A 230,686-nucleotide genomic window follows, 5' to 3' on the forward strand; every position below is an offset into this window, starting at 1 on the left:
AGAAGTTCCGGGCCGAGGGGCAATTGTTTGCTGGCAGAAGTACCGCCGGAAGTGATCCGCGCATAGACTCTGGCTCCGGGTACAATGCCTTCCACCTCTTCCAATGGCATCAGAAACAGGCGCTGCCCATTAAAACCGACCACCTCACTTTCAACTTCCTGCACTTCGCCGCCATCATGACGTTCAATCAGGCACGTTGCCCCTAACGGCAGTTGCAGGCCGGTGGCCTCCAGAACCAAGCCGGTGGCGCGGGTCAAACGTCCGTAACGGCGGATGGTGGTTGATTGACTGATGCGTTCCTCAAATTTATCCAGAGAAGAAAGCCAGCGGCCAAGGCGAATGGTCATCATAATTCTCCTGGTGCCGCCAAGCGGCACAGTTCATGCCAACGGGTTGCCAGGCTGGCATCCAGGTCACCTTCCTCAGCACTGACTTTGCAGCCGCCCGCATGAACCTGGCTGTCACCCAATAAGCGCCAGCCATGCAGGCTCAAGGTCGAGCCTAAGCGTTGTTCAACCACGGCTAAATCATTCGGATTCACCCGTAATTGCGGCTTACCGGCAAACATGGGTTCCTGCTGAAGCATTTGCTGGATTTGTGCCAGCAACGCCGTGCCATCACAAATCGCCGGTTGCCCCAGAATCTGCTTCGCTGCCGCCAGCGCCATTTGCATCAAACGTGAGGCGATAACACTGTCCAGCGCATCAAGGGTGTTTTGGAAATCTTCCACCATGAGTTGCCAGTGGGCGGTCATCGGTGCCAAATCTTTCTGGGCATCGGCCAGTGCCTGCTGATGGCCTTCGGCCAGACCGGTTTGGTAGCCTTTATCCAGCCCCTCTTGCAGGCCTTTGGCAAAACCTTGCTGACGGCCCTGTTTCTCTGCTTCAAGTTGCAAATTGACCAACACTTGATGCTCATCAACGTCGGTGGGAGTCGCGTTAGCATCCACCTCATCGGTAAACAACATACTGAGGTCCGGCGCAGAAATTTGTGTCGGCGTCTCAGATGGGCTGGCAAAATCGTTGAGTGACCACGGTTGCCAGGGCAGGGCGTTAATCCCATCAGACATAGATATCCTCGCCACCACCAATCACTATCTCGCCACTTTCCGCCAGACGACGGACGATAAGCAAGATGGCTTTCTGTTCGTTTTCGACCAGCGACATACGTACTGGCCCACGGGTTGCCAAATCGTCGCGCAGGATTTCCGCTGCACGCAGTGACATATTGCTGAGGAAACGCTCGCGCAATGCTTGATCGGCACCTTTCAAGGCAATCAGCAGCGATTCGTTGTCGATCTCTTGCAGTAAACGCTGAATACTGCGGTCGTCGACACTGACCAGATTTTCGAACAGGAACATTTCGTCGATGATTTTCTGTGCCAGTTCACCATCGTATTCGCGCACAGCATCCATAACGGTCTCTTCCTGCTGGGTTTTCATCAGGTTGATAATCTCAGCCGCCGTGCGGATACCGCCCATTTTGCTGCGTTTAAGATTCTGACCATCGAGCAGGTTGTTTAACACTTCGGTCAATTCAGCCAGTGCTGCTGGCTGAACACCGCCGAAGGTGGCGATACGCAACATGACATCATTGCGTAACCGTTCATCGAACAGCGCCAGAATATCGGCCGCCTGAGCGCGTTTAAGATGAACCAGAATGGTGGCGATGATCTGCGGATGTTCGTCGCGGATCAGGTCAGCCGCCATCTGTGGCTCCATAAAGTTGAGGGTTTCCATGCCGCTGGTGGTTTCGCGTGATTCGAGAATGTCTTCCAGCAAACTGGAAGCCCGCTCCTCGCCCAGCGCTTTTATCAGCACGGTGCGCAGGTAGTCGCTGGCGTTAACACTCAGTGCTGCGTATTGTTCAGCATCGTCTTCAAATTCAGCTAAGACATCGATCAGTTGCTGATGAGAAACCTGACGCATACTGGCCATAGTGGTACTGAGTTGCTGCACTTCGCGCGAGGATAAGTGCTTGAACACCTCTGCGGCGTGGTCTTCACCCAGGGTCATTAGCATGATGGCGCTTTTTTCAGTTCCGGTCAGGCTCATTGGTCATTACTCATCCATTGACGGATAACCAGCGCAACAACACGAGGGTCTTTATCCGCAAGTTCGCGTATACGCTGGGCCTGAACTTCAGCACTTACTTTTTGCTGATTTTTCTTACGCAGGGCCAGCTCTTCTTTACTCTGTTTCGCTGTTTCAGACGCTGCCGCTGTCTGAACAATGTTATTGACCGATGCCGCGGCATTATCTGCAACTTGCTTCTTGGCTATCATTGGACGAACCAGTTTGCGCCACAAGATCCACGCCACCAGTAGAATCAGCAGATAACGACCCGCATTCAGCAGTTGATCAAAGAATGACGGCTGTTGCCAGAAGGGTAGGGAATGACCACCGGTATCGTCGGATGCGCTAAAGGGCGTATTCACTACATTTAACGTGTCGCCCCGTGTTGTGGAGAAGCCCATTGCTTCACGGGTCAGAGATTCAACCTGTGCCAGTTGATCTTTGGTCAAAGCAATGGGTTTACCGGTTTTATCACTGCCGTAATTGACCACCACGGCCACCGATAAGCGCTGCACCATACCTGCTTGCTGCTGGGTGTGGCGGATAGTGCGGTTGACTTCAAAGTTAGTGGTTTGATCGTGGCGGCTATTGCTTGAGGTCGCACTCGATTTCGCGGCGGTCGTGGTCGCTGGGCGATTAGCGGTATTGGCTGTGTTCGCGGTTGCCCCCGCCGCAGGAGCCGCCTGAGGCGCTTCAATTGGTGCGACGGGTGCAATTGGCGGTTGATTGGATAAGGCTCCCGGCACACCACCGACATTTGTGCCACCTAATTGTTCGCTGGTGCTGACTTGTTGGGAACGAACCGCGCCCTGATTGGCATCTTGGTTGGGTTTGTACTCTTCGTCGGTTTGCTCTCGGTTGGCAAAATCAACTTGAGCGGTGACTTGCGCATGAACATTACCGTTGCCAACCATGGGGGCCAGAATGTTTTCAATCCGGCGCTGGAAACGGTTCTCGACTTCGTTGGTAAACTTAAGCTGCGCGGCATTTAAATCACGGCCTGCGCTATCGGACTGGGTCAGTAAACGGCCCATTTGGTCAACGACGGTCACATTACCCGGCGGCAACCCCGCTACGCTACTGGAAACCATGTACACGATGGCATTGATTTGGCCATCATCCAAGGCACGGCCGGGTTGCAGGGCGAGGGTTACCGATGCCGTAGGGGATTTTTGTTCACGGACAAACAGTGAGGGTTTTGGCATCGCCAAATGAACCCGCACATTCATCACTGGGCCAAGGGTGCCGATGGTTCGAGATAATTCGCCTTCTAATGCGCGTTGATAGTTGATTTGCTCGCTAAATTGGCTGATGCCAAATTTTTCCTGATCCAGCAATTCAAAACCAACCGCGCCGCCTTTCGGTAAGCCTTGTTGTGCCAAACGCAGGCGGGTTTCATGCACCTTTTCCGCCGGAACCAACAATACTCCGCCATTATCAGCGAACCGATAAGGAATATTCAGTTGTGTCAGTTGGGTGACAATATCACCCCCGTCACGGTCACTCAGATTGCTATAAAGGACACGGTAGTCCGGGCTTTTAGCCCACAGCATCAATGCAACAATGATAGCGACAGCCGCCGCCGCCGCTATCAGCAGCGGGATCTTGGGATTCGCGCGCAGGCGTGTCAGTGTCGCCGTAAAGGTGTTTTCACGATTTTCACCGCCAGTTATCGAGGCATTCATACACGTCCTTGGCCAAGCTGAACAACGTTTGAGTTAATATTCTTTATGTAAGCAGTGTGTCGAAACAAAGCAGACTCCCAAGTGGCGATGAGCAATAAAACATCAATAGCTGTTCTCCCCTTTTATGGGCAGGCCATTATTTGCTGTAAGTGATGAATTCGATGGCTCAATAAGCCGGTATTTTTGTGTCTAATTAGCCGCTTTAGCACAAAAATGATGTGTTAGGGTGTCATTCTGAAAAAAGTGATATGGCGTCATCGACTGAAATATTCTGAGGGTATGTATGTCTGTTCAAGGTATTGAAGGCGTTTTACAGCAGTTGCAGGTGAGTGCTTTGCAGGCATCAGGTTCGGTAAAAACACTGCCAGCTGAAGCTGGCTTCGCCAGTGAGCTAAAAGCTGCCATTGGCAAAATTAGTGACAATCAGCAACATGCGCGAACTCAAGCGCAGAATTTCACACTAGGCGTACCCGGCGTTGGCCTGAATGATGTGATGGTAGATATGCAGAAGTCATCAGTATCATTGCAACTCGGTATTCAGGTGCGTAATAAGTTAGTTTCTGCCTATCAAGAAGTGATGAATATGGGCGTGTGAATTGGCTTATACGGTTTCATGCGACAGCGCCCATAGATACAGCGATGCGGTGGTGCCGTAAGGCGCATAGCGGCGGCGATAGCGCTCAAAACGCTCACGCGGCAGTGTTTTGTGGTGATATAAATTCATCATGCCGCGGCGGATAGCTAAATCCCCCCAACTGACAACATCGGGTCGTGCGAGTGAGGAGATCAACAGCATTTCGGCGGTCCAGATACCGACACCATCAAGGCGTGAAAGCTGGCTAATAACTTCATCATCAGATAGCAGTGAAATAGAGGATAAATCCAGTGAGCCATTAAGCGCAGCATCAGCGGCCCCCTTAATGTAACCGGCCTTTCTCATGGTCATGCCACAACGCTGGATAGCTTCCACTGTTGTTGCCGCGACCGTCATTGGTGTTACCGTGCCCAGTAGTGCTCGCAGGCGTGCATTGACCGTTAGCGCGGCTTTGACCGAGATTTGCTGGTCAATAATATTTCTTATCAGCGCAGAAAACAGGTCACGAGATAACGGGCGCGTTATCATCCCTAGCCGTTCAATCGCTGCCGCCATTTTCTTGTCTCGCTGCTTGAGATGATTTATTTCTGTTTCACCATAGATATAAAACACGCGCTGACTCCAATTTGTATCAGACCGAGTAATAGCTGATTGTGAGTAATAAATCGCCATTCAGCCTAGCCTGAATAACCGCCTATTACCCTCCATTTATTGCGGTTAGAGTAAACTAAGGCAAAGAGATATCCTGATGACCGATCCTCTGTAATAGGGCAGAAACATCAATCGTATCTACTTTATCGGCTTGCAAATGCACGATGGCATATTCATGCCAGATACCGGATTGTAGGAATAAAATAAACAGTTCCCGGTCCAGATGATTCTCATTCACCATATTAACCATAATATTCAATGCGTCAGATAACATTTTCCCCGGTTTATAAGGGCGGTCAGCTGCCGTGAGTGCTTCAAATACATCGGCGATGGCCATCATTCTGACGGGAATACTCATTTGCTTGTAGTTAAGTTGATAGGGATAGCCTTTACCGTCCATACGTTCATGATGCCCACCTGCTATAACCGGCACATTAGACATGGTACGCGGAAACGGCAGTTTTTTTAGCATCACGATAGTTTGCATAATATGTTCGTTAATCTTGTAGCGGTCTTCCTCGGTAAGAGTTCCGCGTCGAATACTTAGATTATAGATCTCGCCCCGGTTATAGAGGAACGTAGGTTCCGGAACTTTAAAATCATAATACTCTGGACGTTTATCTTTACTGCTACGGTAAATAATGTGTTCTTCTTTATCTGCCAGCATTGGCTCCTCTACCGGCAGGATAGGGACAGGTTGTCGAGCTTTACGCATACGTTCCTCAGCAGAAATACCCGCCGTATCATCTAATGTTCTGGTCCAATGATAATCCGCAATCTGCTGAATTCGAGCGATTGCCTCATCAGACATAAATTCCCCCCCTACATTACAGTGAGCGATAAAGTAGAAGTCCTCATCTAATTGGCTTAATTCATCATTCAGTTTTTTTTGCGCGGCATCTGGTATATCGGTAGCACTATAATGACGTAAGAATTCGATTTCTTTTTCGCGTTTTAATACTTCAAACCGCATACGAATTTCATGAATTCTGTCATAGATTAACTCCAGCTTCGTCGATTTATCGACCACAAATTCGGGCGTGGTTATTTTGCCGCAATCATGCAACCAACAAGCCGTATGCAGCTCCTCCCACTCATTTTCGGATAAATCAAAATTGGCAAAAGGCCCCTCTTTGGTATTTACTGCGGCACGAGCAAGCATTTTTGTTATTTCTGGAACACGTTGGCAGTGCCCGCCGGTATAGGCACTCTTGGCATCAATCGCTCCGGCAATCAGTTCTATAAAGGCGTTGAGAAGATTTTTCTGCTCTTGCAATAGCCGTTGGGTTTCGACTGATACGGATAAGCTGCCTACCAAAGCATTAACTAGTTGAATTTTTGAGCGTTCTCGATCGGCATTCAATTCGTAAGGATTGAATAATAGTAAGAAGCCTAATAGCTGGTCATCGTGTGTTTGCATCGGAACAGCCACAAAATGCAGCGGTAAATAGGGCTGTATAAAATCACGCAATTGGCTGAATATATTGTCTTTATTAAGCGTTCCAGTGACGGTTTTTCCTTCTAAGACCGGTTTGAGTGTGGTGGAATTAACTCCCTCAATCAGCAACGAGGACATAGTTGAAACCGGAATATTTTTACCATCCCAGCGAAATGCTGTTGGTGTAAATGTTTCCCCATTCTTATCGGCCAGAAAAATAATCCCACCGGTCATGGCGGCGATATCCGTTGTTTCGTTGAGCAGCCCCTGCATTTGGCGGAAGAAATTACTTTCCGCAGTCAACATATTACCCATTGAAATAAACTGTTTGAGTGTCGATTTCATTTTCGACATTGATTTGTGCAGTTCATCAACCTCTTCAATTACCGAATGTTCTAATTCACGTTCCTCAAAATACAGATTGCTAATGGCATCAGCATCCTGACGTAGGCGAATAAGAGGTTGGGATATTTTTAGTGAAAAATACCAGACTATTGGCAAACTGAGCAGCAAAAGGATAAATGCAATTAAAGTGGAGTGATTGCGGATAGAGTTAGCATCGGCGGTGAGGTAGTCTGCTGGGGTTGCAATCACCAACTGGTATTTATTACTGCTGTTGTTGATATCGACGATTGAACCAAACCATTGCTGGTTTTGTGCTTCAAACATTATGCTACTGCTGTTGTTACTTAGCGCTGCATTATTTTGTGCAGTAACTCTATTTTTTGTGGGAATATTATTTTTCGCGTCTAACAAGACCTGTAATACGGGAGATTTCTTGGCTAAACTTGGTTCATTGGCCACTGAACTGGCGTTATTTTTTGTTTTTGGCAGGCTTGCAATAACTTCACCACGAGAGTTGATAATAATAGCCTGGCTGCCGGGGGGGAGATTTTGTCTGACTAAAAACTGCGACAGTGAAGCCAAAGAAACATCAAGTCCAATAATTGCCTGTTTATTCTCCGCCTGGCGGCTATAAGTAAAGCCAGCTTCACCTGTCCCTTTAAATATATAAATAGGAGAAGTGATAAGTGTGGGACTTGCCGATGCTAAAATAAACCAATCGCGACGGCGCGGATCATAGTTGTCGTTATCTCGTGGCATAACTGAGATAACCTGTAACTGGCTAGTGAGATAAATAAATTGCTTATCTGGCAAACTGTCTAAAAAGCGATTGCTTTGCACCATCCATGCGGCATTGTCAGGGGCATGGAATAATAAACGGTTATCGTCGGTCAGGCGACGTAGCATAAACATATCACCATTGATGTAAGCACTATACACAGCGCTGGCGTAGTTATTCTGCTTTAAAATCTCAACGAATTTACTAATAAAAGCCATTCGTTGCTCAAGAGTGGTTAGTTCTGTTATCTGCATACTGGCGAGAATATTTACCGACATCATCATTGGGCGGGTGACGGCATCTAACTCGGCAGCAATCGCTGTGCCGGTTTTTTGATACTGACGATTAGTGCTGATCTCAGTCAATTTTGTCAGTTGACTGTGGCCGTAAATAATAATTACCGTGCCGATTGAGACGATCAGCAAAGTAAATAGAGCCGCAATCTGAATATGCAAAGGATAGCGGTTTTTGAGTCCGAACAGGTTACTTAGCATCACAATCTTCCCAGCAGTTTAATATTTATTCTTGTTTAATAGTAGGAGGTACTGGCGTATTGCGCTTACATTCAGTAACTTATGATTAACCAATTGATTTATAGTATTTTTTTAATATCAACGTTCTGTTTTTGGTGGAAAAACCTAATCATCGTTAGAAAAATAAAGGTTTAATGCGCCAAATATCAAAAAGCAGTATTTAGCAGTCCAGAATATTGTTGTTAAAAAGGATATAATGAGCGGAAGAATAAATGTGATACTTAAGTATCAGGTTGGGATACCAAAATTCTCGAGCGCAAGGTCAGAGGTGGTCCCACCGTTTTTTGGTGTCAGGAGTATGAAGGCTTGAAAAAGCCATTATAAGAATCAAGTGGTGGATCATTATCCGCAGGTTGTAAGCGGTGATGACCACGAATAGCGGTTGGAGCAAAACCAAACCGTTTACGAAAACGTTCTGCAAAGCGTGAAGAACTCTCGTAACCCACCTGGCTGGCAATCAGTGAAATGGGCCAATCAGTACCTTGTAATAAACGCAACGCGCTGGTCATTCGTACGTCGATCATCAAATCACGCAATAATGTATTTTCTGCTGCCAGCTTCCGACGTAATACGACCTCGCTCATCGCCATATACTCTGCTACTTCTGAGGCTGACCATACTTTATGCGGGTCAATAGCCAGACAACGGCGTACTTTTTCACTTAGCGTATTGCTTTCATTTAATATGAATTTGACACCACGTTGTGCCAACCAAAGTAACAGCTCAAGCATTCTATGCCTGATTATTGTAGGTGGAATATTGCCGTTATCTGATATTGCTTTAAAAGTATTCCCGAAAGTATTAATAAACTCGGGTGCCAAATTACGGATCGGCATTACACCCGGAATAAGCTCTAGCCCCGCCGACGCAGGGTGGTTGGCAAAGGTTGCTATCAAACGCGGGTCGCAACGAAGTTGGTGGCTAAAAAATAAGCCATCATCCGATAAGCTATTAATTACGTTAATAGTTTGCCCACTATTTACTGCGACTATCTCACCTGCCTGAATCATGCATTCTTGATTATCCCAGCGGATTATCTTATGTCCACGGTTAACCATAATGAGCAACGGTTGTTCGACATAAACTGAAGTGAGCAGTAGCTCTGTGTGCTGAATAACATGCGCTGAGCTACCAACACCTGGACAAAATTTAATTGTACGTTCCATCGATATTCATTTCACAGTTTTGGTCTGAGAATATCTTTACGCTTTGAATGGCAGACTAGCAACTTATTTTAATGGAAATTTACCGTAACTGACTATTCTTGCGAAAAAGTATTAGGAGTGAGAATAATAGCCAATGCATGTAATTAGTTCTCAACAAGCCATCCATATGTAACTATTTATATAACCAGTCGCTACTGTGTTTCACCCAAAAGTAATGCATGGTCAGGGAATTGACCATAGGTATTATTTACCGACTGCTGCCGGGTAGATTGTCCTACCAGTTCACTTAATTCATCCAGGCGGCGTTGTAACAGGCGCTTAATTTCCATTTCATTTTCCAAGATGGCTTTTAACTTATCCCGTAACAACTCTTGCAATACAGAGGATGAACAAGAAGAAATGGTGGTTTTAGCAACACCTTCGATAGCTTTGAGATAAGTCATTTCTAGATCAACCAGCGCATCCCAATTCCCCTCAATTGCCAATGCTAGCATTTGCTCACTGAAAGTCAGGATTTGTTGATATTCGGACAAAAGGTGCTGGTGACGTTCCATTAAATGGGGTCCTAATCAGGTTGATAATTTGGGCCGATCTGCCGCCAGGCATCCGCAATGTTTTCGAGCAGGACAGAAACTTCATTAATAGCCTGTTCGTCATTATGCAAGTTAGCATACAGTAAGCGCCGTGTCATATAGTCATATAAGGCTGACAAGTTCTCGGCCAATTCACCACCTTTTTCCATGTCCAGTCCTGCGCTCAGTCCATTATCAATGATATTAATGGCTTTGGACAATGCAGCACCTTTGGCCGGAATATCGCCTTGATTCATCAATATGCGTGCACGAACCAGGGCGCTTTGCGCCCCGTCGAATAACATCACGATCAATTGATGAGGGCTAGCGCTCATTACGCCACTTTCCATTCCTACCTGTGCGTAAGCCTGGACACCTGATCGGTTGTACATGATCTATCCTTTATGAAGAAAATTGCTGAGTTAAGAAATTGCCGGTGTTGGTTAATGAACTCACCAATTTATCCAATTGGGTAAATTGTGCTTTATACCGTTCAATGGTGGCGTTAATGCTGTCAGTGGTCGAGATGACCTGTTTTTCTAATGATTTTAGTGATTTATTGATTCCATCTGTGGCTGTTTTTAATGAGCCTTTAGTGGTGTCTAACGCAGTATTGAGCAGGTTATCCATTTGAGTTGCGAAACCTGTGGTTTTACCGTCACCGACAAAGAATGCAGTCACGTTATTAGGTTGGTCAGTCAACGCTTTATCAAGTTTTTTGGAATCTATAACTAATTTCCCATCAAGATCTTGAGTAATACCCATTGCAGCCAGCGTTTTTACATCACCCCCTTGCGCGGAGGCTAACTGACTTTTTAGCTGGGTCTGAATACTGCGTAATGTGCCATCACCAACCAATGCGCCATTGCTGGTCGATTGATCTTTACCCGGTTCAACTGCGGTATATTTGGTTAAAGAGGCAAATGTTGTTTGTAGTGAGTTATAAGAATCTACGAATGTTTGAATCGCCGCTTTTGTTGCTGTGGAGTCACGCGAGATAGTCAGTTGCTCCGGTTCATCTTTTTTTGTCACCGCTTTCAAGGTTAGAGTTACACCTTGTGGAGCGTCAGTAATGGTGTTGCTTTGGCGGGTAATTGCCACACCATTAACTGTTAATTTTGCATCTTCTGCTTTGACTTTTTGTGTCATAGCACCGCTGCCACCGGTACTGCTCGGTGTGTAATTGAGCAAATTATTTAGGGTGTCATCTCCGCTGACGCTGACCGTCATTTCTGATTTAGTGCCTGTTTCCTTTGACGTTAACGCCAGGTAATAGGTGTCATCATCCGCTTTCATGATACTGGCAGTAACGCTACCTTCTTGCTTATTAATCGCATCGCGAATACCGGTCAACGAGGTCTGTTCACTGGTTAGCTTAACTTCTAATGGCTTGGTTTGACCAGGTTGCTTAATCGTTATGGTACGGCTGTCGTTACCATTACCCAGCTTATCTGTCACGTTTGGAACATCAGTAGAAAGCAGTGATTGCGCTTTGGCCAGGTTAGTTACTTCGATAGTGTAACTCCCTGACGTCGCGCCACTACCGGTAGTCGCTGCAAATGCCGTATTCGTGCTGACCACCGAGGTGGTCGCCAGTGTATCGGCTTTTTTCAGGGCAGCCGATGCAGTTTCTAATTTTGCTAGCGCGCTTTGTAAGACACCGTAAGCGGTGAGTTTACCTTTATAGCTGGTCTGTTGGCTGGTTAGCGGAGTTAAACGAGTCTGTTCTGAGGCACTTAACTTATCCAGTAAAGTGCCTAACTCCATATTTGAACCGATACCCAGAGAACTGATACTTGCCATTTCTAATCCTTAATATTCAAGTGTCGTTACAGGGGTTATCGGCCAAGGAGTTAAAAAGTTTACACATAAAATAGAATTTATGATGGGAAGAATAACGGGGGATAACAGGGGGTTATTTGCCCCATTGAATAGAGTGTTAATTAGAAAAGAGATAAATAATAATTTTAAGGAAATTTAAAAATTATTTGTCGTAATGTCTAAAGGTTCCTTGAAGATCGCCGATACAAGTTGGGACGGTGATGAAGCCGTGGGCAGTAAGCCCAAACCATAACCCAATAAGCATTTAAGGAATATCACTATGGCGGTAATTAACACTAACACCCTGTCTCTGACGACTCAGAACAACATGAATAAATCACAGTCCTCTTTAGGCACCGCCATTGAGCGTTTGTCTTCAGGTCTGCGTATTAACAGTGCAAAAGATGATGCTGCTGGTCAGGCAATCGCTAACCGCTTCACTTCTAACATCAAAGGTCTGACTCAGGCTTCTCGTAACGCAAACGATGGTATCTCTCTGGCGCAGACAACTGAAGGTGCGTTGGGCGAAATCAACAACAACTTACAGCGTGTTCGTGAGCTGAGTGTTCAGGCTGCAACCGGTTCTAACTCATCTTCTGACCTGAAATCAATTCAGGACGAAATTCAACAACGTCTGGACGAAATCGACCGCGTATCTGATCAAACTCAGTTCAACGGCGTGAAAGTTCTGGCTGGCAACAGCAGCATGAAAGTTCAGGTTGGCGCAAATGATGGCGAAACTATCAGCATCAATCTGGAAAAAATCGACTCAAAAAGCCTGGGTCTGCAAGGTTTTAACGTTGATGGCGCTAAACAAGCGACTGTTAACGATCTGACCTCTCAGTTCAAAGCCACCGGGACTAACAACTTTGATGTGGGTGGTGTGGCTTATAATACCGATATCAACAGCGGTGCAGTGACTAAAGCAGGTGCAGCACAGTATATTGATGCAGGTACCGGCGCATTCTCCAGCACTACAACTACCGCTAACGCTGCATCTGCTGCCTATACCACCACAGCAACAGCAGGCGCAGAAGCGACTTCTATCGCTGCCGCGTCAGTTGGTAAAGCGGTTGGTGATAAGTTCACCGCTCAAGGCATGGAATTTACTGTTAAAACTGCGGCTGACGCGAATGGTAACGGTGTATACAGCGCAACTGTTGATGGTAAAAGTGTTGATTTCACAACTTCAGCCAGTACGGCACCAGCCGGTACCGCTGCTGAAGTGAAAACTTCTAGCGCCTTACACACCTCTGTTGTTGGTGGCGGTTTAACCACAAAAGCGGCTGAAAACAACCGCGCAGCAACCTTGGCTGACCTGGATTTACAAGGTGCGGCCAAAACCGGTAGCACCCTGACTGTTAATGGTACCGCGTACACTGCTAACGCTAAAGGTGATGAAATCACCAATGGCGCGGGCAAAACTATGTTCATGTCTCGTACTGCGAACGGCACGACTACCTTGATCAACGAAGATGCGGCTGCATCGCAGAAATCAACTGACAACCAACTGGCTACCGTTGATAAAGCATTGGCACAAGTTGATGCGTTGCGCAGTGGTTTGGGTGCGGTACAAAACCGTTTCGACTCAGCCATCACTAACCTGGGTAACACTATCAACAACCTGACCTCAGCGCGTAGCCGCATTCAGGATGCTGACTATTCTACTGAAGTATCTAACATGAGCCGTGCAAACATCCTGCAACAAGCAGGGACTTCTGTACTGGCTCAGGCTAATCAGGTTCCACAAACTGTTCTGTCACTGCTGCGTTAATTCGCCAGAAACACAACATTATTTCAACCCCGCTGCGGCGGGGTTTTTATATCACTTACTGGAAATAGATAAGAGTGCTATTTCCCGTGGGAATAAGTTTAAGATGGGCGCTAATTGTTTATTTTTATTGGTTTTTAAATCTATTTATCGCTCTGTTTTTTCAATGGCAGCAACGTGTTAACAGTAAAAGTCGCAGGCATAAGCCAAATAGCTGCCATTTTATAGGCCTATTCCGACGATTGTCTGACTGACCTGACAGGATAATGGTACGACTCTCTTACCCTTAGGTGCCTGTCTAGTGAGCGATCTGTATACCGCCGAAGGCGTGATGGACAAAAATTCCCTCTGGCAACGCTATGTTCCTCTGGTTCGCCATGAGGCACTGCGTTTGCAGGTACGCCTGCCCGCCAGCGTGGAGTTGGACGATTTATTGCAGGCTGGGGGAATTGGTCTGCTGAATGCTGTCGAGCGCTACGATGCTTTGCAAGGGACCGCGTTTACCACTTATGCGGTACAGCGTATACGGGGGGCGATGTTGGATGAACTGCGTAGCCGGGATTGGGCACCGCGCAGTGTGCGCCGTAATGCGCGTGAAGTCGCGACAGCGATGCAAAAGGTTGAACAGCGGGTAGGGCGTCCTGCGACCGAACAAGAAGTGGCGCAAACCCTTGACATCGAGCTGTCTGAGTATCGCCAGATCCTGTTGGACACTAACAATAGCCAGCTTTTCTCTTATGACGAATGGCGTGAAGAGCATGGTGAAAGTGTCGAACCCCTGCTGGAAGGGCACGAGGATGCCAATCCATTACAACACTTGTTGGAAGGAAATCTGCGCCAGCGCGTGATTGACGCGATCGAGGCTTTACCGGACCGCGAAAAGATGGTGTTAACGCTGTATTACCAGGAAGAGCTGAATCTGAAAGAAATTGGAGCGGTGCTTGATGTGGGAGAATCCCGTGTTAGCCAGCTTCATAGTCAGGCGATAAAACGCTTGCGTGCCCGCCTGAATAACGACTCTTAATTCATTTTCGCTCAGTGATATCCCACTGTTTTACTTTATTAATGTAGGTCTTCTTATGCCAGGGATTCAGTTAAAAAAGCGGCCATTAAGCCGTTATTTAAAAGATTTTAAGCACGGCCAAACACATTGTTCGCATTGTCATAAACAACTCGATCGGATGGCGCTGGTATTCCGAGGACAAATCATTAATAAAGAAGCTATTGCCGGTATGGACCAGCCTATCGACGATCAGGTGTGGTTAAAGCTTCAGGATGAACTGACAGCATTATGTCGTTTTTGTAGCGAAATATATTGCAATAGCGCACCTGGCTATTTCGACATTATGGCGTTCAAACAGTACCTATTTGAGCAAACTGAGATGAGTCATAGTACGGTGCGTGAATATGTGGTTCGTTTGCGTCGTTTAGATGAAATGCTGGTAGCAACGAATTATCCGGCAGAAAAGTTTGCCAGCGAAACCATGCATCAGCGTATTATTGATGAATTACCTAATGCGGCACATAATAATTACCGTATAGCCTTGCGCAAATATGACCAGTATCTGGCCTGGCAAAAGAGTTATTGATCTCTGCGATACACACAGCAAACGTTAAGATAACGCTCAGAATTTTGTCAAAAGTGCCCCTGCGACAGCATTCGACTTTTGCAGTCTCACTCCTACGCCCGGCAACGCGTTCCCTCTGCTGGGCGTTTTATTCTCTCTCTCAATAATTAAGCGATTCCCCTGCGCTATTGACTACTCACATCTATAATAAAATCAGTGATTATTCAGAATACATCTGATAAACCTATGTAATAGATGTAATTCAATAATTGTTTGGGGGACGGGTGACGTTTCAACACAAATTAGCGCAATTTCCGCGATTGGATCTGGTCGGTAATACAACACCGCTGGAAAAGCTGTCCCGACTCTCTGACTTTTTGGGGCGTGAAATTTATATTAAACGTGACGACGTAACGCCTTTGGCTCTGGGTGGCAATAAGCTGCGTAAACTTGAGTTTTTAGCCGCCGATGCTTTGTGTCAGGGAGCTGACATGCTCGTTACCGCCGGGGCAATTCAATCTAATCATGTGCGGCAAACCGCAGCAGTAGCAGCAAAGTTGGGGCTGCATTGTGTTGCTCTGCTTGAGAATCCTATTGGCACCAAGCAGGATAATTATCTGACTAATGGCAATCGATTACTGTTGGATTTATTCAATGTCAAAGTGGTGATGTGTGATGAACTACATGATCCGAATGCGCAGTTGGCTGAGCAGGCTACCAGAATGGAGGCTCAAGGGTTCCGCCCCTACGTGATACCGGTGGGGGGATCTAATGCGTTGGGTGCGTTGGGCTATGTGCAATGCGCATTGGAGATAGCCGCTCAATCAACAGGGAGAGTTACTTTTAGCTCTGTTGTTGTTGCCTCTGGCAGTGCGGGAACCCACGCCGGATTAGCGGTCGGTCTACAACAGCTACTACCCGATACTGAATTGATAGGTGTTACCGTATCCCGTAACGCTGATGAACAGCGGCCTAAGGTCGTTCATATTCAACAAGAATTGGCAGCATCTTTAGGAATTAGCGATCAGCAGGCAGAGATAACCTTGTGGGATGACTATTTCGCGCCGCAATACGGGATGCCCAATAAAGAAGGGTTGGCTGCTATAAAACTTCTGGCGCAGCAGGAAGGCGTATTGTTAGACCCGGTTTATACCGGTAAGGCAATGGCTGGCTTGCTTGACGGCATCAGCCAGCAAAAATTCCGTGATAACGGCCCGATTCTGTTTATCCATACTGGTGGTGCGCCGGCATTATTTGCTTACCACCCTCATGTGTAACCTTTAACGATTGCTTATTCCATTTATAGCTATCGTTATTAGTTTATATTCCTTTATTCCATTAACAGCACTGTTAAAGTGCTGAATATCAAAAGATAAACATGACAGTCGGGGTATTTATGAGTTTTTCAATGGTACGGCGCAAGGCCGCTCTGGGCATGATGGCGCTTGCATTGGCGGCAGGTCTGAACGTGAAATCTTATGCTGCGGACTCTCTGCTGGGTCAGGTCAAAGAACGCGGAACCCTGATTGTTGGATTGGAGGGAACTTATCCGCCATTCAGCTTTCAGGGCGAGGATGGGAAACTCACTGGTTTTGAAGTGGATTTTGCCAATGAACTGGCCGAACATATGGGCGTCAAAGTAAAACTGGCCCCAACAAAGTGGGATGGCATGTTGGCTTCGCTGGAGTCAAAACGCATTGATGTGGCGATTAATCAGGTCACTATCTCTGATGAACGTAAGAAAAAATATGATTTCTCAACGCCTTATACCATTTCAGGTATTCAGGTGCTGACCAAAAAAGGGAATGAAGGTAGATTCACCAAACCGGAAGACTTGGAAGGTAAAAAGGTGGGCGTTGGTTTGGGCAGTAACTATGAGCAATGGTTACGGGCTAACCTGAAAGGTGTTGATATTCGTACCTATGATGATGACCCAACCAAGTATCAGGATCTGCGTGTTGGCCGCACCGACGCTATTCTGGTTGACCGTTTAGCCGCATTAGATCTGGTGAAGAAAACTCACGATACCCTTGCGGTGGCCGGCCCCGCGTTTGCGCGTCAGGAGTCTGGTGTGGCATTGCGTAAGAATAACCCTGAGCTGTTAGCCGCAATCAACAAGGCTATCGCCGAAATGCAACAAGATGGGACGTTGGCCAAGATTTCAGAGAAATACTTTGGTGCGGACGTAACTAAATAATGCAAGAAAGTATCCAATTGGTGCTGGATTCAGCACCATTTTTATTGAAAGGTGCCTGGTTTACCCTTCAACTGAGTCTGGGCGGGATGTTTTTTGGCCTGGCACTGGGCTTTATGCTGGCGATGATGCGCTTATCCCGCTTCTTGCCGTTTTCACTTCTCTCCCGCTTTTATGTCTCAATTTTTCGTGGCACTCCGTTGATTGCTCAGCTTTTTATGATCTACTACGGCTTACCACAATTTGGCATAGAACTGGACCCAATGCCCGCGGCACTGATTGGTTTATCACTTAATACGGCGGCATACACGTCAGAAACATTGCGTGCAGCAATCTCATCTATCGAGAAAGGGCAGTGGGAAGCCGCCGCCAGCATCGGGATGACGCGCTGGCAGACACTCTATCGGGTGATATTACCGCAAGCGGGGCGCACGGCTTTACCGCCACTGGGTAACAGTTTTATTGGTCTGGTAAAAGATACCTCGCTGGCAGCGACCATTCAGGTACCTGAGCTTTTCCGTCAGGCGCAATTGGTCACATCGCGCACGTTGGAGGTATTCACGATGTATCTGGCCGCATCGCTGATTTATTGGGTCATGGCGACGTTGTTGTCAGCATTGCAAAACCGCCTCGAAGCGCATGTTAATCGTCAGGATCAGGAGTAGCCATGAGTGCCATCGACGTTAAGAAATTGACCAAACAGTTTAAAGGTCAGCAGGTACTGCACGGCATCTCCCTTGAAGTTAACAGCGGCGAAGTGGTGGCGATCATCGGCCCTAGTGGTTCGGGCAAGACGACGTTGTTGCGTAGTATTAATCTGCTGGAGATCCCTGATTCAGGGATTATTCGCGTTGGTGATATTGAGATTGATAGCAGTAAACCCATTAGCAAACAGCAACGTCAGGTGCGTGCACTGCGACAACAAGTGGGATTCGTTTTCCAAAGCTTCAATTTATTTCCACATCGTTCGGTGTTGGAAAATATCATTGAAGGGCCGGTTATTGTTAAAGGTGAGAAACGTGCTTTAGCTGAAAAACGCGCCCGTGAGTTGTTAGCAAAAGTAGGGCTGAGCGGCAAGGAGGATGCTTATCCGCGCCGTTTGTCCGGTGGTCAGCAACAGCGGGTAGCGATAGCACGGGCATTGGCGATGCAACCACAGGTAATTTTGTTTGATGAGCCAACATCAGCCCTGGACCCTGAGTTGGTGGGTGAGGTACTGAGTACCATCCGAGCCTTGGCTGAAGAGAAACGCACTATGGTCATTGTCACTCATGAGATGAGCTTTGCTCGCGATGTCGCCGACAGAGCCATCTTTATGGATCATGGGCGCATCGTAGAGCAAGGCCCGGCAAAGGCGCTGTTTGCCCATCCGCAACATGATCGCACCAAACAGTTTCTTGATAAGTTTTTAAATAACCGCTAGTCAGATAATTTATTTCGACAGGATAATGAGTTAGCTCATGAGTGGATCAAAAGTACGTGGGCAATATTGCGAGAAGGTATCAGAAGAAAAACGCTGTTTTTCAGTTTTACATGGGGGGAATGCGAGTGGTATCGCATCATTTCTGGCGTATTATTTCCAGCGTTTAAGCAAAAAATAAGACCCCGAAGGGTCTTATAGGATAGGTCTTAGTGGTAAAGCTGGCGGATTAACCGATGGTCATCAGGCTGGCGTTACCCCCTGCTGCTGCCGTATTCACGCTAAGCGAATGCTCAATCAGCAGACGTTCCAGCAGAATGTTGGTTTCACCGCGTGCAAAACCTTGCACCGAGACGATTGGCCCGTCAATTTGCGCAATTTGCTCACACAAAATCCGCAGTTGATCGGCATCACCATGATAGATAACCGCATCAAAACTGATATTGGCCGCTTGCCAATCATTGGTCAGAGTAATACGCGATTGCACCGCCTTAGGTAATTTGCGGAACAACTCTTTTTGTACGTCATTTTCCAGCCATAAAACCTGACTGCCGATTGCCAACACCGCAGCCAACTGAGTCAGTGCATCCGCTTGAGTATCCGCCAGACAAAGAACTTGTTCACGCGGCAGCAGGGCATAGGTGTTACGTTCGCCCGTCGGCCCTGGAAGTAGCCGAACGGTGCCGCTCTGAGCATATGTGGCGTAACGCTGTGCTCGCTGAGTCAACTCGTTATCTTGCTGTTTCTCTGCCCACTGAACCAGTTCACGATGCGCAGTCAGCAGCGCCTCGCGGCCCGCAACATGCTGTACCTGTGCGTTATCCTGCTGCACCAGCGTGTTGGTCACGGCATCTTCCGGGCGACTGCACAGAAGACGATATAGATAGAGTGGGCCACCCGCTTTCGGCCCGGTGCCGGATAAACCTTCGCCGCCAAAAGGTTGCACACCTACGACGGCACCCACCATATTACGGTTGACGTAAAGGTTGCCTACTTTGGCTTTTCCGGTGACACGCGCGATAGTTTCATCAATACGGGTGTGAATACCTAAGGTCAAACCATAACCCGATGCGTTGATTTGATCGATTAAAGCCTCAAGATTTTGGCGTTGGAAACGTACAACATGTAGCACTGGGCCAAAGATCTCTTTTTGCAGTTCATCAAAGCTGTCCAGCTCAATTAACGTTGGTTTGATGAAAGTACCGCGCTGCCACTCTTTTTCATCCAAACCATTGGCTCGGGCCGCCTGATAAACTTTGCGCCCCTTGGCGCGCATCGCCTGGATATGGCGCTCAATACCCGCTTTAGCATCGGCATCAATCACCGGCCCGATATCGGTAGATAAGCGCTCTGGATTGCCCATACGGCATTCGGCCATTGCGCCACGTAACATTTGCAGGGTGTGTTCGGCCACATCATCCTGAATACAGAGAATACGCAGAGCAGAGCAGCGTTGACCCGCGCTGTCAAACGCTGACGCGACAACGTCGGTTACCACCTGTTCCGTTAATGCTGATGAGTCAACAATCATGGCATTCAGACCACCGGTCTCGGCAATCAGTGGTGTTGGGCGGCCTTGAGGATCGAGTCGGCCTGCGATACTACGTTGCAAAATAGTGGCGACTTCGGTTGAACCGGTAAACATCACGCCGCGGACACGGACATCATTAACCAGAGTTGCGCCGACGGTATCCCCCTGGCCTGGCAACAGTTGTAGAACACCGGCTGGGATGCCCGCTTCCAGCAAAATACGAACGGCTTGCGCGGCAATCAGCGGTGTTTGCTCTGCGGGTTTGGCCAACACACTATTACCGGCCGCCAGCGCTGCCGCAACCTGACCGGTAAATATCGCCAGCGGGAAGTTCCACGGGCTGATACACACTACGGGGCCGAGTGGGCGGTGGCTATCATTGGCGAAGTTATCGCGCACTATTCCTGCATAATAATTTAGGAAATCAACGGCTTCACGCACCTCTGCGATAGCATTACTGAAGGTTTTCCCGGCTTCACGTACCAAAATACCCATCAGCGTTTGCATTTGGCTTTCCATCAGCTCGGCTGCGCGGACCAATATGGCAGCACGTTCAACCGGTGGTGTGGCAAACCAGATAGCACCTGCGCTGGCGGCCGCATCTAATGCACGGCTGACTTCAGCCTCTGTTGCCTCGCGGACATAACCGACGATATCACTAGGTTCTGCGGGGTTAATCACGGGTTTTTCTACGCCGCTATCAAGATAGGTATCGATAAGAGGTTCGGCCCGCCACATTTGACTGGCGCTGGTCAGCAGCGCGCTGCTGAGTGAGGCCAAACGGTGTTCGTTGGCCAGATCAAGCCCGCTTGAGTTAGCGCGTTCTTTACCATATAACTCGCGAGGCAAGGGAATACGTGGGTGGGGCAACCCTAATTGGCCTTCACTTGCCGCCATCGCCTCCACAGCACTCACCGGATCAGCTACCAGCTCATCAAGCGGTAATGTGGCATCGGCAATACGGTTTACAAACGAGGTATTCGCACCGTTCTCAAGCAGACGGCGCACCAGATACGCCAGCAAGGTTTCGTGAGTACCGACTGGGGCGTAAATACGGCATGGGCGGTTTAGCTTGCCATCGGCAACTTTTCCCACAACCTGCTCGTAGAGCGGTTCACCCATGCCATGCAGACACTGGAATTCATATTGGCCGGGATAGTAATTGTGGCCAGCAAGGTGATAAATCGCCGAGAGTGTATGGGCATTGTGGGTGGCAAATTGCGGATAAATCAGGTTAGGTACCGCCAGTAATTTACGCGCGCAGGCCAGATAAGAGACATCGGTATACACTTTGCGGGTATAGACCGGGTAACCTTCTAATCCATCGACTTGGGCGCGTTTGATTTCGCTATCCCAGTATGCCCCTTTGACCAGGCGAATCATTAGGCGGCGACGGCTGCGCTGCGCCATATCAATCACGGCATCAATGGTGAATGGGCAGCGTTTCTGGTAAGCCTGAATAACAAAGCCAATACCATTCCAACCCGCTAACTTTGGCTCGAAGCAGAGTTTTTCCAGCAAGTCGAGGGAGATTTCCAGCCGATCAGCTTCTTCTGCATCAATATTAATACCGATATCATACTGACGGGCTTGCAAGGTCAGTGACAATAAACGTGGATAAAGCTCATCCATTACCCGTTCATACTGCGCGCGGCTATAGCGCGGGTGCAGGGCGGATAACTTGATAGAGATACCCGGCCCCTCATAGATACCACGGCCATTTGAGGCTTTGCCGATAGCATGAATAGCTTGTTGGTAGGAGAGCAGATAAGCCTGCGCATCGGCCTCCGTCAATGCGGCTTCACCCAGCATGTCATATGAGTAACGGAACCCAGTATTTTCCAGTTTTCGGGCATTAGCCAACGCTTCAGCAATGGTTTCACCGGTGACAAACTGTTCCCCCATCAGACGCATTGCCATATCCACGCCTTTGCGGATCAGCGGCTCGCCACCTTTACCAATAATACGGTTCAGTGAACTGGAGAGTTTGGTTTCATTATGGGTAGACACCAAATGACCGGTAAATAGCAAGCCCCAGGTTGCAGCATTGACAAACATTGACGGGCTGCGGCCCAGGTGGGCGTGCCAGTTGCCGTTGCTTATCTTATCGCGGATAAGCGCATCGCGGGTTGGCTTATCTGGAATACGCAATAGTGCTTCGGCCAAACACATCAAAGCCACGCCTTCCTGTGAAGAAAGGGAGAATTCTTGTAGCAAGCCTTGCACCATGCCCGCACGGCCATTAGCGCTTTTCTGATTACGCAGTTTCTCCGCAATGGAATAGGCCAACTTATGGGTTGCCAGTGCCACATCTTCTGGCAGCCGGGCTTGTTCCAATAACATTGGAATAGCTTCAGTTTCCGGGCGGCGGTAGGCCGCAGTGATAGCAGCACGGATAACGGACTGAGGTAGAACTTGTTCTGCAAAATCAAGGAATGGCTGGTGGGTGCTTTCATCAGTTTGCGGCATAATGTCGTCCGCTTCTTGGATAGCGGCGCTATTAACTAGCGGAAGTTCCGGTATTTCACTGTTGGTTTCCAGCCGTTCCAAATAGTTAAAAATAGCCTGCTTAATTAGCCAGTGCGGTGTGCGGTCAATTTTTTGTGCTGCGCCCTTGATGCGATCGCGTGTCGCTTCGTCAAGTTTTACACCCATCGTAGTGCTGCCCATACTGTCCGGCTCCTTTATTTTAATAAGGGAAGTTATCGTTTCAATCCTGACAATATTAGTCATGTTGCAACTTTGTGCAACCGTGTTAAATAAGTCATGTGAGTGAAGTGTGAATTCAGTCTTGTTTTTAACAATTCACTCGGTCATGGCGGGGGCTGAATATTATGTGTAGTAAGTATTATTGCTAACAATGGCAGGTGGAGTCAGGCATTAACCTAAGGTGCAACTCATTTTGTAATGGAAGGTGTAACTTTTTACGGTGCGTAATGTGATATAGGGTGAATTTTTTGTAAAATTTTTGTTGAAGTTGTTGTGGTAAGTGAAAGGAGTCCTCTAGGATAGCAACCGCGAGATATCCATTCGCTTGCGAATAGTTGTTATGGATAGTTCACCTGTTGCTAATTATTCTTCTCTGGTGTAATTCAGTGTCATGTTCCGACAGGGGAGCCAGAGGTAGGCATAAAATCGCCTTAGCGAAAACGACTAAAAATAGCGAAATGTATTAAAACGATAATACGCACTATGGAGATGCTTCATGATGATGAATACACCAATGTTGGTGACTTTTTTAATTTACATTTTTGGCATGATATTAATTGGCCTAATGGCTTACCGGGCAACCAATAACTTTGATGATTATATTTTGGGCGGACGAAGTTTAGGCAGTGTGGTTACCGCATTATCTGCCGGGGCTTCTGATATGAGTGGTTGGCTATTAATGGGGTTACCGGGCGCTATTTTCCTCTCCGGTATTTCCGAAAGCTGGATAGCTATTGGTCTGGTCATTGGCGCTTATTTTAACTGGAAACTGGTTGCTGGCCGTCTACGGGTTCATACCGAGGCCAATAATAATGCCTTGACCCTGCCTGATTATTTTACCAGCCGTTTTGAAGACAAGAGTAAATTACTGCGGGTAATATCGGCGGTGGTCATTTTAGTGTTCTTTACTATTTATTGTGCTTCAGGGATTGTCGCCGGTGCGCGTCTATTCGAAAGCACTTTTGGCCTCAGTTATGGCACGGCCTTATGGGCGGGTGCTGCGGCAACGATTGCTTATACCTTTATTGGTGGTTTCCTCGCAGTCAGTTGGACGGATACTGTGCAGGCGACTTTAATGATTTTTGCCCTGATCCTGACGCCGATTATTGTTATTTTGGCGGTGGGTGGCATCGATACTTCGATGATGGTGATTACCGCTAAAAACCCGGCAAATGTCGATATGTTTAAAGGGCTTAATCTGGTTGCGATCCTCTCGCTGCTTGGCTGGGGCTTGGGTTATTTTGGACAACCGCATATCCTGGCTCGCTTTATGGCGGCAGACTCGCACCGGACTATCCGTAGCGCGCGCCGCATCAGTATGACCTGGATGATTCTTTGTCTGGCAGGGACTATCGCGGTGGGCTTCTTCGGTATTGCTTACTTTGAAAATCATCCAGAACAGGCGGGAAATGTCACTCAAAATGGCGAGAGAGTATTCATTGAATTAGCTAAATTACTGTTCAATCCGTGGATCGCCGGTATTTTGCTTTCAGCTATTTTGGCTGCGGTCATGAGCACTCTAAGTTGCCAGTTACTGGTGTGCTCAAGTGCACTAACGGAAGATTTGTACAAAGCTTTCCTGCGTAAAAAAGCCAGCCAAAAAGAGTTAGTGTGGGTTGGGCGTGTGATGGTGCTGTTGGTGGCGTTGATTGCCATTGCGCTGGCGGCAGACCCAAACAACCGGGTCTTGGGCTTGGTGAGTTATGCATGGGCGGGCTTTGGTGCTGCATTTGGCCCGGTGGTATTAATTTCAGTAATGTGGCCACGCATGACCCGTAACGGTGCGCTGGCTGGGATGTTGATTGGGGCTATCACGGTTATCGTCTGGAAACAGTATGCGTGGCTGGATTTGTACGAGATTATCCCAGGCTTCCTGTTTGCCAGTATTGCCATTGTGGTCGTTAGCCTAATGGGCAGCACGCCGAGCAAGACAATTACTGAACGTTTCCGTCAAGCAGAAGCTGAATTCAAGACGGTATAATCCCGCGACGGGGTTTACTTAATTAAACGTACTCGCGCTAATCATGGCCTCCTGTCACGCAGGAGGCCATTTTTTAGTTGAAATTGTTTATTGTCGATGGCTGTTTTCGCGGGAAAATAGATTTTGCAGTAAATCCTATCTCAATGAATTATCTTGTTATTTAACTGGGCAGAAACAACTTGCCACAGTTTGGTTAACAATATTCTTATTCCGCCTCTTGAATTTCTTTTGCTTAGAATGATAATCACTATCGTTTTTAGTTTTACTTTTCTTTACGTAAATCGACGCTATCTATCATTACACATTTATACCCATATCCACCGCAGGGGTGTTCAGCATGTTTGTCCCATTTCTTATTATGTTTCGTGAAGGGCTGGAAGCCGCGCTGATTGTTAGCCTGATCGCCAGTTACCTTAAACGTACTCAACGCGGTCAATGGATGGGCGCTGTATGGATTGGTGTCGTGACAGCCGCAGTGCTTTGCCTGGCTATCGGCATTTTTATCAATGAAACCACCGGCGAGTTTCCGCAGAAACAGCAAGAGCTGTTTGAAGGTATTATTGCGATGGTGGCAGTTTGCATTTTAACTTATATGGTTTTCTGGATGCGCAAAGTATCCAGGTCAGTCAAAGTCCATCTGGAAGGGGCGATTGACCATGCATTAAGTTCTGGCCGTGGTCAGGGCTGGGCATTGGTGGCAATGGTCTTTTTTGCTGTGGCCCGTGAAGGGCTTGAGTCAGTTTTCTTCTTACTGGCAGCTTTCCAGCAGGATGTTGGAATTGGCGCACCGATCGGTGCAATACTGGGGCTGAGCTGCGCCATTCTGGTCGGTATGGCCATCTACTGGGGCGGTATTAAGCTGCACTTGGCTAAATTCTTTAAATGGACCAGTCTGTTTATCTTGTTTGTCGCTGCGGGTCTGGCTGCCGGGGCGATTAGAGCCTTCCATGAGGCAGGTTTGTGGAACCATTTCCAAGACATTGCTTTCAATCTGACGGCGGTACTTTCCACCCATTCACTGCTTGGCACCTTCCTTGAGGGCATGTTTGGCTATCAGGAAGCGCCGACAGTCAGTGAAGTCGCGGTTTACTCTATCTATCTGATTCCGGCATTGATTTTCTTTTTCCTTCCACCACGCACCACGGCGGCCTCAACCGCATCTGTTGCGCAGAAAACTAACCAATAATTCAGGGATTTTCACATGTCTAACCGGTTCTTCCGTCGCACTGCCTTACACGCCGCGTTGTTGGCTCTGCCTGCTGTGGCTATCAACGTACAAGCGGCTGATATTCCACAAGTTAAAATTACCGTTAATGATAAACAATGTGAACCAATGATGTTGTCTATTCCTGCCGGTAAAACCCAGTTTATTGTGCACAATGCCAGCCAAAAGGGGCTGGAGTGGGAAATCCTCAAAGGGGTGATGGTGGTTGAGGAGCGTGAGAATATCGCGCCGGGCTTTACCCAGAAAATGACCGCCAATTTGGAACCGGGTGAATACGATATGACGTGCGGCTTACTGAGCAATCCAAAAGGGACGCTGACCGTCACTGCGGTGGGCGATCACACGGCGGTAAAACCAGATGCGATGGCACTGGTTGGGCCGATTGCTGAGTATAAAGTCTATGTAACACAAGAAGTCGCTCAGTTGGTGACCCAAACCAAAGCTTTTACTGATGCAATCAAAAACGGTGATCTGGCATTGGCGCGCAAGTTGTATGCACCAACACGTCAGCACTATGAGCGTATTGAGCCGATCGCCGAATTGTTCTCAGATTTGGATGGTAGCATTGATGCCCGTGAAGACGATTTTGAGCAGAAAGCGGCTGATCCGAAATTTACCGGGTTCCACCGTTTAGAGAAAATCCTGTTTGGTGACAACACCACCAAAGGCGCGGATAAATTCGCCGACCAACTGTATCAGGACACGCGAGAACTGCAAAAACGTATTACTCACCTGACATTCGCACCGAACAAGGTGGTAGGTGGAGCCGCCGGTCTGATTGAGGAAGTTGCCGCCAGCAAAATTAGCGGTGAAGAAGACCGTTATAGCCGCACAGATTTGTGGGATTTTCAGGCTAACGTCGATGGCGCACAGAAAATTGTTAATCTGCTGCGGCCATTACTGGAAAAAGCCGATAAGCCGTTGTTGGATAAAATTGATGCCAACTTTAAAACGGTTGATAGCGTGCTGGCGAAATACCGTACCAAAGAGGGCTATGAATCCTACGAGAAGTTAACCGATGCTGACCGTAATGCCATGAAAGGGCCGATTACAGCGCTGGCGGAAGACCTGGCTCAACTGCGTGGTGTATTAGGTCTGGATTAAGGTTGGTTAAGATGAATAAGAAAACCGGCCCGCAATACGGGCCGTATCCACAGGATAATGGGGCGGCTTTGCCGTCCCGGCGGCGTTTACTGCTCGGTATGGGCATGATGAGTGGGGCATTGGCGCTCGGCGGGGCAAAAATAGCTCGCGCGGCGGATTGCACTGCACCCGAATCTGCACCCGCGCAAGATGAGCGCTGGCAGAAACACCCTTTTTACGGCCCGCATCAGGCTGGAGTATTAACCTCGCAGCAGGCGGCGATGATGCTGGTGGCTTTTGATGTTTTGGCCACAGACAAAGCGGCTCTGACGCGTTTATTCAAACTGCTGACTGAGCGACTGGCCTTTCTGACGCGTGGTGGTCATGCGCCCGCGGTAGATGCCAAGTTACCGCCGCTGGATTCCGGGATTATGGGGCCGGAAATTTATCCCGATAACCTGACCATCACGGTTTCTGTCGGTGACTCGTTGTTTGACGAGCGTTTTGGTTTACAGGGGCAAAAACCACTGCGGCTACAGAAAATGACCCGTTTTCCCAATGATTCACTGGATGCTGGTTTATGTCATGGTGATATCTTGCTACAAATCTGTGCCAACACCAATGAAACCGTCATTCATGCGCTGCGCGATATTATTAAGCACACGCCGGACTTACTTAGCGTGCGCTGGAAGCGCGAAGGCTTTATTTCTGCTCACGCAGCTCGCAGTAAAGGCAAAGAGACGCCGATCAACTTGTTGGGTTTTAAAGACGGTACTGCCAACCCTAAAACCAGCAATAAGCCGCTGATCAATCAAGTGGTCTGGGTTCAGAAAAATGCCGGAGAACCAGATTGGGCCGTGGGCGGTAGTTATCAGGCTGCACGGATTATTCGCTTTAAAGTTGAGTTTTGGGACCGTACGCCATTACAGGAGCAGCAAACCATTTTTGGCCGCGATAAGCACAGCGGCGCGCCATTGGGGATGGTTTATGAACATGATGAGCCAGATTATGCCCAAGACCCTGACGGCAAAGTCATTAAAATGGATGCGCATATTCGTTTGGCAAACCCACGGACGGCAGAAACCCAGAATAACCTGATGTTACGTCGTGGTTACAGTTACTCATTAGGCGTTTCAAATTCGGGACAACTGGATATGGGGTTGTTGTTTATCTGCTACCAGTCTGATTTGGAGAAAGCATTCCTGGCGGTGCAAAACCGCCTCAATGGTGAGGCGCTGGAAGAGTATGTTAAACCGATCGGCGGGGGATACTTCTTCGTCTTACCGGGTGTGGTGGATGCCAACCACTATTTAGCACAAAGGCTACTTGAATCCTGAGCTTGAAATCAAGCACCACTTTAGTGGTGCTTTTCATGATAATTCAACGGGTTAATTTAGCGGTGATCTTCGCCACATGTTCGCCCTGGAAACGGGCGATGGCGAGTTCCTCAGCGCTTGGCTGGCGAGAACCATCACCACCTGCAATCGTGGTAGCCCCGTAAGGAGTGCCGCCGCGCGTCTGCGAAACATCGAACAATTCTTTAGCGCCATAGCCGATAGGCACAATAATAAAACCGTGGTGTGCCAGTGTCGTCCAGGTGGAGGTAATAGTGTGTTCCTGGCCACCGCCAGTACCGGTTGAGGCAAATACGCTGGCGACTTTACCGAACAATGCGCCAGACGCCCATAAGCCACCGGTTTGGTCAAGAAAAGTGCGCATCTGCCCGGCCATATTACCAAAGCGGGTTGGGGTGCCGAAAATGATACCATCGTAGTCAGCCAGTTCCTTTGGGGTGGCGACTGGCGCTTGTTGGTGGGTTTTACCGCCTGCATTCGCGAAAGCCTCCGGTGGCATGGTTTCCGGCACCCGCTTGATGGTCACTTCAACGCCGCTGACTTTTTTTGCACCCTCGGCAATGGCCCCGGCCAGTGTTTCGATATGCCCATACATGGAATAGTAAAGCACTAAAATTTTCGCCATCTCGCGATACTCCAATCAGATTTATTGAATAATGCTGATGATGTCATCATAGTTGCTGTTAATGACACCTATTAACCATACGCCAATACGCCCAGGCTGCAACTTTAGCTGTACCCAAAATTAGCCCTTTAGCGGCTGTTTTTAAAGGTATCTCCACCGCTGTTGTTCTTTCACAATAATAGGGTGAGCTGTGGTTAATACTATTCCTGATAGCTAAATGCTACTTGCTTAATATGTATTGAGTTTGGTGTCGGTTAATGCTGTTAGAGGTTAGCTAATTGATCGCTAATAGGCATATAGCTAAGGGCTACATCTTGTTATGGTTATAAAAGAGATCGGATACAAAAAACTGTGTTTAACGCTGTTTGGTTAGCAAAACAGGCGTCAGAGAAACGCTGACGCCGTAACATTTAATGATTATTACTATCGTACAAACGGGTTCTGCGTTTCTTTAAAATAAAATAACCGATGCTCAGAATGACAAACCACAGCGGCGTTACAATCAGGGCCTGGCGGGTATCACTTTCAAGGGTTAATAGCACCAATACAAAGGCGAAGAATGCCATGCAGAGCCAAGACATAAAAATCCCCGCGGGCATTTTGTAGATGGATTTTTTATGTAACGCAGGGCGTCTTTTGCGATACACCAAATAAGAGCAAAGGATGATGGTCCAGACGAACATAAACAGAATTGCCGAAACGGTGGTGACCAACGTAAATACGGTCATCACGTTCGGAATGAGATAAATCAGTACCACGCCGCCCAACAAGCAGATACACGAAAATGTCAGGCCGGAGGCGGGAACCGAGCGACGTGATAATTTACCAAACTGCTTTGGTGCATCACCTTCTTTTGCCAAACCGAACAACATACGGCTGGTGGAGAACACACCGCTGTTAGCTGAGGATGCCGCAGAAGTTAAAACCACAAAGTTAATTACGCTCGCCGCTGCGGGCAGTCCAACCAGAACGAACAACTCGACAAACGGGCTTTTATCCGCAACAACAGAACCCCACGGCGTTACCGACATAATCATAATCAATGAGAAAACATAGAACATAATAATGCGGATAGGGATGGAATTGATTGCGCGTGGTAATACCACTTCAGGATCTTTGGTTTCCGCGGCGGTAGTCCCAACTAATTCAATACCCACAAAGGCAAAAACAGCAATCTGGAAACCAGCAAAGAAGCCGCTGATGCCTTTCGGGAACATTCCGCCATCATTCCATAAATGCGTAAATGATGCGGTTACCCCCGATGGTGACTGATAACTCATTAATACCATGGTCAAGCCGGCAAAAATCAGAGCGACAATTGCCACAATTTTGATCATGGCAAACCAGAACTCCATTTCGCCGAACATTTTTACGGTTGCCAAATTCAACGACAGCAGTAGTAAAACGACTAATAATGAGGCCACCCATTGGGAGAATCCAGGGAACCAGAACTGCGCATAAGCGGTAATGGCGACAACATCGGCAATGCCGGTGATGACCCAACAAAACCAATATGTCCAGCCCGTGAAAAAACCGGCCCAGGGGCCAAGCAGGTCGGCGGCAAAGTCACTGAATGATTTATATTTTAAATTCGAGAGCAGCAGTTCACCCATTGCCCGCATCACGAAGAACAACATAAAACCGATTATCATATAAACGAATATAATAGACGGCCCGGCAAGGCTGATGGTTTTGCCTGATCCCATAAACAACCCGGTACCTATGGCACCGCCAATAGCAATCAATTGGATATGGCGGTTGGAGAGACTCCGTTGCAGGTGCTCTTCAGGTTCCGGCAACGATTCTGCCACTATCTTGGATTGGTCTACCATCTTTCCCATTCCCTCTTCCTGTATTGGTGAGATTTTTGAGCTCTATGCTGGCTCTTTGGTCTTAACTTGTCTGTCTGGTTTTTCTATGCATTTTTAATAAATTGCCAATCATTTAATATCTTCGTAACAATAATTGCACAATACTCTCGGTTTTCCACTGTTTATATTTCATCCGCTGGATTTTGTTAAGTTCATCACAGTATAAGGAATTACAACATGAACTTACATAACTAACAATAAACGCAAATACTAGATGAATAATTAATCCATCGCAGTAGATATAACACCGTACAAAAAATAAAAATCCGATGAAAGGTTTGACAGCAGGGGCTAACAGGAGAATAATTATCCCCGTTGGGTCGTTAGCTCAGTTGGTAGAGCAGTTGACTCTTAATCAATTGGTCGCAGGTTCGAACCCTGCACGACCCACCAACAAAATCAATCACTTAGATCGCATTAAATATATCTTGATTATATTCTCGTGCCATATTCGTGCCATTAAGATTTAATATTCCGTCTATTTGTTTCGCATGTTGAGTTAAATGAATTGGTGAAAGGTGTGCATACCTTCTCACCATTTCAATACTTTCCCATCCTCCCCTTTTTTATAATGCAGAAATAGTCATTCTGGATTGAATTCGCCCGTCCTCTCATGTATGTCTTAAGTTGTAACTATTTGGACTCTTTTAAATCCAGCCTCCTAAATCTTATTTGCGTCAACTACCATTTTTCTTATTTTAGGTGCTAATTTTCCTATAGCGCTCACACGGATGACAGGTGAAAAAAGAACTCTCAATTGAGTTTCCTAAGTCGTTCCCTCAAAACTACAGGCTTGGTAATCTAACGTGGTATAATCCTATTTTTACGGAAAAATCATGCTGACCAACTCATCCATTCGCCTTAACAAGTACATTAGCGAGAGCGGCATCTGTTCTCGTCGCGATGCTGATCGTTACATCGAACAAGGAAATGTTTTTATTAACGGCAAACGGGCCGCGGTTGGCGATCAGGTATATGTCGGGAATGTGGTGAAAGTTAACGGTCAGCTTATTGAACCACGTGACGAAAATGATTTGGTATTGATCGCGCTGAATAAACCGGTTGGTATTATAAGCACCACGGAAGAGGGTGAATCCGATAACATCGTAGATTTCGTTAACCATAGTAAACGAGTCTTTCCTATCGGGCGTTTGGATAAAGACTCGCAGGGGCTAATTCTTCTGACTAATCACGGCGATTTGGTCAACAAGATCCTGCGAGCAGGGAATGATCACGAAAAAGAGTATGTAGTGACTGTCAACAAGCCGGTGACTGACGAGTTTATTGTCGGCCTGGCGGCTGGCGTGCCGATGATGGGGACGGTGACAAAAAAGTGCAAAGTGAAGAAAGTCGCACCCTTTGTATTTAATATTACGTTGGTACAAGGCCTCAATCGTCAAATTCGCCGCATGTGTAAACATTTTGGCTATGAAGTCACTAAACTTGAACGCACCCGCATTATGAACGTTACCCTGAAAGGCCTGCCACAGGGTGAGTGGCGAGATTTGCTGGATGATGAGCTAATCGAATTATTTAAGCTGATTGAGAACTCGTCATCCGACGAAAAACCGGTAAAAAAAACGCAGGCGAAGCCCGTTGCAGTTAAAAAACCGAGCACTAGTGGTCCCAAAAAGGCCGAAAAATCTGACGGGATTTCTGCGTCTCGCAAGCGCTTTGCTCAGCCTGGACGTAAGAAAAAAGGGCGCTAAACTTGAGTGAGTTTGATATTTGAATTGTAATTAACGATATGATTCATAATATATTTAAATATAGACTAAGCCAGAGTGCAGTTAATCAGTGCATTTTTACCGTTTTGCGCGCAGACGTGTGTAGCTGTAGTGTTTATGTGAGTAACCGTATTTATCTGATAATATCAGTCACTGACATGAAGTCGATGTCACCATTATCCGGGCAATAACGAATTATTACTGGAAAGCTAACACTCAGATATCTGGCCAAATGATCGCTTGTGCTGTGATGATGACCTTTTTTTCTGCGTCATAAGCGATTGACGGTGAGCCATATAGCACATAGCCAATTTGTAATTGTTCCGATACACGTTTACAAAATGATGCGTCGTCTGACCCAGTAATAAGTCTGTATGCCGGTAATCCATCCGGAGGTGTATTGTTCATTTTATTGCCCTTGGATTAAGGTTTCGAGGGAGTCTGTTTTGACATGTTTTCTCTGGCGGCCTCTTTGGCCTCTTCAGCTAACTGCTCTATTTGTTTATCCGTAAGCTGCCCTGACGCTTTGTGGATCTTAGCCAAACCTTCGTTGACAGTTGTCTCTTTGCTCTTTTCTTCAGTCATAATAAGATTCCTATGCAGGATAATTTACCAGTTTATACTATAGGTCATATAGCCTGGATAGAATGGTTTTTTATGCAACTTGTACCTTTCAGTGATACTGAGTGCGCTGGCGATAAGGTAAACAGTAAAATTTAATCTCCAGGGAGTTAACCTCCCTAAATTTGGATGTTTAATTTTAAGTGGTTTAATGAATATAGTGTTTATTTTTATTCAGGTTTCTTAGCAGATATCAAGAATATCATTGGTCGTTCTTTTTCCTCATCTAAAGCAGGGCAGTTCGCAATTTGTTGCATTGTTGGCCCCCATTCCTCGACATGTGTAATAATAAACCCAGTATTGATTAATAGATTTATATAGGATCCTAATGTCCGGTGTTGTTTAACGACACCGTCGGTAAGCCAGTTTGTTATCCTCTCACCTTCAACTTGATAGTTATTTATGGGCCATGATTTTTGTCCATCGCTGGCGATTAACCAGCCAGGTTGTTTTGGCGCAGTATATATAGGATGTTCTGCGGAAAAAACAAAGTTTCCGCTTGGTACTAACGACTGATAAATTGTTTTTAACAAGGTTGGTAGTGCTTTGATATAATGTAGTGTCAGTGAGCTGTAGGCTAAATGATATTCCTTTGTCGGTAAATATAAGTTTTCTAAATCTTCCTGCCGATAAATAATGGATTCGTCAGAGGTTAATTCTTTCGCTCGGCTTAACATTCTCTCCGAGATATCCAGCCCCAGAGTTTCACTTGCCCCTTGTTTGCTTGCATAGCGACAGAACCATCCATAGCCACAACCTAGATCAACCACTTTCCTACCGGCGAGGCATGGAAGCATTTTACGAATCATCGGCCATTCAGGAGCACCATCCAGACCATGTACTGAGCGATTGAGTTTGGCATAGCCAGCAAAGAAAATTTTATTATCATAAATATTTTGTGCCATTCATTTTATCCTTTGAAACGCTTGACTGTTGTTCTAATAAAGAGCAATTCTAGTTTAACATTTCTACAATGCTATTCAATAACACGACGGGGTCAGAAGGGGAGTAAGTAGACTACTTATCAGCTAACAGTCTTAGATGGCGGCTAGCTGCTGTGAATATTATCTTAATCAACAATAAAGAGTTTAGCGCCGGAAACTGTCGAGGAACGATGTGCTTCAGCATTATCTGCAACTTGATAACTCATACCGCTTTTTAATATAAAAATACGGCCATCATCGAGTTCTGTGCTTAACTCGCCTGACATACACAGCAGAATATGTCCCTTTAAACACCAGTGGTTAGCAATATATCCCGCGCTGTATTCAACCATTCTGACACGGATGTTACCAAAAGTTCTGGTTCTCCAATAGGCTATTCCTTTCTCTCCTTGATGTTCTATTTTTTCTATTTCGTCCCAATCAGTGATGCCAAATGGTATATCCATAATATTCATTTCAATCGCCAGGTTCTAGAGGTAAATGTCTGTATTCACATTAACGTAATATAAAAAATAAAACACGGCATATTACTTATTGATAGTTCAACTTTTGCAAAGTGGGCCATACTATGGGGTATATGGTAAATTGGAGCTATTAAGTCTATGAAGAATCCCACAATTATCCAGTTCTTCCATTGGTACTATCCTGACGGCGGTAAGTTATGGCACGAGGTTAGTGAACGCGCAGAACATCTTAGTCATATTGGCATCAACTTTGTCTGGCTGCCACCGGCCTATAAAGGGGCTTCCGGTGGTTATTCTGTAGGATATGATACCTATGACTTGTTCGATCTGGGTGAATTTGATCAAAAAGGAACGAAAGCAACTAAATACGGTGATAAGGAAGGGTTATTGAATGCTATTCATCATTTGAAAGAAAGAGATATAAAGGTTCTCTTTGATGTCGTATTCAATCATAAGATGGGTGCTGATGAAAAAGAGCAAGTGAGTGTTCGTAAAGTTAATCCTGAAAATCGTAATGAAATAGATGATGAAGTTATCGAAGCTTTAGGCTATACGCGCTTTACTTTTCCTGGACGTAAGGGGACATATTCATCTTTTATTTGGGATCATAAATGTTTTACCGGTATTGATTGTATTGAAGCACCATCAGATGAAGGGGTTTTTAAGATTTTAAATGATTATAGTCATGAAGGTTGGAATACAGAAGTTGATGACGAATTAGGGAATTTTGACTATCTGATGGGCGCTGATATTGAGTTTCGTAACACGGCCGTTTCGGGCGAGCTAAAATATTGGGCCGAATGGCTATTAGATTCTGTACCGATCGATGGTTTTCGTTTGGATGCAGTGAAACATATTCCCGCTTGGTTTTTCAAAGAGTGGGTAGATTATATACAGAGTAAGACCGATCAGAATTTACTGATTATTGCCGAGTATTGGTCACCGGATATAGGGAGATTGCAGCAATATATTGACCAAGTAGAAGGCAAGCTGATGTTATTTGATGTTGCTTTGCATCACAAATTTCATGAAGCCTCGAAGCAAGGCGAGGAATATGATCTGACTCAAATATTCAATGACACATTAGTTGAGGTGGACCCGTTTCATAGCATAACGCTAGTGGCTAATCACGATACTCAGCCATTACAAGCGTTAGAAGCACCCGTTGAACCGTGGTTTAAACCCTTAGCTTATGCATTAATTTTAATTCGGGAACAAGGGATTCCGTGCGTTTTTTATCCTGATCTTTTTGGTGCAACCTATGAAGATACAGGGGATGATGGTAATACTCATCAAATCGAAATGCCGATTATTGCCGGGCTGGAGAAGTTAATTCAAGCCAGACAGCGCTTTGCTCATGGGGCGCAAACAGACTATTTTGATGACAAGAATTGTATTGCTTTTGTTCGTTCTGGTACGGAAGAGGAATCTGGTTGTGTCGTCATTCTTTCAAATGGTGCAGAGAATAAAAAGACAATTAATCTTGGCGAGGGGGTTAGAAATAAAGAGTTTGTGGATTATCTTAGTAATCAGCATATTATTATTACTACCGACGATAATGGTACGGCAGCATTTCCAGTGAGTGGTGGCAGTGTTAGCGTATGGGTACATAAAGAGGTCTTGTAGCCAGTTGCCAGTATCTACGGCATTAATAGCTGAAAAGGTTATCTAACAATTTAGGCGGTTGACATGGTATTTGCCATTCTTTGGTTTGCTATAGCGGGGCTAAGTGAGTATTTGGTGTGGGGATATCCTCTATTGGCTTTATCGTTGGCGCTATTTTTTGTGACTCTTGGCGGCTATTGGATTTACAGAATCAGGAAAATTCAGGTAAGTGATAAACTTTCAGAGGAAATCAGAAGAAAGTCTATTAGCAATCTGAATCTTAGTTTTTCAGTAGCGATGCTGGCGATCCATGCACTGATCTTACTGCTTGTCCGTTGATTCAATATTTCTATATGTGGCGTGACTTACGGCGGTAGTACCATTGTTCTCTACTCAATATAAACATCCATCTGGTAATAAGCCAATACATAACAGAGCGATACAATGCGTTAAGTCGCTGCTCAATACTTATCCTGAACACTCATAAAAACAGGCTGCCGATGAGATATATTTCAATAAAAAATAGTGAAATTTTCATATGTGGCAGCATGAAAGTATGACATGTTGTCTCTTAGCAACTATTGACGGTAGCCATTTTTAATTTGAGCAACGGTATTGGCAAAAACTTCAGCTTGAGCAGAGTCTTCAATATCAGAGATAGAACGTTCGATATTTAAGATAACTTTCCCAGCATCGGCTTGACCGATCGCTTTCAGCAGCAAAGTTACTGTTGCCTTCAGACATGCAACTTCGTTTGCTAAAATTTCTGGGTCAGCAGAAGTGGTGAAGTCCGGATTACTCATTTTTTCTCCTGAAGGGGTAGTTGGCCTGCGAACAAAGTGATAAGAGTAAACCCAGTATCGCAGTAAACATTCGCGGCGTTATTAAACAGTTATACGATTATATCATAGAGTGATGGATAACTTTGATACTGCGAACGTGAATCTTTAATTTTTTGTCTAAAACTCTTTACCTCATTGCCCTGAGGCGGCCATTTTAGTGCATGAATCCTGACCTTTATGATGTACGTATTTTCATCAAGTTAATTTTGTTCATAAAAAACATATCGGTACTTATTGATAAACTAATTGTGTTAAAAATTACTTATTTACAAAATGAATAAATGATGAGTGGCACATATACAAAACCAAGAGTAATTCCTATTTTTATGATGTTCTATCCTTATTTGTATCAATGTGTTGTATTTTTTTTACAAAAAAATTAACTTAGTCTTGGCAAGACATTATTTCGTGCAAAGATAAGTGCGTGATACCGAGAAAAATCTTAAAAATACTTTTCTTTTTTATCATGCCATTAGCTGATAAGCATGTGTTTCTATGTACATAGTAAAAATGATGATAAAAATAATATCTGTCAAACTATATAGATATGAATTTGCAATTATTCTGTATTCATTCTTTGGCTGAAAACAAGTAATATCATTGTCGTAAACAAAGCGTGATTAGGTTACTCCCTTATTTTTGGAGAATTTTCTTTGATTAGCGTTCTTCTTGTTGATGACCACGAACTGGTGCGCGCAGGGATCCGACGCATTCTTGAAGATATCAAGGGTATCAAAGTAGCGGGTGAGATGCAGTGTGGTGAAGATGCGGTAAAATGGTGTCGTAGCCATGTTGTTGATATCGTTTTGATGGATATGAATATGCCTGGTATCGGCGGGCTGGAAGCGACGCGCAAAATTTTGCGTTTCTCTCCAGATACCAAGGTTATCATGCTGACTATTCATACCGAGAATCCCTTGCCTGCAAAGGTTATGCAAGCTGGTGCAGGAGGTTATCTCAGTAAAGGTGCTGCACCTCAAGATGTGGTTGCTGCTATCCGTGCGGTTCATTCAGGGCAACGCTATATTGCTTCGGATATCGCGCAGCAGATGGCGCTTGGTCAGTTAGAACCGCCCGCCGAAACGCCTTTTAGCTGCTTGTCAGAGCGCGAGCTGCAAATTATGCTAATGATAACCAAAGGACAAAAGGTAAATGAGATATCAGAACAACTTCATTTGAGCCCGAAAACGGTTAACAGCTATCGCTACCGGATGTTTAGCAAGCTTAATATTAGTGGTGATGTTGAACTGACCCATTTGGCGATTCGTCATGGCCTGTTCAACGCGGAGACGTTATCTAATAGTGACTGATTGTTTTGATTCTAAAGAGTTTTTAAAAACTGTTACTAGCCAGCCTGGTGTTTATCGTATGTACGATAAGGCGGGAACAGTTATTTACGTCGGTAAAGCAAAAGATCTCAAAAAACGTCTGACCAGCTATTTTCGCGTGCAGGTTGCGAGCCGTAAAACAGAGACACTAGTTAAGAATATTGCTCAGATTGACGTTACAGTCACTCATACCGAAACGGAAGCATTGCTGCTTGAGCATAACTATATCAAGCTTTATCAGCCACGTTACAATGTGCTGTTACGTGATGATAAGTCCTATCCGCTTATTTTTTTAAGTGCGGATGCTCACCCACGCCTAACTATCCATCGTGGTGCAAAACATGAGAAAGGGGAGTATTTCGGCCCATTTCCTAATTCCTATGCTGTACGCGAAACCTTAGCATTATTGCAAAGGCTTTTTCCGGTCAGGCAGTGTGAAAATAGCGTTTATCGCAATCGTTCGCGGCCTTGCCTGCAATATCAGATTGGCCGTTGTTCCGGGCCATGCGTGTCAGGGTTGGTGAGCGATGAGGAGTACCAACGGCAGGTAGATTATGTTCGCCTATTCCTGTTGGGCAAAGATCAGCAAGTTTTGACGCAGCTAATTTCTCGCATGGAGGAAGCCAGCCGATTGCTTCACTTTGAAGATGCGGCGCATATTCGCGATCAGATCCAGGCAGTACGGCGGGTTACTGAGCAGCAATTTGTTTCCGGTGATAGTGAAGACCTTGACGTTATTGGTGTGGCATTTGATGCGGGTTTAGCCTGTGTTCATGTCCTATTTATCAGACAAGGAAAGGTTTTAGGTAGTCGTAGCTATTATCCTAAAGTACCTGCTGGTACGGAGTTAAACGAAGTCGTGCAAACATTTGTCGGGCAGTTTTACCTGCAAGGAAGTCAGATACGTACGTTACCGGGTGAAATTCTATTGGATTTCACTCTGGCAGAGAAAGAGCTGTTGGCAACCTCTCTTTCTGAGCTGGCAGGGCGGAAAATTCAGATTCAAAGTCGCCCGCGTGGTGATCGCGCTCGGTATCTCAAACTTGCGCGCACCAACGCTTCAACGGCTCTTGTAACTCGTTTATCGCAACAATCTACTATTCATCAACGCATGAAAGAACTGGCCAAAATTCTTAAGCTTGATGAAATTAATCGTATGGAATGTTTTGATATCAGCCATACAATGGGTGAGCAAACAGTTGCATCTTGTGTCGTATTTGATGCTAATGGTCCTGTACGTTCTGAATATAGGCGCTACAATATTAGTGGCATAACGCCCGGTGATGATTATGCTGCCATGTCACAGGTACTTAAACGTCGGTATGGTAAGGCATTAGATAGCAGCAAAATTCCTGATGTCATTTTTATTGACGGTGGGAAGGGGCAGTTGTCCCAGGCTTTTGATGTTTTTGCTTCACTTAATGTATCGTGGGATAAGCAAAAACCCCTACTGGTTGGGGTGGCGAAAGGCAGTGATCGTAAAGCGGGACTGGAAACGTTGTTCCTGGCAGCTGAAGGGGAAGGTTTTTCATTACCTCCTGATTCACCAGCACTGCACTTGATTCAGCATATTCGTGATGATTCGCATAATCATGCAATAACCGGGCATAGACAGCGCCGTTCGAAAGTAAAAAATACCAGTGCATTAGAAATGATTGAAGGGGTTGGCCCTAAACGGCGACAAATTTTGCTGAAATATATGGGCGGACTACAACCTTTACTTAATGCGAGCGTCGAGGAAATTGCAAAAGTGCCGAGTATTTCACAAGCATTGGCAGAAAAAATCTACAATGCATTGAAACACTGAAGCTAATGTTGCACCATACTCATAATATCCACACCAGCCAGATAGTTATCGTAGCATTATGCAATTGAATATACCGACTTGGCTTACCTTGTTCCGTGTTGTACTCATCCCATTCTTCGTTCTGGCATTTTATCTGCCGTTCGTTTGGGCTCCGATGGTTTGTGCCATCATATTCGTGTTTGCAGCAGCAACTGATTGGTTTGATGGCTTTTTAGCTCGTCGCTGGAAGCAAACAACCCGTTTCGGGGCTTTTCTTGACCCTGTTGCGGATAAAGTTATGGTGGCCATTGCGTTAGTATTGGTCGCCGAGCATTACCATGTCTGGTGGATTACATTACCGGCAGCCACGATGATCGCCCGTGAGATTATCATTTCATCACTCCGGGAGTGGATGGCTGAAATCGGAAAACGCAGTAGTGTTGCGGTTTCATGGATCGGTAAAGTAAAAACGACAGCTCAGATGGGGTCTTTGGTTGGGTTACTCTGGCGTCCAGACCATAACATTGAGCTTGCCAGTTTTGTTCTGCTTTACATCGCAGCAGTGCTAACATTCTGGTCAATGTTCCAATATTTGAACGCGGCCTGGAATGATTTGCTCGAACCTTGATCGAAGCGACGTAAAAAGCAGCAAACGAACGAATAAGTCAGATAATTTTATTGACTCATTGCGTCAGGTAAGTAGAATGCAACGCATCAGACGGCAGCAACGAAATGTCGAAAGATAACAAAAGAATCAGTAAGTTCTGATGTTGCGGGAATAGCTCAGTTGGTAGAGCACGACCTTGCCAAGGTCGGGGTCGCGAGTTCGAGTCTCGTTTCCCGCTCCAAATTAGTAGGTTGGCAATTAGCGGACCTCAGCTGTAAAGGCAAAGAAGAATAAGGCGCGTTGGCAGAGTGGCCATGCTACGGATTGCAAATCCGTCTACCTCGGTTCGACTCCGGGACGCGCCTCCAGTTTTCCAGAGCCCGGGTGGTGAAATCGGTAGACACAAGGGATTTAAAATCCCTCGGCTTATGGCTGTGCGGGTTCAAGTCCCGCCCCGGGCACCATGGAAAATATTCTAAGTAAAACAAAGTAGTATGAGTACGTCGTTAACCGCCGAGAGGCGGTTTTTTTGTGATCCAAATCTTATTTCACCATTACTTCACCATTGGTTTTCACCATATTCCTGCCCTTCAGTGGTGGTTTCACCATTCAGTTTCATCATGTTATTGCTCTTCCTCTTGCCCTCCGACGACTGGCACTACCGTGACTTTTCTGTCATACCTTGCCGTTTGCGAGGCATTTTTATGTCCCGAAATAACCTGTTTGTCGTAGAGAGTCCCGGTGAGATCAGAGATACCTTTGGCTTTCAAATCGTGGAAGGTGAAATTGAAATCCAATTCAGGGTGTGACTCCTTTGCCGCTTTTCTGGCTTTACGCCACTGGCTATTAAAACCATCACGGGTGTACCGAATTCCACTTCTTTGATGGATGAGATAAACGCTACTTATTCCTGGTTTCAAGGGAAGGGTACCGGCCAGCGCAATCGCATTCTGCAATCGTCCTGTCCATGCCTTAATTTGCTTTACTCCCGTTTTTCCTTGCCTGATATATAGCCCCGCTTCTTTAATTTGGTCACGGCGTAACGAAAGGACGTCAGCTTGTCTTGCGAGACACAGATAGGCTATTTCCATGGCGATGCGGACAACGTCAGAGGCGAAAACATAGACAGCACTATATTCTTCATCAGTAATATATCGCTCTCTACTGACCTCCTTAAACTGCTTTACACCCGTGCAAGGATTCAATTTTACTTTTCCGCGTTCGTACCCCCAGCGGAAGACTCTCGACATGAAAGATTTTTCTCTGTTGGCTTGAATCCGACTTTTTATCCCCCGTTTATCCATGTACGTTCGAATATGCTCGGGTTTTATACTGTTGGATGACATTTTTCCAAATACAGCGATTATTTTTGATGAGTATTTGCGATAGTCTTTTTGTGTTTCACTCGCCAAATCACAGAAATCGCCTGACACCAAAAACTCTTTAATGAGGCCAGTGAATGTCGTGTCACTTTTCTGGCTGACCATTAATTTCTCGTAGGCTATCCATACATCGGCCTGGCTGGATCCAAAACTGCAAAGTCGGATTGTTCCACCATCGATGGCCCTGAACTCATAGGCTGACCTGCCTTTTCGAACACGAGGCGGCATCCAGTTGTCAGCGGGGTTTTTGCGTGGGCGAGCCATCAGATAGCGTCATAATCAGGTTGTTCATCAGACGCCACCTGAATGAGCTGACGCGATGACAGTGGATATTCTATATGTCCCCAGGTCGTGCTGGGCCTGCCATCTTTACGCACGATAAAAAAAATGCCATTTTCGCGTAAGCGTTCACATTGTTTTCTAGGTTGAACAAATCCGGTGATCTGTTCCAATTCAACGCGAGTTAATAATTTCCTATTTTGCTCGTTCATCGTATTTAGTCCATTAAAGGCCTGTTGTGCACAGGCCGTTGCTGAGTTATCTGACGGCTGTTTATTGGGTCTGATGCTTTGTTTTAGCCCATTCCATCGAATCCAATTTCGCTTCAGCTGATTTAGCTCGAGCCTCCAGCCTGATGATGATATCAATAAGCAAATTAACCACCTCACGACCCGATCCCGCGTCGTTTTCCACCGTTGCTGCAGCTTTGGCCAGGTTGTACCAATGGTGTTTTTCTTCTTCGAGTGTTTCCACTTGCTTTATCAGCTCAAGCACCGCTGTTGGGTTAGCCAGGCAAATAAAGTTTGCGTTAGCTTCGTTATTGCCAACGTTACATACCCATTCAGGTAGCGTGAATTCCGGGTTCCCTGTGCCATCACAGTGAGTCCACTTTATTGTGTCGCTGACGACCATCTGTGGATAACTGTTTTGCACCGACCAGGGACCTGGGGTAGCTAGTTGGGTTGCTTTTTTCAACTCTTCCATGTTTTTCATTACTCCTTCCTTGAGTTACTAATGTCATCAGATGACAGTTATTTATACTGTTTTGGCCACCTATGTTGCTGCATTAATCCTGGCTTTACTCTCTTCATATGCTTCGGCATAAACTACCATCAGCGCAGTATCTTCGGCCAACTGAAGTATTCTGGGAGAGGGATAAACGTAGTCTTTGGCGTCGTCCTGGAAGTTGTGCTGATAGATACAAAAGCCGCTATTAAACGGCCAAAACCACTGTGATTAAGCACCAGACAACCCCAGGCTAAGCCGATAAAGGCTTTTTCTTCATCACTGATATTTTGATTATTAACTCGCTGACGAAGATATTCTGTCGGTTCCGGCTCCCAGCGCCCCACATCACCTGCCGCACTGAATAGCGCCCAGAAGCACGCAAGCTCGCCTTGATCGGGGATAGTTATACGACATACGGTAATCGTTTCAGTCATACTCTTCACCATTAGGTTCAGAACCGCATTGGTAGCTGTTGGTCAGTGCGCTCGATAAGGCTGAAGAGACCTCCAACGGTGTCGCATTGGCAACCGTTATCAGTCTTAAAAACAGGCCAATACCCCGTTTAATGCAGCAAGATGCCGAGATATAATGGCGCTGGCCTAATTCGTTTATCACATCGAATTCACCGCGTAAGCTTGCATTACGTCCTGTGTTAAAGATGTCACTATATCTCTGTGGATAAAGGATATATTTAACACCCATTTTCAGACCACCGTTCCAGTGAATGTCATTCACTGTCGGGCTATAGACATCACCACATTTGGGTTCATTCGTTTCAACAAACTGGTTAGCGTCCCGGTAATCAACTGAGGATAGTTTTAACTTCTGGCACGCTTCACAACGATAATTAATCATGATGCTACCTCCTTAAATTATTGCGACCAGGAGTTCCTATTCGAACGTGACAGGACGTGTTATATGGTCGCTGATCTTTACATGTGGGGTATTGGCCCGAACGTAATTGTGCGGCAAAGGTTCTGGCCAGGTTTGCGGTTTTGCCATAATGTGATGCTTTTCTGTTCGAAATGCAGCCCTGAGCACATTTGGCATTCGACGCGGCCATCTCGCTGGCAAACGCCTCAACACCCTGTGCCCGGTAACCATTTATCACTTCGCTGGTGGCTGGAGTTTTCGGTATCAGCTGAACAGCATCGATAAAACTGTGGTGTTCAAGATCGGGAACCCAACACTCATCAGTAATGAATATTTTTAATGTGGCATTTTCAGCCACCAACTTATGTATCAGAGAAAGAGTGTCACTGGTGACTGGGGGGTGACGACCCAGTGCCTCGGCAATTTGTGTGAAGGTATTGAGTGCTGCGTTATGTTCAGTTTCAAGATTTTTATAAGATCGCTTCATAGGTTCTTTCCTGAATAAATAGCGTCATCAAATGGCCGATATTCATACTGCGGTTACTCTGGTGGGATCCCCGAGTACAAAGACGCGATGAGTAAAATTGGTCGGATCTTTTTGGGCGGTATAGCGTGAGTCCGACGCGACCCTGCATTCAACACAAGCGCCACTGATGGCGTATCGAACATGATGGCCGCGAGTGCAAGGCGTTCCGATATAGGTCCTTTTACCTGCTGCACGCGCTGCGGCTTGTTCAGGTGTCATTTTCATGGGCATACCGCTGCTCCTTCTGCCAGTTCATTGAAGCGCGCAAGGAATGCACCGCGGACTTGAGAGGGCAACATGGGGGATATCGCCATGTTTTTTACCGGAATGCCGGTTAGCATCGGCCTGGTTTTGCCGTCCCGGATATCTAATTCCTTAATTTCGGTTGCCAGCATGATCAGGTGATAAAAATCCACTACGTCAGACTTCTCTGACGGGAGAGCAAATTTCTTACGGATCGCGGTATCAACCAGGCTCTCAACGATTTGATAGTCTGGTAATAACTGTTTGAGCGGGGAGGGGATATCTCTGCAATAGGCCGCCGACGCGTCATGCAGGAGTGCCTCCAGTGCATATTCAGGAGGAACCAGTTGACTGAGTAACAATGAATGTTGGGCTACTGAGTAGAATGCGGAAAGATGTCCGGCAAAACAGCACTCATGGGATAAGGATTGAGTGATATCTTCAATACAAATACTCTGAAGTGTCGGATTTAAATAAGTAAAGTTAAGTCCAGAAAACGTAGTAATACCTGTCATAAATAGACTCCATACGGTTTTTAGCTAACAGTTCGCCTAATACCCATCATTGGGGTATTTGAATGGATACAATTAATAATTTAATTAATTGTTGTTTATATCTATTAATAAACATTTCAAGTTTGATATTAAAAGGTGCTGATAATTAAAATGATAAATATGACATTAATATTTCCTCCATTCGCTTTTTATTAAACTGCGTAAAAAGGGCGGCAGGCCTGCTAAAACAGTTTCTTCACTCTCCCTGGTGGTGGTTGATTGAAGTACAGGTACAGCCGCTAAAATGACAGCAACAACAATGGAACATATCTGTATCTTTGCCGAAAGTATGGGTGGACGATTAATCAGTGCCGCGCCATGAAGAAATCAGATATTCGCCTTGTACTTGCAACAGAGATGAAAGATTGGACACTGCCCGAAGATGCTGTTTCTGGCAGTCCTTCCCCTGAAACCTGAGTAAGCTGAGCTTGAGTAAATTTAATTCTGCGGTCATTTGAACTGACGTCCAAAGTTCACGCAGCCTCTCTTGATTATCTTCTCTGGCTGAAGGCGTCTGGTTCATAGGGTCTTTGGCCGTTACTTTCGTGGCGGGAGTGAAGGTTCCATCAACACTCCCGTCGCTCTCCCGATTAACGAAAAATTTATTTCTATCAAATTCGATAACCAATCTAATAATATTATCGCTTTCCATTCATCATCTCCTTAATGGGGGGATTCACGCCCTTGTGGTGCTGGTTATTTTTGCTAGCGTCAAGTTGTTAGTATTAATTGTCGTTCATATCAATTCGGTTAAGATAATTCGCTTACTGATACGCTTATTTATATTTTCATTATATGTACTCTTAGATTTGCGACGCTCCTCACTTTGAAGAACTATTGCATGTCGCTAATTGCGGAGCAAGAGGATTTTAAATCTATTTACTTATATTGAGAATAATAGGATATAAAAATAGTGAAGTTGATTTTTAATTGATAAATATCAATTTTTTATATTGTTTATTTTGATTCAAAGCCAATGGAAGGTAATTATTATGTTTGAACTTAAAAGGATTAAAGCAGGAATTTATGTAAGGACTGCCTGTGTTAAGCAATCTCCACAGGCAGAACAAACTCAAACTCAATACTTAAGTTTTCGGCTGAGAAAAACCAATACGCCCATAATTTTTACATCTTCATTTATTTCAATGAGAGGTAATCGGTGATCATCAACACTAAGAAAACATTTGCCTGCAACCTCTAAAAAATGAAATAAAGAAAATTCGGCATTTACTTCAGCAAAAACATAGTCTTTGGTCTCAGGTTTTATATTGTGATCTATAACTAATAGGGTGCCTGCAGGAGCTATTCCACACCCACTATCTTTTTGAAGTATATATGCCTTGGCATGAATACTCACATCAGATGGTACTGTAACTAACTTGTTAGTTTTACCGTTAATATTCCATATAGGAACCTGAATTTCATCACTATATGTAGATTTAGGGGCGGAGTTATAATCGTTAATATCGCCAAAGAAAAGCCACTGAGCCGGCACTCCTAATACCTTAGATAGCATCGAGATCTCTTCTAGCTTTGGTTCTCTATCTCCGCTCATCCAGCCACTAACGGTAGACCTGCCTCTACCAATACGCTCTGCAATAGATTCGTGAGATAGCTTAAGTTGAGATGCTCTGTCTCTTGCTCGTTCATACCATTGCATGATTTATATCCTTCCTGATCGCATTGTCTAATGGTCGCATATTGCGGAATTGTTATGTGTTGACTTTCTCGGAGTCGCTAACAATACTCACTCCGAGATACGCGACCATAAGAGGCGAAAAATGACTCCTTTATTGAATTATAAAACAACTCATTCTTTAACCCTAAAGGGTCTTTGCATCCAACTTGGTGAATCAATCAGGTACGAAAAAGCTCTCGGCGATATCGTAAATGGGCATAGAAGAACGCCTGCTGAAAAGGTAATCCGCTGGGCTGAGAAAACAGGAATTCATCCATATTTGTTGAGGCCAGATATCTATCGGAAAGATCATTTTCCAGGAAGATTTAAACAGATCATTTGAATTAATATCACCACTAAGCAGGGAGCTATATTGTGGATAACAGGGACTTTCCAACACAGCCCGATATCACCGCCGCTATACATAAACTGATCACTTCAACTGCGGGTGGGTATGAAGGAGTTGCACAGCAACTTGCCCACAACGGCACCGATAATGCCCTTCGAAACCGCGTTCGCCAGCACAACGGGCAAGCTATACCACTCGGCATGGCCGTTCAACTCGAATCTATAACGGGACGTACTGATATTACCGAAGCGATGTGCAAGCGCGCGGGTGCTGTGATGGTGATATTACCCAATATCGTTCAAATTCATGATGAAGAGCTGCATGAACGCTTTTTAATGTTTGCCGCAAAGTACGGTGAATTGCATCAAAAATTTATTGAGTACACCGCTGATGGTGAACTTGATCATATTGAAGAGATTAAATTCGACCAGTGCGTTCATGAACTCATTCAGGTTATTGAGGGAATAAGACTTTTATCTAAAGCCGTTTATAAAAGACATTGCCCTTCCTGCGCGAGCAGCACTTAAGGGGAAAATATAATGGAGCCGATTAAATTACTCAATAGGTATTACAAGGATCGTCGGGGCATCCGTGTTCACGTTATTGCTTATAACTGTTCAACAGGGATGGTTATTTATCGTCGGGATGATTATGAGCATCAATGCTCAATATCGCTCAGGCGCTTTAGGAAGAACTTTACACGGATATATTTATGAACAGAATATTTGATGTGGTTCAGTCCCTGGCGGGTCAGAAGAATGTCATTGTCATACCTGTCCCGTATTTGGATTTTTTCAAGAGTGATCAGCAGTCCCATATGTTGGGGGCTATCTTGAACCAACTGGTGTACTGGTCCGGTATACCCTCTAGCCTGGATGATGGCTGGTTTTATAAAGATTATGAAGAGTTGGCCAGCGAGATCCGTGGCGTTACCGCAGATCAAGTCCGTAAGGCATCAAAAAAGATAATACAAAACTACTTGCCGGGCGTTATTGAGAGCACAACGCGTAAAGTGAATGGCGTGCCAAAGAAGCACTGGCGGCTTAATGGTAGTGCGCTTATCACCAAGATATTTCCGCAAGCGTTGGTTCCGACTGAACTACCGAATGGAAATGGCCAGGAAGCCGAATCGGAAGGGCAACGTGGGAAGTTGGATTCGGCAGTATTGCCGAATGGGAATGGTGACATCCCCGCGCCAGAGCAGCATGACGACCCGTTGGATTCGGCAGAACTGCCGAATGGAAACGGCTAAGTAGCCGAATGGAAATGGCAGAATTGCCGGATGGAAACGGCCAAGAAGCCGAATCCTATCTTTATGCAGATCACTACACAGATCGTAACATACAGATCAAAAAGACTGTTGGTCAGTCGCCTGCGGCAACCGACCCGCAGCCAGTTGATTCGTTAAAAATTGACTACCTCGAAGTGCTCGAGGCTTACCACGCCACTTTGCCCGAAATGCCTCGAGTGCTGGACATGACGGAAGATCGCAGAACCAAGTTATACGCACTTTGGGAAAAATATGACCTCAGTCAGGGGAGGTGGGCCGCCTATCTGCGTTATATCGCCAAAAACTGTCGTTGGATGCTCGAGGAACGCCCCGATCCTGTCTCTGGCAAAATGTGGCGACGTAAGAGTTTCGATTATCTGATTACTGAAAAATGCTATTTGTCTGTCAAGGAGTTGCGCGCCAATGACCTGCCAAAGGTGCTAAAAATTGATACCGTTGCTCGCCAGGATGCGTTCGAACGACTGGTGAGTCATTCAGGGAAGCCACAGAATGCCGTGGAGGAAGCCGCTATTTCGATGGCTCGAGGATTGGGGCGCATGAATGAAACCTCTGCATTCATCGAGTGGAAAGGGATTTGGGCCAAAGCCCTGGAGCAGGTGAGCGAGAAGGAACTGCGGGGGCTGTTACCATGACGGGTTTTACCCAAACTCAGCATGCTGACTTCTTGTGGGGGCTGATAACGGAAGAGGTGGCTGTGTGAGAGATATTCAGCTAGTGCTTGAGCGCTGGGGCGGGTGGGCGGCTAATGTAGAGAATGAGCTTGATTATTCGCCTATCGCAGCGGGTTTTAAAGGGCTTTTGCCCAATACTGCCAAACCACGGCTGTCGTGTTGCGACAATGATGGCCTGCTAGTTGATGCCGCCATAGGCCGACTGAAAAAGGCCGGTCGCACAGAAGATTATGACCTGATTGAACAACACTATAAGAAAGGAATATCAAAATCAGCAATAGCCAGAAAACAGAAGTGTTCTGAGGGGAAGATTAGACTAAAACTTATGATGGCTGAAACTTTCGTGGATGCCTGCCTGATTATGGCCGGTGCCAGGTTAGAAATGGATGAGTGGACACATAAATCTGATAGTGGCTGATACTGGAAAACGGTATTAGCTCAGATCTGTTGTGACAGTGTTCTGTAGCAAGGTGCGGATCAATCTGGCAGTCCGCTAAGAGCTAGGAGCGGAGGTTTGCGCATCATGCTCATCATCTCGATTAAACCTTTTTAAAAGCCTCAAATATGACTATGGGTCTGTGACGATTTAATCATGACTTTTCCAGCCGCGACCTAAGCTCGAAGCTCTTCATAAGATACGATGACGTGCTCCCGGAAGGCAGGACGGGAGGAAAGTCGCTCATAATAAGAGAGCAAAGCGGGCAAAGGTCGTCGAATCACGTTGATGTCGTAATAGCGGTATAAAACATGGCCAAGTTGTATGTCGGCCAGGGTAAAGTCATCGCCAGCTAGAAAACGATTCTTTCCGAGCTGCACTTCTGCGACAGAAAGATTTTTCTCCAAATTTGCCATAGCATCTCTTATCTCATTTTCGTCACGTTGTTTCTCAGGTGTGCGTACAACACGCCAGAACACAGGCGCGGTGAATGCCATCGCAACATTAATTTTTGACCACTCAGCCCAGCGATCAACATTCGCCTTTTTCAGTGCATCTGTAGGCCAGAAGCTTTTCAAACCGTAGGAATTTGCCAGATAGCGGAGAATTGCGCCTGTTTCCCACAGTGGAAGAGCCGAACCATCCTGTAGAACCGGAACTGTTCGATTTGGGTTTAACGAAAAGAAGAAATCTGTATCAGTCCCCCCGTATGTATGCCCTATATCGTGCCTTACATACGGCAGCTCCATTTCTCCAATGCACCACATCAATGCCTGTACATTCGAAGATGTTTTTCGACCCCATACGGTTAACATATTGATCCCTTATCAGTCTTACATAGCGGTGCATTTATCATACGAATTCGATTACGTACCAAAGTTGTGAACCTAATAGCCATATTCGCGTTCTGATAGAAATTCCAGCAGATGAAGAAGAAACCTTTCTTCGGAGTATAGTGGTACACGGAATTTGTATTCTTCCGGAACGGTTAACGTCCGCTGTTGGCACGAAACGGACAAATTAACTGGGCTGGGGGTCCACTGTGAGCGAAGAACGGAAGTTCAACAGATTTTTTACACAGTTAGTTTTCGAGTCGATTTTAATTCTTTCACAGATGAGTGAGCCTGGCACCTACCATAAACGACGGAAGAGTAACTGCGACCCGTGTCATCAATTATCTGACAATGGCACTTAAAAGATTCACCTGATGTTGAGCATTCATTCAAATGTTCGTGTTCAGCATTAACGTTAAAGTCGATCGTAATGCTAGCTTCACTTATCCAAAAATCAGGGATTTGTTGCTTTCTTAACAAACGCGCGAGCATGGCTGCATAGTGGAGTACAACATAATGTCTCAGATTACAGTGGGGGGCACTCTTAGGAGGAGTAAGGAAAAACCCCATAGTGCTGAGGTTGTTATTAATAGCTAATAACTTTAACTGGCCAATAGTCCAGAATCCTTTGAAATCGTTGTTACGGCTTACAAAGCTCTCATTAAGAGCATTGGCTATGCCCCTCAGCTCAACTCGACGTGCCATTGTTTTCCTCGATTGCTTGGCAGAAATCATGATAGCAACAGTAAGCTCTAGTGATACCCCGCGCCAATCTTTAATGTGCTTTTCGTGATTCTGAATAGTTACTAAGTAATCAATATGCTTAGCTTTTTACGATGTCTGCTCTTGGCACTAAGTGGACGTTGGCAAATGAATAGCCATGAATATTACTAGTATTGCCAAGTATCAATCAACGGGGAGAAGGTCACAGTGTATAGTTATATCTGAAATCCTTAACAATCTCTTAAGAAACCAGCATGACTCGTCCCTCCATGAAAGCCTTAGTAGATTTGCTCAGTAAGTCCCCCACCTCACCACCACCTGAAAAATGGCAGGATCTGGAATCGCATGTTCAGGGCGTCTATCAGCAACTGCTCAATATTCAAGGTAACAAAACCATGGTAGCCCGTAATGTGCAGATTTCGGGTAGAGAAGGCAGCAGCTATCAGATAGACGTTTATTATGAATTTGAGATGGCAGGTATACGCCATCGCGTTGCTGTAGAGTGCAAGAACCGCTCCCGGCCACTGGAGCGAGATAGCGTATTAGCCTTTCATGCCAAGATACACCAATGCTGCCTAAGCCATGGGATTATCGTATCTTCAGGTGGTTTTCAGAAAGGAGCGCGCGAATTTGCTGAACAAAATAACGTTACACTCATGGATTACTCTGAGTTGCCCTCCATTGGCAATCTTCTTTCTCGAAGACTGACAAATGTGGTTATTCCCGATGAAGACACGATAGGTCAGCCTTTCTGGACTATTTTTGATACTGAGGAGTATTCACCATTCGGACACATCGACGCGAAGAACGAAATCATGACAGCTTTCTTGTTCCTCTCCAGAGCTCATGCCCAGCGGTTTATAAAGGGCCAGAACTTAGGTACTAAGTGGCAGGTTAGGGGAATGGCTCAGCGACATCTTTCGTGCTATATCCTAACCTGTGATGCGTTTAACGCAAGATATGTCATTGCCCGGCCCGGGTATGCTGCTGGTGTGCCAGAAAATCAGTTCTTGTTCGATGAAATCCGGAGAAAAGACTTGATCAGCGATTTTCACGAGGGCGTTGATTTGCCAAAGGAGCCAAATACCGCACACGGGTACCGTTCAATTTTCAAGAAAAAATCAGGCAGGTAAATTTATAGCGTCAAGGTCCGCTGTTGGCACACTGCTGCTCAGATTAGGGGATTGCTCTGTGCAGCAACAGTGTCATACCAAATCTGAGTCGATACACATTATCTACTAAGATGAAGTACGTCCTTCATCTACACTCTGTTAAGCGGGGGAGTCTCGCCAAATTTTGTAAGGTAGTTCTGAAAGAATGACTGTTCGAGTTCGGTGGGATAATCACTAACCCACATAAACATTCTTAGATGCTCATACGGGTAACGTTTTTGGTATCGTTCATCGCTCCAATAACGCTGCCCGGTCTGGTGCTTACTCTGCCGATACTGAAAGCTAAAAGAACGTGCAAGGTCGCCTGTGCGATGACAAAATAGTTTAGCCTTGCCGATGTACAAAATCCCATTATGGTCATCACCTAATACTCTCGGTATGGTCAGCACTTGCCCCGCATTGTCAAAACTCCGCAGAACGTACACACCGCCAGTGTTAAAGTATGCAGCATTTACGGTAACGTAAAATTCTTTATTCGGCAGAAGAAGATCGGAAAGTTTCTGCTCGAAACTATACCCACTAAGATCCATTTCCTTTACACCCTTATTTTCATTACATAGGTGATTAGTTCGCCTCGCAGGTTTCGTAGTATCGAGTTACTAAAATCCCATAGGGATAAACCATATTTGCTCAGGCTTGAAAGAGAAAGCACACGACTGACCTGATCCCCGTAAATTAACATAGCACAATGCTTAAACGTCCGCTGTGGCACTAAGCAGACAGAAATGAGCGTTCTCTGTTCGCGATGATTTTTGTACGGACTTGCCATCAGGCGATGCTCTGGGTGGCAACAGGCATTCCAAATCCGCAGACAACTTCTCTGGTGAGCAGTTTTTTCCTTTTCGTGTCGATTATTTAAACAGCAATGAAGAAAGCCCTATAATCATTACGATGCTCATAATTACCTGAATCAAGACGACAAAAAATGCAAGCGCACCAAACACAGTGATTTTTCGACGAAGGATGAACGTAATACCGGAAAGTACAGCACCGAACAGAACTGTTTTAATTATGTATGATAACGGCACTATTGCTGTGTGGCCTGTATGTACACCGACCATACCAATTAGACCGATAAACAGGCCACCACAAAAACCCCACCCCCAGAATGTCATCGGCAAACTTAACTGCCCTGTTACCAGCTTTTTCAACACAACTGTATCCCTTCTATAATGTCAATTTATTAACAATTTCTATTCGTCAGGCATTCTGTCCCACAACAAGATTTAGTCTCAGCTAAAGACTATTTTCCCGAGCGTGAATCCTGGATTGTACGGTTGATTTTACATTCTGAAGCAGAGCCACACGAGAGCATTCATCAGAAAGGCCAACATACTGTATCAATCAGTGGAACAGCATAGCTTATTGGCAATTGGATGCGATTATTTAGCTCTCGCGCACAACGGCTTTATTGCTACAAAGGTGAGTAACGTCCTTTCCTGCGATGGACAGATCACAATGTGAATAATCGCTTCTAGTCTGCTACTACCCGTAGCATGTCGTGGCCGCCTGGAAAGGCCAACTGCACAGAAGATTATAACCCGATTGGACAACACTATGAGAAAGGAATATCCAAGTCAGCGATAGCCAGAAAACAGAAGTGTTCTGAGGGTAACTAAAACCAGCGATTCAATACCTACATAGTATTGAATTATTTAGGGTATTTCTTTGAATTTAAGTGCTTAGTGATGCCTCTGAAACAAAGTTGTTAACATAGGTTACATCTGGTTGAATGACAGTCGCTTTTTGGAGCAAGGAGGCTATGTGAATAACCAATACCAATGGTTGCAACCATTCAATAACCAATTTGGTGATGGGATGGTTTATCGGCAATTTGCCATCGGCAGCACGCTTTATGCAGTTGGTTTTGAAGAAATTGAAACGATGGGCGATTTAACACGAAAGGGGATTGATATTCTAAGAGTAGACCCTGCGTTCAGATTCCCGAATAACGGGGTTTGGGGTGTTATTTTTGATGAAGTCGATCCTTCTTCTATGGATTTTAAAGGTTTTCAGCATATTCAGCACCCTGGAGTCATGGGGGGCAGGACACTATACAACGTTACAAGTACAATTCTTGAGCATTATACTGTGTGTAACGCAGGAGCATATGTTTTTTCTGCTGCACCAGACCTGTCTCAGTTACGTGGTACTGATTTAGTAGACATTTATAGCCGAGCGCTTGGTATCAATGGTCATGAGAAAAGTAAACTATTCTCAATGCTATTCGAAGGCTGGCAAGCATTTAGTGATGTAGTAACAGGAGGTAGAGGTTATGTCGTTACAACTGAAAGTTATTGATCTTCACATCACTTCAACTGATTGTCTCTCTCTTGATATGGGCAAGCGACTCCAGGTAGCGGCAGGACGTGACGTTAAAAATAAGCTGGCTACAGGTGAGATTAAAGTCGTCGATGGTCGTTACGTCGGCGAGAGTTTGAAGGTGAAGCGCCCTTCAAAGCTATCGTCTCAGCCAAAGAAGCCACAGCTTAAAGCATACTAAAAGAAGCCCCGAAAGGGGCTTCGTGCTATGTGCCATACTTTCCTACTTGAGCGGAAGTGAGAGCTATTGGGGGGACCTGTTCATATAAAAATCTTGTCCGAGTCTACTGGTAGAAACGAGCTATTGTTTGAGCTATGTCGATTCAGCTTCTACCAGATTAACCGCTGTCGTTGTTATCTCTCGGGCTGCATAAGTCATCATGTAATGGCACACTAAATTCAAGCATTGTATGCATGTTGCAAAGTCTCTAAGCAGGCGAAATACCCAAATAATTATCTACATCGACAGAGAAGTCTAAACACTTTTTAATTAAGGGCAGCGGAATCTTTCCGATGAGCGCATTCGAGCACCTCTCAGTAAAGCATCCAAGGTTAACTTGGAGTTACCAAATCCAGCTTACCATCAACTAAATCACAGTTACGGCAGTAATATTCACTTTTGGCGCTAAGCTGTCTTTACTCCCAATGGTTGGTATGTTCGAGGAGCGGAAGTTCGCAATTGTTTTCCCCCTGAGAATGCATTACTTAAATAGCGGTGTGTTAATCAACGGGGAGCAGGTCAGTTATGTATGCGAGAAAAAACTGGCTGGAGATCCTCATTGGCGGTGGTACTAAAAACCGGAGAGACTACACCCGATAATGTTGGCAAAGTTAACTGACCACAATTATAAATATTCTTCTTGAGGTGATAGGATGAAGAACATTAGCCCGTCAGGGGAGTGAACGAAGACGCTGTTAGCGTGTAGTTTTATTAAGGCATGGTAGCTCGTTGGTCGTGCATTTAATTAGTTTATATTCACGTACAATTAATATACTAATTACCTTGTCATACATTGCCGAAATTACCCTCCTAATCACCTGGTGACAGTCAACATTAAATCGCCTCCGCCTAACCGACGGAGGCGAGATCAAAAATTAAGGTTTACGTTGACAAATAGCAACATAATTACTGTCGTTGTTCCATGTCTCATGTTCGATGGTCAAACCACCGTTTGAACCTGTGAAATAGGCGGTAAAGTATTGACCAGGAGAGGCAGTAGATTCTTGATTCGTCCAGGCAATACCATTAGGGCTGCTTGTCAATTGTCCGTAAGTATCCATATTTCCCCATTCCCCCCATAGCGATCCGATACCACGTACATTTTCACCCTGGGCCATTTTTCCCACAAGCGGTGGCAGTTGCCGCCCAGGCACATTACACAACGCCAACGCGTCAGCCCAATTAATGCCTACTTGTTGCGGATAAAACCAATTTTCTACAGTAACAGTAAATGTGTAGGTCAGAACATTGGCATCAACGTTTGATGTTGCGGTGATAGTGACAGGACCAGAAAATTCATTGTTGAACGTCACCACACCATTACCATTGACTCCAACATTTGCTGAATTAGTCGTCCAGACAAAATCAGTTGGGCTTCCGTTCATATTAAGTGTAAAACTGGCATTTTCGAAGCCGGTGGTCGGGAAACCGTCGTCTTTTCCAAATGTATGCCCGTTCACGCTGATCCCTGTGAACGTAACCGGTGTCGTCAGCGTCACGGTAGCCGGTGCTACACCAAAGGCACTGCCGCCCACGCTGGCCGTCACACTTGCTACACCCGGAACGATGCCGGCCGTCAGGGTGGCGGTGTAGACTCCACTACTGCCTTCACTTACCGCCCCAAGAGTACCCAGTGCCGTGGTAAAGGCGACCGTTTGACCGGTGACTGGGTTGTTGTTCACATCTTTCAGCGTCAGGGTCAGCGTTGAAGTGCTGGTGTCGTCGGCCACAAGACTGGTGGGGCTAGCGACCAGCGTCGAGTTGGTGATGCTCAGATTGCTGCCGTCGGCAACAAAAGTGACATTCACATGCTGGCTATTACCGTTAACGCTCGCTGTCACCTTACTGACACCCTCCGTGGTGTTGGTCAGTGTCGCCGTGGCAACCCCGTCCATCCCCGTGGTGCCAATCACCGTGGTCACTTTGGCGCTATTATCGGCGCTAAACGTCACCACCTGTTCTGATACCGGCTTATTGTTCACATCGGTGACAATCGCCTGCACCGCATTAGTGGCGATACCGTCTGCGAACGCACCGTCAGTCGTGACCGTCAGGTTCTTTGACGTAATAGTTGTCGCACTGGGTATGACAGTCACTTGCATAGTATCGCGATTAGAAGCATTCCCCTGATTATCATAAGCCACCGCACTCAACAGATGAATATTACTGCTACTACGCGTTAGCTGATAAGGGGGTAACTTTATCGCTACCGATTGGGGTGAGACCTGCGTAAGAGTACCGCCTGCGGCTACCAGCGCAGCGCTGTCCCATTCGATACGTTCAAAGGTATATTTGGTGGTGACCTGCGCATTTATCACCGTGGTTGAACTCGCTTCAGCAGTGACCTGCGTTGGAATCAGCGCCAGCCGGATCAGTTCCTGTTTCTGATAATCCAGCACAATATTGTTGTTACGCTCAACCAGATCATAGCGGCTCCCCGCCAAGGTGCGGGTAGCTGCCACAGCTGAGGGGTCAATATGGGACTGCCAGGAATTGCCCAAGTGGTAGTTGAACTGGATATTAATACTGCTGTCGGATTTACTGCTTTTACCCGCGCGGTGGTCTATTCCAACCGTAACTAAAGAGACCGGGGTGTAATTGATGCCTGCCGTGATGGCATGAGGATCCTTCTGGCGTTTATCTTTACCGAATAATGCCACTTCATCACCATTATACTGCTCATACATTAACTTACCGCCTAATTGCGGGTAAACCGGTAAATAAGCCTCGGCACGCAGATCATAACCATTGGCAGGGCGCTCATTATAATCCGCAAAATCGCGAGACTGATGCCAGTCGGTAGTGCCGAAATAACCGTTTATAGATAACTTCAGGTAATCGGTCCAAGCTTCCGCACCGATGCCGCCCCGTCTATTATTACCAGTAATATCATTATCAAAAAAAGTATTAGCGCCGTACATCCAGTTATTTAAAAAGGCACGAACCCCTGCGCCTATATTAATCGTATTGCGACTATCTTTATTCCGTCCACCCAATTGGACAAATAGCATATTTTTCTGGCTATCATGTAAAGGAAGTAGGAGGTCAATTGCACTGCTATCAAATTCAAAGTCATCATTAGTGTTGAACTGTACACGGGCTGTACCAAACTGGCCCAGCCATTGCTGTGCTGAGCTACTGATTTCATTATTGACCACACTTCGGGCCATATTTTCTACCGATTTGGCTGTATCACTGCGGGACAAGAGTGAGGCCCCCATAGCGGCATTACTTGCCAGCCGGTTCTCCTCAACAGGAACAGTGACGTTATTATCTACCGTAAACGGATTTTTTTTACGCGGCACGTCAATTTCATCACCAACAGTTAATGTCATGAAGGGTTTGGAAAACGTGCGGTAAATATTAATTCGTTTAAGTTCATCAACGGAGATAGCGTATTTTTTTTGCCACTGACTCAACAGTTTCATTTGTATCCAGCCTGTACGGTTCTGTATCGACGTGAGTTATTGTAGAGTTTTCTGGTAATAATCTAGTGGCAGCAGTCACTGAGGTAAAGGGTAAGAACAAAGGAATAAATAACTGAATGAGAATAGTGATCCAAGTAATTACTCTCATTTTTCGTGTTACCGTATTATCTATCGATAATGCCTGACATTCGGTTATTTCAAAGATTTTACGAAGTAAGTAATTATACATTTATTGTTTATCCACTAAAAAACTAAAGTTAATGAGCTTATACAAGTAAGTGATCTAAACAGCTGTTCCTAATATCTCTACACTTTTGCCTGACCGTACTTTCTACTTGGGAACGGACTTACTGTGTTCATAACGTGGTGTACTTTGTTCAGTCGTTGCCACACCGAACTACAGATATGATTCCTGGTTATCGTGTCGTGTAATGCCTGCCATAACCGCTCAAGGTGGCTCACCCACGGCGAGTAGACTGGTAGATAAATAACAATAAATTTTGGGTTATTCTTTACCCAAGGAAGCATTTCACAACTTTTATGGATGATATAGCTATTAACGATTCGTATGATCGTTTTTGACCATTGGTCCGTTATTTGTAACTATCTGATGAATAAACTAGATTTTGCTACTGCTACTGCTACTGCTACTGTCTGCATGGCTGACTTTTCCCGTGCCGTAGTGCAACACGCCAGCTGGATAATACTTTTCGTTTTTTCCTACAGTAACAACACACTTTTGCTGGTCATGTAGTTGCTAGTCAGCACTTATTTTGATGTTGAGATGGATATCGACCTTATCATCGTAAAACTCGAGAGGTTCGGCGCTACACTCGCTTGACGCTTCGGCGATAGCGGCCATTTTCTCTTCTTTATGTGGGTCGCGAATGCATAGCATGGTAGCCGCTCTTCGTCAGATAGCTCCAGCAGAGGGAAGCTATCTGACGAACGGTTAAACCATGTAAACAGCACCCAGTTATCTCGTTGATTCTTATTGCTAACAGTTCATTACTCTTGGTGGAACGCTGATAACCAAAATCTCCCTGCGAATGCTTAATCTGCTGATGCAACAGTGAGTAAATATTCTCAAACAGCAAGCATCGTCCGATGCCTGAGCGTAATGATTTCGGGTCTTTTAGACCGTAAGGTATGGACCAATCAATCCAACGACCCAGCGATGAACGTGCTCAGTAAAGCGTTTTGACAACGTCACTTATCTTTGTCCCCACGATGAAGCATCTATGTCGCGGTGAGTCTGCGGACATGGTTTTTCTTACATGTTTTATGTATAGTTTTTTGCATCAACACCTTTAGGTGTCGGGTACCGCTGCTATGATCAGCATGTCTCAGCTCAGTTGGTGATTGGAGATATTCAGCGATTGATCAGTTCGCATAGCTCGGACTGAGTTCCATTCTGGTTATCTACTATTTGGAAACGCTATTTAGCCTTGGTGTCATTAACTTGTACCACAGCAGTTATTGGTGATCTATCATCATAACGACAACAAATCAGAGATAAAACACTTCGTTTTTGTCTGGGCTGATGGTGGTAGCATCACCTGAATTAAGAGTAGTATAATACTTCAATTATTATGTAGTTTTTAGTCAACTTAATGGTTTTGCAGGTAACTATGTAGGGACTGACCTGCCCCCAGAGTTAGATACAACACTCAGTGAGTAATGTCGGTTACTTCATTTTTAGAATCATCCTTTCTCCAGCCCGCGGCCAATTCGGACGGCGTCAGATAAACGCATAAAAAACTATTCGTTACGAATTTCTCGCACTATTGTGGGAAGGGTTGGTTGTGTAGTCGCACTTATCCAGTCATATAAGCCTCGTTTTGGTTTTTTTTCAGCAGTCGCTAATATTGTTACTAAAGTAAATTTTGTAATGACCGATGTTCATCAAGCTAATTTTAATTGCAGGGTACGTTGATGAACAAAATAATTTTATCTTTAATGTTTTTAGTAACTGGCTGTTCTACCTCTGCTTATGACAGTGGCTGGAATGATAAGACATCATTTAACGTGTTTCACGAGTGTGCCCGGTCTTCTGTCGCACCCAGTTTCTATTATGATCAGAATGTTGAACGATTAGTACCTATGGGGTTACTTACACAAGAGGAAGCGAGTAGAGCTAAAAAGCATGATGTAAGGATTGGGGACAAAGAATGTCTAGCTTATGCCTCCTATGGTTTCAATACTGTGCGATATAATTTCTCAAGGAACACCAAAGATCTATTGGTTCGTCGATCTGTTGAATACAGATGCGAAAAATCGCCAATACAATGTCCAGGCCAGAAAATCACTATAACAGATGGAAAAGTATCCGGTATCGAATCGCTGGAGCAATAACAGGTTTCAAAATCCAAATGCCCAGACATACCGTCCGGGCTTTTTTGTTTGTGGAATGGGCGGCAGAAGAGTGCTGGTAACACGACTTCTGCCATTCGCCTGTTTGAGATCTCACAAGCGAACCAAGGCCCAACGCTTGTGTGCACATAGCGGATCTGAGCCTACCAATAAAGGGTAGAACGATCTATGCATGATGCTGTTTATTTAAATAGTTGTAAGGTTGTGAATGCTGACTCTCTTTGTTATATCAAAACATTACCTGATAACTGTATTGACCTGATCGCCACAGACCCACCTTATTACCGGGTTAAATCCTGTCAATGGGATAATCAGTGGGAAAGTGAATCAGCCTATCTTGGCTGGCTGGCTGGCTGGCTGGCTGGATGAGCTGCTTGCTGAGTTTTGGCGTGTGCTTAAACCCTCGGGCTGCCTGTATATGTTTTGCAGTTCTCGCTTAGTCGCTGATGTTGAAATTCTGCTGCGCGGTCGATTCAATGTTCTTAACCATATTACCTGGGCGAAGCCATCAGGCGTTTGGCGTCGGCAAAATAAAGAGAGTTTGCGGCGTTTTTTCCCGGCTACGGAGCGGATCTTGTTCGCTGAGCACTATGCTGAACCGCTGCATCCGAAAGGCAGTACATATGCCGCCAAGTGTACCGCATTGAAGCAGCATCTCTTCAGACCCCTTATTGATTACTTTCGGGTAGCACGATTGACGCTCGGTATTTCAGCTAAAGCAATTAATGAGGCAACAGGCAGGAAAATGTGTAGCAATTGGTTTAGCGAAAGCCAGTGGCAGTTACCCAATGCCGAGCAATATGCGGTTTTGCAAAACTTGTTTGATCATGTTGCTGCGGGAAAGCATCTGCAGAGAATGTTGAACAGAACGCATCATGAGTTGGTGGCTGAATATCAAAGATTGAATAATATCTACTCAGCGCTGAGCACTGAGTATGAAGCCTTAAGACGACCATTCACTGTCACTATAGATGTGCCTTATACCGATGTATGGACTTACGCGCCAGTCGCCTATTACGTAGGTAAACATCCTTGTGAAAAACCGGCCGCGTTAATGGAACATATAATTAAATCCAGTAGCAGACCGGGTGATGTGGTCGCTGATTTCTTTTTGGGATCAGGTGCTACGCTGAAGGCGGCGATAAAGCTAGGTCGAACCGGATTGGGGGTAGAGTTTGAAGAAGAGCGATTTTTACAGACGGTGAGTGAACTGTATAATATAGATATAGAGTAGTTTTTAATTAATTATCATTTATATTTTGACCACGCTCGTTCTTAAGTTTTTTATTTTCTGGATAATACGAATGGCCTACGTTACTCTTATATTAAAGGTAAACGTTTGGTTTTCATTCGACTTTTAATTAACTGAAATATAAGTGCTTATGACTGATTTTGCATTAATTAATCCACAGATTATTTCTTGGGCAAGAGCGAGAGCTCAGGTGTCTGAGGCGTCTTTGTCCCAAGCAATGGGGGTAAAGGTGGAGAAACTCATCAGTTGGGAAGAAGGGGAGACTAAACCCACTTTCGCGCAAGCACAAAAATTAGCCAACAAGTTACATATACCTTTTGCATTTCTTTTTTTACCTCATCCACCGGATGAACCCGTCCCATTACCGGACCTTAGAACTGTTGGAAGTTTTGAACTGGGTAGGGCTAGCGTAGACTTATTGGATACGATACGGTCCGTGATTAGGAGGCAAGAGTGGTACAAGGAGTATTTGATTGAGCAGGATGCACAGCCCTTGCCATTCATTGGTTCTTTTACAGTATTATCTGACCATCAGGCTGTAGCAGAAGATATTCGTACTGTTTTAGGTCTGACAGATTTAAATCCGAAAGGATTAACGTGGGATGCTTACCAACGGAAAATAATTTCCGCCGCTGAAGATGCGGGTATTCTTGTTATGCGAAGCGGTATCGTTGGGTCTAATACGCATCGCCCCCTGAGTATTCAGGAGTTTAGAGGTTTCGCCATTAGTGACCCATATGCTCCAGTGGTTTTTATCAACTTGAGAGATGCACCTTCAGCAAGACTGTTTACCCTTATCCATGAGATTGCCCATTTATGGATTGGTAAAAGTGGAATATCTACTGCAAAAGCTAATGAAACCAGGAAGGAAGAGCGCTTTTGTAATGCAGTCGCGGGTGAGTTTTTAGCGCCAACCAGATTAATGATGACTCATTGGTCTGAGCGAAAAACTATTCAGGAAAATACGAGTGACATCGCGAAGCTACTTCATGTCAGCCGTTATGTTATTGCACGAAGAGCATTAGATTTAGGTTTCATTGAGCCTGATGCTTATAACGAATATTATCAGCAACTTATGGCCGAGTTTAATGCTTCTCCTGGTGCTGGTGGGAATTACTATGCCGTCGTCCAGAATAAAAATAGTGTTCGTTTCAGTAAAGTATTAATGGTGGAGACATTAAGTGGGCGTGTCTTGTTAAGGGATGCGGGTAGGTTGTTGGGTATTTCTCCCGATAAACTAAAACGATACGCAACGGAAATAGGTGCATGACGTATTTAATTGATGCGAATGTGTTAATTGAAGCTAAGAACAAATATTACCATATGGACTTTTGTCCAGGGTTTTGGGATTGGATTGTCCATCGAGCTGCTGATGGACGTATTGCAAGTATCAGAAGTGTTTACGATGAACTAATTATTGGGAATGATGAATTAAAGGATTGGGCAGTACATAATTCCCATATATTTCTTCCTGTGAGTGATACGCTAACCCAACGTAATTTAGCTGAGGTAGTCGCTTATATTGCAAGGCAGCAAGTTGAAGTGCCCATGTTGGTTGGGGCGATGGATGAGTTCCTTCGGGGGGCTGATTCATGGCTGATGAGAGCGTTCATAATTCTGTGTCACGTTAAAAAATCATTACAACGTAATCACTTTATCGAGGCGGCCTTCAAAATAAATCGCCAACTGGGACAATGTCAAATTCCAGCTCTGGATCGGCATTGTCCATTTTTCCTGCGCATTCATTAATCCCAGATACAGTAATTTCAACAGACTGTTTTCATTCGGGAACGCGTCTTTCGTTTTTGTTAGTTTTCTGAACTGCCGATGCACCGATTCAATGGCGTTTGTCGTGTAAATGACCTTGCGGATCGTTGCCGGATATCGGAAGTAACACGACAGATTGGCCCATTTTCTCCGCCACGACTGAAGTACCACTGGATATTGTTGGCCCCATTTTTCTTCCAGTTCGTCCAGTGCGATTTCCGCTGCCTCTTTTGATACCGCACGATAAACTGGCTTTAAATCAGCCATAAACACCTTGTGATGCTTCGATGCGACATATTTTATCGAGTTACGGATCTGGTGGATGACGCACAACTGAACTTCTGTATCGGGGTAAATGCTGTTTATCGCTTCCGGGAACCCTGTCAGACCATCCACACAGGCAATCAGAATATCGTTCACACCACGATTTTGTAGGTCGGTCAGTACCGACAGCCAGAAATTAGCGCCTTCACTTTCAGACAGATACAGGCCCAGTATCTCTTTTTTGCCTTCCAGATTCAGGGCGAGAACAGTGTAGACCGCTTTGCTCTGATAACGCCCGTCTTCGCGGATTTTATAGTGGATAGCATCCAACCAGACGAAGGGGTATACCGCTTCCAGCGGGCGTTGTTGCCACTGTTTCAGCTCAGGAATAACTTTATCGGTGACCGCGCTGATGGTGGCACTGGACACGCTGAAAGCATATAAATCCTCAATTTCCTGGCTGATATCTTTGTAGCTCATGCCAAGTGCGAACATACGGATGATCTTGCGCTCGATCTCATCGGAAAGTGTGGTCTGGTGCTTCTTCACCAACTGAGGTTCAAAAGTACCATTGCGATCGCGGGGCGTGGCCAGTTCAAAGCTGCCAGTGGGTGTTTTAACGGTCTTTTTGCCTGAGCCGTTTTTACGGTTGGCTTCAACGTCCTGAGTCAGATGCGAATCGAGTTCAGCAGCTAATGCAGCTTCGGTTAACTGTTTGATTAATGGCGTTAAGATGCCATCTTTCCCGGTTAATGCCTGACCGGACTGGAGTGCCTTAAGCGCTTTGTCGAAATCGAAGGGTTGGGACATGTGTCATTCCTTTTTGATTGCATATTACTGGAATGACACAGAATTTCTAACACTCCCCTGCTTATCGGTTTAAGCATTACCCTACTTTTTACTTTTTGCTCTTCGAGCCAATAATTCTGAACGTCCAAAACTCTCTTTTTCATTTTCTGGTGGATGAACATCAGAAAATCCTGCAGCCTCAATGAGTGGCTCCATAGCCCTGAACTCTACCGCTGCTTTTGGGCTTCGTAGTGAAGACATACCCTCATTCCACGCGTGAAGCATTTGCTTAGTGATTTCACGCCATAAAGGTTCGTTTTTAGCCGCTTCGATCATTTCACGGCCCACTTCAACCGCTGATTCGCAAAGTGTTTCCACCATTTCAGCATAATGGCGAGGAGAAATACCCAGTCGGTGATTAAAGAAACGCTCCAATGACTTACCCGCAGCCCATGTCTGCCGCCCTTCGATGGAAAGTGCGGGAGGATTATGCCTAAAACGCGGATAGGCTTGAGTGGTAACCAGATCATAAGCGGGAGTATAAGCAACGTCAGTCGCCGAGGTATAAAGTAGTGCAATATTTTTGGCATGACAGTCAGCATTACGCACAACAAAGTTGGTTAAAATCAACCAACCTAGAGCCTCCATTTGCTGGTGCATATCCGATTTAGGAATATATGCTCGAGTGGCCTTAAGGACCTTTTCCATTGTCGTGGCATACTTCTCATGGGGTGGCAACCCCAGTAAGCTACAAGCATCTTCAAGGCCGTATATGGGATGCCCATCGGTATCTACGTCGAATCGCTCAACCACTAATATGCGACCATCATCCGACATAGTACTTGCGGCAACAGGCGTTACTTTTAGGCGCTCAAGCACCTTCATCGTATAAAACTCATTGAATCCCAAAAAAGGAGTATTTTCGTCAGAGCCTTTAATTATATGCTTGCTCGTCCGAAGAGTCGGTTTGCCTAACGGGGTTGTAGCTGTGCGATCTGTAGCCAAAAACTTGGGCACGACACCAGACACGGCTGCTCGCGCATATCGCCGAACTAAAGAAGCAAAATGAGCTACAGTATTATTACCTTTAAGAAGATCTTCAATTTGCAAAGGATCTAATTCAAAACCTGACGCCACACCTTCAGGGGTCACGGTAACGCGGCCTATTCCTGTTCCGCCAATGACTGCCAATAATGAAAGATCTGTACCGTCTAATAAAGGACCGAATTCCTCTCGGATAATACCCAGTAAATAACCTTCCGGTAAGTTTTGTCGAAAGAAAGGATGAAGATCTCTCGGCCAACGCCATGCTAAGTCGCGAACAGGCATTGTTAGGCTAATAAAATTATTTTCGGATATCCCCGGTAAATATTGCAAAAGGTACTCATCCCTTTCGCGAAATAGCTTGGCAACATTTTGGCCGCTAATTTGAACATCTAACTTCATGAAGTTTCGTCCTGACGCTGTTCAGCAAGAATGTCGTCCAGAGTTCGGATATGTCCACTCTTAACGACTTTAAGGTCATAGCCAGCAGCTTCGAATAACCTGACAAGAATGCTGACACTCATATCACCTTTTGCCAGTGTTTCCATACGCGCTAAGGTAGTGCGTGAGACACCAGCTCTTTTCGCTAACTCAGCTTGTGATAATTTTGCTTCATTGCGTACTGATTTGAGCATATCAGCAACATCATAGAGAGTCGTCATTTGTAGCCCCAAGGATACAAAAATCCAGTTTATGGCAATAAATGTAGCCCTTGGGATACAAAAAATCAAGAATCCATCTTCGATAAATCTGATTATCCAGTAAACAACACTCACCCAACCCGTAGCCACAGGCTTCACTGTGAGCAATGACTTGCCTCTACTTTAAGACAAACATTTCCCCCATTAAAATAAGCCCTTATTGCGGCAACTCCGGCCAGTCAATCTCTGGCGCGGCGCTGGGGTCAATGCGCATTAGCGCAACACGGTACTGTTTGAGTGCTGCCAATTGCTGAATATCAGTCTGTTGATTATCCATTGCGATGGCGTCGAGTAGGATGTTGATGTGCTCCGAAACCTGATTTATCAGTGCGGTTTTCTGTTGGCTTGCGGCGGCAATATGGCGGGCTTTTAATGCTTGTTGATCGACTTCCCAGGCGGTCCCCGTCCATGTATCAAACTCATGCATTGGCTGAATCAGTGTTTTATTCTTGGGGATTGGCCCCAGTGCAAAAATGATGGACTTATGTTTGGTTTCAATGTCATACACCGTTTTATGGCGATGGTCAGCCACTGTCAGCCACTGTCACCCACTGGTTAGCCGTTAAATCCCTGACCAATGCCATGCTGGTTTTAGGTTGGATTACTGGTGCATCAGCCACCGAGTGAGCCGGTAAGCCGACGCCGAGCGGCAAGTACTCCATGCCCGCGCTAACATATTCCAGACTCTCCGCATCATAGTGATAAAGCGTTATCCATCCCGCCTGACTGGCGAGTTGATGGTCATCCAGGATGGCCGGTTGCACCGCAAAGTTATATTTCATTAGACAGCCCTCAAGATATAGCAAAATGAGATGTTGCGTGGTCGGGTTTCGGTGGCGGTGCGCACCACGCGGGAGGCATCAAAATCAAAGCTGCCGCAATGGGTGATGTCGGTATGGTGCGGAGTATTGTCGTTGCCGATGGCGGGACTTTTGCCAAACGCGCCGCTGAAGTTGCTTTCAGGTGCGCTGCCCATGCTCTCTGATACCCCATTGATACCGCCGGTGATATTTTGCAGCGCGTCGGTTTGTGCGCTTAACAGGGTGCGATTTGTATCAATGCCGCGCCCGTCATCAAATCCACGAATAAACTCACCGCGCAAATCGGGTAATTTATGGGTCGGATATAAGGTTGCCAGCGTGGGGTAACGGTAGGGATAAAATGCTGCGCCGTTACATTTTAAATATCCTGCCGGTGGCGTGGTGCCGGGATAGGGCAGTGGAATGCCTATTGGCGTGAGTGATTCATGAATACTGGTAATAATATCTATCCACTCATTCCACTGGGCTTGCCTGTAACTGCGATAGCTTATTTTTGCCAATGTCTTGTTGGTGGAGAAAATGATTTGGTGCGCGGTTAAGTGGTCATTTTGAATATGCTGAATGGTGGCATCACCAAAGCCCGCAGGGAGATCAGGGGTGAATCGATTGGCGCGATACATACCGGTTTTTGTCAGTGCATTTAGCCCGTCGGGCGTGGCAATACAGGTGCCACCCCAGCCAAATGCCCCGACCTCCATCACATTACCGTTGTTGTTACCGACATTCTTGGTGGCAGCAGAACCGAGTTGCAGGTTAATCCGCGCCGCTTTTTTGTTGCTGAGGTCAGACAAATTACGGCGGGTGAGGAGATATTGCGGATGAGGATTTTGGCTGCGAATATGGTTGCTGATTGAGGTCACCGTGGTGCTTATGAGTTGGTCGGCATATTGGCGTGTTGCCAATACCACCGCGGGGTCGGTTTTCAGTGTAACAGCAGCCGTGCTACTGACAATTAAAATCATCCGAATGGTTTGGGTGCGCCCGCTGCCCTCTTGCAGTTGCGGTTTATAGGTTTCGGCACAGTTGGCAATGGCAACCAAATCACCGTCTTTATCCAGCAAGCCAATCTCCCGAATCCACCACCCGCCCTCGGTTTCAGGAATAACCTGTTCCGCAATAATCTGACTGGTGTTAATCGGGTCAATGGTCAGCATATTAAGCGCTGCGCGGCGCTGTTCATTCACCAGTTGGTTTTGTGCCGGGTTGGGGGTTGGCAGGGTTCCGCCGCCATCCCCGACTGCCATGTGGGTAATCTCTAAGCGGGTGCCGAGGGCGGTGGCGTTCGCCAGCTTGGCCGCGCCGATGTTGGTCAGTAACGCAAAGAATTTCGCTGTCATGGATTCACTCTCAGATCATCAATAATATGGACGGCGGCACTGGCGTAATCCTCGCCGGTCACGGTTAGGGTTTCAGGTAAATAGGGGTAAATGGTCAGCTCATCACCGCTGTAACTGGCGGCGGCGATAGTCAGCGGGCCGCTGCTGTCGAGATTGATAGACAGGCCGACTAAATGACGGCTGCACGGCTTGGCGTCGTCTATCAACCGCTCCAACTCTTGATACATTTCCTCGGTAATACCGGTTTCCAGCACGCCGACATCCAGACGAAAGGTGCCGGGGGTTTCGTTGGTCTTCCACCACTCAATCACCTTAATCAGATAACCGAGCGGCTCGACCACGCGACGAATTGCGCCGATGGTGCCTTTGTGTTTGTGGACGTACTGCGAGGACTTCACCACCGCGCGCTTAGTCGTTTCCGGCCATTTCTCATCCCAGCGATCCACCGACCACGCCCACGCCAGATAAGGCAGCAGGGGTAACGGACAAGTGTCGGCGTTCCACAGCTGGCGAATGGGTACAGGTGTGTTTTCCAGCTCGGCACAGGCGCGCGCGGCGGCGACTTCCAGTACCGATGAACCGACAGGCAATAAGCGGTCAGTCATCCGTCCCTCCAACAGTGATGGCGCTGCCGGTGCACCAGGCGGCCTGGGTTTTATCCAGCACCACGTCGGCCAACGGGGCATTAATCACCACCCGCTGGACACCCTCAACATGCAGCGCGGCATAGAGTGCTGACAGGCGAATGTCGCGACCAAGGCGGCGTTGTGCAGTGACAAAGGCGGTCAGTTTCATTTCAGCGGCTACGCGTACCGGTTCAGCCTCCGGCCCCGGATGTAGGTAGAGCACCGCGTCAATCTCATAATCTTCAATGCGGGCGGATTGCACCGTCACCCGGTCAGCCACCGGGCGCGTGTTCTCATCATTCAGCGCGGCTTCCACCACCGCCAGCAGTTCGGCTGAGGCTTCGCCGTTACCCTCACGCGATAACACCGTGACGGTGACACAGGCGGGGGTCGGGCTGATTGCTGAGGCATCGGCCACCCGGCCGTCGGCAGTTTTGGCATGATATTCATAAGCACCGGTTGGCCCCGCCACGCTTAAGCCCTCAAAGGCTTGCGGAATACGCACCCGAAAATCAGGGTCAGATTCCATCACCGCCTCAATCGGCGGGATTGCCGTGGGGTCTGCCGGGGTGATCACCAGCCGCTCAACGTTGTTATTTGCGCCGAGCTGGTCTAAATCGCTGCCGACGGCATAAGCCACCATTACCGCGCGCGCCGCATCGTTAACGCGCTGGCGCAATATCACCTCGCGGTAAGCATTTTCTTGCAACAGCTTGACCAGCGGCTCGGACTCTAACGACAACGTGCGGGCCACGGCGGCGCGCTGTTCTTCCGGGTAAAGAGATATCAGCGTGGCTTTGCGCTCGGCCAGCAGGGTTTCATAATCCAGTTCTTCCACCACAAACGGCGGCGGTAACAGACTCAAGTCAATGGTTGCCATAGGGTCAGCTCACAGGGATAGTTAAAGAAATGGGGGCCGCGCTATCGCTGCGGGTGCCAGTGATATCAACCACCATTTTTCCATCTATGGTGGTTTCAAAAGTGATACTGGTCAGCCTGACCCTCGGCTCCCAGCGCAAAATGGCGCTGTAACTGGCGGCCATGATTTGCAGGCGCAGGGCTGGATTTTGCGGCTGGTCAATCAGCTCCGATAACAGTGAACCATAAGCGCGGCGCATCACCCGCGAACCAACAGGGGTGATAAGAATGTCGGCGATAGACTGGCTGATGTGGTCAGCGTCGGTAATGGTTTGCCCGGCGTTGAGGCTCATGCCGAGATATTGGGTTGTGGTCATTTAATCCCCTCAAAATTCGCGCGAGTATTTCAAGTCAGTTTGCTGCTCATGGGCGCGGATAACATCTCAGGAAGGATGTGTGGGGGATGGGACTACAAAACGATAAGGTCATCTAAGTAGATTACTTTTGTTTTGCGTGATAGAGTTATTTCTATGGTTCTCATGGATGAGTATTATGTTTTCAGCAAATATTATAAAAGTGGCACTAAAAGAGTTATCTAAACTTCCTGCGGGTCTCAAAGCAGAAATGGTTGAGGCCATAGAGGAATTAGAACAAGTAGGCACAGATTTGAAAGAGCCGAAAGTCAGGGATGTAGGTAACGGATTAAAGGAATTAAGAGTCAGTGCTCAGGAGGGAATAGCGAGAGGCTTTTTCTTTTTCGCAGTCGGAAAGCAATTTTACGTTGTTCATGTTTTGCATAAGAAAAGTCAAAAAACACCCAAACTATCCCTTGAATTAGCTAATCAACGAATGAAAGATATTAAACGGAGACTGAAAGATGTCTGATAATGACCTCGATATCATCCCATTTTCTGAAGCTAAGGCACTGCTTTTAGAAGATAAGGCAACTCTGGAAGCCTATAACGAAATTCAGATCCGCAAGGCACTGATGACACAGCTAAAAGATGCGCGTAAAGCATTACATCTTACTCAGCAAGATGTCGCCCAAAAAATTGGAACACAGAAACAAAATATTAGCCGCATGGAAAATGGTAAGAGCGTACCTAATTTGGCGACCTTAAGCCGTTATGCGGCAGCTTTGGGCGGTACCTTTATTTTCCACATACCAAATCGGTAAAGCTCATAGTTGGTTCTTTCTCGTCTTTATGCTGTGACGTGGGGAGCCAACTAATTAAGCCTGAATTATTATTTTATTCCCACCGTATTATCCCCACCACGCTTAACACCGCCGTGGTTATGCTTATCAACCACCACACTATTGGATGTGAACGAACCGCCTGAGTGCTCAATATCACCGCTCATCTTGCCGCCTTGGGTCACATTCAGTGTGGCGGTGGTCAGGTTGTGGGTGCACTCCACTTCGGGCGTGTCTAAAAGGATTTTCACCGAAGCGACACAGGTGATATTGGGGGCGGTAACATTCACCGATTCACTGGCAGTGATAACCGCTGTTTTGACGCCATCAGCCCGCAACTCGCCGCTATCCGGTTCATAGTGCAGTGTGGCACCGTCAGGAAAGGTGATATACAGACCATTCGCCGAGGCCGACGGTGGCGGGAAGTCATCAGAAAAAATGCCTGGCAGCACAAAGGCGGTATCCAGTTCGCCACCGAGGGACAGTATCAACACCTGCTCACCCTCGGACGGTGCCCACCATGATCGCGATTGACCGGCGCGCAACGTCAGCCAGTTTAACCAGCCGGTGGTATTGTCCCCCGTCGCCACGCGGCACAGGGCTTGGTCGAGATCGACCTCGGCCACCGTACCAATACGGATCAGGTTGCGCAGCAGGCGCAGAATTTCAGTGATTTGGGTTTGAGTGTTCATAAGAACTATTGTGGCAGGATGGTTTTATGGCTCAAATCAATGCGGGCGTGACATCAATGGCACAACAGAGATATCATCGTGATAATTATAAATTTATCTTCACAAGGCTTATATGCTTCGTAGAAAATCACATATCCCCCTACTAATCGGTTTTATTTTAATTGTTATGATTGCCCTACCATTAATAGTCATGTTGTTTTATGGATATTATATAACTGGAGGGGAATATTTGATTTCAAAAAGATCATCCGACTGGGCAGATTTTGGGACGCTATTATCAGGCGTGTTTACTTTAAGTGGAGCACTGGCAACCTTATCCACATTAATATTTTTGATTTTAGAAAGTAAACATAATAATGCAGAACGCACCGAACAGGTCGAAAGAGAAAAGGAAATAGCAAGTATTAACAAAGATAAAATCATCTTTGAAAAATATAAACTACATCGCGAAATGTTTGATGACATACTTAACAAAATAGAGTCTAAATTTAATAACAAACTTTCAATCACCAGTAGAACATCACTTTACAGAAATATTTTTGCTGATAATACTTTTAACCATTGTGTAACAAAAGTAGATTTAAATAAAGATGCGAAAGCAAATGATTTAATCGACATGTGTGCATTGGCTAAAAGAATAGCATCTGGGTTTAAAAATGATGGCTACTACAACAACCCTCGGCAGTTCGTTTATGACGTCATGAATATATCAAATATGATTGAGTTGAGATATAATCGAAATGCTACACATGGTGATATTGTTTTTGATAATGCAATAGTCCTCAATGTTTATGAACCAGTCAGCATAATAACAACATTTACTCATATATTAAATGAACTTATTTTTTTCTCTCAGAATGATAAAGTGATAGATATTGCTTATTTAGTAAGTGAGTCTAACCTATCCATTGCAATGTACTCTGCTGGGATTGGATTTAATAAAATAAAAGCAAGAGACAAGACGTCCCCCCTTTCATTCATTAATGGAGATAAAAATATCACAAAAGCAGTTGAGTTAGCTTCTGGAATAGAAAGTCTTCCATCAGAAATAAAACCGTATTTTAATAGTTCAATCAGATTTATTCAGTATTTCTTTTCCCTTAAACAAGATGTAACTAATTTATCCAGTGATTCTTGTTATCTTGATTTCTTACAAAAATACACTTTAAATCTGGAAGAAGACCTGAAGTATGCACAAGAAAAAAATCTTCCAGCCGACGTAATTAACTCAATCATTACGCGCAAGACTATTGTGGAAATGGAAATGGTTAATTTATAGATGAAATGATTGTTTCTTCTATGATTGTAATATCTTGCTGACTAAACCCCAGCAATGGCCTTTCATCATACTGCACATCTTTGCTATGCACATTCGGGCGGTCACGCAGGCCAAAATGATGCACTGCCGCCATCCGTTGTACGCGCCCGGCAAATTCGACCACCGCCTCATCGGGGCTACTGTTAGCTTTCATATAGCGCGCAGTGCGCAGCTTGGCGAACATTTCCCGCTTAATGCGGCCTTTGGGTTTACGCAGAGGTTGAGATTTACGTGCGGCATACTGGGAGCCGTCGGGTGCTTGCTGGCGTTTAATGCGTTGTTGTTGACTGGAGCGCAGGCGTTTGGCGATAGTGACCGCCAGTGTCTTGCGCGCTTTTGGGGTTAGGCTGGCAACCAGCCCGGCCAGGGCATCGTCAAAGGGTTTTAGCTCATTCATTGGATCGCTTCGCCGTTGAAATAAATGGCTGTTGGCCGCGTTGGCGTACCCGGCCACGCCGGTTCCAGCGCATGGTCAACATGCAATGCACCGTCTACCTCTTTCACAATCACCCGCTCGGTCAGTTGCAGGTCGATACGGATATCACTCAGCACATCGCTGATCACATCAACCTTATGAATAAAGCCAGTGCGGCGCTTTTCTTCTGTCGCCATGATGTCCGGTTGATGCTCCCGCAGCCATGCCAAAATCGGCACAAAGAGATAATCCACATCACTGGGGAAATCCTCAATAAACAGCGTCAGCGTATATTGATTTTCAAAAGAGAGCGACGGGGCTAACGTCGAGATAATGCGCCCGCCATCAACAAACATTTTCAGCCGCTCCGGGTTAGTCTGAAATAGCGACAGACTGTTGGTTAAGGCTTGGCGCAGCAGTTTGGGTTTTAACATGGTGTTGTTCCTGACACTGTTTGATGGCTTCCACTTGCAGCCCGCAGGCCACCAGTGCGGTTTCTAACTGGCGGATATCGGCACTTAAATCCCCGTTAATCGCTGGATTGCTGGCGGGCAGCGGGCAACTGTTCACTGTCGGACAGCCAACGTAAATAATCGTTGGGATTGGCGAAGGAGGGGCGCTGGTGCAGCCAGATAACGTCAGCAGGCAAAGCAGTAACAGACCAATTGCGCAACGCTTTATTTTCATTCAGTAACCTTTGAATTTTCTGTTCACGGGATTGCGATAAGTGGTTGGCATCGCTCAGTGATTGCCTTAATATTCGTTCGCTTTTTGCCTGCCGTTGAGCCTGTTCTTGCAACTGGATGAGGGAGCTATCACGGCTCTCAATCTCTGCGGATAGCGCGCCAATTATTTTGCTGGCGTTTGCGATAGCGAGGTTCTGGCGGTGAGCGTGCCACCCTAACGCCATCACCACTCCTGCCATGAATATCAACACGATACGCATCTCAGGCTCCACTCAGACAGTACTTTTGCTCAGCAATGCGGCGGCGCTCCAGCCCTTGGTTTTTACGCCGTTGACGTAAACCCAGCGCGGCAACTGATTGCAGGCGTTGCGCCAGTCGCTCTTATTGACATAAAAGGCCAGTGTCGAGCGGCAAGCTGCGCCGGTGCCAACGTTAAAAGTAAATGACACTACTGCGTCATAGACCGGTTGCGGCATGGCAACTGGCATACAGACGGCGATTGCCCGTTCGACCCGCAACACGCCAGCGATCAGGTTGAGCGCCACCTGTTGCTCACTGATAACGCTGTTGGGCTTGACCCCGGCAGTGTGACCGATGCCATTAGTCCACACATTGGCGCTGCACTGGTAGGCGTTGAGTTGGCAGCCTTCATAATCGGCAATCAGTTTTAGCCCGGCGGCGGAGGTTTTCAGCGTTGGATAGTGGGGCAGTACGGCGACCAGCGCCAGAATGACACTCACTAAACAGCGCTTAACAATGGCGTTCATGGGGCGCGTTTTCCTTGTCGTGCCGCTTTTTCAGCAACAAATAGTATTTGCGGCGGTAATACCAGTTCACGCCACAGGTGACAGTCGCGGCGATAGTCGCCACATAGAACGCCATTTCTTCAGCGGTGAGGGCGGCAATAAAAATCAACATCACCGTCAGGCCGTGGGCGAGGCGGGTGGTTATCTCTTCCATTTTTAATCCCATAATTGAAGGGTTTCTCGTTGGGCGGCTGGCGCGATATCGGGTAAATCCACCGGATAGCCGAGGGGCAGAATAACCCCCAACGCAGCCAGCCCCGGATTTGTGTCATAGACCTGCTCAACCACCTGTTGCGTACGGTGGTAATAGCGCCAGCACAGGACATCGAGTGTGTCGCCTTGCATTGTATAAACTCGCATTAGATCAGATCGACAATGTTGTGCGGCTGACCGGTAATATTGCGGATGCTGTGGCGGGCATCGCGCCACCATTCACCCACGCTATTTTCAATGGCTTCCGCGCGCGTATCACCACGAGTACTGGCGTCATAACCGCGATAACGTTCGGCCAGTAGGGCGGCGGTGACGGCGCAGACAGCCCGCTGGTACTCGGCCAATTGCATATTTTCGCCATCGATCTGCTCGGCTTGCACCTCGCCAAGCGCCTTGCACCCGATCGCCATCTGTTGGCGACGGTAGTCGAATAACTCGGCATTGACCTCAGCCATCGCGCCTTTAATGGTAAAACGTAACCTTTCGGCGGTGACGGTTCCCTCAAGGCGCAGCAGTTCACGCAGCTTTATCGGGTCAACCGCAGGCCAGAAAAAGGTATTTTCAATCACCGGTTCGGCTGTTTTGTGTGGCCGTGGCGCGGGGATAACAACAGTGGTCATGGCAACCTCAATAGCAGAATGAGAGGGCGGTGGACGAGGGCGTTGATTCGGTAAAAGCGGTCGCGGCCATCGTGCCGCCCGGCTCGGGGGAGCGTTCGGGTTAGCGGCTGGCCGCGTTTTTTAACTTCACTGCCAGCCGTTCAATGTCCTTTTTGACGCCACAGCCGGTGTTTAACTGAAGTGCGCGATTGAGGTGATTTAACGCCAGTTCGCCCTGACCGCTGTCTCGCAGTGCGTAGCCGGTCATTTTATGTAGTTTGGCGCGCACCTGATCAGGCATATCCTCATCCTCCATTAGTTCAAGGGTTTGTAATAAAGGTGCGATATCGACCGGTTGACCGGCGGTATAGCTGCGATTGGCAGATTCGGCCACTTCCTCGGCAATCAGGTAGGCGGTGGAGCGGGTGAAACGGTCGGGCGGCACCAATTGATAGCGCAGGGCATAACGGGCGATATCCAGTGCGCCGGGAATATCCCCGGCATCCAGCCGCCAAATCATGATGGTCATCAGAATGGCGTCCTGCGCACCTTTCCCCTCACTTAACACGCCAGACACCCACGGCAGGTAATCCGGCAAGAGTTGGCGTTTCAGCTCGGCCTTACGTTGTTGCGAGCTGGACATTATCTTGAAAGTCAATAATCAAACGATAAAGATTTTCATTCATACCACAAGCTCACTTCATATTATTGAGAAAGGGATACAATACGTCCCTAGGAGCCGAGGTAGTCAAGGCTGCACGATAGGCCGCAGAGCTCTCAGTAAGGTCCAAAAAAATATCACAATGTAGGTGTAAAAGAGGTGCTCTTTTCTGCGGCAGCAGCACCAACAGATATCATGAGTGGTAATGCTCCGTTATTTAAGGCGGGCAATCAGCCTTTGGATAATAAAATATCAGAGTACTGACGTGGTGAAAAGAAACTACAGATTGATACTCCGGTTAGTTCTTAAATGCTGAAAGTGATGCGGGATTGTGGCGGTAATTCGTTGTTACGCGTGGGAATCGGATATTAACCTTTGAGCAAGGCAATGTTGTCATGGTCATAAGTCGCAGAAATGATAATTAATATGCTGATTTTGTTGTTTATAAGGCTTCACAAGATATTTAAGAGCGACTAATGTTGCAGATCACATAACTCATATCCGTTAGTTTCTTGTATCAACCAAAATGGCAATATGTGTCGGGCTGAATAACCAGCATACTTGATGAGAAACAATAAGATGACATTATATTACGTGAATACTAATAAGCAAAACAACGGTGATAACGAAGTTCATTCGAGTACTTGTGGCTGTATGCCCATAGAAAAAAATCGGAAGCTTTTAGGCGATTACGATTCTTGCCAGGAAGCCGTCAAAGTGGCAATTAATATGGGGTATAACGCCAATGGTTGTTACTACTGCTCCAAGCTCTGTCATACATCGTAAGGAAATAATGGGTTAATCTTAAGGTCATTTCGGTGGCCTTTTTGATCTCCAGAGCTGAAGTAGTATCTGATGGTTATTTTCTAACATTTTCGATTTTCGAAAAATGGACGACTGCTTGTCGTTGCCACTAGCGTAGATAGCGCCACTTCAGGGTAATAGACTGCGTGGTTGAGTGTGCTGATTGAATTACGGGGTTCCAAACCCGGTAGCAGATTTTGGCTATAGCATTCAAAGAATGGGCTGCAAATTTATTGAAAAAATCGGTATTACCCATCACTAATATTTTGATACGGAAAGAGTATGTATAGTGGATGACATAATCTTATGCTGTTATGACAATGTTTAAACTGTGGAGCGTAATGTCATTGATTGGATATACTTGAGAATTAATTACGTTGGAGGTTGTATGTATAAGTCCCTTTTATTGCCGTTAGCATTCGCTTTTTTATGTGTGCTTTCTTTACCTGCCTCTGCTGTACAGGAAAAGGTTAACTCTACTCATTGCGCCGTACTTGACGGGAAGTTAGGTGAAAATGGTCACGATGGGGTACCTGATACGAACTGTAAAAATGGGGGTAATGGCGGACAGGGCAGCCCAAATATTAATAATGGCGCAGGCGGTAATGGGGGTGATGGTGCTACCGGTAGTAATGGTAGTAATGGTAGTAATGGTGGTAATGGTGGTAATGGTAGTAATGGTAGTAATGGTAGTAATGGTAGTAATGGTAGTAATGGTAGTAATGGTAGTAATGGTGGTAATGGATGAGCGCTGTATCTTCAAAAAGATAAATGAATTAACAGTGCGGAGGCTGAAAAACGTCGGATAACAGTGAAGCCAAGGTGCTGTCTTTAGACGATAAAGCCACTCTTGTAGCTTTAGATTTAGGGTAGTAAGGCAGTGGTGACAGTGTTAAAGGATACGTATAAGTTTACGAAACAATTCGGGCAGTATGACCAGAAATGAAAACAGCCCGATGATTCGAGCTATTAGGTAGATATCACTTTCAAGCAACCGGGGGCTTGGGTTACAACGAAGAAAAGTGAAGCACTGTAATGGTATTAATGAGGTAACAAAGTGCCTATCGGGAGTCGGACGATTCAGTTAACAGCAATATCAAGGCAGCGGAGATGTACGCCACATAGCCACTGATGCGGAGTCAATCAGTGGTGTTTTTCATCTTCAGGGTATCGGTAAACTTCTCCGCAAAGTAATATCACATCAGGTCTTCTTTGATGTATACGGGCAGCAACATCCATGCATTCATGACGCGTCGGATAAATGTCTTCTGATACAGGCAGGGCCTCACAAGCATCCATACCGCAAGCGCTAACCAGTAAAACAAATCCTATGAGCATATATTCTCCTTATTTATAGGATTTATATGAGTATAGCGTGTTTCTAGGGGCGGCTGTCGCCTTGTCTTAGAAAGAAACACATATATTGGCTCTCTTTGATGAATTAGCCAAATTCAGTCACTACCACGCCAATCATTATAATGGCACTGGCGATAAGGCGGATCATTGATGGTTTTTCTTTGAGCATCCATATAGAAATCACCATTGCAAAGAAGAGCGCACTGGTTTCACGCAAAGCGGCTACCAGTGCGATAGGGGTACTTTTCATTGCCCAAATTATGATGCCATAGGCGAGTAATTGCATTGCCCCGCCGATGATGCCGTGACGCCAATGCTGGCAGATCTCGTGAAATATCACCTTCGATGCATTAGCCTGAGTAATCCAAACATTGCTATACCATTGAGCATGAACAGCCAGAGAATATAACAAATAGGTTCTATGCTGGCCCGACTATACGCCCCATAAGGCATAGCAGGCAGTAAAGGTCGCCGTAATTAAAGCATAGATAATCGCGCGACGGTTAAGCCTGCTCACCTCTTGTCGTCCATCAAATGTCATAATAATGACGTCAGAAATCAAGATAACTGCGCCCAATAGGGCCAACCCTTGAGGGATTTCTGATAATACGAACCACGATAGCAGCGCGCTTAATAGCGGAGCGATGCCACGCGCAATAGGATAAATCTGACCAAATTCTGCCTGCTCATAGGCTTTACTTAGAAACCGGCAATAGCCGGTATGAAAAAATACCGACAGTCACAGCCAGGGTAATGCGGCAAGAGAGGGTAGACCAGTAAAGATGATACCGGTTAGCGAAATTGCATCAGAAAAATAGCCATAAGTGCGATGGTGACAAAACGATCATTACCAATTTTAACAAGAGCATTCCAACAAGCATGTAATAGTGCCATCCCCAGCACCGTAATAAATATTTCGGTACTCATTTAGTCTCTTTATTGTTAGGCGGTATAGTTTACCTTAACTGGATTTATTTTCATCTTGATAGTCTGTCGTATAACTCATGGATTAAGTCGAGCTAACACATCGATACTTCATTAAGTAGAGATGATGTTATTCTAGAGTTATATATTTATATAATATAGATTGTCATGATGATATTTATCAGGATGTTGACTTTAATATGATGTGGGATAAGTTGTTTTGGGGGTGTGGCTAGAAGTTTATTTATTACCCGCGGGCTAGTGTGTTGATTTATATTAAGATACTTGCTGAATTCATTTTGATATTAGACGCAATATTAGTTTAATTCATGCTTAGTTAGCTGATTAATTAAGGCGCATTAAAAGTATTTCTGAATATTAAGACGGTCTTTCTTCTTCGGTATCAACTTTTTTGCTAAACATGGACTAAATAGTGAGTAATCTCACGGTTACGATTTTATAAAAAAGTGCTAAATTAGTACCATTGATGTAACGCATTTGGTTTTAGGATAAGTGATGAAACAGTTTCCATTTGATAAACGTTATGAAGTTGAAGATGCCAGTGGGTCCATTGAATACTATATCGACGGCGATGAGTATATCCGCAGTCAGGACGGCGAACCAGGCTATCGTATTAAAGGTTATGAAGTGTATGAGTGTGGTGTTGCAGACAAATTAGCAGGATTTCTTGAAGGAAAACATATAACTACACCGGATGCTGATATTCTGTTAACGATTCTGGATGAGGACTCTACGGCAGGTTGTTAACGGCTATTCATTTATTTGATATCGTCTTTTGAAGGCTGTGCTGTATTACTTGAGGTTAAGAACGGATGAGCAAGGGACTTTTCAGTTAGTGCTAAACTGATTAACGTAAAACCTGAGTGATAATTAACTGGAGCCGCAATGTGCGATCATGCCATTACGTTGTATACAGATGCGAATTTTTTTAGTCCTTATGTGATGTCTGTTTTTGTGTCATTGACGGAAAAAGCTCTCCCATTTTCATTAAAACCCATTGATCTCTCTTGCGGTGAAAACAGACAGCCAGCTTATGTTCGGTTGTCAGCAACTCGTCGTGTGCCAACGCTGGTCATTGACGACTTTCAGCTGTCAGAGTCTTCCGCGATCAGTGAATATTTGGAAGAGCGGTTTGCTTTCCCTGAGTATTCGCGAATTTATCCGCAGGATAGACAAGAGCGTGCCAGAGCGCGTGAAATCCAGGCCTGGTTACGTAGTGACTTAGTCCCTATTCGCAGTGAGCGCCCAACTGAAGTTGTCTTTGCCGGTGAGCAGTTACCACCGTTATCAGATGCGGGTCAACAGGCCGCTGATAAGCTTATTTCCGGGGCCGCACGTTTACTGTCGGATGGTAGAAAGTATCTGTTTAGCGAATGGTGTATTGCAGATACCGATTTAGCGTTGATGCTTCATCGGTTAGTTTCGAATGGTGACACGTTACCAGAGTATCTTAGCAAGTACGCAAGCTACCAATGGCAGCGACCTTCGGTGCGGCAGTGGTGCGCACTATCGCAAAGGTGAAACAACGGAAGGGCTTGGTATCCCTCGATTAGACAGTGGATAGTTTGCTGACGTCATAAATATGAAGGTTATTGGAGGTATCCGATACGGTAGATGATCTATAGAGGCAATAGCGTGAGTGAAGTGATTGAGTTTGAAACCAAGCGGTTACGCCTGCGGCAGTGGCTGCCTTCAGATAAAGCACCGTTTGCGGAGTTGAATGCAGATAAGCGTGTTATGGCATTTTTTCCAGCGCCGTTAAGTCGTAAAGACAGCGATACGATGGCTGACCGCTGTCAGACTTTGATTGCCCAGCGCGGTTGGGGGTTGTGGGCTGTTGAAGTTAAAGCCAGCGGACAATTTGCCGGTGCGTTGGGGTTACATATCCCCACTGTGAATTTACCTTTTTCACCTTGTGTCGAAATAGGCTGGCGCTTTGCTTACCCATTTTGGGGGCAGGGCTTGGCGACGGAGGCTGCACTGGGGGCATTACAGGTAGGTTTTGAACGATTAAAACTGGCTGAAATTGTCTCATTTACCGCATTAATTAATCAGCGCTCACAGGCGTTGATGGCTCGTATTGGTATGACGCGCGCGTCGGATACTTTCCTTCATCCTGCTGTTAGCTCCGATAGCCCGTTAAGTCAGCACTGTTGGTACTATATTTCGCAACAGCAGTGGCATAACAGAGCATCGTGCTTGTAGGAAAATCGCATAAATTAGGTTATTTTTAGTCGGTTATATTCGGTGATTCCTGTTAGGAAACATAATGATAACGAGTTGGAAATTAATACATTCCACGGTATTGCTGATTGGATTTCTCTTATTGGTCGGGTGCAGTCAGTTACCCAGGAATCCCGTGCCGATAGCGCTAATGCCTGTTGCCGAGATCCCCAAGATGCCTAATATTCGGGCGGGCGCGGGGCATGTTAGCCCAATATTTGAAGCTGACTTACTTAAATCCTATCAAGATGAATCCAAAGAGATGTTCCGAGTCTCTGATGGGGTATGGGTTTACCCGCATTTGGCCTTATCTGGTGGCGGCCCTAATGGTGCTTTTGGCGCTGGTTTTTTGAATGGTTGGACTAAAACAGGCAAACGGCCGATTTTCAAAGTAGTGAGTGGGGTATCTACTGGCGCGCTAATTGCCCCCTTTGCTTTCCTTGGCGCTGATTATGACCAGGCGCTGCACGACTTTTATACCACAACGACAACCCGTGATATTTTTCACTTAGATAATCTTTTGTTCCGGCTATTTTTTCGCGAGTCATTGGCTGATACCAGCCCACTTTCTCAGCTGATCGATAGCCATATTACCCCACAATTGATGAATCAAATTGCGAAAGCGCATCAGAATGGGCGGCGTCTCTATATAGGTACGGTTGACCTTGATTCGCAGCGGTTCATCGTGTGGAATATGGGGCTTATCGCCATCAAAGGAACACCTGAGGCATTGACGTTATTCCGTCAGGTTATGCTGGCTTCTTCCTCCGTGCCAGTCGCCTTCTCTCCGGTATTGTTTGATGTAGTAGCGAACGGCAAACATTATGATGAAATGCATGTTGATGGCGGTGTTGCCGCACGGGTGTTCTACAATGGCGGAGTGTACAGTTCGAAAGTGGTGCGTGCGAGGGCTGGGCTGGCAAACAGCAAAGAAGATATTTATATCATTCACAATGGGCAGCTTGGCCCACAGCCAGAACCGACACCTCGTTTAGTTCGCAATATTGCTTTACGGACTCTGGATTCAACGAGTAAAGCTGCCCTGGTAGGGGATTTGTATCGTATTTATGCATTTTCTTTAGCGGAGCAAACGGGCTTTCATTGGATAACCATACCGGCAGATGTCGATATTGACGGCGCTGAAATTTTTGACCCAGTCAAAATGGAGCGGTTGTATCAGGCAGGTTACGCTCTGGCTTTGCAGGGACCTAAATGGTCATTAAGGCCGCCGGGGGCGATTGAGCTAAGGGAGTTATTACTGGAGACGGAAACCCTACACAGCCATTGAGGTTATCAGCATTGCAGAGATTGTTGTTACTGTAGCGAGCGGGTATTGGCTGCTTACATAAGCTCAAGTAAGGGCAGTGAGCCATCAACTAAAGCGGCAGTAATATAAATAATAAACAGCGAATATAGGAACACATTGCTAATCATCTGACACCTCGGTTACCTACATGGGTAAAACTTTCGTCATGACAAAGCAATTACACTATAGCATGTACTTTGCATAAGAAACGTACAATTTGTGAATAACTAATGAATGTTTTGTGGCAGATTGGTGAGGGTTTGTGTTTTTTGTTGTGGAATAACGTGGGGGATTTTAATAGATTATCTTTGTTATCAATAGGTTGGCTTGAATAGAAAACAATTTAACCAGTATGTGATCAGAGAGACTGTAATTGTGCTACACTATGCGACCGATAATCAAGGATAAAACATGAAAAAAATCTCAATCATTGCTCAGTGCCTTATAAACGCTAAAGATTTCAGTGAGATGTCCGAAGCTGAATCCTTGATAAAAAAAACTTTCAACGATAACTATGCAGAATGCTCTTTTGACGAATGGAATACTGAAGTTTCTATATTGAGCGCGAACCGTGTGATCAGCCAGGTTGCAGGTGCTCCTAAGGTGCGGATCAGAGGGTTGATCCAAGAATTATGGAATCATTGATCCCAGCTAAACGGTTACTTATAGTCTGCCTACCACTTCACTACGCCAAGCATGCCAGCCATGCTGCGTGGTGAATGTGACTCCTCGTACCTTTCCTTTTTCTGCTTGTTTCTTTCCGTTCTCTGACGCAACCGGTGTTCGCCGGTAATAGAAATCTGGCCTGGCACAGATAATCTGAGTAAACGCTGACCATCCCACGGTTTATTACCGCCGGTTAACGTAATCTAAGTAAGTTGTGCAACTGAGAGGCAAGTATATGTCATTTCTTGATAGCTTTAGGAAACTGGTCAGCAGTGCCAGAGTGAAAATTAAGTGCCCAGATTGTGGTGCGTCCTCTGAGCAGAGTGCAGAGAAAGTGCATAAAAATACGGCGTTGGTTTGCCCTAAGTGTGGTTGCCTTTTTTTACCAAAAGATAAACGCTAACGGCGGTCATTTCAGCTAAAAATCATTGATGCCCAACGTAACAGCATCAATGCACCGCAGATGCAAAGTAACACCACGAACATTTTCCAATGTTTTGTATGTAAGCGCTTGTTCACCATAAGGTCCTTATTACGATCTTCATATTGCAGCCTTTATAGCAGTCTTGGCTTTGATATTATTGCCCGATTGGTTTTAATGCCAATGCCTCTGGATAGCGTAGCGGAAATTTATTCAGATGCGAGCGTTAGTCAGTTCGTGTCGATTAAGATAAAGTGTAGTATGCGCTGCATCAATAATATTACGAATAGGAATAACGAACTTATGGCAACAATCCCACAAAAATATGAAAACGCCGAGCGTTGGGCATTTGGTAATACTGAACGGGTTGCTGATGATTTACTGGCACGGGTATTGGATGGCACGAAAACGGCGACCTGTGCCGCGTTGGATGAAGATGGTGTGCCGCAAACGGGTGATGTTTTTGTCGTGGTCAATGGTCGCAATGAACCCGCCTGCGCAGTGGAACTTACTGGGGTAGAGCTAAAGACCTTTGATCAGGTCGATGAAGCTCATGCTTTGGCCGAAGGTGAGGGCGATCGAACCTTGGCTTATTGGCGTAAAACACATCAGTGCTTCTTTGAGGAGTACGCGTTGTTTTCCCCTGATATGATGCTGATTTGTATGCAGTTCAAAGTATTAGAAACATTCTGATTGTTGGGCGGATATCGAGAGTTATTACCCGTTTCCCCGCATTGCATTATCAAATTCTAATAGAAGAAACCGTCACTCATAATTTGTAACTATGGGTTGACGGATCTTCTTGTTGCTGCAATCAGGTAACCCTCATTACCCAGGCATCCTTGTGTTGATCATAATGCTTTTTATACAATAGCTTGTCCTGACCATCTAAGATGGCTGGAATACTGATATGTTCATCCCATCCGTCCAACTGCATACACAAGTCAGGATCTGATTTGCAGGGAATACTGAGGGTATTCTCGCCTTTAGCGGGTACAGAAGATAATTCCGCATCATCAACTTCGAAACTTCTGATTTTTACTACTGTTTTTCCCATAAAGACTCCTTACTGACAAAAGTGGTAGGAGGTATGACCAGAAAGGTCGCCTTATTGAGAATAGCTGAGCTAAAAAAAAGTGCCAGAGGATGGCGTTAAAAGCGAGTGGTGATGGGTGATACGTTGCTGTAGCACTTATTAACAGGGCAGTTCTACCACATTAAATTGATTCCGCCCGTTCTTTTTGGAGTAATAAAGTGCCTGATCGGCTGCCTGCACCAAATCAGCCTGATCAGTAACAGTGCAATGACTGCGGGATTGGTAGACCGTCACGCCGAGGCTGATGGTCACTTTGCGGAATTTACTGTCGCCGTGCTTGATACCCATTGCGCGGATAGATTGCAAAATGTGCTCCGCGACCAGGTTGGCACCGTTCTGGTCTGTATCTGGCAAGATGGCGGCAAACTCTTCACCACCATAACGGGCTACAATGTCAGTGCTCCGTTTTAATGATTTACGTAATGCTCGTGCGACCAATCTTAAACAAGCGTCGCCAGAGATATGTCCATAGCAATCATTGAAGTTCTTAAAATAGTCAATATCAATCATTAAAATGGCCAAGGGTGAGTTTGAACGTTTTGCGCGCATAAACTCGTGGGCCAGTACCTTTTTGAACTCGCGGCGGTTAGGTAATTTGGTGAGTGAGTCGGTTCTGGCCTGAATTTCCAGACGCCGATTGGCTTTAACCAGTTTAAGCTCAAGTAATTTTCGCTCGTGTATATCCTCAGCAGTGCCATACCAACACAAAACATTGCCGTCTTCATCTACACTGGGAACCGCACGAATGCGCATCCAGTTCCAGCCTTTTTCCACATGACAAAAGCGAATTTCAACATCCAAAGGGTGGTGTGTTTGCAGTGAATGCTCCCAACTGACCAGCGTCGGGTGGCGGTCATCCATATGGATTGTTCTAAGCCATTTATCTGCCAGTGCTTCTTCGCGCGTCAGACCGGTGATTTTTTCAAAACGCGAACTGACATCGGTAATCATGCCGTCGGGGGAGGCGGTCCAGGGGATCTGTGGGTTCAGTTCGACCATATTGCGGTAATGTTGTTTGCTGCTGCGCAGTTTTGCTTCCAGCTCTTTTAACGGGGAGATATCAATCATGGCGACGGATAGCCCACTGACCTGGCCGTTGGGATATCTGGCCGCATTGATCCGCATGAAAAATACCCGTTTCTTATCCGGCATCTGAAACTCAGCATCCGCAATGGTGTCATTGCAGTAGGCTTTTAACAGGGCACTTTGCAAGATAGGCACAATACTGGGTAAAAAGTCAGCCACTTTTCGGCCATTGACCTCTAGCGTATTTTTCCCTAATAATTCAGCAAGATAATCGTTGACAGTAACATAGCGCAGGCTGATATCGATAAAGCACAGACCCGCAGGGGCGTTAGAGTAAATCGATTCCAGTTCAAACAGGCGTTTGCCTGCGTTATAGGGCAAATTACTTAGGTTGCGGTCAATCCCTCGATAACCTTTGAAAGTACCGCTTTCATCAAACAAGGGGATGCCACTGGTTTCGACCAGCACTTCACTGCCATCGGCCCGAATATTGCGGTTTTGTAAACCAGCGAAAGGGATGCGTGCTGTGGTAATGTCGGCGAAGATTTGCTTTAACCGCTTTGCTTCATCGTCTGGCATAAAGTCAAACGGGGTTTTGCCGACCACTTCATGAGGATGGCGACCAAGCAGCTCAATAGATCTTGCGGATGAGAATGTGTAGCGACCCGCAGCATTGACTTCCCAGATCCAGTCTGAGTTGTTTTCGATGATATCCCGCAAGCTATTCATCTCATCTAATAAACTAATATCAGATGAGCTTTCTCGATTATCGCAATCAGTCATGATGTCCACTCCTGTTTAATCACGGCTTTCCTTAGGTAGAAATATGTCGGCTATTATTTAAGCCCGCAGATTGTATAACAGGGATAGATTTAGTACAGCTCAATCGGATTTTTCTTATCTATAAGTTATTTTTTAATGTTACAAGATCAATATAATGATAAAAACAAACAGTGAAATCTGCTCTAACTTATTGATAAATTGATATGTGGTAACGGTAATTCACTGACTTTCCTCAAAACTAATATTCTAGCTCTACACGGACATTGTCTTTTTCCGTTGTAACTGATTAGGGTTAACAATGGCATGATATGGCACAAACTTGATGTATTTGTTACAAAATATTGAATTTATCGATGGTTAATTAAACGTAGCAACACTCGAGAAATGTTTCAAATTAATGTGAAAACTCTGCATCTATCTAATTTTTATAAAATATAATTTATTGCTTTGACAGCGCGAGGTTATCTGACCGGAGCGGTGAGTTAAGTGAAATTAATATCCATGACGTGGGGTTATTGATGTAAAGCTGTCTGTCAGAGAAATAGAATGAATGTGTGGCTAAATAATAGAGTGGTAAGTATTTAGATAATTGGCGGGGAAGGATCTATCAACCTATCAGGAGGGCAGCCAGCGGCTACCCTCCAATATTGATTTAAGCGAGTATGATTTAAAAACGAGGAATAGCCGTACCCCAGTTGCGCCAATCCTTAGGTTCTTCCGGATTGAGCAGGAAGTGTTGATTGATACTGGCTTTCGGCGCTAATGGTGTGGTTGGTGGGGTGGCAAAAGCAATTCCGCCACGGATAAATTGCTGGAAGGTGCCACTTTTCACCACACCGCCAGTCAGACCAAACTCCAGATTATAGCCCGATGCCAGCCAGAAGACGCTATTTTGCCGCACCAATTGCTGAAACTTCTGGCTGATACGGATTGATACCTGCACGCGATCAGACATGGCACCCAGGTTAAATCCGGTCACTGTCCCCACTTCTAGCCCACGGAACAGCACTGGCGTACCGACCTGTAACGATCCGGCTTCTGCGGTATCCAGAATGATGTTGAGGCCATCGAGATAGCGGGAGTCAGTAATGGTGGCGGTTTGTAGTTCAAATGAACGCACTGTGTCACCTTTACCCGGCTCAACATTGATATAGGGTTGGAACAGCGTATCCAGATTATTGACTCCGGCTGCGGAAATTTCAGGTGACACGATGGAGAAGCGAGTCCCCGCCCGTGCAAAGCTCTGCACATACTCAGGGTACAGCACCGCTTTGGCCAATACCTCATTGCGCTCTGGTGCCAGTTTTAATGATTCAACCTGACCGATATTGATACCCAGATAGCGAATTGGCATTCCTGCGGCCAATTTGCTGGCATCGAAGGTGCGTAATATTATCAGGCTGCCGACAGCGCGGGCGGCCGTTTCATTACTATAAAGAGTGCGTTTGGCACCTTTATCTAATGTAACGCCTTCCAGATTGTCGAAACTGATGGCACCTTTTAACGCACGGTTCAGCGGCGCGGCCTGAACCGTTAACCCACTGCCGTTCAGTTGCACTTTCGCCCCACCTTCTGCCCAGAAGATACTTTTATCTGTCAGTAGCTTACGGTATTCAGGCTGGATATACACATTCACCTCAAACTCATTGGCTTTTGGCTGAATATGGGTAATCTCACCGACCTGAAACTTGCGGTATAACACCACTGAGCCGGCCTGTACATCAGGCAAGTTGGTGGCCGTCAGGGTGAGGGTAGTCACGGGTGCACTGCCTAAAATACCTTCAGTCGCTTTGTCCACGTTACTGTAAAGCGGATACTTATCCAGTGCCTCCCCTTTGCTGCCGGGGAGGATCAAAATACCGCCGTCAATCCACTCCTGAGCACTGGCCCCTTGCACGTTAATACCGTCAATACCGAGTTTCACATCCAGGCGGCTGTTGACGACAAATTTACTGTCTTTATGCACCAGATCACGGTATTTCGCCTCAATTGCCACGCTAAAATTGACACCAGTTGCTGTCAGCTCACGGGTTAATACCTGACCGATTTTAACCCCATGCAGTGAGATTGGCTGGCCGATATCAATGCCATAACTTTGTGGTGCGGTTAGTTGCAACGTTAGCACATTAGGCTGCTGCAACAGGCTTTTACTGCTGGGCAGTATGGTGAAGTGCTGCTGTGGCTCGCCTTCACCTGGAATCAGTTCCAGAGTATTGCCCGTCAATAACTCACTCAGTTTGGCATCATTAAGGCTGATTCGTGGGCTGTTCATCTCAATACGGGTGCCTGTGCGCATAAGATCAACCACTGAGGGATCGAGGGTCAGCTCACCGGTTACTTTGCTGTCGGGTTGCAGTGTCATTTTGGTCAGGGTGCCAACTTGCAAACCTTGATAAATCAATGGTGTTCGCCCTGCGTTCAGACTATTGCCGCTGGGTAAATCCAGCGTGATGGCGACACCGCGCTGACTGTGTGCCAAATCAGGGTAGAGCTGGAATGGATGGTCTGGTTTTGCATTTTGGCTGCCTGGCGGCGAATCAAAGGCAATCGCGCCATTAACCAACGCCGCCAGGCTCTCCATCTGCACTGTCGCGCCGTTCAGACTAAAATCGCCTTTAAAGCCAGACACATTCCAAAAGCGAGTGTCATTTTTGACTAATTTGGCAAAGCGACGGTCAATCAGCACATCAATAACTACGCCATTATTATCTGGGGCAATGTTGTAATCATAAACTTTGCCCACAGGGATTTTACGGTAGTAAACCAGTGAGCCGTTATTGAGTGACCCCAGATCCGGGGCATGTAAATGAACCATTAGCTCGCCGGTATTAAGGCGAAATTTGGGTTGGGTATCTAATGCGGTAAAATGGCTCTGCGATTTGCCTTCTCCTGGCATCATGCCGATATAGTTACCGCCTACCAGCGCATCTAACCCCGAAACCCCAGCCAGCGATGCTTTGGGGGTTACCAGCCAGAATTGAGTACCCTCGCGCAGCGAATCTTCCATATCATTCTTGATACTGGCGGTCACTTTAATATTGCGCAGGTCATCATCCAGATTGATGGATTGCACTATACCGACTTCCACCCCTTGATAGCGAACCGGAGTCCGGCCAGCGACAATGCCGGCAGCAGATTGGAAGTCAATGGTGACTTCTGTCCCACGCTCTTGCCAGTTGTTATAAATTAACCAACCGGCGATCAGCAGGGCAATAAAAGGCAGCAACCAGAAAGGTGAAATCCGGCGTTTGTGTTTAACCTGTGCCTCAGTCGGCGTACTCGGCGTTTCCTGTTGCATGTGCATCCCAAATCAATCGGCTATCCAGCCATTCAACAGCAAGGATAGTCAAAATGACCGCAGACCCAAAATAGAAGGCTGCCGGCCCCATAGTAAAGGAAAGGAGCTGATCGCGATTAATCAGCGACATCATGAGCGCAATCACGAACAGATCCAACATTGACCAGCGGCCAATCCAGGTAATCAGTCGTAGCAAGCGCATACGGGTTTTCAAGCTGTGCTGCGTCTTTAAATGAATACTCAACAGTAATGTTATTAAGACAATGATTTTGGTAAAGGGTACCAGTACACTGGCAATAAATACTACTGCGGCAATCGGCAGGTTGCCCGAGGTCGCCAGCGAAACCACACCGGAAAAAATAGTGTCTTCCATGCGTGTGCCGTTAGCATAAACGATGGATATTGGCAGTAGATTCGCGGGCAGTAATAACACGATAGAGGCAATCAATGCCGCCCAGGTTTTTTGGATGCTGTGGCGGCGACGGTGGCGCAAGGGGGTATGGCAGCGTGGGCAGCGCCCGCGTCCATCGGCGTGGCCGGTATAGTGGCATGACAGACAAACTCGCAATGTCTCCCGTGGGCCGGGGAGCTGTTCCTGCGGATAAAAACGCGCCCATAGCTGCTCGAGGTTAAGGTGAACTAAGGTCAGGATACTGAGCAATGTCAGTGCCAGATACGCAATCAAGCCACCACCGGGCATAATGTCGGCGTAGTCCTTAACCTTGATACAGGCCACCGCCATACCAATTAAGTAGATATCCAGCATGACCCATTCTTTCAGCCGTTCCAGCATCAGTAGAATCGGGCGCAGGTTCATCCCAATCCGGCTGCCAATCCGCAAATAGAGAATAGAAACCGTCAGCGTGATGGGCGCGCCGAGCACACAGAAAGCCACTATGCTGGCGGTAATGGGGCCACCCTGACGGCTCATTTGCCAAATGCCTTCCAGCAGGCTGGCATCAATGCGCGTACCCAGCAGACGAATAGTGATCAGGGGTTCGGTAAATGCAAATGGCATCAGCAGCAGCATGGCGACAGCCATTGCGGTCAGGCGGGTGAGTGACCAGTCGCGGCCACTGGTGATTTTCGCACTGCATCGCGGGCAATGCGCCGTTTGCCTGCTATTAAGCGCCGGTAATGTAAACAGCGCGTCGCATTCACAGCATCGCTGTACTCTGGCGGTGGAGAGTGGGCGTTGGATAGCATGTATCTTCATAATTATTTATATCCTGACACCGACGCCGTTTCATTAATAATAACGCGGATGGTAGCAGAGCAATCGGTCAAAACAAGGGGCAAAACGGGCCAAACAGCCAATGTTGATAACTCTTTTATTCCTTTATAGCTGAATAACCTTGTGGCAAAGGGGTTTTAATGATTACTTTATATGAGCTAAGTTATTCATTGGCTCTGGTTATTCTTGGGTTTCTAACGGTCATTACATGATAAAAGCAGAATTCTACGCGGAATTAAAACGTGATTTGAGTGCCCTGATTACAGGTGAGACTAATTTTATTGCCACATTGGCCAATGCCAGCGCCTTATTGTTTGAGCGCCTCGAGGGGCTGAACTGGGCAGGTTTCTATTTGATGGATGGACATCAATTAGTATTGGGGCCTTTTCAGGGGAAAATCGCCTGCGTGCGTATTCCCATCGGGAAAGGGGTGTGTGGGTCGGCGGCGGCAGAAAATCGCGTCAAGCGAGTGGGTGATGTACATGCATTCCCCGGTCATATCGCATGTGACGCAGCCAGTAATGCTGAAATTGTGCTGCCAATCGTGGTAAAGGGTGAAATTATCGGCGTTTTGGATATCGACAGCATTGTTTATGATCGCTTTGATGAAGACGACGAATTGGGCTTAACCTCAGTCGTGGCGGGGCTTTGCGAGCATCTTGAGCATTGTGACAGTACAAAATATGTCACACAGACTGCAAGTTGATAGACAGATAACGTGGCAATTGCTGATAGCGTCATTATAATGACGCCTGTTCATGCCTGCGCTGGTTGGCAAACCCGTTGTAATCAGGAAATTTCATGGAAAATCAACCTAAGTTGAACAGTAGTAAAGAAGTCATAGCCTTTTTGGCCGAGCGGTTTCCGCTTTGTTTCACCGCCGAAGGCGAAGCACGTCCACTTAAGATCGGTATTTTTCAAGATCTGGTCGAGCGTGTTCAGGGGGAAGAGAATTTAAGCAAAACGCAATTGCGTTCTGCGCTGCGTCTCTACACCTCTAGCTGGCGTTATTTATATGGGGTCAAAGTCGGTGCTGAACGTGTTGATTTGGATGGCAACCCTTGTGGTGTGCTGGAAGAGCAACATGTAGAACATGCCCGCAAACAGCTAGAAGAGGCGAAAGCCCGTGTTCAGGCACAACGTGCTGAACAACAAGCTAAAAAACGCGAAGCTGCCATTGCTGCGGGTGAAACCCCAGAGCCACGTCGTCCACGTCCGGCAGGTAAAAAACCTGCGCCGCGTCGTGAAGCGGATGCTTCTGTGGAAAACCGTAAGCCTCGTCAGTCACCTCGCCCGCAACAGGCTCGGCCACCTCGCCCACAGGCCGAGGAAAACCAGCTACGCCCTGTGCCGGTCACAGATATCTCTAAACTGCAAATTGGTCAAGAAATCAAAGTCAGAGCAGGTAAGAGCGCAATGAACGCAACCGTATTAGAAATCGCTAAAGATGGCGTACGGGTGCAGCTATCTTCCGGTCTGGCGATGATTGTGCGCGCAGAACACTTGCAGTTCTGATACGGAGGCCAACCTAGGCATGAACAAATTTGTCAGACTAACAGCAATCGCAGGCTTGTTACTGGCGGGGGCGAGTTACGCAGCCGATACGACATACCGTATTGATCAACTTCCTCAACTGCGTCAGGAACCTGAGCATGCAACCGTGAGTGAGCGCGTAACATCGCGCTTCACTCGCTCTCACTATCGTCAATTTGCATTAGACGATCAGTTTTCAGCCAAAATATTTGATCGCTATCTCAACATGCTGGATTACAGCCATAACGTGTTGTTGGCATCAGATGTGGCACAGTTCGCGGATAAAAAACATTCGCTGGACGATGAATTAAAATCCGGCCAATTAGATACGCCGTATGCGTTATTCAATTTGGCGCAAAAACGCCGTTTTGAGCGTTACCAGTATGCTTTATCGGTATTAGACCGGCCAATGGTCTTTAGCGGTAATGACACCATTGATATCGATCGCGGTAAGGCACCGTGGCCAACCAGCCAAGCCGAGTTGAACCAGCTTTGGGACGCAAAAGTCAAATACGATCAGCTCAATTTGAAACTGACCGGTAAAACGGACAAAGAGATCAAAGAGACGCTGACGAAACGCTATCAGGCCGCCATCAAGCGTTTAACGCAAAGTAACAGTGAAGATGTTTTCCAACTGTTCATGAATGCGTTCGCCCATGAAATAGATCCGCATACCAATTACTTGTCACCGCGAAATACTGAACAGTTTAATACCGAAATGAGCTTGTCTCTGGAAGGTATTGGTGCGGTTCTGCAAATGGATGATGATTACACATTAATCAACTCTATGGTTCCTGGTGGGCCAGCGGCGAAAAGCAAGACTATCGCGGTCGGTGATCGGGTGATTGGTGTTGGGCAGACCGGCAAACCGATGGTAGATGTCATAGGTTGGCGTCTGGATGATGTTGTGGCACTGATTAAAGGGCCGAAGGGCAGTAAAGTGCGATTGGAAATCTTGCCTGCGGGCAAAGGAACCAAACCTCGCACGGTCACTTTGACCCGAGAACGCATCCGTCTGGAAGACCGCGCGGTAAAAATGTCGGTGAAAACCATCGGTAAAGAACGTGTTGGTGTGCTGGATATACCGGGTTTCTATGTTGGCCTGACCGAAGATGTGAAGGCGCAACTGCAAAAACTGGAAAAGCAGAATGTCAGCAGCATTATCATTGACCTGCGCAGTAATGGCGGCGGAGCATTGACTGAAGCGGTTTCACTTTCCGGCTTATTTATTCCCAGTGGCCCGGTGGTTCAGGTGCGGGATAACAATGGCAAAGTGCGCGAAGACAGCGATACTGACGGCGTGGTGTATTACAAAGGCCCGCTGGTGGTGTTGGTTGACCGCTACAGTGCCTCTGCTTCTGAGATTTTTGCTGCGGCAATGCAAGATTATGGTCGTGCATTGATTGTTGGTGAGCCAACCTTCGGTAAAGGTACGGTGCAACAGTATCGTTCACTCAACCGTATTTACGATCAAATGCTGCGCCCTGAATGGCCAGCGCTGGGATCACTGCAATACACTATCCAGAAATTCTATCGGGTAGATGGTGGCAGTACCCAACGTAAAGGTGTGGTGCCCGATATTGTGATGCCAACCGGCGTCGATCCGGCTGAAACCGGTGAAAGTTTTGAAGATAATGCCCTGCCTTGGGACAGCATCAATGCGGCCAGCTATACCAAGTCTGGCTCACTGAAACCGTTTGAACCGGCATTGCTAAAAGCACATGCCGCGCGCATTGCGGTTAATGCTGAGTTCCAGCATATTCAGCAAGACATTGAACGTTATAAGGCAATGAAAGATAAGAAAAACATTGTCTCTCTCAACTACGCACAGCGTGAGAAAGAGAATCATGATGATGATGCCACGCGGCTAAATCGCTTAAATGAGCGCTTTAAACGTGAAGGTAAAAAGCCACTGAAGTCATTGGACGATTTGCCAAAAGACTATCAGGAGCCAGACCCTTATCTGGATGAAACAGTGCATATTGCACTGGATTTAGCGAATCAGGAAAAGGCGCAACCACAGGTTGAACCGCAAGCGGTAAGCCCGGCTGCGACGGCAACCACCGCCAAGTAATTCTGCCAATGATATGAAGAGTCCGGGCTATAAATAGCTCGGATTTTTTTTGCTCGCTTTTCATCGCCGAATTTATCGATTGGTGAAAAAATAGCAATATATGTAATGGAAAGTATCCAAATTTGTAAAGTTATGTTGATTTACCCGCTTAGCACTTAACAAGCCTTGAAAATTTATCAGATGCCCATACGATCAGCGTATCTCAGCAGTAATTTAGCGAAGTCATGATGTCGATTTAGTGTCATTTTGACTCACTGCAAATTTGGCTTAACACAAATTTGATTTAACAAAATAAGGAAATAAATTTTTATGATGCGTATCGCTCTGTTCCTTGTCACCAACCTGGCGGTTATGTTGGTGTTCGGGTTGGTACTAAGCCTGACAGGTATTCAGTCCAGTAGTGTGCAGGGGCTGATGATTATGGCGGGTCTGTTTGGTTTCGGCGGCGCATTTGTTTCGTTGCTGATGTCCAAATGGATGGCTCTGCGTTCGGTTGGCGGTGAAGTGATTGAACAGCCACGCAATGAAACCGAACGCTGGTTACTGGAAACGGTACGCCGCCAGTCTCAGCAGGCGGGTATTGCCATGCCGCAGGTAGCGGTTTATCAAGCGCCGGATATCAATGCTTTCGCAACCGGTGCTCGCCGTGATGCCTCATTGGTGGCGGTCAGTACCGGTTTATTGCAAAATATGAGCCGTGATGAGGCTGAAGCCGTTATCGCCCATGAAATTAGCCATATAGCGAATGGTGATATGGTGACCATGACGTTGATTCAGGGCGTTGTGAATACCTTTGTGATCTTCATTTCACGCCTGATTGCACAAGTGGCCGCAGGCTTCTTGTCCGGTGATCGTGACGGTGAAGAGAGCAGTTCTGGTAACCCAATGGTCTATTTCGCAGTTTCTATGGTGTTGGAATTGGTGTTTGGTATTCTGGCCAGTATTATTACCATGTGGTTCTCACGTCACCGTGAATTCCATGCCGATGCCGGTTCTGCAAGGTTGGTGGGGCGCGAGAAGATGATAGCCGCGCTGCAACGGCTGAAAACCAGTTATGAGCCACAGGAGGCAGGCAGCATGATGGCTTTCTGTATTAATGGTAAATCCAAGACATTCAGCGAGCTGTTTATGTCACATCCGCCATTGGATAAACGTATCGAAGCGCTGCGTTCGGGTGAGTATCTGAAATAACGGCAGTGACGGTACGAAACAAAACCCCCGCTACGGCGGGGTTTTGCGTTTTAACTGCGTTTTTGTGTCACGCGCAGCACGCTGACCAACGCCGCGATACTGGCAAACCCCCCCGCCAGCACTAATGAAGCATGAGTACCACTGGTTGAGAATAGATTAAACATCAATGCCACCAATGCGGCACCCGAGGTTTGCCCCAATAAACGGGCGGTACCCAACATGCCACTGGCACCGCCACTGCGGTGTTGGGGGGCTGCGGAGATAATGGTGTGGTTATTGGGCGCCTGAAATAACCCAAAGCCTGCGCCACACAGGATCATTCGCCAGATAATATCCGCATCACTTGGGTTGGCAGGCAAAAGCGCGAGCAGGAACAACCCGCTGGCAAAGACCGCCAAACCAATTCCTCCCAATAATCCTGCATGATAGCGTTCGACTAATCGCCCGGCTATCGGTGCGACGACCATGGTTGCCAGTGGCCACGGCGTCAATAGCAAGCCGGTTGCCACCTCATCACGGCCTAACACGGTTTGTAAGAAGAAGGGCAGTGACACCATCGCCAGCATTTGTGCGGCGAAAGAGCAAATTGAGGTGCCAATCGACAGCGCAAAAATGGGGATTCGCAGCAAATCAACCGGCAGCAGTGGGAAGGGTTGACTGAGTTGGCGGCGTACAAAGAAGAAACCGATCAGTAGCAACGCGACAATTTCAGCGGCAATCAGCGTCGGGCTTTGCCCCTGAGCAAAACCACTAATCGCGGTGATCAGCAGGCCAAAGGTCAGGGCATTCATAATACAACTGGTAAAATCGAAGTGATTACCGTTGCTTTTGCTACTGTTGGCGGGCAAGTATTTCATGCCAAGCCCCCATGCCAGTAGCCCAATCGGTACGTTAATGGCAAACAGCCACTGCCAGGAGGCAACCGCTAATACGGCGGAGGCGATAGTCGGGCCAGCCGCCGCAGAGACGGCAACAATCACCGAGTTGATAGCGATGCCGCGGCCCAGTTGTGCGCGGGGATAAATAATACGAATCAGCGCAGTATTCACGCTCATCAATGCAGCGGCACCAAACCCTTGTAGCACACGGGCGAATGTCAGTGTCCATAATGAATCCGATAGCGCGCAAAACAGCGACGTGATACTGAATACCAGCAAGCCGGCCTGATATACCCGCCGGTAGCCAATAATGTCGCCCAAAGAGGCCATCGACAGCAATGAGATAGTAATGGCTAACTGATAGGCATTGACCACCCAGATAGATGTCGCCGGGCTGGCATTGAGGTCACGGGCTATGGTTGGCAGTGCCACGTTGGCAATTGTGCCGTCCAATACCGCAATGGTAATCCCCAGAGCGATAACCAGTATTGCGGCATAACGTTGAGGAACGGGCAAGCCATCGGGTACAGGGGAGGTCATAGGCATTTACCTATAAAATAGTCATGTAGGGAAGTATTTATATGCTAACGAGTATTGTGGGTGATTGCATCATTTGTTGGTCATACTCGCGCTAAACCGCAAGCTAACGTTAAGTGAAAAAGCAGATTAACAGCCTGATAACGACAGTAATTTAAGATAATCAGTAAAAGTAGAACCATGATCACGGAAAAGTGAAACGCGGTTTCTATAATATGAGGTGGTATTAGCCAAACAGGTTAGCCTACGGGCAAATTTTAATTCTCTGACGATTTAAGGACTTTCCGGATGGCCAAAGGTAAACAAATCCCCCTGACATTTCACACCTACCAGGATGCCTCTACCGGTGTACAGGTTACACGACTAACCCCTCCTGAGGTGACATGTCACCGTAATTATTTTTATCAAAAGTGTTTCACCCGCGACGGCAGCAAGTTGCTGTTTGGTGGCGCTTTTGATGGCCCGTGGAACTATTACTTACTGGATCTTACCACCCAGGTTGCCACTCAATTGACCGAAGGGCATGGTGACAATACCTTTGGTGGTTTTTTGTCACCGCAAGATGATGCATTGTTTTATGTCAAAGATGGCCGAAACCTGATGCGTGTTGACCTTGCCACATTGGACGAGAGTGTGGTGTATCAGGTGCCGGAAGCGTGGGTCGGTTACGGGACTTGGGTGGCTAATTCCGATTGCACCAAATTGGTCGGTATTGAAATTAAACGAGAAGATTGGGAGCCGTTGACCGACTGGAAGAAATTCCACGCGTTTTATTTCACAAACCCCTGCTGCCGCTTGATGCGTGTTGATTTGAAAACCGGCGAGTCAGCGGTCATTCTGCAAGAGAATCAATGGCTCGGTCATCCTATTTATCGCCCATATGATGACAGCACCGTGGCATTTTGCCATGAAGGGCCACACGATCTGGTCGATGCACGTATGTGGTTGATCAATGAAGATGGCAGCAACATGCGTAAAGTGAAGACTCATGCGGAAGGTGAAAGTTGTACCCATGAATTCTGGGTACCAGATGGCTCCGCGCTGGTCTATGTCTCCTATCTGAAAGGCAGCCCAGAGCGTTTTATCTACAGCGCTGATCCGGTGACGCTGGAAAACCGTCAGTTAACCTCAATGCCCGCCTGTTCTCATTTGATGAGTAACTATGACGGTTCACTGATGGTAGGCGACGGCTCTGATGCGCCGGTCGATGTACAAGACGATAGCGGTTATAAGATCGAAAATGATCCTTTCCTGTATGTGTTTAATATGAAGAATGGCACTCAGCACCGCGTTGCCCGTCATGACACCTCATGGCAAGTATTTGAAGGTGATCGGCAGGTCACCCATCCACATCCTTCCTTTACACCTGATGATAAACAAGTTCTCTTTACGTCAGATGTTCACGGCAAGCCGGCACTCTATTTGGCCACATTGCCTGAATCTGTCTGGCAATAGCTGAATCTTGCATTAGCCTCGCGCTTGGAGAGAGGCTAATTTGCCGTCTGAAACGCTTTTAGCCAATTATTTACATTGTTTATTGCGCAGTATTGCAACTTCCATTTACAATGAAACCACTGTTCTATTTTTTTTAAAACATACTGTTTTATGAAATACAGAAAACTGAGTAGGGTAAGCAAAAATGGCGATTGCAGATAAAGATAAAGATAAACAGCCCGATGCGGTTTCATCGGTTCTAAAGATTTTTGGCATTTTACAAGCATTGGGCGAAGAGCGGGACATCGGTATTACCGAGCTTTCTCAACGTGTAATGATGGCTAAAAGTACCGTTTACCGCTTTCTCCAAACGATGAAAACCCTGGGCTATGTGGCACAGGACCCCCAATCAGAGAAGTATTCACTCACGTTGAAATTGTTTGAATTGGGTGCTAAGTCTTTACAAAATGTAGACTTGATTCGCAGTGCTGATATTCAAATGCGCGAGCTATCGAATGAAACCCGTGAAACTATTCACTTGGGCGCATTAGATGAAGATAGCATCGTTTATATCCACAAAATTGATTCTATGTATAACCTACGGATGCATTCACGTATTGGTCGCCGTAACCCGCTGCACAGCACCGCTATCGGTAAAGTGTTATTGGCATGGCATGACCGGGCTGAAGTTGAAGAGATTTTGTCACATATTGAATTTACCAATAGCACGCCGCATACGCTGAGAAGTGCCGCCGACCTGTTGCCGGTGTTAGATCAGGTTCGTGAGCAAGGTTTCGGCGAAGATATCGAAGAACAGGAAGAAGGCTTGCGTTGTATTGCCGTGCCTGTTTTCGACCGTTTCGGGGTGGTCATTGCAGGATTAAGTATTTCATACCCAACGTTGCGCTTTTCTGAAGACAACAAGAGCGATGTGGTGAAATCGTTGCATCGCGCCGCTCGTCGTATCTCAGAACAAATGGGTTATCGCGATTATCCCTTCTGATAAATGATTTATGAGATAGAGCCAATAATATATCGTTATTGGACATCGTCATTAGCGGCTCCTCATCAGGGGCCGTTTCTTATTAGAGATTATTTAAACATATCGTTGATAGTTCATTTAGTTCAGATGAGTCACTATAACTGTGCTTAACCATATAGGGAGAAAGATGATGAGGACGCTATTAAGCATAAGAACGTTATTAGGCTCAGGGCTATTACTGCTGTTGGCTGGCTGTAGCAGTTCAAACAACAATGGCTCGAATAAATTGATTGATCGTGGCGAGTATAAGATTGATACCCACTATCCTTCCGTTGCCAAAAACGAGCGGGTGCGCTTTCTAGTTCTTCATTACACAGCAACCGATGACGCAGAATCGCTAAGATTACTGACGCAGGGCGATGTTAGTGCGCATTATCTGGTAACAACACATCCTGCCAACGTGGGGGGGAAGCCCGTTGTATTGCAATTGGTTCCTGAAGAACAGCGTGCCTGGCATGCGGGGGTGAGTAACTGGCAGGGGCGGAGTAGCCTCAATGATACCTCGATAGGCATTGAAATTGTCAATAAGGGCTTCACTGAGGGGATGTTGAGGCGAGAGTGGTATCCTTACAACGAGTCTCAGATTGAATTGATTGAGCGGCTCAGCAAAGACATTATACAGCGTTATAATATTGAGCCGACTGCTGTGGTTGCCCACAGTGATATTGCGCCAATGAGAAAATCAGACCCAGGCCCACTATTTCCGTGGAAACGCTTGGCTGAACAAGGTGTGGGTGCCTGGCCAGATGACGCCACTGTAGCTCAGTATATTGGTGGCCGGAACAAGCAGGATATGGCTTCCGTTGAGGTTATTCAGCAAGCGCTCGCCCGTTATGGCTACCAAATTCCACAAAGTGGCGAATTAGACGACGAAACCCATCAGGTTATCAAAGCATTTCAAATGCACTTCAGGGCAGCCGATTTCAGTGGTGTGCCGGATGTGGAAACAGAAGCTATTGCCTTGGCATTGGTTGAAAAGTACCGTCCCCTTAATCCGTGAAGACGCGGTATGTTAGCTGTATTTCGATTTCGGTGACCGTTCTTTAAAAACAAAAAGCCCGTCATAAATGGCGGGCTTTTTTACATTATCACGCTAACGAGTGGTAATTACTGATGGACTAAATCGCCATCATCATCGCTGTTAAGAATATCTTTATCTGTTTGCTTCATCAATTGGCTGGTAATAGTACCGGCGGTCATTGAACCGCTGACATTCAATGCGGTACGGCCCATATCAATCAGTGGTTCAACCGAGATAAGCAAGGCAACCAGAGTGACCGGTAAGCCCAACGAGGGCAATACAATCAATGCTGCGAAGGTCGCGCCGCCGCCAACACCTGCAACACCAGCCGAGCTAACGGTAACGATACCGACCAGTGTGGCAATCCAGACTGGGTCAAGTGGGTTGATACCCACCGTTGGGGCAACCATAACGGCTAACATTGCCGGATACAGGCCAGCACAACCATTCTGGCCGATGGTGGCACCAAAGGAGGCGGAGAAGCTGGCGATTGACTCAGGCACACCTAACCGGCGGGTTTGCGCTTCTACGTTTAATGGGATACTGGCAGCACTGGAGCGGCTGGTAAATGCGAACGTCAACACGGGCCACACCTTGCGGAAAAATTTCAGTGGGTTGATACCAGTGAAAGAGAGCAGCACGGCATGAACGACAAACATAATCGCCAGACCGAGGTATGAAGCTACGACAAAACTACCCAGTTTAATGATGTCCTGAATGTTAGAACCTGCAACCACTTTGGTCATCAATGCCAATACGCCATACGGGGTCAGTTTCATTACCAGACGTACCAGCTTCATCACCCAAGCTTGTAGTGTGTCAATGGCGACTAGCACGCGCTGACCTTTCTCCACGTCATCTTTCAGTAATTGCAATGATGCAATACCGAGGAAGGTAGCAAAAATCACCACGCTGATGATTGACGTAGGGCTGGCACCGGTTAGGTCGGCAAATGGGTTTTTGGGAATAAAGGATAAAATTAGCTGTGGAACTGTCAGGTCAGTTACTTTAGCCAGATAATTGCTCTCAATCGCACTCAACCGTGCTGTCTCTTGTGTGCCTTGTACTAAGCCGTCAGCCGTCAGGCCAAACAGATTTGTGACCAGCACACCGACTAATGCCGCAATCATGGTGGTGAAGAGCAAAGTACCGATGCTTAATAGGCTGATTTTTCCCAAAGAAGAGGCGTTATGCAGTTTAGCAACCGCACTCAAAATGGAGGCGAAGACCAGTGGCATCACAATCATTTGCAACAGTTGCACATAACCGTTACCCACAATATTAAACCAGGTGATGGATTCTTTTAGCACTGGATTGTCAGCACCGTAGATTCCTTGCAGCGCCAAACCAAACAGCACACCTAATACCAAACCAGCTAATACCTTTTTGGCTAAACTCCATTGCTTATGACGAGTTTGTGCCAATAGCAGTAGCAGTGCCACAAATACCAGCACGTTAATGACAAGTGGTAGGTTCATCCCCAAATCTCCAAATTAATATGTCGAGTACCGGCTGCGTATTCTATTTCTATTATATGTACAGGCAGCCAGATACGGTGGTGCATTTAAGCTGCGTATGGTAGCAGTTCATTAGCAGGCTCACTTATATCCAAAAAGAATTCTATATAATTATTTTCAATTATTTGTATAAAATACACTCAGATTGATGTTTGTTTGCTCGTTAAAATGTGATCACAATCTAAAATTTTTCAATTGTTCCACATAAGAGAGGAGCGGGATGGTGGTATCGGTCTGCCAGTAGACGGAAAAACAAACTAATAAAACACATAATACGCGTTCTAATTGATTACCTTTTTGCGGACGTAATAGCGGAATACAGAAACGCCAGCGACATGGCCACAGTAGCGGGACGCCGGCCGGGGTGATCATATCAGCCAGAAGATGACTGAAATATCCAATAATCATGGCATGGAATACATCTGCGGGAATAATCCAGTCGCGTGAAATATCCATGTGAAAAAGTGCAATTCCGCCGATCACCGCCAATAGGCTATGGGTAAACCCGCGATGTCCAAATGCGCGGGCAATCGGCGTTGAAATCCACTTTAGCCGCTGACCAAGGATTGACTTTGGGTGGTCAATATCTGGCAGCAGGGAGGTCAACAGGGCGCCTGGGATAATGTGCCACCAATCGCCATGTGCCAATTCCGGTGTTAGCCCGACTTTTTTGGCAAAAATAACGCAGGCGACAGAAAAAATAAGGTGTCCTTCCCCTGTCATACTTATATTCCGAATTTGTAGCTGTTGATTTATCCAGTATATGAGATTTCTCTTGGTATGAATAGCCGTTACGCTGTAACTAAATGTCTCATTTTTCTCTGCTTGAGAGTGATGAGATTAAGATAACCATTTAGTATGAAAATATACTGGGTTATACCAAGCGTGCTGCACGGATAAGTGTAAGGTAAGTTAAGTGAATCGGTGTTGGTGGGGGCTGTTAGACTATCCAAAAAAGGGGGAAGAGTGACTGAGCGTCAGCGCTTCCCCAAAATAGGTTATAGGCATAACTTAACAAATAATGATGAGGGTACTTTTACTATTAACTGCATTATTGAATTAACGACATAACTGCTGTATTGGTGATTACCAGCTATACTGCATACCGACACGGTAACGAGTTTGGCGTTCGTCCGTGGTCTTGCTGCCCGCGACGTTGCCGATAGCGACATAAGGTTTCCAGTTTTTATCCCATTTGTAGGCAATCTTCAGATCATGAGTCCATTCGTCTTTTTCATTATTTGACAGAATTTCGTCTTCAGATTTCTTGTAGTTCAATTCATATTCCGCGGAATAGTTTTTCAAGAAGCTGTAGGCGAAGAGCATCGTGAATTCATGGCCTTTCTCTGTATTCTTAGTCTGAGCGGGTTGGTTGCGTTTGTAATATGGGCGGTAACGCAGTGATGTTGAGAAATCATCAGTGAAGGCGACTTTACCCCGCAGATAGGGACGGTAGTTGTTAGTGTCAGAAGAAGACTCTAATGAGAAGCCCGGTTCAATTTGGAATGTTTTATTAAATGGGTAGACGTAGCTGGCAACCACTTCGGTACCATTACTGACTTGTTCATTGAAAGGTTTATTCGGCGTGGTATCCGAGCTGTGTTGGCCCCATTTCCCTTCCAGAGATAAACCAAAACCATTAGCAAAACGGTTAGAAAACAGTAAACGGTCTTTATGATCCGATTTACTGGTGTCTTTCATTTCATGTCGATAGTCAATAGTTGTTGCAACAGAGCTAAAACTAATAACAGAGGCCATTGCCAGAGTAAGTAATTTAAATTTCATTCTTTATACAATCCCAGGGTTATGTTTATTTATACCCGTAATACTTCAAGCTGCATGTGTGTTGGCTACGCTCAATTGTTCTCTCGCTTGCCATCTTCCTGAAAATCGAATTATTTAGGGTATATACAATTATTTTTAACAAATTTATAAAAAATCAACATACGCATTAAAAGCAATCAGACACATTAAAAGAAACGGCGTTTCATTTAATGTGGATTTATATTCTATTTATATAAATAATTATTTTTGTGATCCATGTCTTTGTTGGTGATATATTTTATAAGCTGGTGGTTATTTGTGATGCTGATCAATTGATTGTTTTAAATGGCTTTTTCTTAAAACGGAATAACCCCGCAAAATTAATGGCAGGGTTTAATTATTACTTAAGTTAAATTAACTAACTTATTATCTCATGGCGCGTTTCAGAATTCGGTCACCTTGTTTATTAAAGTATTGCGCAGATTCTTCAACCGTTTTCTGGCCGTAATCGATATATTGAATGGCATCACGGAACAGTGAAACAATTTGCGGATCATCAAAATAAGGTGAGGTTTTCATTTCATGTGGCAATTCCAGCGCCATATTTAAACCGGCAACGGATGGATCTGCATCCTTAATCACACCGCTGGCACGCAATTGGGTCACCGCACTCTTACTCAGTGGGACACCACGCTCTAAGCCCATAGCATCAATACCTTCTTTGCTATTGAGCAGGAAGTTAATCAGGATGGCACTTTCTTTAGGGTGTTGAGTCGATTTACCGATCGACAACATTTGTGCAGGTTTAAAGAACAGACCGGCATCTTTCGCATCCGGTAACATCGGATAAGGGCCAAGTATCAATTTAGCGGGTTTAGTCAGGTTATCAGAATATTTAGTTATGGTGGAGTTCCACATATAAGTCCCCCCCCATTCACCATTAATCCACGGTTTCATTTCATACATATTGCTTTTGCCAAATGAGGCATAGTATTTAGTTGATGGCATGACATGGCTATCAACCATTTTCTTATACATTGTGAAAAATTCAACCCACTGTTCTGGTGTGTAAGCAAATTTCTTGTTGGCTTCATCGACAGTCGGAAGATTGTATTTTTGAGTCATATAAGAACGAATCAATGCCAACGTATCTTGATGCTCTAATACCACGGGATAATATTGCTCACCCAGTTTTTCTTTAAATACCTGGCCGGCGTTAAGTAATTCATCCCATGTTTTTGGATAGGATAAACCAGATTTGGCCCAGGTTGCATCATTGTAATAGAAAATACGGGCAGTGACTGAAATGGGAATACCATTTAATTTGCCATTAACGGTAGTTTGTTGCAGTTCTTTCGGATCGAACTGCGTCAAATCCAACTGCTCAGACACTTTATTTAAATCAAAGAAGCCAGTACCGTCTTTAGAGAAAATGGGTAGCCAGTTCCAGTTGGTTTGCATTACGTCAGGTTCGGTTCCACCGGCAATTTGTGTCGTTAGGCGCGAAAGGTGCCCATCCCAACCGGTGTATTCAGCTTTAACATTAATATTCGGGTGCTGTTTGTGGAATTCTTCCAGTGCTTTAAGGGTCATTTGATGACGACTATTGCCCCCCCACCATGACATGCGGAGGTTAACGTCATCTTGTGCAAAAGCCTGATGTGATAATAAAGCCAGAGTGGATGCTATCAGCGTGTGTAGGATCGCTTTTTTCATTTGGGTATGCTCCTGTTAAAGAGAGATATTTTTTTCTGTTTTTGCATCAAAGATATGGCATTTATCCATATCAAACTGGAAGTACACGGTGCGATGCAGGCCATTTTCAATAATGGGTCTTGCTTCGTCAGACGGTAAGCGGCAAGTCAATTCAAAGTCGTTAACTTTGATGTACATAAAGAACTCATGCCCCATGTTTTCCACGCGAACCAATTCACCTTGCGAATGGTTATTGGCAAAGGGCTGTTGTGACATTCGAATAAATTCTGGGCGAACACCAAAGAACACTTTCTCTCCGGCATGGGCAGCCACTTTAGTTTGCTGTTTTTCACTCAAAACCAGGGTGTACTGGCCAACGGTTAGGCCAATTTGCCCCTCTTTTTCTACCAGCGTGCTCGGTTTGATATTCATTTCCGGCGCGCCGATAAAGCCGGCAACAAACATATTGGTAGGGTAGTGGTAGAGATTATCTGGCGTATCCACTTGCATGATGTGGCCCAGTTTCATTACACAGATACGGTCACCCATCGTCATTGCTTCTGTTTGGTCATGGGTAACATATACAGTGGTTGCCGCTTTGCCGCTTTTTTTCAATTGCTTATGCAAATCTGAAATACGAATACGCATTGAAGCTCGCAACTTGGCATCCAGATTTGATAACGGCTCATCGAACAGGAATACATCCGGTTTTTTCACAATCGCCCGGCCCACAGCCACCCGTTGAGCCTGGCCACCCGAGAGCTGGCGCGGTAATCGATCCAGTAAGTCTTCCAATTCCAGAATCTTAGCCGCTTCAGCAACTTGCGATTCAATTTGGCCCTTTGGTAGCTTGCTCAGTTTCAGGCCAAAGGCCAGATTCTCTTTTACTGTCATATGCGGATATAACGCATAGTTCTGGAACACCATTGCAATACCGCGTGATTTCGGTGCCAGATTATTGACCACCCGATCACCAATGCGTACTTCACCATCACTGATGGTTTCCAAACCTGCCAACATGCGCAGGGTGGTGGATTTAGCACAGCCGGATGGGCCAACAATCACCATAAATTCGCCATCATGAATTTTCAGATCAATGCCATGCACCGCGCGGAAACCGTTGGAGTAAACTTTGCCTAATTTATTGAAAATGACTTCAGCCATGATAGATCCTCTATTAACCTTTAATTCCGCTGCTGGTTACGCCTTGCACGAAGTAGCGTTGAGCCAGGAAGAAAACAATGATGGACGGCAGAATGGAGATGCTCGCCATTGCCAGAATTTCGTTCCACGGTGCGCCTTCGGTGACGTCAATTGACATCTTCAGCGCCAGCGCTATCGGGTATTTGTCTACGCTGTAGACATAAATCAGTGGGCCGATAAAGTCGTTCATTGACCACATAAACTGGAACAGTGCGACCGAGATAATGGCCGGTTTCAGGATTGGCACCACCACATACCACAGCACTTGTAGCGAGTTACAGCCGTCGATTTGCGCCGCTTCTTCCATATCACGCGGTACACCACGTAGGAACTGAATCAGCATGAAGACGAAGAACCCTTGTGTGGCGAAGGCGGTTGGTAGATAAAGTGGCAAGTAACTATTCAGCATCCCCATTTCACGGAACATGATGTATTGCGGAATCAATAACACAGTGCTTGGCAGCAACATGGTGGTTATCAAAGTAGCAAACCAGAATTTCTTCCACGGGATCTCAAAGCGCGCAAAACCATATGCCACGATAGTGGAAGAGATAATGGTTAGAATCACTTTCGGAATTACAAACTTAAGGGTATTTAGCATGTAATGACCGAAGTTATATTCAGTACCGGTTTTCCAGCCATTAACAAAACCATCGCGTGTCGGGTGCTCTGGCCATAATCCTAATGTGGTGAATATTTCATTATTAGGTTTAAAGGCCGCAGAGAACATCCACAGCAATGGATAAAGCATCATCAGGCCAACAATAATTAAAATGATATAGCGAAAAGCTGCACTGACTTTTGCTTTACGTTCGGTGCGGCTAATTTCCGCATTAGCAATTTCCTGCGCCAGATCTAATTTATTCTGGTGGGGATTTTCGCTTTTTAACGAATCTTGTCGTACGTCAGTCATTTTTTCCTCCTTTATCGGCGGAGTAGAAGACCCAATATTTAGATGATTTAAATGCAATTGAGGCGAACAGAGCGACTACCAGGAATAATATCCAGGCCAACGCAGCACCGTATCCCATATCAAAGTATTTAAACGCCGTATCATAGATATAGAGCGAGAATAAATAGGTGTAATGGGTTGGCCCACCATCGGTAATAACATAGGGTGCGGTAAATTCTTGGAATGCCTGTGTGGTTTGCATAATAAAGTTAAAGAAAATAACCGGAGTGATCAGTGGAACGGTCACTTTGGTGAACATTTGCCATTTAGAGGCTCCATCAATCATGGCGGCTTCATATTGGGACTGTGGTACGTTTTGCAATGCAGCAAGGAAAATAACCATCGCAGAACCGAACTGCCAAACACGCAGTAATGTCACGGATGTCAGCGCCAGTGCTGGCTCTCCCAACCAGTTAATCGCGTCAAAGCCGAACACACCAATAAAACTGTTCAGTAGGCCGTCAATGGCAAATAGCGCGCGCCATAACACGGCGATGGCAACACTACTGCCGAGAATAGAGGGAATATAGAACGCCGTACGGAACAGGCCAATACCGCGTAATTTAAAGTTCAGTACAAAAGCGATCCCCAGAGCAAATGCCAGTTTCAATGGAATAGTTAGAAAAACATAAGCGAACGTAACGCCCATAGATTTCCAGAATAAATCATCTTCAATCAGCATATGACGATAATTCTCGATCCCGTTAAATACAGGCGGGTTCATTAAGTCATATTCAGTAAAACTGAGGAAGAAAGATGATACAAAGGGGAAAGCCGTAAATATTATCAGCCCTATAATATAAGGTGATAAATAGGCTAACCCCAGCATTCTGTTTTCATTCATAATGCTTACCTATTTTTAATAACATGAAAGATAAATAAAGCTACTGACTCAAAAGTGTTTGGTAAATAAAATCGATGTCATACACTATTTGGCTCTTCCCATTAACTTGATAATCCCCGTGGATGTAACCGCCGTGGGTCATAAAGGCCGGTATTTCACCTAACTTGTTTTGTTTGGCGGCAATTAACGTTAATAATGCTAATGCAATGGGGTTGTCGATGCGGAAATAGCGGTGCTGAGCCGATTCAACAAACAAGCCGCGATGATAATGTTGTTTAAAGAGGTTGTTGCCTGTCTGCCATGCTAATTCGAATAATTTTGCGCACTGGCAATGTTCAGCCATTTCAATCAATGCCAGTAACAAATATGGCGATGCTTTAGGTTTTTCTGCAACCACCAATGTGACGCTACGTTTGGTTTTATCCAGCTCCGCCAACTGCCAGCGATGCAGTAATACTCCAATGAGATCCAGCAGTTCTGCGTCTTCGCTCAATCGCCAGGCGCGTACCAGTGGCAATAGATAATCCACGTCTAAAGGGAACGGTGAGATAACGCTGTCTTTTGCACCATAATAACCATCACGTTGCAGCACGTAACCGCTCATATCCTGACCGTCGTTCCATAACGGGCGCAAGGTATTACTCTCTACGTCATAGGCGAAACGATAGTAATTTTTCAAACCATCGATAACCCATTGCAGGACTTCAGCATCCGGTCGTTGGCGCAAGATATCCAACATTGCCAGTGGGTTATCGATCAGTAATGGGCGCATGTCACGGAACAGCACATTGGCTTCGCGGGCAATCTCACCAAATTCAGGGCCAAATTGACGCGTAGCCCGATCGCCATACCAGGATTGGGTTTGGTTATCATCTGCCGGAATAGGGCGGCGCTGTTGTGGCGAACTGAACTGATAAACAGGTAAGCCTGTTTCAGGATTGCGCGCTAACACATATTGGCGATAGAGGTGCTTACCCCAGGCGGCGGCTGCAATATCACCGGTGTATTCAGTGTATTTATACGCCGCGTATATCAAGTCAGTACCTGCATTGACAAAGGTCAGACCTTTGGTTTCAGGCAATTTTGGCAAATTAGCGGGATTCACCACATCATGGCGCGGATGGGTAAAAACGTGTGGATCGCGTTGTTTGTCATAACTACCATGACGGCCCAAATCCAGCGATGACCAATCTTCAACGTGGGCGTGCCAGAATCCCTGTAAGAAATTCAGTGTTTTCTCGTGGTCAACCTTCGCCAGCAGGTTGTAATAAGGTAGATGGTGTTTTAATTCATGTACCTGTGCTTTAGATTCCGGGCCTTCAGTATTTAGCGTGTCCAGATTTAAGAAACGATGCCCGCCCCAATAAAACAGCCCACTTTTGTTATGCACACCATGCTGCATAAAGTAGTGGGTTTGTACCCGAGCTTGTTGCTGATATTGCGGATCTTGCGTCACCAGACTCAGGGCGTCTAAGGTACGTAACCAGTTTTGTTGACTGGCAAAGTTAGATATTGGCGCAAGCTGGCCATTGGCAAATGCCCAGGCCACCGGTTGCTGGGTGAGCACATCAAAACCGTCTGCCATCAGTGGGGTTGGGTTACGTTTGCTATGGCCAACTGACTGGACGAGATCAACATAGCGACAAATAGCACTCAGCCAGTTAGTCATCATTGCGTCGCTGCCTTTAATGTTGCCTGCAAAATTCATTACCATAACCCCATCTTTGTTACATTCTGAAGAACCGGCTTAAGGTTCCTTATAAATAGAAACATCGTTTCAATTCATTATATTTGTATTTACAGGCGAGTCATTGAGCGAATGACAAAAGTGTGATCGAAGTCGGAACGTTGTTTTGATTTTTTATTTGATGGGTTATTGTGGCAGTTACAGGCGTGATTTATTTGTTAACTATTTAATAATAAAGCAATAAAAAAGGCACAACTCAAGTTGCACCTTTTGCGTGTTTGACGCGGATATGCTGCCTAAAAGCAGATTATTCTGTTTTAACTAAAATTATCACTCGAAACATATTTAGCGCGCTAACCATCCGCCATCGACAGCGATGGTGTAACCGCTGATATAGTCAGATGCCTTCGAGGCGAGGAACACCACCGGGCCTTTCAGGTCATCAGGCAACCCCCAACGGCCCGCTGGGATGCGGTCGAGGATCTCTTTGCTGCGCTCTTCATCTTTACGCAGTTGCTGAGTATTGTTGGTTGCCATGTAACCAGGTGCGACCGCGTTCACGTTGATACCGTGTTTAGCCCATTCGTTTGCCAACAGACGGGTAACGCCCATGACTGCGCTTTTCGATGCGGTGTAAGAAGGCACGCGGATACCGCCCTGATAAGAGAGCATTGACGCCACGTTAATGATTTTTCCGCCGTGGCCTTGCTTGATAAATTGTTTGGCAACCGCCTGCGACATAAAGAACACGGTTTTGATGTTAACGTTCATCACATCATCCCAGTCTTTTTCACTGAAGTTAATCGCATCTTCACGGCGAATGATGCCAGCGTTATTCACCAAAATGTCAATTTTACCAAATTCAGCCACGGCTTTTTCTAACAGGGCCGGGATAGCGTCGATTTTACTCAGATCTGCGGTGAGGCTTAAGAAACGGCGGCCCAGCGCAGTGACTTTCTCGATGGTTTCGGCGGGTTCAACAATGTTTATACCGACGATATCACAACCGGCTTCAGCTAAACCAAGCGCCATGCCTTGGCCCAAACCTGTGTCACAGCCGGTAACCAGAGCAACTTTACCCTTCAATTCAAAGGAATCTAAAATCATAGCTTACATCTCTCTCAACGCGGTTAACGATGGCCGCGATTTCGTTATGGGTGGAGGAAGCCGCCCAGTGAACGGCTTTAGCGGGTGATGCTTAACGTAATTTGCTTACCGTGATGTGGCCAACCGCGCCCAGATGACGGGGTAGCGTGTGGTGCTCACACCAATGATGGTTTGACCCGTTTGGCGGCCACGGCGTGCTCGTTGTGGACTTACGACCGAGCGTTTCATGTGTTACAGGGATAATAGTGTTTTCGGTAAGTTAATTCAATAAAAATGAAATCGTGTTTTATTATTTTTTGAGTGATGTCATGATTTTCGGATTAATTAGGGTTAATCTGCGGGCTTTGTCCGTAGAATGAGTCGGATTGATCGTAAAATGGTGAAAGCGCTATACCGGCAACGTATTCTGATAACGAGGTAATACAATGAAGATGTTCTTTATTAATGATGAAACGCCGTGGGAAGAGTTAGGGAAGGGGATTAAACGCAAAGTCATGACCTGGAGTGATGAATTGATGATGGTCTGTGTCCACTTCGATAAGGGGGCTATCGGTGTTGCACATAAACACGATATCCATGACCAGATTGCCTATGTTGCTGCGGGCAGTTTTGAAGTGGAAATTGAAGGGCAAAAACGTATTTTGAAAGCTGGGGACGCTTATCGGGCGGTTAAACATGAGATGCACGGTGCGGTGTCTCTCGAAGATAACAGTATCTTGATCGACACCTTTACACCGAAGCGGGATGATTTTCTGTAAAGCGCTTTTGGGCGGTTGAGGCATCAATACCAGCCGCCCTCGACTGCCAATAAAGCATTCAGCCTCGATTACGAAATATCTTCCTGGCGCAATTGTTCTAACGATGCCAGTTGAATATCGGACAAAACCCAGCGGGGATCGGTGCGGTATTCCGGTGCCGGAATCACGATCGAACGCATACGGGCAGCTTTAGTGGCAATCATGCCGTTGACGGAATCCTCCAGCGTAACGCAGTGCAGTGGGTCAATACCCAAATCGGCGGCAGCATTCAGATAGACTTCCGGATGGGGCTTGCTGTGGGGTAAGTATTCAGCAGAGACCAGGCAGTCGAAGTATTTCTCAACCCCAATCATTTTCAGCACACTCTTTTGCATAATCAGGGGTGAGGCCGATGCCAGCCCGATTTTCAGCCCCTGTTCGCGGCACAGTTCTAGCGCGTACTCAACGCCTGGCAATATAGGGCGCTCTTCTTCTACCAACTCCATTGCGCGCTTGATAATCCGCTTGGATACCTCAGCCTGGCTCGGCCCTTGCCACGGCATGGCTTGATACCAAAGTTTCACCACTAAATCGATACGTAAGCCAAGGGTATCGGGCAAGGTGTCACGCGAGGTCGTATCCAGCCCCAGTGAGGTGAAAATCTCCAGTTCAGCCTTAGTCCATAAAGGCTCTGAATCAATTAGCAAGCCGTCCATATCGAAAATTGCGGCCTTAATCGGGTGAAGGGTCGCCATTTATCACTCTCCTGTTGGTTTTTAGCTACGATTTTAACACTCTATATCAACACCAATTTAAATCATTAAATTAATGATATTACGCTGTATGAGCTAGGCTTGAATTTGAATTCACTGCTAGCATGGCGATAAAATTCTGCGCAACAACCTGATGTCGCAGGTAAACTAAGGCCACATAAGTTGTGGTATTTACAAGGAGAAGTCATGACCTATCAACAGGCTGGGCGCGTCGCTGTTATCAAAAGGATTGCAGGGTGGCTCGTTTTTATTCCAGCACTGCTGTCAACATTGATTTCAATTATCAATTTTGCCTACCAATATAGCCAGAAAAGTACTGGGGTTAATGCCGTTATATTGGATTTTGTCCATGTGATGGCCGATATGATCCGCTTTAATACCGCTTTTTTGGATATCTTTTGGTTTAACTCGCCGGTGCCTGAGCCAGAACAGGGGTTAAGTGCCGCGAACATCATGTTCTTCATTATTTATATGTTGATTTTCGTCGGTTTGTCGTTGCAGGCATCCGGCGCGCGTATGGCCCGGCAAGTGCGGCATATCCGTGAAGGCATTGAAGATCAGATGATTTTAGAGCAAGCAAAAGGCAGTGAAGGGCGCAGCCGCGAGCAATTGGAAGAAAAGATTGTCTTGCCGCATCACACCATCTTTTTGCAGTTTTTTACCTTATATATCCTGCCATTGGTGATAGGTATCGTGGCCTATTTTGTCATTAAGTTACTGGGATTGATGGCTCAGGGATAATAAGTTTCATTGATACTATCCAGCAGGCCAGAGTCAGGAGAGTGTCTGGGTTCTGGCCGCTGACTGTCGCTCTTCAACTGGGTATGGGATGCGAGTGCATAATATTTTGATATGTAAATAAATTAACATATTGAAATTATTTATTAATGAAATCTCATCCTACCGCTCTCTGACTCACACTATTTATCGTGTGATCGCTTTATGCTGTCACTCTCTTCCCTCTGCCATATTTATTGAGCAATGAACGTTTTTATTTCTAAAAAAATGCGTAATTTTATTGTATTAGCACAAACAAACAGCATGGCGAAAGCCGCTGAGAAATTACACATGACGGCGTCACCTTTTGGCAAAAGTATCGCGGCGTTGGAAGATTTAGTGGGTTATTCATTATTTACCCGCAATGAAAAAAACCTCAGCCTTAACAAGGCAGGGCAAGAGTTATATCAAGAATTATTCCCTATTTATCAACGGCTTTCGGCTATTGATAATGGTATTCTGGCGTTGTCTCACCGGCAAAAAAATAGTGTGATTGGTATTGATAATACCTATCCAACCATCGTTTTCGATCAGTTATTTAGCCTCAGTGATAAATACAATGGGATAACGGCTCAGCCTTTTGAGTTCAGTGAAAACAGCGTGATTGATGATTTGCTCGATAGGCGCGTGGACTTTATTATCTCCCCACAGCAGGCATCGCAGCGGGTGACTCAGACTCAAAGTTTGCAAGCAACAGAACTGCCCTCACTGCGCTTAGGGTTTCTGGTTTCGCGTCGTTTTGAAAATACTCAACCGCTCGAACTTTTAAATACCTTGCCGTGGTTGCAGATGCGTTTCCAAAACCGCGCCAATTTTGAATCTATACTGGATGCCCATTTCCGCGCTATCGGTATTAACCCGACTATCATTTATCGCCCTTATAGTTTTATGGCAAAAATCAGTGCGGTTGAGCAGGGGCAATTTCTGACCGTGGTTCCTCAGTTTGCCTATCGGTTGGTCAACCCGGCGAAACTAAAATACTTTGATGCGCCGAATCAGCCCATGTTTATGCGAGAGTATCTTTATTCGCTAAAAAATAATCAGCATATAGAGAAAGTCATGGGCTATATTCACGCCGATCGTGAGGGGGATTAAGGTGCGAGCATGGAACCAAACTGGTGCAGATTTTGGTGTAATTGAAATGCTTGCGCCAGATTGTGATGCAAATGCCCGCCTTTGGCTTGCGCCAGATATCGATGCAAATAGTCGCGATACAGCGGGTGTGCGCAGTGATTAATAATGGCAGCGGCGCGTTGCATCGGTGATAGCCCGCGTAAATCGGCCACACCTTGTTCTGTCACGATGACCTTCACACTGTGCTCGCTGTGGTCAACATGGGTACACATCGGCACAATCGTAGAGACGTTGCCGCCTTTCACGATGGAGGGAGCCATAAAGATAGATAAATATGCATTGCGCTCAAAATCCGCGCTGCCACCGATACCGTTAACCAGCTCGGTGCCGCAAACATGTGTGGAGTTGGCATGGCCATAAATATCAAATTCCAGCCCCACATTGAGGGCAATAACCCCCAGGCGGCGGATGATTTCAGGGTGGTTTGAAATCTCTTGAGGTCGCAATACGATACGGCTGGAAAAGAAATCCATATTGTCATAGATTTTTTGCAGTGATGCGGGTGAAACGGTCAGGCTGGATGCACTGACACCGAGGATCTTTTCTTCTTCTAATAACGGCACCACAGATTCTTGTAGTACCTCCGAATACATCATAAATGGCGGGATGTGAGGGTTGCTGCCAAGGCGTTTCATTACTGCGTTATTGATATTTCCCACGCCACTTTGCAGCGGGAGAAACTCCGACGGAATACGGCCTAATTTAAGTTCATTCAACAGAAAATTCACCACGTTATCGGCGATCTGTTCACATAATGGGTTTTCACGTTCCAGGCTGTTTGTGGCATCCGGTAGCTCAGTTTCTACCACGGCGACAATCTTGGCAGGATCGACCTGTACATAGGGTTGGCCCACTTTATCCAATGTATGAAATATGGGCAGAGTGTTGCGCCGTGGAGGTGCGCCTAGCATGATGATATCGGCCAGTTCTGCCACGCGTGGGTGGTGATAATGATTCAGCTCAATAATGATTTTCTTAGCTTTATGCAGAAAAATAGGTGAGTTACCAATACCGCTGGTCAGGTAAACTTTACCGTCGGCGGTAATAGCAGAGGCTTCAATCACGGCGACATCAATGTCACCAAAGAAGCCATAGTTGACCATCTGCGCCACTTCACTTAAGTGCAGATCGACAAAACTTACCGCGCCCTGATTGATTTTTTCCCGCAGCAGCGATGCGGTCTGGTAAGGAGCACGCCAAGAGAGGGCATCCGCTTTCGCCAGCTCATCATCGGCTTGCGCGCTGATTGACGCGCCGGTCAGTAAACGAATCTGAAACGCTTGTTGCTGCTGGTGGTGCGCCAGTGCCCGTTTTGCAATGGCGGCAGGCAGCACTTTAGGCGCGCCCGCGGGGGTAAAACCGCTAAATGCCACCATATGATCATGTTCAATACATTCGGCAGCTTCATCGGCGCTCATTATGCGATATGACTGTTTCATAAAGAAATCCTCCGGCTGAGAAAACTCAACGACCGACAAAGTTAGGTTTACGTTTTTCCATAAATGCGCTCATGCCCTCCAGATAGTCCTCACTGTCGTAGACGGCACGGCGTAAGCCTTGAATGCGTTCAAACTCATCTGAATTCATGGTGTGGGCTTCACCTAATACGCGCAGTTCTTCTTTAATAACGGCAATGGCCAGCGGCGCTTTTTCAGCAATGACATGTGCCAGTTTTAGTGTGAAATCCTCCAATTCACTGGGTTCGACCACATGATTAAGGATGCCGACTGACAGTGCGCGCTGTGCGGTAATGGGGGCGGCGGTGAATATCATCTCTTTCACAATGTGAAAACCGGCATCGCGGATCAGGTTATGTATTCCGACTAAGTTATAGGGAACACCCAAATTCACTGGTGTCATTGAAAAAGTGGAAGTATTACAAGCAACAATGATATCGGAACTCATAATCATCTCGAATGCGCCCCCCCAGACGCTGCCTTCTACCATTGAAATGATCGGTTTAGGATACTTTTGGATGGTGCGAGTAATTTGACGTAACGGGTCGTCATATGACAGCGGATCACGCCGGCCTGTGGGCAGTTCATGGATATCATGACCGGCGGAAAACACTTTTGCACCTTCTGGCGCACGCATAATAATGCAGCGGATATCGGTGTGATTGAGGTCATGTAGCGCTTGCAACAGGTCATCAATAAACACCTTACTTAAGGCATTGAGTTTGCGTGTGTGATTAAACTCAATAATGCCAACCCGATTGGCAATCAACACTTTGACATACTGATAAGACATAATCGTGATTCCTTTACTGGATAATTTCGTGCGAAATAAAATCGGTGACACAATTCACGCCAGCGCGTGGCGAGATGTGGTTTTGGCGGAGCTGTTGTTCTATTTGCTGCATGTGCTGGCGCAGGTCAGGGCGGGAGAACAGCAGTGTCAGTGCATTCTTCTCAATCTGTTGGCGCACCCAGCTCAGAGATTGCTGCTGGCGTAAGGTGGTCAGTTGCCCGTGTTGGTTCATCACGGAGTAAAAGCGTTGCACGGCTTGCCAGATGTCACTAATGCCGCGTTTTTCAAGGGCGCTACAACTGAGAACACAAGGTTGCCAGGCCGGATATTTGCGGCGCATGATGTGCAGGGCGCTGTGGTACATATGGCGGGCAATTTCGACGTGGGGATGATTCTCGCCATCGTCTTTATTAATAACGATAAGATCCGCCATTTCCATAATGCCTTTCTTAATACCTTGCAAGTCATCGCCCGCACCGGCGATTTGCAATGAGATAAAGCAATCCACCATGTCGGCGACTTCCGTCTCCGATTGCCCGACACCGACGGTTTCAACGATAACAATGTCGTAACCGGCGGCTTCACACAGTAAAATCAGTTCGCGCGTGCTGGCGCTTATGCCACCAAGGTGGCAGCCGGAAGGGACTGGGCGAACAAAGGCGTGTTCGGCACGAGACAAATTCAACATGCGAGTTTTATCGCCTAAGATACTGCCGCCATTGATCGGGCTGCTAGGATCGACGGCGATGACCGCCACCTTATGCCCCTGCGACAGCAGTTGTGTGCCGAACACCTCCAGAAAGGTACTTTTCCCTGCCCCCGGCGTGCCAGTTATCCCGAGTCGCCTGGCTTGCCCGGTATAGGGCAAGATGCTGTCGAGTAGCTGGGCAGTTAGCACTTGATGCTGAGGCAGTGTGCTTTCCGCCAGTGTCATGGCTTGCGCTAATGCCGAGCGTTCTCCCTGACGCAGACGCTGAATGTAATCATTCAAATTGCGGGCATTAATCATGGCGACTGATCAGTTGCAGCACATCACGCACGCTGACTAACATCGGGGTTCCGGGGCCATAAATGGCGGCCACACCGCGTTGGCGTAAAAAGGCATAATCCTGCGGTGGAATAACGCCACCGGCCACCACGCAGATATCCTGCCGCCCGTATTGGCGCAGGGCCTCAACCAATTCAGGAATTAATGTTTTGTGGCCCGCCGCCAATGAGGACGCGCCTATTACATGAACATCGTTTTCCACCGCCAGACGAGCGATTTCTTCCGGTGTTGAAAACATCGGGCTGAGGTCTACGTCGAACCCAAGGTCGGAGTAGGCACTGGCAATCACTTTCGCGCCACGGTCGTGGCCATCCTGACCCATTTTAGCGATCAGAATCCTTGGCCTGCGCCCATTTTCTTCAAGAAAATTGTAGGTTTGGGCCAGAATTTGATCAAATTCTTGTGCGTTCTCTTGCGTCTGGTGGTAGCTACGGGCTATCACGCCGGTGACACATTCGCTTGGAACTAAATAGCGGTCAAATACCGCTTCCATCGCATCTGAAATCTCTCCGAGTGTTGCCCGTAATCGAGCCGCTGTGATAGCCGCTTCCAGTAGGTTACCGTGGTGCTCTGCGGCATGGCGCAGGTTCGCCAACGCGCATTGCACGGCCTCGTTATCTCTTTTGGCTCGAATGCTTTTTAATTGGGCGATTTGCTCATTGCGCACTTTAACGTTGTCAATTTCGAGTACCTGAGTTTCCGCTTCTTGCGCTAACTTATATTTATTCACACCAACAATAACGCGTTTCCCCTGATCGATAAGGGATTGCTCACCGGCTGATGCTTCTTCAATCATGCGTTTAGGCAGCCCGACCTCAATGGCTTTTGCCATGCCGCCCACGTCATCAATTTGTTTGATAATCGCTCTGGCTTGTTTGACCACCTGATCGGTTAACGACTCAACAAAATAGGAACCCGCCAGAGGATCAACGGTGCGACAAATGGCCGACTCTTCCTGAATGATTATCTGGGTGTTACGCGCAATGCGGGCCGAGAACTCGGTGGGTAAACCGAGAGCTTCATCAAAGGCATTAGTATGCAGCGACTGAGTGCCGCCGAGCGTTGCGCCCAGAGCCTCGATGGTGGTGCGAATAACATTGTTGTAGGGGTCTTGCTCCGTCAGGCTCCAGCCCGAGGTTTGACAATGGGTACGCAGTGCCAGTGACTTGGGATTCGTGGCACCAAACTGACTTACAGCCTTACTCCACAGGTAGCGCGCAGCGCGCAGCATGGCGATATTCATAAACAAGTCCATGCCAATACCAAAGAAGAATGAGAGGCGAGGGGCGAAGTCATCAATATTTAAACCGGCGCTCAGTGCCGCTTTGATGTACTCAATACCATCGGCGATAGTAAAGGCCACTTGCTGCACGCAGTTGGCACCCGCTTCACCCATGTGGTAACCGCTTATGCTGATGGTATTAAAGCGCGGCATATTCTGAGAACTCCATGCGATGATGTCTGCAATGATGCGCATAGAGGGTTTAGGCGGATAAATATAGGTGTTGCGGCACAGATACTCTTTCAGAATGTCGTTCTGAATGGTGCCCGTCAGTAACGCTGGAGCAACACCTTGCTCTTCTGCGGCCACAACGTAGAACGCCATGATGGGGAGTACGGCACCGTTCATGGTCATCGACACTGACATTTTATCCAGCGGGATTTGATCGAACAGGACTTTCATATCCTCGACGCTATCAATGGCGACGCCAGCTTTACCCACGTCACCCGATACGCGGGGATTATCTGAGTCATAACCGCGATGGGTGGCGAGATCAAATGCGACAGAAAGACCTTTTTGCCCGGCGGCTAAGTTCCTGCGATAAAAGGCATTTGATTCCTTGGCGGTTGAGAATCCGGCATATTGGCGCACCGTCCAAGGTTGTGCGGCATACATGGTGGCGCGTGGCCCTCTGACATAGGGTGCGATACCTGGAAGTGACCCCGTCACTTCTAGCCCATCAAGATCGCGCGCGGTATAAAGCGGTTTTATCGCAATACCTTCAGGTGTTTTGCTGACGATGTCGTCTACGGTTTTACCTTGCCGGCTAAGTTCTTTATTAGCGAGTTTTTCCCACTCACAAATATCCACCATTTGTCTTACTCCCAATAACTGACAACAGAATCCCATTGAGGAGAGTGAACTGTTCCTCAATTAAGGCTTTTATTTCAGTTAAGTAAGCGCTTTTGGGCTGCGGTTGTCGCCTGCAAAAAACAACAGGGTATCGTGTCATTATTAGTTGGCTGAAACGTTTCAAAAGTGTGCTCTGTTTCATGTTTTTTTAGAAAAGAGCGAATAGTTTGGCGAGGGGGCTTTAGGCGTTGGCGATAATAATAATAAAAAAGCACCCTGACGGGGTGGATACCGCCTTTAGGGTGCTGCTGTTCAGATTTTTTTTTCGCGGAGAGAAGGTGTATTCCGTAACTAAAATCGTTCGGGATGTAGCAACTGATCGACCGCTTTCAGTGCATTAATCCAATGTTGGCCACCGAACAAGTTACTGCGGTTTAATAAGTAATAGAGCTGATAGACAGGTTGACGCTCGATAAAACTGGCAGGCAATGGCCAAACGCTTTGATAACCATCATAAATCTGTGCTGGCAAGGCAGGGTAGAGGGGTAACATCGCAAGGTCACATTCACGGTCTCCCCAATAGCAGGCGGGATCGAAGATAACCGGCCCTTCGGCGCAGGTGGCACAGTTAGCGGGCCATAAATCGCCATGCAGCAAGGAGGGCTGTGGTTGATGATGCTGTAACCGTTCCTGAACCAGGGCCGTTATCTGTTCGATATCACCGAATGACATGCCTTTTTCTGCGGCGAGCTGCAATTGCCATCCGATGCGCTGCTGCGCAAAAAACTGCCCCCAGCGCCGTTGCCAACTGTTGGGTTGGGGAGTGGTTGCCAGATCATTATCAAAATCCAGCCCAAACTGAAGCTGTTCGCTCCACTGGTGCAAATGGGCTAATTGTTGGCCAAGACAGTAGGCGTTATGGGCATCCAGCGGTTTTAGTGGGATATATTCCAGCAGCAGAAAGCTATAATCACGATCGCTGCCGACACCGTAGACTTGTGGGACGTGCACTGTTTTGCTGCGCGCTAATAAGGCGAGTTGATCCGCTTCAGCGGTAAATATGGGGAGCATCTCACGGGCATCGCATTTCACGAAGACCTCGGTTTCGCCGTAGCTAAGACGCCAGGCTTCATGAATATCGCCACCTGGTAGTTCGGTTCTTTCGCGTATCTCGGCGGGGCCGAGGTATTCACCTAACAGACGATTCACTGCTTGCCACATGATTCACCCCCTATCAGCTGCCAGTCATACCCTTTGTCATTAAAATTACAGGATTGTTAGCTATGTTCGCTTGCTGCCTGGTTGTAACTTCAATTACTTCGGGTACAGATCATTAGGTTAGCGTCTTTATTGTGCAAAAAATAGGAGCTGAAGCACAAGGCCCGTAATAAACATGCCGTGAGCGGTTATTATCTTCCGGCATATTTATTGAGGCTTAATTAATTATAGCAGGTTACCTTTAGCCGCGTTTTTGCTGTCATCGGCACGAGCCGGTGCCGAAATTAGGCTGCCTTTTACCGGTTTAAAGTGGCTGTAGATGAGTGCGACTACAAAGAACAAAGCCTGAATAATCACAATACAGGGACCGGTAGCACCATCGATATGGAAGCTAATCAAAGTACCCAAGACACAGGCGACGACGGAAACCAGTGTGGCAACCACTAACATTTGGTCAAAACTGCGGCAGAGCATAAAGGCGATGATACCGGGTGCTATTAGCATCGCGATGACCAAAATTACCCCAACGGCCTGTAATGAGGCCACAATTGTTAAGGCTAACAGGCAGAGTAGGCCATAATGCAAGAGTTTGACCGGCAATCCGATCACGCGCGCATGGTTCGGATCAAAACAATAGAGCATGAAATCCTTACGTTTTAGCAGCACGACCAGCAGGGTAAATCCGGCAATCCACAATGTTTGTTTCAGTTCTGCCAGCGAGATACCCAGCATATTACCGAATAAAATGTGGCTGAGATGTTGGTCGGTATCCATGCGAGAAAACAGCACCAGGCCAAAAGCAAACATGCCGGAGAACACGATCCCCATCACCGTATCTTCTTTGACCCGGCTGTTTTCTTTTAAATAACCGGTAGCGACGGCGCAGAATATCCCCGAGACAAAGGCACCAATAGCCAAAGGAATGCCGAGCCAGAAGGCCAAAACTATGCCGGGCAGTACGGCGTGAGAGATAGCATCCCCCATCAGTGACCAGCCTTTCAATACCAGGTAGCAGGATAAAACGGCACACACCACACCGGTAATGATCGCCGCAACAATCGCCCGTTGCATAAAAGGATAGGCAAAAGGTTCACTCACCAGACTCAATAAGGTATTCATAGGCTATCCTCCGGAACGGGGACCGGTGGATGACGGCGCTTCTGGCGGCTGCGATAACGGTTTGCCAACAGCCCATGTTTTGGTGCGAAAACAAAGGCTAACAGGAACACCACGGTCTGCAAGGTCACAATCACACCCCCGGTTGCCCCATCCAGATAGAAGCTGAGGTAAGCGCCAAAGGCGCTGGTAAACGCGCCGATTGCGATAGCAATAACCAGCAAGCGGCTGAAACGGTCGGTGAGCAGATAGGCCGTTGCCCCCGGCGTCACCACCATCGCAATCACCAGAATCGCGCCGACGGTTTGCAATGCCGCCACGGTACAGGCGCTGAGTAGGGTAAAGAACAAAATTTTGAGGCGTAGTGGTGATAAGCCAATTGACATGGCGTGACTTTCATCAAAAAACACCGCCAGCAGGTCTTTCCAAATAAGACAAAGGATCACGAAAGAAACCAGAATAATAATTTCTACTTGCAACACATCTTCATCGGCGATGCCCAGAATATTACCGAAAATAATCGACTGCACATTTACCGATGTCGGATTAAGCGAAACGATTAATAGCCCTACGGCAAAGAAGGTAGAGAAGATAAAACCGATGATGGCATCTTCACGCAGGCGTGTCACATGACGCACTAATGTCATTGCCAGTGCGGCAAGCATTCCGGTGAAGAATGCTCCGGCCGCATAGGGCAAGCCAAGAGCATAAGCCCCGGCCACTCCAGGCACTACTGAATGCGATAACGCATCCCCCATCAGTGACCAGCCTTTTAGCATCAGATAGGCGGATAAAAATGCGCACACGGCACCGACGATGGCACTGACCCAAATCGCCTTGACCATGTAATTGTAATTAAATGGCTGCAATAAAAGTTCCAGCATTAGGGATTGTTCTCCTTTGACTGGCTTTGCGCTGGCGGATCATTCTTGGTGTGGCCATAGAAGACGGCAGGGCGTTCATCATCAGTGATAACCGTTACAGTGCGTGGGTCATTATCGTCATGCAGTGTGTTGCCCGACAGATTGATATGACGCAATACACCGCCAAAGGTCATTTCCAGATTCTTTTGTGTAAAGGTGGTTTCGGTCGGGCCAGCCGCCAGTACGGTCTGATTAATCAGGATAACGTGATCGCAAAACTCTGGCACACTGCCCAGGTTATGCGTTGAAACCAGAATCAAGTGACCTTCGTCGCGCAGCGCACGGAGCAGGTCAATAATGGCATTTTCCGTTTTGACATCAACGCCGGTGAATGGCTCGTCCAGCAACAACACCGTGCCTTGTTGCGCCAGTGCACGGGCCAGAAACACCCGTTTTTTCTGCCCACCGGAAAGCTCCCCAATTTGGCGAGCGCGCAATGCACTTAAACCCACTCTTTCAATCGCTTTATCGACAATCGCCTTGTCGTCACGGCTGGGTATACGCAGAAAATTCATCTTCCCGTAACGGCCCATCATCACCACATCTTCGACCAACACCGGGAAGTTCCAGTCCACATCTTCGGTCTGCGGGACATAAGCGATGGTATTTTGTTTCAACGCGTGGCTGACTGACTTATTGCTCAGTTCGACTTTCCCTACGCTGGGTTTTACCTGGCCCATGATGCTTTTAAACAGGGTTGATTTGCCACTGCCATTAACGCCAACCAAAGCGCAGATGGTGCCTCCGGTTAGCGAAAAACTGGCATCATGAATAGCGGTATGCCCATTGTTATAGGTGACAGTGACGTTATCCACTATCAGTTCCGGGCGGATAAAAGCAGTTTGACTCATTGACCAAATCCTTTCGCGATAGTTTGTACCGTCATATTTATCAGGTCGATATACGTGGGGACTGGCCCCTTTTCATTCGACAGAGAATCAACATATAGCACGCCACCATATTGTGCGCCGGTTTCTTTACTGACTTGTTTAGCGGGTTTATCTGAAATGGTACTTTCGCTGAATATTACCGGGATTTTATTGGCACGCATCGTATCGATTACACGACGAACCTGCTGCGGTGAACCTTGCTCTTCCGCATTTATTGGCCATAAATAGACCTCTTTAAAACCATAATCTTTCGCCAGATAGCTGAATGCGCCTTCACTGGTCACCAACCAGCGCTGTTGGGCAGGGATACGGGATAACCGCTCACGCAGTGGGGCATCCAGCGCAGCAATTTTTGCAGCATAGGCTTTGGCGTTGCGATTATAGGTTTCAGCATGGGCCGGATCGTGTTCTACCAATGCCTTACGGATATTTTCAATATAAATCAGGGCATTTGACGGCGACATCCACGCGTGTGGATTAGGGATACCTTTATAAGGCCCCTCACGAATAGGCAGTGGTGTTATGCCGTCTGTTACTACTGCGGAAGGTACATCTTTAATATTTTCAAAGAAACGCTCGAACCAGCGCTCTAAATTCATACCATTCCATAATATCAGGTCGGCGGATTGTGCCTTCACGATATCCCGTGGAGTGGGTTGATAGTCGTGAATTTCTGCGCCGGGCTTGGTTATTGATTCCACCACAGCAGCATCACCGGCGATATTTTGTGCAATATCCTGAATAATCGTGAAGGTCGTCACAATTTTGAATTTTTTATCAAGCACCTTGTCGCTACTTTCTGCCAGTGCAGAGGTGCTGAACAGTGAGGAAAACGCCACAAGTGTAAACAGGGCGATAACCTGCGAAAAGTATGACGTAAAAGACTGTAGAGTGTGCAGGTAGGGTATTTTTTGCTTAGTAAACATGGCGATGTTCCCTTTCTTTAAATGAAAATGATTATCAATATCATTAGCGATGAAGTCAAGCCTCGCCATACAATAAACTAAAATTTACCGAGAGTTACCGAATATAGCCTGATCATTATACTGTTCATGGTCAAACCAGGCTAAAAAATCTATTTGGACGGGGCGACAACTTGTATATGCTACAAAACGGCTTATTAGCACGGGGAATACTGTGAATCCAAAAGTCGGTTGCCTTATGGCAGTTTTATTGCTGGTGGGGTGTGCTAAACAAACACCGCCACCACAAGCGAACAATGGGTGGCTCAAAAAAGTGCCACCGGGTGGTTTTATTAATGCACCGAAAAGCAGCGCTGGTTCAAGTACCGTTGCCTACAGCGACGTAATTAAACAAGCCGCCAGCCATTATGGTGTTGATGAAACCTTGATTAAAGCCATTATCCAGGTGGAGTCCGGTTACAATCCTGATGTGGTAAGTACCTCCAATGCTATCGGTTTGATGCAAATTAAAGCCTCAACCGCCGGGCGTGATGCGTATCGGATGAAAGGGCGCAATGGTCAGCCTAGCTCTGGTGAGTTAAAAGATCCGGTGAAGAATATTGATATCGGTGCTGCCTATCTCAATATTTTGCAAAACCAACAGTTAGCGGGGATAAATGATCCGCAAACATTGCGTTATGCCACCATTGTTTCTTATGCCAATGGCGCAGGTGCGATGCTGCGAACGTTCTCATCAGATAAACGGTTGGCAGTGAATAAGATTAACAGTCTTAGTCCTAACGAGTTTTATCAGCATATACAAAAGAAGCATCCGGCAGCGCAGGCCCCACGTTATTTGTGGAAAGTTGATACTGCTTACCGGGCGATGTCAGAATAATATTAAAACGCTAACCGATGTAGCCCTATGGGCGCTGTAATTTTTATCATGATAAGCAGGTATCATTATAAACATCGGCTAGCGTTTCCCTCCTTCGTTTTGGTTGTTTTTATGAGAGGGTGGTGGGGTAGTTTGCGATAATATCCAGTACACCATTAATAATGAATTGTACCCCCATACAGACCAGCAAGAACCCCATCAGACGTGAAATCGCTTCAATTCCGCTTTTACCCACCCAACGCATAATGGCACCTGAGCTGAGTAACGATCCCCATAAAATCAATGAGACAGAAAGAAAAATCAGTACCGGCGCAACGGTGACAACCCAAGGGCTAAATAGGGTATGGCCTTTCATTGAGGCGGCGGAGCTGATGATCATGGCGATGGTACCCGGCCCTGCGGTGCTCGGCATTGCCAATGGAACAAAGGCGATATTAATGGATTTACGCTGCTTTAAATCCTGAGATTTGGCTTCTAATTGTGTATCTTCCGCCGATTGGTGTGGAAAAAGCATACGAAAACCAATAAATGCCACAATCAGCCCACCGGCAATTCGCAAACCAGGAATTGATATACCGAAGGTATTCATCACGACCTGACCAGCATAATAGGCAATCGTCATAATAAAGAAGACATATATTGATGCCATCTTCGACTGCTGATTGCGCTCTTCGCTGGTCATATTGCCGGACAACCCGAGTAAGAGCGCCACCGTTGTTAAGGGGTTTGCCAGAGGCAATAGCAACACCAAGCCTAAACCAATGGCTTGAAACAATTCGAAAATACTTTCCATCGACACAACTCCACATAGTGCTAATTGCACCCGACAAAATCAATCATATCAGGTAATTATATGTATACTGACCCACACCACAGTGCAGAGAGAGTATGACTAAGCCGCCACTCTACGCGATAGCTCAGGTAAAAGGCTATTGCTACCTTATTTAAGGGTGTTTCAACGCAAAAATCAGCCCGAATCTGTGATTCGGCTGAGCCAGAATTGCCGCCGCCGGTGGTGGCCTTAAAGATAACGGGCATATGTGATACAGATCAAATGTTTGCCGTACGATAGTTGGTTCAATTGCTCAAATCCAGAATAATCACGTTAGTATCAATTTTTGCAAGGAATACGGCATTGTGTATTTGTGATATCAGCGTTGAAGATGAATATATTCGCCAGCCATTATCCACCTCGGCAGCATGGGTGTTGGATACACAGGCAGCACGTACTCGTGGGCGTTTACGGTTTTTAAAACCCAAGCGTGAAGCCCGTCCGCGTTGGCGTTTAGCGCCCCTCAAAGATACTTATGAGATCCGGTTTTATCCTAACCGTTTGCCAGAGCTATGGTTTTTCAGTGCGGAAAATGCAGCCAGGAAGAGCTTATAACCATCAGCTAGTTGTATTGATTCAATCGTAATCCGAGGCTCAAATGGCATTTAATAATAATGAACGTAATGCTTTGCTGGCGGTGAAAGGTATCGGGCCGACGGTGATTGCCCGCCTGGAACAGCTCGGCTTTACCTCACTGACTCAACTCAGTCAGGCAGATATGAGTGAGATTGTGAGCAATGCCGCAGCGATGGTGGGGTCAAGTTGCTGGAAAAACAGCCCTCAAGCTCGTTCGGCAATTCAGGCTGCTATCGACTTAGCTAAAAGGTATTCATCTAAGTGAATGCCATTGTGACATCAGCCATACAACTACTCGCCCGAGGGCCGGTGCCTTGCTTGTTAGTGGTTATCACCCACAGCTAAGGTTTCTCTGGTGGCTTGGTTTGATACGGCGTCAGTAAATCATTCAGAATTTGCATCCTTTCTTCCACCGAAATATAGAGCCAGCGCTTGAACCAGGGCGTGTTGGCTGTGCATTGCTGATGTGTTTGGCGAAAATAAAGTTCGAGGACTGACAAATCTGCTTTAATCTTTTGCATCATATTGCTCCCTCCGATGACCAGTGAACAAATCATAGGCAATTAAATACGGAAGAAAAACGGATGTAATGGATTATTTAGTTCAGTATTTATGAATCAATACGATTTGATGCGACCAGGGGCGTTGGGGGCGGTATCAGGTGGGATAGCGGGAAAATAAAACGCCCCGATTGCGTTAACAATCGGGGCGGCGTTCCAGTAACCATTGCTACACGGAAACGGAAATTGATTATGGGCACATCCTGTAGAAATAGCAATACACCCAGTGCTACTCAAAAGCAATAGGTGATAATGTAAATCATTGTTGGTTAAAAAAACATCTTTTCACCACGAAGAAGTGTGCCCAACCACGAATAACTTGCAGCGTAAAGGCTAATTATCGCTGATGTCTATTTGGGCCGCGTGGGGAACCGAATAAGTTAGCACTTTGGGTTTATACTTCACACCGATGGCGACTTTGCAGTACCCTTTCAAGGTAAATAATAAAGATATCTTGGCGGCAAGAGTCATCCTCATTTTCAGTTGTTTGTCTTTAGTTATTATCGAAACCGCCTAATTCTAAAACAGACACATTTTATTCAGAACATCGCGTTTTAGCGATGAGGAGCGAGGTATGCTAGGCCCGTTTATTAATAGCGCAGGGATTATTCTTGGCGGCGTCGCTGGAGTATTACTTGCCCGCCATGTCCCTAAACGCCTACAAGAAGGGTTACCCGCGACCTTTGCTTTAGCGTCTATTTCGATTGGTATTGTCATGGTAGTGAAAGTCCATTTTATGCCGGCTGTTATACTGGCGTTGATTATCGGTACGGCAGTGGGTGAATTACTCTCACTAGAGCAAGGCGTTAAGTGGGGTGCGAATAAAACCCGCATATTACTAGAGCGCGTTATTCCCTCGCGAAGTACATTGCCACCACAAGAGTTTGCGCAAAGTTTTACCGCCATGATTGTGTTGTTCTGTGCCAGTGGATTAGGTGTTGTTGGTTCATTGACCGAGGGGATGACTGGTGACTTTCAGCTATTGTTTGTCAAAGCATTAATGGATTTTTTCACTGCACTGATATTTTCAATTTCATTAGGTATTGCGCTGGTGGCGATTGCTATTCCGCAATTACTGATCCAAATTACGTTGGTTTTATTGGCAACACTCATCATGCCTTATATGGATGATATCGCTTTCGCCGACTTTTCTGCCTGTGGTGGGATTATTATGATTGCGGTAGGGTTGCGTATCGCACAAATAAAAATATTTGCAGTGGTGAATTTTCTGCCCGCCTTATTGTTTGTTGTCCCTATATCCTATTTATGGCGTTATTTTATGGCGTGATATCTCAGGGAAGGGCGTTTCTGAAACGGTAGGCTTCGCAGCATAAATTTATCATTGAAGCGACCGTTTCAGTTCTGCATTATTTATTCTTGCGGATTACCCAATTTTCCGGCACAAGAACTTACCTTTTATGACGCCATCAAAAAAGCGCCCTTTCGAAACCGCAGACATAAAATTTTGATGGATGCGTTCAGGAACGCCAAGGTACTGATAAGTCCCTTGTTCACGAAATTGTATCTCCAGCATACGATTTTCAGGATCATAACCAATCGACAGAATTCTGGAGGATGTAACAGGTTGTCGCTGCAATAGCAGATCCTCATTTGGACGGCGTTGAGTATTAGGGTGATCGTAGAGCAGATTTAGCATGATAACTTTGTCGAGGATCATTATCACTGTTTATACCCGTTATACTTTAAACTGCATGTGTATTGGTTGCTAAGTTCCATTCAACGCATTGATTTATAGTTATTTATTTTTCTCTTTCGGTTGCAGCCTTCCTGCAACTCGAATTTTAGGGTATAGCCCCCACACCCATGCCACATTCTCATTACTTATTGCATCTTATTCTTTACTGACGTCCGGGGATAGATAAACCATCATTAAGGTCGTGGGCGATAGTGTTTGTCATTATATTGAGTAGTGATAATATGAATTTACTTTGTGATACTGACTGCGTTACAAAGCGAACTGTGTACACAGTTGCGTACCAATATAACAAACGTGGGTTAAATTGATAATGCAACTTTTTGAAATTAAACAATAATTACGTCTTGCATGTGATCTGTCGTGTGGGTCACCACTGTAGATAAGGAATTAGAATGCCCGTTATTACCCTTCCTGACGGTAGTCAACGTCATTACGATCACGCCGTTTCTGCTCTTGATGTGGCTCTGGATATCGGCCCTGGTCTGGCAAAAGCCTGCATAGCGGGGCGCGTCAATGGTGAGCTGGTGGACGCCAGTGACCTGATTGAATCAGATGCTCAACTGGCTATTATTACCACCAAAGATGCGGAAGGTTTGGAGATTCTCCGCCATTCATGCGCGCATTTATTGGGACATGCCATCAAGCAACTTTGGCCTGATACCAAAATGGCCATCGGCCCGGTTATCGACAACGGCTTCTATTACGATGTTGATATCGACCGTACTTTGACGCAGGAAGATTTGGATCTGCTGGACCAGCGGATGCATGAACTCGCCGATAAAGATTACGATGTCATCAAGAAGAAAGTCAGTTGGCAAGAAGCGCGTGATGTTTTTGCTGCTCGTGGTGAAGATTATAAAGTGGCGATCCTCGATGAGAATATCAGCCATGATGATCGCCCAGGTTTATATCACCATGAAGAATACGTTGATATGTGTCGTGGCCCACATGTGCCCAATATGCGTTTCTGCCATCACTTTAAATTGCAGAAAACTTCTGGTGCTTACTGGCGTGGCGACAGCAAAAATAAGATGCTGCAACGTATTTATGGCACGGCGTGGGGTGATAAGAAGCAACTGAATGCTTATTTGCAACGTCTGGAAGAAGCGGCCAAACGCGACCATCGTAAGATTGGTAAGCAACTAGACCTTTATCACATGCAGGAAGAAGCACCGGGTATGGTGTTCTGGCACAATGACGGCTGGACCATTTTCCGTGAACTAGAAACTTTTGTGCGCATGAAGCTCAAAGAGTACCAGTATCAGGAAGTGAAAGGGCCGTTCATGATGGATCGCGTACTGTGGGAAAAAACCGGACATTGGGAAAACTATGCTGAGCATATGTTCACCACGTCGTCGGAAAACCGCGAGTATTGCATCAAGCCAATGAACTGCCCAGGGCATGTACAGATTTTCAACCAAGGGTTGAAGTCTTACCGTGATTTGCCATTACGCATGGCCGAGTTTGGTAGCTGCCATCGTAATGAGCCATCGGGCGCGCTGCACGGGCTGATGCGCGTGCGTGGTTTTACTCAGGACGATGCCCACATCTTCTGTACTGAAGAGCAGGTGCGCGATGAAGTGAATAGCTGTATTAAGATGGTGTACGACATGTACAGCACCTTTGGTTTCGAAAAGATTGTGGTCAAGCTATCCACTCGCCCTGAAAAGCGCATTGGCAGTGATGATTTGTGGACGCGCGCTGAAGATGATTTAGCCGCTGCGTTGACTGAAAATGGTATTCCGTTTGATTATCAGCCGGGTGAAGGGGCTTTCTATGGCCCGAAAATTGAATTTACCTTGCATGATTGTTTGGATCGTGCGTGGCAGTGTGGTACCGTACAACTCGATTTCTCATTACCGGGCCGCTTAAGTGCGTCTTACATCGGCGAAAACAACGATCGCCAGGTGCCGGTAATGATTCACCGGGCTATTTTGGGTTCAATGGAGCGCTTCATCGGTATTTTAACCGAAGAATATGCAGGCTTCTTCCCAACATGGTTAGCTCCGGTACAAGTCGTGGTGATGAATATCACCGATAGTCAGTCTGATTATGTCCAGCAAGTGACCAAAAAACTGCAAGATGCAGGAATTAGGGCAAAAGCGGACTTGAGAAATGAGAAGATTGGCTTTAAAATTCGTGAACATACGTTGCGTCGAGTTCCCTATATGTTGGTCTGTGGCGATAAAGAGGTCGAATCAGGCAAGATTGCCGTTCGTACCCGCCGTGGTAAAGACTTGGGAAGTCTGGACGTCAACGTGGTCGTAGACAAGCTGCTAACAGAAATTCGCAGCCGTAGTCTTCATCAACTGGAGGAATAAAGTATTAAAGGCGGAAAACGAGTTCAACCGGCGCGTCCTAATCGCATCAACAAAGAGATTCGCGCCACAGAAGTTCGCTTAACAGGCGTCGATGGTGAACAGATTGGTATTGTCAGTCTGAATGAAGCTCTTGAAAAAGCTGAGGAAGCTGGTGTTGATTTAGTAGAAATCAGTCCGAATGCCGAGCCGCCGGTTTGCCGTATTATGGATTACGGCAAATTCCTCTATGAGAAGAGCAAGTCGACAAAAGAACAGAAGAAGAAGCAAAAAGTCATACAGGTCAAGGAAATTAAATTCCGTCCTGGTACCGATGATGGCGACTATCAGGTCAAACTACGCAACCTGATTCGCTTTCTGGAAGATGGCGATAAAGCCAAAATCACCCTGCGATTCCGTGGGCGTGAAATGGCGCACCAACAGATCGGCATGGAAGTCCTTAACCGTGTCAAAAAAGATCTGACTGAAGATTCTGATTTGGCCGTCGTGGAGTCTTTCCCGACTCGTATCGAAGGTCGTCAGATGATCATGGTGCTCGCACCTAAGAAGAGACAGTAAGGCACTCAAGTAGCAGGCTCCTCTCTGTTTGCAGAGTCAGAGTCTGTTCGCCTAACTAGCTCGTTGTAATTAACAATGCGAAGTGGATATATTCAATGCCAAAAATCAAGACAGTACGCGGCGCCGCTAAACGCTTCAAAAAGACCGGTTCCGGTGGTTTTAAGCGTAAGCATGCTAACCTGCGTCATATTCTGACCAAAAAAGCTACTAAGCGTAAACGTCATTTACGTCCAAAAGGCATGGTATCTAAGAACGATCTAGGTTTGGTCGTAGCATGTCTGCCGTACGCATAAGCAACTTTTGGTTTGAATTAAGGCGATAGGAGAAGTAAATGGCTCGCGTAAAACGTGGTGTGGTAGCTCGTGCACGTCACAAAAAAATATTAAAGCAAGCGAAAGGTTACTACGGTGCCCGTTCGCGCGTTTATCGTGTTGCTTTCCAGGCAGTGATCAAGGCAGGCCAATACGCCTACCGTGACCGCCGTCAACGGAAGCGTCAATTCCGCCAACTGTGGATTGCACGTATCAACGCAGCTGCTCGTCAGAATGACATGTCTTACAGCAAATTCATTAATGGCCTGAAAAAGGCTTCTATTGAAATTGACCGTAAGATCTTGGCTGATATCGCAGTATTCGATAAAGTGGCATTCTCTGCACTGGTCGAAAAAGCGAAAGCAGCTCTGGCGTAAGTCAGAATTGAAGAGGGAGCTTGTCTCCCTCTTTTAATTTTTATCTTATTGGTCTAAAGGTCTTTGCTATGACACATACAGTTACTTTTCGCTTCTCTTTTTACTTTAGCGCCTGATTTAAGGAGGCTTGAGCGTAAGAATAGAAACGAAAAATAACGCCTAAGCCTCCCATTGTGGAGGCTTTTTTGTTTTTGCTCTACAGCATTTATGATGGCTAGAGTAAGGGTGTCGCGGATGTGGTACCTTATTGATTTTGTATGAAAAATTTATTTTATTTATCGGATTTTAACTAATTACATGTATCCTAAATAATTCGAGTTGCAGGAAGGTGGCAATTGAGCGAATCCCCCGGAGCTTACTCAAGTAAGTGACTGGGGTGAACGAAAGCAGCCAACGCACATGCGGCTTGAAGTATGACGGATATAACTATAAGCGGGCCATACGGCCAGAGGAAGAGAAAACAATGCCACATCTCGCAGAGCTGGTTGCCAATGCTAAAGCAGCCATAGAAGATGCCCAAGATGTCGCCGCGTTGGATTTGGTACGCGTCGAATACCTGGGCAAAAAAGGCCATTTGACCCTTCAGATGACATCATTGCGTGAGCTGCCAGCTGATGAGCGTCCAGCAGCCGGTGCCGTTATTAATCAGGCCAAACAAGACGTACAAGAAGCACTCAATGCTCGTAAGGATAAGCTGGAATCCGCCGTCTTGAATGCCCGATTAGCGGCTGAAACTATTGATGTCTCATTACCCGGGCGTCGTATGGAGAATGGGGGGTTACATCCGGTCACGCGTACGATTGACCGCATTGAGACTTTCTTTGGTGAATTGGGCTTTTCTGTTGAATCTGGCCCAGAAATCGAAGACGACTATCATAACTTTGATGCATTGAATATTCCGGCTCATCACCCCGCGCGTGCTGACCATGATACTTTCTGGTTTGATGCGACCCGGCTGCTGCGCACGCAGACCTCGGGCGTGCAAATTCGCACCATGAAAACCCAGCAGCCACCTATTCGAATTATCGTGCCGGGCCGTGTGTATCGTAATGATTACGACCAAACGCACACTCCAATGTTCCATCAAATGGAAGGGCTGATTGTTGACCGTGATATCAGCTTCACCAATTTGAAAGGCACCTTGCATGACTTCTTGCGTAATTTCTTCGAAGAAGATTTGCAAATTCGTTTCCGCCCTTCCTATTTTCCGTTTACCGAACCGTCCGCTGAAGTGGATGTGATGGGTAAAAATGGTAAATGGCTTGAAGTGCTTGGTTGCGGCATGGTGCATCCAAATGTATTGCGAAACGTCGGTATTGATCCTGATATTTATTCAGGTTTTGCATTCGGTATGGGGATGGAACGCTTAACTATGTTGCGTTACGGCGTCACCGATTTGCGGGCATTCTTCGAAAATGATCTGCGTTTCCTCAAACAGTTTAAGTAAGGCGGGAATATCTCATGAAATTCAGTGAACTTTGGTTACGCGAATGGGTAAACCCAGCCATTAGTAGTGATGACCTGGCCCATCAAATCACTATGGCCGGTTTAGAAGTTGATGGTGTAGATGCGGTTGCGGGCGAATTCAATGGTGTCGTTGTCGGTCATGTTGTCGAATGTGGCCAACATCCCAACGCCGATAAACTGCGGGTGACCAAAATTGATGTAGGCGGTGACCGCTTATTGGATATCGTGTGTGGTGCACCGAACTGTCGTCAGGGCTTGAAAGTCGCTGTTGCGACTGTTGGTGCTGTGCTGCCGGGCGATTTCAAAATCAAAGCTGCTAAACTGCGTGGTGAACCATCAGAAGGGATGCTGTGCTCTTTCTCTGAGCTGGCTATTTCAGAAGATAGTGACGGTATTATTGAACTGCCTGCTGATGCGCCTATTGGTGTCGATCTGCGTGAATATCTGCATCTGGACGATAAAACCATTGAAATCAGTGTGACACCAAACCGTGCCGATTGCTTGGGCATTATTGGTGTCGCGCGCGATGTGGCGGTAGTGAACCAGTTGGTGCTGACTGAACCGGATATAAGCCCGGTGGCAGCCACAATCAAGGACACCTTCCCCATCCGCGTTGACGCCCCACAGGCCTGCCCACGTTATTTGGGCCGGGTTGTCAAAGGCATTAACATTAAGGCATCCACGCCACTGTGGATGCGTGAGAAACTGCGTCGTTGTGGTATCCGTTCGATTGATCCGGTTGTTGACGTGACTAACTTCGTACTGCTGGAGTTGGGGCAACCAATGCATGCGTTTGATCTTGATCGCATCGATGGCGAAATCATTGTGCGAATGGCAGCCGAAGCGGAAGAACTGACACTGCTGGATGGCACCAACGCTAAATTGAGCGCCGATACACTGGTGATTGCCGACAAACAGCGAGCACTGGCAATGGCCGGTATTTTTGGCGGTGAACATTCTGGCGTAAATGAAGAAACGCAGAATGTATTGCTGGAGTGCGCCTTCTTCAACCCACTGTCTATAACTGGCCGCGCCCGCCGTCAGGGGTTGCATACCGATGCGTCACATCGCTATGAGCGTGGTGTTGATCCGGCGTTGCAGCACAAAGCCATTGAGCGCGCAACACGTCTGCTAATTGATATCTGTGGTGGTGAAGCGGGGCCGGTAATTGACGTGACCGCGGCCGCAGAATTACCAAAATGCGCCACCATCACGCTACACCGTGAGAAATTGGATCGGTTGATTGGTCATCATGTCCCTTCACCGCAGGTGAGTGACATTCTGCGCCGGCTCGGTTGTCAGGTGACTGAACTCGGTTCTGATTGGCGGGCAGTAGCGCCAAGCTGGCGTTTCGATATGGAAATCGAAGAAGATCTGGTGGAAGAAGTTGCCCGCATCTACGGTTATAACAATATCCCGGATGTGCCTATCAAAGCTGATTTGGTGATGACCAAACATCGCGAAGCTGATTTATCATTGAAGCGTGTAAAAACCGCTTTAGTCGATCGCGGCTATCAGGAAGCAATTACTTACAGTTTTGTTGACCCGAAAGTACAAGCACTTCTGCACCCACAGCAAGACGCATTAATTTTGCCAAGCCCTATCTCGATTGAGATGTCTGCGATGCGCTTATCATTGTTGACAGGTTTACTGTCAGCAGTGGTTTATAACCAGAATCGCCAGCAATCTCGCTTGCGTTTATTTGAAAGTGGGTTACGCTTTGTACCTGATAGTACAGCAGATCTCGGGGTTAGACAGGATGTAATGCTAGCCGGTGTCATTGCTGGCCACCGTTTTGAAGAGCATTGGGATCTGGCGCGTCAGCCAATCGACTTCTATGATTTGAAAGGTGATCTGGAAGCAATTCTGGAACTTACCGGCAAATTATCTGATGTTCAGTTCCGTGCACAAGCACATCCTGCACTGCATCCAGGGCAGAGTGCGGCAATTTATTTAGCAGGGGAACACATTGGTTTCATTGGTGTAGTTCATCCTGAGTTGGAACGTAAGCTGAGTCTAAATGGTCGAACTGTGGTGTTTGAAGTGCAGTGGAACAAGCTCGCAGACCGCGCTGTGCCTCAGGCCAGCGAGATTTCACGCTTCCCAGCAAACCGTCGTGACATCGCCGTTGTGGTGGCCGAAAACGTCCCCGCAGAAGATATTTTGGCGGAGTGTAAGAAAGTTGGCGCAAATCAGGTAGTTGGCGTAAACTTGTTTGATGTGTACCGTGGCAAGGGCGTAGCAGAAGGTTATAAGAGTCTGGCTATTAGTCTGGTGTTGCAGGATACCGCCCGTACACTGGAAGAAGAGGAGATCGCCGCGACCGTCGCAAGATGTGTAGAGGCGTTAAAACAGCGATTCCAAGCATCCTTGAGGGATTGAACCTATGGCGCTTACTAAAGCTGAAATGTCAGAACATCTGTTTGAAAAGCTAGGGCTTAGCAAACGAGATGCCAAAGATCTGGTGGAGTTATTCTTTGAAGAGGTACGTCGTGCTTTAGAGAATGGCGAACAGGTCAAACTGTCTGGCTTTGGCAATTTTGATCTGCGAGACAAGAACCAACGTCCGGGCCGTAATCCGAAGACGGGTGAGGACATTCCTATTACGGCGCGCCGTGTGGTGACTTTCCGTCCAGGACAAAAGCTAAAAAGCCGGGTAGAGACGGCCACTCCCAAAGAGTGAGTACTATCCAAAACAAAAGGCCGCGCAAGCGGCCTTTTTCTTGTCTGTAATTAATTGAAATATGATAACTTTGTTTTCACGACACTTGGCTATTGACCACAACTTAAGGTCTTGCCGCGCTTTTCCCATACTCTAGTCGTGAGTGCGCGTTGGCCGCGTCAAGAAAAACCCCACATTGCGGGGTTTATACCCTTGGCTGTCTCTTATCGTCCAATTTCAGTTAACCGTATTTTCGGGCAAACTCTTCATCGGAATTGCAAAGATAAATAATAAATTCAATGAAGGCGATAATTGATGGAATGAATGTCCAGCAGAAAATGAGATATAAGAATCCCTGTCCAATCTTACCCAAATAAAATTTGTGCGCGCCGAATCCACCCAGAAAAAACGCCAGAAGAGCCGCAACCATACGATTTCTCTCACCCGTGACTTTTTGAGTTGCACCGCAACTTGGGCAAGCTCTTGCCGATTCATGTATTTCTTTACCGCACCCACGGCAAAAAACCATGTTTGACATAATGTGTAATCCTTCTAAATTTCAAAGACCGCAATAATCAGCGCACTGAATTTGCTGAGAGGTTTCAGCAAGGCACATCATTGTGTGACCTCACAAGTTGTACTGATTTTATTTCATTTTTAATATGCTAACTTTAGCACAGTGGTTTTAACACTTAACTGATTGTAATGATTAATAGGTTAGCAATCCATTAGAAGAAATCCTGAATCAAACAAAAAAGTCTGCCTGCGACAGATTAATTGGCATGGTTGAGTGGTAGAACGCTAAACCAAGCGGGTCGTCGCCCCAATAAAATATGCATTTTCAATGCAAAACTTCCCCTGATCGCCTTAACCCCTTACTATCTGTGCCTGCGATGGGGATTAAAGCCGCCATGTTTATCTGTCAGGCCAAGTGACGCCTGAGGTCTTGACCGAGGATGTAATGCAGACAAGTCAGTTATTTACCGCACTTCAGCAACATCAACAACACCGTGATCATCGCTATCTTGGCGGTTTGGCTGCCATGCTATTCATGGCGTTGGTGATCAGTCTGTGTGCAGGCGATGTCTGGCTTTGGCCAATGCAATGGTTCAGCGAGCAGGGGAAGTTATTCGTATGGCAACTGCGTTTGCCAAGGGCAATGGCTGTGATTATGGTTGGTGCCAGCCTTGCCGTCTCTGGTGCCGTGATGCAGGCATTGTTTGAGAACCCATTAGCAGAACCCGGCTTATTAGGGGTGGCGAATGGCGCGGGGGTCGCGCTGGTTATGGCGGTATTGTTGGGGCATGGATTGCTGCCGGTGTGGTTTTTAAGTGCCTGCGCCATTGCGGGGGCATTATTCATGACCTTTTTACTGCTCAGTTTTGCTCGCCGCCGTATGCTCACCAATGCCCGTTTACTCTTGGTCGGTGTCGCTTTAGGTATTGTCTGTAGTGCTATTATGACGTGGGCGGTTTATTTCAGCACCAGCCTGGATTTGCGGCAATTGATGTATTGGATGATGGGGGGATTTAGCGGTGTTGACTGGCGGCAGCAAGGAATGGTGTTTGTGTTGCTACCGGTCGTTGTATGGCTTTGTTGTCAGGGGCGGGCGCTTAATTTCATGTCATTAGGTGAACAGCAAGCCAGGCAACTGGGAATATCACTTCATCTATGGCGTAACCTATTAGTGCTGGCTATTGGTTTGCTGGTTGGAATCAGTGTGGCGTTGGCTGGGGTGATCAGTTTTATTGGTCTGGTTATCCCCCATATACTGCGATTAACCGGTTTAACCGATCAACGCCGCTTATTAGCCGGTTGCGCTTTGGCGGGGGGGGGAGTATTGCTATTGGCCGATGTTGTGGCACGGATTGCCCTCTTTTCAGCCGAGTTACCGATTGGTGTGGTTACCGCGACATTAGGTGCGCCGCTGTTTATTTGGTTGCTGACTCGGGTGAAAAGTGTAGAGTGATCCGTCTTATCGCTATCAATATCTTTGTGATTTCACCTGTTTACATTCGCTGAATAAGAGGCTCTCCTGATGAGTAATCCAATTTATGCTATCCCGCTGCAATCCATTGATCATCAATCTGTTCTACTGGATAAGTATAAAGGCTCGGTATTGCTGGTGGTGAATGTGGCTTCTCAATGTGGCCTGACCAAGCAGTATGAAGGGCTGGAAAAACTGTATAAAACCTATCAGCAGCAGGGTTTTGAAGTATTAGGCTTCCCAAGCAATGAATTTGCTGGCCAAGAGCCGGGCAGTGATGAGGAAATTCACGCATTCTGCCGTGGAACGTTTGGGGTGGAATTCCCTATGTTTAGCAAAATCGAGGTCAATGGTTCCCAGCGTCATCCTTTATATAAGCACTTGATTGCGGCTAAATCTGTTGCAGTAAAACCGGAAGGAAGTGAGTTTTACCAACGCTTGGCGAGTAAAGGCCGTGAACCAAAACAGCAGGGTGATATTCTGTGGAATTTTGAAAAGTTCTTAATTAGCCGTGATGGCGTGGTGCTCGACCGTTTCGCTCCAGACATGACGCCAGAAGATCCTATTTTAATTAAGGCAATTAATCAGGCTGTGGCTCGCCATTAGTTTACCGACGAAGAGCTTAATTCGATGCTATTGCAACTTAGTAATATCAGTATAGAAAATCGTCTTGCGCCGTTCTCATCGCAGGTGGCGGCTGGGTTGCAAATTCATTTAATCGGGCCGAATGGCGCGGGGAAAAGTACACTACTAATGGCGCTGGCGGGATTGTTACCCGCCGATGGGGATATTTTGTTGGCAGGTAATCCCATGCCATATTATTCAGGCCGCGAATTAGCCAGGCAGCGTGCTTATTTATGCCAACAGCAGCCTGCGTTAACGATGATGCCGGTATTCCAATACCTTTCTCTGCACCAACCTGAGGGTGCGACGGCCGAAGCTGTCGCGTCGGCGATTGGCTATTTGTGTAAGAAACTCCGTCTGACAGATAAGTTGCCACAATTACTATCACACCTTTCAGGGGGAGAATGGCAGCGTGTCAGGCTTGCCGCCATATTTTTACAAGTTTGGCCTGATATTAATCCTGACAGTAAACTGTTACTGCTCGATGAACCCTATACGGGGTTGGATGTGGCGCAGAAAGTGGCTTTAGATGGTTTGCTAAGTGAGTTCTGCCGGGCCGGGCGCAGTGCGATAATCAGTGCTCATGACCTTAACCATACCTTGCAACATGCTTCTCAGGTGTGGTTGATGTCGCAAGGGGCTGTGCTGGCGCAGGGAGAGACTCAACAAGTCATGCAGGCCAATCGGCTTTCCCGCGTATTTGAGGTTGATTTTCAGATACATAGCTTTAATCAGCAACATTGGATCATCACAAAAAGCGCCTAACGCCGACATTATTCGCATAACTCATCAGTCGTGGTTGGTATTTTATATCGGTATCCGTTAGCGTAATACACTATTTTAGCCATTTCCTTTACGTTCAAAAGATAATAGCCCACCTATTCTGCACTGTAATTAAATCGGTCTATAAAATAGATTGCTCTGATTACTACAAATATTTAGGCACTGAATATCCTAACAATAAATATATTTCCTTAAGGTTGATTTAAGGTTAACGGATTATTGTTCGTTATAACTGATCACGCGCCTATCTGATTGGCGTTTAGTTTTCGTTAACTTATGTGGGCATATAGTTGCCGATAGCTAAGTTGTCCTAAGGGATTTATCAATGCAGAATTTTTTACCATTTTCTCGTCCGGCAATCGGTACGGAGGAAATAAGTGCTGTTGTTAATGTACTCGGTTCCGGTTGGATTACTACGGGGCCACAAAATCAGCAATTAGAGGCTGATTTTTGCCGGGCTTTCGGCTGCAAACATGCCATTGCGGTTTGTTCTGCGACGGCGGGAATGCACATCACCTTGATGGCATTGGGCATTGGCCCTGGTGATGAGGTGATTACTCCGTCTCAGACCTGGGTTTCCACGCTGAACATGATTGTGTTGCTGGGGGCTGAACCGGTCATGGTTGATGTCGACTGCGATACGTTAATGGTCAGCGCAGCCGGGGTTGAAGCGGCAATTACATCGAAAACCAAAGCGATTATTCCGGTTCATTATGCGGGTGCACCTTGCTGCCTTGATGCCTTACGTTCAATAGCGCAACAACACGGGATTCCTCTCATTGAAGATGCAGCCCATGCGGTCGGTACACGCTATGGGGAGCAGTGGATTGGCGAGCAGGGAACGGCAATTTTCTCATTCCACGCAATTAAAAACATCACTTGCGCGGAAGGTGGCTTGATAGCCACTGACGATGATGAATTAGCAACTAAGCTGCGCCGGCTTAAATTTCACGGTTTAGCGGTGGATGCATTTGATCGACAAATCCAAGGGCGTAGCCCACAAGCTGAAGTTGTGGAACCGGGCTATAAATACAATTTGTCTGATATCCACGCAGCCATCGCGGTCATTCAGCTCCAGCGGCTCCCTGAAATTAATGCGCGCCGGCAGGCGTTGGTAGCCCGCTATCACCAGGCATTGGCCGGCTCTCCGTTACAGCCGTTAGGTGTTCCTAATTACCCGCACCTACATGCATGGCATCTTTTTATGGTACGTGTTGATGAAGAGCGCTGCGGTATTAGCCGCGATACGCTAATGGCCCGACTCAAAGAGGTTGGGATTGGTACGGGGCTGCATTTTCGTGCGGCACATACGCAAAAATACTATCGAGAACGTTACCCACATTTACATCTGCCGAATACCGAGTGGAATTCAGCCAGACTATGCACATTACCGCTTTTCCCCGATATGTTAGACAGTGATGTCGATCGGGTGGTTGAGGCATTGGCAACGATTATAGGGCCACACCGTGTCACAAAATGAACGCATTAAGAAAGTCTCAATTGTTATCCCTGTTTATAACGAACAAGAGAGCTTGCAGGTATTGATAGAGAGAACCTCAGCAGCTTGCAAGTTACTCACTCAACCTTATGAAATTATTCTGGTTGATGATGGAAGTAGTGATAATTCAGCCGAGTTGTTGACGGCAGCGGCGAATGAACCGGGTAGTTGTATTATTGCTGTTTTACTCAATCGTAATTACGGCCAACACTCTGCAATTATGGCTGGTTTTAATCAGGTGAGTGGTGATTTAGTCATTACACTTGACGCTGATTTGCAAAACCCACCTGAAGAGATCCCACGTCTGGTTAATGTGGCAGAAGAGGGGTACGACGTCGTCGGTACTGTGCGGGCAAACCGGCAAGATTCGTTATTCCGTAAAACTGCATCACGCATGATTAATATGATGATTCAGCGGGCTACCGGGAAGTCAATGGGTGACTATGGCTGCATGTTACGGGCTTATCGCCGTCATATTGTGGATGCAATGTTACACTGTCACGAACGTAGCACCTTTATTCCTATTCTTGCGAACACATTTGCCCGACGCACCACCGAGATTACCGTCCATCATGCCGAGCGAGAATTTGGTGACTCAAAATACAGCCTGATGAAGCTCATCAATCTCATGTATGACCTGGTTACCTGCCTGACAACCACCCCACTGCGATTGTTAAGTCTGGTTGGCAGTGTTATCGCACTTTCTGGTTTTACGCTTGCTGTGTTGCTGGTGGTGTTACGGTTAGTTTTTGGCCCCGAATGGGCTGGCGGTGGTGTGTTTACGCTATTTGCTGTGTTGTTCATGTTCATCGGTGCTCAATTTGTTGGTATGGGGTTACTCGGCGAATACATCGGCCGTATCTATAACGATGTGCGCGCACGCCCACGCTATTTTGTACAGAAAGTTGTTGGTGCAGAACCAACCGAAGATAATCAGGAAACAGAAAAATGAAAGCGATTGTATTTGCCTATCACGATATTGGCTGCGTAGGTTTGAAAGCATTAGTTGAAGCAGGTTACGATATTCAGGCCGTATTTACTCATACTGACGCTCCCGGTGAGAATCGTTTTTTCTCTTCTGTTGCCCGAGTTGCCGCTGATCTTGAACTGCCTGTCCATGCACCGGAGGATGTGAATCATCCTTTATGGGTTGAGCGTATTCGCCAATTACAGCCGGATATTATTTTTTCTTTCTATTACCGCAATATGCTGAGTGACGAGATATTATCACTCGTACCACAAGGCGGGTTTAATTTACATGGCTCTTTATTGCCAAAGTATCGTGGGCGTGCGCCCATTAACTGGGCTTTGGTTAATGGCGAGACTGAAACCGGTGTTACGTTGCACCAAATGGTACGCAAAGCTGATGCCGGGTCGATCGTAGGGCAACATAAAGTGGCTATCAGTCCTACTGATACTGCATTGACTTTACATGCAAAAGTGCGAGACGCAGCTAAAGAGTTATTAGTTGATTTACTGCCTGAAATGAAAGGTAAGTCACTGAGTTTAACGCCACAAAAAGAAGCCGATGCCAGTTATTTTGGCCGTCGTACTGCGGCGGATGGCGAAATTCATTGGCATAAGTCTGCATCCGCAATTAACAATCTGGTACGCGCAGTAACAGAGCCTTATCCTGGTGCTTTCAGTTACTTAGGGCAGCGTAAACTGACCATCTGGCGTTCACGACCGCTGAATATGGAACACGGTAAATTGCCTGGTACGGTGCTCTCTATCTTGCCATTAACCGTGGCATGTGGTGAAGGTGCATTGGAGATTATTGCGGGGCAAGGTGATGCTGACTTATATGTTCAGGGTAACCGACTGGCGCAAGAGATGGGTATCGTTACCGATGTGCGTTTGGGTAATAAGCCGAGCAAAATACTCAAGAGGCGTACACGAGTACTGATTCTTGGTGTTAATGGCTTTATCGGCAATCACTTAACTGAGCGTCTGTTACGCGATGACCGCTATGAAGTTTATGGCCTGGATATTGGTTCTGATGCGATTAGCCGCTTCCTCGATAACCCTTATTTCCATTTTGTGGAGGGGGATATCAGCATCCATTCGGAATGGATTGAGTACCACATTAAAAAGTGTGACGTAATCTTACCATTGGTAGCGATTGCTACTCCAATTGAATATACCCGTAACCCACTACGCGTTTTTGAATTGGATTTCGAAGAGAATCTGAAGATTGTGCGTGATTGCGTTAAATACAATAAACGTATTGTTTTCCCGTCAACATCTGAAGTCTACGGCATGTGTGATGACAAAGAGTTTGATGAAGACACATCACGCTTGATTGTTGGCCCGATCAATAAACAGCGCTGGATTTATTCAGTATCAAAACAATTGCTGGACCGTGTTATCTGGGCTTACGGTGCTAAAGAGGGGCTGAAGTTCACGTTGTTCCGTCCATTTAACTGGATGGGGCCACGTTTGGATAACCTTGATGCTGCGCGCATTGGTAGTTCTCGCGCCATCACACAACTTATTCTCAATCTGGTTGAAGGCTCACCAATAAAATTAGTGGACGGCGGCGCACAAAAACGTTGCTTTACCGATATTCACGATGGCATTGAGGCATTATTCCGCATTATTGAGAATCGTGATGGCTGCTGTGATGGGGAGATCATTAATATTGGTAACCCAACTAATGAAGCCAGTATTCGTGAATTGGCCGAAATGTTACTGAGCAGCTTTGAGAAACACGAATTACGCGATCATTTCCCGCCATTCGCTGGCTTTAAAGATATTGAAAGTAGTGCATATTACGGTAAAGGCTATCAGGATGTTGAGTATCGCACGCCAAGTATTAGCAATGCGCGCCGTATTCTGCATTGGCAACCCGAAATTGCCATGCAGCAAACTGTCACTGAAACATTGGACTTTTTCCTGCGTGGTGCCGTGCTTGAACAAAACGAAACTATGAAGGATGAGTCTCGCGTATGAAGCAAGTTGGCCTGAGGATTGATGTAGACACCTATCGAGGAACAAAAGAGGGGGTGCCGTCATTACTTGCTGTATTGGAAAAGCATAATGTCAGTGCCAGCTTTTTCTTCAGTGTTGGGCCGGATAATATGGGGCGTCATTTGTGGCGTCTTTTCCGCCCGCGTTTTCTATGGAAGATGCTGCGCTCTAATGCTGCCTCACTGTATGGCTGGGATATTTTGTTGGCGGGTACAGCCTGGCCGGGGAAGAGAATTGCCCAGAATCTGGGTTCGGTAATGAAAACTACTGCTCAAGCTGGGCATGAGGTTGGTTTACATGCCTGGGATCACCAAGGCTGGCAGGCTAATGTTGCGTCGTGGTCGAAGCAGCAATTAACACAACAGATTCAACTGGGAATCGATGCTTTAAAGCAAAGTATTAATCAACCCGTTACATGTTCTGCGGTGGCGGGTTGGCGTGCTGATGGGCGTGTTCTGGCAGTGAAACAGGCGTTTTCTTTCCGCTATAACAGTGACTGCCGGGGGACTCACCCTTTTAGGCCACAACTGCCAGATGGTAGTTTGGGGAGTGTACAAATACCGGTCACTTTGCCCACTTATGATGAAGTGGTCGGTAGCGAAGTTCGAGTGGAAGATTTCAATGATTTTATTCTTGATGCTATTTTGCGTGACGGTGGTGTGCCGGTTTATACCATTCATGCAGAAGTTGAAGGGATGTCTCAGGCGGTAATGTTTGAACAGCTTTTGCTCCGGGCTAAAAAGCAGGGTATCCAGTTTTGCCCACTAAGCTCGTTATTACCGCCAGTGTTGGACTCATTGCCAGTGGGGAAGGTTGTGCGTGCTACCTTCCCGGGGCGAGAGGGATGGTTAGGGTGTCAGTCTGATATTGAGGTTATGGAATGAGGCTGTTAAAAGGAAGTGGGGCTGCTCTACTGGCGTTATTTTTTGCTTTAGTTTATTTGTTACCCATAAATAGTCGCCTCTTATGGCAACCAGACGAAACTCGCTATGCAGAAATTAGCCGGGAGATGTTGCAACGTGGCGATTGGATTGTGCCGCATTTATTAGGCATTCGCTATTTTGAAAAACCCATTGCGGGGTATTGGTTTAATAATATTAGTCAGTGGCTATTTGGCGATACTAACTTTGCCGTGCGTTTTGGTTCTATTTTCAGTGCCGCAATGAGCGCAGTGCTTGTTTATTGGTTGGCAACTTTATTATGGCGCAATCGCTTGACATCTTTACTGGCAACCTTTATCTATCTCTCCATGTTTTTGGTGTTTGGTATTGGTACTTATGCCGTGCTAGACCCTATGATTTCACTGTGGCTCGCGGCGGCTATGGTAAGCTTCTATCTCACTACACGCGCGAAGACGACGCAACAGAAAGTCGGTGCCTACATTTTGTTGGGCCTCGCTTGTGGTATGGGCTTTATGACCAAAGGTTTTCTGGCTCTGGCTGTTCCGGTTATTGCCGTATTGCCGATTGTTATCCAACAAAAAAGAGTAAAAGAACTGCTCATTTTTGGCCCAATAGCAATAATCAGTGCAGTCCTATTAAGTTTGCCGTGGGCGCTGGCAATTGCACAACGTGAGCCTGATTTCTGGCACTATTTCTTCTGGATTGAACATATTCAGCGATTTGCTGAAAAAGATGCACAACACAAAGCGCCATTTTGGTATTACCTCCCCATATTGTGCCTTGGTGTGTTGCCTTGGTTAGGTTTATTACCTGGCGCTTTATTCAAAGGCTGGCGCGAACGTAATACGCGGCCAGAATTGTTCTTTTTGCTCAGTTGGGTATTGATGCCTTTACTGTTTTTTAGCGTAGCGAAAGGGAAGTTACCGACTTATATTTTGCCTTGTATGGCCCCGCTGTCTTTGCTTATGGCTGCATATGCAACTGATTGTGCTAACAACATGCGTATGCGAGCGCTGAAAATCAATGGATGGATAAATCTGGTCTTTGGTGCGGTTTGTGCGTTGGCGGTTTTGGTTATTGGTATGGGGCTGGTCGCTCATCTGGTCGCTTATGGTCCGCAAGAGCATCAGAAAGTTATTCTGGCAACCCTTGCTTTTGCTGGCTGGGGCATTGTAGGTTTTATTACCTTGCGTAATAACGCCCGTCTTTGGCGCTGGTCTGCCGCATGTCCACTGCTGTTTATTCTGCTAGTAGGCTACCTGATCCCTCAGCAGATAATTGATTCTAAACAACCGCAAAATTTTATCCAAAGTAATATGAGCGAACTCAGTACCAGCCGGTACGTTCTTACCGACAGTGTGGGTGTCGCCGCAGGGTTGGCATGGGAGCTTAAACGCAGCGATATTATGATGTTCAGCCAAAAAGGTGAGTTAACGTATGGGCTGGCCTATGCTGACCATCAGGATAAATTTATCGGTGATGCTGAATTTGCGCAATGGTTAGCCCAGGCAAGGCAGCAAGGTGATGTTTCATTAGTCGTGCAGTTATCCCGCAATGAGGCCATCCCTGCTCATTTACCGGCGGCTGATAAGGTTAATCTGATGAATCGCTTGGCACTGCTGTGGTACCAAAAAACGCCATGACAAGTTACCTGCTATTGATCATAGTCAGCTTATTGACCTGTGCGGGTCAGTTATGCCAGAAGCAAGCAGCGCAACGTTGGGAGCGGCACGACTTAGATCGATTAGCATCAGCATTGCGGTGGTTGGCGCTCGCAGTGCTGTTACTCGGTGTGGGGATGTTGCTGTGGCTGCGTCTATTGCAGCATCTCCCCCTGAGTGTGGCCTATCCAATACTGAGTTTTAACTTTGTTTTGGTGACATTAGCAGCGCAGTTCTTTTATGGTGAAAAGGTTACCTCTCGCCATTGGCTGGGAATTGTCGCCATCATGTTTGGTATCTTGCTAATGAGTTGGCACTTATGAAAGGCTATATGTGGGGCATGGGCAGTGTGGTGTTGGTAACCGCAGCCCAGCTCATGCTGAAATGGGGCATGATGCACATGCCATTAATATCACTGGCTGATATTAATGGCTATTTTCTGGCAAACCATCTGCTACAGCTATTCGCGGTAATATGCGGCCTGACAGGTTATGCATTATCTATGATGTGCTGGTTTTTTGCGCTGAGATACTTGCCACTTAATCGAGCCTATCCGTTATTGAGTCTCAGCTATGCTTTGGTTTATTTGGCCGCGGTGTCACTACCGTGGTTCAATGAATCGGCGACACTACTCAAAACACTGGGCGCAGGTTTTATTCTGTTGGGGATATGGCTGATACATACAAAACCGATAAAAGGTGGCTAAATTCATTATCTCATTCATATAACTTGTTTTTCCTAAACTCGATAGCTAAATTACCCGTATTGGTGCCTTTTATTAGCCAGATAGGTTGGCTAAGTCTTACCACGGTGGAATATCGATGCGGATGCGTTTCTGGATCTTTCTGGTCAGTATGATTCTTGCAGGTTGTAGCAGCCATGCTCCAACACCGAGTGGACATTTATCTGACTCGATTGTGGTTGTGGCAAAATTGAATGAACAACTTCGCCAATGGGAAGGTACGCCATATCGGAATGGTGGGTTGGATCAACATGGTGTCGATTGTTCTGGCTTTGTCTACCGCACTTTCCGCGATCGTTTTGATATGCAGCTACCACGTACCACAGTAGCGCAAACTGCCTTAGGGACTAAAGTTTCCCGCGATGAATTGATGCCGGGTGATTTAGTCTTCTTTAAAACCGGTAGTGGTCAGAATGGATTGCATGTTGGTATTTACGATACTAATGATGAATTTATTCATGCATCAACCAGTAAGGGGGTTATCCGTTCCTCACTTGAAAATGTTTACTGGAAACGTGTTTACTGGCAAGCACGCCGTATTTAATCCCCCTTCGTTCTGGTAAATAATTACCTATAGGTTCCATCGGCAGAAATCAGGGTAGGTTATGCTATCTTAGTGGCTGATTAATTTGGTTCGGAGCCGCATTTATGTCATCCCTTCGGTTGCTCATTTCTGATTCCTATGATCCCTGGTTTAATCTGGCAGTAGAAGAATGTATTTTTCGCCAGATGCCAGCAAATCAGCGGGTACTGTTTCTGTGGCGTAATGCCGATACCGTGGTTATTGGTCGCGCCCAAAATCCGTGGAAAGAGTGTAATACGCGCCGGATGGAACAAGATGGTGTGAAATTGGCTCGCCGTAGCAGTGGCGGTGGTGCAGTATTCCATGATCTGGGGAATACCTGTTTTACTTTTATGGCGGGTAAACCGGAATATGATAAAACGGTTTCAACGCAAATTATTCTAAATGCGTTGGCATCCCTCGGGATTCAGGCCAGCGCTTCGGGCCGTAATGATCTGATGGTTATTAATGGCGATGATGAGCGTAAAGTTTCGGGTTCGGCTTATAAAGAAACTAAAGACCGTGGTTTTCATCACGGTACGTTGTTATTAAATGCTGACCTTAAGCGATTAGCCGATTACCTCAATCCTGATCCTAAGAAGTTAAAAGCCAAAGGCATTACTTCGGTTCGTTCCCGAGTGGCTAATTTGGTGGAGATATTACCTGGAATTGATCATAAGAAGGTATGTGTCGCGATTACACAGGCTTTTTTTGACTATTATCATGAGCAGGTTCCTGCCGAAATTATCTCCCCACAGGCACTTCCTGACCTTCCGGGCTTCGCGGAGCAGTTTGCCAAACAGAGTAGCTGGCAGTGGAATTTTGGTCAGGCTCCGGCGTTTACACATTTAGTCGATACACGCTTTATTTGGGGAGGGATTGAGCTACATTTTGATGTATTGCACGGAGCGATTGATCGCTGCCAAATATTCACTGACAGCTTGAATCCAGCCCCTCTTGAGGCGTTAGCAGGAAGATTGCAAGGTGCGGTTTATCGGCCAGAAACCATTAATACGGTTTGCCAACAATTGAGTGATGATTTTCCTGAATCACAGGCCGAATTGTTACAAGTTAGCCACTGGTTAACGGAGGCATTGCGCTGATGTCTGGTTCTAAAAACGTTAAATCGGATAGCACGCCTAAATTTAACCATGATGTTAACTTTAAAAATAGCTACGAGCAGCAATTGAGTGGCTTTTATACCCATCTGCAACCTACGCCGCTGAAAGGCGCGCGCTTGCTCTATCACAGTGAAGCGCTGGCAAACGAACTTGAACTGGATGCCAGTTGGTTTAGTGCGCCGAAATCTACTGTGTGGGCAGGTGAATCGCTGTTGCCGGGGATGATGCCGCTGGCACAGGTGTATAGTGGTCATCAGTTTGGTGTGTGGGCGGGTCAATTGGGGGATGGGCGAGGTATTTTGCTGGGAGAGCAGCAACTCAGTGATGGTCGCAGTATGGATTGGCATTTAAAAGGTGCCGGATTAACACCTTATTCCCGCATGGGGGATGGGCGGGCCGTATTACGTTCAGTTGTCCGAGAGTTTTTAGCCTCAGAAGCATTGCACCATTTAGGTATCCCTACCAGCCGTGCATTGACTATCGTCACCAGCGAACATCCTGTTTATCGCGAACAGCCAGAGCGTGGCGCGATGCTGCTACGGGTGGCCGAAAGTCATGTGCGCTTTGGTCATTTCGAACACTTCTACTATCGCCAGCAGCCGGAACAAGTAAAACAATTGGCAGATTATGTTATTGCACGTCATTGGCCCCATTTGGTCGGGGAACAGGAACGTTATCTGCTGTGGTTTACCGATGTGGTAATGCGAACTGCCCGCTTGATTGCTCAGTGGCAGACTGTCGGTTTTGCGCATGGTGTGATGAATACCGATAATATGTCGATTCTTGGCATCACTATGGACTATGGCCCATTCGGGTTTCTTGATGACTATGTGCCCGGTTATATATGCAACCATTCTGATCATCAGGGGCGTTATGCTTTTGATAATCAACCGGCGGTGGCATTGTGGAATCTGCATCGATTGGGGCAGGCGTTGTCAGGTTTAATGTCGGTGGCGCAATTACAATTGGCGCTGGATGCCTATGAGCCTGAATTAATGGCCGTATACGGTCAACAAATGCGCGCTAAACTGGGGTTATTCGCAAGCGATAGCCAGGATAATGATGTGCTGACCGGGTTACTGAGTTTGATGATTAAGGAAGGGCGGGATTATACCCGCACGTTCCGTTTGTTGAGTGAGGTTGAAATGCACTCAGCGCACTCCCCTTTGCGGGATGATTTTATCGATAGGGCGGGCTTTGATAGTTGGTTTAGCCGCTATCGCACGCGTTTACAGCAAGAGCCGGTGGACGATGCGCAGCGGCAGTTAGCAATGAAAGCAGTGAATCCGAAATATATATTGCGTAACTATTTGGCACAGCTCGCTATTGATCACGCAGAAAAGGATGACATCCTGCCATTGCGGCGGTTGCATCAGGCTTTACAGCAACCCTTTGCGGATCAACCTGAGTTTGATTCCCTCGCCGACTTACCGCCTGACTGGGGAAAACATCTGGAGATCTCGTGTTCCAGTTAGTTTGTTTAACCATCTGACCATTCCAGCCGGTAACCGTGGCTCTGTTATCGGCTGGATTCTCCTGCAATTCGCAACTGTTTAAGCACTTGAGGCGTTTGCAGGCCAAAACCCAGTAAGGCCTGATCATCAAGTACCAACAATCTTTGTTTTTTACCCGCCGGTGTAAGCACTACTCCCGGTAAGCGCCAGATATTATCCACGCCACCCACTGATTTAATGCTATGCGACGTGACTATCAGCAGGTCAGGGGCACTGGCGATAATCCCTTCTTGTGATAACGGGCGATAGCCGCTGAATGTCTGCATTGAGTTGTCCAAGCCTGACAGTCGAAATAAGGTATCTGCGGCGGTGCCTTTACCCGCAGCCAGTGGTGGTAACCCTGCATGACTGATGATAAATAAGGCTTTTACCGGCAACGGCGTGGAGACGATTGAAGCCAGTTGCTGCTGGTAGTCATTGATCAGCTGTTGGCCTTTCTCTGGCTTATTGACGGCTGTGGCAATCAAATGGATTTTAGTAATCACTGTTTGCGGTGAGGTGTCAGCAGGAATAAATATGACGTTGACGCCATAATCAGTGAGTTGTTTCAGCGCGATGGACGATGACGCCTGCGCACGGCATAACACCAAGGTTGGTTGTAAAGCGAGAATACCTTCGGCGTTGAGGTGCCGCAAGTAGCCCACGTCCGGCAAGGTTTTCAGCTCGACAGGATGCTGGCTGGCACTGTCCCTTGCCACAATATTGTCACCTACGCCTAATGCGTAGGTGATTTCAGATATATCGCTACCGAGGGTAATAATGCGTTGGCTGGCCATGCTATTTATTGGAATAATAAATACAATAAGCATTAACCATTTATTCATCGATTGAACCTATGGTGGTCAACTCGGCCAGTTGCTGATGCCATTGGTGCTGTTCTGGCTGACCTTCGCTGCGTTGACCGAATAATTGCAGAATATGTTTACCTTGAGTATCCAGCAGCTCCAGACTTGAGATAAAACCGTCTTGTGTCGGTTTGCGTGTTACCCAACTCTCCGCAATGGCATTCTCGTGTAGGTACAAAGTAAAGCACGAGTTAAGTACACTCAGCCACTGAGGGGTTGGTGTGTGTTTTTCGTGATTAACAATGAGTTGTTCTATCACTCCGGTAAATATCTGCATACACCCGTTGTTGCCCACAAAAATCATCACTTCGTTCTGACTGGTTTGCGCTGCATGGAGAATCTGCCTTAATGCCCGGTTATCAACTTGATAAGCCAGGTCATCACTGACAGCGCGGAAGGCTTGCCTGCGGGTGATTTTATTGCGTTTTAGCAACATAAAGAACTGATGGATATCATTCATTTTGCGCCATTCGCTCTCTATGGCTGCATTATCTATGGCTGTGGTATCAATCAATTTATCGTGAGTTGATTCCTCATTTGTGGGTTGTAATGTCAGTTGCGCATTGTTTTTACAATGATATTTATTCACCAACAGTTGCCATGCTTGCAGGTCGGTGTCAGCGGTGCTGTAGATTTGGTGAACCACTTTACCTTGTAGATTAAAGCAGTGAATACTGTGTTGTGCGCCTTGTGGTGTCTCTTCACACAGGCTAAAAAAGCTGTCCCATTGGCGGAAAAATAGCCTTAAATCCAGTGCGCGTGGGTTGAGTACCAGACCAAGGTGGCCGTGTAAACGCAAATTCTGATACTCGCCAAAATGCTCATGTATTGCATAGTCGTTGCGGGTGATCGCTTTAGTGACACCGACTTTTTCTAATTCGGCTAGCAGTATGCTGGCACTAATATCCAGGCGTTGCGCATCGTGTCCCACGCGTGCATACAACAGATCGGCTTCACTGACGTTCATCATAAGCGCGATATCGTGTAGCGGTTTACCGGGGTGCTGTTGCCGGATATTGAGGTAGTGTTGGTAAAGTGACATTTCCATACGTTTTTCCTTGTGATTACCACTGATAGCTGATTAACAATTTGGCATTACGCCCATCCTGCGAAATTGCCTGAGGTGAGTAATAGGCTTTATTGAATGCATTACTCAATACTGCCGTGGTGGTGAGATCTCTTAGGCTACCTTGCCCTTGATAACTCAGATAAAAATCATGAACGGCGTAACCTGCTTGCGGTGGATGTGGTTTGAGCGTCGATGTCTTGGCATCGTTATTTTTCATAAGTTTGGTGTTTTCAGCCATTGTCAGAACCCAGCCGGTGCTAAAACCGCTGCTGGCAATGGGTACATTCAGGCGGCTGGTGACGGTATCTGGATTGATACTGTTAATAAATTGACGGGTGTCGAGATTGATAGCGCGGGTGCGGTTATAGGCCAGCGTCCAGTCAAACCATGGGTTCTGATAATCCAGTGACACATCCCAGCCCCAACTCTTACTGCGAGGGATATTGATGTAGGTGGATGTCATCATCATCATACTGACATCGTTGGTAATACGGTCTTTGGCATCAATGTTGAAGTAACTTGCTTTAAATTCTACCGAGTCATCATTAGCCAACAGGCTATCAAAATGTAGCCCAAAGCCTGCCTCGCGAGTGACGTTACTTTCTGGTGCTAAGTTGGGATTGGGTTTCCAACGATTAACAATCGTGATCCATTTACTGGGAATAGAGAAATGCACTGAGTCATTATAAAGCTCAGCCAGTGTGGGGGTGCGGAATGCCTGACTGTAGGCACCAAATAGCATCAGCCAATCGGTGGGATTAACCGTAACCGTTCCGTGTGTTGACCCGTTTTTAACTTCTTTGTCCGCAAATCCCTCGCGACTGTTTTGATAACTGTCAAAACGGCCACCTGCCAGCAAGGTTACCGGTAAGTCACGTAGCGTAATTTCATCTTGTAACCAACCCGATGTCAGTCTGATTTCAGCCGGTGGGAAGCTGCGAATAACCCCGATGGGAACTTGCTGTTGATGATAGGTTTCGACGCCATAAGTGAGCAAATGTGCCGTTGGGCTGTTAGTAAATAGCTGACTGCGGTTTTCCAGCTTTATGCCACGGGTGATCTGTTTACGGCTGCCATAACCCTCACCATTAACGTCATCGCTAATACTGACTTCGGAATAGTAAAGTTGGGTAGTAGCATCCAGCCAATCAAGGAGGTGCGGTTGCAAGTGGTAGGTAAGTTTCGCATCACGTTGAATGGTTGAACGATTCATCATTGGGTTGATATTATGTTTTAGATTTGGCGCACTTTGATTGGCCATGCGTGGTTCCAGCGCCCGGTTATTGTAGTAGCGCAGGGCGGTGGTCAACGATTGGCTGTCGGAAAGGTAGGCGGTGGCCTTAACCATTAGATTATTGATGGCTTCATCGTTAGGCGCATCAGAACCGTTACCCTGATAAATGTTACCCACCTTACGTTTACTGAAAGCAAGGATACCGTCCAGGCTCTCGGTGCGGCCAAAAACAGACATCCCTGAGCCTGTGCTGTGATAACCCGTGGCACCAAAGCCGCTGATGCGCAATCCGAGGTTTTGCCCCTCCGCCAGCAAATCGGCGGCATCAACGGTTTGGTATGTAATCACCCCTCCTAGTGCGCCGCTACCAAACTGTGATGTTGATGGGCTGCGGATCACGCGGACTTGTTTTATCAGCACCGGATCGAGGAACGTCCCATTGATATTGGCACCACTTATACCCTGACGAATACCATCAATCAGCACCAATACGCCATACTGGTCATAACCCCTGATATTCACGTTTTGCCCATTGGTGCGGCCAGCGCCTGTAACACTGACACCCGGCAGGTTTTGCAGCATTTCCGCCGCGGTGGTTGCAGTTTGATTTTGCGGTAGGGTGGCATCAATAATCGTTACAACACCGGGGGTTTTAAATGCGTCAGACGCCGTGCGAGTGCCGGTTACGGTAAGGGTATGGCTTTTGTTCTCTGGTGTAGAGCTGGCGGTGGCTGAGGGCGATAACGCAAAGGTAATCGCCAGGCTACACGCAGATAAACGAAAGAAATTAGGCATAAACAACTCTTCCTATGTTATTAAACATAATCAATGGGTTGCTGGCTGCCTTGACGATAGTTATCGGGTGGCTGGCGTAGTGGAATTTATGGAGAACCGGTTTCTACTGCTAAAAAACTATTTGGTTAATATCAGTTTTCCTGTTTTGGTTTGGCGTAAATAATAGAGTTGCCCCTGATGATTGATAGTCACTACGCCGTGTTGCCCAAGTAATTGTGAACTGTTGATACACGAGAGTGGCGGAGGTGACGAGGCTGGATAGTGTTGTCTTGCAGCGCAATTTACTGCCTGGATTTGGTTAGCCGCGTTGTGCATGATGTTTGGTCTTATGGTTTATATAATTGCTAATGTGATAATGATTATCATCTTCAATTGGGGGTGTTTCAACAATAAAGTCTATTAATTAATATGCCAATGACTTGTTTTTCATTAGTTATTTAAGGTGTGAATAGAACTGGATTGATTTATTGGTAGGGGGTTGGGGGGGACTCAATGGAATGGGTTTGACGTATTTGATTTGGTGATAGAAAGAGTTAACCCATGCGATTAACCCTATTCTATCCACGGCCTTGTGGTTAAAATCGGCTACTGACCGCATCAGCCAGTAAGCTCAATAATTGCTCGGTGTCCGCCCAATTCAGGCATGGGTCGGTAATAGATTGCCCATAAGTTAGCGGTTGTCCGGCAATAATCTTTTGCGTGCCTTCAATCAGGAAGCTTTCAGCCATCACCCCTACAATGGCGGTTGAGCCTGCACGAATCTGCTGGCCAATGTCAGCGGCAACTTCTAACTGGCGGCGGTGCATTTTCTGGCAATTGCCGTGGCTGAAATCCACCACCAGATGTTCCGGTAAATCAAACTCTCGCAAGCTGTCACATGCAGCGGCAATATCGGATGCGCCATAATTAGGCATCTTCCCACCGCGCATAATAATGTGGCCATAGGGGTTACCGCTGGTTTGGTAAATCGTCATCTGACCGGTTTTATCCGGAGATAAAAACATGTGGCTGGCTTGGGCGGCACGGATAGCATCGATGGCAATCCGGGTGTTACCGTCGGTACCATTTTTGAAACCAACCGGGCAGGAGAGCGCTGAGGCCATTTCGCGGTGAATCTGACTTTCAGTGGTGCGAGCGCCAATGGCACCCCAACTGATTAGGTCGGCAATATACTGGCCGGTGACCATATCGAGAAACTCGGTCGCCGTCGGTAAGCCTATCTCATTGACGGCCAACAGCAATTTTCGCGCCAATTCAATGCCCAGATTGACCTGACACGAGCCATCCAGTGCGGGATCAGAGATAAGTCCTTTCCAACCAACAACCGTGCGCGGTTTCTCAAAGTAGGTGCGCATCACAATTTCGAGGCTGTCTTGATAACGCTCGCGTAGCACATTAAGCCGGGTGGCATAATCAATGGCAGCATCCAGGTCATGAATGGAGCAGGGGCCTACGATAACCAGCAGGCGTGGGTCTTCGCCTGTCACTATTTTTTCGATACGTTTGCGTGACGCTGTCACGTTATCAGCTACAGCGTCAGAAATAGGTAACTTATCGGCCAGTTGTTGTGGCGTGATTAAGCTATCGATGCGCGCTGTCCGCAGTTCATCTGTTTTGTGCATGAAAATTCTCTAAATCTGTTCTTCTCTGCGGCAGGAATACCGGGAAGTGATGGCGTTCACAATAAACCAAAATGATATGAATTCAACCGCCATTGCCGAGATTCATACAAATTTAGATAAAATAAACTGTAAATTATTTACATAGTGAATATTTATACCCAAAGCAATTGGCGTTGTAGGCAGTAAGCGAACGACCCTGAGGCTTCAACGACCAAGGGGATGATTAAAACATCCGGCGGCTCATGCCTAAAATATCCAAAATTTTTGTTGAAATCTCCTCGACCGAGTAGTTGGTAGAATTCAAATAGCGAATCTGATTTTTACGGAATAATGCTTCAACTTCACCGACCTCCATCCGGCATTGACGTAAAGAGGCATAACGGCTGTTTTCACGCCGCTCCTCACGAATAGCGGCGAGCCGTTCAGGATTAATGGTTAACCCAAAAAGTTTATGCTGAAAGGGTTTCAGCGCCGCAGGAAGCTGCAAATTGTCCATATCATCGGCGATAAACGGGTAGTTTGCCGCGCGAATGCCAAATTGCATCGCCAGGTAGAGGCTGGTTGGCGTTTTACCACAGCGGGAGACACCCAGCAGAATCACCTGCGCTTGATCCAGATTGCGTAGAGAAATACCGTCATCATGAGCCAGGGCGTAGTCGATAGCTGCGATGCGCGCATCGTATTTACCCAGATTACTTTCCGTTAAGCCGTGGGTTCTATTGAGTATCGGTTGAGGTGCTACACCCAACTCCCCTTGAAGCGGGGCAACTAGCGCCTGCACAATATCTTGACAGAATCCGTCGCTACGCTGAATTATCTCCCGCACTTCGACACTGATTATTGAATAGAATACCAGTGGCCTGACGCCGGTATCTTGATATATCTGGTTGATTTTCTCACAAACTTCTTGCGCACGCGCGGCACTTTCAACAAATGGCAGCGTAAAGGTGGTTGCCTTCACCGGGAATTGGGACAACACGGCGTGGCCAAGCACTTCTGCGGTGATCGCCGTACCATCTGAAATATAAAATACACTTCTTTCCACGCTGACTCCTGAATACGTTGTAGGCGAATCGTTATCACCCGCTATGTTTGGTGAGTACGTTGCTTTGCCAATAAATCGCTTTGACAATAATAGGGACATTTTCGCCCTTCAGTGTGCCTTATTGATTTTATGGGTAAAGTGTTTGCGGTCAGAATCAGCCGAAAAACACTTTTCTTGTTGGCTTGATCGATTCACCTGTCCATGTGCTATGGATCATTGTGCTAGTCTCTTAAATGCGTATGGCTGGCTTGTCAGCCACCCTAACCTCTGTCCGTACCCTACAGACTGTCTGTAACTTATAGATAATGTAAAAAGGATTGTTTCGATGTCCAACAATGGCCTAAATCTGTGTAACGTGCTTTGGTACAACCAGCTCGGGATGCAGGATGTTGAAAGGGTAGGCGGCAAGAATGCCTCTCTGGGTGAAATGATAACCAATCTTTCAGAATTGGGTGTTTCGGTCCCCAATGGCTTTGCGACCACAGCTCAGGCGTTTAATGATTTTCTGGAGCAAAGTGGTGTTAACCAACGTATCTATCAACTACTGGATAACACCAATGTTGATGATATTACAGCATTGACCAAAGCGGGCGCGCAGATCCGCCAATGGGTTATTGAGACGCCGTTCCACCCCGTGTTTGAACAATCAATTCACGAGGCTTATAAGCAGTTAGCGGATGGCGAGCCTGAGGCTTCCTTTGCTGTGCGTTCTTCCGCCACGGCTGAGGATATGCCGGACGCCTCCTTTGCGGGTCAGCAAGAAACTTTCCTTAACGTACAGGGTATTGAGGCGGTAATGGTCGCCATCAAACATGTTTTTGCCTCTTTGTTTAACGATCGCGCCATCTCTTATCGCGTACATCAGGGCTATGACCATCGCGGTGTGGCGTTGTCGGCCGGTGTGCAACGGATGGTGCGCTCAGACCTTGCATCATCAGGGGTGATGTTTACCATTGATACTGAATCGGGTTTTGATCAGGTGGTGTTTATCACCGCAGCCCACGGTTTGGGTGAAATGGTGGTGCAGGGCGCGGTTAACCCAGATGAGTTTTATGTGCATAAACCGACGTTGCGTAATGGTAAACCTGCCATTGTGCGCCGCAATATGGGATCGAAGAAGATCCGTATGGTTTACGCCGACAGCCAGGAACATGGCAAACAGGTTCAAATTGAAGATGTGCCAGAAGTACAACGCAATCGTTTCGCTCTTAGCGACGATGAAGTTGAGGCATTGGCCCATCAGGCATTATTGATTGAAGAGCACTATGGCCGCCCGATGGATATCGAGTGGGCCAAAGACGGCCATACCGGCAAGCTGTTTATCGTGCAAGCCCGGCCGGAAACGGTGCGTTCCAATGAGCAAGTGATGGAGCGCTACCTATTGAATAACCAGAGTAATGTGCTGGTGGAAGGTCGTGCTATTGGGCATCGCATTGGTGCTGGGCCGGTCAAGATTATTCATGATATCAGCGAGATGGATCGCATTCAGGCCGGTGATGTTCTGGTAACAGACATGACTGACCCTGATTGGGAGCCGATCATGAAAAAAGCATCAGCCATTGTGACCAACCGCGGCGGGCGTACCTGCCATGCCGCAATTATCGCACGCGAGTTGGGGATTCCGGCGGTGGTGGGATGCGGCAATGCCACCGATCTTTTGCATGAAGGCCAGAATGTGACGGTTTCTTGCGCTGAAGGGGATACCGGTTATGTCTATCATGAGCTGCTGGACTTCTCGATTCAAAGTTCGCAGGTGACTGAACTGCCTGATTTACCGTTGAAAATCATGATGAATGTTGGTAACCCCGATCGGGCTTTTGACTTCGCCCGCTTGCCAAATGAGGGGGTTGGTCTGGCGCGGTTGGAATTTATTATTAACCGCATGATAGGTGTCCATCCAAAAGCGTTGTTGGAGTTTGATCAACAGTCTGCGGAGATTCAGGCTGAAATTAAGGCGCTGATGAACGGCTATGACGACCCGGTCGAGTTCTATGTTGGTCGCCTGACCGAAGGGATTTCTACCTTAGGCGCGGCATTCTGGCCTAAACGGGTGATTGTGCGTTTGTCTGATTTTAAATCTAATGAGTATGCCAATCTGGTGGGGGGCGAAAAATATGAACCCCATGAGGAAAACCCGATGTTGGGCTTCCGTGGTGCCGGACGTTATGTTGCAGACAGCTTCCGTGATTGTTTTGCACTGGAGTGTGAGGCGATGAAACGGGTGCGCAATGTCATGGGGTTGACCAACGTCGAGGTCATGGTGCCTTTTGTCCGTACCGTTGCTCAGGCAGAGGCGGTGGTCGCTGAACTTGCCCGGCAGGGGCTAAAACGTGGCGAAAATGGTCTGAAGATCATTATGATGTGCGAAATCCCTTCCAATGCGCTGCTGGCTGATCAGTTCCTTGAGCATTTTGATGGGTTCTCTATTGGTTCCAATGATATGACTCAGCTTACGCTGGGGCTGGACAGGGACTCTGGTGTGGTGTCAGAATTGTTTGATGAACGCAATGAGGCAGTTAAGGCATTGTTATCAATGGCAATTCAGGCAGCTAAACGTCAGGGTAAATATGTTGGCATTTGTGGTCAGGGGCCATCTGACCATGAAGATTTTGCCTTGTGGTTAATGGAACAGGGGATAGACAGTTTATCTCTCAACCCGGATACCGTGGTGCAAACCTGGCTGAGTTTGGCGCAACATAGCAAGCATTGATAAAGCATCAGGCGTATTAATTATCCGCAACTGCGGTTGCGGATTTTTTGCTAATAACAATATTATGGTAAAGCTATTCGCGTGACAGTGGCGTGAGCCTGGGATGGCGAGTAACGAGTGCAGTTAATCCCTGCAACGTCAAGTACAAAAAAGTAGAGTAAAAAAAAAGCCCGTCTTAAGTGACAGGCAAAGACTACACACAGCAATACATATATTCGATTACTGCTATTTAAATAAGTCACTGTCAAATGAGCTATTTAAATAGCTTGAGGGAAATGATTCTTAATAATAATCTTAATTAAATTCTGTAAGTTAGTCATTAAGAATCATCTGAATAGAAATAATTAAAATAAGCTTGTGATTAGCATTAATAACCTTACGTTATTAATGCTAATCATTATTTAATATCGAACGACATTGGAGGTTAAGAATAGAACTTCACGAATTTAAGGGATGGTTGCTAATATATAATAGGTAATCCGGCTGAATAAGCGAGATGCGGTAGCATAATGACCATATCGGTCATACTCCAAGCCGCAGGTACATTAGTTGCTTTCGTTTACCCCAGTCACTGACTTTATGCCAGTGACTGGGGGTGGCTCAATTGCCACCTTTCCTGCAACTCGAATTATTTAGGGTGAAAATATTGCCAGAAGTTAAAGCTCATCCAAATGTCTGGCGACGTCTTTGATGCTTTCTTCCGGTTCGGGGGCTTCGTTAACCCAGGCAGAGGTCAGGCGATAGGAAATAGCCAGTACCACCGGGCCAATAAACAGGCCAATCATGCCGAATGACAGCAGACCGCCGATCACCCCGGAAAGGATTAGGATCATGGGCATATCAGCTTCCATACGGATCAAATATGGCCGCAACACGTTGTCCATCGTTCCGACAATACAACTCCAAACCAGCAGCACAGTGCCCCAGGTGGTGTCGCCAGTCCAGTACAGCCAGATAACCGCTGGCACCAATATCAACAGTGGCCCGAGTTGAGCAACACAGCAGATAAACATCAGTACCGTCAACAAGGTCGCATATTGAATACCGGCGATGGCAAGGCCAATCCCACCCAATACGGCCTGGACTAATGCGGTCACGACAACACCCAATGCCACGGCACGGATAGCTTTTGCTGCCAGAACCACTACCGCGTCACCACGTTTATCTGCGGCGCGTACTGCGAAATGGCGAATGCCGAGGCCCACCTGCTCACCATGAAAATAGAGCAGAGTACTAAACAGTACCATCAGAGCCAGATGAATCACGAAGTAGCCCACATGCGCGGCTTGAGCGACCAACCAGGTGGCTGTCGCACCGACATAAGGTTGGACTTTTGCCAATAGCGCGTTGCCGCCACCGGCAACCAGCGTATGCCAACTGCTGTAAAGTTTGCTGCCTATCATCGGAATGGATTGTAACCAATTCATCTCCGGGAAGTGCAGTTTTGAGGGGCTGGAGGCCCACGCGATAACCGGGCCACTGTTTTCAACCAAACTGCTAACCAGCAGGGCTATCGGGATGACGAATAACAAGATCAGCAGCATTGTCATGACAATTGCCGCCAACCAACGTTTGCCCCACAGGAGCTTTTCAAATCTGATCAGCAACGGCCAGGTGGCAATAACCACCATGCCAGCCCAGGCAAAACCCATAATAAAAGGCTGTACCACCCAAAAACTGGAGACAATCATTATCATAATGAATATCACGCCAAACATCAGTTTGGGCAGGTCTGTACGACGTTGTTGCGGGTAATTCATCGATATTTTCTCACTTCACAAGTTATGGCAAGGTGGCCATTGCACGATTGTCTATCACTAAGAAACTGCACTAATCATGGTATATTTCTGTCGGTTTTAACAGATATCTCCGGATTTTAACGCCGAGATGACTTAAAAAACATTACGATAGCGTGGGGTTAATAATAATCCGAGTGCATCGAATGTACTGAGCTACGTTTCCCCCAGTTTATTGTAGTGGCAACTGACACAATATAATATTTTGATATTTAATGAATTATTGTTTGAATTCGCCTTATTCGAACGCCATCACTTTCCTATCATTCTGAATTAGCACAAATTGTTTTTAATTGGCATAAAGGGTTCGACAAAGGTTGTTGCTAACAGATAATCTCACAATGGAACAACAACAAACATATTGATAGGGTCACACTCATGATCCCACAGATTTCCCAAGCGCCAGGTGTGGTTCAGTTGGTGCTGGATTTTTTGGACGCTTTGAAGCAAAACGGGTTTACCGGCGATAGCGCCACTAATTATGCCGATCGCCTGACGATGGCGACCGATAACAGTATTTATCAGTTACTGCCCGATGCCGTGGTTTTTCCGCGCTCGACGGCGGATGTCGCATTGATTGGTCGTCTGGCCGGGCAGGAAAATTTTAAATCGTTGGTCTTTACGCCACGCGGTGGGGGGACTGGCACCAATGGTCAAGCCTTGAACCACGGGATCGTGGTGGATATGTCGCGCCATATGAACCGTATTCTGGAGATTAACCCGCAGCAGGGTTGGGTGCGGGTGGAGGCTGGGGTGATTAAAGATCAGCTCAATCAGTACCTACGGCCATTGGGTTATTTCTTCTCGCCGGAGCTTTCGACCAGTAATCGCGCCACACTGGGCGGGATGATCAATACTGATGCCTCTGGTCAGGGATCACTGGTGTATGGCAAAACCTCCGATCATGTGCTGGGTTTGCGTGCCATTTTGCTGGGCGGTGAGATGCTCGATACCCGCGCCATGCCGACGCCATTAGCGGAAACGATTGCGCAGGAAGACTCGGTTATCGGGCGTATTTATCATACGGTGCTAAACCGTTGCCGTGACCAACGACCACTGATTCTGGAAAAATTCCCGCAATTAAACCGCTTCCTGACCGGCTATGACTTACGCCATGTTTTTAGTGACGACTTACAAACCTTTGACCTGACGCGTATTTTGACCGGAGCAGAAGGAACGCTGGCCTTTATTACCGAAGCCACGCTGGATATTACACCGCTGCCTAAAGTGCGCCGGTTGGTGAATGTGAAGTACGATTCCTTTGATTCTGCCTTGCGTAACGCGCCGTTTATGGTGGAAGCGAAGGCGTTGTCGGTGGAAACGGTAGATTCCAAAGTGCTCAATCTGGCCAAAGAAGACATTGTCTGGCATTCGGTCAACGAGCTGATTGCCGATGTGCCAGATAAAGAGATGCTGGGTCTGAATATTGTTGAATTTGCCGGTGACGATAAAGCACTTATCGACAGTCAGATGGAATCTCTCTGCCTGCGGCTAGATGACCTGATATCGAGCCAACACGGCGGCGTTATTGGCTATCAGATTTGCAGTGACTTAGCCGGTATTGAGCGGATTTATGGGATGCGCAAAAAAGCGGTTGGCCTGTTGGGTAACAGCAAAGGGCAGGCCAAACCCATTCCGTTCGCCGAAGATACTTGTGTCCCGCCACAGCATTTAGCGGATTATATTGTCGAGTTCCGCCAGCTACTGGATAGCCATAATCTGAGTTATGGCATGTTTGGCCATGTTGATGCTGGGGTGTTGCATGTGCGCCCGGCACTGGATATGTGCTGTCCACAACAAGAAATGCTGATGAAGCAGATCTCCGATCAGGTGGTGCAACTGACCGCCCGATATGGTGGATTGCTGTGGGGAGAGCACGGTAAAGGCTTCCGCGCGCAATACAGTCCTGAGTTCTTCGGTGAGGTGCTTTACAACGAATTACGTTGCATTAAATCGGCTTTCGATCCTGATAACCGCCTGAATCCGGGGAAAATATGTTCGCCGCTCAATAGCGATGCCCCCATGATGCAAGTAGACAGCGCGGATAAACGCGGCACGCTGGATCGCCGTATCCCGCTGGCGGTCAGAACCTCATTCCGTGGGGCGACGGAGTGTAATGGCAACGGGCTATGCTTTAATTTTGATGCGCACAGCCCAATGTGTCCATCCATGAAGATAACCGGTGATCGTATTCATTCACCGAAAGGGCGGGCGACGCTGGTTCGGGAGTGGTTGCGGCTACTATCCGAGCAAGGGGTTGACCCCGTGGCTCTGGAGAACGGGCTGGTGGCCCAACGGCCAAGCTTGCGTAATCTTATCGAAAAGACCCGTAATAGCTGGGCCGCCAGTCAGGGCGACTATGATTTCTCGCATGAGGTCAAAGAGGCGATGTCAGGTTGCCTGGCGTGTAAAGCCTGCTCGACACAATGCCCGATAAAAATTGATGTGCCGGGGTTCCGCGCCCGTTTCCTTCAGTTATATCACACCCGTTACCACCGGCCGCTGCGTGATTATGTGGTCGCCGGTGTGGAAGACTATGCGCCGTTGATGGCTAAAGCGCCTAAGGTGTTTAACTTCTTCCTCAAGCAACCTTGGGTCGGCGCGTTAAGCCGCAAAAGTATCGGCATGGTGGATTTACCGCTGCTGTCCAGCCCAAGCTTGAAGCAATCATTATCCGGTCATTATGCCAGCACCATGACGCTCGAACAGTTGGAAAAACTGACCGAGCGCGAGCGCCGTCAGCATGTGCTGATCGTACAAGATCCTTTTACCAGCTACTACGATGCTCAGGTGGTGGCTGATTTTGTGCGGCTGGTAGAGAAGTTAGGTTTCAACCCGATATTGCTGCCATTCTCACCTAACGGCAAAGCACAACATATCAAAGGCTTCCTGCAACGGTTTGCCAAAACAGCGCGTAAAACCGCTGATTTCCTTAATCGTATTGCGCTTTTGGGGATGCCGATGGTGGGGGTCGATCCGGCATTGGTGCTTTGCTATCGTGATGAATATAAAGAGATTCTTGGCGGTTCTCGCGGTGAGTTTACCGTACAACTGGTGCATGAGTGGCTACAAGTGGCACTGGCTGAGCAGCCAGAGCAACAAATGCGCGGTGAATCCTGGTATTTGTTGGGCCATTGCACCGAAACCACCGCGCTGCCGGCCAGCAGCCAACAATGGGCGTCGATATTCTCCCGCTATGGGGCCAAACTGGAGAATGTCAGTGTTGGGTGTTGCGGCATGGCGGGAACGTATGGCCATGAGGTGAAGAACATCGACAATTCGCTCGGTATCTATGCACTCTCCTGGCAACAGGCATTGCAAAAACTGCCGGGTAAACGTTGTTTAGCGACGGGATACTCTTGCCGCAGTCAGGTTAAGCGTATTGAAGGTAACAGCCTAAAACACCCATTACAGGCTTTGCTGGAGCTGATTTAATTGGAGATAGTTTAATGCTTTGGAAACGCAAAACAACGCTGGCTGAACTGAACAAAACGAGTGAAGGCTGCATGGTTGCCCACTTAGGGATTGAGATAACCCGGTTGGGCGATGATGAACTGGAAGCTACCATGCCAGTGGATCACCGCACTACTCAGCCTTTTGGGTTACTGCACGGTGGAGCCTCAGTGGTGCTGGCGGAATCTCTGGGTTCAATGGCCGGTTATCTGTGTTCTGAGGAGGGGCAACGGGTGGTTGGGTTGGAAATCAATGCTAATCATCTTAAAGCCGTTCGCTCAGGAACCGTCCGTGGCTGTTGCCGTGCCATTCATGCGGGCCGCAGTCATCAGGTGTGGCAGATTGATATTTTTGATGAGCAAGGCCAACTGTGCTGCACCTCACGTTTAACCACCGCAGTGCTATCACCCACATAATAACCTTTAAAACACAACCGGATATATCGCTCCGCGCCAGATGCTGGCTTAGGGCGATATAACCTCTCATCACCCCTCCTTGGTATTCAGCGCCTGACACATTGCTTATCCCCCAATAATTTGAGTTGCACGACGGTGGCAATTGCTCGCAGAGCGGTTTGAACCGCATTTATACAAGCCCAATGAGCTTACCCTGCGAAGTGATTCGGGTAAGCGAAAGCCGCCAATGCCCATGCCGTTCGAAGTAAGACGCTATACCCGATAAGTGCGGTGAATCTCTATGATAGGTTTCCCCAGCGAGGGTTTTCAGCTAAAGTTAATCAACAAATAGGTATTTTTTATGAATGTTTTAAAACCACAGAAGCTAACCGCAATTAGCCTCTGATAGTGCAAGGGATTCGAACATCGCCGCGAATTTTTTTCATTAATTTCATGGTGATAAAAGTGGGCTTTTTCCCTTTGAACCTCGCTGGCCATCGCAGCATGATCACTCGTTGCCGCCTCATTCGAGGTTAAAACGGCCCTTTTCTGAATATCCCTGCAAAACAAACGGTTGAAGTGGTAATTATTATCACTACCATTGTAAATAATCTGTATTCAACCATGAATAATCAGTTAGCGAATCTTAAACCTGAAAAGTAAATGTTTATCTACCCAACAGACTTCAAGATGCAGGCAGGCGGATGAACGTAGCCAACACAACGGCAACCTGAAAGATGACGGGTAATAAAAAATCTAAGGTAGGGCATATGCAACAGGAATCAGTCGGAACATTTTCCCTCGACGAAAATGACTGGCAGGGCGTTACGATTACAGACAGTGCTGCCGCACAAATTACACGGCTCATGCAACAGAACCCAGATGTCAAAGGGTTACAGCTTGGCGTTAAACAGTCGGGTTGTGCTGGTTTTGCTTATGTAATGGATATGGCGAAAGCGCCTGCCAGTGACGCCTTGGTGTTTGAACATGGCAGCGCGAAACTTTATGTGCCATTGAAAGCGATGCCGTTTATCGATGGCACCGAGGTGGATTACGTCCGCGAAGGGCTTAACCAGATATTTAAATTTAATAATCCTAAAGCTCAGCATTCCTGCGGGTGTGGCGAGAGTTTTGGCGTTTGAGCGATGTAAACGAAATGACACGAAGCAATGTAGAAGTTCCAGATGATGTGCAGGCTTGGGTCAGTGATGGTCGCTACAAAGAAGGATTTTTTACCCAATTAGCGACAGATGAACTGGCAAAAGGCCTCAATGAAGAGGTGATTCGCGCCATTTCTGCCAAGCGGAATGAGCCTGAGTGGATGCTTGATTTTCGCCTTGGGGCCTACCGCAGTTGGCTGGAGATGGAAGAACCCCATTGGCTGAAAGCAAACTATAAGAGCCTGGATTATCAGGACTATAGCTATTATTCAGCGCCCTCGTGCGGCAGTTGCGATGACAGTTGTGACTCACAACCGGGGGCGGTGCAGCAATCGTCTGCGGACAGTTCTGCTCCGCGCGATTTGTCTGAGCAGGCGATGAATGAGTACCTCACCGCAGAAGTAGAATCAGCTTTTGCTCAACTTGGCGTTCCGGTGCGAGAGGGCGCAGAGGTAGCGGTTGATGCTATTTTTGACTCAGTATCGGTTGCCACCACCTATCGCGGAAAACTGGCCGAGCAAGGGATTATTTTCTGCTCATTCGGTGAGGCTATTCAGGAATACCCTGATCTGGTGCGTAAGTACCTCGGATCGGTCGTACCGGCCAAAGATAACTTTTTTGCGGCGCTCAATGCGGCGGTGGCGTCTGATGGCACCTTTGTTTATGTGCCCAAAGGGGTGCGCTGCCCGATGGAGTTATCCACCTATTTCCGTATTAATGCAGCTAAAACCGGCCAGTTTGAACGCACTATCCTGATTGCTGACGAAGACAGTTATGTCAGTTATATCGAAGGATGCTCCGCGCCGGTACGTGATAGCTATCAGTTACACGCCGCCGTTGTTGAAGTCATTTTGCATAAAAATGCTGAAGTGAAATATTCCACGGTACAGAACTGGTTTGCGGGTGCAGACAGCACCGGCGGTATCCTGAATTTTGTGACCAAGCGTGCTTTGTGCGAAGGTGCCGGTTCAAAAATGTCGTGGACTCAGTCAGAAACTGGTTCGGCGATTACCTGGAAATACCCCAGTGTGATTTTGCAGGGTGATAACTCCATTGGTGAGTTTTTCTCCGTCGCGCTCACCAACGGCCACCAGCAGGCGGATACCGGCACCAAGATGATTCATATTGGTAAAAACACCAAATCAACCATCATCGCCAAAGGTATCTCGGCCGGACACAGCCAGAATACCTATCGTGGCCTGGTGAAAATTCTGCCCGGCGCGGATAACGCCCGCAATTTTACCCAATGCGACTCAATGCTAATTGGCCCGGATTCCGGTGCGCACACCTTCCCGTATGTGGAGGTGCGCAACAACACGGCACAATTGGAACATGAAGCGACAACCTCAAAAATTGGCGATGACCAACTGTTCTATTGCTTGCAGCGCGGGATTAGCGAAGACGATGCCATCTCAATGATTGTCAATGGTTTTTGCAAAGATGTGTTCTCCGAATTGCCGCTGGAGTTTGCCGTCGAAGCACAAAAATTATTAGCTATCAGCCTGGAACACAGTGTGGGCTAAGCCTGAGTTGAAAAAGTATTCGCAGAGTTTTGCGCTCCGGCGCACCAAGGAACCCTATGTTAAGTATCAAGAATTTAAACGTCAGTGTTGAAGGTAATGAGATCCTTAAAGGTTTGGATCTGGAGATCAAACCCGGTGAAGTACATGCCATCATGGGGCCGAATGGCTCGGGGAAAAGCACACTGTCTGCGGCGCTGGCCGGGCGTGAAGAGTATGAGGTTACCGAGGGTAGCGTAACCTTCAAAGGGAAAAATCTACTGGAGCTGGCACCAGAAGACCGTGCCGGTGAAGGGGTGTTTTTAGCCTTTCAGTATCCGGTAGAGATCCCCGGTGTCAGTAACCACTTCTTCCTGCAAACTGCGGTCAATGCGGTACGTAAATACCGCCAGCAGGAGCCATTAGATCGCTTTGATTTTGCCGATTTTATCGAAGAAAAGATCGAACTGTTGAAGATGCCGGCAGATTTGCTGACCCGTTCTGTCAACGTGGGTTTTTCTGGCGGTGAGAAAAAACGTAACGATATCCTGCAAATGGCGGCGTTGGAACCCTCACTGTGCATTCTGGATGAAACAGATTCCGGTCTGGATATTGATGCTCTGAAGATTGTGGCGAATGGGGTTAACTCGCTACGTGATGAGAAGCGCGCATTTATCATTGTGACGCATTATCAACGCATTCTGGACTACGTGAAACCTGATTTCGTTCATGTGTTGTATCAAGGGCGTATCATCAAATCAGGTGATTTCACCTTGGTGAAACAGTTGGAGGAGCAAGGCTATGGCTGGCTTACCGACCAACAGTAACCTGCTGGCACAGCAGCAGTTACAACAAAAACAGCGTGCTGATGCGCTGATGCAATTCGGGCAACTGTTTAAACAGCGCAAAAATAGCCATTCATCACCAGCCAGTACACACTGGCAGCAGGTGTTGCAATTGGGTTTCCCCAGTTTTAAGCATGAGGACTGGAAATACACGCCACTGGAAAGCTTGCTGGCGCATGATTTCAGTTTTGCTGATACAACAACGGTGACAGCCGCGCAGCGTGATGCACTGTCATTAGTGCAAGATGCTCATCGGCTGGTTTTCGTTGATGGCCGCTATGCCCCAGAGTTAAGTGACTGCGCGTGTGGCCCTTACCAACTGACTCGCCTGAGCGACAATGCGCAATTCCCTGCGGCCATCCAATCAGAGGTGTTTTTGCATCTGACGGAAAGTTTGGCGCAGGAAAGCCTGCATATTCGATTACCGCAGGGGGAAACGAGTGATAAGCCGTTGTATCTGCTGCATATCAGTTCAGGTAATGACGCTGAGGCAGTCAATACCAGTCACTATCGCCATCATCTGGTGATTGAGCCGACAGCGCAGGCAGAGGTTATTGAGCATTTTGTTAGCGTGAATGAACAGCCGCACTTTACCGGTGCGCGTCTTACCATTGCTGTGGGTGATAATGCCGAGTTGAGTCATTACAAACTGGCGTTTGAAAGCCCACGAAGTTATCACTTTGCTCACAATGACCTGGTGCTGGGCCGTGATGCTCGAGCGCGCAGTTACAGCTTCCTGCTCGGTGCGGGGTTGACGCGTCATAACACCAGTGCGCAGTTGAACGGAGAGGGCGCAACCTTATCGATGAACAGTTTGCTGTTACCGATTGGGCGTGAAATCTGCGATACCCGCACCTATCTCGAGCATAACAAAGGCTACTGCGAAAGCCGTCAATTGCATAAAATCATCGTCCGTGAGCGTGGCAAGGCTATCTTTAATGGCATGATTAAAGTGGCTCAACACGCGTTAAAGACCGATGGGCAGATGACCAACAATAACTTGCTGTTAAGCAAATTGGCCGAAGTTGATACCAAGCCACAACTGGAAATTTATGCCGATGACGTGAAATGCAGCCACGGCGCGACCGTCGGGCGCATTGATGCCGAACAACTGTTTTATCTACAATCGCGTGGCATCAATCAGGCCGATGCGCAACAGATGATTATCTTCGCATTCGCAGCGGAATTAACCGAAGCCATCCATAACGAGACGATACGTAAAGTGGTGCTGGCGCGAATAGCAGAGCGTTTGGCAAGGGAGTCACTATGAGTTTCCCTATCGAACGAGTCAGGGCCGATTTCCCTCTGCTTGGCCGTCAGGTGAACGGGCAGCCGCTGGTGTATCTGGACAGTGCTGCCAGTGCGCAAAAACCACAAGTGGTTATTGACCGCGAGCTTCACTTCTATCGTGATGATTATGCTGCCGTCCACCGGGGTATCCATACCCTAAGTGGCGAAGCAACCGCACAGATGGAAGCGGTGCGAACTCAGGTCGCTGATTTTATCCATGCCGCTTCGCCGGAGGAGATTGTTTTCGTTAAAGGCACCACCGAGGGGATCAACTTGGTGGCCAACAGCTACGGGCGACATTTTCTCAAGGCCGGTGACAGCATTATCATCACCCAGATGGAACACCATGCCAATATTGTGCCGTGGCAAATGGTAGCGAAGGATCTCGGTGTTGAGATTCGTGTCTGGCCGTTGACGGCGACGGGGGAGTTAGAGCCTGATGCGTTGGCGGGCTTGATGGATAATACCACCAAGCTGTTGGCTATCACGCAAGTCTCTAATGTGCTGGGAACAGTCAATCCTATCAAAGAGATAGTTGCGCAGGCCAAAGCCGCAGGATTGGTGGTGTTAGTGGATGGTGCACAAGCTATCATGCACCAGCCGATTGATGTACAGGCGCTCGATTGTGATTTTTATGTCTTCTCCGGGCATAAGCTGTACGGGCCGTCGGGCATCGGTATTCTGTATGGCAAACGCGCGTTGCTACAACAGATGCCGCCGTGGGAAGGCGGTGGCTCAATGATCAAAACCGTCAGTTTGACCGAAGGCACTACATTTGCCGATGCCCCGTGGCGCTTTGAGGCCGGCTCGCCAAATACTGCCGGGATTATGGGGCTGGGTGCGGCAATACGTTATGTGAGTGCGTTAGGGTTGGCGCAGATCCAACAATATGAGCAGTCGTTGATGGATTACGCGTTGCAGCAATTGCACCAGATTAATAGCCTGACTCTGTATGGCCCGGCGGCGCGGGCAGGGGTGATTGCCTTTAATCTGGGGCCACACCATGCTTATGATGTCGGCAGTTTCCTTGATCAATATGGTATTGCGATTCGCACTGGTCACCATTGTGCGATGCCGCTGATGGCATTTTATCAGGTTCCGAGTATGTGTCGTGCCTCATTGGTGCTTTATAATACCCGCGAGGAGGTTGATCGCTTGGTGGCTGGGCTGCAACGTATCGAAACACTGCTGGGCTGAGCGCCCTTTAAAACTGACGACCCCCAACGTTATTGGCGTTGCAGGGAGCATGACAAACCGCTATTTATGCTCGCCCATCGGGTGAGCCTCCTTGAGGCTGATTTATACCGATGAGCTTATGTGTGTCAGTGATTTGGATTTGTGAGCGTAGCTAATACCTCTGTGACTTCAAGGGCATAGGGGTTTATTTAGGAAGCATGTTATGGCTGGTTTGCCAGAGAAAGATAAGTTGGTTCGTAACTTTTCCCGTTGCTTGAATTGGGAAGAGAAATACTTGTATGTGATCGAGCTGGGAGGGCAGCTTGCGCCGCTAACAGAACAACAGCGCCAGGCGGACAATTTGATCTCAGGCTGCCAAAGCCAGGTCTGGATAGCCATGACCCTCTCAGAGGAGGGGCTGGTGGTATTTGCCGGCGACAGTGACGCCGCTATCGTCAAGGGGCTGGTGGCCGTGGTGTTTATCCTTTATCACGATTTAACCCCGCAACAGATCGTTTCCCTCGATGTGCGTCCCTTCTTTGCGGATCTGGCCTTGAGCCAGCATCTGACGCCTTCCCGCTCACAAGGGTTGGAAGCGATGATCCGCGCTATTCGTAGCAAAGCGGCTGGGTTATTGGCCACGCAATAGCAGCCAATATTTCGTGCTTTATTCAGGGCTAACTGACCATTTTGCGTTATGAGTCACAGTTGTAAAATGGTGAGATTTCAGCAGCTTAAATCGGCAGCGACACCGGTGGATGCGGAATAAATTACTTGGTAACACCTTGATTTTTAGAGAAATAAATTGCCTTTATAATAAGGGGTGTTACTATATGGTGGCCTTATAATTGGCTGCTAAAATTAACGTAGATATACCCGTCATCTTTCAAACTAAAGGTGTGTTGGCTGCTCTCGTTCACCCGAATCACTTACTTGTGTAAGCACACGGGAGTCGCTTGCTTGCCGCCTTCCTGCAACTTGAAATCTATTGGGTATTGCCGTGTAAACCGAATTTGAAGAAGTGATGTAGGAACTAAGCATGAAACGTGCATTAACTTTGATTGGTATGTTATTCGCAACTTGTATGGCGGGAAGTATCACTGCTGCCAATGCGACCGAGTATCCTCTGCCACCCGCCAACAGTCGTCTGATTGGCGAAAATACTACTTATATCGTGCCAAACGATGGTCGTCCACTTGAGGCTATTGCTACTGATTATAAAATCGGCCTGCTGGGGATGCTGGAAGCCAACCCGGGTACTGACCCGTATTTGCCAATGCCGGGTTCAGTGTTAACTATCCCGACCCAGATGTTGCTGCCTGATACCCCGCGTGAAGGTATTGTTATCAACCTGGCTGAGCTGCGCCTTTATTACTATCCGAAAGGCCAGAACAAAGTCATCGTCTATCCCATCGGTATCGGCCAGTTAGGGCGTAACACCCCAACCATGACCACCTCTGTCAGCCAGAAGATCCCGAACCCAACCTGGACGCCAACGGCGAACATTCGTAAGCACTATCTGGCACAAGGTGTCACCTTGCCGTCAGTGGTTCCTGCTGGCCCGGAAAACCCGATGGGGCTATTTGCCATGCGTCTGGCAGCGGGCAGGGGTGAGTACCTGATCCACGGTACTAACGCTAACTTCGGTATTGGGATGCGTGTCAGCTCCGGTTGTATTCGTCTGCGCCCTGATGATATCCAGGCGCTGTTTAGTACAGTACCTAAAGGTACTCGCGTGCAGATAGTCAACGAGCCGGTTAAATACTCGGTAGAACCTGATGGTAAGCGTTATGTGGAAGTTCATCAGCCGTTGTCTCGTGTAGACAGTGATGACCCGCAGACCATGTCAATTGCCATTAGCAGCAGTTTGCAGAAGTTCATCAACGACAGCCAGACTGATGCACAAGTCGTTCAGGATGCAATTGTACGCCGCGCAGGTATGCCTATCATCGTTACGGTAGGTGAGACAGCACCTTTGCAGGCACCGGCTGCTGTAGCGCCACAGAGCGAGCCTCAGGCACAACCGGCACCACCGACTGACGGTGACGTACCTAAGCTGACTCAGCCAGGCCCGGTTTACTCCGTTGCGAACTGATTATTAGATAACCGGTTGTCATGATGGCGTTTCGGTCATGACAATATCACATGGGTGAGAGCAAGGATGCTGTCACTGTGTGGCAAGGTGCTGTTGTGATGAGTCAGTGCAAGAAGCGTTGGTGTTGTCGCAGGGAAGGTTGAATTCATTTCTGTTTCTGTAAGACAAAAAAATGGCGCACACTGTGCGCCATTTTTCATTCAGGAAGTAATATTACTTCTTGTAAGCGTGAGCTTGGTTGTCCAGACGTTGGTTAGCACGTGCTGCATCGTCTTTAGCTGCTTGAACGTCAGAACGGATTGCGTTCACGTCGTTGCTCAGTTGGTCAACTTTAGCGTTCAGAGTTTGAACGTCAGAAGACAGTTGGTCGATTTTAGCATTGCTTGAACAACCAGCCAGCATAGTTGAAGCCAGAATTACCGCGCCCAGTACAAGTTTAGTACGATTCATTATTAACACCCTCTAGATTAAGTTAATCTCCATGTAGCGTTACAAGTATTACACAAAGTTTTTTCGAAAGAGAATAAATTTTTAGTGTTAGAGGGGTTTATTTTGATCGTTCGCTCAAAGAAGCATCTTGTTTTAAAGAAAAGTTAAAAAAACGAGGCAAAACAGCCGGATTCTATGGGATAAGTCTCATTTGAAAAAAGACCTTTAGCGCGCTTACGATAAACATAATTTTTCAGAAAGTTTATTTGGCACATTTAAAAAAGAAAACGCCGCTATTGAAAGCGGCGTTGCCAATTGTCCCGAAGATGGTGTGTCGGGATTACAATACGTGAACGGAAGCCGTATTGGTGGTACCACTGGGTACCAGAGCACCGGAAACCATCACCACAACTTCGCCTTTTTGGGCGAAACCACTCGCCAGCGCGGCTTCTTTACCAATGCGGTAGAAATCATCAGTTGAGGTCATTTTATCAACCAAATGCGTGACCACACCTTTGGTCAGAATTAACTGACGGGCTGTGGTTGCATTGGTCGTCAGCGCCAGAATGGTAGCGGTTGGGAAGTATTTACGCACTGATTTTGCTGATTTACCGCCTTCGGTCGCCACCACGATCAACTGCGCTTCCAGTTTTTCTGCGGTTTCAACGGCACCACGGCACACCGCTTCGGTGATGCGCATTTTACGGTTGTCGTTCAGTGTTTCGATACGGCTTGGCATAATGCGGTCTGTACGCTCACAGATGGTCGCCATGATGGTGACCGACTCTAATGGGTACTTACCCTTGGCACTTTCGCCAGACAGCATCACAGCGTCTGTACCGTCCAAAATGGCGTTAGCAACGTCACCGGCTTCTGCACGGGTAGGGCGCGGGTTTTTGATCATTGAATCGAGCATCTGGGTTGCGGTGATAACAACTTTACGTGCGCGGTTACATTTCTCAATCATCATCTTCTGCGCGAAGATAACCTCTTCAACCGGGATCTCAACACCCAGGTCACCACGAGCAACCATGATGCCGTCAGACGCTTCCAGGATTTCGTCGAAGTTATTCAGACCTTCCTGATTCTCGATTTTAGAAATAATCTGAATATTGCTGCCACCGTGTGCTTTCAGGTGTTCACGAATTTCCAGCACGTCGGAGCGTTTACGGATAAAGGATGCCGCAACGAAATCAACGCCTTGCTCGCAACCAAAGATCAGGTCAGCTTTATCTTTTTCAGCTAATGCAGGCAGTTGGATAGAAACGCCTGGCAGGTTAACGCCTTTGTTTTCGCCCAAATCACCGTTATTCAGCACTTTACATACCACAGTGCTTTCAGTGACTTCAGTCACTTCCATGCCGATCAAGCCATCGTCAACCAGTACGGTGTTGCCAATTTTCAGGTCAGCCGCGAAGCCTGGATACGTTACGGCAACGATGTTGTTGTTGCCGATAACGCTTTGGTCAGTAGTGAAAGTGAACGTCTGACCGGCAACCAGAGCCGCATCTTTGCCGCCTTCCAGTTTCATGGTGCGGATTTCAGGACCTTTGGTATCCAGCAGGATAGCGGCTTTGCTATTGGTTTTTGCCATAACAGCGCGCAGGTTCTTGATACGTTGACCGTGCTCTTGGTAGTCACCGTGGGAGAAGTTTAAACGCATAACGTTCATGCCAGCGTTCAACAAGTTGGTCAGCATTTCTTCGGATTCGGTTTTTGGACCGATAGTACAAACAATTTTAGTCTTTTTCATGACGGATTTTTTCTACAAGTTGTGATGGATAAAAAGCGAAAGTTCCGTTAGTTACAGCAACGGAGTGAAATCTGATTGGTGTCTGGTGTAGCGAAACGTTAATGAGAAGCAAAACATTACTAAGGATAGATGACAGTTGCAGAAGTTGAGCGGAAAACTTTAGCACGAGGCTAAACGCATGATCGGTATCCGATGGCGTAAATGTGAGTTGTATTTTTCTAGCGTATCGGCAGATCAAGATGCTGAAACCATTCAACTGAAACGACGGTTCGTATTATAAGCGGTAAGTGACGGGAAATGAAATAGAAAACAGAAACTCATTGCCGTTTTTTCTAAAAACGCGAGGTTAGTGGCGCAAACAGTGAAATTAAAAATGGTTTTGTTGCGCAACTGAAAAGGTTTTTAACATTTTAACAAGGAAAACAGGGCGTGAGCAGGGTGAAGATGCGTGACTGGCGTGGCGGATTGCCTTGTGTGGGTTGCGCATAGGATGATGAAAAAGGTTGATCGGGATAGACTAAGGGGTGAAGCGACAGCGTGGTGCGTTCTAATGGACTCGAACCATCGACCCCCACCATGTCAAGGTGGTGCTCTAACCAACTGAGCTAAGAACGCATACCGGACTATAACGCGAGAATGACTGAGATTTGCCAGAGTGGTGCGTCCGAATGGACTCGAACCATCGACCCCCACCATGTCAAGGTGGTGCTCTAACCAACTGAGCTACGGACGCACATTGCCCTGCTTACTTGACGTCACAGCGTTGTTTGCTGCAACGCTACTGACATTGGCTATAAAACTAAATCGCTGTGAATCTTACTGCTCGGGTGCTAAAAGTGGTGCGTCCGAATGGACTCGAACCATCGACCCCCACCATGTCAAGGTGGTGCTCTAACCAACTGAGCTACGGACGCACATGCAACCCTTGTTACTTCAAGCTGTAGCGTTATCAACCGCGCCAGACTCGCCACCATCAATGCTGACAGCGGGGACGAATATTAACGAGCTGCTTGTCTGCTGGCAAGGGGAAAAACGCAATATTCGCCGCAAACTCACGTAATTGCTGTGCTTTTATCCATTGCGCTGTTTTTTTCTCCACATTCTAGCGCTATATCTGGCATGAGCCGCCTGAACACCTGCGACTCATGCGTGCCATTGATAAGAACTTAGTGCGCAGATTTTTGCAAAATAAAGGCAGCCGGTTGTTTTTGTAACCAATTGATGCGCATTGCCATCAAAATTGCCGCCGAGGTTAAGCCGATAACGAAACCAATCCAGAAACCACTTGGCCCCATCGCCGGTACTACATAATCGGTCAGCCCCAGCAAATAGCCGGTTGGCAAGCCGAGCAACCAGTACGCGGTAAAGGTGATAAAGAAGATCGAACGGGTATCTTTATACCCACGCAACACCCCGCCGCCAATAACCTGGATAGCGTCAGACAGTTGGTAGAGCGCCGCCAGAAGCATCAGGTGAGATGCCATCATGACCACTTCAGGCGTTTTGTTATACAGCAGGGCAATGTGTTCGCGGAAAATTACAGTAAATACTGCGGTCACGCAGGCCAACATCAGGCCAACCGCGATACTGGTGTAAGCCGCCACTTTGGCATTTTCAACCGAACCTTCGCCGAGGCGGAACCCCACGCGAATGGTGGCGGCTACGCTTAACGACATCGGTAACATAAACATCAACGAACTAAAGTTAAGCGCAATCTGGTGCCCTGCGACAGCCGCTATTCCCAGTGGTGAGACGAGCAATGCCACGACGGCAAACAAGGTCACTTCAAAAAACAGTGCCAGTGCCACCGGTAAACCAAGGCCGCCCAGCCGTTTCATGACTTTCCAGTCAGGTGTGGCAAAGCCTTTTTCCAGTTTAATATCTTGCTGCGAACGGGCGCGGGTCACATACCAACGCATCATCAGGAACATCACCCAATACACTGTGCCGGTTGCGACACCACAACCGACACCGCCCAGCGCGGGTGCGCCGAATTTCCCGTAGATAAAGATATAGTTAATTGGAATATTAACTAATAAACCAATAAATCCGATAACCATCCCCGGTTTGGTTTTAGATAACCCTTCACATTGATTTCGTAGCACCTGGAAGAATAGATATCCCGGCGCACCCCACATGATGGCATGAAGGAATCTAACCGCTTTATCTGCCAGCACCGGATCGATATTATGCATTCGCATAATAATGTGGTCGCTATTATAGATTACAAACATAATTAACAGCGAGACACAGAATGCCAGCCAAAACCCTTGCCGCACCTGGTGCGCTATCTGATCGCGCCGCCCGGAGCCATTTAGCTGGGCAACCGTTGGTGTTAGCGCCAGCAGCAAACCGTGGCCAAACAAAATAGCGGGCAGCCAGATTGACGTCCCAACCGCTACTGCCGCCATGTCGGTCGCGCTGACAGAACCGGCCATAATAGTGTCAACCACGCCCATTGCCGTTTGCGACAATTGAGCGATGACGACGGGAATAGCGAGAGCCAATAAGCTACGCGCTTCTACGATATACTTCTGCACGTATGCACCTTTTTTTACCCGACGTGCTTCAAGATGCGGGGGCTGCCCTTACTCACCCTACGGGCCAGCGCAGGCGTTGTTCAACATGGTTTACAACCAATTTGTCACTCGGTTGCCGCCTGCCTGCATCTTGAAGCTACTTGGATATAACCTAGTTATAATTTCAATAACGACAATTTATCGTGTAATGGACGATAAATAAAATAGCGGGAAAACATAATACTCTAGAGTATAAAAGATTGTACCTTTTCAGGACGCTTAAGCAATCCTTGTCATTAAATATCGGATAAATAGCAAGACGACAGATTTTTAGTCTAAGTGGTTTGGTTTTCACGACTTTCTGAGGCAAAATCAAGGCAGAGAAAATTTTTATCATAGCTAAGAGGCATGGCGTATGTTTACCGGTATTGTTCAAGGCACCGCGCCGGTGGTGGCCATCGAAGAGAAATCCAATTTTCGCACGCATATCGTTGAACTTCCAGATGAAATGTTGCCCGCATTGGCGTTGGGCGCATCGGTTGCGCATAATGGTTGTTGTCTGACGGTGACTGAGATTGATGGGAGCCGGATCAGTTTCGATTTAATGAAAGAAACGCTGCGTATTACCAATTTAGGTGATATTAAGGTCGGCGATGTGGTTAATTTGGAGCGGGCGGCTAAATTCAGCGATGAGATTGGCGGTCACTTGATGTCCGGCCATATTATTTGTACTGCTGAAATAGCCAAGATATATACATCGGAAAATAATCGCCAGATCTGGTTCCGTATGCCAAGCGACGATTTAATGAAATATGTCTTACACAAAGGTTTTATCGGTATCGATGGTATTAGCCTGACCATCGGTGAAGTGGTCGGTAACCGTTTTTGTGTGCATTTGATTCCAGAAACGCTACAACGTACCACGCTTGGGAAGAAACGCCTGGGGCATCGGGTTAATATTGAAATAGACCCACAAACACAGGCTGTTGTGGACACGGTGGAGCGGGTATTAGCGCAACGTGATATTGCCCATGCCGCAACGGTGGTTGATAAGGCCGTGCGCGGGTAACCTGACGGCATATGAATAAACGCAGGACAGGGTCATGGTGTACACCTGTCCTATCAACCGTTTAGGTGTCTTGGGGTTTCAACGCGGTACGCGAATACCGCCATCCACCCCATTCGGGCTGAAAACTACCTGCCATAACTGGATGTCACGCGCACGAAATGCGCCAGCACAGGCAGTTAAATAATAACTGAACATTCTGTGAAAACGTGATGAGTAATTCTCCGCCAGCGTCGGCCACGCCGCCTGGAAACGTTCATACCATGCCATTAATGTTCGGTCATAATCTGCCCCAAAGTTATGCCAGTCCTCCATGATGAAATAAGGTTCACTGGCTTGAGCAATATGTTTTACCGATGGCAGACAGCCATTGGGGAATATATATTTATTGATCCACGGATCGACATGTAAGTCGGTGCGGTTAGCGCCAATGGTGTGCAGCAAAAACAGTCCGTCAGGTTTTAAATTACGCTTTACCACATTAAAGTACGTGCGATAATTCTTCGGCCCCACATGCTCAAACATGCCGACAGAAACGATACGATCAAACTGCTCATTCAAGTCACGGTAATCTTGCAGCAAAATAGTGACATCCAGCCCTTCACCGCGTTCTTGCGCCAGTTTTTGCTGTTCCGCAGAAATAGTCACGCCGGAGACTGACACGCCATAGTGACGTGCAGCAAATGCTGCCAGCCCACCCCAGCCACAACCGATATCCAACAGTTTCATTCCCGGCGCTAACTGGAGCTTATCGCAAATCATGCGCAGCTTGTTTTCCTGGGCTTGTTCGAGCGTGGTGGCTTCTTTCCAGTAGGCGCAAGAATATTGCATATTGCTATCGAGCATTTGCGTGAAAAGATCATTACCTAAGTCGTAATGTTCCTTGCCAACAATCCAGGCTCTTTTCTTTGATTGTAGATTGATAATTCGGGCGGCCACAATGCGTAAAGTATCTTTGAAATGGTGTGGAAGTTGATGCTCTAAACCCGCCTGGAGAACACGCTGGAAGAAAATATCCAGACGATCACATTCCCACCAGCCATCCATATAACTTTCACCTAATGCCAAAGATCCTTCTTCCAATATCCGTTTGAAAAAATTCGGATTATTAACGCGAATGTCGAAAGGGCGCGAACCATTGATTTCAATATCAGCCCGACTCAGCATCTCGTGTACAATACGATACCAAGGGCTTTCTTGAATACGTTGGTCTTCTATACAGGATGTACTCATAGCTTCTCCATCACTTTCTTCTGACTTATGACCCGCGACAAGATCTATATGCGCAGAGACATACCAATAGTGTTTGGTGTCTGGTATCCATTACGGATATACCCTTGGTACTTGAAGTTGCAGCGATGTTTTTGGCGCTCACCGACTCAAATCACTTACTTGAGTAAGCTCATTGGGCTAAATGAACCTCTGAGAGGCCCATTCTGTGGGCTGGCATAAATATTGTTCAAACCCGTTTATCGGTTTGTTATTTGCCTGGCTGCAACCCCATTACGTTGAGTAAAAGAGGAAGATTAATAAGAAACCCTATTACGTTTTGTTTTAGGGCGACTCATCCATAAGTGTAAAAGTGGCGCGATCCACGCACACAGAAAGAGCTTAAGATAATGCTTTTTTTAATGATAATGTTGTTTATTGAGTCGAGTATAGGCTTGCCGGGGTGCATTCTCAATTATAAATCATTCCCGGCTCGCATGTTCATTAGTGACTATTTCTATTGAAAATTATGACTCTACGTAATCATGTCAACAGCACTAGTATGGCTTTTTTCTTTGCGCAATGCGTAGCAATGAGTGCCATAACCTAAAGCGGCTAACACGACGGTTGATAACATTACCGTAACGGTTGCCAACAATGGCTGGCTGATATAGGCCGAAACCAACATGCTGGCGACAAAACATAAGCCGAGCTGAAGTGTGTTTTGCAACGCGGCGGCTTTACCTGTGTTGGCCGGAAACGGCATTAATGTATTTGCTACGATAATAGGGTAGCAGGCACCATTCACTAGCGCCATTATGCAGAACGGAATAAGCAATGTGATCAGTGTCGGCTCAGTCAGTGTTGCTATCAGATACAGGGCAACCATGCTTGCGGCATAGCCCAGCAACAGCCACGGCAGTAGGGTGTTGCCCTTGATTCGAGCCAGCGCACTGCGGCAACCAAACCCACCGAGCAGGAAGGCTAAGGTCTGCGGAACATAACTCAAACCAATAACATTCGGGCTATAACCCATATCACCCAGAATAAAAGGTGAACCGGTTAACCAGGCAAAGAAACCGGCACTACAGGCGGCAAACATCATCACATTGCCACTGTAGGTCGGGGATTTTAGCAACTGCCAAAAACTGATTTTAGCGCTGATGCGCGCCGCGTTATCCTCGGTGGTTTTTTTCCGTTCTTTAAGCCGCGCCGTTGGAATAAGGAGCAGTAATGTGACTGCCAGTAATACCACAAAAATTGAGCGCCAACTGAAGTGGTTTAATAACCATGCACCGAGCATCGGGGCCAGCGCGGGAGAGAGTGCCACTAATGGCATGATAGTGGCAAATACGCGGTTGGCTTTGCCATCGCGATAGCGATCCACCACCAGAGCCTGCCAGCTCACGGCAGCAGAACACACGCCTATTGCCTGAATAAAGCGCAGAATCAATAATTGGGTGGCATTTTCAACCCACAAAATCCCCAGACAACCCACTGCAAATAACCCCAAGCCGGCTAACAGCACCGGTTTGCGGCCTAACTTATCTGATACGGGCCCCCAGATAAGCTGGGCGATCGCAAAACCGGCGAGGAAGAGACTCAAACTGGCGCTGATGGCGCTGGCAGAGGTTTGCAGTTCTTGTTGCATTGCGCCGAAAGCGGGCAGATACATGTCGGTAGCCAGATAGCCCAACATGCTCAGACCGGCCAGATAGAACATAAAACCAGACGACGTTTTCATTCTTTATTTCTCTTTATATGCTGGGTACTTGAAGCCACAGGGCGCGCGGCTTGTGCTTACCCGCGTCACTGAACGGTGTAAGTTCAGCGGGATGACGCCCCATTTTTGAGGAACACCCTACGGGCTGGGCCACATGCAGCTTCAATTACGTTGGCTAAATTATAATTTTGCAGGTACTCACGTTATAAACCGCTGCTTTATAAACAAATCAACTATAAACATCGGGGTCATAAAAGGAGTTATAGAGTTACTGTGAAAAAATTGTTGTAACAAAGCGGTGGGCATTCTAGCGGGGAGATATTGGGTTGTGAAACGTTAATATTTGCATCATGATATCAAAAATTTTGAAAGCTAACGAATGGTGTAAAAAGGTGAAAAATAATGTGGTCTGAATATTCACTGGATGTCGTTGATGCGGTGGCCCGCACGGGGAGTTTCAGTGCCGCAGCTCAGGAGTTACACCGCGTGCCATCTGCGGTCAGTTATACTGTGCGTCAGTTGGAAGAGTGGCTGGCAGTTCCGCTGTTTGAACGACGCCATCGTGATGTGGCATTAACCGAAGCTGGCGTGGTTTTTATTAAAGAAGCGCGAGATGTTATCAAAAAAATGAATGACACGCGCCGTCAATGCCAGCAAGTAGCGAATGGTTGGCGCGGGCAGTTAAATATCGTGGTAGACAAGATTGTCAAACCTCAGCGTAGTCGCCGCTTAGTGTTGGATTTTTATCGGCATTTTCCCGATGTTGAGTTGCGGGTGCGTTATGAAGTATTTAATGGTGTTTGGGATGCGCTGGTGGATGGCCGGGCAGATATGGCCATTGGCGCGACCCGTGCCATTCCTGTTGGCGGGCGTTTTGTGTTTCGCGATATGGGGTTTCTTAGCTGGCACTGTGTCGTCAGTGTGGATCATCCCTTAGCCAGTCTAACCGGGCCACTTAGTGATGACCAATTGCGGCCTTATCCCTCGCTGTGTTTGGAAGATACGGCCCGCAATTTGCCCAAGCGAGATACCTGGACACTGGATAACCAACAGCGGCTGGTGGCTCCGGATTGGTCTACGGGCATCGATTGCCTGTGTGCAGGATTATGTATCGGTATGGTGCCCGCGCATATGGTGTCACCGCTGATTGAGCAGGGGCGGCTGGCGGCGCTAAGTCTAACCGAACCGCTACCGGACAGCCCGTGTTGCCTGACTTGGGAGCAAAATAATCACTCACCGGCACTCGCCTGGTTACTTGATTACTTAGGTGACAGCGTCACGTTAAACGCGGAATGGTTGAAAGACGATAACGAATAATGCCCAGTGCGGGCTGCCGATAGCGCTGATAACTACCGGCAGAAGGCCAGATTAACGGCGGTAATCGCGAAATGGGCCGTCAGTTACGGAGTTGCGCTCAACCAGTTTAGGGTGTACTTCAATGGTTTGAAGGTCTTCCCGTTTACTGACAATACGGTCAAGCAGCATAGTAAAGGCCATTTCACCTAAACGTTCTTTTGGCTGATGGATAGTGGTCAGCGCAGGCGAGAAGTAGCGCGCGTTACGCACGTTGTCATAGCCAATCACTGATACATCTTGTGGTACCCGCAGGCCCATCTCATTGGCGGCGCAGATAGCCCCCATCGCCATAATGTCGCCACCACAAAACACGGCGGTCGGGCGATGTTTTTGTGACATGATTTGTTGCATGGCTTTATAACCCGATTCAGGTTCAAAATCACCCTGAACTACCCATTCCTCACGTAACGGGATGCTGGCCTCTTCCAATGCTTTCATAAAGCCCTGATGACGGCCACCACCGGTATTACGGGATAACTGACCGGGAATAGCACCAATATCACGATGACCGCGTTCAATCAGATAGCGGCCTGCCAAATAGCCGCCTTCAAAGGCATTATCGATGATAGCGTCGGTAAAATCGCCACGCGTTGTCCCCCAATCCATGACGACCATCGGGATGTTGCGATAATCTTCCAGCATTCCTAACAGTTGTTCTGGATATTCGGAACACATCACCAATAATCCATCGACCCGTTTTTGGGCCAGCATCGCTAAATAGGCTTTTTGCTTGTCCAGATTATTATGAGAATTACATAAAATCAGGGTATAGCCTTTGCTATAACAGCTATTTTCGACCGCCTCAATCACTTCGGCAAAATAGGGTGCTTCGCTGGACGTGGCCAGCAAGCCAATGGATTTGGTGTGATTCACTTTCAAACTGCGGGCCACAGCACTGGGCGAATAATGCAGTTCTTTAATGGCAGCCCAAACAGCCACCTTGGTATTTTCGGCGACGAAACGCGTTTTGTTGATAACGTGGGAAACGGTGGTGGTGGACACACCGGCGTGTTTGGCCACATCTTTAATCGTTGCCATACAAAAAATGACTCCTAAGCTCACCGGTTACAGCCGGTAAGTATTATGTTAATCGTTTGCCTGCGTTACCCGAAAATCGCTTAGACAGTAACAAGATAGTGGCCTGAATGAGCGCGTCAGCGGGTTGTCTGAGAGTCTTTATTGGTCGTTATTCGTCGGTACGCAGTTATGAACTGCGAATTTTGGCTGATCTGGAGGAAAAGTGAAAGAGGTATTCAATCTTATAAAGTGTGTAATGAGCACAAGATTTTTTTCTCTAACTGTGGGAAAATAATTTTACACACTAACTATGTGCCTTTTCCTACTAAATTAACCGGCTGAGGAGTTTTTATGGATGCCAATCTGAAAATGTCGCTGATTACGACTGTGGGTGCGCTGGCGATGATTATTGCATTTAGTTTCGTGGCAGTAATGAATTAATTAAGCCGCTTGCCGGTATATGCGTGAAGTAGGGCGGTTAACCCGCCCTTAATCATTGCTCGCTGCCGGTTTACTCTGCGCGCTATCAGGCTAAATTTTTCTCAACAAAAGACCAGTTGACCAAGGCCCAGAAGTTCTCCAGGTATTTTGGCCGCGCATTGCGGTAATCAATATAATAAGCATGTTCCCACACATCGACCGTCAATACGGGTTTATCTGCCGTGGTCAAGGGGGTAGCCGCATTAGACGTGCTGACAATCGCCAGTGTGCCATCTGCTTTTTTCACTAACCATGTCCAGCCCGCGCCGAAATTTTTCACTGCCGCATCGGTAAACTGTGCTTTAAATTCAGCAAACGACCCAAAGGTGTTATTGATAGCCTCGGCAACCTTGCCGCTGGGTTCACCGCCACCATTGGGTGACAGGCAATGCCAGTAAAAGGTGTGGTTCCAAACCTGAGCCGCATTATTGAATACGCCGCCGCTGGAGGTTTTGACAATCTCTTCCAGTGATTTGCCAGCAAATTCAGTGCCTTTAATCAGATTGTTGAGGTTAACCACATAGGTGTTGTGATGTTTGCCGTAATGGTATTCCAGCGTTTCAGCCGAAATGTGGGGTTCCAGTGCATTTTGTGCATAAGGTAATACCGGTAATTCAAAAGACATCGTGCTCTCCTTTCGGGGTTGCTCAGGGTGTTTTGCTCCTCAAATCCGACCGATTATCAATGATGACGGTACGGTGAAGAGCGGTTAAAAACGTAATTGTTGTATTTTTGTTGTGGATATTAATCTTAACAACTTTCAACAGGAATAACAGATATAACCATACAATTTAGCTGGTTATTAAGCAAAGGTCGCGTGACGTCAGGGAAAGTAAAAATAAGGGGATATAGCCCGCACTTCGTGAGGTCACTGGGTGCGGGGTTGAGCATCATCGAATGGTTTTAGGTGTCACTACACGCCGTGCGCCAACATAATGGTCTTGCCAATAATCATTATCTAGCATACTGATACGAATCTCTTCACCGGTACGGGGTGATTGAATAAATTTGCCATTACCTAAATAAACACCAACATGATCGGCCACGCCACGATTGGCGATATTGAAGAACACCAGATCACCACTTTCCAGTTCTGCCCGCTTCACCGGGGCGGCATCACGTAAGTGATACATTTCATTGGCTGTACGTGGCATTTTAATTCTGATCACATCTTTGTAGGCGTAATAAATAAGCCCGCTGCAATCAAAACCAGTATTAGGCGAAGACCCACCCCAACGATAAGGTTTGCCAACTTGTTTCATCAGTTTGCTCATTGCCGTCTGTTTGGCGTGCTGGTAGCGCTTTTTATGTGCTGGACTGAGCTTTATCTTACTGTTTGCCACTAATTCGGTATCGGCTTTACTTTGGGCTTTATTTCGGTGACGACCATAAGCCACTTTTTCTGTTTTTTTAGCTGCCGCTTTTTTATTGGCTACGGTTTTAATATTCGTTGTTTTACTGTTGTTTGGTTTTTTGCTGCTAGGTTTACTGGCTTCCTGCGCTTTCTTTTTAATGGTTTTACTGGCGGTGGCTGCCGTTTTCTTTTTATCGCTATTGGCCGTTATTTTATTTGCCACATTTTTACTGCTGGTTTTATTGTTGTCGATTTTGACTTTTTTGGTATTTTTATCAGCTTTACGTTTTTTACGATCATCAGGGCTGGCCTGGCTGACTTGACCTTTCTTTTGTTCAGCAGAGGCGTGCGACTGCGGCGACGCATGTGCGAGGTTTAGAAATAGCTGGGTAAACAGCAGCACAAACAGCGTAAGTATTAAACGCATAATAACGCTACCAACCTTGGCCCTGAGATGAATATGAAGAGTCACAGTATTGCCGAAACTCACGATATAAAAAAGCAGAGAGCTATAGGATTCTAATCGATATTGTGAGGAAACGTTAATGGCTGCGTAATTGCAGCTTTTTCACTCAGGTAATGACCTTAAATCGAGCATTCGTCAACACCTTCGCTGCGGTATATTTACGTTATCCCATTCAGAAGATAATAGTGAAGTGATGGGATCAAAAATGTTATTCTAAATACACATATTTGTAGCTGACAATATCGCCATTTGTCCGATGAGTAAAGCCCCTGCAAAAGATGGCGTTTTATTCCTGCGGTGACAGTCGCTACAATAGACCGGATGCGATAATAAAATGCTATTGCTTTAAGCAATACACGTTGTAGCCATCTATGGCTGAGGAAGCAAAAAAATGACGACGATTGATAAAATTCAACGCCAGATAACAGAAAACCCAATCCTGCTTTATATGAAAGGATCACCTAAGCTGCCGAACTGTGGTTTCTCAGCTCAGGCTGTACAGGCGCTGTCTGCGTGTGGTGAGCGTTTTGCTTATGTGGATATTTTGCAAAACCCGGATATCCGGGCTGAATTGCCAAAATATGCCAACTGGCCAACGTTCCCGCAACTGTGGGTGGATGGTGAATTGGTTGGCGGATGCGATATCCTGATGGAAATGTATCAGCGTGGCGAATTGCAAAAACTGCTGAAAGAGACCGCCGATAAATACCGTTCAGAAGAAGAAAAACCTGCCGCAGAGTAATGTATTGGCAGGTTTAGGTAACAAATAAAAAGGTGGCCTCCAGGCCACCTTTTTTAATGGTGAACGTGTTGCGTTAGCTTGCGTTACTCTGATTCCCCTGCGGGCACTGGCCAACCACCGAGTTTTTTCCAGCGATTAACCAGCTCACAGAAGAGTTTCGCCGTTTGCATGGTATCGTATAACGCGGAGTGGGCCTGACTGCTATCAAACGGAATACCTGCCGTCAGACAGGCTTTCGCCAACACGGTTTGCCCCAATACCAGCCCGCTCAATGCTGCGGTATCAAAGGTAGCAAACGGATGGAATGGATTACGCTTCAGACTGGCGCGCTCCGCTGCCGCCATAACAAAGCTGTGATCAAAGTTGGCGTTATGCGCCACGATGATGGCACGGTTGCAGCCTTGCTCTTTTAATCCTTTGCGCACCGCTTTAAAAATGGCATGTAACGCATCATGCTCACTGACTGCCCCACGCAAAGGGTTGGTGGGATCTATACCATTAAATGCCAGCGCTTCGGGTTCCAGGTTTGCCCCTTCGAACGGGTCCACATGGAAATGCAGCGTTTCATCGGGTAACAGCCAGCCATCCTTGTTCATCTGCAATGTTACTGCGGCAATTTCAAGTAATGCATCGGTTTTAGCATTAAAACCGGCGGTTTCTACATCAATTACTACGGGGTAATACCCACGAAAACGGCCACTTAGGGCGTTAAGGTCACTTTTGTCTGCCATCAGTTTCTTATCTTCATCGAATTCAGTGCGCATTATGTCAAATTTTAGCGCGGGATGCAGGAGGTTATCGTGATGAGAGAAAAAGGCACCATCAGGTGCCTTAGGGTTAATCAGTTTCCAAGGCCGTGTGCGGCGCTTTTATTCTCGATTAATTCGATTTTGTAACCATCGGGATCTTCAACGAAAGCGATAACGGTATTACCCCCTTTGACCGGGCCGGCCTCGCGAGTGACATTGCCACCCGCCTGACGGATTTGCTCGCAGGTCGCGGCTACGTCATCGACACCCAGCGCCAGATGACCGAAGGCTGTCCCCATGTCGTAGCTCTCTACACCCCAGTTATAGGTCAGTTCAATTACGGAACCGTCGCTTTCATCGCTATAACCGACGAATGCCAGTGAGTATTTATATTCACTGTTTTCACTGGTACGCAGTAAACGCATCCCTAATACCTTGGTATAGAAATCGATGGAGCGTTGCAGGTCACCGACGCGGATCATGGTATGGAGTAAGCGCATAATTTCCTCTGTTTACATTTTGCCAGATTATTTGGCAACAGTGAGTAGAACCCGGTTCAAGTATAGCCCCGGCAATTAAATGAGTTCAATGGGTTACAGAAAAGATTAGGATACAAATAATAACGGCCAGACCAAGTCTGACCGTTATGCCGTCAATAGATTTGATTACAGTGTTGGGTAGTCGGTATAACCTTTCGCGCCGCCACCGTAGAATGTGTCACCGTCTGGTTGGTTCAGTGGGGCATTTTTTTGCAGGCGAGTCACCAAGTCCGGGTTGGAAATATAGCTACGACCAAACGCCACGGCATCAATAAATCCTTTTTCGATCAAGCTTTCGGCTTTCTCTGCGGTATAAGCCCCTGCACCTACGATAACGCCGTTGAAGTGAGCGCGAACCGCATCGCGGAATGCATCAGAATAGGGCTTGCCACCGGCCCAGTCAGGTTCGGAAATGTGCAAATAAGCAATACTACGTTTATTCAGCTCATCAATCAGATACAACGCGGCTTCTTCCTGATCTTCGCCATTATCCAAGCCATTGAACGGCCCTAATGGTGAGATACGGATACCAATATGTGCAGCACCCCATTCAGCGATGGTGGCATCGACGACTTCCAGTGTCAGACGAGTGCGGTTTTCAATGCTGCCGCCGTATTGGTCAGTGCGTTGGTTCGACGCCGGTGACATGAACTGATGCAACAGATAGCCGTGGGCTGCATGTAATTCAATGTAGTCAAAGCCTGCTTCACGGGCATTGGCGGTTGCCTGACGAAAATCATTAACGATGCCAGGGATTTCGTCAGTGTCCAGCGCGCGCGGGGTAGAGCAGGGAACACGCACCCAGGCTCCCGTTTCATCTCGTACCGTGGTACGGGTGTCGGCAGCAATGGCAGATGGCGCGACAGGAGCCTGCTGGTCTGGCTGCAAACTGTTGTGTGAAATACGGCCGACATGCCAGAGTTGTACGGCAATATGGCCACCTTCATCATGGACGCCCTGAGTGATTTTTTTCCATGCATTTAACTGCTCTTGGGTATGTAATCCCGGTGCGCCAGCATAGCCTTTCGCCTGGAAAGAAATCTGCGTCGCTTCAGTAATAATTAAACCGGCACTGGCGCGTTGGCGGTAATACTCACCCATCAATGGGGTGGGAATATCACCCGGTTCAATGCTACGCAGGCGTGTCAGTGGTGCCATAAGTACACGGTTCGGCAATGTGAACGCGCCAACCTTAAGGGGAGAGAACAGTTTAGCAGTCTTCATGGTGCATCCTATATTAATAGACCAGTCAACTAGTGGCTGGGTGAATCCTGAGCAACAGTAGAACAAGTGAATCAGGATCGTGAGATTAGTGGGGTGGTTGTAGAATCAGTTCGATACTGTCGAGCGCACAGGTCAGCGGAGCGACAGAGCGTTTCACTTTTGCCCGCAACGACGCACCCAGCCACAAGGCATACAGTGTTTCTGCGGTTGCAGCCGGCGAGAGTACGATACGCAGAGAGCCTTCTTCGACGCCAGCCTCAATCGTATCTTGTAGACGGCCAATCACTCTGGCAGTGCCGATATCCAATGCATGGCGCATGGGTTCGGATAAATCACTGACTTCCGCTGATAGTTTAACCGCCAGACAAGCGTTGTGGCATTCACTGCCGCAATAGTTAGCAATAGATTGAGCAAAATAGTGCAACAAGTGATGACGTTTATCCCCGGAGGAACCGGTAAGCAGGTTTACCATCTCAACATCATAGCGATCGAAATAACGCTGTAGCATGGCTTCACCAAACACTTCCTTTGAGCGGAAGTAGTGATAAAACGACCCTTTGGGAATGCCCGCCGTGGTGAGCAACACGCTAAGCCCCATGCCATTAAAACCAAGGCGCAGGCTAAGGTGTTCACCGGTTGCTAACAAGTGGTCACGAGTATCCACATGTGAATGTTCTATTTTGTTCATGTGAAAGAGCGTAATAGACCGATTGGTCTAGGTCAAGAAAAAAATATCGCTAATCTCTTTTGCCCGCATGTAAGGTAATGGAGTTACCAGCCTCTGTTAGCGTCTGGAATTAACGTGTTATCCGGCATTTTTGCAGTAAATCTAAACCGGATTGATATTCTTTTGTCTGAATATTCATCATCCCAAGCAGGGTGTGGAATAGATTATCCTGCGATATTTCATCATGTTGAGCGCTATCAGTGAGGCACTGGCGGTTAATGCCGTAGTTTTTTGTATAGTCAGGGGATAACCACATTAAAAAAGGAATATGTGTCTGCTGGCTGGGGGCAAACATATAGGGTGTACCATGTAAATAGATACCATTTTCGCCCAATGACTCACCATGATCTGACAGGTAGACCAGCGCAGTGTTGAACTGTTCACTGTGCTGTTGCAGTAGCTTGATGGTGTTATCCAGCATGGTATCTGTGTATAGAATAGAATTGTCATAGCTATTAACCAGCGCCTGAGGGGGGCAATCCTGAATTTGGTTGCTATCGCAGGTCGGGGCGAATTTATTTATCTCAGGGCTGCTACGGCGATAGTAGGCAGGGCCGTGACTGCCCATTTGGTGTAATACGATAACGCCATCACCCGTTAGGCCGTTGATATAGTCATCTAACTTATACAATAATGCATTGTCCAGACACACTCCGTCGGTGCAATCAGCGGCCAATTGTAATTGCGTAACATCCTGATGTGGAATACGGTCACACGCGCCTTTACAGCCACCATCATTGTCGCGCCACAGCAGGTTCAGCCCGGCATGGGCTAAAATATCCATCAGGCCTTCCTGATGACTGGCCAGGGTAGCATCGTAATTTTTCCGCGCCATATTAGAGAACATGCAAGGAACGGAAACCGCGGTTTCCGTGCCACAAGATGAGGCGTTTTTGAAGTAGGTAACATCTTGTTTTTGCAAGCGAGGATTCGTCTCTCGGCTATAACCGCCTAGTGAGAAGTTTTCTGCACGGGCCGTCTCACCCACCACCAAAATGACCACTGTTTTTTTCTGTTGCCCGCGAATTACCGGCCCTTTATCGGCATCTTCCCCTATTCTCAGCAACGGCATGTTACTGGTGAAATATTTATGTTTGGCAAACTGAAAACTGCCCGTGACAAAATTTGAGGGCGTCAGCATTTTCACGATACTTTTATTATTACGAATCAGAGACGCATAATCTTTATAGAACAATGCGGCGATAAGCAAAATAATGACAAAAGAGATCAAAATATTTGCTACACGTAATCCCAGCATATACCACCACGGGCGGGTGGCTTTAATGTGAACAAAACAGACAATGAGGGCGGGCATAATGCCTAACACCAAGAGCCACACCGCCATACGTGGTGTGAAAAGGGCGGTGGCTTCTTGTGCGTTAGTCTCGAACGCGTTTTGCATCATATTGGCATCGATAACGGCACCATAACTAAAGATAAAATAGTTTGCGGCGGCGCTGCCCAATAGAAACAGAATCATGATGGATTTACGCAGCATTGGCAGCGCCAGCAAGCTAAAAATAATATTTAGCGCGCAGAAAATGACCACCGGAATGGTCGCGGCAAATAAGTAGCTGTCAATGGTGTCAAAGTGAATCAATGACCAGGCTTTAACAATAAATAGAGCATTCTGAAAGAGGGTAAAAAACAGCGTGCTGGCTAGAATAAAAGTTAATCCGTTACACTGTAACTTGCATCTGGCATTCATTGCGAAAATGGAACCTTAAATTGACTCATTGTCCAAACAATATCGAATGAAACTTAAGATAACCTTAGTGGTGGTGGCGCTAAACCGAGGCAATGCCCCGATTCGTTGCCAGAAATAGGTTTAGAAACTTGCCAGTCGTGGCGAAACAGTCTTCAATTAAGCTATCAGTAGCAGGAGGCTATGTGGCTCAGCAACTTGAGTTCTTCGACATTCCCAGCCCATGCCGCGGTATCTGTCAGGCAGATGATCGTGGCTTTTGCCGTGGCTGTCTGCGTAGCCGTGATGAGCGTTTTAACTGGATAAAAATGAGTGATGGGGAAAAACGCGATGTCTTGCGTTTATGCCGTCAGCGGTTACTGCGCTTACAACGTGCCAACAAACAACCCGATGAGCCACTGCCGGAACAACCTTCACTGTTTTAATTATCTGTCGGTTGTATAGCGCGTAATTAACTTACCCCCCGAATTAAGCCCCCATTCATTGTCGCAGGAGGATTTAACCTTGTGGTTGGATGTGTATGCTATAAGCAGATAAACAAATGAGGTAGCTAATAATGGATACACGTAGCCAACTGGCTCCGCTTGGGCCTGAGTTTTCGCGCATGATTTGCGGTTATTGGCGGTTGATGGAATGGGGCATGACGCCCGAACAGTTGTTGGCATTTATCGAGCAACATATTGAATTGGGTATTACCACCGCAGATCACGCTGATATTTATGGCGGATATCAATGTGAACAGGCATTCGGGCAGGCGCTACGTTTGAAACCGTCCCTGCGCGATCAACTGGAGTTAGTCAGTAAGTGCGGTATTGCGACCACAGCCAAGCCGCAGCATACCTTGGGCCACTACATTACAGATCGTTCTCATATTATTCATAGCGCAGAACAATCATTGACTCATTTACATACTGATTATTTAGATCTGCTGTTGATTCATCGCCCAGATCCATTAATGGATGCAGATGAGGTTGCCGAAGCGTTCACACAGTTGCACCAAAGTGGCAAAGTGAAGCACTTTGGGGTGTCAAACTTTACGCCCGCGCAGTTCAATTTATTGCAGTCACGTTTGCCGTTTTCACTGGTGACCAATCAGGTAGAGATTTCACCGTTGCATCAACCGTCGATTGTGGATGGTACTCTCGATGCTTGCCAACAGTTACGCATCAAGCCGATGGCCTGGTCTTGTTTGGGCGGTGGGCGTCTGTTCAGCGACCCTGAGTGCCAGGCACTGCGTGATGAGTTACAGGCCGTCGCTGGTGAAATCGGGGCGAGCAGCATTGAACAGGTGGTGTATGCCTGGGTATTGCGGTTGCCTTCTGCGCCATTGCCCATTATTGGTTCTGGCAAAATTGAGCGCGTTAACGCAGCCTGGCAGTCACTCTCTCTGACGATGACTCGCCAGCAGTGGTTCCGTATCCGCCGCGCTGCATTGGGCTATGACGTGCCATAAGTGTCTCCGTCGCGCCAGCTCTGTTCAGGCTGGCGCAGTTTGGTTCTCTTCGTCCGGCCCGGCCTGTTGTAATTGTGTCAGCGAACAATATAGCCGCCAGATTAACCCAGCCAGCTCGCGGCCAGAAGCATCCGGATATTGGCCTAAAATCGCACTCATCCGTTGTAGTTCCTGCAATGTGGCACTCAATGAAGTAGGTTGCACCCCTTTTGCGGTCATACACCCTTTCAGGCAGTGAATACAGACATCACGCACCGCAGACAGTGGTGCCGAGGTGGTCTGCCAATCGCGCAACTGCCAGACCACATGGCTGCAATTAAGCAGAACTACCCCCCAGCGCAATAACCACAAGCGAGCAGCCTTATCTTTACTGAGATTAAGTTGGTTTACCCGATGATAGATTAATGATTCAAATTGGCTCTGGCTTTGTTGCGGATGGCTGCTGATTTGATCACTAAAATCTTGGCGTAACATCCTGATGATACGGCGACTTTTGCGTTTGTCCGAACTGGGTCGCAATAATTGAAAAGCGACACCGGCCAACATCACTCCCACTAATTTACCAATGTTATCGTTAAGGAACTCTTGATAATCATAACTGGGTGGATTGGTGACGCTAAGGAATGAACCCATAAACACAATTAATTGCCCCCACAGGGCAGCATAAGCCGCGTGTTGTAGTTTCATCATCTGCATGGTGATCAGAATGGGGAATAGCAGCAGGGCAAATTGCCAAAAATCATCTATTTGCACCATGATGCCGAATTTTATAATAAAGCAGCCGATGGACAACAAAACGATGGCTTTCAGCAGCGTCGCGATGCTGTCCGTGGGAGAGGGGGTCGCGGAATAGAGCACACAACTGACGGCGGCCAACGCCAGTGCTGCGCTGCCAGCGCTCCACTGAGTATGAATCCAGAAAGCGCAACCAATCACGATACAAACAAAGGTGCGCAAGCCATTGTAGGCGGCCTCATAGGTATCGGTATGGCGGGCCAGTGGTGCCACGGCCGGCGGTGATCGCCTTGGTGCATCCGCCTCTTTATCTAATTGTGACAGCCAGCGATTGACCTCTAAATACTGCCAGCAAAAATGGCGTAACCTCAACCAGAAGGCGTGGTGACGGTAATCAAACGCATCATGTGGCGCGATGCGCTGTAATATTTTGGCTAACTGATATTTATCACAATCCGGCTGTTGCAGGGCATCCAGCAGTTGCACCAGCACGGTGGGCAAATTCTCCGGTGGACTTGGCCAGTTAACTAACATACGACGCAAACTGGTAATCACGCTGGTGATACGTAATTGACGATGCAGAATGAAATTCAATACATTATTTTGTTGCCGCAAACGGTAGTGGCTCCAGAACGCCTGAATCCGCAGCAGGTTCATCGTCAGAATCTGGCTGATTAGCCCTTCGTGTGATGTGCGTAATTGCGGGTTATGCTCGGTTTGCCACAATAACTGCGCATGTTCCAACAGGCGGGCTTGCATCCGCCGTAGCGATGTCAGTAAGGCTTCACCATCTGATGTGCTCGGTAGCAGCATCATCATCAGTCCACCGCACAGGATACCGGTAATCACCTCACAGACGCGCGCCTGAGCGATGTCGAAAATTTGCAAGGTGTCAGTGGTATCGACGGTTGAAAAGGCAATGATGGCGGTGGTGTAGCCCGCCAGAGCGAAGGCATAAGAAACATTATTCTGATAATGATTGGAAACAAATGTGCACAGCCCAATCCAGGCTGCAATGGAAAAAGTGAACAACCAGGGGTCATTTAGGCAGTGTCCGGCAATCATCAAGGAGGCGGCGGCACCCAGTAAACTACCAATCACCCGGCCAATACTTTTGCTAATAACCCCGCCGACGGTCGGAAAACTGACCACGGCGGCGGAGGTCATGGCCCAATATGGCTCATCCAAATTAAGCACAAAGGCTATCCACAGTGACAAACACATGGCGAGCGAATTGCGTAATGCATAACGCCATTGGCCCGCGCTAGCCTTGCCCCACGGTGTTTTTTGCCATAAAGAGAACGAGATACGCACCGATTAATCCGCCAGTGAAATAGTACATGTGGTGCCGGCAACCAGTGTCACTTCTGCCGGAACCGCCAATAGTTTTATCCTGACGGGAACCCGTTGTGCTAAACGTACCCAAGGGACGTTGGGTTTGACATCAATCAACAGATCGCTGCCGCTGGTATCGATACTCTGGTCATAAATGGCGCGACCAATACTTTCTACTACACCTTGTAAAGGAATGTTGCCATTATACAAAATAATATTGGCCTTATTACCTTCTCTAATGTGTCTCAGTTTAGTTTCCTCGAAATACCCCATCACATAGAATGAGTCTGTATCGATTAGTGCGACTAATGGAGTGCCAGCGGTCGCATAGTTACCGACACGCGTTTGCAAGTTGGTGATATAACCATTAGCTGGGGCATAAATACGGGTTTTGCTGAGATTCCATTTAGCCTGTTCAAGCTTTGCCAACGCGCCTTGATATGCGGCTTTCATGCTATCGGCGGTTAAGTTGGCAATATCGAGGTCTTCACCGGAAATAATATTTTTAGGTAAATTTCGGCGGCGTTGTGCTTCATGATTGGCTTTAGCAAGGTCTGCCTGCGCGCGCACTACGGCGGCTTGCGCATTATCCAACGCTAATTGATAAGGTTGTGGGTCAATTACAAATAATAGGCTACCAGAGCTTACCAACTGGTTATCATGAACTAATATTTGAACCAACTGGCCGGAAACCTCAGGGGTTATGCTGACTATTTCGGCACGGACTTTGCCATCACGGGTCCAGGGGGATTGCATATAATAATTCCACATCCACCAACCGGCACCCAAGGCAAGGGCGAATGCTATCACAGAGGAGAAATATTTAAGTGTTTGATAGTTCATCTTGTTTTACCAACTGGCTAAAATCCATAAAGAAACACTGACTGCAATGACAAAAATCGACAAATCCATTAATATTGGATGCCAGATTTCACCAGAGTAGATCCAATTCCGTAGTACATGATGGATCAATAGCCATAACACCAAACCTAGCATAACTGCCTTAAATATTGGCGGGAAATAGATTGAGGCACCCAGAATCAAGTCTGAAAGCGGTGCATTTGCAGGTGATACTGATACATGCATAAGGTTAATCCTTAAGAGGTAGTTTTAGTAAATACATCATTTTTACTAAAGGATTGGCCGTATTTATTGCTATTACCCTAGCATCGACGGTATATATACATTTGTGTTTTTAATGTTAATTACCCAAAATAGACTGGACGTAGGGAGTTATGCTAGCACGCTAATTAAAAGGAGGGGCAATTGGAATCGACATTAGGATCTGATTTAGCACGATTAGTTCGTGTTTGGCGCGCACTAATCGACCAGCGGTTGAAACCACTGGAGCTGACCCAAACGCATTGGGTTACTTTGCATAACATTCATCGTTTGCCACCTGAGCAATCACAAATTCAACTGGCAAAAGCGATTGGTATCGAACAACCATCATTGGTTAGAACCTTAGATCAACTGGAGGAGAAGGGGCTAATCACGCGGCATACCTGTGCTAATGATCGCCGCGCGAAAAGGATAAAACTGACGGAGGAATCTTCACCAATAATAGAGGAGGTTGATTGTGTTATATGCTCAACCCGTAAAGAAATTCTTGGTGGAATTTCAACCGATGAGATTAAAATGCTGTCTGGCCTGATTGATAAGCTTGAGAAAAATATTATTCAATTACAAAGCAAGTAAACTATAACGTTTTAAGATTATATTCACAGCGAAAGAAATAGCATTATTGGCACGAAAGAGAAGCAAGCCGAGGTTTGCAATGAACCCCGGCTTGTCTTTCTCTGACTGTTAGCGTGGGCTGACTGTCACGGTGCTGCCACTGCTGGCTAACATGACACGCTGACCAACGCTGAAGCGGGTTGAACCTTGTTTTTGCACAACCAGAATAGTGGTGCCATCATCTTTGCGGACTTCCAGTTGCACGCCGTCAGTGCGGTTGATTGCTCCCTGAACCCCTTGCCCTGCCATACCACCTGCCACAGCACCGGCTGCGGTCGCCAGGCTACGGCCAGTGCCGCCACCGACGGTATTACCGAGGAATCCACCTAATACTGCGCCACCGATAGCCCCCACGATATTATTTTCATCGCCGCCTTGAATCGTCACCGGACGAACAGAAACGAGGGTGCCGTAAGTCACGGTTTGTACTTGCTTAGCTTGAGATGCACTAAACACATCGCCTGACAGGGTATTGTTATTAGTACAACCGGTCAGTGTTACTGCAACGATAGCAACGGCAATTAATGGCTTAATCATAAAAACTCCTATTAAAAATGCATAACCGTATTACGGTCAGTATCCCAAGAACATCCAAATCCAGCCCATTAAAGGCCCTGTATTTACACAAAGTATGGCTTACCCAAGTGTTTATTTCACTACTTACTTAATGTAGGTATCTGCGCGTTTTTTCGACTAACGCTGACAGACATGCAGCTTAGCGCTTTATGCTTCAACCAATATTAAACGGCTGTTTAACTTTCTTAAAGTAAGAAATATTACTGCCATAACGAATACTGTAAGCATTAGTGACTTTTATGTGACCATCCCGACAAATAAAAAACAGAGTTTCGGACATCACCTTATGGCGGTATACACTTAAAAAAGTATATCTTTTCATGGCGTTAATTTTATTATTCCGCCCAGTATCGGGACGTCTTACTGCTATTTAATTCCTCAATGGGGAAATAGGGTCATTGCTATGAAATCAGGCCGTTTTATTGGGGTTATGTCAGGAACCAGTTTGGATGGTGTGGATGTCGTGCTGGCAGCCATTGATGAGCGAATGGTGGCGCAGCAAGCCAGCTATAGTCACCCCATGCCGTTAAAGCTGAAAAAAGACATTCTGGCTATGTGTCAGGGTCAGGCTACGACGTTGTCAGCCGTGGGGCGGCTTGATGCCGAACTGGGGAGGTTATTTGGCGAGGCGGTGCTAGCGTTGCTCGCTCAAGCAGGGCTGACGGCGCAGGACATCACCGCGATTGGGTGTCATGGTCAAACGGTTTGGCATGAGCCGTTGGGCGAGCCTGCTTTCACCATGCAATTGGGCGATAACAACCGTATTGCCGCCATGACCAATATTACGACTGTGGGTGATTTTCGCCGCCGCGATATGGCCTACGGGGGGCAGGGCGCGCCACTGGTGCCAGCATTTCACCATGCGTTGCTCGCTCATGCGACAGAAAAACGGATGGTATTGAATATTGGTGGTATTGCTAATTTATCGCTGCTGCTACCGGGTTTACCTATTCGTGGTTTTGATACCGGCCCCGGTAATATGTTGATGGATACTTGGATCTGGCGTAATCGTTCTTTACCTTATGATAAAGACGCGCATTGGGCGAATACCGGGAAAGTCCATCAACCCTTACTTGATCTTATGCTTAGCGATCCCTACTTTGCCAAACCCGCGCCGAAGAGCACGGGGCGCGAATACTTCAATGCCGGTTGGCTAGACAAGCAATTGGCTAAAATCCCAGGGCTGGCCGCTGAGGATGTGCAGGCGACGTTGGCTGAATTGACGGCGTTTTCAATCGCAGAACAGGTGCTGTTGGCTGGGGGTTGTGAGCGGCTTTTGGTGTGTGGTGGTGGGGCGCGTAACACCTTGGTGATGGCGCGGATGTCAGCTTTATTGCCGGGAACCGAAGTGAGCGTCACCGATGACTTTGGCGTCAGTGGCGACGACATGGAGGCACTGGCATTTGCCTGGTTAGCATTTCGCACGTTATCGGGTAAATCCGGTAATTTACCCTCTGTTACCGGTGCCAGTTGCGAAACCATTTTAGGAGCAGTCTATCCTGTATCGCCACGGTGAGGGTGTTAAGCTGCTCTAGACACCGCGGCTTAACTTCAACAAAGAGGGCGACACAAATGAAACATTTATGGTTTTTAACGTCAGGGTTGGCAGCAACAGCCGTATTGATGCTGGCAGGATGCAGCATGGTACAACCTAAAAACGAAACGTTGCATTACCAGTGCGGCACCACCAAGCTGACGGTTATGCAAGACAATCGGCAGGATAAGGTCAGTTTGGTGATGAACGGTGAACAGCTAACGTTGCTACAGGTACGCGCAGCATCGGGCACCAAATACAGTGACGGCCATTATACTTTCTGGTCGAAAGGCAACGGTGCATTTATTGAGCGTGATGAGAAAATCATTATCAATGACTGTGTTCTGATCAAGTAATAGGGCTATTGCTGGCGTAGGATGATTGTGATTCTGCTGCGGCAAGGGCAGAATGGTAATCACTGTTTTCCTGCGCGGGATAGAGCCTTATATGACTGAGAATAATGAATTTGATGTGGCGGATTTGCGCCGTGAATATATTCGTGGTGGCCTGCGTCGCAGTGATTTAAGCGAGAATCCATTGGAATTATTTGAGCGTTGGCTAAAGCAGGCGTGTGAGGCACGCTTGCCGGACCCAACAGCCATGTGTGTGGCCACGGTTGATGCCAGCGGTCAGCCTTATCAGCGCATTGTCCTGCTGAAACACTATGATGAGCAGGGGTTGGTGTTCTATACCAATTTGGGGAGCCGCAAAGCGCAGCAACTGGCTGAAAACCCCCATATCAGTTTGCTATTCCCTTGGCATATGCTAGACCGACAAGTGATTTTTCTCGGCAAAGCTGAACGACTTTCTACGCTAGAGGTGCTGAAGTATTTCAGTTCCCGTCCAAAAGACAGCCAGATAGGGGCTTGGGTTTCGCAGCAATCGACTCGAATCTCTGCCCGTGGGGTTCTGGAAAGTAAATTCCTTGAATTGAAGCAAAAATTCCAGCATGGCGAGGTGCCATTACCCAGTTTTTGGGGGGGATTTCGCGTGAAATTTGATTCAGTTGAGTTCTGGCAAGGAGGCGAACACCGTCTGCATGACCGCTTTATCTATCAACGGGATGCAGATACCTGGAAAATTGACCGTTTAGCGCCGTAAGAGTGATGAAATAATTGTGGTTAAGCCTAGCGCTCGTTGGGCGGGCGCTTTATTCTATACCCTTCGTACTTGAAGCCGCAGGGGTGTTCGCCACGTTCATTTACCCAAGTCACTTACAGGTCATTGACCTTAAAATGAATAGACTTATCGGGATTTGTTCGCTTGCCGCCTGCTTGCAATGCCAAGTTCTTTAGGTATATATCCTGTTTATGCTAAAGAAGACAATTTTTGTAAAAAACAAATTTTTGTAAAAGACAATGGAGTCGTTGATGACCAGCAGCAACCTGATTAAACAATTGCAAGAGCGGGGCCTCGTTGCCCAGGTTACGGATGAAGACGCGTTAGCAGAGAGACTGGCGCAAGGGCCAATTTCACTGTATTGCGGTTTCGATCCTACCGCAGACAGCTTGCATTTGGGTCATCTGGTTCCGTTGTTATGCCTAAAACGCTTCCAGTTGGCAGGGCATCGCCCGGTTGCTCTGGTGGGCGGGGCCACCGGTATGATTGGTGATCCGAGCTTTAAAGCCAGTGAACGTAAGCTAAATACTGAAGATACGGTAAATGAATGGGTTGAGAAGATCCGCCGTCAGGTTTCACCTTTCCTCGATTTTGACTGCGGTGACAATAGCGCGATTGCGGCCAATAACTACGACTGGTTTGGTGGCATGAATGTGCTGACCTTCCTGCGTGATATCGGTAAACACTTCTCTGTGAATCAGATGATTAACAAAGAAGCGGTAAAACAGCGCCTGAATCGTGATGACAGTGGTATTTCATTCACTGAATTTTCCTACAATCTGTTGCAAGCGTATGATTTTGCCTGCCTGAATAAAGCGCACGGTGTGGCGCTGCAAATCGGTGGATCTGACCAATGGGGTAATATTACCTCAGGTATTGATTTGACCCGCCGTCTGCATCAACAGCAGGTTTACGGCTTGACCGTACCATTAATCACCAAAGCTGACGGCACCAAGTTCGGTAAGACCGAAGGTGGCGCAGTCTGGCTTGATCCGAAGAAAACCAGCCCGTACAAATTCTACCAGTTCTGGATCAATACCGCCGATGCTGACGTTTACCGCTTCCTGAAGTTCTTTACTTTCATGAGCCTGGAAGAGATTAACGCACTGGAAGACGAAGATAAAAACAGCGGTAAAGCCCCTCGTGCACAATACGTATTGGCCGAGAATGTCACCGGTATGGTGCATGGTGTGGAGGGTCTGGCGGCCGCTAAACGTATCACTGCCAGTTTGTTCTCTGGCGATTTGAATGAAATGACGGAAGCTGATTTTGCACAGTTGGCGCAAGACGGTATGCCAACCGTTGAGTTGAGCCGTGATGCGGATTTGCAACAGGCGCTGGTTAACGCTGAACTGGTGCCATCTCGTGGGCAGGCACGCACCATGATTAGCTCTAATGCGGTGGCGCTTAATGGTGAGAAACAGGCTGATCCTGAATACATCTTTACTGATGCTGATCGCCTGTTTGGGCGCTACACCTTACTGCGTCGCGGTAAAAAACATTATTGCCTGATTAGCTGGCTATAAGAAAAAGATAAGATAAGGGGCAGAGATGTCCCTTATTTTTTGGCTAATGTCTTATATACCCCTGGATTTCAATTTGCAGGCAGGCGCAATTTGGAAGATGACGGGTATTTTTTATGGGCTAACTTTAGGCCGTACCAATGAAAAATATACTTTCGATTCAGTCTCACGTTGTTTTTGGCCATGCTGGCAATAGTGCCGCTGAATTTCCTATGCGCCGGATGGGTGTCAATGTTTGGCCGCTGAATACTGTCCAGTTTTCCAATCATACGCAATATGGTCACTGGGCCGGTTGTGTAATGCCCGCCAGCCATTTGACTGAAATCGTGCAAGGCATTGCCGATATCGACCGGTTGAAAGATTGTGATGCGGTGCTAAGTGGTTATATCGGTTCACCTGAGCAAGGTGGTCATATACTGGCCGCGGTGGCGCGGGTTAAACAAGCTAATCCCAATGCCTGGTATTTTTGCGATCCGGTGATGGGGCACCCTGAAAAGGGCTGTATCGTCGCGCCAGGTGTGGCGGAGTTTTTCTGCCAGGAAGCACTGCCGGCCAGTGATATCATTGCACCTAACTTGCTTGAACTGGAGCAACTCAGCGGTGGGCGGGTGGAGAATGTCGAGCAGGCGGTTAAGGTCGCTCGTGAGCTTTGTGCCAAAGGGCCGAAAGTCGTGCTGGTTAAGCATTTGAGCCGCGCCGGTTATCACGCCGATTGCTTTGAAATGTTATTGGTTACTGCTGATGAGGCCTGGCACATCAGCCGCCCGCTGGTGGATTTTGGTGCGCGTCAACCGGTTGGTGTTGGTGATCTCACCAGTGGTCTATTGCTGGTGAATTTGCTAAAGGGCGAGCCATTGGATAAAGCGCTTGAGCATGTCACGGCTGCGGTGTATGAAGTGATGCTGAAAACCCAAGAGATGGGTGAGTATGAACTTCAGATTGTGGCGGCTCAGGATGCCATTGTTAATCCTGCCAGCCATTTTATTGCCAATCCCCTTCGTACTTGATGCGCCAGGGGGGAGCTGCGTGTACTTACCCCTGCTGACTTAACAGTGCCCCTATTAAGGGGGCACCATAATCAATCTTATTATTTTATCTTTTCTGCGGCTAGCGCGGCTTTTACTGCCGTGCGTTCAGCAACACGTACCATATATTGATCTAAATGGCTGCGAGCTGTTATTTCAACATTAAGGGCTGTGGCCCAACGAGTTACGGTAAATAAATAAGCATCAGCCACACTGAATTTTTTGCCCAACAGATAATCATGCTGTGCTAATACACTGTCAACATAGCTGAATTGATTATTCAGGCGTTCACGCGCAATGATTTTATATTCTTCAGGTGTTTTCGGGTTAAACAGCGGGCTGAAGCCTTTGTGTAATTCAGTGGCAACGAAGTTTAACCATTCAATGGCATGGTAGCGAGCAAGGGTGCCCGATGGTGCGATCAAGTGGCGATCTGGCACAATATCTGCCAGATATTGCACGATAGCAACACCTTCGGTCAGTAAACTGCCGTCATCGAGTACCAACGCGGGAACTTGCCCTTTAGGGTTGATGCTCAAATAGTTTTTACCCGTTTCAGTAATTTTACTGGCCAGGTCAACGCTTTCAATACTGAAGTCTAACCCTGCTTCACGTAATATAATATGGGGAGACAGAGAACAGGCATTGGGTTTATAGAACAGTTTCATCGCAAACTCCTTAATAGAGCACTGAAAGAAAAAAGCTTCCTTAATCCTAAGGCAGACAAGAGGAAAATGCAGCTAGTGACGTAATATAATTGTGCGAGGATGGGTATTTTGCTGGTTTTAGCTGTATCAGTTTATTCAATTTTGCTAATTACCCTACAACGAAGGCATTGGCCCCCGCTGTAGGGATTTCTATGACAGTTATTATCTGGCAGTAGAAAGTGATTACCGTGGTGGGCGTGTGCTGATCGAGGCTGACCAGCTAAAAGTCGTCATACTTGGGGCCGTTTTTTTAGTTTTTTTCTCAACGCGGGTTAACTTGGCGATTTGTTCACGGGCGTTCATGACTTTTTCTATTGCTTCGTCTTTGACTTTATTTTGTTCTGAGTTGGTTAATGCACGTCCTAAATTAATTCTTGCTCTGTCGAGTTGGGTTTTGACGTCACGTTGCTCACTTTCGGTCATATCTTTTAATGTCAGCTTTTTCATTTTTTTCGCCTTGTTTGCCTCAGTCCTACTCAGTGTACAACTTTATCTTAAGTGGATATGTAAGAGATTGCGATCCAGACGACATTAATCACCATAAAAGCCTGTTAATGGCTCGGTGTTGCGATAATAAACCGCGATTGAACCCAGTAAGCGCAGCCGCTCCTGGTAAATGACCACCAGAGCGGCGTGCAACGAAAGAGCAGATAAGCTAATGGCGTCACAATAATCGCACACCATAGCCCCACAATAGCACTGTCAGGCCGAGGAGGAATTCCAGCACCAAGACACCAATAGCAAAAGTAGATCCGGAAAAGATAAATCCCTCCTGCCTATCGATATTTAAGAATGTTGGGATACCTAAATACATCAAATAACCGGTATAGCACAGTGCGACAATCCCGACCAGTAAGCACAGCCAGATCATCGGGTAGAGTGCGACAACGCCGCCCAGAAACATGGGTGTGGCGGCATAACCGGCAAATCGGGTGCAACTTTGCCAACTGGGGCGGTTTTCATAGCGGCGGGCCATCCAGTAAATTACCCGCCCCATTAGGGCCACGGCAGCCAGTATTAAAATATAGAAAATAATTGCACAGTAGAGTGCGGTCATGGGGGTTAGTTTGATTACCCGGCCTTCACCAAAGTTCCAACCTACCTGCGTTGTACCGATAAATGCGCAAATCACTGGAATGGCGGCCAACAGCAGGACGTGATGTGCGTAGAGGTGCTGAATACTTTCACCTTCACGTTTGATTTGTTGCAGTTCCTGGCTTGGATGTGTCAGAAGTCCCCAAACATGGTTGATCATAAGCCACCTCTTAACCCGCGACAGACCGTCAATAACGGACGGATTACACCCTCATAGTTCATCAGGATGCGAATTAACATACTGCGTTCTGATCTCAGTATAGTTTATTTTTTGCGCGCTAATAATGTGATGAAAGTATCACTGATAAAGTGAGTGATACCCTGAATGTGAGTAAATGTTTATGATAAGTAAGTGACTTAATTAATATATATAGGAGCACGCAATGGGTGTTCAGGGGAGTGATCGTCAGATCGACAATATCGAGTTTGCTGTCAGCGATATTGCGCGTTCGAAAGCGTTTTATGGTGCCGTTTTTAACTGGTGTTTTACCGATTATGGGGCGGAGTATTGTGAGTTTACTGATGGCCGATTGACGGGCGGTTTCAGCCAGGTGAGTGAGATTCACCCCAACGGCGGGCCGCTAATTATTTTGTATGCGGATGATTTGGAGCAAACACAGCAACGGCTGGAACAGGCGGGTGCTACCATTGTGCTGCCGACGTTCTCTTTCCCCGGAGGGCGTCGTTTCCACTTTACCGATCCAGATGGTTATCAGTTAGCGGTATGGTCTGATAAATCAATCTTGCCGGGTTTCATTTGAAAAAAACGCCCTCGAAAGGGCGCTTTCAACTCAGCCGCTAATTAGGCGGTGGTTACGGGGGTGATATCTTTGTGATCGTTGGGTGCCAATGTCATACGATACAGTTTTGGTGCTATTAGCATCATTAATACAGAGATAATGGCAGTAACGATCCCAATCTGCATAAAGACATGGCTATAGATTGCTAATGACGCATGTGCATCAGTGATATCACTGGGTACGGCGGTTAATGCCGCAACTTTACCGGCGATCAACGCTGCCGCTGCGGTAGTCAGGAACCATGACCCCATGATAAAGCCCATCAGACGCTGAGGTACTAACTGAGCAACCATTGCCAGTCCCAGACCAGAAATCATCAACTCACCGATACTTTGTAACGCATAGCTCAAGATCAACCAATTAACCGAAACGATACCGTGTTCGTTGGCAAAACTTGCCCCCCACGGTAATACCAGGAATGCCGCGGAGCAAAGAACCATGCCGAAAGCAAATTTGTGCGGCATTGGCAGGCGGTCACCCATCTTGTTATAGATGGCAGCCAGTATCGGGCTGGCAACCATAATCCAGAATGGATTCAGTGCCTGATATTGCTCTGGTTCGAATGCAATGCCAAAGATGGAGTGTTCTACGTTATGGATAGCGAAGAAGTTCAGTGAAGTCGGCATTTGGCTGTACAACACGAAGAATACTACCGCTTCCAACATCAGTAAGAATGCAACAATCATTCGGCGGCGGGCAGTGCCATGCAGAGAAAATGTCTCTTTAGCAAAGATGAAGATAATACCCAGAGAAACCAGCGCCAATGCCCAGCGGGCCACTATCTGATTGTGCAGTAACCAGCTCGACAACGTGACCAGTGCCACGACACCGACCAGAACCATCAGCAATTTTTTAAACTGTAATGGTGCGAAGTCAGGCTTGGAACCTTGGTTTTTTACCCATTTGCGGCAGAACCAGAAGTTGACTAACGTGATTAGCATCCCCACCACGCTGAGGGAGAATGCCACACTCCAGCCATATTTGGCCGCTAACCACGGGGTTGCCAGCATAGAGAAGAACGAACCGATATTGACGGACATATAGTACATGGTGAATGCACCGTCCAAACGCGGATCGTCTTTGTTATAACACGTTGACAGCAGGGAAGAGGGGTTGGCTTTGAACAAACCATTACCGACGGCGATAGTCGCCATACCCAGATAAACCCAGAAAATATCATGGCCGGAGTAGGCTATCATGGCGTAACCCGCCGCCAGCGTTAACGCGCCGAGTACGATGACACGTTTTGCGCCGAGCACTTTATCCCCTAACCACCCGCCGATGGCAACAAAGCCATAAACCAGGGCGCTGAAGGAGGAGAATAAGGTGATTGAATCGGCTTCGCTCATCCCGAGCATTTTTACCAGATAGACGGCCATGATCCCTTGCAGGCCGTAATAACCAAAGCGCTCCCAAAGCTCGATAGAGAAGATAAGGTAGAACGCTTTTGGTTGTTTGAACGCATTCATACTGATGCTTTCAAGTTGCTCACCGTTAGGCGGTTGTTGATTGTTGTTTGCTGTTGACACAGGGACCTCTGTTTTTCACTACCGGTCATAAATGACAGGAGAGACAAAAGTGAATGCGCGAATGGCATCCTTTTGTATTGTTATAAGATGATTGGCGGCGGTTAATGTTCACTATCTTTGTCAGCGTGACAAGTGTTTTGTAATACGCCGTTACATATAACCAAGGCAGGCCGATATCGCCATGTTACAAATGTTATGCAGTATTAACGTTTATGTTTTCGTGGTTTGGCGAATTTTTGTTTTGATTGGAAGTGTGGCGAATTTTATTTAGTGATATATCCTGCTATTTGTTTCATAAGTAGAGAATGTCGTTATATCAATGTGAATAAGCAACCCAATGTTGTGCTTATAGGAAAAAATCTGAAATTATCCAAAATTAAGGGAGATGTTAACCACAGAGGCGAGCGGGGTGACAGGTTAATTGAACGCAATGTTAGATAATTATGTAAATTTTTTGCCTAAGAAAAGACTCGTGTGGCAGAACATATGATAGCCATGTTATCAGCCCACCAAAAACCCTATTGGGGGCTGTAGCAAAAAGTTAAAATAGCCCCTAATTTTAACGTCAGTTACCACCGTGGGCGATCACCTTGGCTGAGTATCAGGAAATGTTGTTTGATAGCGATTGCTTGCCAGCGCGACAAGCTGGTCGGTCAGCAAACTCTGGGCCTCAGATTGAGGCGGTGGAAATGAGGAAATAGCCGTCGATAAGGCTTGGATATCGTCGCTTGGTAAGGGTATCACCTGCTGGGTTACAGGTTCTTGAATCTCCATATTCAAATCGCCCAAACCGGCGTAAATTACCTGGAGTTCCTCGCGTTTCAGGAAAAAATGGCCCTGTCTAAGCAATCTCATATACAACTCACCAGGAAACTCCCCCCCAAGATCAACATTAATAAACACCTTGGATGGGGAACCTTTGTTATCAAAATTAATTAATACAAACTCCATCTTGCTAAGGTTATATTCGGTATTTAAAGATATCAGTTCTCTTTGTCGAAAAATAACGTGGTTTTCATTGCGCAGAGAGCGTGGGTGTTTATTTCCTTTCTCCAAAATATGAACTTTACGTCCTTTTAATTCAGGCAATGCCAATCTATCGTTTTTAAGACTGAAATTGTTAATAACAGAAATCTTTGGATTGTCGGTTAGAGAAAATTCATAACCGCTTAACCCTGCGTGACTATCTGGCTGTAATTGTGTCTGCTTAGCCAGCGAAGGCGCTTCTTGCCACTGTGGTTGCCTCCCTGTTTTCAATGTGTGATACAGTTGATCGTCGATTAATAGCGTTTGTTTGTTTGCTAATCTTATTCTTTTAAATCGCGAATCCATATCCCCATTGGGAATAAGAGGTTCTGATAGTGGGTTTATTATTAAGCTGGCGTCAGGATTATCGGTAAATATCAGTTTTATGGCTTGCGTTGATGTCTGCAATTCAACGCGCAGGTTATCTGGCGTGATCCCCTTACGTAACCGAATGACTTGGTTTTCTTTATTAACATTTTTAGTGCCAAACTGCGCACTTCCCGCCGGAGTCACACTTGCGTGACCATAAGATTCATCATAGTACACTGCGCCACGGTGATAGAGGTCAACCGGCTTGTTTTGATCCGATGAATATATCTCTCTGAGAGCCAATAGGTCCGCATCGCCAAAGCCATTATTGGGCTGATTGAACGCGCCTTCACGGAGCATGGTCCCTCCCATAATACTCCCGTCAATATTTGTTTGTGATGGCGGCAGGTGTGCTAATCCCAAAGCATGGCCTAGCTCGTGGGCAATGTTTTTTTTGAAGTTTTCTATTCCTAATGCGGCTGAAGACCTTATCCAGACAGGTATCGGCCCTGAAAAATCACCGCTATTGACGGTAGTGCCATCGTTTTTGTAATCCGAGCCATGTAAGCTGGGATTCGCACTATAGAGGTCGGCATAGCCGCTGAGACTGCTAAAGCGCGTTTGTTTTTTTGTGAGCTGCTGAAACTGCCCAAATGTGATTTGAGCAGGGCCTTCCTCAACGAAAATGAAACGTAGATTTGTTGTTTCTTCAATAGTTTTCAGCGCGGCTTTCGTTAGGTGGATTTCTTCTGATGTAAAAGGACCGGGATTCTCTACTTCGGGCCAGATATTCATCGGGTCCTTGCCTGCGGCCAGAAATTTAACTGTCAACGTCGTTTCAGTACCCGGGGTATGAGGCCATTGACCCAGGCGGTTACGGACAAGTTGATTAGCCAGGGGGTGAGTATGATTGTCAGGATTCGGGTTATTAATGTTCATAAGCGATTTCACTTCCTGATAAGGTTAATTAAGTGCGTCGGGGGATAACCGGCGCGGAGAACTTAAAATGCCTTTGTTTTAACTAACAACCATACAGGATATAGAATGTTTATTAACTTAATTATTATTAATTTAGTTACCAATTAATTAAATGATGCATTTCGTAGTTGTTGATAATGCCATTTAAACATAATTTATAGATCATTAATATGATAACTAATAATATTTGTTGAGTGTAATTCTCACTGTTAAGTCATGGTGTTTTGTATTTTATTTCTTATGAAATCTGTAATTAAATGGAACTATGATGGCCGGTAGGCTATGTCCTTTGCGGTTGAAAGAAAAATATAGATTTAACCGCCGTATGGTTGAGGTGTAATCATCTGAATATCGTATCTTGGTTATCGTATATTTATAACTAAAATAAATATGATATTATTATCCATAATAAAAGATGTTATTACGTTAGCCAAAATCGGGCTATACAGTGAGTGCGGATAAATAAAAATCCGCGATCATTGGACCGCGGATCGCCGGAGGTGATTTCGCTGCGCGCAATCATGCTGGCAGCGCAACCTTGCTAAAAATGGCCGTGATCCCGACGCCAGGCATCTGCGGTTAGCGCTTCGCCAAAGTGACTGGAGATCAGCCGCTTGGTGAGATCATGCAGGGGGGCTGCCAGGACTTCGGCGGTGCTGCCACGCTCCACTACTTCCCCTTCATGCATCACAATGACCTGATCGCTGATATGTTTCATCATGCCCAGATGCTGGGTGACATAAATATAGGATATACCGTGTTTTTCTTGTAATTCCAGCATCAGATTAATGATTTGCGAGCGCATGGACATATCCAAAGACGCCAGTGCTTCATCTGCCACAATCACTTTGGGTTGCAGGATCAAGGCTCGCGCCAGTGCCACACGCTGTTTTTGACCCGATGCCAGCATATGTGGGTAGTAATTAGCATGATCTGGCAACAACCCCACCTGACGCAGCGTTTGATAGATGCGCAGCTCACGCGCGCCGGCATCAAGATCCGTATTAAGCTTAAGCGTCGCATCCAGCAGTTGGCCGATACGCTGGCGCGGGTTTAGCGAGGTACTTGGATCCTGGAAAATCATACGAATACGTTGGCTACGATAGGCGTAATCACCATAATTTAGGCGATGATCGTCAATTAGCAACTCACCGGCCGTCGGCTCAATCATCCCCGATAGCATTTTTGCCAATGTGGATTTACCCGAACCATTTTCACCAATCACCGCCAGGGTTTGGCCTTCACGCAGGGTAAAACTCACTGATTTTACCGCCTCCACATGCTGGCGGCGAAATAAGCCGGTGCGGTAGCGAAAGGTTTTGCTCAGATTACGGACTTCAAGCAACGTCTCGGCCATTATTGCTCCTCCAGATTTAAGGGGAAATGACAGGCAAAGGCGTGGTTTTTGACCAGCCGCAAGCGTGGGGTTTCAATGCATGTCTTTTGCGCGTAAGGGCAACGTGGCCCCAGGCGGCAACCTATCGGTAAATGTTCCAGTGACGGAATGGCTCCTGGTAAGGTATTCAGGCGGCTTTTATGAGGCAGCGAGCGGCCAAAATCAGGCATTGCCCGAATCAGCGCCTGAGTATAAGGGTGATGAGGGGCAGCCAGCAGCTCTTCACAAACGGCACTTTCTACCGTCTGGCCACAATACAGCACATTCACGCGATTTGCCCATTTGCTCATCATCTGCAAGTCATGGCTGATCAGCAAAATCGTGGTGTTATTATTCTGGTTCAACCGCGCCAACAGGCGGAATATCTGAGCCTGAGTGGTTGGTTCCATTGCGTTAGTTGGTTCGTCGGCGATAAGTAACCGTGGCTGATTTGCCAGCGCGATGGCAATCATCACCTTCTGGCATTCGCCTTCAGTCAACTCATAAGGATAACTGCGCATAATATCGTTGTGGTCTTTAATCCCCACGCGGTGCAGTAACTCTATTGCGCGGCGTTTTCGCCAATGAAATCGCTGCCACCAGCGGCCTTTATAAGTCCAGCCGGGGATTGCCTGCATCAGTTGCTCGCCTATGCTCTCTGACGGGTCCAGACAGGATTGCGGCTCCTGAAAAATCATTGAAATATTATGGCCGATCACCTTACGCCGCTCGCGTGGGGTTAATTGCAGTAAGTCGATATCGTCAAAACGAAAACGGTCGGCGGTGATACGCCAGTTATCTTTACTGACACCACAAATGGCTTTAGCAATCAGGCTCTTGCCTGATCCAGATTCCCCCACTAAGCCACGCACTTCACCTTCGGTCAGCGTCATACTGACACGATCAACGGCCTTAACTGGCCCTTCGGCGGTGATAAATTCAATGGTGAGGTTACGAATATCAAGTAACGGCATTATTCTACCCCCGCATTAATCGCACGGCGCATACCATCACCCAGCAGGTTAACCAACAGCACGCTGACCAAAATTGCACCACCCGGTAGCATCACAGTCCAGGGGGCGACATAGACTAAATCCAGCGAGTCACCCAGCATCGCTCCCCATTCTGGCGAGGGGAGTTGCGCGCCTAAGTCCAGAAAGCCCAACGCGGCAATATCCAAAATTGCCATTGATAATGCACGGGTAAATTCGGTCACCAGCACGGCGGCGATATTGGGCAAAATGGCGTAGACAAGAATATGCGGGGTTGACGCGCCATCCAAACGGGCGGCAATGACATACTCTTTATCCAACTCATCATGAACTGCGCTATAAATGGTACGAACCATGCGCGGTAGCAATGCCAGCCACACTGCGAACATCGCATGTTCTAAACTTGGGCCAACAAAAGCGACCACAATAATGGCCAGTAACAGCGACGGAATGGAGAGCAATGTATCCAGTACATGATTAAGAATAGCTGAACGAAAACCGTGGGTGATACCTGCAAATACGCCAAGCACCACGCCACATAATGCTGCGGCAACGGTGACCAGCAGTGCGGAACCATAAGTCGATGCGGCCCCGGCCAATAAGCGGCTTAAAATATCGCGGCCCAGGTCGTCAGTACCGAGGAAGAACGAAACATTACCGTAGCGCGACCAGGACGGTGGCAGCAATTGGTAGCCCAAAAACTGTTGATCGAGTGCGTAAGGTGCCAGCGTACTCCCCAGCAGGCACAGCAATAGCAACGCCAGGACGCCGTAGAACCCCACCATCGCCAGGCCATCAGAATAGAAAAGCCGCCAGGTGTACAGCAGCGGGCTGGGCATTTTCTTTTCGCGGTAGACATTATCGAAGGGCATACCATTCCTTGTGCTTTAACGGCGTCATCATTGCGCCAATAATATCCGACAGGACGTTAATGACAATGACCAGTGAGCCGACCACCATCACTCCGGCAGAGATAGCCGCGTAATCTTGTTGACGAATAGCATTAATCAGCCAGCGGCCCAGCCCCGGCCAGTTAAACACCACCTCTGTTATCATCGCCAGTGTTAGCATGGTGGAGAACTGCAACCCCAATTTTGGAATGATAGGCGGCAAGGCGTTATGCAACACATGGCGGCGAATAATCGTCAATCGCGATAAACCACGGGTGGCTGCTGCTTTGATGTAATTCTGACTAATTACGTCATCGGTACTGGTGCGCATCAGGCGGATGACTTCAGTGGTGGGGGCCACCGCCAGAGCGGTAATCGGTAAAATCATATGTTGCAGAGCACTGATCATCATTTCTCTACGATACGGTGACGTTGACAGCCAGGCATCAACCAGTGCCAGCCCGGTAACCGGTTTGACCTGATAAAGCAGGTCAAACCGCCCTGAAACCGGTAGCCAGCCCAGATGCAGTGAAAAGAACAGCATCAGTAGCAGTGCCAGCCAGAAAACCGGTATCGAGAAACCGAGCAATGCCACCGAACTGATGGCGATATCAGCCCATTTTCCGCGCATCGCGCCTGCGGTAATGCCCAGTGGAATTCCGACAAACAGCGCCAGAGTAAAGGCCAGTACGCATAACTCCATCGTGGCGGGGAAGGCTTCGCGCAGTTGCTCGCTGATAGGTTGGCCGTTAATACTGGACACCCCAAAATCCCATTGCAGCAGGCTGCTGAAATAGAAACGGTATGCATCAAATAGCGCGGCTCCATTGAGTGGCGCGTGGGGGGTAAAATAGCTCAGACTAAAGCTAACCAGTGACAACATAAACAGGGTTATCACTAACAGCAATAGACGCCGCAGGGTGAAGATAATCATGGTTTTTTACCCTCATCGCTCTCGCGGAATACACCGGCAAAAGACGCGTTACCAAACGGGCTTAGTACCAAGCCTTTAATATCATAACGGTATGCTTGCAACCGCAACGACGAGGCTAATGGCAGTAACGGCAATTGTTGCTCCAGAATTCGCTGAGCCTGCTGATAATATTCAATACGAGCTGATAGTTGCTGAGAACGTAATGCTCTTTGCAGCAGCTCATCAAACTGTGGGTCACACCAGTGAGCATAGTTTGTTTGCGATCGAATTGCTGCACAGCTTAATAATGGCCGGAAGAAACTGTCGGGATCGTTACTGTCGGTAGACCAACCCGATAATGTCAGGTCGTGGTTCATCTCCATCAAGCGTGCTTCCTGGAAACGCCCCTCCACGGGCACAATATTGACTGTAATACCGACTTGCGCCAAATCAGCTTGAATCAGTTCAGCGGTTTTCAATGGGCTGGGGTTATAGGATTGCGACGCGGTAGGCACCCATAAATTGAGTTGTAATTTCGTTAGCCCCAACTCTTTTAGGATTGTTTTGGCTTTTTCTGGATTGTATTCAGTTACCTGCGCCTGATTATCATAAGCCCATGAAGCGCGTGGTAGAATCGATGCTGCGGTTTCTGCGGTGCCGTAATAGATTGATTGCATTAATCGTTGGTTGTTAATCGATAAGGCAATTGCCTGGCGGACTTTTTGGTCATTCAGCGGCGGTTTACGGGTATTGAATGCCAGATAAGCCACATTCATTCCTGGCCGCAGAGTCAGGCGCAGACGAGGGTCATCACGTAAGATAGACAATTGGCTAGCTGCCGGATAAGCCAGCACATCACACTCACCGGTCAACAGCTTAGATAAACGGCCCGTCCCTCCTGCACCTAAATCAATAACCACCTGCGGCATCCGTGGTAACCCTTTCCAGTATTTGCTATTACGAAACAGGCGGATATATTGCCCGGAGCGATATTCATTGAGCATAAAAGGGCCGGTTCCGACCGGTTGGCGATCAATCTGCGCCTGCTGGCCTTTTTGCGTCAGAACATCGGCATATTCAGCAGAGAGCACCGGGGCATAGTGGGTGGCCAGGTGCCAAAGAAATGAAGCATCTGGCGCTTTGAGCTTAAATTCTACCGTGTAATCATCCAATTTTTTGACACTTTGTACCGCATCGGCAAATTGTAAACTATCAAAGTAGGGGTACTCACCGCCATTGACATCGTGGTAAGGGTGGTGTGAATCAAACACGCGCTGGAAACTGAAAACCACGTCATCGGCATTCATCATGCGCGTTGGGGTAAACCAGTCGGTGTCCTGGAACGGCACATCTTTACGCAAATGAAAACGGTAGGTGGCCCCGTTATCCAATACTTGCCAGTCTTCTGCCAGTTCCGGCATCAGCCGATAGGTATAAGGGTCCACATCCAACAAACGGTCATAAAGTTGCGCTGCCAGTGTATCGATGGTTAACCCGCTGCTGGCCATTTGCGGGTTAAAGGTATTGAGTATCCCGCTGACACAATAGACAAAACCGCGTTGACGGATATCCGGCAGTGGTTGAACAAACGGTGCTACTGGCGCAGGTTGCGCCAGTGCAGGGGTCGCCAGGCAAGCAAGCGACAGCATCCAAATCAGTAAACTACGCATAAACGCTTTCGCAGTAAGTAAGCAATATGCTTAGTGTACCGTAATCTGGCAATCCCCCCAATCCATTGCACAAAACAACTGCATCGCCTGCTGCTTGTTGCAGCAATTAAGGTGAATAAGCAGCAAATAGTTGTTTATCTGGCAGGAAATGGGGTTCGGCATAATGTCATTCAGCGCTGTTACTTTCTTACCATGAGCATAATTCCATCAAGTTTAGTGTGGTAATGAGAAAAATTCTCAACAAAGGTGTTTACAACTGGTATTGATAACCATTATCATTGCTTCGCTCTTCGGGATAAGGCCAGCAGTTTTAGGCTTTTGACAGGAAAGCACGACATTGCTCACATTGCTTCCAGTGTTTTTTAAGCCAGCTCGGGTGCTGGCTTTTTTTTTGCCTGCCATTAATTAAGCCTAATAACCGTATGGTTTATCTCAACCCAGTGTGCTGACATATTTAACGGTAATTATAACTTTCATATGTGTAGCAAGGAAATATGGTCTATTGCATTAATGCGTTAGAGGCTATATTTCTCTATGAGTTTTATTAGAAGCAAAATATGTTGCGCGGGGGGGATGTGAATATGAATAAATGCTCTTTATTCACCTTATTACTCTTTCACACTATGATAAGTGTTAATGGATGGGCCAAACCACCAGATATTGTTTGGCGTGTTGATACCCGCGATTATAACGAGGTTTTTAATAATGGTTTTTATTCGTCAGGAACCAATGATGACATAGTAGATCACCTTAGCGGGCGAAGTTGCCGTAGTGCTGAAAGTGATTTTGGTGATAGTGCCTTTATTTCGACCACATCAGACCGACGATTCGCTTATGAATATGTTGAACGGATACTCATGCATATGAGTGAGCATGGCGAAGCAAATCCGATAGTTAATATTTATCAGATTCGAGCGACGGATAATATATACAGTGCTAACCAGTCACTGGATTTCTTCTTATTACAACAGAATCGGGAACCACATGGCGAGATCCTGCGTATCATCCGTTATTCCGCTCATTTATCAGAGTGGATGGCACATCGCAGAATAGAACCGAACCAGATAGGTTCAGTGACACAATACCATTTAATGCAAGGAGTTGTTCATTCCAATGGGATGATACCTAATTCCCGTTTTAGGCAAACACGCTCGACTGCGAGCATCAGGCCGTATCAAAGCGCTTATTTCACTGCACCAAATCTTCAGTTAGTGCGCATGTGGATGTTGAGGTCCGGTATCCGGCCTATGGTGAGTGCCTGTTTTGGTATTGATATGGAACATACTGAGTTTAGGCGTGACCTTGCTTTAAATAATATTAAAACCAAGGGCATGTTTAAGTTTATTATCATTCTCTGAAAGGAGAGTAACTATTTTAGTTTGGGGCATATTATGAAATTAAAGATATTATTTTTTATTTTATTGTCTTGGGCTACCTATGCGCAGAGTGATCTGCAAGAACAATGTAAAGCAGATGGCAGCACTATTATATATAACAAACCAATTCAAGGTTATAATGCCAGTATCATGTGGCGGCCAGCCGATCCGACAGGCAATGCATTTAATGCTATCAGTGTAAAAATAGATGATAAATGGTATGGCGCTATTGCAGAGGACAGAACCCACGGTAACGCTGCCGTGGGGTTGTCCAGTTTTGCACAAGCAGCTTATTTAATTGGGCTGCCAGTCAATGCTTGTGTCAAAGATAAATATTTGCGAGGGTTGGAAGGTATCAATTAACCGTCAGTTCAAGCTTATATATTTACCAGCACGAGCCTGAACTGGCGGTGAGTTAACCTATTATTACTGAACATCATCATTGGTCAAAATAGCATGTTTCTTTAACATCCCCCGTAACTGATGGTAGGTTAGTCCGAGTAAACTCGCCGCTTTACGTTGATTAAAACGGGCCTGTTTTAATGCATGTTCTACCATTTGTTGTTCACTGTTATGCAGCCACTGTTTTAGGTCGAGAGGCAATTGAGGGCATTCAGTAAGCGGAGAATCAGCCATTTGCGGCGCTGTGTTTTCATAGGGCTGCCGGGGGGCGAAAGGATTAATAATGATATTATCCAGCGACTGGTCACTATTCCCGTGGCGGTAAACTGAGCGCTCCACCACATTTTTTAATTCTCGCACGTTGCCCGGCCAGTGATAGTCCAATAGTTGATCTCTGGCTTGCGGGGTAAAACCGGGGAACAGCGGCAGACTTAACTCTCGACACATCTGCATGGCAAAATGTTCTGCCAGCAACATGATGTCTTGCCGCCGTTCACGCAGCGGCGGCAATTGCACCACATCAAAGGCGAGGCGGTCGAGCAGATCGGCGCGAAATTTACCGGCAGCGGCCAGCGCGGGTAAATTATCATTAGTAGCACACACCAAGCGGACATCGACCTGTAGCGGTTGGCTACCCCCGACACGTTCCAGATGACCGTATTCAATTACGCGCAATAACTTTTCCTGTACCAGCATCGGCGCAGTTGCCAGTTCATCTAAAAATAATGTCCCGCCATCGGCACGTTCAAAGCGACCCAGATGGCGTTTCTGTGCGCCGGTAAAGGCACCTGCCTCGTGGCCGAACAGTTCTGAGTCGAGCAGATTTTCATTGAGCGCGGCGCAGTTAAGGGAAATAAATGGCCCTTGCCAGCGTTCAGATAAGTAATGCAAACGATGTGCAATCAGTTCCTTACCCGTACCGCGCTCGCCAATCACCAATACCGGTTTATTCAATTTTGCCAAGCCTGAAACTTGCTCCAGCACTTCAACAAAAGAGTTTGCTTCGCCTAACAGGTTTTCTACTTGCTCGCTCATGATGAAATTCGCCAATAGTTGGTTAAAGTAATCACTCTATATTTTATCTCATTTCAGTCAAAAATATTTTTTCTTTATTTTTCAATTTATTATAATTTTTTAAAAGTTGGCACGACTCTTGATATATCCCTATTGAGCGTTGATACATGAATCGGCGCAACCAAACGCCAATCAGTTTAAGAGGATATAATTTATGGGTATTTTTTCTCGTTTTGCCGATATCGTAAATGCCAATATCAATACATTACTGGATAAAGCCGAAGATCCGCAGAAATTAGTGCGGCTGATGATTCAGGAGATGGAAGATACGTTGGTTGAAATTCGCTCGACATCCGCTCGTGCATTGGCTGAGAAAAAGCAATTGTTACGCCGCATCGATCACAGTGAAAGTCAGCAACTGGAGTGGCAGGACAAAGCTGAGCTGGCTCTGCGCAAAGGTAAAGAAGACTTGGCGCGTGCAGCATTGATTGAAAAGCAAAAAGTGGCTTCATTAATTGAGTCACTGGCGCGGGAAGTGGCAACGGTTGAAGAAACACTCAGCCGTATGAAACACGAAATCACTGAACTGGAAAGCAAACTCACTGAAACTCGTGCAAGGCAGCAAGCGTTAACATTGCGCCACCAGGCGGCTTCTTCATCCCGTGATGTTCGTCGCCAGTTAGACAGTGGCAAATTGGATGAAGCAATGGCGCGCTTTGAGCAGTTTGAACGCCGTATTGACCATATGGAAGCGGAGGCTGAAACTGTCGGTGTTGGCAAACAAAAGTCACTGGAACAAGAGTTTGCTGAGCTGAAAGCCGATGACGAAATCAGCCAACAGTTGGCGGCGTTGAAAGCGAAAATGAATCCGCCTGAGTAATGCGATTTATAGACTATTTTTAGTTAGATAGTGCTAATAAAGACTGCGCCGCCGACGTAGAGGCGGCCTGCTATGAAAAAGTGATTAAAGATAATTAAGGGGAACGAATGAGTATCCTGTTTCTTGCCATACCGCTGACCATTTTCGTGTTGTTTGTGGCCCCAGTCTGGTTATGGCTGCATTACAGCAACCGTCAGCAAAGTGGTGCGCAGCTCAGCCATCAGGATATGCAGCGCCTGTCACAGCTCACCGACGACGCGCGTCGGATGCGCGAGCGTATTCAGACATTAGAAGAGATTCTTGATGCGCAGCACCCAAACTGGAGGCAGTCATAATGGGCGATGTGTTTAAAAATAATACGCTTGGCAGCAAAAAACTGTATCGGGTACCGGAAGAGGGCATGATCAAAGGAGTATGTGCCGGTCTGGCGCACTATTTTGATATTCCAGTGCGGCTGATCCGGGTCATGGTGGTGCTATCGCTGTTTTTTGGCTTGTTCATCTTCACTATCGCCGCTTACATCGTACTGACTTTTATGTTGGAGCCGGCACCGGCAAATAGCTTCAGCCATCAGCGTGAGGCAACGCCGCGCCAGTTACTGGACCAACTCGAGTTTGAATTGGGGGCGGGTGAGCAACGTTTGCGCCAGGTTGAGCGCTATGTCACCTCGGAAACCTTCGGCGTACAAAGCCGCTTTCGTCAGCTCTAATCTGACCAAGTTATTGCGTTTAAACCGGGCCGGTCATCGTCGATGACTGGTTGCGCTGCAATCAAATCGTCCTGCCGGAGGGCAAAATGAACAACAATAATCCCGCCCGTCTACGTGCAGGTGTAATATTGATATCACTACTGAAAATTATTTTTACTGTTGCATTGACCTATGGCCCAGCCGGTGCCGCAGGTTTGATCGTTCGAAGTGTGAGTAGTAAGCCGCTGCGTTGGTTACTCTTGCTACTGTTGGAGCCGATGTTGAAACGCGCAATGCTGGCAACTGCGGGCCAATTTGCCAAGGAGAAGCATGAAACGACTGCAAAATGAGATTACGTCTTTGGTTAATCGTGGGATGGACCGGCATCTCCGCCTGGCGGTCACTGGCCTGAGCCGTAGTGGGAAGACCGCCTTTATTACATCGTTGGTGAATCAACTACTTCATGTCCACAGCGGTGCTCGTCTGCCGCTGTTTTCTGCTGTGCGTGAAGATCGCGTGTTGGGCGTAAAGCGCGTTCCTCAGCGCGATTTGGGTATTCAGCGTTTTACCTATGATGAGGGGCTGGCGTCTTTGTACGGCACGCCACCTAACTGGCCAACGCCGACGCGGGGGGTGAGTGAAATCCGTTTAGCGCTGCGTTTTCGTTCCAGCGATTCACTCTTACGCCATTTTAAAGAAACGTCCACATTATACCTTGAGATTGTTGATTATCCCGGTGAATGGCTCTTGGATCTGCCGATGCTGGAGCAAGACTATTTAAGTTGGTCGCGCCAGATGGGAGGGTTGTTACAAGGGAACCGCGCAGAGTGGGCTAAGCCTTGGTTGACCTTATGTCAGCAGTGTGACCCGTTGGCACCGGCGGATGAAAACCAGCTCGCGACCATTGCACAGGCGTACACTGATTATCTTATTCGCTGCAAAAATGAAGGGCTACATTTCATTCAGCCGGGGCGGTTTGTGTTGCCCGGAGAGATGGCTGGCGCACCGGCATTGCAGTTTTTCCCTTGGCCGGAGGTGAGTGGTATTGGCGAGTCACGGCTGGCGCAGGCAGATAAGCATTCAAATCTGGGGATGCTGCGCGCCCGTTTTAACTATTACTGTAACACGGTGGTAAAAGGATTTTATAAAGAGCACTTTGTTCGTTTTGACCGGCAAATCGTGCTGGTGGATTGCCTGCAACCGTTAAATAGCGGGCCTCAGGCATTCAACGACATGCGATTGGCACTGACACAATTGATGCAAAGTTTCCATTATGGAAAGCGCACACTGTTCCGCCGCTTATTTTCTCCGTGTATCGATAAGCTGATGTTTGCGGCCACCAAAGCTGACCATGTCACAGCAGATCAACATGCTAATCTGGTGTCACTACTGCAACAACTGGTGCAAGAAGCCTGGCAGAATGCCGCCTTCGAGGGGATCAGCATGGATTGTGTCGGACTGGCCTCGGTACAAGCGACAGAGAGTGGCATTGTTGAGCACCAAGGGCAAAAGATCCCCGCATTGCGCGGTCATCGTCTGGACGATGGCGTGCCGCTGACCGTTTTCCCCGGCGATGTGCCGGCCCGTTTGCCCGGCCCGGCTTTCTGGCAACAGCAAGGTTTTCATTTTGACCAATTTCGCCCGCAAGCCGTACATGTTGACAGCCCGTTGCCGCACATCCGGCTGGATGCGGTGATGGAGTTTTTATTGGGAGATAAATTGCGATGAGTGAACCGCTGAAACCACGGATTGATTTTGAACAGCCATTACAACCGCTGTATGAGCCGGTGCTAAAAGCGGCACAGGCTTTTGATGAACAGGCCGCAGAGAACTTCTATCCCGCCGCGCCAGAATTGGACGCTGAAGAGGAAGACGGGCGCGTGGAAGGGTTGGTTAATGCAGCGCTAAAACCTAAACGTAGCGTGTGGCGTAAGATGGTTACCCTCGGTGTGGCGCTATTTGGCGTCAGTGTGATTGCTCAATCAGTGCAATGGGTGAGCCAGGCATGGCAGCAGCAGGACTGGATAGCCTTGGGCACGACAACTGCGGGTGGTTTGATTGTGGTTGCGGGGGTTGGTTCGCTGGTCACTGAGTGGCGACGTTTATATCGCTTACGCCAGCGGGCACAAGAGCGCGATATTGCGCGAGAACTGTTGGTCAGCCACGGTATCGGTCAGGGCCGGGATTTTTGCGAAAAACTGGCACGGCAGGCTGGGTTGGATCAAGGACATCCCGCATTGCAGCGCTGGCAAGCGTCCCTGCATGAAACCCATAATGATCGCGAAGTGGTTGAGTTGTATGCCAAATTAGTGCAACCGACGCTGGATAATCAAGCCAGGGCGGAAATTAGCCGTTACGCGGCTGAATCCGCATTGATGATTGCGGTCAGCCCGCTGGCGCTGGTGGATATGGCTTTTATTGCCTGGCGGAACATTCGACTGATCAATCGTATCGCTGCACTCTATGGTATTGAGTTGGGGTATTTCAGCCGCATTCGTCTGTTCCGTTTGGTCTTGCTGAATATGGCTTTTGCCGGTGCGTCTGAACTGGTACGCGAAGTGGGGATGGATTGGTTGTCACAAGATTTGGCAGCCCGCTTGTCAGCTCGCGCTGCGCAAGGAATAGGCGCTGGTTTACTTACCGCCCGTCTGGGCATTAAAGCGATGGAATTGTGCCGCCCGTTACCGTGGCTGGAGGGCGATAAACCTAAACTGGGTGATTTCCGCCGTCAGTTGATAAGCCAACTGAAAAACACCTTACCAAAGAAACCGCAGGTTAATCAGTAGTGGCTGTGACGAAGGCTATCTTAGCCGCGGGTCAAAGGCAAAAGAGAGCGGCTTGACGCTTTTTAGACAACCCTGAAAGTCTTTGTGATGCGGGTTAACCAACATATTATTCTCTGATGGCACCAGGGTGGATGGAACCAGTAATCCAACAGATGACTCTGATTTCAGCCACTCGGTGCCAACGTCCATTGCTGCGACCGGTGCCGGATCACTTCGCCACTCTGACGGCCAATCTTGCGGTTGCAGCAGCATAATGCTGCCGTCATTAATTTCAATCTGAAATAACTCAAATTCACTGAGCGTAGTGCTGTCGTGAATATGTACCAATGTTTCCAGCATCGCCAGTGATATGCTGCTGGCCAAGTAGATAGCAGCATGGCCTTTATGATTCCAACGGCCACCGTACATTTCGGCACCATAACCGGTCCAGGTTGAGGCGAGATAACGGCGCATTACGATGCGGTAGAGCATCATAACTCGCGCTCCCTTAATTGACTCTCCATGTACACCTCTCCCTCTGTCGCTATAGTAACGGCGATGTTGTAAACGAAAAATACAATAAAAAATAGATAGTTACGAGAACACGCCGTGTTCCAGTCGGCCAATCAAATCACAGACTTCCAGTGCGCCGGTTTCCGTTTCCAACAGGGAGTCAGGGGTTCTGTGGCCCAAGCCTTTGATAGGCGTGGACATCCAGGTGATTGCCTTGCCTTTATCTCCGCTAAAGAGGTCAACAGTGGCATCCATGACACGCACAAAACGCGCAATTCGCTCACTCTCTTCCGGGGTAAAACGGCCATCATGGGTACGGCGGCGAGTCAGACTACGGCTGGGGATCCCCGTGGCACGTAATATCTCGGATTTAGGCATTGACGCCCATAAATGAATACTGTCGATGACATCAACAGAAAATCCTAGCTTGATACTGTCTACCAGCACAGTGCCGCGACTGGCCGGCAGGCCAATTTCACGCCACAGCGCCCCTGTTTTGGTCGCTGGGGCTGGATGATATGCTCTCATGTAACCTCCTCGGTCATCTGGCTACCCATACTATAGCCATGTGGCCGATGTAATGCAAAGTGTCATCAATTTGTGACAAAGAAAGGATGTATTCAACCGTTATATTCATCTAAATTATTTATATTATAACTAATAAGCCACTGACAATGTGCGGGAAAGGCGTTAAAGATGTTATTAAGGGCAATCATTATGGGAGAAAAAATGACGAAAAGCCGATTCCTGTCAACTTTTGCTGACAGACTGCTTCATCCATTGAGGGCGACAGGGTATTATCGTATGCAGTGATTTCGTACCTGCCATATATAAGGTCAATACTGATGCGCTTGGAAGTTTTTTGCGAAGACCGAATCGGTCTCACCAGAGAGTTGCTTGATCTCTTGGTTTTACGCAGCATTGATTTACGAGGGATCGAAATTGATCCAATTGGTCGCATTTATCTGAATTTCTCCTCATTGGATTTTAGTGTATTCAGTGCTTTGATGATGGATATTCGACGTATTGATGGGGTGACGGATGTTCGCACCGTTTCCTTTATGCCATCGGAGCGTGAGCATCGTTCATTACGCGCACTGTTAGAATCGATGCCAGAGCCGGTATTTTCCATTGATTTGAAAGGCAATCTTGAGTTGGCTAACCCCGCAGCTCGTAAACTGTTTTCTCTCAATGAAGAGAAAGTTCGTCACAAAACAGCCGGTAGTTTGCTGGGAGGATATAATTTTGCGCGTTGGTTCGATGGCGCAGAAACGGCACCTCATACCGAGCGCATATTGATCAACAATCAGGATTACCTGATGGAGATCACGCCGATCTACCTTGAAGATGAAAATCTGCAAAATCAGTCGGTTGGTGCGGTTGTAATGTTAAAATCCACCGCCCGGATGGGTCAGCAGTTGCAAATATTGTCGGTCAATGATGACACTGAATTTAAACAGATAGTTGCCACCAGCACCAAGATGCGCCATGTGCTGGAACAGGCGCGTAAGCTGGCGATGCTGGATGCCCCGTTGCTGCTGGTGGGGGATACCGGCACCGGTAAAGACTTACTGGCCCGAGCCTGCCACTTGCGCAGTCCTCGCGGCAAAATGCCGTTTCTGGGGCTAAACTGCGCTTCACTGCCCGACGAGGTGGTAGAAAGCGAGCTATTTGGCTACGCGGCAGGGGCTTATCCCAATGCAGTTGAAGGCAAAAAAGGCTTCTTTGAGCAGGCGAACGGTGGCTCGGTGCTGCTGGATGAAATCGGTGAAATGTCGCCACGGATGCAAATCAAGTTATTGCGTTTCCTTAATGATGGCACTTTCCGTCGTGTTGGCGAAGAGCACGAAGTCCATGTGGATGTCCGCGTGATTTGTGCGACGCAAAAGAACCTGGTGGAATTAGTTCGGCGTGGTGAGTTCCGCGAGGATCTCTATTATCGCCTCAATGTGCTAACCATCACTCTGCCGCCATTACGTGAACGTCAGGCTGATATCATGCCATTGACGGAACTGTTTGTGGCCCGTTTCTCTGATGAACAAGGGGTGCCACGGCCAAAGTTGGCCCCTGAGCTGAGCAGTTTCCTGACACACTATGGTTGGCCGGGCAATGTGCGCCAACTGAAGAATGCCATCTATCGTGCCCTGACCCAACTGGACAGCGTCGAATTACGGCCACAAGATATTATTCTACCTGAGTTTGAGGTTGAAGCTGCCTTGGGTGACGAGGTATTGGATGGTTCACTTGATGACATCAGTAAACGCTTTGAACGCTCCGTTCTGACGCGTCTTTACCGTAATTATCCTAGCACGCGTAAACTGGCGAAACGACTGGGTGTTTCTCACACCGCAATTGCCAATAAACTACGTGAATACGGCTTAAGCAGTAAACGGCCCGCCAGTGATGAGAATGAAGAAGAGTAAACGTTAGAGCGCATCACAATAAAAAAACGGCTGTACCTAACAGGCAGCCGTTTTGTCGCATGACTTAATGCCTAAATAGGCTATTTATTTCAGTGCTGTCAGTGCGGCATCGTAGTCTGGTTCGCTGGTGATTTCATTAACCAGTTCACTGTAGATAACGTTGTCCTGAGCATCCAGAACCACCACTGCGCGCGCGGTTAAACCTGCCAGAGGGCCTTCCGTGATCGCCACACCGTATGCTTGTTTGAACTCAGCGCCACGCAAGGTTGACAGCGTAGTGACGTTGCTCAAGCCTTCAGCACCGCAAAAACGTGATTGGGCAAATGGCAGGTCAGAGGAGATACAAAGAACAACGGTGTTCTCAAGCTCGCCAGCCAGTTGATTGAATTTACGTACGGATGCGGCGCAAACGCCGGTATCAATACTTGGGAAGATATTCAAGACTTTACGTTTGCCAACGAAGCTGCTTAATGCAACATCAGATAAATCTTTCGCAACTAACGTAAAGTCTTTAGCTTTATCACCAGCCTGCGGCAGTTTGCCTGCAACAACCACTGGATTGCCTTGAAAATGTACAGTTTGTGTCATTATTTGATTCCTTTTACAGATGTGTAACACGAACTTCAGTTTAAGGTAACAGTGGCAGCTTGGATATAAAAAAGTGACTAAATCACTGACATGCTAAATATATTAAGGTTTAACCGTCTGCTGTGTCCGCCCGTACTTTGCCAAGGAGCCATGATGAGAACAATGCACTACTATCCAGAGAGCTGGCCTCTTCACTCTGCGTTTGTTATTTCCCGTGGCAGCCGCACTGAAGCCAACGTGGTGGTGGTTGAAATCGAAGACAATGGTATTCGTGCTGTTGGCGAATGTACCCCATACCCACATTATGGCGAAAGTGAGTCTTCGGTGATGGCACAGTTAGCGTCAGTTGTTCGGGCCATTGAGTATGGCGTATCGCGCCAGGAGCTACAGTTGCTACTCCCTGCGGGCGCGGCCAGAAACGCGGTAGATTGTGCCTTATGGCAACTGGAGTGTGTGCAAAACCAGCAAAGTCTTTGGCAACGAAGCCAGGTTAGTGCACCAGAGCATATTTCGATGGCCCAGACGGTCAGTATTGGTACGCCGGAGGCGATGGCCTACAGTGCGAAGGCTTTGGCACAGCAAGGAGCCTGTTTGCTGAAAATCAAGCTGGATGACCATCTGATTGCGGAACGTTTGGTGGCCATCCGCAGTGCGGTGCCAGAGGTCACATTAATTGTTGATGCCAATGAAGCCTGGCAGCCAGAAGGGTTAGCCGCCCGGTGCCAGTTGCTTGCTGATCTTGGCGTGGCCATGTTGGAACAGCCACTACCGGCTGGAGCGGATGATTCTTTACAGAATTTTATTCACCCGCTGCCTATCTGTGCTGATGAGAGTTGCCATACCCGTGATGATTTAGCCGGTCTGGTTGGGCGTTATGATATGGTCAATATTAAACTGGATAAAAGCGGCGGGCTGACCGAAGCACGGCTACTGACTGAGCAGGCGAAAGCGATGGGATTCGGCATCATGCTTGGTTGTATGTTGTGTACTTCGCGTGCGATCCAGGCAGCATTGCCTTTGGCGCCGGGCGCGCGCTTTGTTGATTTGGACGGCCCGACATGGTTGGAAAATGATATAGAAGGTGGGCTGAACTTTGCTATAGGCGCAATAAATCTGTCGGTTTAATCCGTTAGTGTAAGTAAGTCGATCAGTGCAGCCAGGTAACATTCGCTGGCTGTATCCGCTGAAATTGGTGGTAATTCTGCTGTAATGCAGGGTAAGTCTCGTTGTGCACACCAACTGCCAAAAGAACCCGGTGTGGCATATCCCACGTTAGTGACCAACGGCAATACAAAATTCGCCGCCAGACGAGCACCCAAGGCGGAGCTTGCGGGGTCTTCAATGCAGGCCAGTGGTTCATGAAACGAGACCACCCAGGCAGGTGATAATTGGGTAATTAACTCGCACAGTGCCTGGGTTTCTGGCTCAGAGCCTGCGTATTCACCGCTTGATAACACCACATCACGCG

Annotated in this window: 226 protein-coding genes, 7 tRNA genes, 1 other RNA gene, 6 pseudogenes and 1 other annotated feature (2 of these 241 cut by a window edge); of the genes and pseudogenes, 113 read left to right on the forward strand and 127 right to left on the reverse strand. The window is 47.1% G+C overall.

All coding sequences use genetic code 11. The annotated features are described in order from the left end of the window. The 4 genes in view from fliI to fliF are tightly spaced (each overlapping or abutting the next) and all read right to left on the reverse strand, a layout consistent with a single transcriptional unit that may run on beyond the window. Positions 1-347 carry the 5' portion of a flagellar protein export ATPase FliI gene (fliI, locus tag AT01_RS00515; protein ID WP_004700931.1) on the reverse strand. It extends 1,018 nt beyond the left edge of the window, so the window shows 347 of its 1,365 coding nt (coding positions 1-347); it begins with the start codon at positions 345-347; the stop codon falls past the left edge of the window. Next, positions 347-1,069 carry a flagellar assembly protein FliH gene (fliH, locus tag AT01_RS00520; protein ID WP_042545661.1) on the reverse strand — a complete coding sequence of 241 codons (723 nt, stop codon included), beginning with the start codon at positions 1,067-1,069 and terminating at the stop codon, positions 347-349. Before fliH ends, fliI begins: the two co-directional genes overlap by 1 nt. Beyond that, the gene (gene fliG, locus AT01_RS00525) at positions 1,062-2,054 is read right to left on the reverse strand and encodes a flagellar motor switch protein FliG (protein WP_042545662.1); all 993 of its coding nucleotides are present in this window, start codon (positions 2,052-2,054) and stop codon (positions 1,062-1,064) included. The genes fliH and fliG overlap by 8 nt, the downstream gene beginning before the upstream one ends. Then, a complete protein-coding gene (gene fliF / locus AT01_RS00530; RefSeq protein WP_042545663.1) occupies positions 2,051-3,760 on the reverse strand; it encodes a flagellar basal-body MS-ring/collar protein FliF in 1,710 nt (569 codons plus the stop codon). Before fliF ends, fliG begins: the two co-directional genes overlap by 4 nt. 283 nt (positions 3,761-4,043) lie before the next feature. On the opposite strand from fliF, the gene fliE reads away from it, so the two are divergent. Then, complete coding sequence (fliE, locus tag AT01_RS00535; protein WP_004700926.1) at positions 4,044-4,355, forward strand: flagellar hook-basal body complex protein FliE; 312 nt, start codon at positions 4,044-4,046, stop codon at positions 4,353-4,355. A gap of 6 nt (positions 4,356-4,361) precedes the next feature. Here fliE and AT01_RS00540 read toward each other — a convergent pair whose 3' ends face one another. The 6 genes from AT01_RS00540 to fliD all read right to left on the reverse strand — a co-directional run bounded on the left by AT01_RS00540 (position 4,362) and on the right by fliD (position 11,641). Continuing rightward, positions 4,362-4,967 (reverse strand): DNA-3-methyladenine glycosylase family protein, encoded by a 606-nt coding sequence (locus AT01_RS00540; protein WP_004700924.1) that lies wholly within the window; start codon positions 4,965-4,967, stop codon positions 4,362-4,364. 115 nt (positions 4,968-5,082) lie between these two features. Then, complete coding sequence (locus AT01_RS00545; protein ID WP_042545664.1) at positions 5,083-8,061, reverse strand: HD domain-containing phosphohydrolase; 2,979 nt, start codon at positions 8,059-8,061, stop codon at positions 5,083-5,085. 329 nt (positions 8,062-8,390) lie between these two features. Further along, complete coding sequence (locus tag AT01_RS00550; RefSeq protein WP_042545665.1) at positions 8,391-9,266, reverse strand: helix-turn-helix transcriptional regulator; 876 nt, start codon at positions 9,264-9,266, stop codon at positions 8,391-8,393. A 191-nt stretch (positions 9,267-9,457) separates the two neighbouring features. After that, the gene (fliT, locus tag AT01_RS00555; protein ID WP_004700916.1) at positions 9,458-9,820 is read right to left on the reverse strand and encodes a flagella biosynthesis regulatory protein FliT; all 363 of its coding nucleotides are present in this window, start codon (positions 9,818-9,820) and stop codon (positions 9,458-9,460) included. Positions 9,821-9,831: 11 nt separating this feature from the next. Continuing rightward, positions 9,832-10,230 carry a flagellar export chaperone FliS gene (gene fliS, locus AT01_RS00560; RefSeq protein WP_042545666.1) on the reverse strand — a complete coding sequence of 133 codons (399 nt, stop codon included), beginning with the start codon at positions 10,228-10,230 and terminating at the stop codon, positions 9,832-9,834. Between the two features lie 10 nt (positions 10,231-10,240). Beyond that, entirely contained in the window at positions 10,241-11,641 is a 1,401-nt protein-coding gene (fliD, locus tag AT01_RS00565) for a flagellar filament capping protein FliD (RefSeq protein WP_004700911.1), read from the reverse strand. 298 nt (positions 11,642-11,939) lie between these two features. On the opposite strand from fliD, the gene AT01_RS00570 reads away from it, so the two are divergent. The 7 genes from AT01_RS00570 to tcyN all read left to right on the forward strand — a co-directional run bounded on the left by AT01_RS00570 (position 11,940) and on the right by tcyN (position 18,615). Then, positions 11,940-13,433 carry a flagellin N-terminal helical domain-containing protein gene (locus tag AT01_RS00570; protein WP_004700909.1) on the forward strand — a complete coding sequence of 498 codons (1,494 nt, stop codon included), beginning with the start codon at positions 11,940-11,942 and terminating at the stop codon, positions 13,431-13,433. A 298-nt stretch (positions 13,434-13,731) separates the two neighbouring features. After that, positions 13,732-14,454 (forward strand): RNA polymerase sigma factor FliA, encoded by a 723-nt coding sequence (locus AT01_RS00575; protein WP_004700907.1) that lies wholly within the window; start codon positions 13,732-13,734, stop codon positions 14,452-14,454. A gap of 55 nt (positions 14,455-14,509) precedes the next feature. Continuing rightward, positions 14,510-15,019, forward strand: coding sequence for a flagella biosynthesis regulatory protein FliZ (gene fliZ, locus AT01_RS00580; protein ID WP_004700905.1), 510 nt, complete (start codon positions 14,510-14,512; stop codon positions 15,017-15,019). 263 nt (positions 15,020-15,282) lie between these two features. Beyond that, entirely contained in the window at positions 15,283-16,275 is a 993-nt protein-coding gene (locus AT01_RS00585) for a D-cysteine desulfhydrase (protein ID WP_042545667.1), read from the forward strand. 119 nt (positions 16,276-16,394) lie between these two features. After that, positions 16,395-17,195, forward strand: coding sequence for a cystine ABC transporter substrate-binding protein (gene tcyJ, locus AT01_RS00590; protein ID WP_042545668.1), 801 nt, complete (start codon positions 16,395-16,397; stop codon positions 17,193-17,195). Further along, positions 17,195-17,857: a cystine ABC transporter permease gene (gene tcyL, locus AT01_RS00595; RefSeq protein WP_042545669.1), complete on the forward strand. Its 663-nt coding sequence runs from the start codon at positions 17,195-17,197 to the stop codon at positions 17,855-17,857. The genes tcyJ and tcyL overlap by 1 nt, the downstream gene beginning before the upstream one ends. Before the next feature lie 2 nt (positions 17,858-17,859). After that, a complete protein-coding gene (tcyN, locus tag AT01_RS00600) occupies positions 17,860-18,615 on the forward strand; it encodes an L-cystine ABC transporter ATP-binding protein TcyN (protein ID WP_042545670.1) in 756 nt (251 codons plus the stop codon). 226 nt (positions 18,616-18,841) lie between these two features. On the opposite strand, the gene putA is transcribed toward tcyN, so the two are convergent. Further along, positions 18,842-22,813: a trifunctional transcriptional regulator/proline dehydrogenase/L-glutamate gamma-semialdehyde dehydrogenase gene (gene putA / locus AT01_RS00605; RefSeq protein WP_042545671.1), complete on the reverse strand. Its 3,972-nt coding sequence runs from the start codon at positions 22,811-22,813 to the stop codon at positions 18,842-18,844. A 535-nt stretch (positions 22,814-23,348) separates the two neighbouring features. Between putA and putP the strand changes: the two genes are divergently transcribed. From putP to efeB, 4 genes are all read left to right on the forward strand, one after another. Continuing rightward, a complete protein-coding gene (gene putP / locus AT01_RS00610) occupies positions 23,349-24,833 on the forward strand; it encodes a sodium/proline symporter PutP (RefSeq protein ID WP_004700895.1) in 1,485 nt (494 codons plus the stop codon). Positions 24,834-25,170: 337 nt separating this feature from the next. Next, the gene (efeU, locus tag AT01_RS00615) at positions 25,171-26,019 is read left to right on the forward strand and encodes an iron uptake transporter permease EfeU (protein ID WP_042545672.1); all 849 of its coding nucleotides are present in this window, start codon (positions 25,171-25,173) and stop codon (positions 26,017-26,019) included. A 15-nt stretch (positions 26,020-26,034) separates the two neighbouring features. After that, positions 26,035-27,162, forward strand: a complete 1,128-nt coding sequence (efeO, locus tag AT01_RS00620; protein ID WP_042545673.1) for an iron uptake system protein EfeO — start codon at positions 26,035-26,037, stop codon at positions 27,160-27,162. Positions 27,163-27,173: 11 nt separating this feature from the next. Further along, the gene (gene efeB, locus AT01_RS00625) at positions 27,174-28,478 is read left to right on the forward strand and encodes an iron uptake transporter deferrochelatase/peroxidase subunit (protein ID WP_042545674.1); all 1,305 of its coding nucleotides are present in this window, start codon (positions 27,174-27,176) and stop codon (positions 28,476-28,478) included. A 43-nt stretch (positions 28,479-28,521) separates the two neighbouring features. On the opposite strand, the gene wrbA is transcribed toward efeB, so the two are convergent. Continuing rightward, positions 28,522-29,121, reverse strand: a complete 600-nt coding sequence (gene wrbA / locus AT01_RS00630; protein ID WP_004700886.1) for an NAD(P)H:quinone oxidoreductase — start codon at positions 29,119-29,121, stop codon at positions 28,522-28,524. Positions 29,122-29,531: 410 nt separating this feature from the next. Continuing rightward, positions 29,532-30,953: a D-serine/D-alanine/glycine transporter gene (gene cycA / locus AT01_RS00635; protein WP_004700884.1), complete on the reverse strand. Its 1,422-nt coding sequence runs from the start codon at positions 30,951-30,953 to the stop codon at positions 29,532-29,534. Positions 30,954-31,309: 356 nt separating this feature from the next. Here cycA and AT01_RS00640 point away from each other — a divergent pair. After that, positions 31,310-31,385: transfer RNA gene (locus tag AT01_RS00640), tRNA-Lys, on the forward strand. 14 nt (positions 31,386-31,399) lie between these two features. On the opposite strand, the pseudogene AT01_RS22530 reads toward AT01_RS00640, so the two are convergent. Further along, a pseudogene (locus AT01_RS22530) lies at positions 31,400-31,552 on the reverse strand (integrase); the annotation flags it as partial. Between the two features lie 276 nt (positions 31,553-31,828). Between AT01_RS22530 and rluF the strand changes: the two are divergent. Further along, positions 31,829-32,701 carry a 23S rRNA pseudouridine(2604) synthase RluF gene (rluF, locus tag AT01_RS00645; protein WP_042545676.1) on the forward strand — a complete coding sequence of 291 codons (873 nt, stop codon included), beginning with the start codon at positions 31,829-31,831 and terminating at the stop codon, positions 32,699-32,701. Between the two features lie 234 nt (positions 32,702-32,935). On the opposite strand, the gene AT01_RS00650 is transcribed toward rluF, so the two are convergent. The 4 genes from AT01_RS00650 to AT01_RS00660 all read right to left on the reverse strand — a co-directional run bounded on the left by AT01_RS00650 (position 32,936) and on the right by AT01_RS00660 (position 34,739). Further along, positions 32,936-33,127, reverse strand: coding sequence for a DUF1737 domain-containing protein (locus tag AT01_RS00650; RefSeq protein WP_042545677.1), 192 nt, complete (start codon positions 33,125-33,127; stop codon positions 32,936-32,938). A 15-nt stretch (positions 33,128-33,142) separates the two neighbouring features. Then, complete coding sequence (locus AT01_RS22015; RefSeq protein WP_167335162.1) at positions 33,143-33,304, reverse strand: hypothetical protein; 162 nt, start codon at positions 33,302-33,304, stop codon at positions 33,143-33,145. 206 nt (positions 33,305-33,510) lie between these two features. Continuing rightward, the gene (locus AT01_RS00655; protein ID WP_042545678.1) at positions 33,511-34,245 is read right to left on the reverse strand and encodes a class I SAM-dependent methyltransferase; all 735 of its coding nucleotides are present in this window, start codon (positions 34,243-34,245) and stop codon (positions 33,511-33,513) included. 164 nt (positions 34,246-34,409) lie between these two features. After that, a complete protein-coding gene (locus AT01_RS00660) occupies positions 34,410-34,739 on the reverse strand; it encodes a DHCW motif cupin fold protein (protein ID WP_042545679.1) in 330 nt (109 codons plus the stop codon). 147 nt (positions 34,740-34,886) lie between these two features. Here AT01_RS00660 and amyA point away from each other — a divergent pair, with 147 nt between their 5' ends. After that, the gene (amyA, locus tag AT01_RS00665; RefSeq protein WP_042545680.1) at positions 34,887-36,374 is read left to right on the forward strand and encodes an alpha-amylase; all 1,488 of its coding nucleotides are present in this window, start codon (positions 34,887-34,889) and stop codon (positions 36,372-36,374) included. A gap of 63 nt (positions 36,375-36,437) precedes the next feature. Beyond that, positions 36,438-36,692, forward strand: coding sequence for a hypothetical protein (locus AT01_RS00670; RefSeq protein ID WP_042545681.1), 255 nt, complete (start codon positions 36,438-36,440; stop codon positions 36,690-36,692). Between the two features lie 239 nt (positions 36,693-36,931). Here the strand turns inward: AT01_RS00670 and AT01_RS00675 are convergent, their stop codons facing one another. Next, complete coding sequence (locus tag AT01_RS00675; protein ID WP_004705471.1) at positions 36,932-37,156, reverse strand: DUF2594 family protein; 225 nt, start codon at positions 37,154-37,156, stop codon at positions 36,932-36,934. 692 nt (positions 37,157-37,848) lie between these two features. Between AT01_RS00675 and uvrY the strand changes: the two genes are divergently transcribed. The 6 genes from uvrY (at position 37,849) to AT01_RS00705 (ending at position 41,380) form a co-directional block, all read left to right on the forward strand. Then, on the forward strand, positions 37,849-38,505 hold the full coding sequence (gene uvrY, locus AT01_RS00680) for a UvrY/SirA/GacA family response regulator transcription factor (RefSeq protein ID WP_042545682.1): 657 nt from the start codon (positions 37,849-37,851) through the stop codon (positions 38,503-38,505). Further along, positions 38,498-40,330 (forward strand): excinuclease ABC subunit UvrC, encoded by a 1,833-nt coding sequence (gene uvrC, locus AT01_RS00685; protein WP_042545683.1) that lies wholly within the window; start codon positions 38,498-38,500, stop codon positions 40,328-40,330. Before uvrY ends, uvrC begins: the two co-directional genes overlap by 8 nt. 58 nt (positions 40,331-40,388) lie before the next feature. Then, positions 40,389-40,937, forward strand: coding sequence for a CDP-diacylglycerol--glycerol-3-phosphate 3-phosphatidyltransferase (gene pgsA, locus AT01_RS00690; protein WP_005189490.1), 549 nt, complete (start codon positions 40,389-40,391; stop codon positions 40,935-40,937). Positions 40,938-41,081: 144 nt separating this feature from the next. Beyond that, positions 41,082-41,157: transfer RNA gene (locus AT01_RS00695), tRNA-Gly, on the forward strand. A gap of 53 nt (positions 41,158-41,210) precedes the next feature. Then, positions 41,211-41,284: transfer RNA gene (locus AT01_RS00700), tRNA-Cys, on the forward strand. A gap of 10 nt (positions 41,285-41,294) precedes the next feature. Then, positions 41,295-41,380 (forward strand) — tRNA-Leu (locus AT01_RS00705). Positions 41,381-41,539: 159 nt separating this feature from the next. Here the strand turns inward: AT01_RS00705 and AT01_RS00710 are convergent. The 10 genes from AT01_RS00710 to AT01_RS00755 form a co-directional block, all read right to left on the reverse strand. Further along, a complete protein-coding gene (locus AT01_RS00710) occupies positions 41,540-42,562 on the reverse strand; it encodes a tyrosine-type recombinase/integrase (RefSeq protein ID WP_042545684.1) in 1,023 nt (340 codons plus the stop codon). Further along, complete coding sequence (locus AT01_RS00715; protein ID WP_042545685.1) at positions 42,562-42,789, reverse strand: DUF4224 domain-containing protein; 228 nt, start codon at positions 42,787-42,789, stop codon at positions 42,562-42,564. The genes AT01_RS00710 and AT01_RS00715 overlap by 1 nt, the downstream gene beginning before the upstream one ends. Before the next feature lie 61 nt (positions 42,790-42,850). Further along, entirely contained in the window at positions 42,851-43,291 is a 441-nt protein-coding gene (locus AT01_RS00720; RefSeq protein WP_042545686.1) for a hypothetical protein, read from the reverse strand. A 119-nt stretch (positions 43,292-43,410) separates the two neighbouring features. Then, complete coding sequence (locus AT01_RS00725; RefSeq protein WP_042545687.1) at positions 43,411-43,740, reverse strand: hypothetical protein; 330 nt, start codon at positions 43,738-43,740, stop codon at positions 43,411-43,413. Next, positions 43,733-44,161 carry a hypothetical protein gene (locus AT01_RS00730; RefSeq protein ID WP_042545688.1) on the reverse strand — a complete coding sequence of 143 codons (429 nt, stop codon included), beginning with the start codon at positions 44,159-44,161 and terminating at the stop codon, positions 43,733-43,735. The genes AT01_RS00725 and AT01_RS00730 overlap by 8 nt, the downstream gene beginning before the upstream one ends. Positions 44,162-44,165: 4 nt before the next feature. Beyond that, entirely contained in the window at positions 44,166-44,666 is a 501-nt protein-coding gene (locus tag AT01_RS00735; protein ID WP_042545689.1) for a hypothetical protein, read from the reverse strand. A 42-nt stretch (positions 44,667-44,708) separates the two neighbouring features. Continuing rightward, positions 44,709-44,936, reverse strand: a complete 228-nt coding sequence (locus tag AT01_RS00740) for a hypothetical protein (RefSeq protein ID WP_052489929.1) — start codon at positions 44,934-44,936, stop codon at positions 44,709-44,711. Further along, complete coding sequence (locus AT01_RS00745) at positions 44,927-45,463, reverse strand: hypothetical protein (RefSeq protein WP_042545690.1); 537 nt, start codon at positions 45,461-45,463, stop codon at positions 44,927-44,929. Before AT01_RS00745 ends, AT01_RS00740 begins: the two co-directional genes overlap by 10 nt. A 340-nt stretch (positions 45,464-45,803) precedes the next feature. Next, on the reverse strand, positions 45,804-46,154 hold the full coding sequence (locus AT01_RS21495) for a hypothetical protein (protein ID WP_042545691.1): 351 nt from the start codon (positions 46,152-46,154) through the stop codon (positions 45,804-45,806). Positions 46,155-46,580: 426 nt separating this feature from the next. Beyond that, a complete protein-coding gene (locus tag AT01_RS00755; protein ID WP_042545692.1) occupies positions 46,581-47,162 on the reverse strand; it encodes a helix-turn-helix domain-containing protein in 582 nt (193 codons plus the stop codon). Between the two features lie 393 nt (positions 47,163-47,555). Here AT01_RS00755 and AT01_RS00765 point away from each other — a divergent pair, with 393 nt between their 5' ends. The 5 genes from AT01_RS00765 to AT01_RS00780 all read left to right on the forward strand — a co-directional run bounded on the left by AT01_RS00765 (position 47,556) and on the right by AT01_RS00780 (position 49,909). Continuing rightward, on the forward strand, positions 47,556-48,056 hold the full coding sequence (locus AT01_RS00765; protein ID WP_042545694.1) for a YmfL family putative regulatory protein: 501 nt from the start codon (positions 47,556-47,558) through the stop codon (positions 48,054-48,056). 12 nt (positions 48,057-48,068) lie between these two features. Beyond that, entirely contained in the window at positions 48,069-48,245 is a 177-nt protein-coding gene (locus AT01_RS20340; RefSeq protein WP_071841464.1) for a DUF4222 domain-containing protein, read from the forward strand. Beyond that, on the forward strand, positions 48,242-48,781 hold the full coding sequence (locus AT01_RS00770) for a hypothetical protein (RefSeq protein ID WP_200889094.1): 540 nt from the start codon (positions 48,242-48,244) through the stop codon (positions 48,779-48,781). Before AT01_RS20340 ends, AT01_RS00770 begins: the two co-directional genes overlap by 4 nt. 8 nt (positions 48,782-48,789) lie before the next feature. Further along, entirely contained in the window at positions 48,790-49,452 is a 663-nt protein-coding gene (locus tag AT01_RS00775; protein ID WP_042548439.1) for a hypothetical protein, read from the forward strand. A 64-nt stretch (positions 49,453-49,516) separates the two neighbouring features. Next, the gene (locus AT01_RS00780; RefSeq protein WP_042545695.1) at positions 49,517-49,909 is read left to right on the forward strand and encodes an antiterminator Q family protein; all 393 of its coding nucleotides are present in this window, start codon (positions 49,517-49,519) and stop codon (positions 49,907-49,909) included. Positions 49,910-50,103: 194 nt separating this feature from the next. Here the strand turns inward: AT01_RS00780 and AT01_RS00785 are convergent, their stop codons facing one another. After that, complete coding sequence (locus tag AT01_RS00785) at positions 50,104-50,742, reverse strand: glutathione S-transferase family protein (RefSeq protein ID WP_042545696.1); 639 nt, start codon at positions 50,740-50,742, stop codon at positions 50,104-50,106. 995 nt (positions 50,743-51,737) lie between these two features. On the opposite strand from AT01_RS00785, the gene AT01_RS00795 reads away from it, so the two are divergent. Continuing rightward, the gene (locus AT01_RS00795; protein ID WP_042545698.1) at positions 51,738-52,616 is read left to right on the forward strand and encodes a restriction endonuclease; all 879 of its coding nucleotides are present in this window, start codon (positions 51,738-51,740) and stop codon (positions 52,614-52,616) included. A 128-nt stretch (positions 52,617-52,744) separates the two neighbouring features. Here the strand turns inward: AT01_RS00795 and AT01_RS00800 are convergent, their stop codons facing one another. Further along, on the reverse strand, positions 52,745-53,185 hold the full coding sequence (locus tag AT01_RS00800) for a hypothetical protein (protein WP_042545699.1): 441 nt from the start codon (positions 53,183-53,185) through the stop codon (positions 52,745-52,747). A 321-nt stretch (positions 53,186-53,506) separates the two neighbouring features. Then, positions 53,507-53,809, reverse strand: a complete 303-nt coding sequence (locus AT01_RS00805) for a hypothetical protein (RefSeq protein WP_042545700.1) — start codon at positions 53,807-53,809, stop codon at positions 53,507-53,509. A 610-nt stretch (positions 53,810-54,419) separates the two neighbouring features. On the opposite strand from AT01_RS00805, the gene AT01_RS00810 reads away from it, so the two are divergent. Continuing rightward, on the forward strand, positions 54,420-54,956 hold the full coding sequence (locus AT01_RS00810) for a hypothetical protein (protein WP_042545701.1): 537 nt from the start codon (positions 54,420-54,422) through the stop codon (positions 54,954-54,956). Continuing rightward, positions 54,931-55,158 carry a hypothetical protein gene (locus AT01_RS00815; RefSeq protein ID WP_042545702.1) on the forward strand — a complete coding sequence of 76 codons (228 nt, stop codon included), beginning with the start codon at positions 54,931-54,933 and terminating at the stop codon, positions 55,156-55,158. Before AT01_RS00810 ends, AT01_RS00815 begins: the two co-directional genes overlap by 26 nt. A 914-nt stretch (positions 55,159-56,072) precedes the next feature. On the opposite strand, the gene yrIlm is transcribed toward AT01_RS00815, so the two are convergent. Then, on the reverse strand, positions 56,073-58,625 hold the full coding sequence (gene yrIlm / locus AT01_RS00820; RefSeq protein WP_052489930.1) for a YrIlm family inverse autotransporter adhesin: 2,553 nt from the start codon (positions 58,623-58,625) through the stop codon (positions 56,073-56,075). Positions 58,626-58,931: 306 nt separating this feature from the next. After that, positions 58,932-59,968: pseudogene (locus AT01_RS20345) on the reverse strand (IS630 family transposase). Positions 59,969-60,560: 592 nt separating this feature from the next. Here AT01_RS20345 and AT01_RS00830 point away from each other — a divergent pair. The 4 genes and pseudogenes from AT01_RS00830 (at position 60,561) to AT01_RS22535 (ending at position 63,999) form a co-directional block, all read left to right on the forward strand. Continuing rightward, entirely contained in the window at positions 60,561-60,980 is a 420-nt protein-coding gene (locus tag AT01_RS00830; protein WP_042545703.1) for a hypothetical protein, read from the forward strand. A 186-nt stretch (positions 60,981-61,166) separates the two neighbouring features. Next, positions 61,167-62,232: pseudogene (locus tag AT01_RS00835) on the forward strand (DNA-methyltransferase). A 148-nt stretch (positions 62,233-62,380) separates the two neighbouring features. After that, positions 62,381-63,520, forward strand: coding sequence for an XRE family transcriptional regulator (locus AT01_RS00840; protein ID WP_042545704.1), 1,140 nt, complete (start codon positions 62,381-62,383; stop codon positions 63,518-63,520). A gap of 53 nt (positions 63,521-63,573) precedes the next feature. Continuing rightward, entirely contained in the window at positions 63,574-63,999 is a 426-nt protein-coding gene (locus AT01_RS22535) for a DUF4411 family protein (RefSeq protein ID WP_407703562.1), read from the forward strand. Here the strand turns inward: AT01_RS22535 and AT01_RS00845 are convergent. From AT01_RS00845 to AT01_RS00885, 9 genes are all read right to left on the reverse strand, one after another. After that, the gene (locus AT01_RS00845) at positions 63,889-65,091 is read right to left on the reverse strand and encodes an IS256 family transposase (protein ID WP_042545705.1); all 1,203 of its coding nucleotides are present in this window, start codon (positions 65,089-65,091) and stop codon (positions 63,889-63,891) included. The two genes, AT01_RS22535 and AT01_RS00845, sit on opposite strands and share 111 nt — an antisense overlap. A gap of 81 nt (positions 65,092-65,172) precedes the next feature. Then, positions 65,173-66,516 carry a type II toxin-antitoxin system HipA family toxin gene (locus tag AT01_RS00850; RefSeq protein WP_042545706.1) on the reverse strand — a complete coding sequence of 448 codons (1,344 nt, stop codon included), beginning with the start codon at positions 66,514-66,516 and terminating at the stop codon, positions 65,173-65,175. Continuing rightward, the gene (locus tag AT01_RS00855; RefSeq protein ID WP_004705583.1) at positions 66,513-66,776 is read right to left on the reverse strand and encodes a helix-turn-helix transcriptional regulator; all 264 of its coding nucleotides are present in this window, start codon (positions 66,774-66,776) and stop codon (positions 66,513-66,515) included. Before AT01_RS00855 ends, AT01_RS00850 begins: the two co-directional genes overlap by 4 nt. Before the next feature lie 196 nt (positions 66,777-66,972). Next, positions 66,973-67,347, reverse strand: coding sequence for a tail fiber assembly protein (locus AT01_RS22085; protein ID WP_235427203.1), 375 nt, complete (start codon positions 67,345-67,347; stop codon positions 66,973-66,975). Further along, positions 67,340-67,597 (reverse strand): phage tail protein, encoded by a 258-nt coding sequence (locus AT01_RS22090; RefSeq protein WP_071841466.1) that lies wholly within the window; start codon positions 67,595-67,597, stop codon positions 67,340-67,342. Before AT01_RS22090 ends, AT01_RS22085 begins: the two co-directional genes overlap by 8 nt. Continuing rightward, the gene (locus tag AT01_RS00870; RefSeq protein WP_042545707.1) at positions 67,597-68,973 is read right to left on the reverse strand and encodes a phage tail-collar fiber domain-containing protein; all 1,377 of its coding nucleotides are present in this window, start codon (positions 68,971-68,973) and stop codon (positions 67,597-67,599) included. The genes AT01_RS22090 and AT01_RS00870 overlap by 1 nt, the downstream gene beginning before the upstream one ends. Next, positions 68,970-69,578, reverse strand: coding sequence for a phage tail protein I (locus tag AT01_RS00875; RefSeq protein ID WP_042545708.1), 609 nt, complete (start codon positions 69,576-69,578; stop codon positions 68,970-68,972). Before AT01_RS00875 ends, AT01_RS00870 begins: the two co-directional genes overlap by 4 nt. Further along, on the reverse strand, positions 69,571-70,479 hold the full coding sequence (locus tag AT01_RS00880; RefSeq protein ID WP_042545709.1) for a baseplate assembly protein: 909 nt from the start codon (positions 70,477-70,479) through the stop codon (positions 69,571-69,573). The genes AT01_RS00875 and AT01_RS00880 overlap by 8 nt, the downstream gene beginning before the upstream one ends. A 4-nt stretch (positions 70,480-70,483) precedes the next feature. Continuing rightward, positions 70,484-70,834: a GPW/gp25 family protein gene (locus tag AT01_RS00885; RefSeq protein ID WP_042545710.1), complete on the reverse strand. Its 351-nt coding sequence runs from the start codon at positions 70,832-70,834 to the stop codon at positions 70,484-70,486. Positions 70,835-71,009: 175 nt separating this feature from the next. Here AT01_RS00885 and AT01_RS00890 point away from each other — a divergent pair, with 175 nt between their 5' ends. Together AT01_RS00890 and AT01_RS00895 are read left to right on the forward strand one after the other, a co-directional pair. After that, positions 71,010-71,342, forward strand: a complete 333-nt coding sequence (locus AT01_RS00890) for a type II toxin-antitoxin system RelE/ParE family toxin (protein WP_042545711.1) — start codon at positions 71,010-71,012, stop codon at positions 71,340-71,342. Then, positions 71,335-71,634 carry a helix-turn-helix domain-containing protein gene (locus AT01_RS00895; RefSeq protein ID WP_005190565.1) on the forward strand — a complete coding sequence of 100 codons (300 nt, stop codon included), beginning with the start codon at positions 71,335-71,337 and terminating at the stop codon, positions 71,632-71,634. The genes AT01_RS00890 and AT01_RS00895 overlap by 8 nt, the downstream gene beginning before the upstream one ends. A 68-nt stretch (positions 71,635-71,702) precedes the next feature. Here AT01_RS00895 and AT01_RS00900 read toward each other — a convergent pair whose 3' ends face one another. Continuing rightward, complete coding sequence (locus tag AT01_RS00900; protein ID WP_042545712.1) at positions 71,703-72,344, reverse strand: phage baseplate assembly protein V; 642 nt, start codon at positions 72,342-72,344, stop codon at positions 71,703-71,705. Between the two features lie 112 nt (positions 72,345-72,456). Between AT01_RS00900 and AT01_RS00905 the strand changes: the two genes are divergently transcribed. Further along, the gene (locus tag AT01_RS00905; protein WP_042545713.1) at positions 72,457-73,623 is read left to right on the forward strand and encodes a hypothetical protein; all 1,167 of its coding nucleotides are present in this window, start codon (positions 72,457-72,459) and stop codon (positions 73,621-73,623) included. On the opposite strand, the gene AT01_RS00910 is transcribed toward AT01_RS00905, so the two are convergent. The 9 genes and pseudogenes from AT01_RS00910 to gpM form a co-directional block, all read right to left on the reverse strand. After that, positions 73,613-74,059 (reverse strand): phage virion morphogenesis protein, encoded by a 447-nt coding sequence (locus AT01_RS00910; protein WP_042545714.1) that lies wholly within the window; start codon positions 74,057-74,059, stop codon positions 73,613-73,615. The two genes, AT01_RS00905 and AT01_RS00910, sit on opposite strands and share 11 nt — an antisense overlap. Then, positions 74,056-74,511 (reverse strand): phage tail protein, encoded by a 456-nt coding sequence (locus AT01_RS00915; RefSeq protein ID WP_042545715.1) that lies wholly within the window; start codon positions 74,509-74,511, stop codon positions 74,056-74,058. The genes AT01_RS00910 and AT01_RS00915 overlap by 4 nt, the downstream gene beginning before the upstream one ends. Next, entirely contained in the window at positions 74,450-74,722 is a 273-nt protein-coding gene (lysC, locus tag AT01_RS20355; protein ID WP_235427333.1) for an Rz1-like lysis system protein LysC, read from the reverse strand. Before lysC ends, AT01_RS00915 begins: the two co-directional genes overlap by 62 nt. Continuing rightward, entirely contained in the window at positions 74,607-75,023 is a 417-nt protein-coding gene (gene lysB / locus AT01_RS00920; protein ID WP_042545716.1) for an Rz-like lysis system protein LysB, read from the reverse strand. The genes lysC and lysB overlap by 116 nt, the downstream gene beginning before the upstream one ends. 1 nt (position 75,024) lies before the next feature. Next, positions 75,025-75,530 (reverse strand): annotated as a pseudogene (locus AT01_RS00925) (lysozyme). Further along, positions 75,514-75,723 carry a phage holin family protein gene (locus tag AT01_RS00930; protein ID WP_042545717.1) on the reverse strand — a complete coding sequence of 70 codons (210 nt, stop codon included), beginning with the start codon at positions 75,721-75,723 and terminating at the stop codon, positions 75,514-75,516. The pseudogene AT01_RS00925 and the gene AT01_RS00930 overlap by 17 nt, the downstream one beginning before the upstream one ends. 2 nt (positions 75,724-75,725) lie before the next feature. Continuing rightward, entirely contained in the window at positions 75,726-75,929 is a 204-nt protein-coding gene (locus tag AT01_RS00935) for a tail protein X (protein WP_042545718.1), read from the reverse strand. After that, complete coding sequence (locus tag AT01_RS00940; protein ID WP_042545719.1) at positions 75,929-76,402, reverse strand: head completion/stabilization protein; 474 nt, start codon at positions 76,400-76,402, stop codon at positions 75,929-75,931. Before AT01_RS00940 ends, AT01_RS00935 begins: the two co-directional genes overlap by 1 nt. 100 nt (positions 76,403-76,502) lie before the next feature. Further along, positions 76,503-77,015: pseudogene (gpM, locus tag AT01_RS00945) on the reverse strand (phage terminase small subunit); the annotation flags it as partial. 1,219 nt (positions 77,016-78,234) lie between these two features. On the opposite strand from gpM, the gene AT01_RS00950 reads away from it, so the two are divergent. Next, positions 78,235-78,594: a hypothetical protein gene (locus AT01_RS00950; RefSeq protein ID WP_042545720.1), complete on the forward strand. Its 360-nt coding sequence runs from the start codon at positions 78,235-78,237 to the stop codon at positions 78,592-78,594. Positions 78,595-78,989: 395 nt separating this feature from the next. Here the strand turns inward: AT01_RS00950 and AT01_RS00955 are convergent, their stop codons facing one another. Beyond that, positions 78,990-79,184: a hypothetical protein gene (locus AT01_RS00955; protein ID WP_042545721.1), complete on the reverse strand. Its 195-nt coding sequence runs from the start codon at positions 79,182-79,184 to the stop codon at positions 78,990-78,992. A gap of 103 nt (positions 79,185-79,287) precedes the next feature. After that, positions 79,288-80,129: pseudogene (locus AT01_RS22450) on the reverse strand (EamA family transporter). Between the two features lie 513 nt (positions 80,130-80,642). Between AT01_RS22450 and AT01_RS00965 the strand changes: the two are divergent. The 6 genes from AT01_RS00965 to AT01_RS22140 all read left to right on the forward strand — a co-directional run bounded on the left by AT01_RS00965 (position 80,643) and on the right by AT01_RS22140 (position 84,745). Further along, entirely contained in the window at positions 80,643-80,894 is a 252-nt protein-coding gene (locus AT01_RS00965) for a hypothetical protein (protein WP_042545722.1), read from the forward strand. A gap of 138 nt (positions 80,895-81,032) precedes the next feature. Beyond that, positions 81,033-81,668 (forward strand): glutathione transferase, encoded by a 636-nt coding sequence (gene yfcF / locus AT01_RS00970; RefSeq protein WP_042545723.1) that lies wholly within the window; start codon positions 81,033-81,035, stop codon positions 81,666-81,668. 93 nt (positions 81,669-81,761) lie between these two features. After that, a complete protein-coding gene (locus tag AT01_RS00975; protein ID WP_200889095.1) occupies positions 81,762-82,352 on the forward strand; it encodes a GNAT family N-acetyltransferase in 591 nt (196 codons plus the stop codon). Between the two features lie 64 nt (positions 82,353-82,416). After that, positions 82,417-83,658, forward strand: coding sequence for a patatin-like phospholipase family protein (locus tag AT01_RS00980; RefSeq protein ID WP_042545724.1), 1,242 nt, complete (start codon positions 82,417-82,419; stop codon positions 83,656-83,658). A gap of 429 nt (positions 83,659-84,087) precedes the next feature. Continuing rightward, the gene (locus AT01_RS00985) at positions 84,088-84,321 is read left to right on the forward strand and encodes a hypothetical protein (RefSeq protein WP_042545725.1); all 234 of its coding nucleotides are present in this window, start codon (positions 84,088-84,090) and stop codon (positions 84,319-84,321) included. A gap of 256 nt (positions 84,322-84,577) precedes the next feature. Further along, complete coding sequence (locus AT01_RS22140; protein ID WP_222132741.1) at positions 84,578-84,745, forward strand: YnfU family zinc-binding protein; 168 nt, start codon at positions 84,578-84,580, stop codon at positions 84,743-84,745. A gap of 11 nt (positions 84,746-84,756) precedes the next feature. Here the strand turns inward: AT01_RS22140 and yniD are convergent, their stop codons facing one another. Continuing rightward, a complete protein-coding gene (gene yniD, locus AT01_RS22145) occupies positions 84,757-84,864 on the reverse strand; it encodes a small membrane protein YniD (protein ID WP_235427207.1) in 108 nt (35 codons plus the stop codon). Between the two features lie 202 nt (positions 84,865-85,066). On the opposite strand from yniD, the gene AT01_RS00990 reads away from it, so the two are divergent. Continuing rightward, complete coding sequence (locus AT01_RS00990; protein ID WP_042545726.1) at positions 85,067-85,456, forward strand: ASCH domain-containing protein; 390 nt, start codon at positions 85,067-85,069, stop codon at positions 85,454-85,456. 121 nt (positions 85,457-85,577) lie between these two features. Here AT01_RS00990 and AT01_RS00995 read toward each other — a convergent pair whose 3' ends face one another. The 4 genes from AT01_RS00995 to yebS form a co-directional block, all read right to left on the reverse strand. Continuing rightward, positions 85,578-85,820 (reverse strand): YebV family protein, encoded by a 243-nt coding sequence (locus AT01_RS00995; protein ID WP_004700399.1) that lies wholly within the window; start codon positions 85,818-85,820, stop codon positions 85,578-85,580. 138 nt (positions 85,821-85,958) lie between these two features. Further along, positions 85,959-87,668 carry a sensor domain-containing diguanylate cyclase gene (locus AT01_RS01000; RefSeq protein ID WP_042545727.1) on the reverse strand — a complete coding sequence of 570 codons (1,710 nt, stop codon included), beginning with the start codon at positions 87,666-87,668 and terminating at the stop codon, positions 85,959-85,961. Positions 87,669-88,335: 667 nt separating this feature from the next. Continuing rightward, complete coding sequence (locus AT01_RS01005; protein WP_042545728.1) at positions 88,336-90,966, reverse strand: PqiB family protein; 2,631 nt, start codon at positions 90,964-90,966, stop codon at positions 88,336-88,338. Continuing rightward, complete coding sequence (gene yebS, locus AT01_RS01010; protein WP_042545729.1) at positions 90,935-92,182, reverse strand: membrane integrity lipid transport subunit YebS; 1,248 nt, start codon at positions 92,180-92,182, stop codon at positions 90,935-90,937. The genes AT01_RS01005 and yebS overlap by 32 nt, the downstream gene beginning before the upstream one ends. 226 nt (positions 92,183-92,408) lie before the next feature. Here yebS and AT01_RS01015 point away from each other — a divergent pair, with 226 nt between their 5' ends. From AT01_RS01015 to htpX, 4 genes are all read left to right on the forward strand, one after another. Beyond that, positions 92,409-92,906, forward strand: coding sequence for a GAF domain-containing protein (locus AT01_RS01015; RefSeq protein ID WP_004700389.1), 498 nt, complete (start codon positions 92,409-92,411; stop codon positions 92,904-92,906). A 95-nt stretch (positions 92,907-93,001) separates the two neighbouring features. After that, positions 93,002-93,715 carry an RNA chaperone ProQ gene (gene proQ, locus AT01_RS01020; protein ID WP_004700387.1) on the forward strand — a complete coding sequence of 238 codons (714 nt, stop codon included), beginning with the start codon at positions 93,002-93,004 and terminating at the stop codon, positions 93,713-93,715. 19 nt (positions 93,716-93,734) lie between these two features. After that, positions 93,735-95,807: a carboxy terminal-processing peptidase gene (gene prc, locus AT01_RS01025; RefSeq protein WP_042545730.1), complete on the forward strand. Its 2,073-nt coding sequence runs from the start codon at positions 93,735-93,737 to the stop codon at positions 95,805-95,807. A gap of 309 nt (positions 95,808-96,116) precedes the next feature. Next, positions 96,117-96,998 carry a protease HtpX gene (gene htpX, locus AT01_RS01030; RefSeq protein ID WP_004700384.1) on the forward strand — a complete coding sequence of 294 codons (882 nt, stop codon included), beginning with the start codon at positions 96,117-96,119 and terminating at the stop codon, positions 96,996-96,998. 50 nt (positions 96,999-97,048) lie between these two features. Here htpX and AT01_RS01035 read toward each other — a convergent pair whose 3' ends face one another. Continuing rightward, positions 97,049-98,416 (reverse strand): MFS transporter, encoded by a 1,368-nt coding sequence (locus AT01_RS01035; protein ID WP_042545731.1) that lies wholly within the window; start codon positions 98,414-98,416, stop codon positions 97,049-97,051. Positions 98,417-98,701: 285 nt separating this feature from the next. On the opposite strand from AT01_RS01035, the gene ogl reads away from it, so the two are divergent. The 3 genes from ogl to AT01_RS01050 all read left to right on the forward strand — a co-directional run bounded on the left by ogl (position 98,702) and on the right by AT01_RS01050 (position 101,889). Further along, positions 98,702-99,868 (forward strand): oligogalacturonate lyase, encoded by a 1,167-nt coding sequence (gene ogl / locus AT01_RS01040; RefSeq protein WP_042545732.1) that lies wholly within the window; start codon positions 98,702-98,704, stop codon positions 99,866-99,868. Between the two features lie 190 nt (positions 99,869-100,058). Beyond that, on the forward strand, positions 100,059-100,850 hold the full coding sequence (gene kdgR, locus AT01_RS01045) for a DNA-binding transcriptional regulator KdgR (RefSeq protein ID WP_162484237.1): 792 nt from the start codon (positions 100,059-100,061) through the stop codon (positions 100,848-100,850). A gap of 187 nt (positions 100,851-101,037) precedes the next feature. Beyond that, the gene (locus AT01_RS01050) at positions 101,038-101,889 is read left to right on the forward strand and encodes an N-acetylmuramoyl-L-alanine amidase (RefSeq protein ID WP_042548442.1); all 852 of its coding nucleotides are present in this window, start codon (positions 101,038-101,040) and stop codon (positions 101,887-101,889) included. A 107-nt stretch (positions 101,890-101,996) separates the two neighbouring features. Here the strand turns inward: AT01_RS01050 and AT01_RS01055 are convergent, their stop codons facing one another. The 9 genes from AT01_RS01055 to kduD all read right to left on the reverse strand — a co-directional run bounded on the left by AT01_RS01055 (position 101,997) and on the right by kduD (position 112,679). Then, positions 101,997-103,388 (reverse strand): L-cystine transporter, encoded by a 1,392-nt coding sequence (locus AT01_RS01055; protein ID WP_042545734.1) that lies wholly within the window; start codon positions 103,386-103,388, stop codon positions 101,997-101,999. Positions 103,389-103,601: 213 nt separating this feature from the next. Beyond that, the gene (locus AT01_RS01060; protein WP_042545735.1) at positions 103,602-104,150 is read right to left on the reverse strand and encodes a metal-dependent hydrolase; all 549 of its coding nucleotides are present in this window, start codon (positions 104,148-104,150) and stop codon (positions 103,602-103,604) included. A gap of 363 nt (positions 104,151-104,513) precedes the next feature. Further along, positions 104,514-105,212 carry an oligogalacturonate-specific porin KdgM family protein gene (locus tag AT01_RS01065; protein WP_004700371.1) on the reverse strand — a complete coding sequence of 233 codons (699 nt, stop codon included), beginning with the start codon at positions 105,210-105,212 and terminating at the stop codon, positions 104,514-104,516. Positions 105,213-105,617: 405 nt separating this feature from the next. Further along, positions 105,618-106,907, reverse strand: a complete 1,290-nt coding sequence (locus tag AT01_RS01075) for an ABC transporter substrate-binding protein (protein ID WP_042545736.1) — start codon at positions 106,905-106,907, stop codon at positions 105,618-105,620. Between the two features lie 15 nt (positions 106,908-106,922). Further along, positions 106,923-108,050 carry an ABC transporter ATP-binding protein gene (locus AT01_RS01080; RefSeq protein ID WP_042545737.1) on the reverse strand — a complete coding sequence of 376 codons (1,128 nt, stop codon included), beginning with the start codon at positions 108,048-108,050 and terminating at the stop codon, positions 106,923-106,925. 13 nt (positions 108,051-108,063) lie between these two features. Further along, positions 108,064-109,002 (reverse strand): carbohydrate ABC transporter permease, encoded by a 939-nt coding sequence (locus AT01_RS01085; RefSeq protein WP_042545738.1) that lies wholly within the window; start codon positions 109,000-109,002, stop codon positions 108,064-108,066. Next, positions 108,995-109,885, reverse strand: a complete 891-nt coding sequence (locus tag AT01_RS01090) for a carbohydrate ABC transporter permease (protein WP_042545739.1) — start codon at positions 109,883-109,885, stop codon at positions 108,995-108,997. The genes AT01_RS01085 and AT01_RS01090 overlap by 8 nt, the downstream gene beginning before the upstream one ends. A gap of 40 nt (positions 109,886-109,925) precedes the next feature. Continuing rightward, positions 109,926-111,593: a pectate lyase gene (locus AT01_RS01095; protein WP_042545740.1), complete on the reverse strand. Its 1,668-nt coding sequence runs from the start codon at positions 111,591-111,593 to the stop codon at positions 109,926-109,928. Positions 111,594-111,917: 324 nt separating this feature from the next. Next, positions 111,918-112,679: a 2-dehydro-3-deoxy-D-gluconate 5-dehydrogenase KduD gene (gene kduD, locus AT01_RS01100; RefSeq protein WP_004700358.1), complete on the reverse strand. Its 762-nt coding sequence runs from the start codon at positions 112,677-112,679 to the stop codon at positions 111,918-111,920. A 425-nt stretch (positions 112,680-113,104) separates the two neighbouring features. Here kduD and AT01_RS01105 point away from each other — a divergent pair, with 425 nt between their 5' ends. After that, positions 113,105-113,437: a cupin domain-containing protein gene (locus AT01_RS01105; protein WP_042545741.1), complete on the forward strand. Its 333-nt coding sequence runs from the start codon at positions 113,105-113,107 to the stop codon at positions 113,435-113,437. A 68-nt stretch (positions 113,438-113,505) separates the two neighbouring features. Here the strand turns inward: AT01_RS01105 and hxpB are convergent, their stop codons facing one another. Further along, positions 113,506-114,171 carry a hexitol phosphatase HxpB gene (gene hxpB, locus AT01_RS01110; RefSeq protein ID WP_042545742.1) on the reverse strand — a complete coding sequence of 222 codons (666 nt, stop codon included), beginning with the start codon at positions 114,169-114,171 and terminating at the stop codon, positions 113,506-113,508. A gap of 204 nt (positions 114,172-114,375) precedes the next feature. Here hxpB and AT01_RS01115 point away from each other — a divergent pair, with 204 nt between their 5' ends. After that, on the forward strand, positions 114,376-114,930 hold the full coding sequence (locus AT01_RS01115) for a YniB family protein (protein ID WP_004700352.1): 555 nt from the start codon (positions 114,376-114,378) through the stop codon (positions 114,928-114,930). A 240-nt stretch (positions 114,931-115,170) separates the two neighbouring features. Then, the gene (gene srsR / locus AT01_RS01120) at positions 115,171-116,061 is read left to right on the forward strand and encodes a LysR family transcriptional regulator SrsR (protein ID WP_042545743.1); all 891 of its coding nucleotides are present in this window, start codon (positions 115,171-115,173) and stop codon (positions 116,059-116,061) included. Here the strand turns inward: srsR and AT01_RS01125 are convergent. The 9 genes from AT01_RS01125 to yfeA all read right to left on the reverse strand — a co-directional run bounded on the left by AT01_RS01125 (position 116,058) and on the right by yfeA (position 126,545). Beyond that, positions 116,058-117,539: a succinate CoA transferase gene (locus AT01_RS01125; protein WP_042545744.1), complete on the reverse strand. Its 1,482-nt coding sequence runs from the start codon at positions 117,537-117,539 to the stop codon at positions 116,058-116,060. The genes srsR and AT01_RS01125 overlap by 4 nt on opposite strands. Positions 117,540-117,564: 25 nt before the next feature. Beyond that, positions 117,565-118,350, reverse strand: coding sequence for a methylmalonyl-CoA decarboxylase (scpB, locus tag AT01_RS01130; protein ID WP_004700347.1), 786 nt, complete (start codon positions 118,348-118,350; stop codon positions 117,565-117,567). A gap of 13 nt (positions 118,351-118,363) precedes the next feature. After that, positions 118,364-119,359 carry a methylmalonyl Co-A mutase-associated GTPase MeaB gene (gene meaB, locus AT01_RS01135; RefSeq protein WP_042545745.1) on the reverse strand — a complete coding sequence of 332 codons (996 nt, stop codon included), beginning with the start codon at positions 119,357-119,359 and terminating at the stop codon, positions 118,364-118,366. After that, a complete protein-coding gene (scpA, locus tag AT01_RS01140; RefSeq protein ID WP_042545746.1) occupies positions 119,352-121,493 on the reverse strand; it encodes a methylmalonyl-CoA mutase in 2,142 nt (713 codons plus the stop codon). Before scpA ends, meaB begins: the two co-directional genes overlap by 8 nt. Positions 121,494-121,823: 330 nt before the next feature. Next, positions 121,824-122,693 carry a fructosamine kinase family protein gene (locus tag AT01_RS01145; protein ID WP_004700341.1) on the reverse strand — a complete coding sequence of 290 codons (870 nt, stop codon included), beginning with the start codon at positions 122,691-122,693 and terminating at the stop codon, positions 121,824-121,826. A 222-nt stretch (positions 122,694-122,915) separates the two neighbouring features. Next, the gene (yfeD, locus tag AT01_RS01150) at positions 122,916-123,809 is read right to left on the reverse strand and encodes an iron/manganese ABC transporter permease subunit YfeD (RefSeq protein ID WP_042545747.1); all 894 of its coding nucleotides are present in this window, start codon (positions 123,807-123,809) and stop codon (positions 122,916-122,918) included. Further along, the gene (gene yfeC / locus AT01_RS01155) at positions 123,806-124,690 is read right to left on the reverse strand and encodes an iron/manganese ABC transporter permease subunit YfeC (protein WP_004700338.1); all 885 of its coding nucleotides are present in this window, start codon (positions 124,688-124,690) and stop codon (positions 123,806-123,808) included. Before yfeC ends, yfeD begins: the two co-directional genes overlap by 4 nt. After that, complete coding sequence (yfeB, locus tag AT01_RS01160; protein WP_042545748.1) at positions 124,690-125,580, reverse strand: iron/manganese ABC transporter ATP-binding protein YfeB; 891 nt, start codon at positions 125,578-125,580, stop codon at positions 124,690-124,692. The genes yfeC and yfeB overlap by 1 nt, the downstream gene beginning before the upstream one ends. Further along, entirely contained in the window at positions 125,577-126,545 is a 969-nt protein-coding gene (gene yfeA / locus AT01_RS01165) for an iron/manganese ABC transporter substrate-binding protein YfeA (RefSeq protein WP_042545749.1), read from the reverse strand. The genes yfeB and yfeA overlap by 4 nt, the downstream gene beginning before the upstream one ends. A 211-nt stretch (positions 126,546-126,756) precedes the next feature. On the opposite strand from yfeA, the gene AT01_RS01170 reads away from it, so the two are divergent. Further along, on the forward strand, positions 126,757-127,419 hold the full coding sequence (locus AT01_RS01170; RefSeq protein WP_004700335.1) for a transglycosylase SLT domain-containing protein: 663 nt from the start codon (positions 126,757-126,759) through the stop codon (positions 127,417-127,419). Positions 127,420-127,528: 109 nt separating this feature from the next. Here AT01_RS01170 and AT01_RS01175 read toward each other — a convergent pair whose 3' ends face one another. Next, a complete protein-coding gene (locus AT01_RS01175; RefSeq protein ID WP_004700333.1) occupies positions 127,529-128,212 on the reverse strand; it encodes a MarC family NAAT transporter in 684 nt (227 codons plus the stop codon). A gap of 342 nt (positions 128,213-128,554) precedes the next feature. Between AT01_RS01175 and AT01_RS01180 the strand changes: the two genes are divergently transcribed. Both AT01_RS01180 and AT01_RS01185 read left to right on the forward strand, forming a co-directional pair. Beyond that, positions 128,555-128,806, forward strand: a complete 252-nt coding sequence (locus AT01_RS01180; RefSeq protein WP_042545750.1) for a hypothetical protein — start codon at positions 128,555-128,557, stop codon at positions 128,804-128,806. 43 nt (positions 128,807-128,849) lie between these two features. After that, positions 128,850-129,092, forward strand: a complete 243-nt coding sequence (locus AT01_RS01185) for a Pathogenicity locus (RefSeq protein ID WP_042545751.1) — start codon at positions 128,850-128,852, stop codon at positions 129,090-129,092. Between the two features lie 76 nt (positions 129,093-129,168). Here AT01_RS01185 and AT01_RS01190 read toward each other — a convergent pair whose 3' ends face one another. Next, the gene (locus tag AT01_RS01190; RefSeq protein WP_004700327.1) at positions 129,169-129,351 is read right to left on the reverse strand and encodes a hypothetical protein; all 183 of its coding nucleotides are present in this window, start codon (positions 129,349-129,351) and stop codon (positions 129,169-129,171) included. A gap of 610 nt (positions 129,352-129,961) precedes the next feature. Here AT01_RS01190 and AT01_RS01195 point away from each other — a divergent pair. After that, positions 129,962-130,675: a DUF554 domain-containing protein gene (locus AT01_RS01195; protein ID WP_004700323.1), complete on the forward strand. Its 714-nt coding sequence runs from the start codon at positions 129,962-129,964 to the stop codon at positions 130,673-130,675. Between the two features lie 96 nt (positions 130,676-130,771). Here AT01_RS01195 and AT01_RS01200 read toward each other — a convergent pair whose 3' ends face one another. Further along, a complete protein-coding gene (locus AT01_RS01200) occupies positions 130,772-130,984 on the reverse strand; it encodes a KTSC domain-containing protein (protein WP_042548444.1) in 213 nt (70 codons plus the stop codon). A gap of 512 nt (positions 130,985-131,496) precedes the next feature. Here AT01_RS01200 and thrS point away from each other — a divergent pair. The 7 genes from thrS to ihfA all read left to right on the forward strand — a co-directional run bounded on the left by thrS (position 131,497) and on the right by ihfA (position 138,818). After that, positions 131,497-133,425: a threonine--tRNA ligase gene (thrS, locus tag AT01_RS01205; RefSeq protein WP_042545752.1), complete on the forward strand. Its 1,929-nt coding sequence runs from the start codon at positions 131,497-131,499 to the stop codon at positions 133,423-133,425. A 3-nt stretch (positions 133,426-133,428) separates the two neighbouring features. Further along, a complete protein-coding gene (infC, locus tag AT01_RS20375) occupies positions 133,429-133,980 on the forward strand; it encodes a translation initiation factor IF-3 (protein ID WP_011816226.1) in 552 nt (183 codons plus the stop codon). Between the two features lie 95 nt (positions 133,981-134,075). Continuing rightward, complete coding sequence (gene rpmI / locus AT01_RS01215) at positions 134,076-134,273, forward strand: 50S ribosomal protein L35 (RefSeq protein ID WP_042545753.1); 198 nt, start codon at positions 134,076-134,078, stop codon at positions 134,271-134,273. A gap of 38 nt (positions 134,274-134,311) precedes the next feature. Then, on the forward strand, positions 134,312-134,668 hold the full coding sequence (rplT, locus tag AT01_RS01220) for a 50S ribosomal protein L20 (protein ID WP_004393357.1): 357 nt from the start codon (positions 134,312-134,314) through the stop codon (positions 134,666-134,668). A gap of 67 nt (positions 134,669-134,735) precedes the next feature. Next, positions 134,736-134,858 (forward strand) — a sequence feature (Phe leader region). A 273-nt stretch (positions 134,859-135,131) separates the two neighbouring features. Next, complete coding sequence (pheS, locus tag AT01_RS01225; protein ID WP_042545754.1) at positions 135,132-136,115, forward strand: phenylalanine--tRNA ligase subunit alpha; 984 nt, start codon at positions 135,132-135,134, stop codon at positions 136,113-136,115. A gap of 14 nt (positions 136,116-136,129) precedes the next feature. Continuing rightward, a complete protein-coding gene (gene pheT, locus AT01_RS01230; RefSeq protein ID WP_042545755.1) occupies positions 136,130-138,517 on the forward strand; it encodes a phenylalanine--tRNA ligase subunit beta in 2,388 nt (795 codons plus the stop codon). A gap of 4 nt (positions 138,518-138,521) precedes the next feature. Then, positions 138,522-138,818: an integration host factor subunit alpha gene (gene ihfA, locus AT01_RS01235; protein WP_004700314.1), complete on the forward strand. Its 297-nt coding sequence runs from the start codon at positions 138,522-138,524 to the stop codon at positions 138,816-138,818. Positions 138,819-139,038: 220 nt separating this feature from the next. Here the strand turns inward: ihfA and AT01_RS01240 are convergent, their stop codons facing one another. Continuing rightward, a complete protein-coding gene (locus AT01_RS01240; protein WP_025378414.1) occupies positions 139,039-139,335 on the reverse strand; it encodes a TM2 domain-containing protein in 297 nt (98 codons plus the stop codon). A 423-nt stretch (positions 139,336-139,758) separates the two neighbouring features. Between AT01_RS01240 and btuC the strand changes: the two genes are divergently transcribed. From btuC to AT01_RS01305, 13 genes are all read left to right on the forward strand, one after another. Beyond that, positions 139,759-140,766, forward strand: a complete 1,008-nt coding sequence (btuC, locus tag AT01_RS01245) for a vitamin B12 ABC transporter permease BtuC (protein ID WP_042545756.1) — start codon at positions 139,759-139,761, stop codon at positions 140,764-140,766. Positions 140,767-140,835: 69 nt separating this feature from the next. Beyond that, entirely contained in the window at positions 140,836-141,390 is a 555-nt protein-coding gene (locus tag AT01_RS01250; protein WP_042545757.1) for a glutathione peroxidase, read from the forward strand. A gap of 24 nt (positions 141,391-141,414) precedes the next feature. Next, complete coding sequence (gene btuD, locus AT01_RS01255) at positions 141,415-142,173, forward strand: vitamin B12 ABC transporter ATP-binding protein BtuD (RefSeq protein ID WP_042545758.1); 759 nt, start codon at positions 141,415-141,417, stop codon at positions 142,171-142,173. Positions 142,174-142,516: 343 nt separating this feature from the next. Further along, positions 142,517-143,671, forward strand: a complete 1,155-nt coding sequence (gene arnB / locus AT01_RS01260; RefSeq protein WP_042545759.1) for a UDP-4-amino-4-deoxy-L-arabinose aminotransferase — start codon at positions 142,517-142,519, stop codon at positions 143,669-143,671. After that, complete coding sequence (gene arnC, locus AT01_RS01265) at positions 143,658-144,641, forward strand: undecaprenyl-phosphate 4-deoxy-4-formamido-L-arabinose transferase (protein WP_042545760.1); 984 nt, start codon at positions 143,658-143,660, stop codon at positions 144,639-144,641. Before arnB ends, arnC begins: the two co-directional genes overlap by 14 nt. After that, the gene (gene arnA / locus AT01_RS01270; RefSeq protein ID WP_042545761.1) at positions 144,638-146,641 is read left to right on the forward strand and encodes a bifunctional UDP-4-amino-4-deoxy-L-arabinose formyltransferase/UDP-glucuronic acid oxidase ArnA; all 2,004 of its coding nucleotides are present in this window, start codon (positions 144,638-144,640) and stop codon (positions 146,639-146,641) included. Before arnC ends, arnA begins: the two co-directional genes overlap by 4 nt. After that, positions 146,638-147,543 carry a 4-deoxy-4-formamido-L-arabinose-phosphoundecaprenol deformylase gene (gene arnD, locus AT01_RS01275; RefSeq protein WP_042545762.1) on the forward strand — a complete coding sequence of 302 codons (906 nt, stop codon included), beginning with the start codon at positions 146,638-146,640 and terminating at the stop codon, positions 147,541-147,543. Before arnA ends, arnD begins: the two co-directional genes overlap by 4 nt. Then, entirely contained in the window at positions 147,540-149,204 is a 1,665-nt protein-coding gene (gene arnT, locus AT01_RS01280; protein ID WP_042545763.1) for a lipid IV(A) 4-amino-4-deoxy-L-arabinosyltransferase, read from the forward strand. Before arnD ends, arnT begins: the two co-directional genes overlap by 4 nt. Then, positions 149,201-149,545 carry a 4-amino-4-deoxy-L-arabinose-phosphoundecaprenol flippase subunit ArnE gene (arnE, locus tag AT01_RS01285; RefSeq protein WP_042545764.1) on the forward strand — a complete coding sequence of 115 codons (345 nt, stop codon included), beginning with the start codon at positions 149,201-149,203 and terminating at the stop codon, positions 149,543-149,545. Before arnT ends, arnE begins: the two co-directional genes overlap by 4 nt. Continuing rightward, positions 149,542-149,928, forward strand: a complete 387-nt coding sequence (gene arnF / locus AT01_RS01290; RefSeq protein WP_042545765.1) for a 4-amino-4-deoxy-L-arabinose-phosphoundecaprenol flippase subunit ArnF — start codon at positions 149,542-149,544, stop codon at positions 149,926-149,928. The genes arnE and arnF overlap by 4 nt, the downstream gene beginning before the upstream one ends. Before the next feature lie 115 nt (positions 149,929-150,043). Beyond that, positions 150,044-150,508, forward strand: coding sequence for an NlpC/P60 family protein (locus AT01_RS01295; RefSeq protein ID WP_042545766.1), 465 nt, complete (start codon positions 150,044-150,046; stop codon positions 150,506-150,508). 104 nt (positions 150,509-150,612) lie between these two features. Continuing rightward, positions 150,613-151,629 (forward strand): lipoate--protein ligase A, encoded by a 1,017-nt coding sequence (locus AT01_RS01300; RefSeq protein ID WP_042545767.1) that lies wholly within the window; start codon positions 150,613-150,615, stop codon positions 151,627-151,629. Beyond that, complete coding sequence (locus tag AT01_RS01305) at positions 151,629-153,122, forward strand: protein adenylyltransferase SelO (protein WP_042545768.1); 1,494 nt, start codon at positions 151,629-151,631, stop codon at positions 153,120-153,122. The genes AT01_RS01300 and AT01_RS01305 overlap by 1 nt, the downstream gene beginning before the upstream one ends. A gap of 44 nt (positions 153,123-153,166) precedes the next feature. Here the strand turns inward: AT01_RS01305 and AT01_RS01310 are convergent, their stop codons facing one another. The 6 genes from AT01_RS01310 to ppsR all read right to left on the reverse strand — a co-directional run bounded on the left by AT01_RS01310 (position 153,167) and on the right by ppsR (position 159,771). After that, on the reverse strand, positions 153,167-153,985 hold the full coding sequence (locus AT01_RS01310) for a heme/hemin ABC transporter substrate-binding protein (protein ID WP_042545769.1): 819 nt from the start codon (positions 153,983-153,985) through the stop codon (positions 153,167-153,169). After that, complete coding sequence (locus AT01_RS01315) at positions 153,978-155,054, reverse strand: hemin-degrading factor (RefSeq protein WP_042545770.1); 1,077 nt, start codon at positions 155,052-155,054, stop codon at positions 153,978-153,980. Before AT01_RS01315 ends, AT01_RS01310 begins: the two co-directional genes overlap by 8 nt. A gap of 16 nt (positions 155,055-155,070) precedes the next feature. Beyond that, entirely contained in the window at positions 155,071-157,104 is a 2,034-nt protein-coding gene (locus tag AT01_RS01320; RefSeq protein WP_042545771.1) for a TonB-dependent hemoglobin/transferrin/lactoferrin family receptor, read from the reverse strand. A gap of 117 nt (positions 157,105-157,221) precedes the next feature. Then, on the reverse strand, positions 157,222-157,419 hold the full coding sequence (gene hemP / locus AT01_RS20380) for a hemin uptake protein HemP (protein WP_235427209.1): 198 nt from the start codon (positions 157,417-157,419) through the stop codon (positions 157,222-157,224). 260 nt (positions 157,420-157,679) lie between these two features. Next, a complete protein-coding gene (locus tag AT01_RS01325; RefSeq protein ID WP_004700279.1) occupies positions 157,680-158,726 on the reverse strand; it encodes a 3-deoxy-7-phosphoheptulonate synthase in 1,047 nt (348 codons plus the stop codon). 223 nt (positions 158,727-158,949) lie between these two features. Then, on the reverse strand, positions 158,950-159,771 hold the full coding sequence (gene ppsR / locus AT01_RS01330) for a posphoenolpyruvate synthetase regulatory kinase/phosphorylase PpsR (protein ID WP_004700277.1): 822 nt from the start codon (positions 159,769-159,771) through the stop codon (positions 158,950-158,952). A gap of 325 nt (positions 159,772-160,096) precedes the next feature. Here ppsR and ppsA point away from each other — a divergent pair, with 325 nt between their 5' ends. After that, the gene (gene ppsA, locus AT01_RS01335) at positions 160,097-162,481 is read left to right on the forward strand and encodes a phosphoenolpyruvate synthase (RefSeq protein WP_042545772.1); all 2,385 of its coding nucleotides are present in this window, start codon (positions 160,097-160,099) and stop codon (positions 162,479-162,481) included. A gap of 158 nt (positions 162,482-162,639) precedes the next feature. Here ppsA and rprA read toward each other — a convergent pair. Both rprA and ydiK read right to left on the reverse strand, forming a co-directional pair. Further along, positions 162,640-162,749, reverse strand: an RNA gene (rprA, locus tag AT01_RS20390) — antisense sRNA RprA. 388 nt (positions 162,750-163,137) lie between these two features. After that, positions 163,138-164,241, reverse strand: coding sequence for an AI-2E family transporter YdiK (gene ydiK, locus AT01_RS01340; protein WP_004700273.1), 1,104 nt, complete (start codon positions 164,239-164,241; stop codon positions 163,138-163,140). Positions 164,242-164,655: 414 nt separating this feature from the next. Here ydiK and ydiJ point away from each other — a divergent pair, with 414 nt between their 5' ends. From ydiJ to AT01_RS01385, 9 genes are all read left to right on the forward strand, one after another. Next, positions 164,656-167,712, forward strand: coding sequence for a D-2-hydroxyglutarate dehydrogenase YdiJ (gene ydiJ / locus AT01_RS01345; protein WP_042545773.1), 3,057 nt, complete (start codon positions 164,656-164,658; stop codon positions 167,710-167,712). Between the two features lie 14 nt (positions 167,713-167,726). Continuing rightward, entirely contained in the window at positions 167,727-168,146 is a 420-nt protein-coding gene (locus AT01_RS01350; protein ID WP_004700271.1) for a hotdog fold thioesterase, read from the forward strand. Between the two features lie 749 nt (positions 168,147-168,895). Continuing rightward, on the forward strand, positions 168,896-169,267 hold the full coding sequence (sufA, locus tag AT01_RS01355) for a Fe-S cluster assembly scaffold SufA (RefSeq protein WP_004700269.1): 372 nt from the start codon (positions 168,896-168,898) through the stop codon (positions 169,265-169,267). A gap of 14 nt (positions 169,268-169,281) precedes the next feature. Beyond that, the gene (sufB, locus tag AT01_RS01360; protein ID WP_042545774.1) at positions 169,282-170,808 is read left to right on the forward strand and encodes a Fe-S cluster assembly protein SufB; all 1,527 of its coding nucleotides are present in this window, start codon (positions 169,282-169,284) and stop codon (positions 170,806-170,808) included. Positions 170,809-170,864: 56 nt separating this feature from the next. Next, the gene (gene sufC, locus AT01_RS01365) at positions 170,865-171,611 is read left to right on the forward strand and encodes a Fe-S cluster assembly ATPase SufC (protein ID WP_042545775.1); all 747 of its coding nucleotides are present in this window, start codon (positions 170,865-170,867) and stop codon (positions 171,609-171,611) included. Beyond that, positions 171,586-172,899 (forward strand): Fe-S cluster assembly protein SufD, encoded by a 1,314-nt coding sequence (gene sufD, locus AT01_RS01370; protein WP_042545776.1) that lies wholly within the window; start codon positions 171,586-171,588, stop codon positions 172,897-172,899. The genes sufC and sufD overlap by 26 nt, the downstream gene beginning before the upstream one ends. After that, positions 172,896-174,116 (forward strand): cysteine desulfurase SufS, encoded by a 1,221-nt coding sequence (gene sufS, locus AT01_RS01375; RefSeq protein ID WP_042545777.1) that lies wholly within the window; start codon positions 172,896-172,898, stop codon positions 174,114-174,116. The genes sufD and sufS overlap by 4 nt, the downstream gene beginning before the upstream one ends. Before the next feature lie 202 nt (positions 174,117-174,318). Then, complete coding sequence (gene sufE, locus AT01_RS01380) at positions 174,319-174,744, forward strand: cysteine desulfuration protein SufE (protein WP_042545778.1); 426 nt, start codon at positions 174,319-174,321, stop codon at positions 174,742-174,744. A gap of 390 nt (positions 174,745-175,134) precedes the next feature. Beyond that, entirely contained in the window at positions 175,135-176,190 is a 1,056-nt protein-coding gene (locus tag AT01_RS01385; protein ID WP_042545779.1) for a L,D-transpeptidase family protein, read from the forward strand. 213 nt (positions 176,191-176,403) lie between these two features. On the opposite strand, the gene AT01_RS01390 is transcribed toward AT01_RS01385, so the two are convergent. The 5 genes from AT01_RS01390 to AT01_RS01410 form a co-directional block, all read right to left on the reverse strand. Then, positions 176,404-176,640, reverse strand: coding sequence for a major outer membrane lipoprotein (locus tag AT01_RS01390; RefSeq protein WP_005165631.1), 237 nt, complete (start codon positions 176,638-176,640; stop codon positions 176,404-176,406). 319 nt (positions 176,641-176,959) lie between these two features. Further along, positions 176,960-178,372: a pyruvate kinase PykF gene (gene pykF, locus AT01_RS01395; RefSeq protein ID WP_042545780.1), complete on the reverse strand. Its 1,413-nt coding sequence runs from the start codon at positions 178,370-178,372 to the stop codon at positions 176,960-176,962. A 538-nt stretch (positions 178,373-178,910) separates the two neighbouring features. Beyond that, positions 178,911-178,987: transfer RNA gene (locus tag AT01_RS01400), tRNA-Val, on the reverse strand. Positions 178,988-179,028: 41 nt separating this feature from the next. Then, positions 179,029-179,105 (reverse strand) — tRNA-Val (locus tag AT01_RS01405). A gap of 104 nt (positions 179,106-179,209) precedes the next feature. Continuing rightward, a tRNA-Val gene (locus tag AT01_RS01410) sits at positions 179,210-179,286 on the reverse strand. Between the two features lie 2 nt (positions 179,287-179,288). Between AT01_RS01410 and AT01_RS21930 the strand changes: the two genes are divergently transcribed. Then, entirely contained in the window at positions 179,289-179,432 is a 144-nt protein-coding gene (locus tag AT01_RS21930; protein WP_158503526.1) for a hypothetical protein, read from the forward strand. A 106-nt stretch (positions 179,433-179,538) separates the two neighbouring features. Here the strand turns inward: AT01_RS21930 and AT01_RS01415 are convergent, their stop codons facing one another. Continuing rightward, positions 179,539-180,912: an MATE family efflux transporter gene (locus tag AT01_RS01415; RefSeq protein ID WP_042545781.1), complete on the reverse strand. Its 1,374-nt coding sequence runs from the start codon at positions 180,910-180,912 to the stop codon at positions 179,539-179,541. 394 nt (positions 180,913-181,306) lie between these two features. Here AT01_RS01415 and AT01_RS01420 point away from each other — a divergent pair, with 394 nt between their 5' ends. Then, entirely contained in the window at positions 181,307-181,960 is a 654-nt protein-coding gene (locus tag AT01_RS01420; protein ID WP_042545782.1) for a riboflavin synthase, read from the forward strand. A 78-nt stretch (positions 181,961-182,038) separates the two neighbouring features. Here the strand turns inward: AT01_RS01420 and cfa are convergent, their stop codons facing one another. Together cfa and punC are read right to left on the reverse strand one after the other, a co-directional pair. Continuing rightward, positions 182,039-183,190: a cyclopropane fatty acyl phospholipid synthase gene (gene cfa, locus AT01_RS01425; protein WP_042545783.1), complete on the reverse strand. Its 1,152-nt coding sequence runs from the start codon at positions 183,188-183,190 to the stop codon at positions 182,039-182,041. Between the two features lie 511 nt (positions 183,191-183,701). After that, positions 183,702-184,910: a purine nucleoside transporter PunC gene (gene punC / locus AT01_RS01430; protein WP_042545784.1), complete on the reverse strand. Its 1,209-nt coding sequence runs from the start codon at positions 184,908-184,910 to the stop codon at positions 183,702-183,704. A gap of 381 nt (positions 184,911-185,291) precedes the next feature. On the opposite strand from punC, the gene punR reads away from it, so the two are divergent. Then, a complete protein-coding gene (punR, locus tag AT01_RS01435; RefSeq protein WP_042545785.1) occupies positions 185,292-186,206 on the forward strand; it encodes a DNA-binding transcriptional activator PunR in 915 nt (304 codons plus the stop codon). 51 nt (positions 186,207-186,257) lie between these two features. Here the strand turns inward: punR and purR are convergent, their stop codons facing one another. Next, on the reverse strand, positions 186,258-187,283 hold the full coding sequence (purR, locus tag AT01_RS01440) for an HTH-type transcriptional repressor PurR (RefSeq protein ID WP_042545786.1): 1,026 nt from the start codon (positions 187,281-187,283) through the stop codon (positions 186,258-186,260). Between the two features lie 330 nt (positions 187,284-187,613). On the opposite strand from purR, the gene cydH reads away from it, so the two are divergent. After that, positions 187,614-187,703 (forward strand): cytochrome bd-I oxidase subunit CydH, encoded by a 90-nt coding sequence (gene cydH / locus AT01_RS21515; protein WP_144404899.1) that lies wholly within the window; start codon positions 187,614-187,616, stop codon positions 187,701-187,703. An 85-nt stretch (positions 187,704-187,788) separates the two neighbouring features. On the opposite strand, the gene sodB is transcribed toward cydH, so the two are convergent. Next, positions 187,789-188,367, reverse strand: coding sequence for a superoxide dismutase [Fe] (sodB, locus tag AT01_RS01445; RefSeq protein ID WP_042545787.1), 579 nt, complete (start codon positions 188,365-188,367; stop codon positions 187,789-187,791). A 265-nt stretch (positions 188,368-188,632) separates the two neighbouring features. Then, positions 188,633-189,523 carry a C40 family peptidase gene (locus tag AT01_RS01450; protein WP_042545788.1) on the reverse strand — a complete coding sequence of 297 codons (891 nt, stop codon included), beginning with the start codon at positions 189,521-189,523 and terminating at the stop codon, positions 188,633-188,635. A gap of 430 nt (positions 189,524-189,953) precedes the next feature. Here AT01_RS01450 and AT01_RS01455 point away from each other — a divergent pair, with 430 nt between their 5' ends. Then, on the forward strand, positions 189,954-190,304 hold the full coding sequence (locus AT01_RS01455) for a Grx4 family monothiol glutaredoxin (protein ID WP_004700235.1): 351 nt from the start codon (positions 189,954-189,956) through the stop codon (positions 190,302-190,304). An 83-nt stretch (positions 190,305-190,387) separates the two neighbouring features. Here AT01_RS01455 and rnt read toward each other — a convergent pair whose 3' ends face one another. The 5 genes from rnt to eptA all read right to left on the reverse strand — a co-directional run bounded on the left by rnt (position 190,388) and on the right by eptA (position 195,251). Further along, positions 190,388-191,035 carry a ribonuclease T gene (gene rnt / locus AT01_RS01460; protein ID WP_082039675.1) on the reverse strand — a complete coding sequence of 216 codons (648 nt, stop codon included), beginning with the start codon at positions 191,033-191,035 and terminating at the stop codon, positions 190,388-190,390. Positions 191,036-191,145: 110 nt separating this feature from the next. After that, on the reverse strand, positions 191,146-191,553 hold the full coding sequence (gloA, locus tag AT01_RS01465; RefSeq protein WP_004700231.1) for a lactoylglutathione lyase: 408 nt from the start codon (positions 191,551-191,553) through the stop codon (positions 191,146-191,148). Positions 191,554-191,718: 165 nt separating this feature from the next. Further along, positions 191,719-192,816 (reverse strand): alkene reductase, encoded by a 1,098-nt coding sequence (nemA, locus tag AT01_RS01470; RefSeq protein WP_042545789.1) that lies wholly within the window; start codon positions 192,814-192,816, stop codon positions 191,719-191,721. An 85-nt stretch (positions 192,817-192,901) separates the two neighbouring features. Continuing rightward, complete coding sequence (locus AT01_RS01475; protein ID WP_042545790.1) at positions 192,902-193,504, reverse strand: TetR/AcrR family transcriptional regulator; 603 nt, start codon at positions 193,502-193,504, stop codon at positions 192,902-192,904. Positions 193,505-193,613: 109 nt separating this feature from the next. Next, complete coding sequence (gene eptA / locus AT01_RS01480) at positions 193,614-195,251, reverse strand: phosphoethanolamine transferase EptA (RefSeq protein WP_042545791.1); 1,638 nt, start codon at positions 195,249-195,251, stop codon at positions 193,614-193,616. Between the two features lie 182 nt (positions 195,252-195,433). On the opposite strand from eptA, the gene AT01_RS01485 reads away from it, so the two are divergent. Beyond that, positions 195,434-195,673 (forward strand): DUF1289 domain-containing protein, encoded by a 240-nt coding sequence (locus tag AT01_RS01485; protein WP_004700222.1) that lies wholly within the window; start codon positions 195,434-195,436, stop codon positions 195,671-195,673. Positions 195,674-195,804: 131 nt separating this feature from the next. After that, positions 195,805-196,701, forward strand: coding sequence for an aldo/keto reductase (locus AT01_RS01490; protein WP_042545792.1), 897 nt, complete (start codon positions 195,805-195,807; stop codon positions 196,699-196,701). Between the two features lie 24 nt (positions 196,702-196,725). On the opposite strand, the gene AT01_RS01495 is transcribed toward AT01_RS01490, so the two are convergent. The 3 genes from AT01_RS01495 to AT01_RS01505 are packed head-to-tail and all read right to left on the reverse strand — an operon-like array spanning position 196,726 to position 199,857. Then, entirely contained in the window at positions 196,726-198,750 is a 2,025-nt protein-coding gene (locus AT01_RS01495) for an FUSC family protein (protein WP_042545793.1), read from the reverse strand. A 3-nt stretch (positions 198,751-198,753) separates the two neighbouring features. Beyond that, a complete protein-coding gene (locus AT01_RS01500; protein WP_042545794.1) occupies positions 198,754-199,614 on the reverse strand; it encodes an efflux RND transporter periplasmic adaptor subunit in 861 nt (286 codons plus the stop codon). A 6-nt stretch (positions 199,615-199,620) separates the two neighbouring features. Then, positions 199,621-199,857: a DUF1656 domain-containing protein gene (locus AT01_RS01505; RefSeq protein ID WP_042545795.1), complete on the reverse strand. Its 237-nt coding sequence runs from the start codon at positions 199,855-199,857 to the stop codon at positions 199,621-199,623. Between the two features lie 180 nt (positions 199,858-200,037). Here AT01_RS01505 and slyA point away from each other — a divergent pair, with 180 nt between their 5' ends. Then, positions 200,038-200,469: a transcriptional regulator SlyA gene (gene slyA, locus AT01_RS01510; RefSeq protein ID WP_004700212.1), complete on the forward strand. Its 432-nt coding sequence runs from the start codon at positions 200,038-200,040 to the stop codon at positions 200,467-200,469. Between the two features lie 108 nt (positions 200,470-200,577). On the opposite strand, the gene AT01_RS01515 is transcribed toward slyA, so the two are convergent. Continuing rightward, positions 200,578-201,045 carry an outer membrane lipoprotein gene (locus tag AT01_RS01515; protein ID WP_004700211.1) on the reverse strand — a complete coding sequence of 156 codons (468 nt, stop codon included), beginning with the start codon at positions 201,043-201,045 and terminating at the stop codon, positions 200,578-200,580. Positions 201,046-201,487: 442 nt separating this feature from the next. Here AT01_RS01515 and anmK point away from each other — a divergent pair, with 442 nt between their 5' ends. From anmK to pdxY, 5 genes are all read left to right on the forward strand, one after another. Then, the gene (gene anmK, locus AT01_RS01520; RefSeq protein WP_004700207.1) at positions 201,488-202,600 is read left to right on the forward strand and encodes an anhydro-N-acetylmuramic acid kinase; all 1,113 of its coding nucleotides are present in this window, start codon (positions 201,488-201,490) and stop codon (positions 202,598-202,600) included. 56 nt (positions 202,601-202,656) lie between these two features. Beyond that, entirely contained in the window at positions 202,657-202,974 is a 318-nt protein-coding gene (locus AT01_RS01525; protein WP_042545796.1) for an MliC family protein, read from the forward strand. 91 nt (positions 202,975-203,065) lie between these two features. Then, positions 203,066-203,719, forward strand: a complete 654-nt coding sequence (pdxH, locus tag AT01_RS01530; protein ID WP_042548445.1) for a pyridoxamine 5'-phosphate oxidase — start codon at positions 203,066-203,068, stop codon at positions 203,717-203,719. 269 nt (positions 203,720-203,988) lie between these two features. Further along, a complete protein-coding gene (tyrS, locus tag AT01_RS01535; RefSeq protein ID WP_042545797.1) occupies positions 203,989-205,263 on the forward strand; it encodes a tyrosine--tRNA ligase in 1,275 nt (424 codons plus the stop codon). Between the two features lie 137 nt (positions 205,264-205,400). After that, positions 205,401-206,267, forward strand: a complete 867-nt coding sequence (gene pdxY / locus AT01_RS01540) for a pyridoxal kinase PdxY (protein ID WP_042545798.1) — start codon at positions 205,401-205,403, stop codon at positions 206,265-206,267. Between the two features lie 80 nt (positions 206,268-206,347). On the opposite strand, the gene gstA is transcribed toward pdxY, so the two are convergent. The 3 genes from gstA to AT01_RS01555 all read right to left on the reverse strand — a co-directional run bounded on the left by gstA (position 206,348) and on the right by AT01_RS01555 (position 208,247). Beyond that, complete coding sequence (gene gstA, locus AT01_RS01545) at positions 206,348-206,953, reverse strand: glutathione transferase GstA (protein WP_042545799.1); 606 nt, start codon at positions 206,951-206,953, stop codon at positions 206,348-206,350. Between the two features lie 222 nt (positions 206,954-207,175). Next, a complete protein-coding gene (locus tag AT01_RS01550) occupies positions 207,176-207,439 on the reverse strand; it encodes a DUF3811 domain-containing protein (protein WP_042545800.1) in 264 nt (87 codons plus the stop codon). Positions 207,440-207,656: 217 nt separating this feature from the next. After that, a complete protein-coding gene (locus AT01_RS01555) occupies positions 207,657-208,247 on the reverse strand; it encodes a Yip1 family protein (RefSeq protein ID WP_082039523.1) in 591 nt (196 codons plus the stop codon). 223 nt (positions 208,248-208,470) lie between these two features. Here AT01_RS01555 and AT01_RS01560 point away from each other — a divergent pair, with 223 nt between their 5' ends. Beyond that, a complete protein-coding gene (locus AT01_RS01560) occupies positions 208,471-208,848 on the forward strand; it encodes a VOC family protein (RefSeq protein ID WP_042545801.1) in 378 nt (125 codons plus the stop codon). A 41-nt stretch (positions 208,849-208,889) separates the two neighbouring features. On the opposite strand, the gene dtpA is transcribed toward AT01_RS01560, so the two are convergent. From dtpA to sapA, 7 genes are all read right to left on the reverse strand, one after another. Beyond that, a complete protein-coding gene (gene dtpA, locus AT01_RS01565) occupies positions 208,890-210,416 on the reverse strand; it encodes a dipeptide/tripeptide permease DtpA (RefSeq protein ID WP_042545802.1) in 1,527 nt (508 codons plus the stop codon). A gap of 585 nt (positions 210,417-211,001) precedes the next feature. After that, positions 211,002-212,690, reverse strand: a complete 1,689-nt coding sequence (locus AT01_RS01570) for a zinc metalloprotease (protein WP_042545803.1) — start codon at positions 212,688-212,690, stop codon at positions 211,002-211,004. A gap of 580 nt (positions 212,691-213,270) precedes the next feature. Continuing rightward, a complete protein-coding gene (gene sapF / locus AT01_RS01575; RefSeq protein WP_042545804.1) occupies positions 213,271-214,086 on the reverse strand; it encodes a putrescine export ABC transporter ATP-binding protein SapF in 816 nt (271 codons plus the stop codon). Next, entirely contained in the window at positions 214,086-215,078 is a 993-nt protein-coding gene (sapD, locus tag AT01_RS01580) for a putrescine export ABC transporter ATP-binding protein SapD (protein WP_004700185.1), read from the reverse strand. The genes sapF and sapD overlap by 1 nt, the downstream gene beginning before the upstream one ends. Next, a complete protein-coding gene (gene sapC / locus AT01_RS01585) occupies positions 215,078-215,968 on the reverse strand; it encodes a putrescine export ABC transporter permease SapC (RefSeq protein WP_042545805.1) in 891 nt (296 codons plus the stop codon). Before sapC ends, sapD begins: the two co-directional genes overlap by 1 nt. Beyond that, positions 215,955-216,920: a putrescine export ABC transporter permease SapB gene (gene sapB / locus AT01_RS01590; protein ID WP_042545806.1), complete on the reverse strand. Its 966-nt coding sequence runs from the start codon at positions 216,918-216,920 to the stop codon at positions 215,955-215,957. The genes sapC and sapB overlap by 14 nt, the downstream gene beginning before the upstream one ends. After that, positions 216,917-218,569, reverse strand: coding sequence for an ABC transporter substrate-binding protein SapA (gene sapA, locus AT01_RS01595; protein ID WP_042545807.1), 1,653 nt, complete (start codon positions 218,567-218,569; stop codon positions 216,917-216,919). The genes sapB and sapA overlap by 4 nt, the downstream gene beginning before the upstream one ends. Positions 218,570-219,150: 581 nt before the next feature. Here sapA and ytxA point away from each other — a divergent pair. Together ytxA and AT01_RS01605 are read left to right on the forward strand one after the other, a co-directional pair. Continuing rightward, complete coding sequence (ytxA, locus tag AT01_RS01600; protein ID WP_042548447.1) at positions 219,151-219,927, forward strand: putative AB5 enterotoxin ADP-ribosylating subunit YtxA; 777 nt, start codon at positions 219,151-219,153, stop codon at positions 219,925-219,927. Positions 219,928-219,960: 33 nt separating this feature from the next. After that, positions 219,961-220,308, forward strand: coding sequence for a hypothetical protein (locus AT01_RS01605; protein ID WP_042545808.1), 348 nt, complete (start codon positions 219,961-219,963; stop codon positions 220,306-220,308). A 63-nt stretch (positions 220,309-220,371) separates the two neighbouring features. Here the strand turns inward: AT01_RS01605 and pspF are convergent, their stop codons facing one another. After that, on the reverse strand, positions 220,372-221,382 hold the full coding sequence (gene pspF, locus AT01_RS01610; RefSeq protein ID WP_042545809.1) for a phage shock protein operon transcriptional activator: 1,011 nt from the start codon (positions 221,380-221,382) through the stop codon (positions 220,372-220,374). Between the two features lie 193 nt (positions 221,383-221,575). On the opposite strand from pspF, the gene pspA reads away from it, so the two are divergent. From pspA to AT01_RS01640, 6 genes are all read left to right on the forward strand, one after another. Then, positions 221,576-222,241: a phage shock protein PspA gene (gene pspA / locus AT01_RS01615; protein WP_042545810.1), complete on the forward strand. Its 666-nt coding sequence runs from the start codon at positions 221,576-221,578 to the stop codon at positions 222,239-222,241. A 107-nt stretch (positions 222,242-222,348) separates the two neighbouring features. After that, the gene (pspB, locus tag AT01_RS01620) at positions 222,349-222,576 is read left to right on the forward strand and encodes an envelope stress response membrane protein PspB (RefSeq protein WP_042545811.1); all 228 of its coding nucleotides are present in this window, start codon (positions 222,349-222,351) and stop codon (positions 222,574-222,576) included. Next, positions 222,576-222,950: an envelope stress response membrane protein PspC gene (gene pspC / locus AT01_RS01625; RefSeq protein ID WP_004702154.1), complete on the forward strand. Its 375-nt coding sequence runs from the start codon at positions 222,576-222,578 to the stop codon at positions 222,948-222,950. Before pspB ends, pspC begins: the two co-directional genes overlap by 1 nt. Positions 222,951-223,036: 86 nt before the next feature. Further along, positions 223,037-223,279: a phage shock protein PspD gene (gene pspD / locus AT01_RS01630; RefSeq protein WP_042545812.1), complete on the forward strand. Its 243-nt coding sequence runs from the start codon at positions 223,037-223,039 to the stop codon at positions 223,277-223,279. Next, positions 223,260-224,657 carry a YcjX family GTP-binding protein gene (locus tag AT01_RS01635; protein ID WP_042545813.1) on the forward strand — a complete coding sequence of 466 codons (1,398 nt, stop codon included), beginning with the start codon at positions 223,260-223,262 and terminating at the stop codon, positions 224,655-224,657. The genes pspD and AT01_RS01635 overlap by 20 nt, the downstream gene beginning before the upstream one ends. Further along, positions 224,654-225,715 (forward strand): YcjF family protein, encoded by a 1,062-nt coding sequence (locus tag AT01_RS01640; RefSeq protein WP_042545814.1) that lies wholly within the window; start codon positions 224,654-224,656, stop codon positions 225,713-225,715. Before AT01_RS01635 ends, AT01_RS01640 begins: the two co-directional genes overlap by 4 nt. A 15-nt stretch (positions 225,716-225,730) precedes the next feature. Here the strand turns inward: AT01_RS01640 and AT01_RS01645 are convergent, their stop codons facing one another. Continuing rightward, a complete protein-coding gene (locus tag AT01_RS01645) occupies positions 225,731-226,189 on the reverse strand; it encodes an RES family NAD+ phosphorylase (protein WP_004702144.1) in 459 nt (152 codons plus the stop codon). Between the two features lie 99 nt (positions 226,190-226,288). After that, a complete protein-coding gene (gene xre, locus AT01_RS01650) occupies positions 226,289-226,735 on the reverse strand; it encodes a type II toxin-antitoxin system antitoxin Xre (RefSeq protein WP_042545815.1) in 447 nt (148 codons plus the stop codon). A gap of 317 nt (positions 226,736-227,052) precedes the next feature. Between xre and tyrR the strand changes: the two genes are divergently transcribed. Next, positions 227,053-228,630: a transcriptional regulator TyrR gene (tyrR, locus tag AT01_RS01655; protein ID WP_042545816.1), complete on the forward strand. Its 1,578-nt coding sequence runs from the start codon at positions 227,053-227,055 to the stop codon at positions 228,628-228,630. Positions 228,631-228,714: 84 nt separating this feature from the next. Here tyrR and tpx read toward each other — a convergent pair whose 3' ends face one another. Further along, positions 228,715-229,218, reverse strand: a complete 504-nt coding sequence (gene tpx / locus AT01_RS01660; RefSeq protein ID WP_042545817.1) for a thiol peroxidase — start codon at positions 229,216-229,218, stop codon at positions 228,715-228,717. A 153-nt stretch (positions 229,219-229,371) separates the two neighbouring features. Here tpx and ycjG point away from each other — a divergent pair, with 153 nt between their 5' ends. Beyond that, the gene (gene ycjG / locus AT01_RS01665; RefSeq protein WP_042545818.1) at positions 229,372-230,343 is read left to right on the forward strand and encodes an L-Ala-D/L-Glu epimerase; all 972 of its coding nucleotides are present in this window, start codon (positions 229,372-229,374) and stop codon (positions 230,341-230,343) included. On the opposite strand, the gene mpaA is transcribed toward ycjG, so the two are convergent. Then, positions 230,340-230,686, reverse strand: partial view of a murein tripeptide amidase MpaA gene (gene mpaA, locus AT01_RS01670; RefSeq protein WP_042545819.1) — the end only. Its footprint extends 355 nt past the window's final position; only the last 347 of its 702 coding nucleotides appear in the window; its start codon lies off the right edge, out of view; the stop codon is at positions 230,340-230,342. The two genes, ycjG and mpaA, sit on opposite strands and share 4 nt — an antisense overlap.

It is taken from the genome of Yersinia aldovae 670-83, assembly GCF_000834395.1.
Taxonomy (GTDB): Bacteria; Pseudomonadota; Gammaproteobacteria; order Enterobacterales; family Enterobacteriaceae; genus Yersinia; species Yersinia aldovae.

What these genes read in the sequence shown, in the direction of transcription:
- ihfA (WP_004700314.1), top strand. Translation starts at nt 138,522, where the DNA reads ATGGCGCTTACTAAAGCTGAAATGTCAGAACATCTGTTTGAAAAGCTA.
- AT01_RS00930 (WP_042545717.1), bottom strand. Translation starts at nt 75,723, where the DNA reads ATGGAAGAGATAACCACCCGCCTCGCCCACGGCCTGACGGTGATGTTG.
- AT01_RS01315 (WP_042545770.1), bottom strand. Translation starts at nt 155,054, where the DNA reads ATGGAAATGTCACTTTACCAACACTACCTCAATATCCGGCAACAGCAC.
- sufB (WP_042545774.1), top strand. Translation starts at nt 169,282, where the DNA reads ATGACACGAAGCAATGTAGAAGTTCCAGATGATGTGCAGGCTTGGGTC.
- fliS (WP_042545666.1), bottom strand. Translation starts at nt 10,230, where the DNA reads ATGTACAACCGATCAGGTGTCCAGGCTTACGCACAGGTAGGAATGGAA.
- AT01_RS01475 (WP_042545790.1), bottom strand. Translation starts at nt 193,504, where the DNA reads ATGAACAAAATAGAACATTCACATGTGGATACTCGTGACCACTTGTTA.
- arnF (WP_042545765.1), top strand. Translation starts at nt 149,542, where the DNA reads ATGAAAGGCTATATGTGGGGCATGGGCAGTGTGGTGTTGGTAACCGCA.
- AT01_RS00840 (WP_042545704.1), top strand. Translation starts at nt 62,381, where the DNA reads ATGACTGATTTTGCATTAATTAATCCACAGATTATTTCTTGGGCAAGA.
- efeB (WP_042545674.1), top strand. Translation starts at nt 27,174, where the DNA reads ATGAATAAGAAAACCGGCCCGCAATACGGGCCGTATCCACAGGATAAT.
- purR (WP_042545786.1), bottom strand. Translation starts at nt 187,283, where the DNA reads ATGGCAACGATTAAAGATGTGGCCAAACACGCCGGTGTGTCCACCACC.
- prc (WP_042545730.1), top strand. Translation starts at nt 93,735, where the DNA reads ATGAACAAATTTGTCAGACTAACAGCAATCGCAGGCTTGTTACTGGCG.
- AT01_RS00965 (WP_042545722.1), top strand. Translation starts at nt 80,643, where the DNA reads ATGAAACAGTTTCCATTTGATAAACGTTATGAAGTTGAAGATGCCAGT.
- AT01_RS00905 (WP_042545713.1), top strand. Translation starts at nt 72,457, where the DNA reads ATGCTTCGTAGAAAATCACATATCCCCCTACTAATCGGTTTTATTTTA.
- AT01_RS00935 (WP_042545718.1), bottom strand. Translation starts at nt 75,929, where the DNA reads ATGCGAGTTTATACAATGCAAGGCGACACACTCGATGTCCTGTGCTGG.
- AT01_RS01060 (WP_042545735.1), bottom strand. Translation starts at nt 104,150, where the DNA reads ATGACAGGGGAAGGACACCTTATTTTTTCTGTCGCCTGCGTTATTTTT.
- AT01_RS01450 (WP_042545788.1), bottom strand. Translation starts at nt 189,523, where the DNA reads ATGCGTTTAATACTTACGCTGTTTGTGCTGCTGTTTACCCAGCTATTT.
- AT01_RS00755 (WP_042545692.1), bottom strand. Translation starts at nt 47,162, where the DNA reads ATGCAATGGTATGAACGAGCAAGAGACAGAGCATCTCAACTTAAGCTA.
- AT01_RS01055 (WP_042545734.1), bottom strand. Translation starts at nt 103,388, where the DNA reads ATGAACCTACCACTTGTCATTAACGTGCTGGTATTTGTGGCACTGCTA.
- AT01_RS01035 (WP_042545731.1), bottom strand. Translation starts at nt 98,416, where the DNA reads ATGACCTCCCCTGTACCCGATGGCTTGCCCGTTCCTCAACGTTATGCC.
- AT01_RS01065 (WP_004700371.1), bottom strand. Translation starts at nt 105,212, where the DNA reads ATGAAATTTAAATTACTTACTCTGGCAATGGCCTCTGTTATTAGTTTT.
- AT01_RS00975 (WP_200889095.1), top strand. Translation starts at nt 81,762, where the DNA reads ATGATCTATAGAGGCAATAGCGTGAGTGAAGTGATTGAGTTTGAAACC.
- gstA (WP_042545799.1), bottom strand. Translation starts at nt 206,953, where the DNA reads ATGAAACTGTTCTATAAACCCAATGCCTGTTCTCTGTCTCCCCATATT.
- kduD (WP_004700358.1), bottom strand. Translation starts at nt 112,679, where the DNA reads ATGATTTTAGATTCCTTTGAATTGAAGGGTAAAGTTGCTCTGGTTACC.
- AT01_RS01115 (WP_004700352.1), top strand. Translation starts at nt 114,376, where the DNA reads ATGACCTATCAACAGGCTGGGCGCGTCGCTGTTATCAAAAGGATTGCA.
- AT01_RS01125 (WP_042545744.1), bottom strand. Translation starts at nt 117,539, where the DNA reads ATGAAACAGTCATATCGCATAATGAGCGCCGATGAAGCTGCCGAATGT.
- AT01_RS00990 (WP_042545726.1), top strand. Translation starts at nt 85,067, where the DNA reads ATGGCAACAATCCCACAAAAATATGAAAACGCCGAGCGTTGGGCATTT.
- pspA (WP_042545810.1), top strand. Translation starts at nt 221,576, where the DNA reads ATGGGTATTTTTTCTCGTTTTGCCGATATCGTAAATGCCAATATCAAT.
- cydH (WP_144404899.1), top strand. Translation starts at nt 187,614, where the DNA reads ATGGATGCCAATCTGAAAATGTCGCTGATTACGACTGTGGGTGCGCTG.
- AT01_RS01090 (WP_042545739.1), bottom strand. Translation starts at nt 109,885, where the DNA reads ATGAATGAAAACAGAATGCTGGGGTTAGCCTATTTATCACCTTATATT.
- AT01_RS21930 (WP_158503526.1), top strand. Translation starts at nt 179,289, where the DNA reads ATGCAACCCTTGTTACTTCAAGCTGTAGCGTTATCAACCGCGCCAGAC.
- putA (WP_042545671.1), bottom strand. Translation starts at nt 22,813, where the DNA reads ATGGGCAGCACTACGATGGGTGTAAAACTTGACGAAGCGACACGCGAT.
- ogl (WP_042545732.1), top strand. Translation starts at nt 98,702, where the DNA reads ATGGCCAAAGGTAAACAAATCCCCCTGACATTTCACACCTACCAGGAT.
- AT01_RS00570 (WP_004700909.1), top strand. Translation starts at nt 11,940, where the DNA reads ATGGCGGTAATTAACACTAACACCCTGTCTCTGACGACTCAGAACAAC.
- AT01_RS01175 (WP_004700333.1), bottom strand. Translation starts at nt 128,212, where the DNA reads ATGGAAAGTATTTTCGAATTGTTTCAAGCCATTGGTTTAGGCTTGGTG.
- AT01_RS00910 (WP_042545714.1), bottom strand. Translation starts at nt 74,059, where the DNA reads ATGAATGAGCTAAAACCCTTTGACGATGCCCTGGCCGGGCTGGTTGCC.
- AT01_RS00950 (WP_042545720.1), top strand. Translation starts at nt 78,235, where the DNA reads ATGTATAAGTCCCTTTTATTGCCGTTAGCATTCGCTTTTTTATGTGTG.
- AT01_RS01295 (WP_042545766.1), top strand. Translation starts at nt 150,044, where the DNA reads ATGCGGATGCGTTTCTGGATCTTTCTGGTCAGTATGATTCTTGCAGGT.
- AT01_RS01310 (WP_042545769.1), bottom strand. Translation starts at nt 153,985, where the DNA reads ATGAATAAATGGTTAATGCTTATTGTATTTATTATTCCAATAAATAGC.
- yfeA (WP_042545749.1), bottom strand. Translation starts at nt 126,545, where the DNA reads ATGTTTACTAAGCAAAAAATACCCTACCTGCACACTCTACAGTCTTTT.
- AT01_RS00785 (WP_042545696.1), bottom strand. Translation starts at nt 50,742, where the DNA reads ATGTTAACCGTATGGGGTCGAAAAACATCTTCGAATGTACAGGCATTG.
- AT01_RS00720 (WP_042545686.1), bottom strand. Translation starts at nt 43,291, where the DNA reads ATGAAAAACATGGAAGAGTTGAAAAAAGCAACCCAACTAGCTACCCCA.
- AT01_RS00900 (WP_042545712.1), bottom strand. Translation starts at nt 72,344, where the DNA reads ATGAACACTCAAACCCAAATCACTGAAATTCTGCGCCTGCTGCGCAAC.
- AT01_RS01420 (WP_042545782.1), top strand. Translation starts at nt 181,307, where the DNA reads ATGTTTACCGGTATTGTTCAAGGCACCGCGCCGGTGGTGGCCATCGAA.
- pheT (WP_042545755.1), top strand. Translation starts at nt 136,130, where the DNA reads ATGAAATTCAGTGAACTTTGGTTACGCGAATGGGTAAACCCAGCCATT.
- AT01_RS00545 (WP_042545664.1), bottom strand. Translation starts at nt 8,061, where the DNA reads ATGCTAAGTAACCTGTTCGGACTCAAAAACCGCTATCCTTTGCATATT.
- AT01_RS00895 (WP_005190565.1), top strand. Translation starts at nt 71,335, where the DNA reads ATGTCTGATAATGACCTCGATATCATCCCATTTTCTGAAGCTAAGGCA.
- AT01_RS00660 (WP_042545679.1), bottom strand. Translation starts at nt 34,739, where the DNA reads ATGAATATTATGGATATACCATTTGGCATCACTGATTGGGACGAAATA.
- cycA (WP_004700884.1), bottom strand. Translation starts at nt 30,953, where the DNA reads ATGGTAGACCAATCCAAGATAGTGGCAGAATCGTTGCCGGAACCTGAA.
- AT01_RS22535 (WP_407703562.1), top strand. Translation starts at nt 63,574, where the DNA reads ATGGACTTTTGTCCAGGGTTTTGGGATTGGATTGTCCATCGAGCTGCT.
- AT01_RS01385 (WP_042545779.1), top strand. Translation starts at nt 175,135, where the DNA reads ATGAAACGTGCATTAACTTTGATTGGTATGTTATTCGCAACTTGTATG.
- srsR (WP_042545743.1), top strand. Translation starts at nt 115,171, where the DNA reads ATGAACGTTTTTATTTCTAAAAAAATGCGTAATTTTATTGTATTAGCA.
- rnt (WP_082039675.1), bottom strand. Translation starts at nt 191,035, where the DNA reads ATGGCAGACAAAAGTGACCTTAACGCCCTAAGTGGCCGTTTTCGTGGG.
- AT01_RS00655 (WP_042545678.1), bottom strand. Translation starts at nt 34,245, where the DNA reads ATGGCACAAAATATTTATGATAATAAAATTTTCTTTGCTGGCTATGCC.
- AT01_RS00775 (WP_042548439.1), top strand. Translation starts at nt 48,790, where the DNA reads ATGGAAATGGCAGAATTGCCGGATGGAAACGGCCAAGAAGCCGAATCC.
- efeU (WP_042545672.1), top strand. Translation starts at nt 25,171, where the DNA reads ATGTTTGTCCCATTTCTTATTATGTTTCGTGAAGGGCTGGAAGCCGCG.
- AT01_RS00715 (WP_042545685.1), bottom strand. Translation starts at nt 42,789, where the DNA reads ATGAACGAGCAAAATAGGAAATTATTAACTCGCGTTGAATTGGAACAG.
- thrS (WP_042545752.1), top strand. Translation starts at nt 131,497, where the DNA reads ATGCCCGTTATTACCCTTCCTGACGGTAGTCAACGTCATTACGATCAC.
- AT01_RS00955 (WP_042545721.1), bottom strand. Translation starts at nt 79,184, where the DNA reads ATGCTCATAGGATTTGTTTTACTGGTTAGCGCTTGCGGTATGGATGCT.
- AT01_RS01640 (WP_042545814.1), top strand. Translation starts at nt 224,654, where the DNA reads ATGAGTGAACCGCTGAAACCACGGATTGATTTTGAACAGCCATTACAA.
- AT01_RS22090 (WP_071841466.1), bottom strand. Translation starts at nt 67,597, where the DNA reads ATGAAATATAACTTTGCGGTGCAACCGGCCATCCTGGATGACCATCAA.
- sufA (WP_004700269.1), top strand. Translation starts at nt 168,896, where the DNA reads ATGCAACAGGAATCAGTCGGAACATTTTCCCTCGACGAAAATGACTGG.
- nemA (WP_042545789.1), bottom strand. Translation starts at nt 192,816, where the DNA reads ATGAAGACTGCTAAACTGTTCTCTCCCCTTAAGGTTGGCGCGTTCACA.
- arnT (WP_042545763.1), top strand. Translation starts at nt 147,540, where the DNA reads ATGAGGCTGTTAAAAGGAAGTGGGGCTGCTCTACTGGCGTTATTTTTT.
- putP (WP_004700895.1), top strand. Translation starts at nt 23,349, where the DNA reads ATGATGATGAATACACCAATGTTGGTGACTTTTTTAATTTACATTTTT.
- fliT (WP_004700916.1), bottom strand. Translation starts at nt 9,820, where the DNA reads ATGGAACGTCACCAGCACCTTTTGTCCGAATATCAACAAATCCTGACT.
- AT01_RS00940 (WP_042545719.1), bottom strand. Translation starts at nt 76,402, where the DNA reads ATGACCACTGTTGTTATCCCCGCGCCACGGCCACACAAAACAGCCGAA.
- sufE (WP_042545778.1), top strand. Translation starts at nt 174,319, where the DNA reads ATGGCTGGTTTGCCAGAGAAAGATAAGTTGGTTCGTAACTTTTCCCGT.
- AT01_RS00890 (WP_042545711.1), top strand. Translation starts at nt 71,010, where the DNA reads ATGTTTTCAGCAAATATTATAAAAGTGGCACTAAAAGAGTTATCTAAA.
- AT01_RS01015 (WP_004700389.1), top strand. Translation starts at nt 92,409, where the DNA reads ATGATAAAAGCAGAATTCTACGCGGAATTAAAACGTGATTTGAGTGCC.
- AT01_RS00885 (WP_042545710.1), bottom strand. Translation starts at nt 70,834, where the DNA reads ATGACCACAACCCAATATCTCGGCATGAGCCTCAACGCCGGGCAAACC.
- AT01_RS01300 (WP_042545767.1), top strand. Translation starts at nt 150,613, where the DNA reads ATGTCATCCCTTCGGTTGCTCATTTCTGATTCCTATGATCCCTGGTTT.
- yfeC (WP_004700338.1), bottom strand. Translation starts at nt 124,690, where the DNA reads ATGCTGGAACTTTTATTGCAGCCATTTAATTACAATTACATGGTCAAG.
- ydiJ (WP_042545773.1), top strand. Translation starts at nt 164,656, where the DNA reads ATGATCCCACAGATTTCCCAAGCGCCAGGTGTGGTTCAGTTGGTGCTG.
- AT01_RS00995 (WP_004700399.1), bottom strand. Translation starts at nt 85,820, where the DNA reads ATGGGAAAAACAGTAGTAAAAATCAGAAGTTTCGAAGTTGATGATGCG.
- arnD (WP_042545762.1), top strand. Translation starts at nt 146,638, where the DNA reads ATGAAGCAAGTTGGCCTGAGGATTGATGTAGACACCTATCGAGGAACA.
- gloA (WP_004700231.1), bottom strand. Translation starts at nt 191,553, where the DNA reads ATGCGCTTACTCCATACCATGATCCGCGTCGGTGACCTGCAACGCTCC.
- tcyJ (WP_042545668.1), top strand. Translation starts at nt 16,395, where the DNA reads ATGAGTTTTTCAATGGTACGGCGCAAGGCCGCTCTGGGCATGATGGCG.
- xre (WP_042545815.1), bottom strand. Translation starts at nt 226,735, where the DNA reads ATGAGAGCATATCATCCAGCCCCAGCGACCAAAACAGGGGCGCTGTGG.
- fliZ (WP_004700905.1), top strand. Translation starts at nt 14,510, where the DNA reads ATGCCAGGGATTCAGTTAAAAAAGCGGCCATTAAGCCGTTATTTAAAA.
- AT01_RS01350 (WP_004700271.1), top strand. Translation starts at nt 167,727, where the DNA reads ATGCTTTGGAAACGCAAAACAACGCTGGCTGAACTGAACAAAACGAGT.
- AT01_RS01095 (WP_042545740.1), bottom strand. Translation starts at nt 111,593, where the DNA reads ATGAATTTTGCAGGCAACATTAAAGGCAGCGACGCAATGATGACTAAC.
- fliH (WP_042545661.1), bottom strand. Translation starts at nt 1,069, where the DNA reads ATGTCTGATGGGATTAACGCCCTGCCCTGGCAACCGTGGTCACTCAAC.
- pheS (WP_042545754.1), top strand. Translation starts at nt 135,132, where the DNA reads ATGCCACATCTCGCAGAGCTGGTTGCCAATGCTAAAGCAGCCATAGAA.
- AT01_RS01305 (WP_042545768.1), top strand. Translation starts at nt 151,629, where the DNA reads ATGTCTGGTTCTAAAAACGTTAAATCGGATAGCACGCCTAAATTTAAC.
- htpX (WP_004700384.1), top strand. Translation starts at nt 96,117, where the DNA reads ATGATGCGTATCGCTCTGTTCCTTGTCACCAACCTGGCGGTTATGTTG.
- AT01_RS01490 (WP_042545792.1), top strand. Translation starts at nt 195,805, where the DNA reads ATGGATACACGTAGCCAACTGGCTCCGCTTGGGCCTGAGTTTTCGCGC.
- AT01_RS00710 (WP_042545684.1), bottom strand. Translation starts at nt 42,562, where the DNA reads ATGGCTCGCCCACGCAAAAACCCCGCTGACAACTGGATGCCGCCTCGT.
- AT01_RS01075 (WP_042545736.1), bottom strand. Translation starts at nt 106,907, where the DNA reads ATGAAAAAAGCGATCCTACACACGCTGATAGCATCCACTCTGGCTTTA.
- tcyL (WP_042545669.1), top strand. Translation starts at nt 17,195, where the DNA reads ATGCAAGAAAGTATCCAATTGGTGCTGGATTCAGCACCATTTTTATTG.
- AT01_RS01560 (WP_042545801.1), top strand. Translation starts at nt 208,471, where the DNA reads ATGGGTGTTCAGGGGAGTGATCGTCAGATCGACAATATCGAGTTTGCT.
- AT01_RS00550 (WP_042545665.1), bottom strand. Translation starts at nt 9,266, where the DNA reads ATGGAACGTACAATTAAATTTTGTCCAGGTGTTGGTAGCTCAGCGCAT.
- arnB (WP_042545759.1), top strand. Translation starts at nt 142,517, where the DNA reads ATGCAGAATTTTTTACCATTTTCTCGTCCGGCAATCGGTACGGAGGAA.
- AT01_RS01240 (WP_025378414.1), bottom strand. Translation starts at nt 139,335, where the DNA reads ATGTCAAACATGGTTTTTTGCCGTGGGTGCGGTAAAGAAATACATGAA.
- ytxA (WP_042548447.1), top strand. Translation starts at nt 219,151, where the DNA reads ATGAATAAATGCTCTTTATTCACCTTATTACTCTTTCACACTATGATA.
- yrIlm (WP_052489930.1), bottom strand. Translation starts at nt 58,625, where the DNA reads ATGAAACTGTTGAGTCAGTGGCAAAAAAAATACGCTATCTCCGTTGAT.
- tpx (WP_042545817.1), bottom strand. Translation starts at nt 229,218, where the DNA reads ATGACACAAACTGTACATTTTCAAGGCAATCCAGTGGTTGTTGCAGGC.
- pspB (WP_042545811.1), top strand. Translation starts at nt 222,349, where the DNA reads ATGAGTATCCTGTTTCTTGCCATACCGCTGACCATTTTCGTGTTGTTT.
- rpmI (WP_042545753.1), top strand. Translation starts at nt 134,076, where the DNA reads ATGCCAAAAATCAAGACAGTACGCGGCGCCGCTAAACGCTTCAAAAAG.
- cfa (WP_042545783.1), bottom strand. Translation starts at nt 183,190, where the DNA reads ATGAGTACATCCTGTATAGAAGACCAACGTATTCAAGAAAGCCCTTGG.
- AT01_RS01085 (WP_042545738.1), bottom strand. Translation starts at nt 109,002, where the DNA reads ATGACTGACGTACGACAAGATTCGTTAAAAAGCGAAAATCCCCACCAG.
- yebS (WP_042545729.1), bottom strand. Translation starts at nt 92,182, where the DNA reads ATGAAGATACATGCTATCCAACGCCCACTCTCCACCGCCAGAGTACAG.
- AT01_RS01105 (WP_042545741.1), top strand. Translation starts at nt 113,105, where the DNA reads ATGAAGATGTTCTTTATTAATGATGAAACGCCGTGGGAAGAGTTAGGG.
- sapF (WP_042545804.1), bottom strand. Translation starts at nt 214,086, where the DNA reads ATGGCCGAGACGTTGCTTGAAGTCCGTAATCTGAGCAAAACCTTTCGC.
- AT01_RS00980 (WP_042545724.1), top strand. Translation starts at nt 82,417, where the DNA reads ATGATAACGAGTTGGAAATTAATACATTCCACGGTATTGCTGATTGGA.
- AT01_RS01455 (WP_004700235.1), top strand. Translation starts at nt 189,954, where the DNA reads ATGACGACGATTGATAAAATTCAACGCCAGATAACAGAAAACCCAATC.
- tcyN (WP_042545670.1), top strand. Translation starts at nt 17,860, where the DNA reads ATGAGTGCCATCGACGTTAAGAAATTGACCAAACAGTTTAAAGGTCAG.
- sapB (WP_042545806.1), bottom strand. Translation starts at nt 216,920, where the DNA reads ATGATTATCTTCACCCTGCGGCGTCTATTGCTGTTAGTGATAACCCTG.
- AT01_RS00770 (WP_200889094.1), top strand. Translation starts at nt 48,242, where the DNA reads ATGAACAGAATATTTGATGTGGTTCAGTCCCTGGCGGGTCAGAAGAAT.
- AT01_RS01505 (WP_042545795.1), bottom strand. Translation starts at nt 199,857, where the DNA reads ATGCATGTATCAGTATCACCTGCAAATGCACCGCTTTCAGACTTGATT.
- fliD (WP_004700911.1), bottom strand. Translation starts at nt 11,641, where the DNA reads ATGGCAAGTATCAGTTCTCTGGGTATCGGTTCAAATATGGAGTTAGGC.
- btuC (WP_042545756.1), top strand. Translation starts at nt 139,759, where the DNA reads ATGCAGACAAGTCAGTTATTTACCGCACTTCAGCAACATCAACAACAC.
- AT01_RS01145 (WP_004700341.1), bottom strand. Translation starts at nt 122,693, where the DNA reads ATGTGGCAAGCAGTGAATCGTCTGTTAGGTGAATACCTCGGCCCCGCC.
- ppsA (WP_042545772.1), top strand. Translation starts at nt 160,097, where the DNA reads ATGTCCAACAATGGCCTAAATCTGTGTAACGTGCTTTGGTACAACCAG.
- rluF (WP_042545676.1), top strand. Translation starts at nt 31,829, where the DNA reads ATGCTGACCAACTCATCCATTCGCCTTAACAAGTACATTAGCGAGAGC.
- proQ (WP_004700387.1), top strand. Translation starts at nt 93,002, where the DNA reads ATGGAAAATCAACCTAAGTTGAACAGTAGTAAAGAAGTCATAGCCTTT.
- AT01_RS01500 (WP_042545794.1), bottom strand. Translation starts at nt 199,614, where the DNA reads ATGAACTATCAAACACTTAAATATTTCTCCTCTGTGATAGCATTCGCC.
- AT01_RS00670 (WP_042545681.1), top strand. Translation starts at nt 36,438, where the DNA reads ATGGTATTTGCCATTCTTTGGTTTGCTATAGCGGGGCTAAGTGAGTAT.
- AT01_RS22140 (WP_222132741.1), top strand. Translation starts at nt 84,578, where the DNA reads ATGTCATTTCTTGATAGCTTTAGGAAACTGGTCAGCAGTGCCAGAGTG.
- arnE (WP_042545764.1), top strand. Translation starts at nt 149,201, where the DNA reads ATGACAAGTTACCTGCTATTGATCATAGTCAGCTTATTGACCTGTGCG.
- meaB (WP_042545745.1), bottom strand. Translation starts at nt 119,359, where the DNA reads ATGATTAATGCCCGCAATTTGAATGATTACATTCAGCGTCTGCGTCAG.
- pdxY (WP_042545798.1), top strand. Translation starts at nt 205,401, where the DNA reads ATGAAAAATATACTTTCGATTCAGTCTCACGTTGTTTTTGGCCATGCT.
- AT01_RS01325 (WP_004700279.1), bottom strand. Translation starts at nt 158,726, where the DNA reads ATGCACAAAACAGATGAACTGCGGACAGCGCGCATCGATAGCTTAATC.
- AT01_RS01250 (WP_042545757.1), top strand. Translation starts at nt 140,836, where the DNA reads ATGAGTAATCCAATTTATGCTATCCCGCTGCAATCCATTGATCATCAA.
- punR (WP_042545785.1), top strand. Translation starts at nt 185,292, where the DNA reads ATGTGGTCTGAATATTCACTGGATGTCGTTGATGCGGTGGCCCGCACG.
- scpA (WP_042545746.1), bottom strand. Translation starts at nt 121,493, where the DNA reads ATGGTGGATATTTGTGAGTGGGAAAAACTCGCTAATAAAGAACTTAGC.
- AT01_RS00800 (WP_042545699.1), bottom strand. Translation starts at nt 53,185, where the DNA reads ATGGATCTTAGTGGGTATAGTTTCGAGCAGAAACTTTCCGATCTTCTT.
- wrbA (WP_004700886.1), bottom strand. Translation starts at nt 29,121, where the DNA reads ATGGCGAAAATTTTAGTGCTTTACTATTCCATGTATGGGCATATCGAA.
- AT01_RS20340 (WP_071841464.1), top strand. Translation starts at nt 48,069, where the DNA reads ATGGAGCCGATTAAATTACTCAATAGGTATTACAAGGATCGTCGGGGC.
- punC (WP_042545784.1), bottom strand. Translation starts at nt 184,910, where the DNA reads ATGAAAACGTCGTCTGGTTTTATGTTCTATCTGGCCGGTCTGAGCATG.
- AT01_RS01645 (WP_004702144.1), bottom strand. Translation starts at nt 226,189, where the DNA reads ATGATGCTCTACCGCATCGTAATGCGCCGTTATCTCGCCTCAACCTGG.
- sufS (WP_042545777.1), top strand. Translation starts at nt 172,896, where the DNA reads ATGAGTTTCCCTATCGAACGAGTCAGGGCCGATTTCCCTCTGCTTGGC.
- AT01_RS00650 (WP_042545677.1), bottom strand. Translation starts at nt 33,127, where the DNA reads ATGAACAATACACCTCCGGATGGATTACCGGCATACAGACTTATTACT.
- ycjG (WP_042545818.1), top strand. Translation starts at nt 229,372, where the DNA reads ATGAGAACAATGCACTACTATCCAGAGAGCTGGCCTCTTCACTCTGCG.
- amyA (WP_042545680.1), top strand. Translation starts at nt 34,887, where the DNA reads ATGAAGAATCCCACAATTATCCAGTTCTTCCATTGGTACTATCCTGAC.
- yfeD (WP_042545747.1), bottom strand. Translation starts at nt 123,809, where the DNA reads ATGAATACCTTATTGAGTCTGGTGAGTGAACCTTTTGCCTATCCTTTT.
- AT01_RS00850 (WP_042545706.1), bottom strand. Translation starts at nt 66,516, where the DNA reads ATGAAGTTAGATGTTCAAATTAGCGGCCAAAATGTTGCCAAGCTATTT.
- hxpB (WP_042545742.1), bottom strand. Translation starts at nt 114,171, where the DNA reads ATGGCGACCCTTCACCCGATTAAGGCCGCAATTTTCGATATGGACGGC.
- AT01_RS00675 (WP_004705471.1), bottom strand. Translation starts at nt 37,156, where the DNA reads ATGAGTAATCCGGACTTCACCACTTCTGCTGACCCAGAAATTTTAGCA.
- lysB (WP_042545716.1), bottom strand. Translation starts at nt 75,023, where the DNA reads ATGCGTATCGTGTTGATATTCATGGCAGGAGTGGTGATGGCGTTAGGG.
- pykF (WP_042545780.1), bottom strand. Translation starts at nt 178,372, where the DNA reads ATGAAAAAGACTAAAATTGTTTGTACTATCGGTCCAAAAACCGAATCC.
- AT01_RS00855 (WP_004705583.1), bottom strand. Translation starts at nt 66,776, where the DNA reads ATGACGACTCTCTATGATGTTGCTGATATGCTCAAATCAGTACGCAAT.
- AT01_RS00845 (WP_042545705.1), bottom strand. Translation starts at nt 65,091, where the DNA reads ATGTCCCAACCCTTCGATTTCGACAAAGCGCTTAAGGCACTCCAGTCC.
- AT01_RS01635 (WP_042545813.1), top strand. Translation starts at nt 223,260, where the DNA reads ATGAAACGACTGCAAAATGAGATTACGTCTTTGGTTAATCGTGGGATG.
- pspF (WP_042545809.1), bottom strand. Translation starts at nt 221,382, where the DNA reads ATGAGCGAGCAAGTAGAAAACCTGTTAGGCGAAGCAAACTCTTTTGTT.
- tyrR (WP_042545816.1), top strand. Translation starts at nt 227,053, where the DNA reads ATGCGCTTGGAAGTTTTTTGCGAAGACCGAATCGGTCTCACCAGAGAG.
- AT01_RS00915 (WP_042545715.1), bottom strand. Translation starts at nt 74,511, where the DNA reads ATGTTAAAACCCAAACTGCTGCGCCAAGCCTTAACCAACAGTCTGTCG.
- AT01_RS01005 (WP_042545728.1), bottom strand. Translation starts at nt 90,966, where the DNA reads ATGCAACAGGAAACGCCGAGTACGCCGACTGAGGCACAGGTTAAACAC.
- AT01_RS01605 (WP_042545808.1), top strand. Translation starts at nt 219,961, where the DNA reads ATGAAATTAAAGATATTATTTTTTATTTTATTGTCTTGGGCTACCTAT.
- AT01_RS01555 (WP_082039523.1), bottom strand. Translation starts at nt 208,247, where the DNA reads ATGATCAACCATGTTTGGGGACTTCTGACACATCCAAGCCAGGAACTG.
- sapD (WP_004700185.1), bottom strand. Translation starts at nt 215,078, where the DNA reads ATGCCGTTACTTGATATTCGTAACCTCACCATTGAATTTATCACCGCC.
- AT01_RS01190 (WP_004700327.1), bottom strand. Translation starts at nt 129,351, where the DNA reads ATGATGCAAAAGATTAAAGCAGATTTGTCAGTCCTCGAACTTTATTTT.
- fliE (WP_004700926.1), top strand. Translation starts at nt 4,044, where the DNA reads ATGTCTGTTCAAGGTATTGAAGGCGTTTTACAGCAGTTGCAGGTGAGT.
- AT01_RS00735 (WP_042545689.1), bottom strand. Translation starts at nt 44,666, where the DNA reads ATGAAGCGATCTTATAAAAATCTTGAAACTGAACATAACGCAGCACTC.
- scpB (WP_004700347.1), bottom strand. Translation starts at nt 118,350, where the DNA reads ATGTCTTATCAGTATGTCAAAGTGTTGATTGCCAATCGGGTTGGCATT.
- hemP (WP_235427209.1), bottom strand. Translation starts at nt 157,419, where the DNA reads ATGCACAACGCGGCTAACCAAATCCAGGCAGTAAATTGCGCTGCAAGA.
- AT01_RS01570 (WP_042545803.1), bottom strand. Translation starts at nt 212,690, where the DNA reads ATGAACATTAATAACCCGAATCCTGACAATCATACTCACCCCCTGGCT.
- AT01_RS00875 (WP_042545708.1), bottom strand. Translation starts at nt 69,578, where the DNA reads ATGACTGACCGCTTATTGCCTGTCGGTTCATCGGTACTGGAAGTCGCC.
- pdxH (WP_042548445.1), top strand. Translation starts at nt 203,066, where the DNA reads ATGACTGAGAATAATGAATTTGATGTGGCGGATTTGCGCCGTGAATAT.
- anmK (WP_004700207.1), top strand. Translation starts at nt 201,488, where the DNA reads ATGAAATCAGGCCGTTTTATTGGGGTTATGTCAGGAACCAGTTTGGAT.
- fliG (WP_042545662.1), bottom strand. Translation starts at nt 2,054, where the DNA reads ATGAGCCTGACCGGAACTGAAAAAAGCGCCATCATGCTAATGACCCTG.
- AT01_RS01195 (WP_004700323.1), top strand. Translation starts at nt 129,962, where the DNA reads ATGCTAGGCCCGTTTATTAATAGCGCAGGGATTATTCTTGGCGGCGTC.
- sapC (WP_042545805.1), bottom strand. Translation starts at nt 215,968, where the DNA reads ATGCCCTTCGATAATGTCTACCGCGAAAAGAAAATGCCCAGCCCGCTG.
- AT01_RS00725 (WP_042545687.1), bottom strand. Translation starts at nt 43,740, where the DNA reads ATGACTGAAACGATTACCGTATGTCGTATAACTATCCCCGATCAAGGC.
- AT01_RS00880 (WP_042545709.1), bottom strand. Translation starts at nt 70,479, where the DNA reads ATGGCAACCATTGACTTGAGTCTGTTACCGCCGCCGTTTGTGGTGGAA.
- yfeB (WP_042545748.1), bottom strand. Translation starts at nt 125,580, where the DNA reads ATGAGTCAAACTGCTTTTATCCGCCCGGAACTGATAGTGGATAACGTC.
- AT01_RS00830 (WP_042545703.1), top strand. Translation starts at nt 60,561, where the DNA reads ATGAACAAAATAATTTTATCTTTAATGTTTTTAGTAACTGGCTGTTCT.
- AT01_RS00795 (WP_042545698.1), top strand. Translation starts at nt 51,738, where the DNA reads ATGACTCGTCCCTCCATGAAAGCCTTAGTAGATTTGCTCAGTAAGTCC.
- AT01_RS00815 (WP_042545702.1), top strand. Translation starts at nt 54,931, where the DNA reads ATGTCGTTACAACTGAAAGTTATTGATCTTCACATCACTTCAACTGAT.
- AT01_RS01000 (WP_042545727.1), bottom strand. Translation starts at nt 87,668, where the DNA reads ATGACTGATTGCGATAATCGAGAAAGCTCATCTGATATTAGTTTATTA.
- efeO (WP_042545673.1), top strand. Translation starts at nt 26,035, where the DNA reads ATGTCTAACCGGTTCTTCCGTCGCACTGCCTTACACGCCGCGTTGTTG.
- AT01_RS00870 (WP_042545707.1), bottom strand. Translation starts at nt 68,973, where the DNA reads ATGACAGCGAAATTCTTTGCGTTACTGACCAACATCGGCGCGGCCAAG.
- eptA (WP_042545791.1), bottom strand. Translation starts at nt 195,251, where the DNA reads ATGAATGCCAGATGCAAGTTACAGTGTAACGGATTAACTTTTATTCTA.
- rplT (WP_004393357.1), top strand. Translation starts at nt 134,312, where the DNA reads ATGGCTCGCGTAAAACGTGGTGTGGTAGCTCGTGCACGTCACAAAAAA.
- sapA (WP_042545807.1), bottom strand. Translation starts at nt 218,569, where the DNA reads ATGCGTAGTTTACTGATTTGGATGCTGTCGCTTGCTTGCCTGGCGACC.
- AT01_RS01525 (WP_042545796.1), top strand. Translation starts at nt 202,657, where the DNA reads ATGAAACATTTATGGTTTTTAACGTCAGGGTTGGCAGCAACAGCCGTA.
- AT01_RS00740 (WP_052489929.1), bottom strand. Translation starts at nt 44,936, where the DNA reads ATGCCCATGAAAATGACACCTGAACAAGCCGCAGCGCGTGCAGCAGGT.
- AT01_RS01185 (WP_042545751.1), top strand. Translation starts at nt 128,850, where the DNA reads ATGGCATTTAATAATAATGAACGTAATGCTTTGCTGGCGGTGAAAGGT.
- ydiK (WP_004700273.1), bottom strand. Translation starts at nt 164,241, where the DNA reads ATGAATTACCCGCAACAACGTCGTACAGACCTGCCCAAACTGATGTTT.
- btuD (WP_042545758.1), top strand. Translation starts at nt 141,415, where the DNA reads ATGCTATTGCAACTTAGTAATATCAGTATAGAAAATCGTCTTGCGCCG.
- tyrS (WP_042545797.1), top strand. Translation starts at nt 203,989, where the DNA reads ATGACCAGCAGCAACCTGATTAAACAATTGCAAGAGCGGGGCCTCGTT.
- sufD (WP_042545776.1), top strand. Translation starts at nt 171,586, where the DNA reads ATGGCTGGCTTACCGACCAACAGTAACCTGCTGGCACAGCAGCAGTTA.
- AT01_RS01550 (WP_042545800.1), bottom strand. Translation starts at nt 207,439, where the DNA reads ATGAAAAAGCTGACATTAAAAGATATGACCGAAAGTGAGCAACGTGAC.
- pgsA (WP_005189490.1), top strand. Translation starts at nt 40,389, where the DNA reads ATGCAATTGAATATACCGACTTGGCTTACCTTGTTCCGTGTTGTACTC.
- AT01_RS01515 (WP_004700211.1), bottom strand. Translation starts at nt 201,045, where the DNA reads ATGATTAAGCCATTAATTGCCGTTGCTATCGTTGCAGTAACACTGACC.
- fliF (WP_042545663.1), bottom strand. Translation starts at nt 3,760, where the DNA reads ATGAATGCCTCGATAACTGGCGGTGAAAATCGTGAAAACACCTTTACG.
- pspD (WP_042545812.1), top strand. Translation starts at nt 223,037, where the DNA reads ATGAACAACAATAATCCCGCCCGTCTACGTGCAGGTGTAATATTGATA.
- yfcF (WP_042545723.1), top strand. Translation starts at nt 81,033, where the DNA reads ATGTGCGATCATGCCATTACGTTGTATACAGATGCGAATTTTTTTAGT.
- AT01_RS01320 (WP_042545771.1), bottom strand. Translation starts at nt 157,104, where the DNA reads ATGCCTAATTTCTTTCGTTTATCTGCGTGTAGCCTGGCGATTACCTTT.
- AT01_RS00745 (WP_042545690.1), bottom strand. Translation starts at nt 45,463, where the DNA reads ATGACAGGTATTACTACGTTTTCTGGACTTAACTTTACTTATTTAAAT.
- AT01_RS01390 (WP_005165631.1), bottom strand. Translation starts at nt 176,640, where the DNA reads ATGAATCGTACTAAACTTGTACTGGGCGCGGTAATTCTGGCTTCAACT.
- AT01_RS01080 (WP_042545737.1), bottom strand. Translation starts at nt 108,050, where the DNA reads ATGGCTGAAGTCATTTTCAATAAATTAGGCAAAGTTTACTCCAACGGT.
- sodB (WP_042545787.1), bottom strand. Translation starts at nt 188,367, where the DNA reads ATGTCTTTTGAATTACCGGTATTACCTTATGCACAAAATGCACTGGAA.
- sufC (WP_042545775.1), top strand. Translation starts at nt 170,865, where the DNA reads ATGTTAAGTATCAAGAATTTAAACGTCAGTGTTGAAGGTAATGAGATC.
- yniD (WP_235427207.1), bottom strand. Translation starts at nt 84,864, where the DNA reads ATGGTGAACAAGCGCTTACATACAAAACATTGGAAAATGTTCGTGGTG.
- pspC (WP_004702154.1), top strand. Translation starts at nt 222,576, where the DNA reads ATGGGCGATGTGTTTAAAAATAATACGCTTGGCAGCAAAAAACTGTAT.
- AT01_RS00985 (WP_042545725.1), top strand. Translation starts at nt 84,088, where the DNA reads ATGAAAAAAATCTCAATCATTGCTCAGTGCCTTATAAACGCTAAAGAT.
- AT01_RS21495 (WP_042545691.1), bottom strand. Translation starts at nt 46,154, where the DNA reads ATGGAAAGCGATAATATTATTAGATTGGTTATCGAATTTGATAGAAAT.
- arnA (WP_042545761.1), top strand. Translation starts at nt 144,638, where the DNA reads ATGAAAGCGATTGTATTTGCCTATCACGATATTGGCTGCGTAGGTTTG.
- AT01_RS00730 (WP_042545688.1), bottom strand. Translation starts at nt 44,161, where the DNA reads ATGATTAATTATCGTTGTGAAGCGTGCCAGAAGTTAAAACTATCCTCA.
- AT01_RS22015 (WP_167335162.1), bottom strand. Translation starts at nt 33,304, where the DNA reads ATGACTGAAGAAAAGAGCAAAGAGACAACTGTCAACGAAGGTTTGGCT.